Source organism: Grimontia hollisae CIP 101886 (assembly GCF_000176515.1).
In the GTDB taxonomy this organism is placed as follows: Bacteria; Pseudomonadota; Gammaproteobacteria; order Enterobacterales; family Vibrionaceae; genus Enterovibrio; species Enterovibrio hollisae.
In genome coordinates this window covers 230,687-461,372 of sequence record NZ_ADAQ01000011.1, presented here as the reverse complement: position 1 = coordinate 461,372, position 230,686 = coordinate 230,687, and the positions used below count along the sequence as shown (strand labels likewise).

General features: G+C 49.4%; 202 protein-coding genes, 9 tRNA genes, 1 other RNA gene, 1 pseudogene and 1 riboswitch (3 of these 214 running past the window's edge). Of the genes and pseudogenes, 108 read left to right on the top strand and 105 right to left on the bottom strand.

Annotated elements, in window-relative coordinates; all coding sequences use genetic code 11:
- Positions 1-757: the 5' portion of an acyl-CoA thioesterase II gene (gene tesB, locus VHA_RS08380; protein ID WP_005503527.1), read on the bottom strand. It extends 110 nt beyond the left edge of the window; 757 of the gene's 867 nt are visible here — the first part of the coding sequence; its start codon is at positions 755-757; its stop codon lies beyond the left edge, outside the window.
- 268 nt (positions 758-1,025) lie between these two features.
- On the opposite strand from tesB, the gene VHA_RS08375 reads away from it, so the two are divergent.
- The gene (locus VHA_RS08375; RefSeq protein ID WP_005503526.1) at positions 1,026-1,445 is read left to right on the top strand and encodes a YbaY family lipoprotein; all 420 of its coding nucleotides are present in this window, start codon (positions 1,026-1,028) and stop codon (positions 1,443-1,445) included.
- 5 nt (positions 1,446-1,450) lie between these two features.
- Here the strand turns inward: VHA_RS08375 and VHA_RS08370 are convergent, their stop codons facing one another.
- Entirely contained in the window at positions 1,451-1,762 is a 312-nt protein-coding gene (locus VHA_RS08370; RefSeq protein WP_040528514.1) for an MGMT family protein, read from the bottom strand.
- Between the two features lie 107 nt (positions 1,763-1,869).
- Between VHA_RS08370 and VHA_RS08365 the strand changes: the two genes are divergently transcribed.
- From VHA_RS08365 to VHA_RS08355, 4 genes are all read left to right on the top strand, one after another.
- Positions 1,870-2,604 carry a VP0952 family biofilm-associated protein gene (locus VHA_RS08365; RefSeq protein WP_005503524.1) on the top strand — a complete coding sequence of 245 codons (735 nt, stop codon included), beginning with the start codon at positions 1,870-1,872 and terminating at the stop codon, positions 2,602-2,604.
- Between the two features lie 136 nt (positions 2,605-2,740).
- Positions 2,741-2,837: signal recognition particle sRNA small type (ffs, locus tag VHA_RS18645), an RNA gene on the top strand.
- A gap of 470 nt (positions 2,838-3,307) precedes the next feature.
- Positions 3,308-4,270, top strand: coding sequence for a transposase (locus tag VHA_RS08360; protein WP_040528723.1), 963 nt, complete (start codon positions 3,308-3,310; stop codon positions 4,268-4,270).
- A gap of 299 nt (positions 4,271-4,569) precedes the next feature.
- Entirely contained in the window at positions 4,570-4,872 is a 303-nt protein-coding gene (locus VHA_RS08355) for a helix-turn-helix domain-containing protein (protein WP_040528512.1), read from the top strand.
- Positions 4,873-5,045: 173 nt separating this feature from the next.
- Here VHA_RS08355 and VHA_RS18960 read toward each other — a convergent pair whose 3' ends face one another.
- Together VHA_RS18960 and VHA_RS08345 are read right to left on the bottom strand one after the other, a co-directional pair.
- A complete protein-coding gene (locus VHA_RS18960; protein WP_040528510.1) occupies positions 5,046-5,399 on the bottom strand; it encodes a hypothetical protein in 354 nt (117 codons plus the stop codon).
- 61 nt (positions 5,400-5,460) lie between these two features.
- Positions 5,461-5,811, bottom strand: a complete 351-nt coding sequence (locus VHA_RS08345; RefSeq protein WP_040528508.1) for a hypothetical protein — start codon at positions 5,809-5,811, stop codon at positions 5,461-5,463.
- A gap of 988 nt (positions 5,812-6,799) precedes the next feature.
- Here VHA_RS08345 and VHA_RS08335 point away from each other — a divergent pair.
- Positions 6,800-8,761, top strand: a complete 1,962-nt coding sequence (locus VHA_RS08335) for a RecQ family ATP-dependent DNA helicase (RefSeq protein WP_005503519.1) — start codon at positions 6,800-6,802, stop codon at positions 8,759-8,761.
- An 84-nt stretch (positions 8,762-8,845) separates the two neighbouring features.
- On the top strand, positions 8,846-9,367 hold the full coding sequence (locus VHA_RS08330; protein ID WP_005503517.1) for a DUF2058 domain-containing protein: 522 nt from the start codon (positions 8,846-8,848) through the stop codon (positions 9,365-9,367).
- Positions 9,368-9,373: 6 nt separating this feature from the next.
- Here the strand turns inward: VHA_RS08330 and VHA_RS08325 are convergent, their stop codons facing one another.
- The 4 genes from VHA_RS08325 to VHA_RS08310 are packed head-to-tail and all read right to left on the bottom strand — an operon-like array spanning position 9,374 to position 13,995.
- Positions 9,374-10,513: a Gfo/Idh/MocA family protein gene (locus tag VHA_RS08325; RefSeq protein ID WP_005503515.1), complete on the bottom strand. Its 1,140-nt coding sequence runs from the start codon at positions 10,511-10,513 to the stop codon at positions 9,374-9,376.
- Between the two features lie 13 nt (positions 10,514-10,526).
- Positions 10,527-12,029: a sugar ABC transporter ATP-binding protein gene (locus VHA_RS08320; RefSeq protein ID WP_005503514.1), complete on the bottom strand. Its 1,503-nt coding sequence runs from the start codon at positions 12,027-12,029 to the stop codon at positions 10,527-10,529.
- A gap of 11 nt (positions 12,030-12,040) precedes the next feature.
- Entirely contained in the window at positions 12,041-13,042 is a 1,002-nt protein-coding gene (locus tag VHA_RS08315; protein WP_005503513.1) for an ABC transporter permease, read from the bottom strand.
- Positions 13,039-13,995: an ABC transporter permease gene (locus tag VHA_RS08310; protein ID WP_005503512.1), complete on the bottom strand. Its 957-nt coding sequence runs from the start codon at positions 13,993-13,995 to the stop codon at positions 13,039-13,041. Before VHA_RS08310 ends, VHA_RS08315 begins: the two co-directional genes overlap by 4 nt.
- A 270-nt stretch (positions 13,996-14,265) precedes the next feature.
- On the opposite strand from VHA_RS08310, the gene VHA_RS08305 reads away from it, so the two are divergent.
- Entirely contained in the window at positions 14,266-15,267 is a 1,002-nt protein-coding gene (locus tag VHA_RS08305) for a sugar ABC transporter substrate-binding protein (RefSeq protein WP_005503511.1), read from the top strand.
- 194 nt (positions 15,268-15,461) lie between these two features.
- Here VHA_RS08305 and iolG read toward each other — a convergent pair whose 3' ends face one another.
- Both iolG and VHA_RS08295 read right to left on the bottom strand, forming a co-directional pair.
- Complete coding sequence (gene iolG, locus VHA_RS08300; RefSeq protein WP_005503508.1) at positions 15,462-16,460, bottom strand: inositol 2-dehydrogenase; 999 nt, start codon at positions 16,458-16,460, stop codon at positions 15,462-15,464.
- A 9-nt stretch (positions 16,461-16,469) separates the two neighbouring features.
- On the bottom strand, positions 16,470-18,092 hold the full coding sequence (locus tag VHA_RS08295; RefSeq protein WP_005503507.1) for a GMC family oxidoreductase: 1,623 nt from the start codon (positions 18,090-18,092) through the stop codon (positions 16,470-16,472).
- Positions 18,093-18,257: 165 nt separating this feature from the next.
- On the opposite strand from VHA_RS08295, the gene VHA_RS08290 reads away from it, so the two are divergent.
- A complete protein-coding gene (locus VHA_RS08290; RefSeq protein ID WP_005503506.1) occupies positions 18,258-19,958 on the top strand; it encodes an extracellular solute-binding protein in 1,701 nt (566 codons plus the stop codon).
- On the opposite strand, the gene VHA_RS08285 is transcribed toward VHA_RS08290, so the two are convergent.
- The 5 genes from VHA_RS08285 to VHA_RS08265 are packed head-to-tail and all read right to left on the bottom strand — an operon-like array spanning position 19,955 to position 25,594.
- The gene (locus VHA_RS08285) at positions 19,955-20,791 is read right to left on the bottom strand and encodes an ABC transporter ATP-binding protein (protein WP_005503505.1); all 837 of its coding nucleotides are present in this window, start codon (positions 20,789-20,791) and stop codon (positions 19,955-19,957) included. The genes VHA_RS08290 and VHA_RS08285 overlap by 4 nt on opposite strands.
- Before the next feature lie 2 nt (positions 20,792-20,793).
- Positions 20,794-21,657 carry an ABC transporter ATP-binding protein gene (locus tag VHA_RS08280; RefSeq protein ID WP_005503504.1) on the bottom strand — a complete coding sequence of 288 codons (864 nt, stop codon included), beginning with the start codon at positions 21,655-21,657 and terminating at the stop codon, positions 20,794-20,796.
- A gap of 10 nt (positions 21,658-21,667) precedes the next feature.
- Positions 21,668-23,494 carry an extracellular solute-binding protein gene (locus VHA_RS08275; RefSeq protein ID WP_040528718.1) on the bottom strand — a complete coding sequence of 609 codons (1,827 nt, stop codon included), beginning with the start codon at positions 23,492-23,494 and terminating at the stop codon, positions 21,668-21,670.
- Positions 23,495-23,522: 28 nt separating this feature from the next.
- The gene (locus VHA_RS08270) at positions 23,523-24,569 is read right to left on the bottom strand and encodes an ABC transporter permease (RefSeq protein ID WP_040528717.1); all 1,047 of its coding nucleotides are present in this window, start codon (positions 24,567-24,569) and stop codon (positions 23,523-23,525) included.
- Complete coding sequence (locus VHA_RS08265; protein WP_040528503.1) at positions 24,569-25,594, bottom strand: ABC transporter permease subunit; 1,026 nt, start codon at positions 25,592-25,594, stop codon at positions 24,569-24,571. Before VHA_RS08265 ends, VHA_RS08270 begins: the two co-directional genes overlap by 1 nt.
- A 333-nt stretch (positions 25,595-25,927) precedes the next feature.
- Between VHA_RS08265 and focA the strand changes: the two genes are divergently transcribed.
- Positions 25,928-26,770 carry a formate transporter FocA gene (gene focA / locus VHA_RS08260; RefSeq protein ID WP_005503499.1) on the top strand — a complete coding sequence of 281 codons (843 nt, stop codon included), beginning with the start codon at positions 25,928-25,930 and terminating at the stop codon, positions 26,768-26,770.
- Between the two features lie 205 nt (positions 26,771-26,975).
- On the opposite strand, the gene VHA_RS19025 is transcribed toward focA, so the two are convergent.
- The 8 genes from VHA_RS19025 to VHA_RS18430 all read right to left on the bottom strand — a co-directional run bounded on the left by VHA_RS19025 (position 26,976) and on the right by VHA_RS18430 (position 30,715).
- Complete coding sequence (locus tag VHA_RS19025) at positions 26,976-27,125, bottom strand: hypothetical protein (protein ID WP_005503497.1); 150 nt, start codon at positions 27,123-27,125, stop codon at positions 26,976-26,978.
- 228 nt (positions 27,126-27,353) lie between these two features.
- A complete protein-coding gene (locus VHA_RS19020; RefSeq protein ID WP_005503493.1) occupies positions 27,354-27,575 on the bottom strand; it encodes a 2Fe-2S iron-sulfur cluster-binding protein in 222 nt (73 codons plus the stop codon).
- Entirely contained in the window at positions 27,569-27,862 is a 294-nt protein-coding gene (locus VHA_RS19015) for a hypothetical protein (protein ID WP_050778537.1), read from the bottom strand. Before VHA_RS19015 ends, VHA_RS19020 begins: the two co-directional genes overlap by 7 nt.
- Before the next feature lie 3 nt (positions 27,863-27,865).
- Entirely contained in the window at positions 27,866-28,264 is a 399-nt protein-coding gene (locus tag VHA_RS08245) for an MAPEG family protein (protein WP_005503486.1), read from the bottom strand.
- An 86-nt stretch (positions 28,265-28,350) separates the two neighbouring features.
- Positions 28,351-28,668, bottom strand: a complete 318-nt coding sequence (locus VHA_RS08240; RefSeq protein WP_005503476.1) for a YciI family protein — start codon at positions 28,666-28,668, stop codon at positions 28,351-28,353.
- A 20-nt stretch (positions 28,669-28,688) separates the two neighbouring features.
- Positions 28,689-29,072 (bottom strand): VOC family protein, encoded by a 384-nt coding sequence (locus tag VHA_RS08235; RefSeq protein ID WP_040528501.1) that lies wholly within the window; start codon positions 29,070-29,072, stop codon positions 28,689-28,691.
- A gap of 68 nt (positions 29,073-29,140) precedes the next feature.
- The gene (locus VHA_RS08230) at positions 29,141-30,358 is read right to left on the bottom strand and encodes an RNA polymerase sigma factor (protein WP_005503462.1); all 1,218 of its coding nucleotides are present in this window, start codon (positions 30,356-30,358) and stop codon (positions 29,141-29,143) included.
- Positions 30,359-30,361: 3 nt separating this feature from the next.
- Complete coding sequence (locus VHA_RS18430) at positions 30,362-30,715, bottom strand: YciI family protein (RefSeq protein ID WP_005503461.1); 354 nt, start codon at positions 30,713-30,715, stop codon at positions 30,362-30,364.
- 359 nt (positions 30,716-31,074) lie between these two features.
- On the opposite strand from VHA_RS18430, the gene hdfR reads away from it, so the two are divergent.
- The 8 genes from hdfR to VHA_RS08185 all read left to right on the top strand — a co-directional run bounded on the left by hdfR (position 31,075) and on the right by VHA_RS08185 (position 42,630).
- Complete coding sequence (gene hdfR, locus VHA_RS08220; protein WP_005503460.1) at positions 31,075-31,920, top strand: HTH-type transcriptional regulator HdfR; 846 nt, start codon at positions 31,075-31,077, stop codon at positions 31,918-31,920.
- Positions 31,921-32,307: 387 nt separating this feature from the next.
- Positions 32,308-33,615, top strand: coding sequence for a dicarboxylate/amino acid:cation symporter (locus VHA_RS08215; RefSeq protein WP_005503459.1), 1,308 nt, complete (start codon positions 32,308-32,310; stop codon positions 33,613-33,615).
- A 114-nt stretch (positions 33,616-33,729) separates the two neighbouring features.
- Entirely contained in the window at positions 33,730-35,283 is a 1,554-nt protein-coding gene (locus VHA_RS08210) for a cryptochrome/photolyase family protein (protein ID WP_005503458.1), read from the top strand.
- A gap of 208 nt (positions 35,284-35,491) precedes the next feature.
- The gene (locus VHA_RS08205) at positions 35,492-37,123 is read left to right on the top strand and encodes a BCCT family transporter (RefSeq protein WP_040528499.1); all 1,632 of its coding nucleotides are present in this window, start codon (positions 35,492-35,494) and stop codon (positions 37,121-37,123) included.
- Between the two features lie 481 nt (positions 37,124-37,604).
- Positions 37,605-39,212: a BCCT family transporter gene (locus VHA_RS08200; protein WP_223173242.1), complete on the top strand. Its 1,608-nt coding sequence runs from the start codon at positions 37,605-37,607 to the stop codon at positions 39,210-39,212.
- A 109-nt stretch (positions 39,213-39,321) separates the two neighbouring features.
- On the top strand, positions 39,322-41,205 hold the full coding sequence (locus VHA_RS08195) for a DUF294 nucleotidyltransferase-like domain-containing protein (RefSeq protein WP_005503454.1): 1,884 nt from the start codon (positions 39,322-39,324) through the stop codon (positions 41,203-41,205).
- 9 nt (positions 41,206-41,214) lie between these two features.
- The gene (locus tag VHA_RS08190) at positions 41,215-41,952 is read left to right on the top strand and encodes a 3'-5' exonuclease (RefSeq protein ID WP_005503453.1); all 738 of its coding nucleotides are present in this window, start codon (positions 41,215-41,217) and stop codon (positions 41,950-41,952) included.
- Positions 41,953-42,171: 219 nt separating this feature from the next.
- A complete protein-coding gene (locus VHA_RS08185; protein ID WP_005503452.1) occupies positions 42,172-42,630 on the top strand; it encodes an FKBP-type peptidyl-prolyl cis-trans isomerase in 459 nt (152 codons plus the stop codon).
- A gap of 183 nt (positions 42,631-42,813) precedes the next feature.
- On the opposite strand, the gene VHA_RS08180 is transcribed toward VHA_RS08185, so the two are convergent.
- The gene (locus VHA_RS08180) at positions 42,814-43,062 is read right to left on the bottom strand and encodes a YkgJ family cysteine cluster protein (protein ID WP_104439943.1); all 249 of its coding nucleotides are present in this window, start codon (positions 43,060-43,062) and stop codon (positions 42,814-42,816) included.
- Between the two features lie 230 nt (positions 43,063-43,292).
- Between VHA_RS08180 and VHA_RS08175 the strand changes: the two genes are divergently transcribed.
- The 7 genes and pseudogenes from VHA_RS08175 to VHA_RS08150 all read left to right on the top strand — a co-directional run bounded on the left by VHA_RS08175 (position 43,293) and on the right by VHA_RS08150 (position 49,818).
- A complete protein-coding gene (locus VHA_RS08175) occupies positions 43,293-43,733 on the top strand; it encodes a YcgN family cysteine cluster protein (protein WP_040528496.1) in 441 nt (146 codons plus the stop codon).
- An 828-nt stretch (positions 43,734-44,561) separates the two neighbouring features.
- A pseudogene (locus tag VHA_RS19325) lies at positions 44,562-45,411 on the top strand (cytochrome c peroxidase).
- 48 nt (positions 45,412-45,459) lie between these two features.
- Positions 45,460-45,783, top strand: a complete 324-nt coding sequence (locus VHA_RS19320; RefSeq protein WP_272482472.1) for a cytochrome-c peroxidase — start codon at positions 45,460-45,462, stop codon at positions 45,781-45,783.
- A 342-nt stretch (positions 45,784-46,125) separates the two neighbouring features.
- Positions 46,126-46,815, top strand: a complete 690-nt coding sequence (locus VHA_RS08165) for a hypothetical protein (protein ID WP_040528495.1) — start codon at positions 46,126-46,128, stop codon at positions 46,813-46,815.
- Positions 46,816-46,999: 184 nt separating this feature from the next.
- On the top strand, positions 47,000-47,524 hold the full coding sequence (locus VHA_RS08160; protein ID WP_040528494.1) for a hypothetical protein: 525 nt from the start codon (positions 47,000-47,002) through the stop codon (positions 47,522-47,524).
- Positions 47,525-47,879: 355 nt separating this feature from the next.
- Positions 47,880-48,854 carry a tRNA dihydrouridine(16) synthase DusC gene (gene dusC, locus VHA_RS08155; RefSeq protein ID WP_040528708.1) on the top strand — a complete coding sequence of 325 codons (975 nt, stop codon included), beginning with the start codon at positions 47,880-47,882 and terminating at the stop codon, positions 48,852-48,854.
- A gap of 193 nt (positions 48,855-49,047) precedes the next feature.
- Positions 49,048-49,818 (top strand): TerC family protein, encoded by a 771-nt coding sequence (locus VHA_RS08150; RefSeq protein WP_005503445.1) that lies wholly within the window; start codon positions 49,048-49,050, stop codon positions 49,816-49,818.
- Between the two features lie 61 nt (positions 49,819-49,879).
- Here the strand turns inward: VHA_RS08150 and VHA_RS08145 are convergent, their stop codons facing one another.
- Entirely contained in the window at positions 49,880-50,554 is a 675-nt protein-coding gene (locus VHA_RS08145) for a Rossmann-fold NAD(P)-binding domain-containing protein (RefSeq protein ID WP_005503444.1), read from the bottom strand.
- A gap of 210 nt (positions 50,555-50,764) precedes the next feature.
- Here VHA_RS08145 and VHA_RS08140 point away from each other — a divergent pair, with 210 nt between their 5' ends.
- Both VHA_RS08140 and VHA_RS08135 read left to right on the top strand, forming a co-directional pair.
- The gene (locus VHA_RS08140) at positions 50,765-51,406 is read left to right on the top strand and encodes a YecA/YgfB family protein (protein WP_005503443.1); all 642 of its coding nucleotides are present in this window, start codon (positions 50,765-50,767) and stop codon (positions 51,404-51,406) included.
- A gap of 1 nt (position 51,407) precedes the next feature.
- Entirely contained in the window at positions 51,408-51,794 is a 387-nt protein-coding gene (locus tag VHA_RS08135; RefSeq protein ID WP_005503442.1) for a (deoxy)nucleoside triphosphate pyrophosphohydrolase, read from the top strand.
- 56 nt (positions 51,795-51,850) lie between these two features.
- Here the strand turns inward: VHA_RS08135 and dsbB are convergent, their stop codons facing one another.
- Positions 51,851-52,384 carry a disulfide bond formation protein DsbB gene (dsbB, locus tag VHA_RS08130; RefSeq protein ID WP_374189260.1) on the bottom strand — a complete coding sequence of 178 codons (534 nt, stop codon included), beginning with the start codon at positions 52,382-52,384 and terminating at the stop codon, positions 51,851-51,853.
- Between the two features lie 88 nt (positions 52,385-52,472).
- Positions 52,473-54,059 (bottom strand): Na(+)/H(+) antiporter NhaB, encoded by a 1,587-nt coding sequence (nhaB, locus tag VHA_RS08125; RefSeq protein ID WP_005503440.1) that lies wholly within the window; start codon positions 54,057-54,059, stop codon positions 52,473-52,475.
- A gap of 701 nt (positions 54,060-54,760) precedes the next feature.
- Here nhaB and fadR point away from each other — a divergent pair.
- Entirely contained in the window at positions 54,761-55,612 is an 852-nt protein-coding gene (gene fadR, locus VHA_RS08120) for a fatty acid metabolism transcriptional regulator FadR (protein ID WP_005503439.1), read from the top strand.
- Positions 55,613-55,665: 53 nt separating this feature from the next.
- Here the strand turns inward: fadR and VHA_RS08115 are convergent, their stop codons facing one another.
- The 5 genes from VHA_RS08115 to gap all read right to left on the bottom strand — a co-directional run bounded on the left by VHA_RS08115 (position 55,666) and on the right by gap (position 62,956).
- Positions 55,666-57,210 (bottom strand): SpoVR family protein, encoded by a 1,545-nt coding sequence (locus VHA_RS08115; protein ID WP_005503438.1) that lies wholly within the window; start codon positions 57,208-57,210, stop codon positions 55,666-55,668.
- 39 nt (positions 57,211-57,249) lie between these two features.
- Positions 57,250-58,521, bottom strand: a complete 1,272-nt coding sequence (locus tag VHA_RS08110; RefSeq protein WP_005503436.1) for a YeaH/YhbH family protein — start codon at positions 58,519-58,521, stop codon at positions 57,250-57,252.
- A gap of 39 nt (positions 58,522-58,560) precedes the next feature.
- Positions 58,561-60,495, bottom strand: a complete 1,935-nt coding sequence (locus VHA_RS08105) for a PrkA family serine protein kinase (RefSeq protein WP_005503435.1) — start codon at positions 60,493-60,495, stop codon at positions 58,561-58,563.
- Between the two features lie 504 nt (positions 60,496-60,999).
- A complete protein-coding gene (locus VHA_RS08100; protein WP_005503433.1) occupies positions 61,000-61,863 on the bottom strand; it encodes a D-hexose-6-phosphate mutarotase in 864 nt (287 codons plus the stop codon).
- Between the two features lie 97 nt (positions 61,864-61,960).
- Complete coding sequence (gap, locus tag VHA_RS08095) at positions 61,961-62,956, bottom strand: type I glyceraldehyde-3-phosphate dehydrogenase (protein ID WP_005503431.1); 996 nt, start codon at positions 62,954-62,956, stop codon at positions 61,961-61,963.
- Between the two features lie 514 nt (positions 62,957-63,470).
- On the opposite strand from gap, the gene msrB reads away from it, so the two are divergent.
- Entirely contained in the window at positions 63,471-63,851 is a 381-nt protein-coding gene (gene msrB / locus VHA_RS08090) for a peptide-methionine (R)-S-oxide reductase MsrB (protein ID WP_005503427.1), read from the top strand.
- A 67-nt stretch (positions 63,852-63,918) separates the two neighbouring features.
- Here msrB and VHA_RS08085 read toward each other — a convergent pair whose 3' ends face one another.
- The gene (locus VHA_RS08085) at positions 63,919-64,785 is read right to left on the bottom strand and encodes a DUF2989 domain-containing protein (RefSeq protein ID WP_040528492.1); all 867 of its coding nucleotides are present in this window, start codon (positions 64,783-64,785) and stop codon (positions 63,919-63,921) included.
- A gap of 156 nt (positions 64,786-64,941) precedes the next feature.
- Positions 64,942-66,708, bottom strand: a complete 1,767-nt coding sequence (locus VHA_RS08080; RefSeq protein ID WP_005503424.1) for a calcium-binding protein — start codon at positions 66,706-66,708, stop codon at positions 64,942-64,944.
- Between the two features lie 380 nt (positions 66,709-67,088).
- Here VHA_RS08080 and VHA_RS08075 point away from each other — a divergent pair, with 380 nt between their 5' ends.
- Positions 67,089-67,376: a YeaC family protein gene (locus VHA_RS08075; RefSeq protein ID WP_005503423.1), complete on the top strand. Its 288-nt coding sequence runs from the start codon at positions 67,089-67,091 to the stop codon at positions 67,374-67,376.
- A gap of 63 nt (positions 67,377-67,439) precedes the next feature.
- Here the strand turns inward: VHA_RS08075 and ansA are convergent, their stop codons facing one another.
- Positions 67,440-68,450: an asparaginase gene (gene ansA, locus VHA_RS08070; protein WP_005503422.1), complete on the bottom strand. Its 1,011-nt coding sequence runs from the start codon at positions 68,448-68,450 to the stop codon at positions 67,440-67,442.
- Positions 68,451-68,546: 96 nt separating this feature from the next.
- Entirely contained in the window at positions 68,547-70,403 is a 1,857-nt protein-coding gene (sppA, locus tag VHA_RS08065) for a signal peptide peptidase SppA (protein WP_005503421.1), read from the bottom strand.
- A gap of 161 nt (positions 70,404-70,564) precedes the next feature.
- On the opposite strand from sppA, the gene VHA_RS08060 reads away from it, so the two are divergent.
- From VHA_RS08060 to VHA_RS08050, 3 genes are all read left to right on the top strand, one after another.
- Positions 70,565-72,574, top strand: coding sequence for an oxidoreductase (locus tag VHA_RS08060; RefSeq protein WP_005503420.1), 2,010 nt, complete (start codon positions 70,565-70,567; stop codon positions 72,572-72,574).
- Between the two features lie 97 nt (positions 72,575-72,671).
- Positions 72,672-73,220: an NAD(P)H nitroreductase gene (locus VHA_RS08055; protein ID WP_005503419.1), complete on the top strand. Its 549-nt coding sequence runs from the start codon at positions 72,672-72,674 to the stop codon at positions 73,218-73,220.
- Between the two features lie 104 nt (positions 73,221-73,324).
- Entirely contained in the window at positions 73,325-75,247 is a 1,923-nt protein-coding gene (locus VHA_RS08050; protein WP_040528706.1) for a DNA topoisomerase III, read from the top strand.
- Here the strand turns inward: VHA_RS08050 and VHA_RS08045 are convergent.
- The 5 genes from VHA_RS08045 to VHA_RS08025 all read right to left on the bottom strand — a co-directional run bounded on the left by VHA_RS08045 (position 75,244) and on the right by VHA_RS08025 (position 80,283).
- The gene (locus VHA_RS08045; RefSeq protein WP_005503415.1) at positions 75,244-76,839 is read right to left on the bottom strand and encodes a GGDEF domain-containing protein; all 1,596 of its coding nucleotides are present in this window, start codon (positions 76,837-76,839) and stop codon (positions 75,244-75,246) included. The genes VHA_RS08050 and VHA_RS08045 overlap by 4 nt on opposite strands.
- 250 nt (positions 76,840-77,089) lie before the next feature.
- Entirely contained in the window at positions 77,090-77,848 is a 759-nt protein-coding gene (locus VHA_RS08040; protein ID WP_005503413.1) for a sulfite exporter TauE/SafE family protein, read from the bottom strand.
- Between the two features lie 95 nt (positions 77,849-77,943).
- Positions 77,944-78,020 (bottom strand) — tRNA-Pro (locus VHA_RS08035).
- A 114-nt stretch (positions 78,021-78,134) separates the two neighbouring features.
- Positions 78,135-80,009, bottom strand: a complete 1,875-nt coding sequence (locus tag VHA_RS08030) for a DUF3413 domain-containing protein (RefSeq protein ID WP_005503411.1) — start codon at positions 80,007-80,009, stop codon at positions 78,135-78,137.
- Between the two features lie 55 nt (positions 80,010-80,064).
- Positions 80,065-80,283, bottom strand: coding sequence for a DUF1414 domain-containing protein (locus VHA_RS08025; RefSeq protein WP_005503409.1), 219 nt, complete (start codon positions 80,281-80,283; stop codon positions 80,065-80,067).
- 76 nt (positions 80,284-80,359) lie between these two features.
- On the opposite strand from VHA_RS08025, the gene yejK reads away from it, so the two are divergent.
- The 6 genes from yejK (at position 80,360) to VHA_RS07995 (ending at position 88,721) form a co-directional block, all read left to right on the top strand.
- Entirely contained in the window at positions 80,360-81,373 is a 1,014-nt protein-coding gene (gene yejK / locus VHA_RS08020; protein WP_005503408.1) for a nucleoid-associated protein YejK, read from the top strand.
- 291 nt (positions 81,374-81,664) lie between these two features.
- A complete protein-coding gene (locus tag VHA_RS08015) occupies positions 81,665-82,855 on the top strand; it encodes an Hpt domain-containing protein (RefSeq protein ID WP_005503407.1) in 1,191 nt (396 codons plus the stop codon).
- A gap of 9 nt (positions 82,856-82,864) precedes the next feature.
- Positions 82,865-85,369, top strand: a complete 2,505-nt coding sequence (locus VHA_RS08010; protein ID WP_005503406.1) for a hybrid sensor histidine kinase/response regulator — start codon at positions 82,865-82,867, stop codon at positions 85,367-85,369.
- Between the two features lie 353 nt (positions 85,370-85,722).
- Entirely contained in the window at positions 85,723-86,709 is a 987-nt protein-coding gene (locus VHA_RS08005; protein ID WP_005503405.1) for a TRAP transporter substrate-binding protein, read from the top strand.
- Between the two features lie 54 nt (positions 86,710-86,763).
- Positions 86,764-87,321: a TRAP transporter small permease gene (locus tag VHA_RS08000; RefSeq protein ID WP_005503404.1), complete on the top strand. Its 558-nt coding sequence runs from the start codon at positions 86,764-86,766 to the stop codon at positions 87,319-87,321.
- Entirely contained in the window at positions 87,318-88,721 is a 1,404-nt protein-coding gene (locus tag VHA_RS07995; protein ID WP_005503402.1) for a TRAP transporter large permease, read from the top strand. Before VHA_RS08000 ends, VHA_RS07995 begins: the two co-directional genes overlap by 4 nt.
- A 73-nt stretch (positions 88,722-88,794) precedes the next feature.
- Here VHA_RS07995 and VHA_RS07990 read toward each other — a convergent pair whose 3' ends face one another.
- The 4 genes from VHA_RS07990 to nhaC form a co-directional block, all read right to left on the bottom strand.
- A complete protein-coding gene (locus VHA_RS07990) occupies positions 88,795-89,916 on the bottom strand; it encodes a M20 family metallopeptidase (protein ID WP_005503400.1) in 1,122 nt (373 codons plus the stop codon).
- 63 nt (positions 89,917-89,979) lie between these two features.
- On the bottom strand, positions 89,980-90,441 hold the full coding sequence (locus VHA_RS07985; RefSeq protein WP_005503398.1) for a YjiG family protein: 462 nt from the start codon (positions 90,439-90,441) through the stop codon (positions 89,980-89,982).
- Complete coding sequence (locus tag VHA_RS07980) at positions 90,441-91,166, bottom strand: nucleoside recognition domain-containing protein (RefSeq protein ID WP_005503396.1); 726 nt, start codon at positions 91,164-91,166, stop codon at positions 90,441-90,443. Before VHA_RS07980 ends, VHA_RS07985 begins: the two co-directional genes overlap by 1 nt.
- Positions 91,167-91,463: 297 nt before the next feature.
- Positions 91,464-92,906, bottom strand: coding sequence for a Na+/H+ antiporter NhaC (gene nhaC, locus VHA_RS07975; RefSeq protein ID WP_005503395.1), 1,443 nt, complete (start codon positions 92,904-92,906; stop codon positions 91,464-91,466).
- A 579-nt stretch (positions 92,907-93,485) separates the two neighbouring features.
- Here nhaC and asd point away from each other — a divergent pair.
- A complete protein-coding gene (asd, locus tag VHA_RS07970) occupies positions 93,486-94,604 on the top strand; it encodes an aspartate-semialdehyde dehydrogenase (RefSeq protein WP_040528488.1) in 1,119 nt (372 codons plus the stop codon).
- 126 nt (positions 94,605-94,730) lie between these two features.
- On the opposite strand, the gene sodB is transcribed toward asd, so the two are convergent.
- Positions 94,731-95,315, bottom strand: a complete 585-nt coding sequence (sodB, locus tag VHA_RS07965) for a superoxide dismutase [Fe] (protein ID WP_005503393.1) — start codon at positions 95,313-95,315, stop codon at positions 94,731-94,733.
- Positions 95,316-95,646: 331 nt separating this feature from the next.
- Between sodB and VHA_RS07960 the strand changes: the two genes are divergently transcribed.
- Positions 95,647-95,985, top strand: coding sequence for a Grx4 family monothiol glutaredoxin (locus VHA_RS07960; RefSeq protein WP_005503392.1), 339 nt, complete (start codon positions 95,647-95,649; stop codon positions 95,983-95,985).
- Between the two features lie 71 nt (positions 95,986-96,056).
- Here VHA_RS07960 and VHA_RS07955 read toward each other — a convergent pair whose 3' ends face one another.
- The 5 genes from VHA_RS07955 to rnt form a co-directional block, all read right to left on the bottom strand.
- On the bottom strand, positions 96,057-97,379 hold the full coding sequence (locus VHA_RS07955; protein WP_005503391.1) for a Na+/H+ antiporter family protein: 1,323 nt from the start codon (positions 97,377-97,379) through the stop codon (positions 96,057-96,059).
- Between the two features lie 168 nt (positions 97,380-97,547).
- Positions 97,548-99,890 carry a VolA/Pla-1 family phospholipase gene (locus VHA_RS07950; RefSeq protein WP_005503390.1) on the bottom strand — a complete coding sequence of 781 codons (2,343 nt, stop codon included), beginning with the start codon at positions 99,888-99,890 and terminating at the stop codon, positions 97,548-97,550.
- A 38-nt stretch (positions 99,891-99,928) separates the two neighbouring features.
- The gene (locus VHA_RS07945) at positions 99,929-101,182 is read right to left on the bottom strand and encodes an outer membrane protein transport protein (RefSeq protein WP_040528486.1); all 1,254 of its coding nucleotides are present in this window, start codon (positions 101,180-101,182) and stop codon (positions 99,929-99,931) included.
- Between the two features lie 446 nt (positions 101,183-101,628).
- On the bottom strand, positions 101,629-102,915 hold the full coding sequence (locus tag VHA_RS07940; protein WP_005503388.1) for an outer membrane protein transport protein: 1,287 nt from the start codon (positions 102,913-102,915) through the stop codon (positions 101,629-101,631).
- Between the two features lie 329 nt (positions 102,916-103,244).
- Positions 103,245-103,916, bottom strand: coding sequence for a ribonuclease T (gene rnt / locus VHA_RS07935; RefSeq protein WP_005503387.1), 672 nt, complete (start codon positions 103,914-103,916; stop codon positions 103,245-103,247).
- A 167-nt stretch (positions 103,917-104,083) separates the two neighbouring features.
- Here rnt and motY point away from each other — a divergent pair, with 167 nt between their 5' ends.
- Positions 104,084-104,962 (top strand): flagellar protein MotY, encoded by an 879-nt coding sequence (motY, locus tag VHA_RS07930; RefSeq protein WP_005503386.1) that lies wholly within the window; start codon positions 104,084-104,086, stop codon positions 104,960-104,962.
- Positions 104,963-105,039: 77 nt separating this feature from the next.
- Here motY and gloA read toward each other — a convergent pair whose 3' ends face one another.
- From gloA to VHA_RS07875, 11 genes are all read right to left on the bottom strand, one after another.
- The gene (gene gloA / locus VHA_RS07925) at positions 105,040-105,456 is read right to left on the bottom strand and encodes a lactoylglutathione lyase (protein ID WP_005503385.1); all 417 of its coding nucleotides are present in this window, start codon (positions 105,454-105,456) and stop codon (positions 105,040-105,042) included.
- A 65-nt stretch (positions 105,457-105,521) separates the two neighbouring features.
- Positions 105,522-106,163 (bottom strand): endonuclease III, encoded by a 642-nt coding sequence (gene nth / locus VHA_RS07920; RefSeq protein ID WP_040528484.1) that lies wholly within the window; start codon positions 106,161-106,163, stop codon positions 105,522-105,524.
- Positions 106,164-106,192: 29 nt separating this feature from the next.
- Positions 106,193-106,885, bottom strand: a complete 693-nt coding sequence (locus VHA_RS07915; protein ID WP_005503383.1) for an electron transport complex subunit E — start codon at positions 106,883-106,885, stop codon at positions 106,193-106,195.
- Positions 106,882-107,514 carry an electron transport complex subunit RsxG gene (gene rsxG / locus VHA_RS07910; RefSeq protein ID WP_005503382.1) on the bottom strand — a complete coding sequence of 211 codons (633 nt, stop codon included), beginning with the start codon at positions 107,512-107,514 and terminating at the stop codon, positions 106,882-106,884. Before rsxG ends, VHA_RS07915 begins: the two co-directional genes overlap by 4 nt.
- A complete protein-coding gene (gene rsxD / locus VHA_RS07905) occupies positions 107,511-108,572 on the bottom strand; it encodes an electron transport complex subunit RsxD (RefSeq protein WP_005503381.1) in 1,062 nt (353 codons plus the stop codon). Before rsxD ends, rsxG begins: the two co-directional genes overlap by 4 nt.
- A gap of 2 nt (positions 108,573-108,574) precedes the next feature.
- The gene (gene rsxC / locus VHA_RS07900; RefSeq protein WP_005503380.1) at positions 108,575-110,647 is read right to left on the bottom strand and encodes an electron transport complex subunit RsxC; all 2,073 of its coding nucleotides are present in this window, start codon (positions 110,645-110,647) and stop codon (positions 108,575-108,577) included.
- The gene (gene rsxB / locus VHA_RS07895) at positions 110,644-111,228 is read right to left on the bottom strand and encodes an electron transport complex subunit RsxB (RefSeq protein WP_005503379.1); all 585 of its coding nucleotides are present in this window, start codon (positions 111,226-111,228) and stop codon (positions 110,644-110,646) included. The genes rsxC and rsxB overlap by 4 nt, the downstream gene beginning before the upstream one ends.
- Positions 111,228-111,809: an electron transport complex subunit RsxA gene (gene rsxA / locus VHA_RS07890; RefSeq protein ID WP_005503378.1), complete on the bottom strand. Its 582-nt coding sequence runs from the start codon at positions 111,807-111,809 to the stop codon at positions 111,228-111,230. Before rsxA ends, rsxB begins: the two co-directional genes overlap by 1 nt.
- 267 nt (positions 111,810-112,076) lie before the next feature.
- A tRNA-Asn gene (locus VHA_RS07885) sits at positions 112,077-112,152 on the bottom strand.
- Between the two features lie 42 nt (positions 112,153-112,194).
- Positions 112,195-112,270: transfer RNA gene (locus VHA_RS07880), tRNA-Asn, on the bottom strand.
- 42 nt (positions 112,271-112,312) lie between these two features.
- Positions 112,313-112,388 (bottom strand) — tRNA-Asn (locus tag VHA_RS07875).
- A 686-nt stretch (positions 112,389-113,074) separates the two neighbouring features.
- On the opposite strand from VHA_RS07875, the gene VHA_RS07865 reads away from it, so the two are divergent.
- Together VHA_RS07865 and VHA_RS07860 are read left to right on the top strand one after the other, a co-directional pair.
- The gene (locus tag VHA_RS07865; RefSeq protein ID WP_005503375.1) at positions 113,075-113,842 is read left to right on the top strand and encodes a class II aldolase/adducin family protein; all 768 of its coding nucleotides are present in this window, start codon (positions 113,075-113,077) and stop codon (positions 113,840-113,842) included.
- Positions 113,843-113,869: 27 nt separating this feature from the next.
- Positions 113,870-115,045, top strand: a complete 1,176-nt coding sequence (locus VHA_RS07860; protein WP_005503374.1) for a mandelate racemase/muconate lactonizing enzyme family protein — start codon at positions 113,870-113,872, stop codon at positions 115,043-115,045.
- Between the two features lie 59 nt (positions 115,046-115,104).
- Here VHA_RS07860 and VHA_RS07855 read toward each other — a convergent pair whose 3' ends face one another.
- Positions 115,105-115,950 (bottom strand): amidohydrolase family protein, encoded by an 846-nt coding sequence (locus VHA_RS07855; RefSeq protein WP_005503373.1) that lies wholly within the window; start codon positions 115,948-115,950, stop codon positions 115,105-115,107.
- Positions 115,951-115,952: 2 nt separating this feature from the next.
- A complete protein-coding gene (locus VHA_RS07850) occupies positions 115,953-116,681 on the bottom strand; it encodes an SDR family NAD(P)-dependent oxidoreductase (RefSeq protein ID WP_005503372.1) in 729 nt (242 codons plus the stop codon).
- Between the two features lie 191 nt (positions 116,682-116,872).
- Here VHA_RS07850 and uvrB point away from each other — a divergent pair, with 191 nt between their 5' ends.
- From uvrB to VHA_RS07835, 3 genes are all read left to right on the top strand, one after another.
- Positions 116,873-118,897, top strand: coding sequence for an excinuclease ABC subunit UvrB (uvrB, locus tag VHA_RS07845; protein WP_005503371.1), 2,025 nt, complete (start codon positions 116,873-116,875; stop codon positions 118,895-118,897).
- Between the two features lie 305 nt (positions 118,898-119,202).
- Complete coding sequence (gene luxO / locus VHA_RS07840) at positions 119,203-120,657, top strand: quorum-sensing sigma-54 dependent transcriptional regulator LuxO (protein WP_005503370.1); 1,455 nt, start codon at positions 119,203-119,205, stop codon at positions 120,655-120,657.
- Between the two features lie 3 nt (positions 120,658-120,660).
- Entirely contained in the window at positions 120,661-121,020 is a 360-nt protein-coding gene (locus VHA_RS07835; RefSeq protein WP_040528479.1) for an Hpt domain-containing protein, read from the top strand.
- Here VHA_RS07835 and yvcK read toward each other — a convergent pair.
- Together yvcK and VHA_RS07825 are read right to left on the bottom strand one after the other, a co-directional pair.
- Positions 120,982-121,866, bottom strand: a complete 885-nt coding sequence (yvcK, locus tag VHA_RS07830) for a uridine diphosphate-N-acetylglucosamine-binding protein YvcK (protein ID WP_005503368.1) — start codon at positions 121,864-121,866, stop codon at positions 120,982-120,984. The two genes, VHA_RS07835 and yvcK, sit on opposite strands and share 39 nt — an antisense overlap.
- A 169-nt stretch (positions 121,867-122,035) precedes the next feature.
- Entirely contained in the window at positions 122,036-122,641 is a 606-nt protein-coding gene (locus VHA_RS07825) for an LON peptidase substrate-binding domain-containing protein (RefSeq protein WP_229333285.1), read from the bottom strand.
- A 464-nt stretch (positions 122,642-123,105) separates the two neighbouring features.
- Positions 123,106-123,241: riboswitch (molybdenum cofactor riboswitch) on the top strand.
- Here VHA_RS07825 and moaA point away from each other — a divergent pair.
- The 5 genes from moaA (at position 123,230) to moaE (ending at position 125,935) form a co-directional block, all read left to right on the top strand.
- Positions 123,230-124,216 (top strand): GTP 3',8-cyclase MoaA, encoded by a 987-nt coding sequence (gene moaA, locus VHA_RS07820; protein ID WP_005503356.1) that lies wholly within the window; start codon positions 123,230-123,232, stop codon positions 124,214-124,216. (Overlaps the previous riboswitch by 12 nt.)
- Before the next feature lie 37 nt (positions 124,217-124,253).
- The gene (moaB, locus tag VHA_RS07815; protein WP_005503355.1) at positions 124,254-124,766 is read left to right on the top strand and encodes a molybdenum cofactor biosynthesis protein B; all 513 of its coding nucleotides are present in this window, start codon (positions 124,254-124,256) and stop codon (positions 124,764-124,766) included.
- Positions 124,767-124,769: 3 nt separating this feature from the next.
- Entirely contained in the window at positions 124,770-125,249 is a 480-nt protein-coding gene (gene moaC, locus VHA_RS07810) for a cyclic pyranopterin monophosphate synthase MoaC (RefSeq protein WP_005503354.1), read from the top strand.
- A complete protein-coding gene (gene moaD, locus VHA_RS07805) occupies positions 125,246-125,491 on the top strand; it encodes a molybdopterin synthase sulfur carrier subunit (protein ID WP_005503353.1) in 246 nt (81 codons plus the stop codon). Before moaC ends, moaD begins: the two co-directional genes overlap by 4 nt.
- Before the next feature lie 3 nt (positions 125,492-125,494).
- The gene (gene moaE / locus VHA_RS07800; protein WP_005503352.1) at positions 125,495-125,935 is read left to right on the top strand and encodes a molybdopterin synthase catalytic subunit MoaE; all 441 of its coding nucleotides are present in this window, start codon (positions 125,495-125,497) and stop codon (positions 125,933-125,935) included.
- A 55-nt stretch (positions 125,936-125,990) separates the two neighbouring features.
- Here the strand turns inward: moaE and VHA_RS07795 are convergent, their stop codons facing one another.
- Positions 125,991-128,528: a glycosyl hydrolase family 18 protein gene (locus tag VHA_RS07795; RefSeq protein ID WP_005503351.1), complete on the bottom strand. Its 2,538-nt coding sequence runs from the start codon at positions 128,526-128,528 to the stop codon at positions 125,991-125,993.
- 788 nt (positions 128,529-129,316) lie between these two features.
- On the opposite strand from VHA_RS07795, the gene VHA_RS18955 reads away from it, so the two are divergent.
- The 6 genes from VHA_RS18955 (at position 129,317) to oppF (ending at position 135,772) form a co-directional block, all read left to right on the top strand.
- Positions 129,317-129,496: a hypothetical protein gene (locus VHA_RS18955; RefSeq protein ID WP_162021947.1), complete on the top strand. Its 180-nt coding sequence runs from the start codon at positions 129,317-129,319 to the stop codon at positions 129,494-129,496.
- A gap of 748 nt (positions 129,497-130,244) precedes the next feature.
- A complete protein-coding gene (locus VHA_RS07790) occupies positions 130,245-131,885 on the top strand; it encodes an ABC transporter substrate-binding protein (RefSeq protein WP_005503349.1) in 1,641 nt (546 codons plus the stop codon).
- 71 nt (positions 131,886-131,956) lie between these two features.
- Positions 131,957-132,877 carry an oligopeptide ABC transporter permease OppB gene (gene oppB, locus VHA_RS07785; protein ID WP_040528476.1) on the top strand — a complete coding sequence of 307 codons (921 nt, stop codon included), beginning with the start codon at positions 131,957-131,959 and terminating at the stop codon, positions 132,875-132,877.
- A 13-nt stretch (positions 132,878-132,890) separates the two neighbouring features.
- Positions 132,891-133,802 carry an oligopeptide ABC transporter permease OppC gene (oppC, locus tag VHA_RS07780; RefSeq protein ID WP_104439944.1) on the top strand — a complete coding sequence of 304 codons (912 nt, stop codon included), beginning with the start codon at positions 132,891-132,893 and terminating at the stop codon, positions 133,800-133,802.
- Positions 133,803-133,811: 9 nt separating this feature from the next.
- Positions 133,812-134,777, top strand: a complete 966-nt coding sequence (locus tag VHA_RS07775) for an ABC transporter ATP-binding protein (protein WP_005503345.1) — start codon at positions 133,812-133,814, stop codon at positions 134,775-134,777.
- Entirely contained in the window at positions 134,777-135,772 is a 996-nt protein-coding gene (gene oppF / locus VHA_RS07770; protein ID WP_005503344.1) for a murein tripeptide/oligopeptide ABC transporter ATP binding protein OppF, read from the top strand. Before VHA_RS07775 ends, oppF begins: the two co-directional genes overlap by 1 nt.
- A 62-nt stretch (positions 135,773-135,834) precedes the next feature.
- Here the strand turns inward: oppF and VHA_RS07765 are convergent, their stop codons facing one another.
- The 5 genes from VHA_RS07765 to VHA_RS07745 form a co-directional block, all read right to left on the bottom strand.
- Positions 135,835-136,968, bottom strand: a complete 1,134-nt coding sequence (locus VHA_RS07765) for a ribosomal protein uL16 3-hydroxylase (protein WP_005503343.1) — start codon at positions 136,966-136,968, stop codon at positions 135,835-135,837.
- A gap of 124 nt (positions 136,969-137,092) precedes the next feature.
- Complete coding sequence (purB, locus tag VHA_RS07760) at positions 137,093-138,463, bottom strand: adenylosuccinate lyase (protein ID WP_005503341.1); 1,371 nt, start codon at positions 138,461-138,463, stop codon at positions 137,093-137,095.
- A 22-nt stretch (positions 138,464-138,485) separates the two neighbouring features.
- A complete protein-coding gene (hflD, locus tag VHA_RS07755; protein ID WP_005503340.1) occupies positions 138,486-139,106 on the bottom strand; it encodes a high frequency lysogenization protein HflD in 621 nt (206 codons plus the stop codon).
- 13 nt (positions 139,107-139,119) lie between these two features.
- A complete protein-coding gene (gene mnmA, locus VHA_RS07750; protein ID WP_005503339.1) occupies positions 139,120-140,232 on the bottom strand; it encodes a tRNA 2-thiouridine(34) synthase MnmA in 1,113 nt (370 codons plus the stop codon).
- 97 nt (positions 140,233-140,329) lie between these two features.
- On the bottom strand, positions 140,330-140,989 hold the full coding sequence (locus VHA_RS07745; protein ID WP_040528473.1) for a pseudouridine synthase: 660 nt from the start codon (positions 140,987-140,989) through the stop codon (positions 140,330-140,332).
- A gap of 222 nt (positions 140,990-141,211) precedes the next feature.
- Here VHA_RS07745 and icd point away from each other — a divergent pair, with 222 nt between their 5' ends.
- On the top strand, positions 141,212-142,459 hold the full coding sequence (icd, locus tag VHA_RS07740; RefSeq protein ID WP_005503337.1) for an NADP-dependent isocitrate dehydrogenase: 1,248 nt from the start codon (positions 141,212-141,214) through the stop codon (positions 142,457-142,459).
- Positions 142,460-142,744: 285 nt separating this feature from the next.
- Here icd and cspD read toward each other — a convergent pair whose 3' ends face one another.
- Positions 142,745-142,966, bottom strand: a complete 222-nt coding sequence (gene cspD / locus VHA_RS07735; protein WP_005503336.1) for a cold shock domain-containing protein CspD — start codon at positions 142,964-142,966, stop codon at positions 142,745-142,747.
- Between the two features lie 815 nt (positions 142,967-143,781).
- Here cspD and clpS point away from each other — a divergent pair.
- Both clpS and clpA read left to right on the top strand, forming a co-directional pair.
- Positions 143,782-144,102, top strand: a complete 321-nt coding sequence (clpS, locus tag VHA_RS07730; protein WP_005503335.1) for an ATP-dependent Clp protease adapter ClpS — start codon at positions 143,782-143,784, stop codon at positions 144,100-144,102.
- 58 nt (positions 144,103-144,160) lie between these two features.
- Positions 144,161-146,422 (top strand): ATP-dependent Clp protease ATP-binding subunit ClpA, encoded by a 2,262-nt coding sequence (gene clpA / locus VHA_RS07725; protein WP_005503334.1) that lies wholly within the window; start codon positions 144,161-144,163, stop codon positions 146,420-146,422.
- A 92-nt stretch (positions 146,423-146,514) separates the two neighbouring features.
- Here clpA and infA read toward each other — a convergent pair whose 3' ends face one another.
- From infA to ald, 7 genes are all read right to left on the bottom strand, one after another.
- Positions 146,515-146,733 (bottom strand): translation initiation factor IF-1, encoded by a 219-nt coding sequence (gene infA / locus VHA_RS07720; RefSeq protein ID WP_005503333.1) that lies wholly within the window; start codon positions 146,731-146,733, stop codon positions 146,515-146,517.
- Between the two features lie 208 nt (positions 146,734-146,941).
- Entirely contained in the window at positions 146,942-147,652 is a 711-nt protein-coding gene (locus tag VHA_RS07715) for an arginyltransferase (protein WP_005503332.1), read from the bottom strand.
- Positions 147,645-148,361, bottom strand: a complete 717-nt coding sequence (aat, locus tag VHA_RS07710) for a leucyl/phenylalanyl-tRNA--protein transferase (RefSeq protein ID WP_005503331.1) — start codon at positions 148,359-148,361, stop codon at positions 147,645-147,647. The genes VHA_RS07715 and aat overlap by 8 nt, the downstream gene beginning before the upstream one ends.
- Before the next feature lie 98 nt (positions 148,362-148,459).
- The gene (gene cydC / locus VHA_RS07705) at positions 148,460-150,181 is read right to left on the bottom strand and encodes a heme ABC transporter ATP-binding protein/permease CydC (RefSeq protein ID WP_005503330.1); all 1,722 of its coding nucleotides are present in this window, start codon (positions 150,179-150,181) and stop codon (positions 148,460-148,462) included.
- The gene (cydD, locus tag VHA_RS07700) at positions 150,174-151,943 is read right to left on the bottom strand and encodes a heme ABC transporter permease/ATP-binding protein CydD (protein ID WP_005503329.1); all 1,770 of its coding nucleotides are present in this window, start codon (positions 151,941-151,943) and stop codon (positions 150,174-150,176) included. Before cydD ends, cydC begins: the two co-directional genes overlap by 8 nt.
- 130 nt (positions 151,944-152,073) lie before the next feature.
- Complete coding sequence (gene trxB / locus VHA_RS07695) at positions 152,074-153,036, bottom strand: thioredoxin-disulfide reductase (protein WP_005503328.1); 963 nt, start codon at positions 153,034-153,036, stop codon at positions 152,074-152,076.
- A gap of 132 nt (positions 153,037-153,168) precedes the next feature.
- Positions 153,169-154,284, bottom strand: a complete 1,116-nt coding sequence (gene ald / locus VHA_RS07690; protein ID WP_005503326.1) for an alanine dehydrogenase — start codon at positions 154,282-154,284, stop codon at positions 153,169-153,171.
- A gap of 165 nt (positions 154,285-154,449) precedes the next feature.
- Between ald and lrp the strand changes: the two genes are divergently transcribed.
- The 6 genes from lrp (at position 154,450) to VHA_RS07660 (ending at position 163,156) form a co-directional block, all read left to right on the top strand.
- Positions 154,450-154,944, top strand: a complete 495-nt coding sequence (lrp, locus tag VHA_RS07685) for a leucine-responsive transcriptional regulator Lrp (protein WP_040528471.1) — start codon at positions 154,450-154,452, stop codon at positions 154,942-154,944.
- Positions 154,945-155,179: 235 nt separating this feature from the next.
- On the top strand, positions 155,180-157,957 hold the full coding sequence (locus VHA_RS07680; RefSeq protein ID WP_005503324.1) for a DNA translocase FtsK: 2,778 nt from the start codon (positions 155,180-155,182) through the stop codon (positions 157,955-157,957).
- Positions 157,958-157,968: 11 nt separating this feature from the next.
- Positions 157,969-158,565, top strand: coding sequence for an outer membrane lipoprotein periplasmic chaperone LolA (lolA, locus tag VHA_RS07675; RefSeq protein WP_005503322.1), 597 nt, complete (start codon positions 157,969-157,971; stop codon positions 158,563-158,565).
- A gap of 15 nt (positions 158,566-158,580) precedes the next feature.
- Positions 158,581-159,915, top strand: coding sequence for a replication-associated recombination protein A (locus VHA_RS07670; RefSeq protein WP_005503321.1), 1,335 nt, complete (start codon positions 158,581-158,583; stop codon positions 159,913-159,915).
- 157 nt (positions 159,916-160,072) lie between these two features.
- Positions 160,073-161,359, top strand: coding sequence for a serine--tRNA ligase (gene serS, locus VHA_RS07665; protein ID WP_005503320.1), 1,287 nt, complete (start codon positions 160,073-160,075; stop codon positions 161,357-161,359).
- A 234-nt stretch (positions 161,360-161,593) separates the two neighbouring features.
- Complete coding sequence (locus tag VHA_RS07660; RefSeq protein WP_040528469.1) at positions 161,594-163,156, top strand: methyl-accepting chemotaxis protein; 1,563 nt, start codon at positions 161,594-161,596, stop codon at positions 163,154-163,156.
- A gap of 107 nt (positions 163,157-163,263) precedes the next feature.
- On the opposite strand, the gene VHA_RS07655 is transcribed toward VHA_RS07660, so the two are convergent.
- Together VHA_RS07655 and metG are read right to left on the bottom strand one after the other, a co-directional pair.
- Positions 163,264-164,085 (bottom strand): hypothetical protein, encoded by an 822-nt coding sequence (locus VHA_RS07655; protein ID WP_005503318.1) that lies wholly within the window; start codon positions 164,083-164,085, stop codon positions 163,264-163,266.
- A 226-nt stretch (positions 164,086-164,311) separates the two neighbouring features.
- Positions 164,312-166,348: a methionine--tRNA ligase gene (gene metG, locus VHA_RS07650; RefSeq protein WP_005503317.1), complete on the bottom strand. Its 2,037-nt coding sequence runs from the start codon at positions 166,346-166,348 to the stop codon at positions 164,312-164,314.
- 217 nt (positions 166,349-166,565) lie between these two features.
- On the opposite strand from metG, the gene apbC reads away from it, so the two are divergent.
- The 4 genes from apbC (at position 166,566) to VHA_RS07630 (ending at position 171,450) form a co-directional block, all read left to right on the top strand.
- The gene (gene apbC / locus VHA_RS07645; protein WP_005503316.1) at positions 166,566-167,660 is read left to right on the top strand and encodes an iron-sulfur cluster carrier protein ApbC; all 1,095 of its coding nucleotides are present in this window, start codon (positions 166,566-166,568) and stop codon (positions 167,658-167,660) included.
- A 187-nt stretch (positions 167,661-167,847) separates the two neighbouring features.
- The gene (gene udk, locus VHA_RS07640) at positions 167,848-168,489 is read left to right on the top strand and encodes a uridine kinase (protein ID WP_005503314.1); all 642 of its coding nucleotides are present in this window, start codon (positions 167,848-167,850) and stop codon (positions 168,487-168,489) included.
- 134 nt (positions 168,490-168,623) lie between these two features.
- Positions 168,624-169,220 (top strand): dCTP deaminase, encoded by a 597-nt coding sequence (dcd, locus tag VHA_RS07635; protein ID WP_005503311.1) that lies wholly within the window; start codon positions 168,624-168,626, stop codon positions 169,218-169,220.
- A gap of 82 nt (positions 169,221-169,302) precedes the next feature.
- Complete coding sequence (locus VHA_RS07630; protein ID WP_005503309.1) at positions 169,303-171,450, top strand: AsmA family protein; 2,148 nt, start codon at positions 169,303-169,305, stop codon at positions 171,448-171,450.
- Between the two features lie 71 nt (positions 171,451-171,521).
- On the opposite strand, the gene VHA_RS07625 is transcribed toward VHA_RS07630, so the two are convergent.
- The gene (locus VHA_RS07625; protein ID WP_005503307.1) at positions 171,522-171,965 is read right to left on the bottom strand and encodes a CBS domain-containing protein; all 444 of its coding nucleotides are present in this window, start codon (positions 171,963-171,965) and stop codon (positions 171,522-171,524) included.
- A 222-nt stretch (positions 171,966-172,187) separates the two neighbouring features.
- Here VHA_RS07625 and VHA_RS07620 point away from each other — a divergent pair, with 222 nt between their 5' ends.
- Positions 172,188-173,228, top strand: a complete 1,041-nt coding sequence (locus VHA_RS07620; protein ID WP_005503305.1) for a metal-dependent hydrolase — start codon at positions 172,188-172,190, stop codon at positions 173,226-173,228.
- Positions 173,229-173,294: 66 nt separating this feature from the next.
- Here VHA_RS07620 and cobO read toward each other — a convergent pair whose 3' ends face one another.
- Entirely contained in the window at positions 173,295-173,885 is a 591-nt protein-coding gene (gene cobO / locus VHA_RS07615) for a cob(I)yrinic acid a,c-diamide adenosyltransferase (protein ID WP_005503297.1), read from the bottom strand.
- Positions 173,886-174,159: 274 nt separating this feature from the next.
- Between cobO and VHA_RS07610 the strand changes: the two genes are divergently transcribed.
- Together VHA_RS07610 and VHA_RS07605 are read left to right on the top strand one after the other, a co-directional pair.
- Complete coding sequence (locus VHA_RS07610; protein WP_005503296.1) at positions 174,160-174,633, top strand: low molecular weight protein-tyrosine-phosphatase; 474 nt, start codon at positions 174,160-174,162, stop codon at positions 174,631-174,633.
- A gap of 151 nt (positions 174,634-174,784) precedes the next feature.
- On the top strand, positions 174,785-175,759 hold the full coding sequence (locus VHA_RS07605; RefSeq protein ID WP_005503295.1) for a LysR substrate-binding domain-containing protein: 975 nt from the start codon (positions 174,785-174,787) through the stop codon (positions 175,757-175,759).
- 131 nt (positions 175,760-175,890) lie between these two features.
- Here VHA_RS07605 and VHA_RS07600 read toward each other — a convergent pair whose 3' ends face one another.
- The 4 genes from VHA_RS07600 to VHA_RS07585 all read right to left on the bottom strand — a co-directional run bounded on the left by VHA_RS07600 (position 175,891) and on the right by VHA_RS07585 (position 179,425).
- Positions 175,891-177,078: a M20 metallopeptidase family protein gene (locus VHA_RS07600; protein ID WP_005503294.1), complete on the bottom strand. Its 1,188-nt coding sequence runs from the start codon at positions 177,076-177,078 to the stop codon at positions 175,891-175,893.
- Positions 177,079-177,528: a hypothetical protein gene (locus VHA_RS07595; protein WP_005503293.1), complete on the bottom strand. Its 450-nt coding sequence runs from the start codon at positions 177,526-177,528 to the stop codon at positions 177,079-177,081.
- 3 nt (positions 177,529-177,531) lie between these two features.
- Positions 177,532-178,356 carry a DUF3100 domain-containing protein gene (locus VHA_RS07590; protein WP_005503292.1) on the bottom strand — a complete coding sequence of 275 codons (825 nt, stop codon included), beginning with the start codon at positions 178,354-178,356 and terminating at the stop codon, positions 177,532-177,534.
- Positions 178,357-178,669: 313 nt separating this feature from the next.
- A complete protein-coding gene (locus tag VHA_RS07585; protein ID WP_005503290.1) occupies positions 178,670-179,425 on the bottom strand; it encodes a hypothetical protein in 756 nt (251 codons plus the stop codon).
- Between the two features lie 321 nt (positions 179,426-179,746).
- Between VHA_RS07585 and cysB the strand changes: the two genes are divergently transcribed.
- From cysB to VHA_RS07570, 3 genes are all read left to right on the top strand, one after another.
- Positions 179,747-180,721: an HTH-type transcriptional regulator CysB gene (cysB, locus tag VHA_RS07580; RefSeq protein WP_005503288.1), complete on the top strand. Its 975-nt coding sequence runs from the start codon at positions 179,747-179,749 to the stop codon at positions 180,719-180,721.
- A gap of 201 nt (positions 180,722-180,922) precedes the next feature.
- Positions 180,923-182,029, top strand: a complete 1,107-nt coding sequence (locus VHA_RS07575) for a methyltransferase (RefSeq protein WP_005503286.1) — start codon at positions 180,923-180,925, stop codon at positions 182,027-182,029.
- 3 nt (positions 182,030-182,032) lie between these two features.
- Positions 182,033-182,755, top strand: coding sequence for a sulfite exporter TauE/SafE family protein (locus VHA_RS07570; protein WP_005503285.1), 723 nt, complete (start codon positions 182,033-182,035; stop codon positions 182,753-182,755).
- A 65-nt stretch (positions 182,756-182,820) separates the two neighbouring features.
- Here VHA_RS07570 and VHA_RS07565 read toward each other — a convergent pair whose 3' ends face one another.
- Positions 182,821-183,708, bottom strand: a complete 888-nt coding sequence (locus VHA_RS07565; protein ID WP_040528466.1) for a DUF3943 domain-containing protein — start codon at positions 183,706-183,708, stop codon at positions 182,821-182,823.
- Between the two features lie 139 nt (positions 183,709-183,847).
- The gene (locus VHA_RS07560) at positions 183,848-185,038 is read right to left on the bottom strand and encodes an aromatic amino acid transport family protein (protein ID WP_005503282.1); all 1,191 of its coding nucleotides are present in this window, start codon (positions 185,036-185,038) and stop codon (positions 183,848-183,850) included.
- Positions 185,039-185,292: 254 nt separating this feature from the next.
- Between VHA_RS07560 and VHA_RS07555 the strand changes: the two genes are divergently transcribed.
- A complete protein-coding gene (locus tag VHA_RS07555) occupies positions 185,293-186,546 on the top strand; it encodes a CinA family nicotinamide mononucleotide deamidase-related protein (RefSeq protein ID WP_005503281.1) in 1,254 nt (417 codons plus the stop codon).
- Between the two features lie 112 nt (positions 186,547-186,658).
- Here the strand turns inward: VHA_RS07555 and yfaE are convergent, their stop codons facing one another.
- The 5 genes from yfaE to ubiG all read right to left on the bottom strand — a co-directional run bounded on the left by yfaE (position 186,659) and on the right by ubiG (position 192,228).
- The gene (gene yfaE, locus VHA_RS07550) at positions 186,659-186,949 is read right to left on the bottom strand and encodes a class I ribonucleotide reductase maintenance protein YfaE (RefSeq protein WP_005503280.1); all 291 of its coding nucleotides are present in this window, start codon (positions 186,947-186,949) and stop codon (positions 186,659-186,661) included.
- Positions 186,946-188,079, bottom strand: a complete 1,134-nt coding sequence (nrdB, locus tag VHA_RS07545) for a class Ia ribonucleoside-diphosphate reductase subunit beta (RefSeq protein ID WP_040528465.1) — start codon at positions 188,077-188,079, stop codon at positions 186,946-186,948. The genes yfaE and nrdB overlap by 4 nt, the downstream gene beginning before the upstream one ends.
- A gap of 66 nt (positions 188,080-188,145) precedes the next feature.
- Positions 188,146-190,425, bottom strand: a complete 2,280-nt coding sequence (nrdA, locus tag VHA_RS07540) for a class 1a ribonucleoside-diphosphate reductase subunit alpha (RefSeq protein ID WP_005503278.1) — start codon at positions 190,423-190,425, stop codon at positions 188,146-188,148.
- Between the two features lie 401 nt (positions 190,426-190,826).
- Positions 190,827-191,483, bottom strand: coding sequence for a phosphoglycolate phosphatase (gph, locus tag VHA_RS07535; RefSeq protein ID WP_005503270.1), 657 nt, complete (start codon positions 191,481-191,483; stop codon positions 190,827-190,829).
- Positions 191,484-191,514: 31 nt separating this feature from the next.
- Positions 191,515-192,228: a bifunctional 2-polyprenyl-6-hydroxyphenol methylase/3-demethylubiquinol 3-O-methyltransferase UbiG gene (gene ubiG, locus VHA_RS07530; protein WP_005503268.1), complete on the bottom strand. Its 714-nt coding sequence runs from the start codon at positions 192,226-192,228 to the stop codon at positions 191,515-191,517.
- Between the two features lie 710 nt (positions 192,229-192,938).
- Between ubiG and gyrA the strand changes: the two genes are divergently transcribed.
- The 10 genes from gyrA (at position 192,939) to pyrF (ending at position 205,598) form a co-directional block, all read left to right on the top strand.
- Complete coding sequence (gene gyrA, locus VHA_RS07525) at positions 192,939-195,566, top strand: DNA topoisomerase (ATP-hydrolyzing) subunit A (RefSeq protein ID WP_005503264.1); 2,628 nt, start codon at positions 192,939-192,941, stop codon at positions 195,564-195,566.
- 253 nt (positions 195,567-195,819) lie between these two features.
- A complete protein-coding gene (gene serC, locus VHA_RS07520; protein WP_005503262.1) occupies positions 195,820-196,902 on the top strand; it encodes a 3-phosphoserine/phosphohydroxythreonine transaminase in 1,083 nt (360 codons plus the stop codon).
- 374 nt (positions 196,903-197,276) lie between these two features.
- Positions 197,277-198,656 carry a uracil-xanthine permease family protein gene (locus VHA_RS07515; RefSeq protein WP_005503260.1) on the top strand — a complete coding sequence of 460 codons (1,380 nt, stop codon included), beginning with the start codon at positions 197,277-197,279 and terminating at the stop codon, positions 198,654-198,656.
- A gap of 291 nt (positions 198,657-198,947) precedes the next feature.
- On the top strand, positions 198,948-200,231 hold the full coding sequence (aroA, locus tag VHA_RS07510) for a 3-phosphoshikimate 1-carboxyvinyltransferase (protein ID WP_005503258.1): 1,284 nt from the start codon (positions 198,948-198,950) through the stop codon (positions 200,229-200,231).
- A 167-nt stretch (positions 200,232-200,398) separates the two neighbouring features.
- Positions 200,399-201,085, top strand: coding sequence for a (d)CMP kinase (gene cmk, locus VHA_RS07505; protein WP_005503256.1), 687 nt, complete (start codon positions 200,399-200,401; stop codon positions 201,083-201,085).
- A 102-nt stretch (positions 201,086-201,187) separates the two neighbouring features.
- Complete coding sequence (gene rpsA, locus VHA_RS07500) at positions 201,188-202,858, top strand: 30S ribosomal protein S1 (RefSeq protein ID WP_005503254.1); 1,671 nt, start codon at positions 201,188-201,190, stop codon at positions 202,856-202,858.
- Between the two features lie 74 nt (positions 202,859-202,932).
- Positions 202,933-203,214 (top strand): integration host factor subunit beta, encoded by a 282-nt coding sequence (gene ihfB, locus VHA_RS07495; protein WP_005503252.1) that lies wholly within the window; start codon positions 202,933-202,935, stop codon positions 203,212-203,214.
- 221 nt (positions 203,215-203,435) lie between these two features.
- Positions 203,436-203,720, top strand: coding sequence for a LapA family protein (locus tag VHA_RS07490; protein WP_040528464.1), 285 nt, complete (start codon positions 203,436-203,438; stop codon positions 203,718-203,720).
- A gap of 6 nt (positions 203,721-203,726) precedes the next feature.
- Positions 203,727-204,896 (top strand): lipopolysaccharide assembly protein LapB, encoded by a 1,170-nt coding sequence (lapB, locus tag VHA_RS07485; protein ID WP_040528463.1) that lies wholly within the window; start codon positions 203,727-203,729, stop codon positions 204,894-204,896.
- 6 nt (positions 204,897-204,902) lie between these two features.
- A complete protein-coding gene (pyrF, locus tag VHA_RS07480) occupies positions 204,903-205,598 on the top strand; it encodes an orotidine-5'-phosphate decarboxylase (protein WP_005503249.1) in 696 nt (231 codons plus the stop codon).
- 63 nt (positions 205,599-205,661) lie between these two features.
- On the opposite strand, the gene VHA_RS07475 is transcribed toward pyrF, so the two are convergent.
- The 6 genes from VHA_RS07475 to pspF form a co-directional block, all read right to left on the bottom strand.
- Entirely contained in the window at positions 205,662-206,468 is an 807-nt protein-coding gene (locus VHA_RS07475) for a peptide ABC transporter ATP-binding protein (RefSeq protein WP_005503248.1), read from the bottom strand.
- Positions 206,452-207,462, bottom strand: a complete 1,011-nt coding sequence (locus VHA_RS07470) for a peptide ABC transporter ATP-binding protein (RefSeq protein ID WP_005503247.1) — start codon at positions 207,460-207,462, stop codon at positions 206,452-206,454. The genes VHA_RS07475 and VHA_RS07470 overlap by 17 nt, the downstream gene beginning before the upstream one ends.
- A complete protein-coding gene (sapC, locus tag VHA_RS07465) occupies positions 207,462-208,349 on the bottom strand; it encodes a putrescine export ABC transporter permease SapC (protein ID WP_005503246.1) in 888 nt (295 codons plus the stop codon). Before sapC ends, VHA_RS07470 begins: the two co-directional genes overlap by 1 nt.
- Positions 208,336-209,298, bottom strand: a complete 963-nt coding sequence (locus VHA_RS07460) for an ABC transporter permease (RefSeq protein ID WP_005503245.1) — start codon at positions 209,296-209,298, stop codon at positions 208,336-208,338. Before VHA_RS07460 ends, sapC begins: the two co-directional genes overlap by 14 nt.
- Positions 209,299-209,301: 3 nt before the next feature.
- A complete protein-coding gene (gene sapA, locus VHA_RS07455; protein WP_040528462.1) occupies positions 209,302-210,921 on the bottom strand; it encodes an ABC transporter substrate-binding protein SapA in 1,620 nt (539 codons plus the stop codon).
- Positions 210,922-211,032: 111 nt separating this feature from the next.
- Positions 211,033-212,043 carry a phage shock protein operon transcriptional activator gene (gene pspF / locus VHA_RS07450; protein ID WP_005503243.1) on the bottom strand — a complete coding sequence of 337 codons (1,011 nt, stop codon included), beginning with the start codon at positions 212,041-212,043 and terminating at the stop codon, positions 211,033-211,035.
- 163 nt (positions 212,044-212,206) lie between these two features.
- On the opposite strand from pspF, the gene pspA reads away from it, so the two are divergent.
- The 6 genes from pspA to tyrR all read left to right on the top strand — a co-directional run bounded on the left by pspA (position 212,207) and on the right by tyrR (position 217,803).
- Entirely contained in the window at positions 212,207-212,872 is a 666-nt protein-coding gene (gene pspA, locus VHA_RS07445; RefSeq protein WP_005503242.1) for a phage shock protein PspA, read from the top strand.
- 25 nt (positions 212,873-212,897) lie between these two features.
- Positions 212,898-213,128 (top strand): envelope stress response membrane protein PspB, encoded by a 231-nt coding sequence (gene pspB, locus VHA_RS07440; RefSeq protein WP_005503240.1) that lies wholly within the window; start codon positions 212,898-212,900, stop codon positions 213,126-213,128.
- A complete protein-coding gene (gene pspC / locus VHA_RS07435; RefSeq protein WP_005503239.1) occupies positions 213,125-213,511 on the top strand; it encodes an envelope stress response membrane protein PspC in 387 nt (128 codons plus the stop codon). The genes pspB and pspC overlap by 4 nt, the downstream gene beginning before the upstream one ends.
- Positions 213,512-213,592: 81 nt before the next feature.
- On the top strand, positions 213,593-214,987 hold the full coding sequence (locus VHA_RS07430) for a YcjX family GTP-binding protein (protein WP_005503238.1): 1,395 nt from the start codon (positions 213,593-213,595) through the stop codon (positions 214,985-214,987).
- Positions 214,988-214,995: 8 nt separating this feature from the next.
- Positions 214,996-216,012, top strand: coding sequence for a YcjF family protein (locus VHA_RS07425; protein WP_005503237.1), 1,017 nt, complete (start codon positions 214,996-214,998; stop codon positions 216,010-216,012).
- Between the two features lie 252 nt (positions 216,013-216,264).
- Positions 216,265-217,803 carry a transcriptional regulator TyrR gene (gene tyrR / locus VHA_RS07420; protein WP_005503236.1) on the top strand — a complete coding sequence of 513 codons (1,539 nt, stop codon included), beginning with the start codon at positions 216,265-216,267 and terminating at the stop codon, positions 217,801-217,803.
- 17 nt (positions 217,804-217,820) lie between these two features.
- On the opposite strand, the gene VHA_RS07415 is transcribed toward tyrR, so the two are convergent.
- A complete protein-coding gene (locus VHA_RS07415; protein ID WP_005503235.1) occupies positions 217,821-218,291 on the bottom strand; it encodes a methylated-DNA--[protein]-cysteine S-methyltransferase in 471 nt (156 codons plus the stop codon).
- 30 nt (positions 218,292-218,321) lie between these two features.
- Here VHA_RS07415 and rimJ point away from each other — a divergent pair, with 30 nt between their 5' ends.
- Together rimJ and VHA_RS07405 are read left to right on the top strand one after the other, a co-directional pair.
- The gene (gene rimJ, locus VHA_RS07410; protein WP_005503234.1) at positions 218,322-218,909 is read left to right on the top strand and encodes a ribosomal protein S5-alanine N-acetyltransferase; all 588 of its coding nucleotides are present in this window, start codon (positions 218,322-218,324) and stop codon (positions 218,907-218,909) included.
- Entirely contained in the window at positions 218,902-219,507 is a 606-nt protein-coding gene (locus tag VHA_RS07405) for an HD domain-containing protein (protein ID WP_005503232.1), read from the top strand. Before rimJ ends, VHA_RS07405 begins: the two co-directional genes overlap by 8 nt.
- A 57-nt stretch (positions 219,508-219,564) precedes the next feature.
- Here VHA_RS07405 and pyk read toward each other — a convergent pair whose 3' ends face one another.
- On the bottom strand, positions 219,565-221,010 hold the full coding sequence (pyk, locus tag VHA_RS07400) for a pyruvate kinase (protein ID WP_040528459.1): 1,446 nt from the start codon (positions 221,008-221,010) through the stop codon (positions 219,565-219,567).
- 110 nt (positions 221,011-221,120) lie between these two features.
- Positions 221,121-221,975, bottom strand: a complete 855-nt coding sequence (locus VHA_RS07395; protein WP_005503228.1) for a MurR/RpiR family transcriptional regulator — start codon at positions 221,973-221,975, stop codon at positions 221,121-221,123.
- A 290-nt stretch (positions 221,976-222,265) separates the two neighbouring features.
- Here VHA_RS07395 and VHA_RS07390 point away from each other — a divergent pair, with 290 nt between their 5' ends.
- The 9 genes from VHA_RS07390 (at position 222,266) to VHA_RS07350 (ending at position 228,829) form a co-directional block, all read left to right on the top strand.
- Entirely contained in the window at positions 222,266-223,129 is an 864-nt protein-coding gene (locus tag VHA_RS07390; protein ID WP_229333287.1) for an SDR family oxidoreductase, read from the top strand.
- Positions 223,130-223,675: 546 nt separating this feature from the next.
- The gene (gene psrA, locus VHA_RS07385; protein WP_005503224.1) at positions 223,676-224,353 is read left to right on the top strand and encodes a TetR family transcriptional repressor PsrA; all 678 of its coding nucleotides are present in this window, start codon (positions 223,676-223,678) and stop codon (positions 224,351-224,353) included.
- Positions 224,354-224,397: 44 nt separating this feature from the next.
- Positions 224,398-226,692, top strand: coding sequence for an acyl-CoA dehydrogenase (locus tag VHA_RS07380; protein ID WP_005503223.1), 2,295 nt, complete (start codon positions 224,398-224,400; stop codon positions 226,690-226,692).
- A gap of 153 nt (positions 226,693-226,845) precedes the next feature.
- Positions 226,846-228,048 carry an enoyl-ACP reductase FabV gene (gene fabV / locus VHA_RS07375; RefSeq protein WP_005503221.1) on the top strand — a complete coding sequence of 401 codons (1,203 nt, stop codon included), beginning with the start codon at positions 226,846-226,848 and terminating at the stop codon, positions 228,046-228,048.
- 269 nt (positions 228,049-228,317) lie between these two features.
- A tRNA-Cys gene (locus VHA_RS07370) sits at positions 228,318-228,391 on the top strand.
- 4 nt (positions 228,392-228,395) lie between these two features.
- Positions 228,396-228,471 (top strand) — tRNA-Gly (locus tag VHA_RS07365).
- 42 nt (positions 228,472-228,513) lie between these two features.
- A tRNA-Met gene (locus VHA_RS07360) sits at positions 228,514-228,590 on the top strand.
- A 31-nt stretch (positions 228,591-228,621) separates the two neighbouring features.
- A tRNA-Gly gene (locus VHA_RS07355) sits at positions 228,622-228,697 on the top strand.
- Positions 228,698-228,742: 45 nt separating this feature from the next.
- Positions 228,743-228,829: transfer RNA gene (locus tag VHA_RS07350), tRNA-Leu, on the top strand.
- Between the two features lie 65 nt (positions 228,830-228,894).
- Here VHA_RS07350 and VHA_RS07345 read toward each other — a convergent pair.
- Positions 228,895-229,362 (bottom strand): tyrosine-type recombinase/integrase, encoded by a 468-nt coding sequence (locus tag VHA_RS07345; RefSeq protein ID WP_005503219.1) that lies wholly within the window; start codon positions 229,360-229,362, stop codon positions 228,895-228,897.
- A gap of 87 nt (positions 229,363-229,449) precedes the next feature.
- On the opposite strand from VHA_RS07345, the gene VHA_RS07340 reads away from it, so the two are divergent.
- Positions 229,450-230,043 carry a PLxRFG domain-containing protein gene (locus VHA_RS07340; protein ID WP_226926552.1) on the top strand — a complete coding sequence of 198 codons (594 nt, stop codon included), beginning with the start codon at positions 229,450-229,452 and terminating at the stop codon, positions 230,041-230,043.
- Between the two features lie 386 nt (positions 230,044-230,429).
- Positions 230,430-230,686, top strand: partial view of a type II toxin-antitoxin system Phd/YefM family antitoxin gene (locus VHA_RS07335; protein WP_005503215.1) — the 5' portion only. The gene runs 1 nt beyond the window's last position; only the first 257 of its 258 coding nucleotides appear in the window; its start codon is at positions 230,430-230,432; only part of the stop codon is in view: it crosses the right edge, with 2 bases visible at positions 230,685-230,686.
- On the top strand, positions 230,675-230,686 hold the 5' portion of the coding sequence (locus tag VHA_RS07330) for a type II toxin-antitoxin system RelE/ParE family toxin (RefSeq protein ID WP_005503214.1). Its footprint extends 291 nt past the window's final position; the window shows 12 of its 303 coding nt (coding positions 1-12); the start codon lies at positions 230,675-230,677; the stop codon falls past the right edge of the window. The genes VHA_RS07335 and VHA_RS07330 overlap by 13 nt, the downstream gene beginning before the upstream one ends.

The window sequence follows — 230,686 nt, the reverse complement described above, 5'->3', positions numbered from 1 at the left end:
ACGGGCTGTCGATAGCAAACAGCAGCCATTCATCCATACGGAATTCACGGTGGAACCACATAGCATGGTCAATGGTGGCGACTTTCAGCCCCGGTGTCATCAGGGTGACGCCATGCGGTTGCAATGCCGTGACCAGAAACCCCCAGTCAGAGGCATAGGCCAGCAGATACTGGTGAACACGCAAATCGTCATCCATCTTGCCATTGGCACGAATCCACAGGTATTGCTTCGCTTCCTGTTTTCCCGGTGCAAGGGGATTGATCACCACCGCCGGGCGAACTTCAATCGGGCGCTCACCGCCAAAGGTTTCCAGCACTTTTTTCGGCAGATGCTGGGCAATTGAATCCACCAGTTGTTTTTCTGACATCAGTCCTTCCGGCCCCGGCACCTGAGGCATCGTGAACTGGTGTTCAAAACCCGGTTCGTTCATGTGATACGAGGCGGTGAGGTAGAAAATGGGTTTACCAAACTGCACGGCTTTTACCCGCCGGGTACTGAAACTTTTCCCGTCGCGCAGGTTTTCCACATCATACACAATGGGCTTTTCCGGATCGCCGGGGCGCAGGAAGTAACTGTGGAAAGAGTGAACAAAGCGGTCACCCGGCACAGTGCCTTTGGCAGCAGAAAGCGCCTGGCCAATCACCTGTCCGCCATACACCTGTGGCAGGCCGAGATTTTCACTTTGCCCGCGATAAATGCCTTCTTCGATTTGTTCAAGCTTCAGCAGCGCTAATAATTCTTCCAGTTTTGTGCTCATTGTTTTCCCTTGGCCGATGTAGTGTGCAGTTAGCCACGTTATTGACAGAAAAATAACAGATCCCTCGCATTTTTCCGATTAAAAAGAACCTTATCAGCGGCTATGATCCCTAAGGCTTATGAAGGCAAAACAAAAAACGGTTTTGCCTTGCTGCGAATGAGAAACGTGTGATATTTAATCCACAATTTTTGAATGGTTTACTATGCAGTGGTAAACTGTTGCGTACTTTGTCAGTACTATCGAAGCGTATACCCTAGGGAGTTTTACCATGAAAAAGGCCTTTTTTGGATTTTTTGCAGCGTTAACGGCGTTAGCCTTTACTGCCTGTACTGACATTATCAGGGACCCAGACATGGCGACAGTGACTGGTGAAGTATACTACCTGCAGCGTATTGCGTTGCCAGACAATGCCAAACTGACCGTAACGCTTGCAGACGTTTCCCGCGCGGATGCGCCGATGGAAGTGATCAGCAGCCAGTCTTACATGACAGAAGGCCGTCAGGTGCCTTTGCCATTCAGCCTGAGCTATTCACCGTCTGAGATCAAATCCGGCCATACTTATAACGTCAGCGCTCGCATTGAAATCGACGGGAAACTTGTTTTTATCAGTGACACCGCCACCCATGTGATTAATGACCCCGCCCAGACCCAGAATGTGAAGGTGAAGGTAGTCAGCGCGGCGCGTTAACTCTCTCAGGAAGGTTCACCATCCCAACGGAAACGGCGCAAGGAAATGGCGCCGTTTTCTTTTACCTCAACGCCATCATCCAGCAGCTTTTCTCTTTGCCTTTCAAACGCTTCACCTTTCAGGGAAATCCGGCCGCTGCCATTGATCACCCGAAACCAGGGCAGCTTGGAATCCTTGGGCAGCGAAGAAAGCAACTTACCGACATGGCGTGCATGGCGGGGAAACCCAGCTATTTTTGCGATATCACCGTAAGTTGTTACTTTTCCTGGGGGGATTTGAATAAGCACTGCATAGATTTGGTCATCAAAATTGGGCATATTGAAACGAATAGAGACATAATCATTAATACCCAAGATACCTGAACGAAAGGGTTTCGGCGAGGGAAAGGGATTCCAACGTCGGCATAATGCGCAGGAGGTGCTTCATGTGGTATGCAGTAACATTAACGGTGACGGCTGCCGTGATGGTGATGGGCGCAGCCCTGTCATCTGCCTTTGCAGACGGAGATATTCCTCTGCTGGCTTTTGCTATTCCCGCCCTCTTTTTTGCAGGCGCAGGCGGCGTCGCAGTCTGGATTCTAGCTATTGGTTTACTCGGCTTTGGTGCCATGATGCCCTACCAGCCTATAGCGATTTCACTCAGCCTTTGGATGATTCTGCCAGCCTTGGTGCTTATCACCGGTGAGCGCCGCAACTTGCAGGTTTCCCTGTTGGTGCTCTCAGTCGTTATTGCGATGGAATGTGGCGTGCTGGCACTGCAAGGGGACGAGAAACTGGGCGGCGCTATCGGCTACACCCTGATTCAGATTCTTTGCGTGACGTTGGTCTGGGTTGCAACCTACTTCTGGAAACCGGTCAGGAAACTTACCTGGTGGCCGGTATTGCTGATTCTGGTCTTAGTGGCAGGGGGAGAAACCCAGGGGGCTATGTTCGCGTTCTGTGGCAGTGCGCTTGTTCTCGCCCTTCAGGAGCTGCAACGCATCAGCCGAGAACCGCGCAGCGACAAGCTCAGTGTTGTCCTGCCTGCTATCGCGTTTGCAACCATTGTGGTTTTCCCACAGTTTTCGGTGCCCAATCCTGTATTTATCGCTTGGTTATTGCTGCTGACTACCGCCTGGCTGGGGGATTACCTTCTTAACACCGAGCATGAAGAAGAATAGGACGGGCAAATTCTCGCCACTTGGTTACTGAAAGCCGGATAACTCCTTGCATTAGGCGCTACCATCCCACATAATGCGCCCGAACCAACGGTTTCTTTATCAAGAGATTTTTGGTGTATCAAATCTATGGAGGCCTCCTTGGTCCTCCCGCAACACTAACTTGTGAACTGGGTCAGGTCCGGAAGGAAGCAGCCCGCGCTTGGGACGTGTGTGCCGGGATGTGGCTGGGGAGGCTTCCACCCATTGTAGATAGCTGTTTCTGACACCATAAGTTTGCAAATTAGCACCATAAGCTTGCAAATTGACACCATAAGATTGCACAACTACATTTATTTGTAACAATACAACATGCGGTAAATGCCCATGTATCGTCGCAATCTAAAGCACTCGCGCGTCAAAAATCTCTTTAAGTTCTCAAGCTTAAAGAACAATACCGTTCTAGCCTTTTCTAAGGACAGACACGCTAAGAAATACACAAATCTGTCAGTTTCACCATTTCGTTTCACTGTTCTAACTCTGTGCAGTCAAAGGTGAAGCCCGGTTTTAGTCTTTTCTAAGGACAGACACGCTAAGAAATACACAAACCTGTCAGTTTCACCATTTCGTTTCACTGTTCTAACTCTGTGCAGTCAAAGGTGAAGCCCGGTTTTGGCAGGGGTACATTGACCTTAGCAATGGAACTGCACACAAGATGTTTTCACCCATGACCAAAGCCCGCTCTTCTCTGATTAGTGTTGATGCCACACCCTATTACCACTGTGTGTCACGCTGTGTGCGCCGTTCATTTCTATGCGGTGTGGATGAGTCCGCGACCAAAAGCTATGAGCACCGGCGGGGATGGATTGAAAAGCGGCTACTGGCACTTGCCCAGGCGTTCTGCATTGATGTCTGTGCTTATGCCATCATGAGCAATCACTACCATGTTGTACTTCATATCAACTCTGACAACGCAAAAGCTTTGTCACCCGTTGAAATCGCAGAGCGTTGGCTGGCTTTTCACCAAGGGCCGGTACTTATTCAGCGTTGGTTGCGGGAAGATAAACTGTCACAAGCCGAGACAGAGCGCTGCCTTGAGATAGTGGAGTGCTGGCGTGAACGCCTGACGTCCATCAGTTGGTTTATGCGCCTTTTAAATCAGCACATTGCCACCGAAGCCAACCGCGAAGATGAATGTACTGGCCATTTTTGGGAAGGGAGGTTTAAAAGCCAGGCGTTACTGGATGAAAAAGCCCTGGCAGCGGCTATGGCATACGTTGATTTAAACCCGGTGCGCGCCGCGATTGCTGACACTCCTGAGAACTCTGAACACACGTCCGTACAAGCCCGCCTTGATGCATTAAAGACAGAACAACCCACTGCACCTGACCTGTTTCCCTTTGCCGGAAATCCCAGAGAAGAAATGCCCGAAGGTATACCGTTTCGCCTGATGGATTATCTGGCATTGGTTGATTGGACGGGAAGACAACTGCGCGACGATAAGCGTGGCTGTATGGATAGCGCCTTACCGCCCTTGCTTGAACGGTTAGGCTTAACGCCAGATTGTTGGCTGGAAACCTGCACACACATCGAGCGTGGGAATATCATCGGTGCTGAATCTTCAATGAAAGCAGCCTTGCCACGCCTGAATCGACAACGGATATCAGGGCTCCGATTGCCTGATAGTTGATATCCCACGCTCCCCAGAACCTCCAAACAATCAGATGTATGTCTGAGTGTCGTGCTGCCTGAAACTGAAGAATCCCAGACGATTTTCTCTTTTTCTGTGTCTTGTAATGATGCTTGTTCGCACATTGAGGCTAATTGTCATTTGGTTTTGTGTATGGGGTAGCCGTTAGGCTGCTGACTTTCGGTATTTTCTTAGGGTGTCTGTCCTTGCAAATTACTAAAAGCTAAGTATTCCTTAGTACATTTGTGTGCGTCATACTAAGAAAATCTTAGCTACTTATCCTAAGTAGCTGAAGATTTATGGAATCACCTTTCCCAACTAGACTGCGAGCTGCCCGTAAAGCCGCAGGTATGACTCAACAACAGTTAGGCATAAATCTCGGTATGGATCCCAATACTGCCAGTGCGCGCCTCAATCAATATGAGAAAGGCAAACACGCACCAGACTATCAAACAGCCAAAAGACTTGCTGATGAGCTTGGTGTGCCTGTGGCGTATCTGTATTGTGATGATGATTTGTTGGCGTCACTGTTGCTAGCCTTGTGCAAACTTCCCCCCAATAAACAGCAGGATCTGCTGGATGAAATTCGGGCAGACGTCTGATCATTGTCTGTGCAAGAGTTGAAAAAATTAATGGCTTAAAATTGGACAGGAATGGCTTAGAGTTGGTGCTCTAAGCCATGCCTTTCAGATAAGTTGATCTTGGGAAAAACGAAGTAGACGACTTTGTTGTTCGAGAGCATTGGGTGCTGGCGCAGCCAAAAGAAGGCTATTGCCTATTGACCGGAGAAGGGCTCATATTTGTTAGCTTGCTTTCCCCAACCTGATTTTGTACCCGTTATTATCTCTCGTTGAGTAATTTCCATAGTACAAATTTTTATTGCATCACCCGTGATTGATTCAATTTCTCTTGCCAATTCCAACAGTGGTTCAGCTTCTGGGACTTCAATACTATTGTTCTTCGCGACAGAAACGCAAAAATCTTCCCAGTTCTCAGTCAACACTTTTAGTCCTCTACCCACGGTAAGCAAATCCAGAGCAAGCAGACCTTCTATATGTGTTTGCCGTAAGCGACGACTTAACGGCGAAAGCGACAGAACGAAGTAGACAGATTTGTTGTTCGAGAGCATTGGCTGCTGGCGCAGCCAAAAGAATACTATTGCCTATTGACCGAAGAAGGGCTCATATGTGTTAGGAGTGTGGTTCCGTTGGATTCTGGACTGATTCAACAACCGTTACTTTAGGCACGACTACACTATTATTACGTAAGTCTTGATATGTCAGATAAACCAACAAACATGTAGCGACGGCAGATACTATAGCAGCTAGTGCAACGACAACCGTACAACGATGCGACTTAAGAATTACCTTATGTTGCTCTTGTAACATCTCATGACGTTCGCGCGCTTCTTTTTGCTCTTCATCATAATCACCTTTTGTCCGCCATGAGTTCTCAATTGCTGGATTGATGATATGTACTCTAAGGTTCTTTTTGTCACCATTAAGATTTGAGTCAAATACTTTTTGGAACTCTTTATCCATGAAAACTCCTAACGTCACGATAACGGGCGCATATCAAACTGCCCAAACCTATTCAAACCTACGAATTCACATCAGGTTAGACAACCGTCCGCAGTGACAAAGCGTCCCGTTGATTGTTTTGTTAGCTTTCTGACTTCAATTGCTTTTGTAGGTCACTACTAACCTGCTTACATTAGCATTGCCAGTCAGTGGAGCACTTTCGTACTTCTCACCTGATAATAGATTGAGGGCAATATAACACCGCTTACCTGTTCGACCCGATAACCCGAAGGTTACTGAACGAACCTCATACCTCTGAATGGTTCTGTCTTTGCCAGGCGGAGCATATTTCAACTCAATGTAATCACCATTTAAAGACAACTCATAGAATTTATCTACAAGTGATAACGCTAAATAGTAAAAACAGGAAAATAGAAAAATGGTGAATATCGCAATTTTCGCCACTGTATATTTTTGAGTTACCACCAAATATAAGAAAGATAGTGCGCAGAGACTGGCTCCAAAAGTAAGGATTAAATTGTAGTACGCTAGAGGTACATCTTCCGAAACAGATATAATTGTCAAATGTACCTCCCTGAAAGCTAACAATTTATTAGATCCCAAAGTGGGGTAATTAAACACCCCACTTTGGGATTTTTTGCGTATCAGCCGGACACTTGGACTTAGAATAAGCGCATGTTTTGAATAGAGTATCATCATATGCAACAAAATTGATAACGGGAAAATACGACAAAATGGGCTATTTCTGCACACCTCACGATTGGCATTAGGAAATCTATCGAAAACTCCCGAATTGAGGTTGATGAGGTTTGCTTTTCCCGACACGAAAAGGAGCAACTCCCACACCAACCTCCTCCAATTCTCGCCCCGACCAATTGACTTCACCCAAAACACGAGCCTGCCCGGCTTAATCCGCCTTTGTACTCGAAGGGGCGGTTTGCCCGGTGTAGACTGCACGGTGAACTAACCCGTTGAAATGAGGCTCCCCATGCAAACAGGCTCCGCGTATCTACAGACACTCCATCAGGTTTTTAGCTTTGAAAGCTTGCGGGGCGGTCAACAACGAGTGGTGGAAGCTGTGCTGGGCGGGCATTCGGCGGCGGCGATATTTCCGACCGGTTCGGGGAAGTCGCTGTGCTATCAACTGCCGGCGCTCCATCTGCCTCACCTTACGCTTGTTATTTCCCCGCTGCTGGCGCTGATGAAAGACCAGCTGGATTTCCTGCGCAGCAAAGGAATTGCTGCCGCGTCAATTGATTCTTCACTGACTTATGATGAATCCCGCGAGGTGATGCGTTCGGTGAAAGCGGGTGAAACCAAGATCCTGATGATTTCTGTCGAGCGGCTGAAAAACGAGCGTTTCCGTCAGTTTATTGCGTCGGTGCCAATTTCCCTGCTGGTGGTCGATGAAGCGCACTGTATTTCCGAGTGGGGGCATAATTTTCGTCCTGATTACCTCAAATTGCCGGCTTACCGCACCCAGCTCAACATTCCCCAGGTGCTGTTGCTGACAGCCACGGCGACCCCGCAGGTGATTGAAGATATGCGCAACAAGTTCGGCATTGCGCAGGAGAGGGTGGTGGTAACAGGCTTTTACCGCCAAAACCTCGACCTGAACGTGATCCCCTGCGCGGAGAACAACAAAGCCGCAGCACTGCTTGAACTGCTCCAGCGTGCGCCGCAGTTCCAGCCGACCATTGTGTATGTGACGTTGCAGCAAACGGCCGAAAGCGTGGCAGCCATGCTGGGGACAAATGGCATCGCGGCGCAAGCCTACCACGCGGGAATGGCGAGTGAGGATCGCCAACGCATCCAGGACGGGTTTATGCGCGGCGACATTCACTGCATTGTGGCGACTATCGCTTTTGGTATGGGGGTGGATAAAGCCGATATCCGGGCGGTGATCCATTACGATTTACCCAAATCGATTGAAAACTACAGCCAGGAAATCGGGCGGGCAGGGCGTGATGGCCTGCAATCGGTCTGTACTGTGCTTGCCAACCGGGAGTCCGTCAGTGTGCTGGAAAATTTTGTGTATGGCGATACGCCGGATCGCATTGCCATCCGTGCCGTGATTGATGACATCGGCGCAACGCCGCCGGGAAGCACATGGGAAGTGATGCTGACCCGCCTTTCCAAAGAATCCAACGTGCGCCAATTGCCGCTGAAAACCCTGTTGGTGTATCTGGAGCTGGCGGGCATTATCGAGCCGCAATACAGCTATTTCGCTGATTACCGCTTCAAAATGCTGGTGGATGCCGGGCAGGTATTAAACCAGTTTGAGGGTGAGAGACGGCAATTCGTTGAAGCGATTTTCCAGTGTTCGCCCAAATCGCGCACCTGGCACAGTGTGGATTTTGAAGCACTGTGGCAGGGATATCAGGGTGACAGAAAGCGGGCGGTGACGGCGCTGGATTATTTTGCGGAAAAAGGCTGGATCGCGCTTGAAAGCAAGCAGATAACCGATGTGTACCGGGTGATCAACCCTGCACGCTGTCAGGGGGCTCAGGCGATTGAGCTGTGCCGTGAGATGCACAGCTTGTTTCTGTCCAAGGAGGCGTCTGAAATCGGGCGTGTCCATGCCATGTTATCCCTGCTTGAGACAGACACCTGTTTGAGCCACCGGCTGGCAGAATATTTCGCTGATGAACATGCGCCGGCGCAGTGCGGTCATTGCTCGGTATGCCGGGGGAACATTGCGCTGTTGCCACGTGCTGCTGTTCAGGAAAATATTGTTCCGGCTGAACTGCAACGCCTGCTGCAACCCTTGTTGGAGGCGGCGTCTAAAGAAGGTGTAGCGGTTTCTGCCGAAGCGGCGACACGGTTTTTGTGTGGTATTGCCACACCGCTGACCGGGCGTTTACGTGCAGGGAAAATGGAAGGGTTCGGTAAGCTGGCAGCGTATCCGTTTGCACAAGTGAAAGAGCAAGTGGCGGCAATGGGTGTTTAACCCGTTTGGGCGTGCGCCCAATCTGGCTTAAATGGTATGATTCGGCCATTAATTCGGGAAAATAGCGCCCACTATGGAGTCAAAATGGCAAAACTAACCCTACAAGAGCAGATGCTTCAGGCGGGTCTTATCGACAAAAAGAAAATGAAAAAGGCCGGTAAAACCTCGAAGAAATCCCGCACCCTGGCGAAAGAGGCCAAAGCAGCCGTTGAAGAAAAACGCGCGGCACAAGTGGCACAGGATCAGGCGCTGAATCGCCAGAAGCAGCAGGAAGCCGAAAAAAAAGCCATTGCCGCGCAGGTAAAACAACTGGTTGAAATGAACAAAATCGACCGTAAAGACGGCGATATTGGCTACAACTTTACCGACGGCACGCTGGTGAAAAAGATTTATGTCGATAAGGAAACCCAGCAGCAACTGGTAAATGGCCGTCTGGCGATTGCCCGTTATCAGGATGGGTATGCGATTGTGCCGGGTGTGGTTGCGGATAAAATTGCCCAGCGTGATGAATCAACGATCGTCCTCAACAACACCGTCGATGAGCAGACGATGGATGAGGACGATCCGTATGCGGACTTTAAGATCCCGGATGATTTGATGTGGTAAGCCGCGTCATGGCTGAATGAAGTCGCTGACATCCACCCAATGGTTGTGTCTGGCAGAGGCGAGCATGGCATCAATGGTGCACTGCACCTCGTAGCCTTCACGAAAACCGGTGTAATGGGGTTTGCCTTGTTTGATGCAGTCGATCAGCTCGGCAACCTCAATCACTTTCAGGTCATTAAATCCCAAATGATGACCGGGCGCAGGGCAAAACTGACCATACGGCGGGTGGGCCGGGCCGGTTTCGATTTTCCTGAATCCCCCATTTCCCGGGCCGTCTTTGTCTGTCCACACCAGTAATTCATTCATCCGTTCCTGGGTAAACTGCAACGCCCCTTTGGTGCCGGTGATGTCGAAAGAGAGATCCATGGTCTTTCCTTTCATCATCCAGCTGACATCAATACTGCCCGCCGCCCCATTTCCAAACCGCAGCAGGGCATGGGCAACGTCATCGGTTTCTACTGGCTTGCGCACTGTGCTGCCCGGCCTTTCTGGGCGGGTTTTGTGCACGGTTTCCGTTATGGCGTTTACCTGAGCAATAGGGCCAATCAGGAAACGGGCCATAGCGACAATATGGCTGCCAATATCTGCCAGTGCGCCACCGCCATCCACGGCTGTACGGAAAGAGTGGGGAGTATCCGGGTCTCCCATGTAATCTTCCGCGTGTCGGCCTCGGAAACTGATGATGTCACCAAGCTCGCCGCGTTCAATCAGCCCCTTGGCATAGTGGACTAAAGGGTTTCTCAGGAAATTGAAGCCAACCAGGGTAGTGGTGCCTGCCTGCTCGGCGGCGTCTGTCATACGTTTGGCCGATTCACAGGTGGTAGACAGCGGCTTTTCACAGTAGACATTTTTTCCGGCATTGATGGCCGCAAGGGTGATGGCTTCGTGCAAGGCATTGGGGGCAGTGATTGCCACCAGATCGATGTCCGGGTTGTTTATGAGGGTATGCCAGTCACCGGTTGCATGGGCAAAACCCAGTTTGCGGGCCTGCAGCGTGGCGGTGTCATCGTCAATGTCAGCAAGGGTATGCAGGTGAATGTCTACCGGCAGGTCAAAAAGCCCACCGACTGCGCGGAATGCATTGGCATGGCAACGCCCCATAAAGCCGGAACCTACAAGGCCGACGTTTAAAACTGGTTTAGTCATGATGGTTCTCCGTTTACGCCAGGTTGCGCAGTGATACCGCGTTGATCAGGTTCTCTTCTGTCATGTCATCGCCACTGAATTCCCCTGCCAGCCGTCCTTCGGCAATGGTCAGGATTCGGTGGCTGACACCAATGACTTCCGGCATTTCAGATGAAATCACAATCACAGCCAGCCCTTCTTCTGCCAGTCCGGCAATCAGTTCATGGATGGCAGATTTGGAGCCCACATCAATGCCCCGGGTCGGCTCATCAAGGATGATGAGCTTGGGGTTGGCGCAAAGCCATTTGGCTAATACAAATTTTTGCTGGTTCCCGCCGGAAAGGTCGGACACCGGTTGTGCCGGCCCGGTGGTTTTAATTTCCAGCAGCGATTTATAACGTTGGTAGAGATCGGCTTCGTGGTTGGCGTTCATTACCCCGGCGTTTGACACCATTTTCAGGTGAGGCAGGGTAATGTTGTCCTGGCCGCCCATGTTGAGTACCAATCCCTGTTCCTTACGACTTTCAGGAACCAGTGCCAGCCCCTTATCGATGGCTTCACGGGGGGACTTGAAATTCACCTCTTCACCACAGAAAAGTATCCGGCCCTGATCGCTTTTGCGGATGCCAAACACGGTTTCAACAATTTCAGTCCGGCCAGCCCCAATAAGGCCATACAGGCCGACCACTTCCCCGGCACGTACAGAGAGGCTGATGTTTTCAAACAGGCCATTGACACCCAGTTGCTCAAGGCGGAGCACTTCCTCACCAAAGTTTTCTTTGGCCCGGATGAAGTATTGGTCCAACGTGCGGCCAATCATCTTGCTGGTGATTTCATGGGCATCGGTGTCAGCGGTGATCAGAGTGCCCTGTATCTGTCCGTCTTTCAGCACCGTAATACGGTCAGTGATCTGGAAGATCTCGTCCATTTTATGGCTGATGTAGACAATGCCGACCCCTTGTGCCTTGAGGGTATTAATGGTGGCAAACAGTTGGTCTTTTTCTGAATCGGTCAGCGATGCCGTCGGTTCATCAAACACCACCACGTTGGCGTGAAAGGCGTGGACACGTGCAATTTCCACCATCTGCTGGCGGGCAATTGTCAGGTCACCGACCCGGGTGTCGGCACTGAAATCACAACCCAGCAGGTCGAGCGCTTGCTGGGCCTCCCGATTGAGCTTCCCTTTCTGAATCACGCCAAAGGCATTGGTCGGCCAGGTGCCAAGAAAGATGTTTTCTGCCACCGACAGCTCTGGCGAAAGCGACAATTCCTGATGGATAAGCAAGATGCCGCGTTGCAACGCATCACGCGGGGAGGGCAGTTTTATCACTTCACCCCGGTGGCGGATTTCGCCTTCCTCCGGCTGGTAAATCCCCGACAGGATTTTCATCATGGTGGATTTGCCGGCACCGTTTTCCCCGACCAGTGCGTGCACTTCGCCGGCATTGATGGTGAAGCTGATATTGTCAAGCGCGGTGACGCCGGGAAAGCGTTTGGTGATCCCGCTGAGGCTGAGAAGGGTTTCCATTTCCGTCATCACACAGTCCTTTATGTTCTTGTCAACATGACGCGGTCAAGCAGCAGCGCCAGCACCAGCACACTGCCCATAACCATCAATTCAATGTAATTGGGGGTATTGAGCAGGCGTAGTCCGTTTTGCAACACCGCCAGAGTTAAGATGCCGCCCAGAGTTTTCCACAGGCTGCCGTAGCCGCCCTGAAGACGTGTACCGCCAAGTACCACGGCGATAATGGCCCAGAGTTCCCAGATTTTTCCGGCGTTGGGCTCTGCCGTACCCAGTCGCATGGACAGCAAAATACCCGCAATCGCCGCTAAGGTGCCGCAGATAACAAAGTTGATGACTTTATGGCGTTTGACGCGGATACCGGCTTCGTGAGCCGCTTCAATGTTGTCACCAATGGCATAGGTTTCGCGTCCGTGGCGGGTATGTGACAGCATCCATTGCAGGGCAAAGGTGAGACCAAGAAAGATGATGGCGGTGATCGAAATCGGACCAAGATACATTTCCGGGTATTCGGTGTAAGTGAAATCCTCGACCATCAGGGCGTTTTCCCCGGTGTAGATAAACACCAGCCCACGGATACCAATCAAGCCACCCAGGGTGACGATAAAAGAGTGCATGCCGGAAAGAACCACCAGGGTTCCGTTCAACAGCCCAAGGGCAGTGCCGGAAAGCAAGGCGACGAACACCGCAGGCCAGACACCGATATGTGGCTGCAGGCCAATGGCAAGGGCACTTGCCAGGGCGAGGATGGCACCGACGGACAGGTCGATTTCCCCATTGATCATCACCAGAGTCATGCCGACAGCCAGAATGCCGATAAACGCCGATTGGGTCAGGACATTGCTGAGGTTATTCACCGTCAGGAAGTAAGGTGATGCCAGCGAAAAGGTGGCAATAGCCAGCAATAAAAACAGCCAGATATGATTGCGGGCCAGCATCCTGCCGGCAGTCGCAAGGTGTTGTTGCTTCATGGGGGCATCTCCGTAGCGAGCCTGGGTTTTGGATGAAGTCGTGGTGTTGGTCATGCCAATACCCTCCCGCGTTGTGCAGCCAGATCTGCCCAGACTGCAAAGATGATCACTGTCCAGGTCACCAGCCACTGTACGTAGTACGGAAAGCCAAGGAGCAACAGGCCGTTTTGGATAAAGCCAAGCATGGATATGCCGACCACGGTGCGCCAGATATTCCCTGAACCGCCCATCAGTGACGTGCCGCCAAGGATAATGCCTGCCAGCACAGTGAGCTCGTAGCCCTGTCCTATGGTGTTTTGCGCACCCATGACCCGGCTTCCCATGATGATGGCGGCAATAGCGGTTGCCAGTCCGGAAATGACATAGGTACTGAACACAGTGAGTGAGGCACGGACACCGGAGTAGACGCTGGTGATTTCATTACCGCCCACAGCAAACACCGTTCGGCCAAAGTGAGTACGTTTGAGCACAAACGCAGCGATGGCACCGAAGATCAGGAAAATCCACACCGGCACCGGAATGCCCAGCATGTCGCTGCGACCAAAAAAGGCAAACCAGGTCTCTTGTGCATTGGTGACGTTGACATTGGAGCCGCCAGAGTAGAAAAGGGTGACACCCTGTAAAAAAGAGAGCATGGCCAGTGTGACTATCAGGGCGTTCAGTTTGAGAAAACCGACCAGCGCACCATTGACGGCACCGATAAGCATGCCGGTTAACAGGGTGGCCAGTATCGCGCCGGTTGGTCCAATCTGGTTGTGCAAATCGACGACCATTACCGTCAGCAGGGTCAACATGCTGCCCACGGAGAGGTCGAGACGTCCGGTGATCACCACAAAGGTGACACCAATGGCAATCATGCCAGTGATCGAAACCTGTCTGATGACATCAAGGATGTTGCCGGGCGTGAGAAAGCTCGGTGCGCTGAATGCAACAGCGACGAGAAAAAAGACAAACGCTATCAGCAGTCCGTTTTTCCTTAACAGATGAGATGACACTTTCTGTGTCATAGGCAATCCTCCCTGTGCCTGAGTTGAGATCATATTTTTAACAATCTGTTGATGATGTTATGACAAGTGGATGCGGGGAACCGGTCAAAAAAATCCATTTTGGATATTGGTAGGATAGGTCAAAAATCTCCAATTTGGATATTTCTTGGGTTGTAAAACAGAGGTGGCAGGTAAATGGTTAATAGTAAGTCCGGCCAAACATTTGTCGTTCACCTTATGCCGGAACCTAAGCCATTTCCTGGCTTTGGAACAGTCAACAATGGAGGTTATATGACTGTAAAAACGCTTAGCACGCGTCTGTTCTCTGCGAGCATGCTCCTTCTGCCTTTCGTTGCAGGGTCACTTTCTGCACAGGAGGCGCCGGAATGGTTAGGGGGAGAATTGAAAAAGCCGTTGTCAGAAACCCGGATTGGCATCACCGTGCTTTATCCTGGTTCGAATGCTTATCAGGCCAAGTATGCAGAGACCGCAGAAAAGTACACCAAAGAACTGGGGCTGAAAGCCACGGTAATGGATCCCCAAGGTGACCCGGCTACCCAGTTTAACCAGATTCAGGACATGGTTTCCCAGAATCTCGATGTCATTGTGCTTTGGCCTACTTCGCAAAACGCGTTGATCCCCGCTGTCCGGCAGGCGTCGCGTTCAAATATTCCGGTGATTACCTCTAATTCTCCCATTGGTGAGAGCGGCAGACGTTATATCGCCGCGCACACAGGCCCAGATGATTGCGCCCAGGCAGAGCAGGCGGCGGAAATGCTGGGTGATTCGCTGGACGGTAAAGGCAATATCGTGGTGGTAGAAGGTACGCCGGGTTATTCCGTGTCTATCCTGCGTAAAAACTGTTTCCTGGACAGAATGGAAGATCAGTACCCTGATATCAATATCCTGGCAAGCCAGACGGCTGAGTGGAACCGGGAAAAAGCACAGACAGTGATGGAAACCTTCCTCACCAAATATGGCGATGACATCGATGGCGTTTATGCCTTTGATGACGGCATGGGGTTGGGGGTGATTTCAGCCTTGCAAGGGGCGGGCAAAAAGCCGGGTGATGTGAAAGTGGTGACGTGCAACCTGTTCGGTGAAGGATGGGATGCCATTAAAGCCGGTTGGGAGACCGGATCCAACAAACAGTCACCGGTCGACGATGCCATTCTTGCCATCCAGACTGCGGTGAAGGTGGCCAACGGGATTGATGTACCTGCACTGAACCAGATAGAAACGCCGAAAATACAGTCGGATAATGTCGATCAGTTTGCGCGTCCTGATTGGTAAACCGCTTCCCAATCAATGATGCTTGGTATGGGCCCTTCGGGGCTCTTTTTGATTTTCGCTGGCGTGGTAACAGGAAGCAGGATGTTGTCAGGCTGGGGATGAAAACGAAGAAGCCGTGCCAAATCGGATGGTTGGCACGGCGTATCTATTTCCATATCTTCCCATATCGGGTTCCCATGGGGATGGTGGTCTGGTCAATCTGCGAAAGGCAGATTTCTTCCAAGCTCAAAGGATGCCTGACACGTCCGGGCTATCTTCAGCGCGTTTAAACCATCTTCCAATCCGGCGCAGGGATCGGTGCCATGTTGGACTGCTTTAATAAAGTCATCCACTTCCCGGCGGAATGACTCGGCATAACGCTCAAGGAAAAAGTGCTGCAGCGGTGGCTGGCTGTGGGTAGATGCGGCAGAGAAGTGTTGCACCGTCTGCTCGGTATGGTTCAGGGTTTGTAACATACCGCCATCACCAAAGGCTTCAATACGCTGGTCAAACCCATAGACGGCCCGCCGGCTGTTGTTGATATGCACTAACAGGCCACTCGGCATACGCAGGGTGGTCATGGCGGTGTCGGCATCCCCAAGTTCACCAATCGCGGTATCGACCATACAGGTGGCGGCGGTATATACCTCCAGCGGCAATTCGCCGGTTATCCAGCAGGCGAGATCGATGTCATGGATGGTGCTGTCACAGAAATAACCGCCGCAATGCCTGAGATACTCCAGTGGCGGTGGTCCCGGGTCACGGCTGGTAAGCAGCAACATATTTAAACGGCCGATATCGCCGCGCTGAACCCGTTGCCTGAGATGGTCAATAGCCGGATCAAACCGGCGGTTGAACCCCACGGCGAATGTCACCGGGTTTTCGGCCAACACACTCTGGCAGGCCAGAACCCGCTCGATACTTAAATCCACCGGCTTTTCACACAAGATAGGCTTACCTGCTTTGGCCGCGAGGCTGATGTATTCAAGGTGTGTAGATGTCGGGGAGCAGATGATCACGGCATCTGATCCCCCATCAGCAATGGCTTGTGAAATATCGTCGCTCGGGTAGCCACCATACTGATCAGTCAGGGCAGTTGCTGAACCCATTGAGCGGCTGGCAATGGTGTGTATCCGGGCCGTTGGGTGCTGGGCAACGATTTGGGCGTAAATTTCCCCCATGCGTCCTGCACCGACAATGGTGATGTTCATCATACGCTCTCCTTATCTCCCTGTGGCCTGCATTGGGAACGATGCCCAGTCCTCCAGTATCATTGCCGCCCCTTTTTCACCAATCATGATGGTGGCTGCGTTGGTATTGCCGGATACAATTGTCGGCATGATAGAGGCATCAATCACGCGCAGGTTGTTCAGGCCATGCACACGCAATCTGGGGTCGACAACCGCCATGTCATCGATCCCCATTTTGCAGGTGCCGACCGGGTGCAACAGTGACAGGCCGGACTGTCGGCAATGTTCAAGTAATTGTTCGTCACTTTCATAATCCAGCCCGGGGTTAATTTCACTGTCGACAAACTGCTTCATCGGCTGTGTTTCGGCAATTTTCCTTGCGTGGCGAAGCCCGGCAATGGCCGCGTCACGGTCGTACTGGGTTGAGAGAAAGTTAAACTGGATGGCAGGAGCATCGCCGGGGTTGGATGATTTGGTATGCACAAACCCTCTGGATTCCGGACGGATATGTTCCGGGAGAATGGTAAAGCCGGAAAATTTGCGCGGCTGCAAATCTTCACCGGTACACCAGGCCATAAAGGTGATCATCATATCCGGGTGTTCGTCATCCCCGGTGGTGCTGATAAAGGTGTTGGAGTAGTTACCATTGCTGGCCATCGGCCCGGTCCGGAACAGGATGTATTGCGCCATGGCGAGGGCGCCTTTTAGCGGGTTGTTGGCCAGATCATTGACCGTCAATGGCTGCGTCGACTTGTATTCCAGACCAATACCGAAATGATCTTGCAGGTTGTTGCCGACGCCCGGCAGGTGGTGTGTTGGTGTAATGCCGACACTTTCCAGGTGCTTGCTGTCGCCGATGCCGGAGAGCTCCAGCAGTTGTGGCGAATTAAAGGTGCCACCACAGACAATCACTTCTTTGGACGGGGTGACAGTATGGGTCATGCCGCGTTTATCGCGGTATTCAACCCCGGTTGCCTTGCCGTTATCCAGAAGGATGCGCTGTACCGTAACATGGGTGCGTACATCTATGTTTCTGCCAAGGTTAGAACGCAAATAGGCTGCTGCTGTGCTCCAGCGCCGGGCATCTTTGGTGTTGACCTGCACATAGCCGGTGCCCAGTTGGGATTTACCATTAAAATCAGGGTTTTCCGGTGCGCCAAGGTTCACCGACGCCTGATTGAACGCATCTGCAATCGGGTGGGTGGATGGCAGATCAGACACCCAGACCGGGCCGTTGATGCCGTGGAACGCGTCAGCCCCTCTCTCCTGATGCTCGCTTTTTTTAAAGAAGGGCAGGACACCGTCAAACCCCCAGCCTTCACAGCCTTCGGTTTCCCAGCGGTTGAAGTCCTCTGGCTGTCCGCGTACATAAATCATGCCATTGATGGAGCCAGTACCGCCCAGTACTTTTCCCCGTGGCTGGTGGAGCCTGCGGTTGTGCATGTTGGGCTCCGGTTCACTGGTGTAGCACCAATTGACGTTGGGATTGGCGTAGAGTTTGGCATAGCCTAAAGGAATGTGAATCCAGGGGTTGCTGTCCTTCCCTCCTGCTTCCAGCAATACTACATTGTAACCGGCGTCGCTGAGCCTCCCTGCGACAACACAGCCTGCAGAGCCTGCACCAACCACCACAAAATCCGTCTGTTCCTGCGACATCTCTTCCCTCCGTGAAAAATGGTTTTTTACCTTTTTGAGTTTTTCACAACCGGGGAAAAGGCTGGGGCACGTTTGTATCCAAAATGGATATTCTTTCATGATCGAGAAGCGGTGGTTTTGTCTCCGTGTCTATACTCACTGGATATGCAGTACAGAGGGACAAGGATGACCCGGGAAGAACTCTTGAGGATTCTGGACTTTACCGAATCAACACGGAAGTTGGTAGAAGATGGTAACAACCTTTCACTGACCGATGCACGCTGGAACATTATCGCTTTTGTTATCCGGAGGCATTTTGAAGGGAAGTTGCTGACCATTACCTCGATTGCCATGGCCTCCAATGTGCCTTATGCCACGGCGATGCGCAGGATTGGCGAACTGGTTGATGAAGGCATGCTGCTAAAACGTGCCCGCACCCGCACCGGGAAGTCATTCTCCCTGCACCCGACAGAGAAGATGATTGCTGAGTTTGAAAATTACGCTCACCAGCTGAAATCACTGGTGGGACATACCTTTGGTTTCAGTCAGCGGGGCTATGGCAAAAACCGGGAAGAAAACGACTATTATTTCGGCGCGTCCTATATGGGCTCGCGGCTTATTCCTTACCCCAGTGTGATGGAAGAAGGGATAGGTTATGACCGGGTCGTGCGTATTCTCTGTCCGTCTGATCCGACGTTTAAAACCTTGAGTGACATGTCGCGAAACCTTAATGAGCTTTGTGGCGGCAAACTGGAGGTGGTTAATCTGTCGCTGGATGCGCTGCACGATGAAGTGATAGAAAACGCGGCCCTACCCTCGTCCAAATACGACATTATGGCGGTAGATTTGCCCTGGTTTGGCGAGTTTGTTGAGCGGGGGGCCATCACACCGCTGACAACGCTGATTGAAAAGCACCGCTACCGGTTCAGTGATTACCATACCTCCGCCTGGAAAGGCTCCTCCTACCGGGGAGAGCAGTATGGTATCCCCATCCAGCCCACAGTCGAGCTGCTGTTTTACCGCAAAGATCTGTTCCAGTCGCTGGGGTTGCCTCCACCGTCAAGCACGGAAACCCTGTTAAGTTGCGCCAAAGCCCTGCATAACCTGAAGCCGGAACTCTATGGCATTGTGCTGAACTGTGGGCAGGGAACACCGGTGGCCCAAACCTTTTTGCAGACCATGGCGGCATTCGGGCAGCCTGTGATTGATTTGCCCAAAATCGGGGATGATTACACCGTTGAAGGGATTGAGAGTCGTACACTGTGCCCCAAAGTAGACAGCGAGGGGGGCAGGGCTGCGGCAGAATTCCTGTTGGCCTTGCTGAAATATTCCCATCCTGCCAGCCTGCATTGTAACTGGGATCAGCGTATTCGCCTGTTTTCGGAAGGAAAGGCCGCCATGACGTATGGCTGGTCTATCCGGGCGGCCATGATTGAAATGGATGAAAGCTGCGAGGCGCATGGCAAGGTGGGGTACACGGTCAGTCCGCCGGGACCGGGGGCGAAACCGGTTTCGCCTATCGGGGGATTTTCGCTGGTGATCCCTGCCAACCTTGCAGATGACAGACTGGAGAAAAACTGGCAGATGATGACTTACCTGAGTCGTCCAGACCTGATGAAGTGGTATACCCTGAACGGCAGTTTTTCCAGTCCACGCTTTTCAACCAGTGCCGACCCGGAAGTGCAGCAGTTCAGCAGCATTTTTGAAACCGTGGATGAGTTGGAGCGAAAAGGGGAGATCCACAACTGGCCCAGGCCGCCGGTGCCGGAGTTCAACGATATTGTGGCAATACTGGGCGATGAAATTCACAAGATGTTGCGCGGGATCCTGACGGTTGATGACGCCTTGTCCCGCGCCCAGAAACGCATTGAAGCACTGCGGCACTAACTTTGTGATAGCGCCAGCTCTGCTTGCCGTTTTTTCCTGCGGTGTCTGGGGTGATTAACCGGCACGGCGGATAACAGCGTTTGGGTGTAGTGGTGTTGTGGTGAGGCATACAGGGTTTTCGTGTCACCGTATTCAACCACATTGCCGAAATACATCACGGCGACGTTATCGGAGACCTGACGCACAACAGAAAGATCGTGGGAGATAAAAATCATCGCCAGGTTCATTTCCTGTTGCAGCTTTAAAAGCAGGTTCAGGATTTGCGCCTGCACAGACACATCCAGCGCTGAGACAGATTCATCACAAATCAGCAGTTTAGGCTTAAGTGCAATTGCACGGGCTATGCCGATACGCTGGCGCTGGCCGCCGGAAAACTCATGCGGGTAACGGCTGACAGACTCTGGCGGTAACCCGACTTTTTCCAGCAATTCCCTGACCCATTGCTTGCGTTCACTGCGTGTGCCGACGCGGTGGATCTCAAAAGGCTCTTCCAGAATCATGCCGACGGTGTGGCGCTGGTTGAGCGATTCCAGCGGATCCTGAAACACGATTTGCATCTCTTTACGCAGCGGGCGCATAGCACGCGGGCTGAGGTCCGTAATATCTTGGCCTTCAAAGAAAATTTTGCCACTGGTGGGCTCATAGAGCTTGAGAATAGTGCGCCCAAGGGTGCTTTTACCGCAGCCGGATTCGCCAACAAGGCCAAGGGTCTCACCACGTTTCACACTGAAAGATACACCGTCTACCGCTTTGATGGTGTAGCCCTTTTTGAAAATGCCTTTGCCGGAGACGAAGTGTTTGCGAAGGTTGTCGATTCTTAGCAATGCTTCCATGGTTAACCTCGATATTCCGGGAACAGGTCAGGGTCGATATCGGGGATATCAATCAACTGTTTGGGTTCACTGGACAGGTTTGGCATCAGGCCGAGCAAGCGCTGGGTGTAGGGGTGCTGGGGATGGTCAAACAGGGTGAAGACATCGGCATTCTCGACAATTTTTCCACCATACATCACGGCCACATCGTCACAGATTTCCGCCACCACGCCCAAATCATGGGTGATAAAAATCATTCCCATGCCAGTTTCTTGCTGAAGGTCATTCATCAGGTCAAGGATTGAGGCCTGCACGGTCACATCGAGTGCTGTTGTCGGCTCGTCACAGATGAGGATGTCTGGCTTGCAGGCCAGCGCCATCGCAATCATCACCCGTTGACGCATGCCGCCGGAAAGGTTGTGCGGATATTCATCCAACCGCTTTAGGGGCATCGGGATTTGGACTTTTTCCAGCATCTTGAGGGCGGCGGTCCGTTGTGCTTTCCTGCCCATAGCGGGGTTGTGCAGCGCGAGCACTTCCATAAGCTGTTTGCCAATCGAATGCACCGGATTGAGTGCGGTCATCGGATCCTGAAAAATCATCGACATCCGGTTGCCGCGCATGCGGTACATCTCTTCCGGTGGCAGGTGAACCAGATCGGTACCGCGATAGCGGATCTCGCCGGCGGTAACCTGTCCATAAGGCTTGGGGAGCAGGCCCATGATAGACATCGCGGTGACACTTTTTCCGCTACCGGATTCACCGACCAGCCCCAGTGTCCGACCCGCCATGACATCTAAATCGACACCATGGAGGATTTTCACCACCCCGTCATCGGTGGTGAATTCGGTTTCCAGTCCGCGAACGCTGAGAATCGGTTCTGCCATCTTTTCTGCCTTATCGCTTGTAGCGATCATCAATCACTGTCACGGGGGCGAATGCCTTGCCACTGTCCATGGCGTCGAGGGTTTCTTTTTTCATGTCTTCGTCAATCCAGAAGGTACTGTCGCCTATCGCGCCGCCGACAGTGAGAAGGGTACCTGTCCATTTCTGCATAGGATTCTCTGGGTACCTGATCCAGCGCCAATGACCTTGTCGTGTCCATGGAACGCTATAACTTGGGGCGACAACCGCGGCTTCTTGAATGATGCGTTGCATCGCTTGTGACAACTGATGCTTTTTACTGACGTCGAATTCAGCCCGATACTGGTCAATCAGTTGATCAAGCTTGGGGGTGCTGAAGTTGGTAAAGTTGTTGGTTTGTGGTTTATTGGCGTTGTCAGAATGAAAATATTGCCAATAGCCTGGGGTTTCACTTGCCCCCATGTTGATAAATGCAATCTGGTGTTTTTTCTCAGATACGTATTTAAAGCCTGTGGCACCATCAATGAGCTTCAGTGAGAACGCCAGACCTGCCAATTTTGCCTGTTCTTTGAGGTAAGCCATGCGTTGTGTGAAAAACGCAAGGGGGTATACCAACTCAAACGAAAGCCGCTCACCTTTATCATTGACCCGAATACCGTCTGAGCCGACTTTTTCAAACCCTGCTTTGACGAAGTATTCGATGGCTTTATCAATGTTGAAGTCCGGTGCTTTGGCATCAGGCCAGGAATAATTACCATGCCCTGAACCTATTGCGTGGGGTTTGCGCTGGTAGTCTCCACGGATAAGCTTCTCAATCAGTCCATCAAAATCGGTGGCATGGAGAATGCCGCGACGCACGTTGATGTCGTCCAGCAGCGGTATGGCTGTATTCAGCCACAATCCGCCTCCCCCTTGTGGTGTTTCATTGAAACCCCAAAACTTATGAATATAACCCTTCTGGTAGGCTTCCCCGTTGGTTTTCTCATGCCAGATTTCCGGGAGGGTGAGGTCATAAGTATCCAGTTTTCCTTTTTCGAAATGTTGTCTGGCGACATCGGTATCGCGAATCACGGTCATTCGGATTTTGTCGACATTGTAGCGGTTCTGGTAGTACTTGTTGCCATATCCCCACCAGTCATCACCCACGTGCTTGAACGTCACGCTTTTCCCTTTTTTGATGTTGTAGACAAAGTAGGGACCTGCGGTGGGCTCAGGCTTAAAGTTGTATTTGCGGACAAAGTTATCGTCTACGCCGTCCCCGTTGTTGTCTTTACCTGACTGGTAAAAATGCTGGGGGCGTGGAACCAGTCCGCCAACTGTGCGCATGAGTTCCTCCGGATTTTTCTCGTCCACGGTGCTGACCGCGATTGTATGGTCATCAATTTTCACCACATCAGCGATGGTCTTGGAGTAGTAGTCGTTGTACCAGGGGGCGACGATATCCTTTGAGCGGTAAAACTGGAGCATAAACACAAAGTCATCTGCGGTGAGCGGCTCACCATCGTTCCATTTGGCCTTTGGGTCGAGCTTGAAATAGAGCGTTTTGTTGTCCCCCGCGTAAGCCCATTCCGTGGCGATGGATGGGATCCAGTTGAGCGTGTCCGGATGGCGAGTTACCAGTCCCGGTACGTTATCGAGAAAATAACTGCGAAGGCCAGCATTGGAATCGGGTCCTACGCTTCGCAGCGTCAGCGGAAAACTGGCTAAATGGGTGCGCAATGTACCACCACGCCTGGCTTTGTCAGAAGCAAATACCGGATCGTCCCAGTTTGTCTGCCAGTTCAGGTTGGCAGGAAGCTCGGCGGCGTGCGCGGTGAAGGCGAGTGCGCTAAAGGCGGCAAGTGTGGTGGGTTTTAACATCGTCAATGTAAACATGGTCACTTCCTTGTCAGACATAGCGGGTGAATTTTTTCGGGTCGAACGCGGCGCGCACCGCATCGCCAATAAAGGTCACCATGGTGAGCACCAACACCGTTGCGGTCACCACTGAGGTAACAATCCACGGGCTGTCGAGATTTGATTTTCCTTGCTGTAGCAGCTCCCCCCAACTCGGTGTCGGAGGTGCAAGGCCAAGACCAAGATAATCCAGCGCGGTCAATGCGGTAATGTTGGCCACAACAGTAAAGGGCGCCAGAGTGATCACCATCACCATGGTATTGGGCAAGATATGTTTTAGCAGGATACGGAGGGTGGAGGCGCCAAGTGCGCGAGCCGCCATCACGTATTCCCGGGCGGATTCTTTGTAGGTCATGGTGCGCATGTACCAGGTGATGCCCATCCAGCCGAATATCACGTTGATGGCGACAAACAGGGTAAAGGTCGGCTTGGTGATAGAGACCAGTATCATGATGACGTAGAGGAAGGGGATCATGGACCAGATTTCAATCAGCCGCTGGCTGATTAGGTCGAACTTGCCGCCGAAAAAGCCCATGGCACAACCAATGACCGTGCCGATGGCAAAGCAGACGGTCATGGTAGTGAGGGCATACATCATGGCGATGCGGAAACCATAGAACAGTCGGGCCAATACATCACGGCCAATCACATCGGTGCCGAGGTAGTGCCGGGATTCAGCACTTGGCGCATAAGGCGGAAATTCCCCCTCAATAAAGTCCTGTTCGTACGGGTTCCACGGCACCAAAGGCATGATAACGAAGTTACCTTTGTCTTCTTCCTTAAACAAAGCTTGCAGCTCGCGGTAGTTAGCCTCGCTTTGGTAGTCCTGTCCAAATTCATAACCAAGGCGCACATCACTCACCACTGGGAAGTAAAACTCACCGTTGTAGCGTACCATCAGGGCTTTGCTGTTGATGAAAAACTCGGCAAACAGGGACAGCACCAGCAGGGTAGACAGGACAAGAAAAGACCAGTAGCCCGGTTTGATCTCCTTAAACCGCGTGATCTTCTTTTGCGTGAGGGGGCTGAGGGGCATCATCATTCACCAAACCTTACCCGTGGATCCACGAGTGCCACACAGATATCTGAAACGATATTGCCGACCAGCAGCAAGGCGGCGTTCAGGGCCACGATCGCCATCACCACTGGGTAATCCCTTTCCATAATGGCCTCATAACCAAGCAGGCCGATTCCATCGATGTTAAAGACCACTTCAATCAGGAAGGAGCCGGTAAGGAAGAACAGCAATGAGTTACCGAAATGGCTTGCCAGTGGAATCAGGCTGTTTTGCATCGCGTGTTTGCGTACCGCGTCTTTAAACGGCAGACCCTTGGCAATGGCGGTACGGATGTAATCGGCAGACAGGTTTTCCATCAGGTTGTTTTTCATGGTGATGGTCAGGGTGGCAAAATCCCCGATGACGTAACAAATCAGCGGCAATACGGCATGCCAGAGAACGTCTTTGATCATCGCCCCTTTGGTGTCGAGATCGTCAAAGCCATCAGAGGTAAACCCACCCATCGGGAACCAGTCGAGGTGGAAGGAAAACACGCTTAAAAGCAAGATACCGACGACATAACCGGGCAGGGCATAACCCACGAAAATCAGTACCGAAGAGGCATTGTCGAAGGCAGTATTGTGTTTTACCGCTTTATAGTAGCCGAGCGGTATCGATACCAGATAGGCAATCAGGAAGGTCATGCCGCCGTAGAACATTGAAACGGGAAGGCGCTCGGCAATCATGCCCAGTACAGGCTCGTAATAACGGGTAGATTCGCCGAAATCGAGCACCAGTAACCGGTTGAGCCATTCCCAGTAAGCATCCATGACCGGCTTGTCGAGGCCGTAGAAGGCGTTTAGTTCCTCTAACTGGTATTCATCCAGCGCGGAGTTGTCCTGAAAGCTCTGGCTTTGGTTTGTTCCTTCCTGCATAAACTGGGATTGGGCGAGCATGCGTTCGACGGGGCCGCCCGGCACAAAGCGGGTGATGGCAAATATTACCAATGTAATGCCAAGAAAGGTGGGAATGACAAGCAACAACCGTCGCAGTAAATAGGCTAGCACCGAAAGACTCTCTCCTTGTCTATGGGCCTGAATGTAAGTGTCTGAAACTAGAGTTTTGTGGTACTTGCTGTGACTTCACAAGCTCCCAGCGTCAGAAATGTGTGAGTGCTCTGATTTGTGCCCACGGATCCGCACTTACTTTTTGTCGGAAAGCGAAATGTGCAGAAAAGCATCACTCTTTCATCGCCAGTTCCACTTACTCTGTTTCGAACCTTTTGGGTCGATGAAGGTTCACATTTTTCTGCATGAAACGGGATGAAATTACCCCTTGAAAAAATAAGGAAATAGAGAGATTATCCGCGCCCTTCCTGTTCATACAAAGTGCTATTAACCATGAATTTTATTCAGTTTGACTCTCTGCCACCGCCGCAGATCGCGGAGCGTGCTGTAGAAATTGGTGTGGCGAAAGCAACCAAAGACCCCTTCAAGTCGTTTCTTCTGGCGATTTCTGCCGGTATCCATATCGGTATTGCCTTTATTTTCTACACGACCGTGACAACCGGTGCCACTGATATACCTTGGGGCATGAGCCGTTTTGTTGGTGGTATTGCATTCAGTCTGGGGTTAATCCTGGTGATCATTACCGGTGGTGAGCTATTTACCAGTTCGGTACTCACATTAGTGGCACGGGCCAGTGGAAAGATCACTTGGGGGGCATTATTTAGAAACTGGCTGGTGGTCTATGGTGGTAACCTGGTGGGGGCTATCCTGCTGGTGGCCTGTATGCTGGTCGCACAGCAGTATATGTTCGATAATGGCCAGGTGGGTATTAATACGATGAAGATTGCAGAGCACAAACTGCATCACGGCTTCTTACAGGCAGTGGCGCTTGGCATCATGTGTAACGTGCTGGTGTGTATTGCTGTATGGATGACCTATTCAGGCCGTACTTTGACGGATAAAATCCTGGTGATGATCTTGCCGGTGGCGATGTTTGTGTCAGCAGGCTTTGAACACTGCATTGCCAACATGTTTCAGGTACCGATGGCGATGGGTATTAAAACGTTCGCCCCGGATACATTCTGGGCGATGACAGGCATGAGTGCCGCAGACTTTGCAGGCCTGAATATGACCGACTTTATTCTGAATAACCTTATTCCTGTGACCATAGGAAATATCATCGGCGGCGGTATGTTTGTAGGCATTTGGTATTGGATGATTTACCTACGCGACTGATTGGCGAGGGAAGCTAGCTAAATATGCTTTCAGGTGGTCTGAAGGTAGGCACAATTAAGTAAGGCCAGTGGTGATATCCACTGGCCTTTTTTGGCGTGTCGCCTAGAGAAGGAGCAGCCAGACCGTATTTCTGACTGCAAGGTGTTGGCACATCGTATTTAAAACCGAAGGGTAAGGGATGCGCCTTATGTCAATGAGCGAGTGTTTAGTTGGTGTAGTTGGTGCCGCTGTCATCTGGCAGCTGGCATTCCGGTGCGTCTGAACCTTCTGGGCAGTCAGTTGTCGATTCACTGGCAAGTGCCAAGCCTGAGAAAAGTACCGCGAAGGCTAACATCAACGTTTTAAGCATATTCATTTCTATTGCTCCTTTTTCCATTGGAGTTAATTTGTTCAAAAGGTCGTTGGACCCTAGTTGATTTTGCTGCAGCCCATATACTGTGGCTCATAAATCACTGGGTTCTGTTAGCATTAGGTAATGGTTGTGTAAGGGCGGTGGCTTGTCTGAACTGTTGGACAGGTGGTGATAAAAATAACGAAGTCCCGTAAAAGAGTTTCATGACTTTCAACGGGTTGGGGCATGTATTCAGGTTTCGATGGATACGTCGTCGACTGGCTTGCTGCAACAACTGAGGATATAGCCTTCTTCGATTTCTTCGTCGCTGATCCCGCCGTTGTGTTCCATATTCACACTTCCGGTGAGTAGCCTGACTTTGCAGGAGCCACAAATGCCCATTCCACAGGCTTTGGGCACATGAATACCGAGCTTAGTACTGGCAGCATGCACGGTTTCGTTTTCTGTCACCATGACAGACATGCCTTCGTCGGTAAACTCGACGCAAAACCCAGTCTGTGGCTGCTCATCGGCACGTTGCGCCAGCTCTGCTGATTCTTCGGCGTCTTCAATCGCTTCAGCCGGTGTCGCGCCAAAGTTCTCTTCATGGTAAGGAACATGAAGCGGCCTTTGTCAGCGCCGCCAATCATGTTGCCTTGGTGAAGAAAACAAATCCCGCCCATCATCTTTTTCTCGGTTATGCCCTTGATGCCGGCGGTAGCATCCCTGAAGCGGGCAGTGAGAGTTTCGTCGTAAGCCATGGGTTATCCAACGAAGGCACGATAGAGCAAAAAGATAGAAGGAATGATCATGGCTGAAAAAGTCAGGATCATTCCGACCGCGCGACCGTTGGTGGCACCAGAGGGAGTAAACACCAGGGTATGGTAGTGAACAAGCCGTCCGGCGACGATGGCGATGGCAGCCGCGATGACCCAGGCCTGTGCCATGCCGAGGTATTCAGCCACTGTGATGGCCAACAGGGTAATAGGCACGGTTTCAGTAAAGTTGCCGTGGCCACGAACCTTTTTCATCAGGTTGTTGTCATCGCCCCAGCCAAAGTTGACGCCGGTTGCCAACCGCTTCAGGCCAACGGCGAGAGTGACTGGAATTTGGATTGCGATACAAAGCGCAATCAGTATTGGTGCAATGGTTAATTGTTCCATCACTGTCTCCAGATTTTGCGTAAACTCAACCGCTTCGCTGCCAGTGTGCGCAGCGAAGGGGTAAGAGAATAGTCGGTGTCAGTCCGTCAGAAGTTCATTTCGACCAGTTCAGACACTTCCAGCGTTCCGCCGATCGTCAGAAATGGGCAGGTCTTGGCGGCATTCAACGCTTCATCCAGTGAGTTAGCCTCGATGATGGTAAATCCGGACATGCTGGTTTTACCGCCCTCTGTGACGCTGCCATCCGGTGCAACGCAGACGGTGCCTTTCAGGGGATTGGCAGGGCTAATTGCTTTGTCTCCCAGTGCTTTCAACCACGCCTGATAATCGGCGAAGTGCTTTTGGCCTTCCTCCGGGGTTGCCGGTGGATTCCCTCCCAGGTAGGTCATCATAAACTTTGGCATAGCGTTTCCTCCTGTCGTTTTTACGCGTCTGGCACGGCGTATTTAATGAGCGCAAGCTTTGCACCCTGTGGGTCTTTAAATATCGCAATACGTCCGACACCGGGGATATCAGATGGTGGCATCAACGACTCGGCACCGTGGACAATGGCCTTTTCCATCCGGGAATCCACATCATCCACTGTGATATAAACCAGCCAGCCCGGTTCGTCATCTGGGAAGGGTTTAAAGCCGCCCACGCCGCTTTCTTCAACAGAGATGATGGGATAAACCACGTCTCCTTCCATGGGATGCTCCAGTACTTGCCAGTCTAGAACATTTTGATAAAACGCCCGTGCCTGTTGGTGGTTACTCCCACAATGCTCAATCCAGCTAGGTGCGCCATGTGTTTGTTGTGCGTTGCTCATGTTGTCGTCCTTCTCAGTGAATGTCCTTTAAAGGACGCGGCAGGAAAAGCCAACCGGACAGACAGTCGTTATTTTTTATTTTTTTTCTGCGAGGCCAACAATTGAATCTCCTGCTGGATGTATTTCTGCTCCCAGTCAAGCTGGGACAATGAAAGCGCCTGTTTGAATGCGTCAATAGCTGGCTGATGTTGTCCATCCATCTTTAAAAGGTGGGCGCGTGTGGAATGAAAATACTGGTAACGGGACAGTGACTCACCAATGGCGGCAATATCATCAAGCGCCTGCTTTGGGCTTATCACATGCGCGGTTGCCACGGCCCGGTTCAGAGCGATCACTGGGGTGGGGTGCAGCTTATACAGAGCATGATAGAGATGACGTATGTCCTTCCAATCTGTGTCTCCGGCACTTTTTGCAGTGCTGTGCGCACCGGAAATACAGGCCTGTAAGCGATAGTAGCCAGGTGGAGCCGCACCATTGGTTCGTGCCAGAAGACTACTCGCCTCAGCAATCATGTGCTGATCCCACAGTGAACGATCCTGCTGATCAAGTGGCACCGGATTACACTCCTGAAAGCGGGCCTCACGTCGTGACTGACTGTAGAGCATCAGTGCCAGCAGGCTGTGGATTTCGGTGTCCTCCGGCAACAAAGCCAACAGGTTCCGTGTCAGTGCAATGGCTTCATCACTGAAGCTAATTTGGTTGCGTATGGGGGAAGAGGCGGCGTTGTAACCTTCAGTAAACAGTAGGTACAGCATGCTTTTCACCGCATCAAGCCGTTTGGGAGCCAGAAACGGGGTGGCAGTTGTGATGGCTAGTTGATTTGCAGCCTGTTTGGCGCGTGAAAGACGTTTTTCCATCGCCGCTTCTGAAACCAGAAATGTGCGTGCAAGGGAAGGGCAGGGAATACCCGCCAGAACATTCAGGGCTAGGGTGATTTGTTGGGGGCGACTGAGCAGAGGATCAGAGCAGACAAAGAAGAGACGTAGAATATCACTGTTATAAAGCAGATCCGGTTGTGTTGGTGAATCAGCTTCGTCTTCGGTCAGCGGCGCTTCTCTATGGTGCTTTCGAAGCGTGTCGATAGCCTGGTTTCTTGCGGTGACATAAAGCCAGGTCTCCGGATTGTCTGGCATGCCTTTGCCTGACCACGAAGAGTAAGCCCGGGTTATGGCTTCCTGCAACGCGTCTTCTGCCAGTGTCATGTCGCCAAAACGGCGCAGCAAAGCCCCAAGCACTTTTGGACGCGCCCGGCGGTAGATAGCAACAATTGCCGTGTTGAAGTCCATAGTTTATGCGCGACACCAGCCGACGGGGCGTACTTCTATTTTGTGATGCTTTAATGGCAATGAAGCTGCGTACCTGATGGCATCTTCTTCCGAAGGGCAGTCGAGCAGGTACAACCCGAGAAACTGTTCTTTGGTCTCAGCAAAAGGACCGTCAGTGACCAGAATTTCGCCGTCATCATCCGATGACACGGTTTTCGCCGTATCGGTCCAGTCCAATCTTGCAGAGGCGATGAACTCGTTCTTTTCCACAGTGGTGTCCTGCAGGTGATGATGGAGCGCTAACATCTCCATTTCCTGTTCGTCGCTGAGTTGTTTGTTGTAGTCTTCCGTACCGTAAATAAGCAGCGCAAATTTCATGATAACTCCTCGTTTTGCTTCACGTTAAGTGTAGTGCCGGTGTTAAAAATGGCTGTCTGAACTGTGGGATGTCATGCGGTAAGTCCTGGACAATCGAAAGTCTCTATGATTGAACATGTGTCTGGTTGCGTAAGGTTTACACTGTGCTCAGGATCAGTTGTAGAAATGCCCAAACACATCTCCCGTCGTAAAGCCTGATGCCTGATTTCCTGTGCGCCCTGCCACAGTCTTGTCGCCGGGGGCACACATCTCGTTCAATTGAACTGAAAACGAGCTAAATTGTGTGTTTTAGCCTTGACCCGATCGGGGTTTTCCCTGATAACGCAGGTTGACGAATTTATTTTGATTAATTGCTGATTATGGATACTGATCTTTTACGCACGTTTTTGGAAGTGAACAAAACCCGACACTTCGGCAAGGCGGCGACCAATCTCTATTTAACCCAGTCAGCGGTTAGTTTTCGTATACGCCAGCTTGAAATAAAACTGGGCACACCTGTCTTTACCCGCAAACGCGGTGATTTGCGGTTAACGCCAGCAGGAGAACGTTTTGTTCCTTATGCGGAGAGTATTTTGCAGACTTGGGGGCGTGCCCGTCAGGATGTTGCGTTGACCGGCACCTATCAGCAACAGGTGACGGTAGGGGCAACGTCCCTTATCTGGGAAATGGACAGTTGCAGTGACTGGCTGGAGCGTATTGAATCAGCCCGGCCAGATTGGGCACTGCGTACAGAATCACTCAATCGTCAACAGGTCTCCACGGCATTGCTTGAAAAACAGGTGGATGTGGTCCTGACCAGTGAACCGCCAAAACTGGCGGATTTACAGCAACACAGGATCACATCGTTTGAACTGTTTCTGGTGTCAAGTGAGCCCGATCAGGACATGGACAGTATCAGTGAGTTGCCCATGGTCTATCTGGACTGGGGGACGCGTTTTGGCTTGGAGCACAGCCGTATTATGACGTTACAGCGTACGCCGATGCTGCACAGCCATGCCTGCCAGCCAGCGCTGAAGTTTCTGTTAAACCGCGGTGGGGTTGGCTTCCTGCCATCTACCCTAGCCCAGTCCTGGATTGATGCGGGTGCTTTGCATAAAGTGAAAGATAGCCCTGTGATGGCCAACGACCTGTATATGGTGTGGTTATCGACCAGCGATAAGCATGAAGACATTGAAGAGGTGGTAGGTGTTTTAAATGAAGCCTGAAGGATGCAGTCCCCTTCAGATCTGACGGGCTTCACCATCACTGCTTAGAAACCTACCCACCGGATTGGCTTCGCGCTGATCCGGTTTTGTCTCTGCCATTCCCGTTTGTATCGCTAACTGTTAGTTTTTTTATACACATTCTGTCTTTAATGCTTTCTTTTCCCATTAAGATATGGAAAAACCATTGAGCATAAAATGCACTAAAAGTTTTGTTTGTTGTTATTTTATTGTTTAAATCTTTGTTTTTGTGTTTTTAAATATGTGACGGGATGCGTAAAAGTAACTAAACGCCATGAAAAGGGCATACCTAATACCGTCACTCCGCTGCTAATCTCTTTTCCCCTGAATGTGACAAGCACGTTACGAATTGAAAAGGAGTATTCGGTGATGAATGCGAAAACCAACAAGATGTCCCTGACGACCCGTGTCCTTATCGGCATGGTGTTGGGTATTGTGAGCGGGTTTGCTATTCGTGTTTTGTTTGGCGAAGACGGCTTTGTTAACGAATATATCGTCAATGGCCTGTTTGACGTGGGTGGGCAGATTTTTGTCGCCAGTTTGAAAATGCTGGTCGTGCCGCTGGTGTTTGTGTCTCTGGTCTGTGGCACCAGTTCGCTGAAAGACATTGCAACACTGGGACGATTGGGGGGGAAAACCCTGATTTTCTATCTGGGCACCACCGCGATTGCCATTACTCTGGCCATGAGTCTGGCATTGTTGTTTGGCCCGGGTAAAGGTGCCGATCTTTCTGCAGCCTCGGCATTCCAGTCAACGGAAGCGCCTTCCCTGGGGAATGTTATTGTAGGCATGTTCCCTACCAACCCAATAAGCTCAATGGCAGAAGGCAACACCCTGCAAATCATCATTTTTGCCCTGCTGTTTGGTATCGCCATCAGTGCTTCTGGCCAACCGGGTGAGCGTGTTGCTGCGTTCTTCCGCGATTTGAATGAAGTGATCCTGAAGCTGGTTGCCTTGCTGATGAACCTGGCACCGTACGGTGTGTTCTGTCTCATGGCGAAGCTGTTCACATCGCTGGGGCTTTCTGCGATTGTGAGTCTGGCGGAATACTTCTTCGTTCTGGCGGGTGGACTGGTGTTACATGCGCTGGTGACATACACCACCTTGCTGAAAGTATTCAGTGGCCTGAGTCCGGTAACATTCCTGAAGAAAATGGAAGACGCTATCATGTTCGCGTTCTCCACAGCGTCTTCCAATGCCACGATTCCGGTGTCAATGGAAACCACAACCCGTCGTATGGGTGCTGACAATAGGGTTGCTGCATTCACTATCCCATTGGGAGCCACCATTAACATGGATGGCACGGCAATGATGCAGGGTGTGGCGACTGTGTTCATCGCTCAGGCATTTAATGTCGACCTGACCATGGCCGATTACATGACGGTGATCATGACAGCAACATTGGCGTCTATCGGCACCGCGGGTGTACCGGGTGTGGGCCTTGTGATGCTGGCAATGGTGCTGAACCAGGTGGGGCTGCCACTGGAAGGTATTGCTTTAATTATGGGGGTTGATCGCCTGCTGGATATGATCCGTACCGCGGTGAACATTACCGGTGACTGCGCAGTGACCTGTATTGTGGCGAAAAGCGAAGGGGCGTTGGATGAAAAACGCTTCAACGACATGAAAGCGGCGGAAGAAGACGAGAAAATCGTGTTCAAACCCCACGCGCAATAACCACACACTTTGCGAAGAAAAATGCCAGACCTGAATGTCTGGCGTTTTTTGATCCCTCACTTCCCCGCGCCGTAATGCATACTGTTGTTAGAAAACAGAAATGGCAGCGAATCAATGACCCAGTTTCACACCTTAAGACTCATTCTTGGCGACCAGCTTAATGCCAGTCACTCATGGTATAGCAAGCATGATGATGGCGTTTTGTACCTGATTGCTGAACTTAGGCAGGAAACTGACTATGTGCGTCACCATGTCCAGAAAGTGTGTGCCTTTTTCGCGGCGATGGCAGGCTTTGCCGATGCGCTTTCATCGGCGGGGCATCACGTAGAACACCTCACGCTGGATGATACCCAGATATTCAGTGGGCTGGATGAATTGCTGACATGCAAAATTAAACAATTCGGCGTCACACATTTTAGCTACCAGACGCCGGATGAATACCGGCTCCGCGAACAGCTTCGGACGTTTGCCGGTGCATTACCCATTTCTTCATCCGAGGTAAGTTCTGAACACTTCCTGTTGTCAGTCAGTGAGTTCGACACTCTGTTTACCGCCGGGAAGCATCACTTGATGGAATCTTTCTACCGCAAGATGCGCCGCCGCTTTGGTGTATTGATAGATGGCGATAAGCCGGAAGGGGGAAAGTGGAATTACGACAAAGAAAACCGCGCTAAACTGACAACGCAAGATCTGGCGGCCATCCCGCAGCCACTGGTTTTTGTCAACGACGTTACCGCAATTCTTGAACGGCTTACCCGCCATGGTGTTCAAACCATAGGCAAGCCAGAAAAGACCTTGTTCTGGCCGGTAACCCGGCGTCAGTCCCTGTCGTTGGTCGATTATTTTTGTCGCCATCTTTTACCGCAATTCGGCCGTTTTCAGGATGCGATGACCTCAAATTCTCCCCACGCCTGGAGCCTTTACCACTCCCGGCTAGCCTTTGCCATGAACAGCAAAATGCTGCACCCGATGCAGGTGATTGATGCGGCGATTGAGGCATATCGTACGCCAGACAGCGGCATCACCCTGAATCAGGTGGAAGGGTTTGTCCGCCAGATCCTTGGCTGGCGGGAGTTTGTCCGTGGCCTTTATTGGGCAAACATGCCAGCGTATAAAGCCATGAACAGGTTGAACGCAGAGCGCCCGCTGCCAGATTTTTTCTGGACGGGCGACACCCGGATGGCCTGCATGAAGCAAGCGATACAACAGTCGCTTGACTACGCATACGCACACCACATCCAACGCCTGATGGTGACCGGTAACTTTGCCCTCCTGACAGGGCTTGATCCTAAGGAGGTGGATAACTGGTACCTCGGCATTTACATTGATGCGATTGAATGGGTGGAGTTACCCAATACCCGTGGAATGGCCCTGTTTGCTGACGGTGGCTTACTGGCGACCAAACCTTACAGCGCAAGTGGTAACTATATCCAGAAGATGAGCGACCATTGTGCAAGTTGCCACTATAAGGTGAAAGAAAAGGTGGGGGAGACCGCCTGCCCATTTAACAGCCTGTACTGGCGTTTTATGGAAAAGCACCGGGACATCATTGCTGTGAATCCAAGAGCCGGCATGGTCTATCGAAACTGGGACAATAAGCCGCAGGAAGAACGTGATGCGGTACTGGCGCAGGCCGACACCTTCCTTCTTCATCTCAATCGGATTTAATGTGTCTTTTTCTTTGCATTTTTGAAAATATGCATTCTTAGCCTGAATGTTGAAGTTTGTTAGTGCTCTCTGAATATTTTATATCATTAAATCAACTGGATATAATAAGATATTTTTGTTTTACCCTGCTCTCCAAACCTGTGATAGTGCGCGTTTAAACAGGCAAAAATGATGCCTTTATCATCTCAAAGAAAATGGAGTTGTCGTTGTGAGTGATAAAAGTCACGATGAATTAATGTCGCCGGATGGTGCAGTGACGCCTATCGATACTGACTATCAGGTAGGTCAGGACAATATCGCGCTGAAAATTGGCCCCTTTGGGCTGGACATCCACAACCGGGTATTTGTGGTCTCAGGTGGGATGATTGCGCTGTTCGTGTTGATCACCTTGTTGTTTCGTCACTCTGTTGGCCCCCTGTTCAACGAAATGCGAAACACCCTTACCGCCCAGATGGACTGGTTCTTCATTGGTGCCGGTAACCTGTTCGTTATCCTTTGTTTGCTTTTAATCTTCAGCCCCCTTGGCCGTGTTCGCTTGGGAGGTACGGAAGCGACGCCCGATTACACCTATGTTGGTTGGTTTTCCATGCTGTTCGCCGCAGGCATGGGGATTGGCCTGATGTTCTACGGTGTGTCTGAACCTCTGTCCCACTATGCGTCTTCTTTTGGTGGTGTAGCTGAGGTGAATGGTGTGCGCACTGACTGGGCACCTCTGGGAGGCGCTGAGGACGATATGGCTGCAGCGAAAGATCTTGGCATGGCAGCAACCATCTACCACTGGGGACTGCATCCCTGGGCCATTTACGCCCTGATCGCCTTGTCGTTGGCTTTGTTCTCCTTCAATAAAGGTTTGCCTTTGACCATCCGCTCCATTTTCTATCCTATCTTTGGTGAGCGTATCTGGGGGTGGCCGGGCCACATTATTGATATTACCGCTGTGGTTGCGACCCTGTTTGGTCTGGCGACATCACTGGGTTTTGGCGCATCTCAGGCGGCAGCAGGTCTGAACTTCCTGTTTGATATTCCGGGCGGGATCACCACGCAGGTCGTGTTGATCATTGCGATTACCGGACTGGCTCTGGCCTCTGTGGTCGCGGGGCTGGATGCTGGTGTGAAACGCCTGTCTGAGTTCAACATGGGCATGGCAACACTGCTGATGATGTTTGTGATCATCGTTGGGCCGACCCTGTCGATTTTCACCAGCATTGGCACCAATATGATGGCGTATTTAGAGAACCTGCCTGCGCTTTCCATGCCGTTTGGCCGTGAAGATACCAACTACTCCCAAGGCTGGACGGCGTTCTACTGGGCATGGTGGATGTCCTGGTCGCCATTCGTAGGGATGTTCATTGCCCGTGTTTCCCGTGGCCGCACAGTGCGTGAATTCATTATCTGTGTGTTGCTGATCCCGACCTCTGTATGTGTACTGTGGATGACAGCCTTCGGCACCACGGCAATTGAACAGCTTCAGGAGGGTTACCGCGCGGTTGTGGATGCCGATTTACCGTTGCAACTGTTTAACATGCTGGATGGCCTGCCACTGGCAAATATCACATCGTTGATTGGGATTATCCTGGTGGTGGTGTTCTTCGTTACTTCATCTGACTCTGGCTCACTGGTGATCGATACCATTTCTGCGGGCGGTAAGGTGGATGCGCCGGTACCACAACGTATTTTCTGGTGTTCGTTTGTCGGACTGGTGGCTATTTCGCTGTTGCTGGGAGGTGGCCTTGGGGCGCTTCAGGCGATGGTGGTGTCTACCGGCTTGCCGTTCTGTATTGTTTTGCTGATGTGTGCATTTTCCCTGGTGAAGGGACTGATGTCAGAACCACGCAAGTAAGCCTTACACTATCCGGGTGCATGCACCCGGATTTTTCGATTTAGAATCTCAATAGTTAGAAGCCGACAATGGTAAACCGGTCGACAAAGGCCCGGTAGCGACGCATTTATAACGCTGAGGCGTTCGACAAAGGATAGAAATAGCAGGCTACAGCATAATATCAATGTTTAGTGTTCAATGTTTAATTGCCTTGATTGTCTGCAGGATTTACACAAGCGAGTGAGTAATAGTTCATTAATAACAGCAGCTAACTCGATGTGTCTCCCATTGTTGAAGCATTGAGCACGAAGGATGTGTTAGGGTATTATTGGTCTCTAGGGCCAAACAGGCCCAAAACCTGAAGTTAGTGAGCGTTCAATATGCCTGATGATGGAAAGCATGGTTTTACGCGATCTCACCCTGCATATTCAACGCCATTAGCTGCTTAATTCGCTAAACGGACAAGGAGTTTACTGTGAGCGATAAAAGTCATGATGAGTTAATGAAGCCAGACGGTAACGTTAACCCCATAGACACAGATTATCAGATTGGACAGGACAATATTGCGCTGAAAGTAGGCCCATTTGGGCTTGATATTCACAACCGTGTTTTCCTGATTTCTGGTTTGGCTGTTGCGCTATTTGTATTTGTCACCCTCGCGTTCCAAAAAGATGTCGCCCCATTTTTTGGTGACCTTCGCAGTTGGTTGACCTCAAACCTGGATTGGTTTTTCCTCTCAGCAGGCGATATTTTCGTTATCACCTGTCTGGCTCTGGTGGTCAGTCCGCTCGGTAAGGTCCGTCTTGGTGGAACCGAAGCAACCCCGGATTACACGTATGTTGGCTGGTTCTCCATGTTGTTCGCCGCCGGCATGGGGATTGGCCTGATGTTCTACGGTGTGTCTGAACCTATGTCTCACTACGCATCTTCCTTTGGGGGGACTGCGGTTGAAAACGGCGTTCGCACAGACTGGGCGCCACTCGGTGCGGCGGCGGGCGATGTGCAAGGTGCAAAAGAGCTGGCGATGGCAGCCACCATTTATCACTGGGGTTTGCACCCTTGGGCTATCTACGCAATTCTGGCGTTGGGACTGGCGCTGTTTTCTTTCAATAAAGGGTTGCCGCTCACCATGCGCTCTGTGTTTTACCCACTTTTTGGCGAGCGCGTTTGGGGCTGGGTAGGGCATGTGATTGATATTCTGGCTGTGGTTGCCACCCTATTTGGTCTGGCTACATCGCTCGGTTTTGGCGCTTCGCAGGCTGCTGCCGGTTTGAACTACCTCTTTGGGGTGCCACTTGGGACAACAACGGAAATTGTGCTGGTAACCTGTATTACGGCATTGGCTTTGGTTTCCGTCATGGCTGGTCTGGATGCTGGGGTTAAGCGTCTGTCTGAAATTAACATGATGCTGGCCATTGCTCTGTTGCTTTTTGTGATTGTTATGGGGCCGACCTTGTCTATCCTTGGCGGCTTTTTCGGCAATCTGGCATCGTATGTTGAACACCTCCCTGCGTTGGCGAACCCATTCGGGCGGGAAGATGCTAATTTCACGCAAGGGTGGACAGCATTCTATTGGGCGTGGTGGATTTCATGGTCACCTTTTGTGGGTATGTTTATTGCGCGTGTATCCCGTGGTCGCACAGTGCGTGAATTTATAGTATGTGTTCTGCTGATCCCATCACTGGCTTGTGTGCTTTGGATGACCGCGTTTGGCGGCACGGCGATTAGCCAACTGGTCAATGATGGTTACACCGCAGTGTCTGAAGCGGACTTGCCGGTGAAGTTGTTTGCGATGTTAGATGCCCTGCCTTTGGCATCTATCACCTCATTCATTGGTATCATCCTGGTGGTGGTATTCTTTGTCACCTCGTCGGATTCCGGTTCACTGGTAATTGATACCATCTCTGCGGGTGGTAAGGTAGATGCACCGGTACCACAGCGTGTTTTCTGGTGTACGTTTGAAGGGCTGGTAGCTATTGTACTGGTGCTCGGTGGTGGTCTGGTCGCCTTGCAGGCGATGGCCGTATCAACCGGCTTCCCGTTTACCATTGTGTTGTTGGTTGCCTGTGTTTCGGTGATAAAAGGTTTAATGTCTGAACCGAGAAGTTAGATTGGTAAATCGCTAAAACGGGGCAGACAGAACGTCTGCCCCGTTTTGTCTGGTATGTCGTTTAAACGTCGGTCTCTTTGGGAATGACGTATTGATAGATTGAGAAGTCATGGAAGCGGAACAAATAGAAATCGCAGCGTTTCTCAAACAACATCCTCCATTTGATGAACTGCCTGGTGAGGAAGTCGATAATGCTGCCAAGCAGGTGGAAATATCTTATTTCCGTGCTGGTACCCAGATTTATGAATACGGCCAAGCGGTTCAGGATTTATGCATTGTACGCAGTGGAGTGGTGGAAATTTATCGCCGCAAAGGGGAGCTGTTCAACCGGTTATCAGAAGGCGGAACATTTGGTCAATGGGGCCTGATGAGAAGCCGTCGTGCGCGTTTCCCGGCCAAAGCCATTGAAGACAGCCTGATTTACTTTCTTCCTGATACTGTGTTTGACGATCTTTGCGATCGCTTCGAATCTTTCTCTGACTTTATGGAAGTAGAGGATGGCTTGCGGCTGCGTAATGCTGTGGAAAGCCACCGCGATAGCAGTGACCTGGCCACATCGAAAGTCACCAATCTGATTCTTCGCTCCCCTGTCACTGTTGATTGTGAATCTTCCGTTCGCTATGCAGCGCAAATCATGACAGACGAAGAGGTTTCTTCCTTGCTGGTGATGACGATGGAAAGCGACGAAGACGGTGTCGAGCAGGAGCGAATTGCAGGCATTATTACTGACAATGATTTGCGTTCCCGTGTGGTGGCTAAAGGGCTGCCTTATGAGACACCGATCAGTGAAATCCTGACGCCGCAAATCATCACCCTGGATCACAATGCCTACGTGTTTGAAGCCATGTTGACCATGCTTCGCAATAACCTGCATCACCTGCCTATCCTTAAAAATCAAAAGCCGATTGGGGTGGTGGCCCTGTCTGACATTGTTCGATACGAATCACAGAGCAGCCTGGTGATTGTGAGCAGCATTTTCCGCCAGCAGACGGTGGATGATCTCGAAGTGCTGTCGAAAGATGTGCCTGCCTGTTTCTCGCGTATGGTGTCAGAAGATGCCAACTCTCACATGATTGGCTCAGCCATGGCGGTCATCGGTCGCAGTTTTAAACAGCGCCTGCTGGAACTGGCAGAAGAGGCGCTTGGCCCACCGCCGGTGCCTTATTGCTTTCTGGCGCTTGGCTCCATGGCCCGTGATGAGCAGTTGATTGTGACTGATCAGGACAACGCCATCATCCTTGACGACAAATATGATGAAGTGGAGCACGGTGAGTACTTTGCGGCGTTAGCGACGTTTGTCTGTGATGGTCTTGCCCGATGCGGGTATAGCTATTGTACCGGTAACATTATGGCAACTAATCCACAGTGGCGAAAAACGCGCACCGAGTGGGAAGAGACGTTTGCCGACTGGATTGATCAACCGAATCCGCAATCTTTGCTTAACAGCAATATTTTCTTCGATTTGGATGGCGTTTACGGTGCAACTAACTGGGCGGAGACGCTCAAAGCTTTTATTTGCCGTCGCGCAAAGCGCAACAACCGTTTTCTGGCATGCATGGCGCGAAATGCCCTGAACCGCACGCCACCACTGGGCTTTTTCAAAAACTTTGTGATGGAGCAGGATGGCCGTCATAGGAACTCCATGAATTTGAAACGTCGGGGAACAGCGCCATTGGCTGATTTGATCCGTGTTCATGCGTTGGCGGTCGGTTCCCGTTCACAAAACTCCTTTGAACGTCTGGACGACATTATTGAAGCAGGCATTTTGCCAAAAGGGCGGGGGGAGGACATTCGCGATGCGATGGAATTTATCTCTATGGTCCGCATTCGCCACCAAGCGTTTGATGTGGCGCAGGAAATTGACCCTGACAACAACATCGAGCCGGAAAACCTGTCTGAATTCGAGCGCCGGAATCTTAAAGATGCCTTCCAAATCATGAGTAATGCGCAAAAGTTCCTGAAATACCGTTACCAGCCAAACCGCAGTAACTAGGAGCGCAGCATGTTATTCCTTGAACCGAATAAAGGGGCGCCGCTGGTAGAAGCGGGCCCTGACTGGCCGACACTGATAAAACGGTTGGAGCAAAAGGCGAAGGTGCCACTGCTTAAGCGTTTTTACCAATGCGGCGTAGTAAGCGGCGATACCCCGGTTTCTGACGTGCAGTTTGTTGCACTTGATCTGGAAACCACGGGCTTGGATCCCAGCCAGAACGACATTATCAGTATCGGGTTGGTCCCGTTTACCCTTGACCGTATTTACTGCCGCGACGCCAAACACTGGATTGTGAAACCAAGAAGGCCGCTTGAAGCGGAGTCTGTGGTTTTTCACGGTATTACCCATTCTGATGTCAGTGATGCACCGGACCTGCGCCGTATTCTGGAAGAAGTGTTGGCCTCTCTGGAAGGGAAAATCGTGGTGGCGCATTACCGCCGTATCGAGCGCGATTTCCTTGAAGCTGCCGTGGAAAGTCGGCTAGGGGAAAGTCTGTTGTTTCCGGTAGTGGACACACTTGAGATTGAATCCTGGTACTATCGCAAACCTATCCAGAAATTTTGGTCTTATGTGTTGAAAAAGCCGCTGACCTCTATTCGGCTTGCGGACAGTCGCCGCCGCTATAACTTGCCTTTTTATCAAGGGCATAATGCGTTAACTGATGCCATTGCAACCGCAGAACTGTTGCAGGCCCAAATTGCCCATCGCTTTCGCAGGGATTACCCGATAAAGGCTCTGTGGCGTTAATTTTCAGCCATTAAAATCAATGAGATCGGTCTGAGTTCACGTTTTTGGGAATCAAAACGCTGCAACCGGGCCGATTTTTTTAGTGCTTTGCTCACTGTGTTACAGTCAGAGAGATGAACGGGTATCTGTCTGTGGCGTTCTGTCCTTGACACTCTTTCGGGTCGATTTTCCGGCTTAAAGATACGATACATAAATTCGCTGCCGACAAAGGATGGCAAGATGATTGAAGAAAACAAAGTCGTAAAAATTGACTACACGGTAAAAGACGAAGACGGACAGCTGATTGATACGTCGGAAGGTCAAGATCCTTTAGCGTATTTGCACGGTGCGGGTAACATTATTCCGGGCCTGGAACAGGCGCTTGCCGGTCGCGCAGAAGGTGAAGAATTTTCTGTTCAAATCCAACCTGACGATGCGTATGGACAACGTAATGAAGCCCTGATCCAAAAGGTTGAACGTGGGGTGTTTCAGGGTGTAGAGCAACTGGAAGTGGGCATGGTGTTTAACGCACAGGGACCACAAGGCAACATTCAGGTGACCATCGTTGCGATTGACGGTGACGAAGTGACCATCGATGGCAACCACCCACTGGCCGGTGTGGTACTGTCATTTGAAGGTGTGATCCGCGAAGTGCGTGACGCCACTGCTGAAGAGATTGAGCACGGTCACGTGCACTAGTTTTTCTTCTCCACACACAAGCTGAAAGCGAGCTGCCTGGCTCGCTTTGTTGTATTTCAACTGATTAAACAAAAGGCGCTTTCTAGTTACGACACATTCGTCCGCTAGTATGTCACGATGGATCTGTGATCGGGTATGTTTTGTCCAGAATAGATTGGTGATGATACCTACTTAGGGGAGGGGCTAGGTTAGCGCTTCCAATTCTGTCAACATCTTAATGGCATACTGGTTGGTACTGCCACAGATATCCCGGTCGGGTTTGAACTGGTGGCATACTGCCGGGCGCTCAGGCTGGCCAAAAATCTTACAAAGATTTTGATCGCTCAACTGGATACAGCGCACTCCGGCGGGCTTGCCGTTTGGCATGCCTGGAATAGGGGAGGAGATGCTGGGTGCGATGCAGCAAGCACCACAGCCTAAACGGCAACTTATCGTAGGTTCACTCATTTCTTACCTTTGATTGCGAGGTGATAATCCTATCCCCATGGTGGGTGCGCACAGTACCACTCACATCCTATGAATGCAAAGTATTGCGGGTCGATGCATATAACCCTCTGACAAGCAGTTGTAGAATGAAGGGATGTTGTCTGATGCTTGCACTTTTTGTTCTGGGTGGTATAACGAGCGCCTTTCTCAACATTGACTGGTAGATACGGGGAAGTATGGCAATGGCTTTCTGGGAACAAAAATCACTAGCCGAAATGACAGATGCGGAATGGGAATCGCTGTGCGACGGCTGCGGCAAGTGTTGCCTTCATAAATTGATTGATGAAGATACTGAGGAGTTGTATTACACCAATATCGCCTGCAGCCTGTTGGACGACAAAACCTGCTCATGTAAAGATTATCCTAACCGCTTTAGCTATGATGAAGATTGCCTGAAGCTGACCCGCGATAAAATTGAAGAGTTTTACTGGTTGCCGGATACCTGCTCATACCGTTTACTGGCAGAGGGTAACATGCTGCCAAAGTGGCACCCGCTGATCACTGGCTCAAAAGAAGCCATGCACGCCGCGAATCAGTCTGTGCGTGAGAAAGTAGTGTATGAAATCGACGTGATTGATTGGGAGGATCATATTCTGAATCACCCTAACCGGAGATGAGGTTTTAGCGGTTTTTCTGAATATTATGAAATGACCCCTACCCAATAACTTGCCGTACTCTTAAAATATGTCGCTACTTCATCGCCACTTTTTGGCAATAGAAAGGCGGCATTTTTATAGGTTTACGAATGGGCTTTTAGTAAGGGTTTCTGTGTCCTATATGTAAGCACCTAATGATAAGCCTGCAGGAAAATTTACTGGTAATTGCGAGGAATGTTTAAACCCGAGTGATGCCATAGACGAATGGCACACTCGGGTTTTTGTATGAGCAGAATAACTCTGCTGCATTGGGGGTGCATCTTCAAGTTGAATGGGTATAGCGCCATGGAATGGTGTGTTTTTATATTTGAAGATTAATGAATACATGTGAAACATCCAGCCATCACTATTGTTTAGCCAATAGGCTAAGATAACTTTATTTTTCATAAAATAACTAGTGTAATGTATTGTTATGTATATCTTTTTTAATAAGAATAGGAAGTTGCATGGTGATGGACATGTGAATAATTGTATTGTCTAGCAAGTGTTGTTTTTTCTTTGAATACCAAGCCTATCTGTAGGCTGGGGGGATGAGTTTATATTTCTGGAAGTTTTGAAATATGTAATGCATAAACACCTACAATAACTTAATGAAGTTTTATTTTTAATTTACATGATAACAATAAAGTGGTTTATGAATAAAAGAACGCAACAGTTTGGTTGTTGAGTGTAGGGTTACTGATATATTTAGGTTCTGTTTACAAAGTTAACCAAGATGATACTCAACTGGCTCAAAAGAATCTGGCACAGTTTAGTTCACTAGATCCATCAACACTTGACTATCAAGCAATGAAAGTCTTGGCAGACCAAGGATGTGCTTACTGCCACTCGCCAAATAGTGAAATGCCTTTTTACTCCCAGGTGCCTATTGCAAAACAGCTTATGGAAGCAGATGTACGAACTGCAATGCGTCACTTTGACATGACAAATTTTTTGGATGATGTCAAGCGTGGTGGCCCAATCTCAGAAGTGGCATTAGCTCGTATTGAAAAGGTGCTCAACGATGACTCAATGCCCCTTTCGCTTTATTTGACGATGCATTGGGCTGCCCTGTTGCAGTGGATTCGCACGAAGCGTGCTGAGCAACATCGCCAATCACCGGTCTCAGATGAGCGAAAAAGCGATGTACTACAACCTATTTATACAATGTTTGAAACTGACGCAGATAAAGTGACATTGGGGAAAGTTCTCTATCACGACACGCGACTTTCAGCAGACAATAGTATTTCATGTGCATCATGTCATAGCTTAACAACAGGCGGTGTAGATCGACGTGTTTCGTCTGTGGGTATTCATAATCAAATTGGTGGTATCAACGCACTGACAGTATTTAATGCTGAGTATCAAACTGCAATTTTGGGATGGGCGAGCAGACAACTTGCAAGAGCAGGCTGGTGGTCCTCCATTTAATCCTGTTGAAATGGGTTCAGAAAGCTGGGAACAGATCATTGATAAACTTCGTCAAGACCCAGCTGTAGTAGCAATGTTTGACAAAGTTTATGATGGAGAAATCAATGGAAATACGATTACTGATGCGATTGCTGAATTTGAAAAAACATTGATTACACCTAATAGCCGATTTGACCAATATCTGTTGGGTAATGCCGATATATTGAGCCCTGAAGAGAAGCGTGGTTGAATATTATTCAACAAGTACAATTGTCAAACTTGTCATGCAGGTGAAGCCATGGGAGATGGTAGCTTTGAAACCATGGGGATGAAAGCTGACTACTTTGCAGAACGTGGTAAAGGAATAACTGAAGCAGATCTTGGCCGATATAATGTCACCGGAAAAGAAGAAGATAAATATAAATTTAAGGTTCCTACACTGCGTAATATTGAACTCACACCTCCATATTTCCATGATGGGCAAGCGGATACATTAGAGAAAGCGATTTATGATATGGGTAAGTATCAGGTTGGCATAGAAATTTCAGACGAAGAAGTGAGAGCGATTAAAGCATTCCTAAAGACCTTAACGGGTAGCTATGGAGAGGACGCTTTGGGTTGATGCAGATGGTTATTGCAAATTAAATCAATTGGTTATCTACATGATGGTTTCTATGCATTAATAGATCTCTACCGTAATTGTAAATTTAAAATACCCTCAGATTTTCTGCTGACTGAGGGTGTTTGAAATCTGGTTAAATTTATGCCATAGATTAAGTTTATATGGTTATTTGTAATAATTTGAGTTCCTTCCATATTGCGAGTCTGTGTAGCCATGAATACGCCTAGGGATATTTTTATGTGAGAGAGCCTGGGAAGTATATTTTTCAATATTCATGATTAATGTGTTTATTATAACAATAAATATCACATATCTATATTTAGATATTTTTAGGAAAAACAAATGCCAATTACTCGAATGCACTCATTATCTAGAAGAACAGGTAATAGTGTGGAATTTCAGATGCGAAATAACTCTTTGATGGTGAAGAAAATTTCCAGTAAGACTATTGATGATGCTGTATTTAAAACATTAAAGGTAGCTAAAAAAAGTATATCATCAGATAGCAAAGAGAAGTATGGAATATTAAAGAATTATCTTTCGTTTGTCTGTAACGCTGAAATCAATAAAAAACTCTTGGAAAAATCAACTGTTATTCGTTGTAAGAGTGAAATTGATAAGAAAAAAGGTGTTATTCATAAACAGGTTATGAGTAGTATTAATATGGATTGTTCAATGTGTTCAGCACCATTACAACACTATTTTACATCATTACTTGATAAAAATAGTGAAATGAAACGACTATCAGCAGAAGATAGAAATAAAGTTCTCAATGAAGTGTATGAATTCTTAGATAATAAAATAGATGAGAAAATTATTGAGAAAAATTTAAAAATGCCAACCATTCGTCAGGCAAAGGCATTAATATCTGTTATCTGTGAAGGGGAATTAGGAACTTCTGATGAAAATAAAGAAGCAAAAAAACGCTTTTCTTCATTACTTTTTGAAAATTTCAATATGGACTTTGATATAGCGAACTTCAAAGATGAAACCATTAATGAAATAAATGAGGTGTTTGAAAAATACTGCTAACGACAAGCGTTTGTGTTAGTTAGGGAAATGCATGTTTTTTGGGAAATGAGTTGCTCTCAGGATTATTCTGGTAGTAAATACTAACATCAAAAAAAATCAAATTTTCTCTTAATTAATCTGATTGTTTTTACTGAGGGCGATGTTATATGAGATGTGATAAAACAATGAATATCGGAGGTTTTTAATGTTTAGTGTTAACCATTCGTGCTTTCATGCATCTCGTATAATAACTCCCCTTAACAGTGAAACTTCTACTTCTGCCCATTTACCGGTGCTATCGGTTAGGCAACTGTCTAGCGAAGAGAAAAATCAAAAGTGCATTGAGATCTTACAAGGGAAAGCAGAGTTATTTGAATTGATTACTCATGGTGAGACGCTATTGGCTGTGAAGTCAACTGAGCCAGCTAAGCCTACTAAATCGCCAGACGAAGTAATGCGAGAGAGAAGCGCTGCTATCTTACAGCTGAGAGAGCAGCTATTTGAAGTATTGAATGAGAATACGGATGAGGTGTATGGTCAAACTCGGCAAGGGGTAACTGACGAGCAGGTGAGTGCTTACGTCAAAATGGTACAAGAGCTGTATGAGCTGAATGGTAACAAACCCTATGGGCACCATTCTGGGCCTATCTTTGGTGATATGAAAGCGCTTGAAGAGGGCAGAGAAGTGCCTGATCTAATTTATAACCGAGGTTCTATTCAGTGCGGTTGATATACATTTTTTGTTAAAAATCAGTCTGTTGGTAGCATGCTCCTATGAGGTTTCCCTCTTTGCATTATTCATGAGGGGGAAAGCTGAGATTGTTATTGATGGTGTGCTGGGCTAACAGCGTTGTATCAATATCATACTGTTTCAAGAGATGGCGATTCAGCTGGCTGAACCGCCATTTTCGTATTCAAGGTGTGATCATTGGTGGTTTGGCTGGTAAGATGACCGCCTATTCAGGCGGTGGATTTCTCTGTTGCTACTTTTTCTATGAAGAATAATTTATTAACCACTCGATATAAATGAACTGTTTCGGTTTAAATGCCCATATCATGCATCATCTTCACTGGGGTTAATGTCTGTGAAATTGACGTTAGGCCCGATGGAGGGCGTACTGGACCCGCTGATGCGCCAAATCCTGACAGAGATAAACCCTTACGATCTCTGTGTAACGGAGTTTGTCCGGGTGGTGGATGCTAAATTACCTCCACGGGTTTACTACAAGCTGAGTCCGGAGCTGGAAAATGGCGGTAAAACCCGTTCCGGTACGTCTGTCCGTGTGCAGCTTTTAGGTCAGTCGCCGCATTATATGGCTGAAAATGCCGCGCTGGTGGCAGAGCTGGGCTCATCGGGGGTTGATATCAACTTTGGTTGCCCCTCTAAAACGGTGAATGGCAATAAAGGCGGAGCAGCGTTGCTCAAGGAGCCGGAGCTGATGTATCAGGTGGTGAAAGCGGTGCGTGAGGCTGTGCCTTATGATCAGGTTGTCAGTGCGAAAGTAAGGCTGGGGTTTGACGATGTCTCCGCCTATCGGGAGATTGCTGATGCGGTACAATCCGGTGGCGCAAATGAAATTGTCGTCCATGGACGCAGCAAAGCGGATGCCTACAAAGCGGGGACCATCCGCTGGGATTTGATTGGCGATTTGACAAAGCGCCTGTCTATTCCGGTGGTTGCCAACGGGGATATATGGTGCCGTGAGGATGCGCTGAAATGTGCTGAAGTCTCTGGTTGCGAAACTCTGATGGTTTGCCGTGGCGCACTCAACATGCCAAACCTTGCTACCCACATTAAAACCGATGCTGCTCCTATGTCCTGGCATCAGGTGCTGGTGCTTCTGGTTCGCTATTCCGAATTTGAAATCCGTGGTGACAAAGGGCTTTATTACCCGAACCGTGTAAAGCAGTGGTTCAGGTACCTACAGGCTCAGTATCCGGAAGCGAAAGCGCTGTTTGTGCGTATCCGTCAACTGAAAAACAAGCAGCAAATTCTCGGTGAAATCGTCACTGCGCTCGATGATATTGAGCGATGCAGCCACACTGTAAATCTGGCTTAATCTCATTAATTGATTTTTATATCAACAGCTTATTCTTGTTGTTACATTTCGTTACATCTTGCTGGATTGCTGACATGCAAGCCTTATGGTGAACTGTATGCTCATTCTAACCAAGAGGTACAAAAACGCTTTATATGGACGACCCCTCGAGTTGTTTCATTTCATTCCGCTCCTTTAGCAAGGAGTCCGCAGCATGCTAGATCTGTTTCTGCAACCTGAATCTCTCGTTATCCTGGCGACCCTGTTTACCCTTGAAGTGGTATTGGGTGTCGATAACGTCGTTTTTATCTCGGTACTTTGTGAACGACTGCCCGCGCACCAGCGTAAACTGGCGCGAAATCTGGGTATTGGTCTTGCCGTTTTGGCGCGTATCGGTCTGGTGTTCTCGATCAGCTGGTTGATGTCATTGACCAAACCGCTGATGACATTGGGTGATGTCTCCCTGACGGGGCGTGGCCTTATCATGATTGGTGGCGGTGCTTTCCTGCTGGCGAAAAGCCTCAAGGAGCTATGGGCATGGCTGACCCATACTGAAACCCAGCATGGCAGCAAAGTGCGTGCAGGTATTGCCCTGATCTTGCTGCAAATCGTGGCAGTAGATGCCGTGTTCTCGATGGACTCGGTGATCACTGCAGTCGGCATGACCGATGAAGTTCCTTTGATGATTGCGGCGATTCTGGCCTCTGCAGCAGTGATGTTGGTGTTTGCTGAGAAAATCAACAACTGTGTGATCCGCTATCCAGGCTTTAAAACACTGGCGCTGTTGTTTCTGGTGTTACTGGGTGGACTTTTGATGGCGGAAGGTGTGGGTATCCATGTCAACAAAGGTTATGTGTACTTCGCGATGGCATTTGGCCTGATCATGGAATCGTGCCATATTGCACTGAAACGCAAGAATAAACGGACGTTTAAACGCATTTATCCGATGAAGAAAGGGTGGGCGATGAAACCCCATTCCAATTAATCTTCTGATCAAAAAGGCAGACCGGAGTCTGCCTTTTTGCTTTGCTGTTGGTTATGCCTGATTAATATTGGTTGAGAACACGACCGGAAAGGATTCGGTAATCAATGCGTCCCGGCCAGTTATTCTCTGAAAGGGTGGAAATCATTGCGCGTGCAACCCGCACCGCTTCAACCGGTTCGAAATCAGCCAATGGGCCTGCAAGAAAGGGGCGAAATGCTGGCATCAGGCGTTGCAACATTTGCTCGTCCTTACGTGGCGTTTCACGCTCACCGAGCAAAGGACCTGGCCTTGCAACCAACAGGCGCTCAAAGCCCATTTCCGACAATGTCCGCTCCATTTTTCCCTTGCAACGAAGGTAATGGGAAGGCGACCAGGGGTGGGCCAACATGCTGGAAACCACAGCCAGGTGTTTCACGCCAACCACCGCCATCATTCTGGCGACTTTGACAACCAGGTGATAATCCACGTCTTCCAGTGCCTGTCTGGAGCCTGCCTGCTTTTTCGTTGTGCCAAGGGCGATATAGCCTTGCACTGGTACAGGCCATTGGGGTTGCCAGTGAGTGACAGACAGGTCTGGACTCTGGTGCACGATGATCTTTTCTGAAAACACACTCACCGGGCGTCGGGTGACCACATGAATGTGTGAAACATCCGGATCGCCCAATAATTGGTGCAATAATTCGTCACCAATCAAACCGGTTGCACCTGCGATGATGACACTTCGAGATGATGGCACTGGCTGAATTTCTCCGATGAGCAATTGCGGCTAAGACTACCACGATTTTCGTAAGATGATTCGACGTCTTAAATCATTTGTTTGATGAATCACGGAAATCTGGGTGCAAAGGGTTTGGTCTGAATGCTGTGTCGTTTTGGGAAAGACGAAATACGGCGTCACCCATTGTTTTGGGTTATGATCCTTTTTTTAGGTAATTAGAGAAGCAAAATGACATCAATGGTCGAACTGCAACCTGACTGGGAGGGGATGCCTGCCACGTTTATTGAAGGCGCACTGCTGGCAGCGAATCTTTCCCCCGCCCCTTTGGAGCCTGAAAGCTGGCTGCCTGTGTTGGTTACGGGTGGTGTGGATGAAGACGACCCTGAGCCCATTTCCGTCACGCAGAAAAAAGTCATCATGCTGCATTTTGAACAGCAGTACGCAGCATTGATGAAACACGCTTATGCATTGCCTTCTGCGCTGGCCCTGGATGCTTCACGCAATGAAAATCATCAGGCGTTTGCAGAGGGTTTTCTGGCGGTCTGGCCCCATATTGAACCCGCTTGGCAGGAAGTGACTGTGTCTGATGGTAGCCGGCGTATGCTTTCTGCCCTGATGACAACCATGCTTTTCTTGCATGATGAGCAGGGAACGCTGGATCAGATGAAAGAGGCTGGGCTTGCGGCGTTGCCTTCGCCTGAAAAGTACTACCAGCAGTTGCCCCTGATGATCAATGAAGTTGCGCTGGCGGCAGATGAAGTCCAGCAAGGTTCAGGGGCGCGGGCAGTAAACCCCTATAAATCCGTAGGCCGTAACGATCCGTGTCCTTGTGGCAGCGGCAAGAAATTCAAGAAGTGTTGCGGTAGGTAAGATGTCGAGTGACGTAATTCTGGTGGTGGCAGGTGTGATCACTGATGGCGATAAGGTCCTCATTACTCAACGCGCTGAAAATGACGGCGGCCTGTGGGAATTTCCCGGCGGCAAAGTGGAGCCCGGTGAATCAGAGCCTGAGGCATTGGTCAGGGAGCTTTGGGAAGAGTTGGACGTGAAGGTGAGTGTGGGCGAATACCTGATAGAAACACTGCACCATTATCCTGCCAAGTCGATTTTGCTCAAAAGTTATCGATGTAAGCGCGTGGAAGGTGAAATCACTTTGCATTGTCACCAGAACATAGCCTGGGTCACCAAGGCACAACTGGATGACTACACATTCAGTGATGCTGACAAGCCTTTGGTGGAATTGCTAAAAAATGAATAATAAAAATCCCAGGTCAGACTGGGATTTTTAACAATTGTCAGTGTGTTTAAATGGAGTTAGAACAGGCGACGTTCTCGTTTACCGAATAGCTGAGACAGTATGACGATAGCCAGTACAATCAGCATTGCAGCAAAAATGACAACCAGCCATTGAGGCATAGAAAGCGTCAGAAACTGCCACACAATCTTGCTGCAATCACCGCTAGCTTCAAACATCCACGGTACCCACTGGTTTAATGGTGCCCAAGAGGGGAAGGAAACGAAGATGTCACAGGTTGCGCCAAACAGATCGTTCGGATCCGGGAATTGATAGCCAACGTGCTCTATCGAAAGCTTCAGTCCCCAACCGGCAGCAACTCCCCAGGCTACCAAGCCTGACCAACGGACCAGAGCGTTGTGTGGGGCGAGCATGCCAATAAGGCCAGCACCGACCACACCAAGCATGGCCACGCGTTCATAGATACACATAACGCAGGGGGCCAGATGCATCACATGTTGGAAAAACAGGGCGCAGCCTTCGAGGATTAACCCCGACAGCATCAGCAAAAACCAGGCGCCACGTCCGCGGGAAATTTTGTTGAAATACGACAACATATAATATGAATCCGTTGTAAAAGACAAAGCCCCACAGAGGGTGGGACTTTGTTATTCAAAAATGTAATCGATTGAAAATCAACCTTTAATGTCCGGCACTCACCGCACCAACTGCATCCATGGATCCAAGTGAGATCCAACCTGCATCATAGAACCAATCCGTCATTGGGATCAGCAGTAACTCGACACCAGCCAGACCGACAAGGCCCATCACAATGGTATAAGGCAGCGCCATATACACCATCTTGCCGTATGAGAGGCGCAACAAGGGCGCCAGTGTTGACGTTAACAAGAACAGAAATGCTGCTTGGCCGTTTGGTGTCGCCACTGAAGGTAGGTTGGTGCCAGTATTGATTGCGACAGCCAACAGTTCAAATTGTTCACGGCTAATTATGCCATCCATCAGTGCTGCTTTGACCTCATTGATGTAAACCGTACCGACGAACACATTATCTGACACCATAGAAAGCAAACCGTTCGCAATGTAGAACATGGTAAGTTGTGCGGCTCCTTCAAATTCCAGCACAGAGCTGATGACTGGTGTGAACAAACCTTGATCTACGATAACCGCAACCACCGAGAAGAAAACGGCCAGCAACGCGGTGAATGGCAAGGCTTCTTCAAACGCTTTACCAATGTGGTGCTCGTCTATCACCCCGGTAAAAGAAGTAGCGAGAATAATGACACTCAGACCAATCAGCCCCACCGCTGCCAGATGCATTGCCAAACCAATGATCAGCCAAACTGCAATCAGCGCCTGGACAATCAGCTTTGCAACATCGTAATTAGTACGTTTTGCACGCTCAGCTTTATCAAACTCAATCAGGATTTGGCGTACGTTTTCAGGCAGTTTTGCACCGTAGTCAAATAAACCGAACTTCTCAACCAGTATACAGGTGAGCAGGCCACAGATGAGCACTGGCAAGGACACTGGCAGCATGCGGATAATGAATTCACCAAACTGCCAGCCTGCCTTTTCCGCGATGATCAAGTTTTGAGGTTCACCCACCATGGTCATCACACCACCGAGGGCAGTACCGACACCAGCATGCATCAACAGGCTGCGCAGAAAAGCACGATAATTTTCGAGGTCGTCACGGCTCAATTCATCATGTACAGATTCGTCGGAGGTATGGTCATGGTTGGCTTGAAAGTCCTTACCGGAAGCGACGCGGTGATAAATTGAATAGAAACCGACGGCAACACTGATAACAACAGCAATGACGGTCAGGGCATCAAGGAATGCGGAAAGGAATGCCGCTGCTGAGCAGAAAGCCAAGGAAAGCAGTATTTTTGAACGAATGCTAAGCAATATTTTTGTAAAGATAAACAGCAATAACTGCTTCATAAAGTAAATGCCCGCCACCATAAAGATAAGCAGCAGCAACACTTCAAAGTTCGCAATCAACTCGTGTTTCACTGTTTCTGGGCTCGTCATGCCAATGGCAATGGCTTCAATAGCCAGTAAGCCTCCGGGTTGCAGCGGATAACATTTCAGTGCCATCGCCAGTGTGAAAATGAATTCCACCACCAGCAGCCAACCTGCAACAAACGGATCAATAATGAAAACGATGGGGTTGATAATCAAAAAGGCAATAACTGCCGCTTTGTACCAGTCGGGTGCTTTACCGAGAAAATTCTTGATGAAAGCATTCCTGAGCGTAATGGCCATGTTTATGTCTCTATTTCTTATGTATGCAAGTGTTTCTAGAGGCTTGAAATGTAGATGTAAATGCTCTGTTGCAAAAGTGGAGGGGTAAATTGCGCTACTTCAAACATGTTGAAATAGCGGGTATTTGACCCTTACACACCGTGTAATCGACGAAAAGCGCCGATGAGACCTAATGCATAATCGAGCTTGAGCACACGATACAGCGACTTTTCAAACAGTCAATAACCCTTTACATGTTAATTAAATTATTGGAGTGTGTTACGGAAAACGCAACTCTAATTCAGGAATATTGAAATGTTTTGTAACATTTTTGGCGTGTTTATTCTATTCGTGGGAGTGCGTGTGTACAGTGATAATGATCAAGATTGGTGTGTGTTAGCGCACAATGTACCCAGTTGAACAGCATCGTTAGGCGACTGGATGAGCTTCTGTTTAATCGTAATAACATGCAATAAAGTTGAAGGTTTGTATCTGGGTGGAGGATACAGCTAAGTGTGTGTGGGAAAGCGCATGTTGTTGCAATGAAACCTCGGCGATGCAGTGTTTTAAAAAACACCAAATTTAATTAACTGTGATGTTAGCCCGTTAAATTGCTGTCAATAACCTATAAACAAAACCTTTCTTAGGTTTCTAGGTGGCCTTGATAAGTGGTATGATGAGTTATTAATCCAAGATAAGAAGCAACCTGGAAACAACACTAAATGGTGATTAAGGCGGATAGCCCGGCAACTTTTGCTGAGAAATATATTATCGAGAGTATTTGGAATAATCATTTTCCTCAAGGCTCAATACTTCCCGCAGAACGCGAGTTGTCAGAACTGATTGGTGTCACACGCACAACCCTTCGTGAGGTGCTCCAGCGCCTTGCACGCGATGGCTGGCTGACTATTCAACATGGTAAGCCAACCCGGGTGAATGATTACATGAACACCTCTGGTCTCAATATTCTGGATACCCTTGTGACCCTAGAGGGTGAAGATGTTCAAGGTGTTTTAGAGAACTTGCTGGCCGCTCGCACCGATATTAGCGGTGTTTATATGCGCTATGCTGTAAAAAATAACCCTCAAGCCTGTGCCGATCTGATCGAAAAAGTGATTGGACGTTGTGAGTCATTACTGGCAAGCGATAGCTTTGGCAGCTTTATCGAAATGGCAGAAGAGAAAGAGGCCATTCAGCAGGACGTCAAGAAAATCTTCGATACTTTTGGTAAAACAGACTTAGAGATCTGTGAAGCGGTTTGCCGTGGACGTGCGTTTAACCACTTTGACTACATGCTGTTTCAGGGCATGGCCCAGTGTTCTGGTAATAAAGTCTACGTGCTGACCATGAATGGCATGCGAAAAATTTACTCACGCGTGGGTGGTTATTACTTCATGGATAAGCGTGCCCGTGAGCTGGCTATTCAGTTTTACCGAGACCTGCTTGTTATTGCAAAAGAAGGCCGCCATCTGGATGTAGCTGACCGAATTAAACAATACGGCCGTGAATGTGGTGCGATTTGGTTCTCTAACCGAGAGACCATTGCCAGGTTGATGGAACAAGAGGAAGCCTAACCGCTGATGCCGTGAACAAAAAACCGCCAAGAATGGCGGTTTTTTTATCGGTTTCAGCTACCAGGTATAAAGTCTGGATCAAACTGAGGGCGCTTCGGACAGGTGGCGATGATCTTGCTTTTTCCATCGGAGAGCTCTTCCTCCAGCACCACCTCAAACCCCCATAAGCGGTGCACATGTTTGAGCACTTCTTGGTAGGAATCACTCAATGGGATGCGGTTGTGGGGAACATAACGCAAGGTCAGTGAGCGATTACCACGTAAATCGACATCAAACACCTGGATATTGGGTTCATGGTTGCTGAGGTTGTACTGCGCTGACAGCTTTTCGCGTATCTGACGGTATCCTTCTTCGTTGTGAATGCTTGTCACCTCAATAAAGTTCTGTCTGTCATCGTCGTTGATAGCAAAAAACTTCATATCCCGCATCACTTTAGGTGACAGGAACTGGCTGATGAAGCTTTCATCTTTAAAGTTTTGCATGGCGAAGTGCAGCGTTTCGAGCCAGTCGTTGCCAGCGATGTCAGGAAACCAGTGTTTGTCTTCATCGGTAGGGTTTTCACAGATGCGCCGGATATCCTGGAACATCGCAAAACCCAGCGCATAAGGGTTGATACCACTGTAAAAGCGGCTGTTATAGGGTGGTTGTGCCACGACATTGGTGTGGCTGTGTAGGAATTCCATGATGAAACGGTCTGTGACCAGACCTTCATCATAGAGGTGATTGAGAATGGTGTAGTGCCAGAATGTAGCCCAGCCCTCGTTCATCACCTGAGTCTGCTTCTGAGGGTAGAAGTATTGGCTGACCTTACGGACAATACGGATAATCTCCCGTTGCCAGGGCTCCAGCAACGGGGCGTGCTTTTCGAAAAAGTACAGGATGTTTTCCTGTGGTTCTGAGGGGAAACGTTCAACCTCTTTTTCCCGAACTTTTTCACTGTTTGGAATCGTGCGCCAAAGTGCGTTGACCTGGCTCTGTAAGTAATCTTCACGCGCTTTCTGGCGAGCAACTTCTTCAGCAATGGAGATTTTTTGTGGCCGCTTGTAACGGTCGACGCCATAGTTCATCAGTGCATGGCAGGAGTCGAGCAGCTTTTCCACCTCATCGACACCGTATTTCTCTTCACATTCACTGATGTACTTTTTGGCAAATAGCAGGTAATCAATGATAGAACCCGCATCGGTCCAGGTCTGGAACAGGTAATTGCCTTTGAAGAAAGAATTGTGACCATAACAAGCATGTGCCATGACCAGCGCCTGCATCGTGATGGTATTTTCTTCCATTAGATAGGCGATACAAGGGTCGGAATTGATCACAATTTCGTACGCAAGACCCATGTGGCCATGTTTGTAGCCGCGCTCTGTCTCGATAAATTTCTTGCCGAATGACCAGTGATTATAGTTGATGGGCATACCTACGCTGGAGTAGGCATCCATCATCTGTTCGGCTGTAATGATTTCTATTTGGTTTACATAAGTGTCCAGACGATAGTGTTCCGCCACACGCTTGATTTCCCGGTGGTACTTGTCAAGCAAATCAAACGTCCAGTCAGGACCGTCACTGAGCGTTTTGTTCTTTTTCTTTGATGCGACCGCCATGTTGTCCTCCTTGGATTTTCATCCGCAAAAAAGTAAGTCCTAACTTACCTGCTTTTTAAACAACTCCCGGAAGACAGGGAAAATGTCATCGGCAGAGCGAATATTCTGCATGGCAAAATTGTCGTAGTTTTCTGCCACTGACTCATACTCGCGCCACAGTGTTTGGTGAGCGCGTCGAGTGATTTCGATATACGCATAGTAACGGGTAACCGGTAGCAGTTGTTTCTCCAGCAGCTCACGACAGCCTGGGGAGTCATCTGCCCAGTTGTCACCGTCTGAAGCCTGTGCGGCGTACACGTTCCATTCATTGGCAGGGTAACGTTCCTTGACGATGTCGTTCATCAGCCTGAGAGCACTGGAAACAATTGTGCCGCCGGTTTCCTGAGAATAGAAAAACTCATGCTCATCCACTTCTTTGGCTTGCGTGTGATGGCGGATGAATACCACTTCTACATTTTTATAAGTACGGGTCAGAAACAGATACAAAAGAATATAGAAACGTTTTGCGATGTCTTTGGTGGCCTGATCCATGGAGCCTGACACATCCATCAAACAAAACATCACCGCTTGGCTGCTAGGTTGTGGGCGTTTTTCGTAGTTTTTGTAGCGCAGGTCAAAGGTATCGATAAAAGGAACTGCCGCAATTTTTGCTTTCAGTTCATCAATTTCTTCTTGAACACGTTTTTCTTCAAGCGGCTGGGCGGGCTCTGTACTTCTCAGTGATTCCAGCTCTGCTTCCAGTTCACGCAGTTTTCGGCGCTTACCGGCTGACATTGCCGTGCGGCGTGCCAATGAGTTTTGTAAAGAGCGCACAATGGCGATATTGGCGGGCACACCTGTTGCTTTGAAACCGGAGCGGTGGGTCTTCCATTCCACCAGCTTGGTCATCTGATTCTTTTTCAGATTTGGCAGTTCCAGATCTTCGAACAGTAAGTCCAGGTATTCATCTTTTGATATCTGGAAAACAAAATCGTCCTGTCCTTCGCCATCCGGACTTGCCTGACCTTCTCCCGCGCCACCACCTGCTCCGCCTCCTGGCGGGCGTTCAATGCGATCGCCGGGGATGAACTGGTCGTTACCCGGATGGACAGCATCACGCTGCCCGCCCTTACCTTGCCGGAATACAGGCTCTCGAATATCACGGGAAGGGATAGTGATGCTTTCACCGCTATCCACATCGGTAATCGACCGTTTATTGACAGCATCGGCAATCGACTCTTTGATCTGTCGTTTATGACGTCGCAGAAAACGTTGACGGTTTACCGTACTCTTATTTTTCCCGTTGAGCCTTCGATCAATAAAATGCCCCATAAGCCCCCCGTAAGTTTCACTTTATCCCTAGATAGACGTTTACGAGGATTTACGCACACGCAGGTACCATTCTGACAGCAGACGGACTTGCTTGCGGGTATACCCTTTTTCCATCATACGGGCGACGAAGTCATCGTGTTTCTTCTGCTCTTCCGTGGATGTTTTCGCATTGAAGGAAATCACCGGCAGCAGCTCTTCGGTGTTTGAGAACATCTTCTTCTCGATAACGGTGCGAAGTTTTTCGTAGCTTGTCCATACTGGGTTTTTGCCTTCGTTGTTGGCACGGGCACGAAGCACAAAGTTCACGATCTCATTACGGAAGTCTTTCGGGTTACTGATGCCTGCGGGTTTCTCAATTTTCTCCAGTTCACTGTTGAGCGCTGAACGGTCAAACAACTGTCCGGTGTCAGGGTCACGGTATTCCTGATCCTGGATCCAAAAATCAGCATAGGTCACGTAACGGTCAAAGATATTCTGACCATATTCGGAGTACGATTCGAGATAGGCTGTCTGGATTTCTTTACCGATAAACTCAACATATTTCGGGATCAGGTAGCCTTTCAGGTTTTCGAGGTATTTTTCAGCGCTCTCCTGCGGAAACTGCTCACGTTCTATCTGCTGTTCCAGTACATAAAACAGGTGTACAGGGTTTGCAGCGACTTCTGAGTGGTCGAAGTTGAATACACGGGAGAGGATCTTGAAGGCAAACCGGGTTGAAAGACCATTCATACCCTCGTCTACCCCCGCATAGTCGCGGTACTCCTGATAGGACTTGGCTTTGGGATCTGTATCTTTCAGGGTTTCACCGTCATAAACACGCATTTTCGAGAAGATGCTGGAGTTTTCTGGCTCTTTTAGCCGTGAAAGCACGCTAAAACGGGCAAGAATGTCGAGTGTGCTTGGCGAACAAGGCGCATTCGACAGCTCACTGTTTTCCAGTAATTTTTCGTAGATTTTTATTTCTTCGGACACGCGTAGGCAATAAGGCACCTTCACGATGTAAACACGGTCAAGAAACGCTTCGTTGTTCTTGTTGTTGCGGAAGGTTTGCCACTCTGACTCGTTTGAGTGCGCCAGGATCATGCCATCAAAGGGCAGGGCAGAGAGCCCTTCTGTACCGTTGTAATTGCCTTCCTGTGTGGCAGTAAGCAGTGGGTGCAGCACTTTAATCGGTGCCTTGAACATCTCTACAAACTCCATCACGCCTTGGTTGGCTTTACACAGCGCGCCGGAGTAGCTGTAGGCATCGGGATCATCCTGGGCAAAATGCTCGAGCTGCCTGATGTCAACTTTACCGACCAGAGACGAAATGTCCTGATTGTTTTCATCGCCGGGCTCGGTTTTTGCGATGGCGACTTGCTCAAGGATCGATGGCCGGACTTTTACCACTTTGAACTTGGAAATATCACCGCCAAATTCGTGCAGCCGTTTAGCCGCCCAGGGAGACATAATACTGCGCAGGTAACGTTGCGGTACACCGTATTCACTTTCCAGCAGCGCACCGTCCTCAACAGCATCAAACAAACAAAATGGGTGATCATTGACAGGACTACGCTCGCCGTTGGCAGTCAGCACATAAATCGGCACTTTCTGCATCAGGCTTTTGAGTTTTTCAGCCAGTGATGATTTACCGCCACCGACAGGCCCCAGCAGGTACAGGATTTGTTTGCGCTCTTCCAGACCTTGCGCAGCATGCTTGAGGTAAGACACAATTTGCTCGATAGCATCTTCCATGCCGTAGAAGTCTTCGAATGTTTTGTAACGTGAAATTACCCGGTTGGAAAATAGGCGGCTTAAACGGGGATCGAGTGCGGTGTCGATCATCTCCGGTTCGCCAATAGCCATTAACAACCTTTCTGCCGCGTTGGCATACGCACTGCGGTCTTCCCGGCAAAGGTCCAAAAACTCTTGAAGGCTCAGCTCTTCGTCTTTTGCTTCTTCGTAGCGCTGACGATAGTGGTCGAAAATACTCATGGTCCTGCCCCCTAAATCGTGCTGTTATCAAGTAGAAAGGATATCGGCGCAGTTGCTTTCATACCCTCACTCTTTTAAGACTAGTCGCAACTGATCAATTTGCTTGGTTGAATTACTTGTTTTTTCGATATTTTTCCCTTTTGTTATTCGGTGTTGTATTCGCGCTACCATGGTTTGGTTGTGTGAATATCTCTACTTAACCGTTTATACACAGGAAATTCATCTAACGATTCGTTCCTCGTGGAGAATTCTCATCATCGAGACGCTTTGCTGGCATTTTCAATGTCTGTCACAATTAAACCTGAAACACTGGGTGTTTGGCGGTCTCTGTCATTCGGTTTTTTCTGGATTGAACAGTAAGACTTTCCTTATTGTGGATTTCGACACTTGTTGGCGAGCGATTTCTTATGTCTTTGTGAACCCTGTTTTAAAGATGCCAGACAAGGAAAAAGCCGAAACACTAGAGGTTCCGGCTTAGGTGATGGTTGTTTAATGTTTAACGGCTTATCTGCAAATTATCTCGGTTGAGAGGGTATGCTGCTCGCCCGGTTGGAGTGTCACACTTCTGTCGTACACGGCAGACTCGGTACAAACCATGGTTAAGAATCCATCGTTTCCCATGTCGGCTATGCTCTCAGCCAGTGCTTGCCATGGATTCCAGACCACGACGCAGTTGTTACCCCGGTTGGCCACGGCAATGCGTCGATGGTTGATCGTGTCTTCAACGATGATGCGCTCAGACGCTTGGGTGTAGATGCGATCTACCTCGCCTTTGAAGGTGACGTTGCCAGAACTGGGTTTACGCTCACCCTTCTCAATGTATTCATTACCCAGCCCGGAAACGGTGGTTTGATGAATATCACCGATGTTGAGGTAGGTATGCAGCGCGCCGCCAATCTGGATTGGGTTTTTGCCGGTGTTGGTTGAAATCAGGCTGACTTTGAGCGTTTCGCTCACCTCAACCTGCAATTCAGCATGAAACGCATGTGGCCAGATAGTGCGGGTTTCTGGTGTGTCTGACAGTGTAAGGCTGACAATGACACCGTGGTCATTTTCACGGTGTTCATTGAGCGTCCATTCATGGATGCGGGCAAAACCGTGTGAAGGGGCGGCTGCCTTGCCAAACCAAGGCCAGCATACCGGGATGCCTCCCCGAATGGCGTTGTTACCGGTGAAGTCTGCGTTTTTACTTACCCAGAGCATTTCTTTTTTACCCGCGGGTACGAAGCTGAGTACATGACCACCGAATAAGGAGATTGCCGCTGTGGCTTTGGGGTGAATAATGCGAACAACGTTGATACCGCCCAGTTCGCAGATAGTGACGTAATCTGAAAGTACGGCAAGGGTAGGGAGCTGTTTAACGTCCATGAAGGCACCTTTTAAACGTTAGATACAAAACTCAGGTACAAAAAAGGCGGCCAACCAGCCGCCTTTTTCACTCATGCCTTAAGGGCAATCCGGAAGATTACTTAGAGATGTGAGCAATCAGGTCCAGAACTTTGTTTGAGTAACCGATTTCGTTATCGTACCAAGATACAACTTTAACGAATTTGTCAGTCAGTGCGATACCTGCTTTCGCATCGAATACTGACGTATTAACTTCACCGATGAAGTCTTGAGAAACAACATCGTCTTCGGTGTAACCCAGAACGCCTTTCAGTTCACCTTCTGACGCTTCTTTCATTGCTGCACAGATAGCTTCGTATGATGCGCCTTCTTTCAGGTTAACAGTCAAGTCAACCACTGAAACGTTCGCAGTAGGAACGCGGAAAGCCATACCAGTCAGTTTGCCGTTCAGCTCTGGCAGAACAACGCCAACTGCTTTTGCTGCGCCAGTTGAAGATGGGATGATGTTCTGAGAAGCACCACGGCCACCGCGCCAGTCTTTCGCAGAAGGACCGTCAACCGTTTTCTGGGTTGCAGTGGTTGCGTGAACGGTGGTCATCAGACCTGATTCGATACCGAATTTGTCGTTCAGTACTTTTGCGATTGGCGCCAAGCAGTTTGTGGTACAGGACGCGTTAGAAACGATGTCTTGACCTGCGTATGAGTTGTGGTTAACACCCATAACGAACATTGGTGTTGCGTCTTTAGATGGGCCAGTCAGAACGACCTTCTTCGCCCCTGCAGTGATGTGCTGGCGAGCTGTTTCGTCAGTCAGGAAGATACCCGTTGCTTCTGCTACAACATCAACACCCACTTCATCCCATTTCAGGTTTGCAGGGTTGCGCTCAGCGGTAACACGAACAGTTTTACCGTTAACGATCAGGTTGCCGCCTTCAACTTCAACGGTACCGTTGAAACGGCCGTGAGTTGAATCGTACTTCAGCATGTATGCCATGTAGTCAACGTCGATCAGGTCGTTGATTGCTACAACGTCAATGTCGTCACGTTCAACAGACGCACGGAAAACGAAACGGCCGATACGGCCAAAACCGTTAATACCTACTTTGATAGTCATTATGTTGCTCCACAACTTAATATCTAGTGAAAGAGAATTGGTAGTAAAATTACAGAATCAATATCACCCATGCAAGCAAAAAACCCATCTAAATTGCTTAAAGTCAAAAAACAGTACGGATTATTATTACAGCGCCTAAACAATATTTGAACATACTACAAAATATTTGAAATATTCTTACGAAGTTGAGTTGTTTGATATTTGTTCAATAATGCTTGCTATACGCCAGCAGGCGCATATTTGTTTTGAATATTAAGTATGATGGCAATAGGGGACTGGGTCAGTGCGAAAATTGAGACTTAAAAACGAGTTTGGCTGCGGTGGCTGTAACGCATTGTTGAAACGACAAAATGTCTTTGAACATTGGCGCTCTGACTCTGCGGGTAAAGCGCTTTTTGACCCCGGGTATTAACTGTAATAGGACGACGGGAAGACGTGCGTATTATGCCCAAACGGGTCGTCACTTCAAGTAATTTGGCGGTGAAATAACTTTCCCTTATATAAAGAGGACGTGATGAAATCAGATAAAGAGTGGAAAGCAGAACTTTCTGAAGATGCTTATAAAGTGTGCCGTATTGGACACACTGAATCACCATTTAGTGGTGCTTTATTACATAACCATAAAAAAGGGACATATCATTGTGTCTGTTGTGGTGAATACTTATTTGATTCAGACACAAAGTTTGATTCTGGCTGTGGTTGGCCGAGCTTTGACTCTGCGGTGGAAGGGGCTATTCGTTATCTGCCAGATCACAGTCACGGGATGATGAGAACGGAAATCCGTTGTCGGGCATGTGACAGTCATCTTGGGCATGTGTTTGATGACGGACCGACAGAAACGGGAAAACGCTATTGTGTCAACTCTGTATCGATGACATTTAAGGATCAGAGCTAATCGCTTCTTGTTTCACGGGCGAAAAGTGCACATTATGCACACGTTGTGGTTTTGAGGCCGGAGATGATCAAGAGGGGTTGCCTAGCGCGGACAGTTGCTTTAGCAAGCCTTTTTCAAAGTCACCGCCTTCGATTTCTGAAGCAATATCGTTAGCGATATCTGCAATGGTTGCCCGGCGAGCATCTGCCATGGGGTAGAGCAATTTCAGTTGCGCTTCTTTAGCGATAGGCAGTCCCAACTTTCCGCCAACCAGTGCCCAAAAGTATGCATTGTCCAGTTTGCCTAGTGAGTGATTTGCCGTTGCAAGGGACTTGATCACTTCAGGAATCACCTCTTCACGGGTCTTGCCTGCGCGGCCATCGTAAAAACTCAGTGCTTTTAGCAGCAGTTCAATCGTGTGAGTTTTGTCTTTGTCGACATAGTAAGTCGCCAACCCCAGTTGCAGTTCGGGGGTATCCAGGTATTCGGTTTCTTCCAGTTTCAGGAACTGTTCCAGTGCCTCGTTATCACCTTGTGTCCAGCGATAGTAGATAATGGAAGGTTGATAGGAATTTTTCAGATCATTTTCCAGCATTTCGATGGCGTCGTAAGCATGGAAAAGGGCTTCTGTGCGCAAGGTTTTCTTGGCTTTCAGCGTCGTTGTTTCGATTTGGGCAGCAAGCTCCATACACTTGGCATATTTTTTGGTCAGCAAAAGTTCATCAAACTTGTTGAGGTCGGAGCCTTTCTTTACCACATCATAACGTTTCCAGATAAGGTCGGTACGTTCATGCCGGCATTGCCCATCCCGGATGTTGAGCTTATAGCAGATCTGCGGATAATTCTCACACAGCTGGGCAGTACTTCGGTTGTTCTCGAAGCATCCCACAAGAAAAAATGGGGTGGTGGCAATGAGGGCCAATTTAATCGGGTAGTTCAGGAAGCCTGTTTTCATAGTCTTTGTGGCTCTGTCTCTTTGTGCATACAAATGACTTATAACATAAACGCTACCTTTCAGTTTATGCGCATTTCACGACTTTTGCGTGAGTCCACAGAGATAAAAAAGACCTGCTACATGAGCAGGCCTTTCGTTTTTGCGTCCCCAAATAGGTCAGAGAAGATCTATACCCTGATAGGTAATGTTTTCAGCATCCGTCCAGATAGTGACCTGATCATCACTGTAGATGTTAGTAAAGACAAATGCTTGAAGCTGTGATACTTGGGTGGTTGTCAACGCCATCTTTTCAATCATAGCTGACGTAATGTCAGCATTGGAAATATCAGCTGCATCGTATTGCCAGTGACCTCCTGTCAGGTTGAGGGTATCTTCCCCTTCACCCAACCAGGCAACAAATCCCTGCCAGTCATCATTGTCTGTGGTGTCGGACTGGGCATTGATCCCATAGATATTGATTGTAACGGTCTGATGACTGCTGTCACCGATAACCGCCTCAATACCGGCAATGACATTTCCTTGTGTATTGGGGTTATCTTGATAACTGTTACCGGTGAAATCTGCATGCACAGAGCCTGACATTCTCAGGGAATCAAACCCGGTTGAGGCATCATAGATATGTTGGTTAATCGCCCTGCCGTCTGGCAGTATTTCTGTTTGTCCCTGAAAGTCTTGGAGATCAAAAATTAACGTATCTGAATGGGTGCCACCTATGAGGATGTCTTCGCCGCTTCCCCCATCCAGCAGGTTGTCACGGCTAATCCAGCCTGCTAACAGGTAGTCGTTGCCGTTTCCGCCCAGCAACGTATTACTGCCGAGGTTACCGAATATCCAGTCGTTGCCCTCACCACCGTCGATGATGTCGTTTCCAGCGTTACCTCGAAGGGTGTCATTACCCCCTTCGCCATAAATAGTGTCGTCTCCGTTGTTACCGCGAATATCATCATCACCAGTACCACCTAAGATTTCATCCTTCCCGGCACCGCCAAAGAGCAAATCGTTACCGTTGCCGCCTTCAATGTAATCGGCGCCTTGATCTCCACGGATGATGTCGTCGCCATTATCGCCCCAAAGTTCATCGTCGCCTGTGCCACCGCGGATAACATCATCGCCATTCTGACCACGGACATAATCAGTGCCGTCTCCGGCTAGCAAGGTGTCATTGCCGCGACCGCCGTAAAGGCTGTCATTTCCCGCTCCGCCCTCAAGTTTGTCGATGCCGTTCTGACCTTGAAGAATGTCGTCGCCATCCCCCCCGTGAAGGTGGTCTTCGCCGTTTTCGCCCCAGAGAATATCGTTACCTTCGCCGCCAGACAGCATGTCATTGCCTTGACCGCCAATGAGATAATCATCTCCGCCTTCTCCAAACAGCCTGTCGTCACCGTCATAGCCATAAAGGTTGTCGTTGCCATGGTTGTCGGCAGTGCTGCTTATTTCCTCGACTATGATAGTGACATTGGACGCCGGAATGTCTGTGTTGATGCCACTGAGGCCAAAGGGGCGCCAGTCGAATCCAGAAAGTTCGGAAGAAAGCAGGGTAAAAAACACCAGACTGACGCCGTTTTCAACATTAATATCAATGGCTGAGCCATGCTCTGCGGTGTTTGTATAATCAACAATAATCTCGCGGCTTAATACCGCACCAGATGCATCGAGAATGGCATAGCCGAGGCTTTGTGCTTCAGGGGACGGAAAATTGAACTGTGATAAAGTCACCGAAATAAAGGTGTCATGTTGAATGGCATAGCGGCCATCTGCGCCGGGCGTCAGCGTTTGTATTTCAGACGGAGACGTATCGCCGTAGAGTGTGTCGTTTCCTTCGTATCCCAGTAGGGTGTCACTACCCAACAGGCCGTAAATGTCATCATCGTCATTTGTGCCGACAAGATTGTTGTTTGTATTGGTGCCAAAAATCGATGCCATAAGGCGTACCTTGCTCTTGATTGTGGATACATGGTTAAGCCACGGGTACTGCATCGTGGTTTGGTGCTACTGGACGGGCGGACAGACTTCTCGACAGGGTTTTACAACTGCTCTGGAAGGCCAATTTCCGTTTGCTGGGTTTCGTCATCCAAAAATTGGCAAAAGATCTCGGATCTCTCAAGACACAAGATGCGTATTCAGATGAAAATCAGTAGTATTGTGGTCACTGGAAAATAAAAACAGACACTAAAGTGCTAAAAAAGACTGACGCTTGTGGTGAGGATAAGCCGGGCGATCATTCTTCTCTGTTGGTACTGTGATTTATTATTTAAAGTGAAACACTTAGCCTGAAAAATACCAAGGAACACAGAGGATCTATCATGGATATTGAGCAGCTACTGTCCACTGTCACCCCGGACGTTTATGAACGTCTCATGTTTGCTGTTGAAACCGGGAAATGGCCAGAAGGGACACCGCTGACCCAAGAGCAGCGCGATCATGCCATGCAAGTGGTCATGCTTTATCAATCCCGCCATAACACCAATCCGCAACACATGACAGTAGGCGCAGGCGGTGAGCTTACACTGAAGTCTAAAGCGCAGCTTAAGCGTGAATTCGCTTCCAATCAGGAAACCATCGTTCAGGCTAGGGTGAACGACAGCGACTAAAGAGATGTTCTGATCGATAAAACAGGCCAGTGGGTTGCTGGCCTGTTTTGATCCAGAGGTGTTTTACAGTGTCAGTTCTCCACGCAGGTCTTGCTGGAGTTGCGTGCGAAGCGCGTCCATAGGTAAGTCTTGGCTGAGCAGGAAGTGTAGTTTCGCCAAAGCAGCTTCCGGCGTCATGTCGTAGCCGCTCAGTACGCCAGCTTCAGCTAATGCGCAGCCTGTTGCATATCCGCCCATGTTCACCTTTCCGGCCAGACACTGTGTCAGGTTCAATACCACAACGCCCCGGCTGGTCGCTTCACGCAGCAGCCCCAGCAGTTCCTGATTCTGCGGTGCATTCCCCACGCCAAAGGTCAGCAGGATCATAGCATTCACCGGTTGTTTCAGCGCATTTCGGATCACCTCTGGGGAAATACCCGGGTACATCATAATAATGGCGACCGGCTGCTCAGTGATGGTGTGGACCTTGAATTTACCCTCAGGTTTCTTGTCTATCTCTGCGCCATGCAATTGGATGTTGATACCGGCTTCCAGCAGCGGTGGCAGGTTAGGCGAGGTAAACGCATTGAACCCGTCCGCATGGGATTTGGTACTGCGGTTACCGCGCAGAAGCTGGTTGTTGAAAAACAGGGTAACTTCGTTGATTGGGTAGTTTGCCGCAATATGCAGCGCATTTAGCAGGTTTGCCTGACCGTCAGAGCGAAGCTCTGCCAGTGGGATTTGTGACCCTGTTACGATAACTGGCTTATCAAGGTTCTCCAGCATGAAAGATAAGGCTGATGCGGTGTACGCCATGGTGTCTGTGCCGTGGAGAATGACAAAGCCATCGTAGTTGTCGTAGTTGTCACGAATATCGTCTGCGATGCGCTGCCAATCTGCCGGCGTCATGTCTGAAGAGTCAATCAGGGGGCTGTATTCATGGATAGTGAATTCAGGCATCTCTGGACGATGGAATTCCGGCATTTGTTTGAGTTGTTCTTGCATAAAGCCAGACACAGGGATGTAACCCTGTTCGGATTTCAGCATGCCGATTGTGCCGCCTGTGTAGGCGATATAAATGTGTTTTCTTTCCATCTTCACAACTTAAATGTAGACGAGGTAGTGGGCGCATTATACGGGGTGGATTTGCGAAAAAAACCCCCGGAAAATGCCGAGGGTGATGGGGAGATCTCAGTTTTCATAATAACTGCAATTTGGGCATAGCGCATATTGCCCGTTTGGATCATTGAAGTTATTTAGGTTGTTTATCTCGGTAATTGCCGCGTTAGCAAATTGTTGTGCTGTTTTGGGTAGAGTAATTAATGGCTGAACATCCAGCATGACCATCGCCTGGCTGATCAGGTTATAGATAAACTGTTGCGCAGGGGTCAGTGGCTCTTCCATCCAGTTCAGTGAATATTCTTCTACCTTGGCAAGCTCTGCCGCAACAGCAATGGCATCATCAAAGTCGCCCATCTGGTCGACAAGTCCACGCTTCATGGCGTCGTAGCCTGTCCAGACACGCCCCTGTGCAACCTGATCGACATCTTCCAGTGAGAGGTTACGTTCACTGGCGACCAGACCGATAAAGCGCTGGTAACCGTTTTCGATACCCAGTTGCATGATGTCGCTGATTTCATCTGGCAATGCACGTGTCACACCCACTCCGGCAAATGGCGTGGTACCGATACCGTCGTTATACACACCGTATTTTGCCAGTACATCTTCAAAGGTGGTCAGAATGCCGAAGATACCGATAGAGCCAGTGATCGTAGTCGGCTGTGCCAGAATGCGGTTTGCACTGCTTGAAATCCAGTACCCGCCGGAAGCCGCCACACTCGACATCGAGACAACCACCGGCTTGCCGGCTTTCTTGAGAGCATCCACTTCGTTACGGATCACCTCAGAGGCAAATGCACTGCCTCCGGGGCTGTCTACACGCAGCACCACGGCTTTAATGGCATCGTTCAGGCGTGCATCGCGAAGCAGTGCTGCCGTTGTATCGCCGCCAATAGTGCCTTCCGTTTCAAAGCCATCGATAATGGCGCCACTGGCCACCACAACCGCAATTTGGTTCGCTTTTGGGTAGTCGAAGTCCAAGGGGGCATAGTCGTAAATGCTTACATAGTTGAAGCTGTCTTGGCCATCGCTGCCAAGCATATCGGCAAGACGGAGACGGGTTTGCTGGCGAGTCAGCAGTTCATCAACCAGCCCCATGTTTTGTGCCAGCTTCGCAAAATCGCCACCGGCTTCTTTAAGTTTGGCGATCAGGCTCGGTGCATCAGGCGTAAGCACGGCGGGGTCGATATTGCGGTTTGTCGCCACATCATCTACGAAGGCAGCCCAAAGCTGGTTCAGCCAGACAGAGTTAGCTTCACGAGCCTCTTCCGACATGTCGGTGCGGGTATAAGGTTCAACGAAAGACTTGTAGGTACCGACACGGAAGACGTGGGTAGTGACGTCGAGGTTTTCCAATAACTCCTTAAAATAAAGGTTATAGCTACCATAGCCGCGAAGGAGGACAGCACCATCCGGCGCCATAAATATCTCGTCAGCATAGCTGGCGAGGTAATACTGGCTCTGGTTGTAGTGATCACCGATTGCCACGACAGGTTTTCCGGTTGCCTTGAACTCATTGATCGCTTTGGCGATATAACGCAGCTTGGTCAGGCTGGTTTCTGACATATCAGAAAGACTCAGCACCATGCCATTGATCTTGTCGTCTTTCGCACCTGCACGGATTTGATCAACGATGTCGTAGAGCACATTTTCGACATGCATTTGCTGACCGAAAAGGTTTCGGGTGGCGAAATCGTAAGGGTCGATACGGCGCCGTTTTTCAACAATGGGGCCGGCAATATCCACCAGCAATGCCTGTTCTGGTTGTTCAATCGGTTTGGTTTGTGTCTCATGCTCCGTGGTGAACACAAAATAGATCCCAACCAGAATCGCAATGAACAGGATGTTCAAAATCAGTTGTCGGGCAAAACTGAGTGCTTTCCAGCACCATTTAAAGAAGGTGCCGATAAATTTAAAAAGCGTTTTCATTTGGTTATCCAGCGTCTTTACCTGACGCTAATCGTAACGAATCCTACTCAAATAGAATAGTGGTGATTATTGTTGTAAAAATGTAAACAAACGTTTGAAACTTTTGTTTGCCTGACTTATCTTGGTCTGACCAGAACGAATAATAACTATGGAAGCGCTTCATGAATTCGCCTTACCCACACCTGCTCGCACCGTTAGACCTTGGCTTTACGCAGTTGAAAAACCGTGTATTGATGGGGTCGATGCACACTGGATTGGAAGAATCGAATGATGGATTTAAGAAGCTCGCCGCCTTCTATGCGGAAAGGGCAAAAGGCGGTGTTGGTCTGATTGTGACTGGCGGCTTTTCTCCCAATTTCCGGGGTCGCCTCCATCCTCTGAGTGCACAATTCAGCAGTGGCCGTGCTGCCCGAGCGCACCGCACTATTACCGATGCAGTACATCAACATGGCGGCAAGATAGCGCTGCAGCTTTTGCATGCTGGCCGGTATGCGATGCATCCGTTTGCACTCAGCGCCTCAGATATGCGGTCGCCGATCTCAACGTTTTCCCCATCAGCGATGAGTGAACGCCAGATCCTCAATACGATTAAAGACTTTGCCAAAAGCGCAGAACTTGCGCGTGAGGCAGGTTATGACGGCGTCGAAATCATGGGGTCGGAAGGCTACCTGATTAACCAGTTTATCTGTGCACGTTCAAACACCCGTTATGACCGCTGGGGCGGCAGTTATGAAAACCGCATGCGTCTGGCGGTCGATATTGTTAAAGCCGTACATGAGCGGGCAGGGCGGGATTTCATCATCATTTTCCGTCTTTCTATGCTGGACCTGGTAGAGCAGGGCAGCACCCATGACGAAGTGGTAATGCTTGCAAAAGCACTGGAAAGTGCCGGTGTCACTATCATCAATACCGGTATTGGCTGGCATGAAGCGCGGATTCCAACCATTGCCACGCAAGTGCCGCGTGCCGCGTTTGCATGGGTAACTGAGCGCCTGAAAGGGGAAGTAAACGTACCGCTGGTGACCTGCAACCGCATTAACACGCCGGAAGTCGCAGAAAACATTCTGGCCTCCGGACAGGCAGATATGGTGTCGATGGCACGTCCATTCCTTGCTGATGCCGCCTTTGTTGCCAAAGCAGAGCAAGGCCGTGCCGATGACATCAACACTTGTATCGCCTGTAATCAGGCGTGTCTTGACCATGTGTTTAAGGGCAAGCGTGCCAGCTGTTTGGTGAACCCGCAGGCCTGTTATGAAACGGAACTGGTGGTGACACCGGCTGTGAATAAGCGCCGCGTTGCTGTGATTGGCGGTGGAATGGCTGGGATGGCTTTTGCCACTACCGCGGCTGAGCGTGGCTTTGAGGTGGTGCTGTTTGAGAAACGCGATACCCTTGGTGGGCAGTTTAATCTTGCGATGCAAATTCCCGGCAAGGAAGAATTCAAGGAGTCGATTCGCTATTTTACCCGCAAGGTTGAGCAGTCAGGGATTGATGTGTGCCTGAATACAGAGGTTGATGCTGACACGCTAAAAGAATTTGATGAGGTGGTGGTCGCGACTGGCGTGAAGCCTCGCATCCCCAATATTCCGGGTATTGACCATCCTAAAGCCATTGATTACCAGACTTTTATCCGTGAAAGACCTGAGCTTGGTAGGCGCGTCGCAGTGATTGGTGCCGGTGGTATCGGCATCGACGTGGCGACTATGATCACTGAACCTGAAAATCACTCTCTGGAAGACTGGCTCAAAGACTGGGGGATCGACCAGAGCATCTCGTATGAAGGTGGTCTGTACCCACAGCCACATTACGTTGCCCAGCGTCAGGTCTGGTTGCTGCAACGCAGGCCGGGGCGCGTTGGCAAAGGCCCGGGGAAAACGACAGGCTGGATCCATCGTAAGACGTTGGAAAAGCGGGGTGTAGAATTACTGGGTGGCGTCAGTTACGAAAAAATAGATGATGCAGGTTTACATATTTCGCTGGAAGGGCAGCATCATATCCTGCCTGCTGACCATGTGATTGTGTGTGCGGGGCAGGAATCGGTGAATGGCTTGGCCAAAGCACTCGAAAGCCAGGGTGTGAAAACCCATGTCATTGGTGGCGCCGAGCATGCCGGTGAACTTGATGCCAAACGGGCGATTCGCCAGGGCGTTGAACTGGCGCTGTCACTCTGAACGGCTTTGTGAAAAACCACAAAACCTGCGTGGAGTTCTTCCCCGGGTTTTGTGTTATTTTCAGGTAATGATTTTCTCTTCGATTTCAGGATACGTTATGGACGCCATTACCCTTCTGACCCAGCGTCGCTCAATTCCCCGTTTACTTGCGCCTGCGCCTTCTGGCGAAGCGCTCGAAAACATGCTCGCAGCAGGCCTTCGCGCCCCGGATCATGGCGCGCTGACACCCTGGGAATTTGTGGTTGCCACCGGTGAAGGACTGGATAAGCTGTCTGAGATATTGAGACGTGCTGCAGAGTCGGATAACGAAGATGAAGCCATGATTGAAAAAGCGCGTAATGCACCGTATCGCGCCCCTATGGTTATCACTGTTATCGCCCGCACCAAGCAACATGACAAAGTGCCAGTGATCGAACAGCATATTTCGGCAGGATGTGCTGCCCAGGCAATGCAGATGGCTGCGGTAGCCCAGGGGTTCCAGGGCTTTTGGCGCACCGGAAAGTGGGCGTATCATCGCGTGGTACGTGAAGCATTCAATGTGTCTGGTGATGATGAAATAGTCGGTTTCCTGTATGTGGGTACGCCAGACTGCACGCCAGCCAGTGTGCCAAAGCGCGATACTGCCAGCTACGTGACTTACCTATAAATCCATCATATCAACAATTAACTGGATGGATATCCAGTTAATTGTTGTTAACCCTTTTTAATTTCGATAAATTGTTGGCTAACGACCCTTTGGTTTTGTATTCCATGACTCGACTTTTTATCGCAGAGAAACCCAGTCTCGGCCGCGCTATCGTTGCCGCGCTTCCCAAACCCCATAAGAATCACGAGGGATATGTTGTTGCTGGTAATGGTGATACCGTGACCTGGTGTATTGGCCATTTGCTTGAGCAAGCTGAGCCTGAAGCCTATGACGAAAAATACAAAACCTGGCGGTTGGATGATTTACCTATCCTTCCTTCGCAATGGATCCTTAAGCCGCGAAAATCGGCCACCAAACAATTGGGTGTGGTGAAAAAACTGCTCAAGCAGTTTGATGATATTGTCCATGCCGGTGACCCAGACAGGGAAGGCCAACTGTTGGTGGATGAAGTGTTCAGCCACGCCAAACTGCCTGAAGCCAAGAAGAAACGCATTCAGCGTTTGCTGATCAACGACCTGAATACCTCCGCGGTGAAAAAGGCATTGTCTGCACTGCGCAGCAACGCAGAGTTTATTCCGTTGTCGGTTTCTGCGCTGGCGCGCTCAAGGGCAGACTGGCTGTATGGCATGAACATGTCCCGCGCGTATACCTTGCTGGGTAAACAGGCGGGGTATCAGGGGGTGTTGTCTGTCGGGCGTGTCCAGACCCCGGTTCTTGGCCTTGTTGTCCGTCGTGACCGTGAAATTGAAGCCTTTGTGCCTAAGCCTTTCTATCAACTGGATGCGGTGATCCCCTATCAGGGCAGCGATATCCTTGCTCGCTGGCAACCGAGTGAAGCGTGCCAGCCCTGGCAGGATGACGAAGGGCGGGTCTTGGCGAGAAAGCTGGTCGAAAATGTGGCGCGCCGGATTGAAGGCCAGCCAGCAACAGTGGTGAAGGCTGAACGTAAGAGTACCAAACAATCTGCCCCGCTGCCCTATAGCCTTTCTACGCTGCAAATTGATGCGGCCAAGCGGTTTAATATGAGTGCAGCTGATGTGCTCGCGTGTTGTCAGGCACTCTATGAAAAACACAAGGTGATCACCTACCCACGTTCAGATTGTCGTTATCTGCCAAAGGGCCACTTCAACGAAGCGCAAGGTGTGGCGGCAGCGATTAGTAAAACCGCCGATACCCTGTCAGAAGCGGTGAAAAGCGCCAATTTCTCCCTCAAGTCGAAAGCCTGGAATGACAGTAAGGTAGAAGCACACCATGCTATTATTCCAACCTCAAAAAGCAGCAGCGCATTGAGTGGACGGGAGCGTGATGTGTACGAGCTGATTGCGCGCCAGTACCTGATGCAGTTTTATCCGCCAGCGGAATATGCCGAAGCCAAGCTGGATTTCGATATCGCAGGTGGCCTGTTTATCGCCAAGGGTAAAAAACTGATGTCACCGGGTTGGCGTGCGCTGCTGCCCCGCGACAACACGGCACAAAATGAGGACATCGACAGCCTGGTGCCGCCGCTTGATAAAGGGACAGTACTCACCTGTGCCCGGGGGAATATCAAAGACTGTATGACAGAGCCGCCAAGGTATTTTACTGAAGCAACCCTGCTACAGGCGATGACGGGAATTGCCCGGTTTGTGAAAGATCCTTCGCTGAAGAAAATTTTGCGTGATACCGATGGATTGGGCACGGAAGCGACGCGCGCCGGGATTCTGGATCTGTTGTTTAAGCGTGGCCTGCTTTCTCGGGAAGGTAAGCAGATCCGATCAACAGTATCAGGAAAGGGGTTGATAGATGCCCTGCCCGAAAAGGCCAGTTATCCGGATATGACAGCCCACTGGGAGCGCCAGTTGCAGGATATGGCGGAGAAGAAAGGGGCGTACCAGCCGTTTATGGCGGCGTTGGAATCTGAGCTGACTATGTTGATGGAAACCGTCCGTCTGGGGCCAGTGCCTGACAGTTTGCGTTCATTGCCCGCCCAGCCAAACCGATTCAAAAAAGGCACAAGGCGAGCGAGGACTTCCAAGCGCCGTCGTTAAAAAACGAAGGCCTGATTCTTTCCAGCGCTTTTCGCTTCATAGAGCGCCACATCTGCATCAATAAAAAGTTGTTGCTGGTTGTTCGGTTTATCAGGAATAGTGGTTTTGCCACCAATGCTGATGGTCACTATGGGTGCGATCGGGGAGCCACCGTGAGGGATTGCTAAGTTTCGCACAGCATCCAGGGCGCGATTGGCAACACACAATGCGTTTTCACGACTGCTGCCCGGCAGAAGAAACACGAATTCCTCACCGCCGAAACGAGCTAGAAGGGCTCCGGCCCGGCGCTCAACATTGCTGAGGGCTTCGGCGACTTTGGTCAGGCACTGGTCACCGAGTGCATGGCCGTATTTATCGTTGTATTGCTTAAAGTGGTCGATATCGACAATCAAAATCGAAAGTGGTGTTTGGTAGCGTAATGCCCGACGCCACTCTTCGTCCAGTTTTTCATCCAGCATCCGGCGGTTAGGCACTTGGGTCAGGCTATCCTCGCGGGAGATCTGATTCAGGCGCTTATTGGCTTCTTCAAGCTGTGCGGTGCGCTCCACAACGCGATGTTCAAGAGACAGGTTCAATGCCTTCAGATCGTCTTGCGCCCGACGCTGGATAAGGTGTTGTGACATGGTGACACCAAGTAACTTAAGCAGTTCACTGTGGTAGCTTTTCAGCGGTGTTCGGGTGATGAGGTTATCACAGGCAATCCAGCCGATAGGTTCATCACCGTCCCATAAAGAAATCGTGGCATTCCATCCGATACCTACTTGTTGGTTATTATGATAAAGCGGCGTATTGTCATGGATAGTGATGTGCTGTTTCTTATCCAGAGTGGTTTTCGCATGGTGATGTTCGTGAATGGCCGTGCAGTACCCTTGCTCGTTGGTTACCCTCCCATTGATGTCGGTGCCATAAGTCCCACGCATCAAGCCTGTGTGACTGTTAATTAGGAATATTGCCATCCGGTCGAAATCAAGTGCATGAATACATTCGTAAACCGCAGTATGCAGCATATTGTCCAACGAGTGAGCATGCCAAAGACGCAGCGAGATTTTATGCAGTATATGGAGCTGCTCTAACAGGCCTTTTTGCGCGCTGACTTCCTGCACCAGTTTCCTCTCTGTTTTCTGGTGGTCAGCTTTTTCATGGTTCAATAATTGATGCTGCAGATGGCTGTCTAGTGCGCCGGATAGCAGCAGTGCTAGCATGTTCTCTGCGTGCATATCAGATTTGACAGGCTCAGCGGTGCTAATTACCAGACAGCCAAACTCAGTGCCACGCATCATCAACGGCAACAATAGATGACATTGGTCGCGTTGGAGGCGGTGATCATCGGTCTTCAATAATGTCGTTAGTAAATGTAGTTCTGTGTCATTGAGATCGGCAGTGGGCAGGGAAATACAGTGACTGCCTGACTGGATATCTGCTAGTTGCCCCCAGCCATTGCCGTCTTCCGACTTGAGCATGAGCTGGCAACGGCATTTAGGGGCCAGTTCGTCAAAAATAAGGCCTAGAGCCAAGCAAAATCCATCAAGATCTTTTTGAGGGGAAATCGCCTCACCTGCTTTCAGGCAGAATGCGTAATCCAAAGCAATCATGCCCCTGACTCCCTGTGACTGAAAAATAAAGAAGAATGTGATGTTAATTCTAATCTTTAGGCATCAGTATGACAGCAAATAACACTGTCAATATCTGATTTTCTTTCATCTTCGACAGACTTCACAAGGGAGTTTAATGCTGTGTGATACACGTAATGCGTTTGCGTTATATAAGGTTATTTACTTGATATAACGGTAAAATTCAGGATGTTTTTGTTAGAAGACCTTTACCGAGGAAGGTCTGCTGACCCTAGGCGCTATAAGCAAAAACCACACCGACTAACGTCATCAAAAACAGAAACCATTTGAGCAGTTTGGGGTCCGCTTTGATGGCAAATTTTACTGCTATCCAGGCACCAACCATCGCCCCTACAGCCAGCAACAATCCGGGTAGCCAGAGAATCAAATCCTGCCAGATGAAAATGGCTAGGGAAACCGTAGTAAAAGCGAGGGTACAAACGAGTTTTAAGGCGTTTCCCCGTACCAAATCGTACCGCAGGGTGCCACAAAGCGCAGCGATAAGGACGAATCCCACACCGGCCTGTACAAACCCACCGTAGAAACCTGCAATGCCTAGGCCAATCCAGGACGAAGGTGTTTCACTGACTTTTCGCGCGCATTCTCCCTCATGGGGCATGACGGCTTGTGGCTTGACCAGCATAATAAAAGCCATCAACAACATGGTGCCAAGCAACAGGGGTTTTATGATGGATGATGGGAGCCAGGCAGCGGATGTTGCGCCTACAGCACCACCGACCAGCGTGGGGATCAGGATAGGGAGCAGGTCGGTATTGTCGAGACGTTTATGATGGCGAAACCCGGCAACGCCAGACACGCTTTGCATAAATACGCCTACACGGTTGGTCGCATTGGCCACTTCGGCTGGCATGCCGAGCACAATCAGTGCCGGAATGGTGAGGTTTGACCCGCCACCAGCGAGTGTATTGATAATGCCTGCTACGAAGCCGAGGATCACCAGCAACGCACCAAACTCGATAGAGACATCCATTTCGCTATCCAAGTCATTCAATAAGGAACTGAATACTAACTAAGAATGCGGAAATGAAAAAGCCCACAGCAAAAAAGCTGTGGGCTTGGAATAAATGGTCGGTCTGACTGGATTTGAACCAGCGACCCCTGACACCCCATGACAGTGCGCTACCAGGCTGCGCTACAGACCGACTCTATGGCCGCTATGTTACGAGTACACACTGAAGGTGTCAATTGTCTATCTTTGTTAAATCCGCGAATTTCAACCGTTTGGCTAAAAAGAAGCCATTTCGTGGAGGCTACCTTTATTCAAGCTCTTCTGTTTTGTAAAACCGTTTCATTTCATGCATAACCTGCATGAGCACGGAAAGCTGGGGTTTACCCTCTGGCTGAAGCTTGTAATTGCTGTCATAAACACGGTAGTTGCCGAATTTATCGACCACTGTGGTTTTGTCTGGCTGAACAACGACGATATCGCGGCTGTCTCCCGCGATGACCCAACGTCTTGGTTTATCAGGCAGTTCAAACAAGTTATGACCACTGGTGTAGTTGGCCGATGGGCTGTCTACGGCCAGCATAGATTCCAGCAGTGTAGGCACGATATCCAGATGTGAGCTGTAGACATCAATTTCACGTGGTCCTTGATTTGGCCAGTGGATAACCAGTGGTACCTGAAGCTGGTATTTGCTGTAATTGGTGTTTGCCCCCCAGCTGTTTGACCCGGTTTCGTTAAACTCAGCGCCATGGTTAGAGGTAATGATCACTACCGTGTTTTCGAGCTGGTCGTTTTCTTCCAGCGTATTGAATATTTCCCCCAGCAGGGTATCTACATAGTAAGCAGCATTGCTGTAGCTGTTTTTCAGTACAAGTGCGGTCTGTTCCCCCACACTGGCTAACTCATTGTCAAGGGAAGGCTGGAAAGGACGTTCATAGTCACCACCCTGCTCGAAGTCAGTGACACTTTTCAATTCTAGGTAGGCAAACCACGGATTGGTATCACCCTCTTGAATCCAGTCATTCAAGTTGTCAGCTGCAATATGGTCAGCCACCCAGGTTTCTGATGCCTGGTTTTTTGGGGCTTGTTCAAGGTGCTTACCAAAAATGCTCTGGTAATAGATTGGGTTGGTAAAGTTATCTGCACTGAAGAGGCCGAAACGATAGTGACGCTTCTCCAGTGTATCAATCAATAGCGGGCTTAACCCTTCTGTGCGGGCACTTTGGGCATAGCTGCCGGGCAAGCCGTAAAACAGGCCGAAAATACCCGCCATGGCATCGTTGCTTGAGCTGTAGTGATGGATAAAGTTCAGGTTGCTGTTGGCAAACTGGTTCAGGTTGGGCATCACGACAGGGTCAAGCATGTCGGCGCGCAGGCTGTCCACCATGACCATCAATAAGTTTGGATTAAAGCTACTCGCCGTTGCCGAAAATGAAAGCTTTTCAAGTGGATAGCGAATAACCTCGCTTTTTTGATCGCCCATGGCGTCTTTGCGGCGCTGGTATTCCTTGCGATCCAGCAGACCATATTTTTCCATGAATGTCTTTGCCGTCATCGGGTAAGACACCGGGAAATTAGCGCGCTGGGCCGTCACAGGGCTGTACAGGAAGGCATCTGCCCAGATATGGATCAGGTGGCTGGCGATAAAACAGATTGCAAACACAGTGGCGATAGGCACGCCGACACGCTTGCGCGACAGTTTACGCAATTTGCGCCAAACCCACTCTGAGATAATCAACTCAAGCAGAAAAATCGCAGGCACGACCACAAACAGATACTGCCAGTGGGCATTCATGTCCGTTTTTTCGCCGCTGAGTAACAGTTCCCACACCAAAGGGTTGAGGTGCAGGTGCATGGTTTCGTAGGCGTAGATGTCGAGCAGCAGCACTGTCATGCCGGCGGTGGCAGCCAAAACGGCAAACAATCTCATCAAACGCTGGGACGGGATCAGAAAACTCGCCGGGAAGATAACCAAAATATAGACGGCGAAAACCAAAAAGCCGAAGTGTCCAATCCAGGTGAGTAATTGGTAGGTTTGGCCCAGTAGGGTCTCCGGCCAGCCCGAATGGGCTATATAGCGGGTGCCCAGCAACATGGCTGCGATAATGTTAAAAAAGCTGAACCAGTGCCCCCAGCTTACAAGCTGTGACACTTTATCCTTATAGGTGTTTCCGCTGTCTACCATATAGGGTCAATTCTTCTCTTTATTCCACTGCGCGTAAATTGTTGGCGCGGTTTATTTACTCTGTATCGATAGAAGACAGCAGAGCTTGAGCAAATTTTTCCGCAATCACTTTGCGTTGTGCGGCAGGTAAGTTGTTGTTAATGATATTGGTCGCGATATTGCCAACCACCATCAACGACAGATCAGTAGAGACTTTGTGCTTTTCAAGAACATTGACCACATCTCCCAGGATCTGTTCAACGTTTTTATCTTGATATTTAGAAGTAACAGGCATAGAAACTCTTGTCTTGTGTCAATAGAAGCCGCGTATAATACCCCACACTCTAGTCTGACGAAAAATGTTTTCAATTATGAGCCTCACGCTTTCAAACGTAATTCTTCACCAAATCAAGAAAGAGGGTGAAGACACGCTGGTTGTTCAACTGAGAGATCAACTGTTAACCCATTCACCTTCCACGGAAAATCTTATCAGCGAAATCCACCGCGTGTATAACGCGAAAGCAGGAAAAGGCTTTGGTCAGTTTGCTGAGGAGAGTGAATTCTGTGGGTGGTTGAAAGCCTGCCGCAAACAGGAAATGGCCTTTCTGGATTTCTCTACACAGTCAGCTGAGCGCCTGAAGAATGAATTATCAAAATACCCTTTTGCACAGGAAGGGGTGCTGGTGATTGCAGAATATCGCTCGTTGGCGACGGAATATCTTTTTATCGGCTTATTAGAGTCAAAAGCCAGTATGAAGGTCACTGACGATCTTGAAATCAGCAGTACGGACTACCTTGACGTCGCCAGAATGGATATTGCTGCACGGATCGATTTGTCAACCTGGGAAAGTGACGCAGATTCGAACCGTTACCTAACGTATATCAAAGGCCGTGTGGGCCGCAAAGTAGCAGATTTCTTTCTGGACTTTATGCAGGCAGAAGTAGGGATGGACGCAAAGCAACAAAACCTTGTGCTGATGCAAGCCGTGGAAGACTATTGTGCAGACTCACGCTTGGATAAAGAAGAGAAGCAGCAATACCGCAAACAGGTCTACGACTACTGTAACGGTCAACTTCAGTCGGGTGATGAAGTGGTGGTGAAGGAGCTTGCCAGCGAATTGCCACCTAATGCTCAAGGTGTTGACTTTTACCAGTTTGCGACCGAACAGGGGTATGAGCTGGAGGAAAGCTTCCCGGCAGATCGCACATCGATGCGTAAACTGACCAAATTTGTGGGCGGTGGTGGTGGCCTTTCCATCAACTTTGACAGCATGTTGTTGGGCGAGCGCATTTTCTATGATCAGGAGACCGATACCTTGACCATTAAAGGTACGCCGCCCAACCTTCGTGACCAATTGACACGCCGTTTGAACGTCGACGAGTAAGGTTGTGCAAGCACCATGAAACAGGTGTGCGGTGTTTCATGGTGCGTTTTTATATATGCAACTTTGTAAAAGTGTGTTTGCAAACCAAGATAAATTGCCTAAGTTAAAAGAAACTACTGTAAAAACTTTGGACACTGTATTCCGTCCCTTCGTCCCGAAACTGTATTTCAACCCAAAGGACTGACTGTGATCCCACCGCTTCAACAGCTTGGATTAAACAAACTTTTCCTTTCAACAAAGCGATTTCGTCGCCGTGTTAGTGGTCTGCTCCTGTTATTTTGGGGTGGGTTTGTGGCCGCAGTGATCTTTGCGTTGTTTTCCTATTCCAACATGAACCATACCCGTGCCCATGCCGGGCACATCGTCACGCTAAACAATGCTGCTCAGCAACTGCGCCAGACGGTGTCTGCGTCAATGATTAACCAACGTAGTGAGCTACTTCAGCTTGAGAAAGAAGTGCAGCACTTCCGTTATCTATTGCTGCGCACCAAATCCTATGCCATTGAAGACCACTGGGATGATATACAGGCAACATTGCTGGAAGCGGATGCCTTTGTTGAAGATGTCGATAACCTGCTGGCATCTATTTACTCCATCTCTGTTGTAACGGAACAACTCAAACAACTCAAACAACTCAATGACAGCGCCCGCGATCCAGCGTTGAAAGGTTTGCTACAAGGCATAAGCAGTTACCTCTTGTTCGAATTGCAAGGTCTCAATGATGTCGAAAGCCAAAACCGGATTGCCCGGTTTAACAATTTTGTCGGGGAACTCGAAAACGCGTTTTCCCAAATGCCAGCTGGAATGAAACACAATACGCTTTTTGAGTTATACGCAGGGCTTGAGCGCCTGAGCCGGCAACTGGACAGTGTGGATGCGGTAACTAATCACCAATTTGTCCGCTCTATCACCCAGCAGCAAAGTTACTGGACGACCCGGACACTGCTACTGCTCGATCAAACCATGACGTCTATGTTTATTGCGTTTGGTTTTCTTATTGGCCTGCTTTTTTTCTCTTTCCGTCATGGCAAGGCCAGTTCACAAACCGTCACCACCACACACGAAGACAGTTCTGATATGAAAACACGTGACAGTACAGGGGGGGGTACGTTTGTTGAACCTCTGGAGCCAGTGTTTGAACCCGCGGTGTTGAAAGAGCAGTTGGAAGGTGATAACGATGCCATGGACGCGGTGTTGACCATGTTTGTGGCTGAGCATCAAAATGATGCCAAGACACTGAGAGAGCATGTTAATGCTGGTGAACTGGCCCGTGCCCGCACCCTGATTCACAATATCAAAGGCGTGGCCGGGAATATTGGCGCAGAGGCACTTCAGCAGTGCTGTGTTCAGGTAGAGAACCGGTTACGCAACGGCGAATGGATTGGAGAAAATGACATAAAGCAGTTTGAAAAGCTCCTTTGTGTCACGATCCAGACCGTGCAGAAAGAGATAGAAAATGCCAATAAAATAACGGCATCTTAAGGATAGAACATGTTTGAAAAGGATGTTCCATTCTATAAAACCATGAGTTTCAAAGCCCTCTGGATTCTGGGCATGATGCTGGCTGTTGTTGTTATCACGATTGTTTACGTGTTGGATACCACAGGTAACAGCATGGTGAGGGAAAGTGCCAACCAGCGAGTGGAAGCACAGGTGGAAACGGTCGCACAGAGTCTCGGGCAGTTATCTAACAGTGTGAGTACCGTGGCGCTGTCGTTGGCGGAATCCCTGTCACTGGATGACAGGGATGTGGCGATTGAGCAAAAACTGGCGAACATGTTAAGCAACCCAAATATACGGGATGTGGTTGCCAGTGGCGGTTTTTGGCCAGAACCCTACCTTTACGATGATAAGAAAATCAAAGCGTCTGTCTTTATTGCCCTTGATGACGAAGGCGTGTTTTACCGTATTCACGATTACAATAAACCCGAAGCTATCCCCTACCAATTGTCAGAATGGTATGCCCCTGTTCGATATGCCCGTGACAGTGCATATTGGTCGCGCTCCTATATTGACCCGTATACCAACGAACCCATGGTAACGTGTGCTGTCCCCATGTTTACGGGAGGACGTTTTGTGGGTGTGGTGACCATTGATGTAAAGTTGGCGCGGTTACAAACCTTCTTGACTCGGAGTGGGGAAAAGCTGGGTGGCTACATGCTGATGCTGGATCGAAGTGGCGCCATGATGTCTTTCCCCGAAGCAACATATGCAGCAAACCCTTTATTGAGCCCATTACCCAGCATGAAGGACATCACCACTACGGTACCGAATTTTGCTGAGCTGGCACTGGTGATCAGTCAGGCAATACAAGTCGAACGCCTGCTTGGACAGGGTAATCCTAATGTGGTGAGTCTTGCCAAAGCCATCGCGTCGGCATCACCGGAAATTGACTTAGGATATGCTGTTTCTGTTGCTTCGGGCCTTATCCCGAATCCCTCTGTGTTCCGGAGCACAGAAAGACTTTTTATTCACCGGTTGGAAGACGATCCCATTCTTGATGAAACGACTCTGGTCTTCGGGCGTATCTTGCCTGATAGCAATTGGACACTGGTGGGATCATTGCCCGAGAGGCTTTTGCTGGTGGAAGCGACGCAGCTGAAAAACGACCTCTTCTTTGCCATGGCATTGGTGGCCATTGTTTTGGTCTGTATTACCTATGTTTCGATCCACATCCAAATTGTCCGGCCAATGGCACGGGTCCGTAATGCCCTGACCCAAAAGAACCCGGATGAGCCTTATTCACCGATTGATTATCGGGAAAAAGATGAGCTTGGCATGTTGGTATCAGCGTTTAACCAGCTTAGCGCGAGCCTTGTTGATGCAAGGGAACGGGCGATTAAGGCGGCACGGGCCAAGCAATTGTTCCTTGCCAACATCAGCCATGAAATACGCACCCCAATGAACGGCATCCTCGGAGCGGCTTCACTGATGCAGGATGAACCTATGTCTGCCAGGCAGGCGGAGTACTTGTCAGTGATTGCCCACTCTTCCAGGGGGTTAATGGCATTGATCAATGACCTTCTTGATTTCAGCAAAATGGAATCTAACCACTTGAAGCTTGAAGAAGCGCCCTTTGATCTGGAGAAACTGGGCAAATATGTGCATGACCTGATGCTGCCGACTATAAACAATAAACCCCAGCTGGCCTTTGAATTCCGTTATGAGGATACCTGCCCCCGGTATTTTCTTGGCGATGCGCACCGCATTGAGCAAGTTATGCTAAATCTGGTCTCCAATGCGCTCAAATTTACTGAAACTGGTGTGGTCAGTTTCAGTATTTCGATGCGAAAAGAGCAGGGGGGATACACAGGTGTTTGTCTTCGTGTCTCTGATACCGGTGTGGGGATTGCGCCGGAGAAGCACAACATGATTTTTGATGAATTCCAGCAAGCAGACACGTCGACGACACGTCAGTTTGGCGGTTCTGGACTCGGGCTGGCGATCACCAAGCAGTTGGTCGACCTGATGGGGGGCACGATTTCTGTTGAGAGTGAATTAGGGCGGGGTAGTGTATTTAACGTTTTTCTTCCGCTGCAAATAGAAAAAGACAGTACTGACGTAAAGGGCCGCGAATTGCTGAAGCAACACAACAATGCGTTTGCCGGGAAACACTGTCTTCTGGTGGAAGATAACACCATTAACCTGATGATTGCTGAAAAGATGTTGGAAAAGTTTGGCTTTACTGTTGATAAAGCGACCGATGGTGTATCTGCTGTTGAAAAAGCGTCGACTCACGGTTATGACATTATCTTTATGGATATCCAGATGCCAATGATGGATGGCCTTGAAGCGACCCGGCGAATCCGGGCAAGTGACAACTTCAACCAACGTACACCTATTGTGGCAATGACGGCCAATGTATTGAAAGACGATATTTGGCGCTGCATCAGCAATGGAATGCAAGGGCACATTGGTAAACCACTGCGAGAGAGCGATATTTACAGTGTCAGTTTTAAGGCATTGTCGGCGGAAAAAAAGATATTCGTGCCGTGACAGTTATCACGCCTCATATCGCGAATGTTATAGACAGTGTTATCCCGCTGCCAAGCGTTTGACGATGAACCAGTCTGGTCGTTTCTTCACGGCTCCCATTTACCGATCTTATTGACAGTTTCCTGCATTGCAATGTGGGGGATGCGTTTTGGCATTTATTAGTCTCCCGGGAAACGAGCGAATGGGTGGATTTTCACCCATTTGATTCTCGGTGCGTCTCATTTTTGTTTTTCTATTGTTAATTTGTTGTTTTTATTTGAGTGCGTTTCTTTTTCCTCAACTAGACCTTAAAAGGCAAATGTCCCGATGTTGTATTTGGGGCATAACGACACAAGGAATGAAGAGGAAACGCTATGAAAAAGCTCTCGACGATGTTTTCGGTGCTGGTGCTTTGCGCAGGGATGACCGCTGGTGTCCAGGCAGCACCGGATACCATCAAATTTTCACATGTGGTTGCTGAAAATACGCCAAAAGGACAAATGGCGTTGAAGTTCCGTGATCTGGTTGCAGAGCGTATCGGCGACAAATATGTGGTTGAGGTTTACCCTAATTCGCAGCTTTTTGGTGACGGTAAAGAAATGGAAGCCCTGTTGCTTGGAGATGTCGAGTTTATCGCGCCTTCTCTCTCCAAGTTCTCAAAATACACAAAGAAACTCCAGGTGTATGATCTGCCATTTCTTTTCAAAGACATGGCTGCCGTGGACCGTTTTCAGCAAAGTCCGGCCGGGCAAGCATTGCTGTCATCGGTTAACAGCAAAGGTCTGATTGGTTTGGGTTACCTGCACAATGGCCTGAAACAGCTTTCTGCCAACGATCCACTTCGCGTCCCCGGCGATGCTGACGGCAAGAAGTTCCGTATCATGAGCTCAGATGTACTGGCCGCGCAGTTTGAGGCTGTTGAGGCAGTGCCGCTGAAAAAACCTTTCTCGGAAGTCTTTACCCTGTTGCAGACCCGTGCAATCGACGGACAGGAAAATACCTGGTCAAACATCTATTCCAAGAAATTCTTCGAGGTACAGCCATATATCACTGAATCCAATCATGGTGTACTGGATTACATGGTGACCACGTCGATGGAATTCTGGGATACGCTGCCGGATGAAGATCGCGTCGTGCTGAAAAAAGCGCTGGATGAATCTGTCGCCTATGGCAATGCTATCGCCAATGACAAGGTCATGAAGGATCGCCAGAACATTCTGGACTCTGGCCGCAGTGAAATCATCACTCTGACAGATGCAGAGCGTCAGCAATGGGTGGAAGTGATGAAACCGGTTTGGAAACAATTCGAGGAAGAAATCGGTGCAGAGGTGATTGAAGCGGCTGTCGCTGCTAACCAGTAAATGTTGTAGCCCGGCCAGGGAATTCCGGCCGGGCTTTTTATTTGGGAGTATGAAATGGCTAGGTTATTACACCGTTTTGAAGAAGGGGCGATAGGGCTTCTTCTGGTGACTATGACGCTGCTGGTGTTTTTTGAAGTGGTGCTGCGCTTCTTCTTCAATGAAGGGCTGCTCTGGGCGCAGGAGCTGACGCTCTACCTTTCCGCTTGGCTGGTTCTTATGGGCGCATCCTGGGGACTCAGGGAAGGGGCACATATCGGTGTCGATGCTGCTATCAAACACCTTTCGCCAACTGCGCAAAAAGCAGTCACCCTGCTTGCGCTTGCATTGTGCCTGGTTTATTGCGGGTTGTTCATTTATGGCTCGTGGGTCTATCTGAGCAAAATGAAAATGATCGGCATTGAAATGGAAGATTTGCCGGTTGAAAAATGGAAGGCGATGTCTTGCCTTATCCTCGGCTTTGGCCTGCTGACCCTTCGGGTTCTCACCATTGGCTATGAGGTATTGACCGGTTCCCGTGCCGGTTTTGGGCTGGTGGATGAAGCCAAGGAAAGCATGCACCTTGCCGAAGAGGTGACCAAGGAAATGGAAAGCCGGGAGGAGCAAAACAAATGACCATTGCCGTACTGTTTGGATTGCTGTTCCTTTGCATGTTTATGGGCATGCCGATTGCCATTGCACTGGGCTTGTCAAGCGTGGCAACCATCCTGATGTTTTCCAACGATTCGCTGGCATCGATTGCACTCAAGCTTTTTGAAGCAACCAGCGAACACTATACCTTGCTGGCTATCCCGTTTTTTATTCTCTCCTCGGCGTTTCTGTCGACAGGGGGCGTGGCGCGCAGGCTGATCAATTTTGCCATTGATTCGGTTGGCCATGTCCGCGGTGGGTTGGCGATGGCATCGGTTATGGCCTGTATGCTGTTTGCCGCGGTGTCAGGCAGTTCGCCTGCAACTGTTGCCGCGATTGGTTCTATTGTGATTGTCGGCATGGTGAAAGCGGGTTACCCCAAAGCCTTTGCGGCTGGCGTGATCGCCAATGCCGGTACGCTCGGGATCCTGATCCCTCCTTCCATCGTGATGCTGGTGTATGCCGCAGCGACGGAAGTGTCTGCTTCCCGTATGTTTATGGCAGGCTTTATTCCGGGCCTGATGATGGGCGGCATCCTGATGTTGGCCATTTATATCGTTGCCCGTATTAAGGGGTTGCCATCGCAGCCTTTCCCGGGAGTGGGGGTTCTGGCTCGCTCGGGTCTGCGCGCACTTGGCGGTCTGATGCTGATCATCATTGTGCTTGGCTCGATTTACGGCGGGGTAGCCAGCCCTACTGAAGCGGCGTCTGTGGCCGCTGTCTATGCATGGTTGGTGAGTGTCTGGGGGTATCGCGACATTGGGCCACTAAAACATACCCCATGGCGCAAAGAAGGCGAAGGGACCGTTGTGATGCTTGTACGTAACATGGCAGCGTTACCTGTGGTGATGGTGAAATCGTTCACCGACAAGGAAGTGAACCATGTGGTTCGTGATGCAGCAAAAGTCAGCATTATGCTGTTGTTTATCATCGCCAATGCGATGTTATTTGCCCATGTGCTGACCACTGAACGTATCCCGCATACCATTGCTGAAGCGATTGTTGCCTGGGGATTACCGGCCTGGGGTTTCCTTATAGTGGTGAATATTTTGCTGCTGATCGCGGGTAACTTTATGGAGCCGTCAGCCATCTTGCTGATCATGGCACCGATCCTGTTTCCGATCGCGACACAGCTGGGTATCGACCCGATCCATTTGGGCATTATCATGGTGGTGAACATGGAAATTGGCATGTTGACCCCACCGGTTGGCCTCAACCTGTTTGTAACTGCTGGGATAACGGGTGAAAGCATGGGCTGGGCAATCAAGGCGGCGCTGCCTTGGCTTGGTCTGTTGCTGATCTTCCTTATCCTTATCACTTACATTCCGCAGATTTCGTTGTTCCTGCCGGATTATCTCGACTCGTTACGCGGGTACAATTCGTGACAAGGCAATAACAGAGCCTGATAAAACGACCAAAGGGCGCAGAGGCGCCCTTTGTTTATGCCCAACGTACCCATTAAGCCAGTTTGGTGATCACGCGCTTTAACAGCTCGATGCGTGGGGCGATAGAATCCAGTTCCAGATATTCATCGTCACTGTGGAAACCGGCACCGACAGGACCAAGGCCATCCAGCGTTGGAATACCCAAAACCGCAGTCAGGTTGGCGTCTGAACCGCCGCCAACGGCTTGCCAGGTAATGTCGATACCCAGTTCACGTCCCGTTTCTTCAACCAGCGCCATCAGTGCTTCGGTTTTATCGCTTGGCACCATGGAAGGTTTGTACGCTTCGCGCTCAAGCACAATGCTTACGCCATCAATAAATGGCGTTTCAGTCATGGCATGAATTTTCTGGTGGATAGCGTCATATTCATCGTTATCCCAGAAACGGACATCAACGATGGCTTCTGCATGTTCAGGGACAATGTTTGCGCCTGCACCACCGTTTACCACGCCCACGTTCAGTGTCGTTCCGGATTCAAAGTTGGTCATTTCATTGATTGCGACAATCCAGTGTGCCATCTCTGAAATTGCACTACGGCCTTTCTGTGGCTCATTGCCTGCATGGGCCGCTTTACCGTTAAAAGTCATTTTATAACGGGCCATGCCTTTGCGAGCTTTGACCAATGAACCGTCCTCACGGGCGGCTTCGGCAACCAGCACAGTGCGCGCATTTTCTGCCACAGATTTTAACCAGCTTCCTGAGTGCAGGGAGCCAATTTCCTCATCAGGGTTCATGCACACACAAACCGACATTTTCTCCAACACTGCCGGATCAATATCGCGAAGGGCATAGACGATGTTCAGCAAGCCAGATTTCATGTCTGATACGCCAGGGCCGTAAGCACGTTTTTCATCAAACGTCATTGGGCGTTTTGCCGCAGTACCGACCGGGAACACAGTGTCCATATGACCAATCAGCATCAGGTCAATCACATCGCTATCCGGCTTGTTGCGGATTTCAAGGCCAGGGCCGGCAATGCCACAGTCAACGCGCTTGATATGCCAGCCACCCATCTGTTCATATTTGGCAGCCATCATGTCGGCAACTTTCTCGATACCCTCAACCGTCAGGGTGCCGCAATCCAGATCAATCAATGGACGCAGCTCTTCAAGATACGCATTTACATCAAACTTCATTCTAATTCTCGCTTTCCTTGATGGAAAAAGGGCACCCCTTGGCAGCAGTGCCCGATAAAAAGGTTATACCAGAACATTCATCACAAACATTGCGCCAAAGGCGTTGATCACAGAGATCAGGATCATAACGGGGATGTAGCGGCCTTCGGTACCAATCGGGCCAAGGATCCGGCCAAGATACTGAACCTGTGAACCCATCAGGTAGATAGCGGGCGCCAGAATAGCGATGTGCTGGCCGTTCAGGATGCCTTGGTCAAACAGGGTGATCACCACACCCACACCACCGCCCATTGACATCCATGCACCAATAAGTACTGCCGCCGCTTCACCAGGCAGGCCGAAGATTGCCATAATGGGAGAGAAAAGGGTGCCCATGGCATCCAGTGCGCCGGTGATTTGCAGCGCTTTAATAATCACGAATGCCATCAGGACGTTGGGAACTGTTGATAAGGTGGCAATGTTCCAGCCTTTCTTAGCGCCTTCAACGAAGATGTCGGTGATCATAGGTTTCTTGGTAACACTCATTATGCTTTCTCCCCGTTTTGTGCCTGTCCTGCCTGGTTTTCTTTTCCTTCAGTGAGGTTCAGGTAGATGCGGAAAAGGTTGGCACCCACGATTTTGAAAATGAGCATCATCCCGACAGCCAGGCCAATCGAAGAGGTTACTGCCATGGAACCGTCTGCGAGGGTCAGGGTAAACAGCACTGCGCCGGAAGAGAAAAAGTTCACGATAGTGGCACCGGCAGAGAACTGGAACATGGTGAAAATATCGGTTTCGCGTTTGGTTAGCTGGCCTTCATCTTTGAGCTGGCGGGTCATTGCAGCGCCTGCATCGGTGCTTTGCAGTGACGCGATCAGGGCCAGACCCGTGTTGCCGGGAATGTTCATCAATGGGCGCAGTAATGGTGTGAGCAGCTTGCGTGCTGCGTCCAGAGCACCGTAGTGCTCCAGAACATTAATCATGCCCAGTGCGAACATCACGGTTGGGATCAGTGTCAACGCAAACAAGAAACCGTCGCGCGCACCGTTACCGCCTTTACCGCGCATAGATGTTGTAGCGGCTTCCACGCCCTCAGCTGTTTCTTTAACGTCATAAACAACGCTGCCGAATGAACCGTTCAGGGTGGTGAAATCGAAGATGCCGTACCATTGGTTCGATTGAAGCAGACCGGAAAAAAAGACAATGGCAAAGGCAAGGGCAATGTAACTGCCAGCGGTGACTTTGCGAGCCTGTTGCTCAGGAGTGGACATGGTAATTCCCCAAAATATTTCGATAAAAGAACGCATTGATTTTGCTCATGCAACAGAGTTAAACGTTGATTGGTGTCAATCCGCATGCCAGAAAGTGATAATGAGATGAGGTTTTGCAAGGATGTGAGATCTGGATCGATATTTTATGTTGCTATACTGTTTTTACAGGGTTATCGGCAGTGATCTATTTTATTTTTTTGATGATAGGAAGCATGAAGTAAGGTGGTGATGGCTTTTCAGAAGGAAGGAAAAACAAAAAAAGGTGCCGGAGAAGGCACCTTTGTCTTGTGAGGGTAATTAGGCTTTTTGTGCAATAGCGTTAACGGCTTCTGCTTCTTCTTTGTTAACCGTTTCAGCTTGCGGTGGGCAACGGTCAACAAACCAACCCATGTAGGAAGTCAGAATTGTCACGATAATACAGACGAAGCTCAGCCACATAAACGGGGCGTAGGATAGTGTTGCCACACCCAGGATGCTCGCCATGTAGATACCGTTGTCGCTCCAAGGCACCATACCTGACGTCAGGGTGCCACCGAATTCGGCATTTCGTGACAGGTTCTTACGCTGGTAGCCCAAGCGGTCGTAGTTTTTGGCGCAGATTTTTGGCGTCAGGATCAATGATACATACATTGCTGAGCCAAATACGTTACCCAAGAACGCAGTGCCTATGGTTGATGCAGCCAGGCTGCCTGCAGACTGTACTTTGCGCTCAAACAGTTTGGCGATCGTTTCCAGCACGCCTACTTTATCAAGCAGACCACCGAAGCCCAGACCAAAGACGATAACCGCGACAGAACCCAGCATGGATTCCATACCACCACGGTTCAGGATAGCATCGATAAACGCGACACCGGAGTCGATAGAGTAAGGTGCCCAAGCGGTGTTGAAGGCATCCAGTGGTGCCATGTCCTGTACCATCACTGCCCATACAATACCCAGAATGGAACCGAGCGAGATGACCGGGAATGAAGGCAGACGCATTGCCAGCAGCACCAGTACAATCACAACCGGAACAAAGCTCAATGGAGAGATCACAAACTGCGCTTCCATTGCTACGATGACATCGTTCACCTGAGCCATATCGACGTTTCCGGCGTAATGCAGTCCAAGTGCGGTGAACAGGATACCTGTAACGACATAGCTGATCAGCGCAATAGGCAGCATACCTTTGATATGTTCCATGATTTCCACGCCAGACATCGAAGACGCCAAGATCACGGAGTCTGACAATGGAGAAAGCTTATCGCCAAAGTAGCAACCAGACAGTACGGCACCGGCTGTTACCGGAGCGGGTACGCCCAGCCCCTGGCCAATACCCATCATTGCAATACCGGCAGTACCCGCTGCACCCCAGGAGGTACCGGTAGCGAGAGCCGTCAACGAACAGATGATCATCGTTGCTGCAAGGAATATTGAAGGGTGAATGGCTTTCAGGCCGTAATAGATGATAGTTGGCACAATACCACCGGCAATCCAGGTACCGACCAGCGCACCAACCGCAAGCAGGATCAGTACCGCACCTAATCCGTTAGCAATGCCTTGTGTGGCGGCTTGTTCTAGGTCTTTGTAAGAATGACCTAACTTGATACCGAGGCCGATGATGATAAACCAGCCGATATAAAGCGCGAGTTGAATAGGCAGGTCCAGTTTGGCTGTAAAGGAAAACGCCAGTAACAAGAATAGACCTAGCGCTGCAAATACTTGAAAAAAAGAGGGAAGTTGCACCGGATGTCTTAGCATAGTTCAAACCTTTGTTGAGTTTGGCCCTTTAGCTCCTTGCTATGGATACCTGCAGCCACTTGGCTTAGGGTAAAAAATTATCATTGTATTTGGGCTCGAAAAGCTACCTTCCTGGCGGCGTGAGTACTTTATCCAAAGACGGATAATTCGGGGAACAAGAATTTTGTTTTCTGTGACCTTTGCGCACTTGGTGTTATGCGGCGTAATTAAAGGTAAGCATTGTGTGTATTTTCTGTTGGTGTATGCGGTGTGCTACTGTTTTTGCCTGTTTTACTGATGTTTATGTGTTTGTTATATTGAAGGCCTTGGTATGACGTAACAGAGTTAAGCGTTCGTCGCGATGTGATGCTCGAAGTGCTGGCACAGTTACTTTTATCCCACCATTGTTCGAAAGCAAATTGCATTAAAAGAGAGTCCTGTCTGCTTTCAGCGCATCTTACCTCTGATCCGTTATGCCGTTTGTCTAATTTGGTTTTGCGTTTTCTTTGCCTCCACGAATAACCGCAGTTTTTGCTTGTTATTTGTGTCGTTAATTTTCAAGATAGGTGAAGAGTTTTATAACAAGGAGTGTGAGTAAGAATGAAAAGAGTAGGTTTGGTCGGCTGGCGCGGTATGGTAGGTTCTGTACTGATGCAGCGCATGGTAGAAGAAGGTGATTTCGACGTTATCGAGCCTGTATTCTACAGCACCTCTCAAGTGGGCATCTCTGCGCCGAATTACGGCAAAGATGCAGGTATGCTGCAAGATGCATTTGATATCGACAGTCTGAAAACGTTGGATATCGTAATTACCTGTCAGGGTGGAAGCTACACCGAAGCGGTATATCCAAAACTGCTGGAAGCAGGCTGGAAAGGCTTCTGGATTGATGCAGCATCAACCTTGCGTATGAAAGATGACGCAATCATCACGCTGGATCCGGTGAACTTCAAACAAATTCAGGAAGGCATTCACAAAGGCACCAAAGCCTATGTGGGCGGCAACTGTACCGTGAGCCTGATGCTGATGGCGGTCGGTGGCCTCTATCAGGAAGGCCTGGTTGAGTGGATGACAGCACAAACCTATCAGGCGGCGTCTGGTGCGGGTGCGAAAAACATGCGTGAACTGATTGCCCAGATGGGTACGATCAACGATTCAGTCAGCATGGACTTGGCAAATCCAGCCACGTCTATTTTGGATATCGATCGCAAAGTGGCAGAAACCATGCGCTCAGGCGATTTCCCAACCTCTGAATTTGGCGCGCCACTGGCGGGTTCATTGATCCCCTGGATTGATGTGAAACGTGAAAATGGCCAGAGCAAAGAAGAATGGAAAGGTACGGTAGAAACCAACAAAATCCTGGGTATTCAGGACAATCCGGTGCCTATTGATGGCACTTGCGTGCGCATCGGTGCCATGCGTTGCCACAGCCAGGCGTTAACGCTGAAGCTGAAAAAAGACGTGCCAATGGATGAGATTGAGAGCATCATTGCCTCTCATAACGACTGGGTGAAAGTGATCCCGAACGAGCGTGATATTACGGTGCAGGAACTTTCACCGACCAAGGTAACCGGTACCCTGTCTGTGCCTGTTGGCCGTCTGCGTAAGATGGCGATGGGTAATGATTTCCTCAATGCCTTTACGGTTGGTGACCAATTGCTTTGGGGAGCAGCAGAGCCCTTACGCCGCACACTGCGTATCATCCTTTCTGAAGTGGCGTAACCTACTCCGGAAACGTAAAAAGCCGCTGATAACCAGCGGTTTTTTTGTTTTCTCGTTAGCGAGCAAGCAAAAAAATACCCCGCTGGAGCGGGGTATCTTATCAATACTTAAGCGTTAAGCCTGGAATTAAGCAGCCAGGTTTTGTGCTACAAATTCCCAGTTAACCAGTGCCCAGAATGCATTCATGTAATCTGGACGCAGGTTACGGAAGTCGATGTAGTAAGCGTGTTCCCACAGGTCAACAGTCAGCAGTGGTGTGACACCTTCTTCAGTCAGAGGGGTGCCAGCGTTAGACGTGTTAACGATGTCCAGAGAACCGTCAGCTTTTTTCACCAGCCAGGTCCAGGAAGAACCGAAGTTGTTGATGGCGGAATCAGTGAACTTCGCTTTGAACTCTTCGAATGAACCGAAAGATTTTGCGATTGCGTCTGCAACATCACCGGTTGGCTCGCCGCCACCATTTGGGCTCAGGCAGTGCCAGTAGAAAGTGTGGTTCCAGATTTGTGCTGCGTTGTTGAACACACCACCGGTAGACGTTTTGATGATCTCTTCCAGAGATTTGTTCTCAAGCTCAGTACCTTCGATCAGGCCGTTCAGCTTAACAACGTAAGTGTTGTGGTGCTTGCCGTGGTGGAATTCCAGAGTCTCTTGGGAAATGTGTGGCTCAAGCGCGTTTTTCTCGTAAGGAAGAGCTGGTAGTTGAAATGCCATTACTCGATTCTCCATGATTGGCGGGGTTTCCCCCAGACATTATTGCTTCCTGTAGATTTGTCGTACACTTTAGGTAGTACCAGTCAGTGAACGAATCTACTTATAGACTGACTGCGGAACAGTTTAGCAAGTTTTTACTTTATTAAAAGAATAATTTTCAAAATTTCAGCGGAATTTGACCCTAAAGATTTTAGGCGTTTTTTTCCAGTCTGTTCCCAGTTAGAATCGAGAAATTCCCAAGCGACTTCAAGATGATCGCGCAGGTAACATTCCAACCATCATCTTGAGGTCGTTTGAGTCAAAGTCATCACACTTGGTGTTCGAGGAAGTAATGGAAACTATTGATAAAATCAAACAGCAGATTGAAGAAAATCCAATCCTGCTTTACATGAAAGGCTCGCCGAAGCTGCCTAGCTGTGGCTTCTCTTCTCAGGCAAGCCAAGCGCTGATGGCGTGTGGTGAAAAATTTGCCTATGTTGATATTCTGCAAAACCCGGATATCCGTGCGGAGCTGCCAATCTACGCACAATGGCCAACTTTTCCTCAATTGTGGGTTGAAGGTGAGCTGATTGGCGGTTGTGACATCATTCTGGAAATGTTCCAGAAAGGCGAGCTCCAGCCGCTAATTAAAAACGCAGCAGCACGCCGCGATATGGAAGATAACAACTGAGTTTTCTTTTCTACATAACAAAAAGCCTCTGAATTCAGAGGCTTTTTGTGTTTGTTTTGTCACTTATACATTTATAAGATCATTGCTGCCAGCCAACCAAAGCCGATCAGCGGTAGGTTGTAGTGGATAAATGTCGGGACGACAGTATCCCAAATGTGTTCATGTTGCCCATCGGTATTCAGACCTGATGTCGGGCCTAATGTTGAGTCAGAAGCTGGTGAGCCTGCATCACCCAGTGCAGCCGCTGTGCCAACCAACGCCACTGTTGCCATCGGTGAAAAGCCAAATGCCATGGCTAAAGGTACATAGATGGTGGCGATAATCGGAATGGTGGAAAACGATGAGCCAATGCCCATGGTTACCAACAACCCCACGACCAGCATCAGCAGGGCTGCCAGTGGTTTATTGTCGCCAATGGTTGATGACAGTGATGCTACCAGCGTTTCTACGCCGCCTGTTGCCTTCATAACCGCAGCAAAACCGGCTGCCGAGATCATGATAAAACCGATCATGGCCATCATGTGTACGCCGCGGGCAAATACGTCCTGGGTGTCTTTCCACTTGATGACGCCACCGAAGGTAAAGACCATAAAACCGGCCAGCGCACCCACGATCATTGAACCTGTGTAAAGCTGCACGCCTAATGCTGCTGCAATGGCAATCACGGCAATCAGAATATTCTTCGGTTGGAACTCTGTTTTCTCGGGTTCAGCCGCCAGGATCATTGCTTCTGAGTATTCGCGGGGTTTACGGTAGCTGATAAAAGTAGCAACCAACACACCAAATATCATTCCTGCCGCGGGAAGTAACATAGCTTGTGGTACCTGGCTGGCAACAATATTCAATCCATTGTCATGTAGATTCTTTAACAAAATATTGTTCAGGAAGATACCGCCAAAGCCAATGGGCAGTACCATATAGGGCGTGATCAAACCAAACGTCAGCACACATGCGACCAACCTACGATCCAATTTGAGCTTGGCGAACACATGCAAAAGGGGAGGGATCACAATAGGAATAAAGGCGATGTGTACAGGAATAACATTCTGTGAGGAAACCGCCAATAGCCCAAGAGCCACAAGCACCATATATTTTAGGGCCACTGAGGCATTTTCACTCTCTTTACCGTGGATTTTTCTCACCACAGACTGCGCAAGCAAATCGGTGATACCGGAACGGCTAAGCGCAACGGCAAAAGCGCCCAACATGGCATAACTCAGTGCGATGGTCGCACCGCCACCCAGCCCCCCTTCAAACGCTGAAATGGTTTCTGGCAGTGACATGCCGCTGATAACACCGCCTAAGACGGCACTAAACGTTAGCGCAACGACAACGTTTACCCGTAACAGGGCCAACGCCAGCATAACGCAAACCGCAATGACAACTGGATTCATACTTCTTATCCCTACAACAGCCCCAATGGAGCAAAATCTATCCCAAAAAGATAAAGATCACAGTTTGCTGATATTTTTGACGTTGTCGAGGGGAAATTGAAAGGAATTGGAGTGAAGAGCCAAAAGGCCAGCGGGTACTGGCCGTTTGTAGTGGATACCATGCCGGTACTATTCAAGCACGCTCGTGTCAGCGACAGTAAAGTCTTCCATAGCACCACTCAAGAATTGGACAAGTTGAGACTGCATTTCCACTGTATGGTTTACATCACTTAAATTGCCATTTTGCGGTGCGATAACTGAACTGTGTTGGCCCACTTCATTGAATTTGGTGACGTTGCGTCCATTGCTGGTGGCTTGCGAGTCACCGTCTACAACGGTTAAATCCAGAGCTGTTGCGAGAGGCAGTGTGCCAGCAAAAGGCGCACTCTCAACCGCATTAGGTACTGTATTGTCGTTTTTGACTTGCTGCATATAAATTGGCAAGCCGCTTAAAACGTTTGTCTCTGTAAAATCGTTTAGGTTGATAAGGTTGAAGGGATCAACAGTATCCAAAACGGTTTGTGCCGCATAAGCAAACTGATTCAAAATGTTCGCTTGTTCTGCTTGAGGGACACCTGCCGTGACAGTATCTCTAATGAGTGGTCCAAAAGTGTCCGACCCAATCAGAAGGTTTACGATTTGCCCCCCTGTGTTTGCTGCAGCGATCCGTGAGAATGTAAATAATGCGTCAGCACTACTATTGTCTGTGTCGGCACTGCTCAGGGTATTATTCGCCGTTACGATTGTGCCAAACCCGGTAATGCCACCCAGCGAGTGACCAAACAGTGATGGTTTTTGGGCTGTGGTATCATCCAGCAGTGCTAAGGGCGTGCCTGAAAACAAGCCAGACCCTTGTGAAAGGGTGACCGCAGCACGAAGACCGAGATTGTCTAAGACACTTTGTCGTAAATTGTCTCGCCCTACTGGCAGGTAAGCCAGATTCAGGTAGTTTGTCGCATCAACATTCGCAGATCGGGTTGAATCAAGACTGCGCTCACCATGGATAGGCTGGTCGATAGCCAAAATGGCGAGATTTTTACCTAGTCCCTTCGCGCCATTAATCAGGTTGGCAGCGAAGGCATACGCATTTTCTTTCGCTGAAGTGATGCCATGCTGGTAAATCACCAGCTCCATGGCGCCTGTTGGCGTTGTCGGGGTAAATAAGATAAATGGCACATCATCCAGAGATTTTACCTGCGGGATTGGGCTGTATCTGGTGATGATTCGCTCAGCGTCTAACTGTTCACCCGTACTGTCTGCCAATGTCAGGCCAACGAGTTTGAGTTGCTCGCTGATATTGTCTGCTAACGTTGAAACATCAATGCCAGCTTCGACAAGTTGCTGGGCTACTGTGCCAGCATGACGGCTGTCATTCAAAGCACTCGAAATCACCGCAAGGCTTGGCATACCCGATTCAAAGGGCGTGTTGTTCCAGGACGAAACATCCTTTTCGAGGAAATACGGCAGTTTCACTGTCCCTTTTGTAACGGTCACTGAATCTGCCGTGTAGGAACCTACCAAGAGAGGTGTCGCCGTTCCGTTGGGGTCAATGTAGGTGGCAAAGTTAGGGTCAGACTGGATTGCTGCCGCATAATCTTGGCCTGATGCTGGTACAGACATAAGATATGCCTGGGACATGTCTACATTGTTCGGGTTTGCTGAACCCTTCCACACAACATTGAAATTACCCGCTCCGGCTCCTTGAGCGATAGCGGCTTTTGTTGCATACAAGGTATCGCCAACTGATTGGGTTGAAAACCAAGAACTGTAAACGATGTCTTCCGGTTGAACACCCAGCGCGGAAAAGATGCTGTTCACACCTTGTGTGACAGCGCTTGCCGGCTTCAATGTATCAACAGGTGTAGGGTTTGATCTGGAGACCAGAGTAGCGTAAGAGCGCGTCATCCCCACGCTGTTGCCATTCACATCAGTAAAGCTGTCGGTAATAGCGAAAGCATACTCAGAAGATGCTTCGAGAGGCTTGGTGAATATCACCAATGCGGTATCTGATGCAGAATCTGTTTTAACAATATAGTCTGAACCGAGCGAGAGAACCTTTTCTATACTCGGGTTTTCTTCAGTTAACTTCTTGGTTAACTTAATAATACTGATGCCAGATGTTGGAAAGCCATCGGCAAGGCCAGCCCCTTTAAAAGACAAAATTAAAGGCATTGAAACTGGCCAGCCATCCATTGTTCCCATCGCTGCTGCTGGGTTAGATAACGCGTTGTCACCACCGGTTGGGATATCGAGTGTTCCGTCAGTCTGGTTCATCAGGATAAAACTAGGGCCCGGAATGTTGGCATCTGCCCCCGCAAGTTGGAAATGAACTTGTGTTGGTGCCTGCAGACTATCTTGAATATAGCCTTCAAAAGCCCTCTGGGATTCGCCGCCACTCAGTGAAGATTCACCGCCACATGCAACCAATCCAAAGACAGGGGCGAGAGCCAGTACAACAGTCTTCTTGTTCATCATTAATCCTTTATTCATGTTAATACTCCCGGGCTGCTTTAGAAGCTGTAGTTCGCTTGGAGTGCACCAATATAGGCTGCGCCCTTGGACGAGAACGTTCTTTCACCCACGCGGCTGTTTTCGGTAAACGTACCCGACTTGCTGGCAATGTAAGTAACACCTGCATCAAACGTCAGGTTTGGGGAGTATTTGTAGGTAGCGCCTGCTGAGTACCAAAAGCGATCTGAGTCGGGAATGCTGAGTGTTGATTTACCGGCTTGCTCATCAAAAGCAAAACCGGCACGCACTGTCCAGTCATTGGAAATGTCATAGGTTGTCCCGATAGACCAGCGGAAAACGCTTTCATATTCTTCTTTTTTCTCAAAGCAAACGCCCTGAACACCATCTGAGGCGCATTCCGAACCTGTTGCTTTTAGCTCAGTGAACGTACTCCATTGACTCCACATCATGCTGTAATGAAGTGCTAAATCCTCTCGGAGTTGGTGAAAGCCAGACAATTCAGCAATGGCTGGAAGAGGCACTGAAAGATCACCGGTGACCACATTACCCTTGTGCCCAGTGACTGAGCCTTGGTGGTCAGTAAAATCACCCTCGAAATCCAGCTCGACTTCAGAGCGATAGGCGATGCCGAAGCGATTATTTTCATCCAACTCAAAAAGGGCGCCAATGTTCCATCCGTACCCCCAGGTGTCCCCCTCCATACTGATGAGCTTTGCACTGCGGTTGTCAATATTGAAGGAGTCTGTCAGCGCACCCACATGCCGATTGAGCTCCGCCATGGCATAAACAATATTGATACCGCCACCAACGCTGAGTTGTTCATTCACTTGATAGGCAATGGCTGGGTTGAGATTGACGCTGACCAGAGAAGTGTCACCGGCGAGGTCGCCTGTTTCGAAAGCATCAGGATAATCAGTCGCTACGCCATAAACGGTGTACAGACCCATTCCCCAAGACCATTTATCATTGATAGGGCTTACATAATAAGAAGCTGGTACTAATTGGATAGGAGCGACGTCAGATGCCTTTTGACCGCTTGCAGTGTTTGTAACATCAATCTCAGGGTTGACGATATGCAGTGCACCAGAGATTTGACGTTCTTCAAACTGGGTCATTTGGGCGGGGTTCCTGCCAATGACTGAAGCGTTGTCTGCAATAGCAGCTTCACCCGCATAAGCTCTGCCCAATCCACTTGCAGAATGTTCTGATACCTGAAAACCTGCACTCCATGCGGTTGGTGCAGTAAGGGTAATGGTGACCGCCAGGGCGCATCTTGATAATTTTTTTGACATACAGCCTCTTGTCCATCTGAGTGCCTGGTTAACAATTAACCAAGAAAAATTCAATATATTCAGTGCGTTGGAAAACCGTTCAGCCTATATCACATTGATATGTCTGCTGGTCGGATCTTTGTGCTGGTTACTATGTCACGTTGTGCAGCGATGTTAAATGGGTGTTAAGTATTGCGTGAGGGAATGTTTTTTCGGCACATTGTTTCTAGGTAGAAAACTTGTGTTTTAAGTAAAAGCACTAATCATTACTCGGTGATGCCAAACTACCTTTAACTGTTCGTTAGTGACGTGAAAAGGCTTGATTGAAAAATGAACAGGTGTTTGAAAATGCCGCTCAATTACCGAGTATGGTAGTCACCTGTGTAACAGTGAAATGTCACTTTTGTGATTGAAAACAAAAAAGCCGATTGAAAATAATCGGCTTTTCTCTTTTTTGTAATGGTTGATTAGAAGGTATAGTTTGCACTGAGAGCGTAAATGTAAGCATCTCCGCCTGCTGTGAAGTCATAGCTAGCGACAGCTCCACCTGGTAGGTTTTCACTTTCAGTCCCCGTTACATCATCGCCGCTTAAATAAGCAAAGCCTGCATCAATGCTCAGGTTATCAGCTGCGAAGTAGGTTGCTCCAAATGTGTACCAATTGCGCTCAGTATCCGGAATGCTGAGAGTACGGTGTGAATTGGGCACTGGGCTTTCATCTTTCGCATAGCCAGCTCTCAACTCCCATTGGTCATTGAGGAAGTGTGTCACACCAACTGCATAACGCCATGTGTCGTCCCATTTTTCATCTTTCTGAAGGCACACACCTTGACCAGCAAGACTAAGACATTGAGAACTCGTTGCTCTTAACTCTTGGAAACTGCTCCAACCGATTCGCATTGCGCTGTAGTGAACCGCCCACTCATTGCTGAGTTTATGGAAACCAGAAAATTCAAAAATATCAGGAAGGTTTAGCTCTAACTCTCCAGGCACTGTGCTAGCTGCAGAGGTACCTTTATAATCGCCTTCAAGGGTGATATCTACTTTTGAACGGTAACCAACACCGAGTCGATTATCTTTATTGAATTGCCAGAGTGCACCAACATTCCACCCAAAACCCCAACCATCACCGGCTAGGTAAGAAATTTCATCGGCCGCAGTGCCACCTAAAGCAAAACTGCTACTCAATATGCCTTTTTGTCGCTTAAGTTCCGCGTCGGCATATACCGCGTTAAGACCAGCGCCAAAACTCAACTGATCGTTAATCTCGTAGGCAAAGTTGGCGTTGAAATCTACTGTCAACAATTCAGTCTGCCCACCGATTGCGCCCGCTGGCGAATCTGTTGGGTATTCGGTTGACAAACCAAAGTTAGAGAAAGTTGAGAACCCCAAAGCCATTCTATCGTTCAGCGGACGAACGTAGTGGAAATTAGGTATTATGGCATCTGGTGCAACATCGTTGTGTTCGCCAGCCCCCAATGTTGTTCCATTGAGTGCAGCATTGTTCACTTTTACATCAACATCTGGCTGTACAAACGATAAACCGCCTGACACCTGTGCGGAATCAAACATCGTCATCGCTGCCGGGTTGCGGGCAGCGACAGCGGCGTTGTCTGCGATTGCAGCTTCACCGGCAAACGCGCGGCCTAAACCGCTGGCAGAGTGTTCACTGATTTGGAAGCCTGCGCCATGGGCCTGAAAGGCGGCCAGCGCGATGGCGGTAGAAAGTAAGGTACGTTGCGTTACACGTTTCATCTATAAATGCCTCTCTGTCACTGCCTTCTCAATCTTAACAACCTGCAACTTACCGCTGGATAGGGAGATTGTTGTAATCAACGTTATTAACTACATCCTATTCCGTTGATGGGACGTGTTAATTGTTTCTAAGACAGTATAAGTAGCAATTTTGAAAATGTTGCTTTTTTGTTATCAATAGTTTGCGCGAGATCTTGTTGATGATTTGTGCTAACTGAGATTGATTTCAGACTTTTGTTTAAAACGCTGGAGAGGCTGAAAGTGGATAATGACGAAATGCCTTTTATTCTGTGCGATTCCGCCATGTTATACACGTAAGGGGGAGAGTACTATTCGTCTGACGTTTGTTCGGACTTTTCTTCCGGCATTAAAACCGGCCAACCGCCTAATTTTTTCCACCTGTTTACAATTTCACAAAACAGCTCGGCTGTGCGCTCTGTGTCGTAAAGGGCGGAATGTGCCTCGTTGTTGTCGAAGGCAATACCTGCGGTTTTACATGCTTTTGCCAGTACAGTTTGCCCCAGGGCTAAACCACTGAGCGCGGCAGTATCAAAAGTCGCAAACGGATGGAATGGGTTGCGTTTAAGGTTGGCGCGCTCAGACGCTGCCATGACAAAGCTGTGATCAAAGTTGGCGTTGTGGGCAACCATGATTGCTCGCTGACAGCCTGATGCCTTTTGCTCTTTTCTGATCAGCTTGAAGATCTCTTTCAGAGCATGTTCTTCATCAACTGCGCCACGAAGCGGGCTGAAAGGATCTTTTATGCCGTTAAACGCCAATGCTTCCTGTTCCAGGTTGGCACCTTCAAATGGCGTAACGTGGAAGTGAATTGTTTTGTCTGGAGAAAGCCAACCATCCTCGTCCATCTTTAATGTCACGGCGCAGATTTCCAGCAGCGCATCGGTTTGTGGATTGAAGCCTGCTGTTTCAACGTCGATAACGACAGGAAAATAGCCACGAAATCTTGCTTTTAATGCGTTCAGGTCGGTCTCTTGGGTCATGCTTCAGATAACTTAAAAAAATCAGGAGGGCATTATGGCAGAAGCGTCCTGCTTTTTCATTTTCTAGTTTGGATGGGAAGGGTGAAAATAACACTAAAGATACGTGGCAGCTGTCCGATAAGATAAGCATCCCCTTTTTCATTGTCGCAACAGGAATTGCCATCGTGATGAAAAACGCATCGCTGTTGACATTGTGCATCGCCGCCAGCCTTGCCCCGTTGTCGGCGAGTGCAGGTAAATACTACGCGGCCAAGCCTACCGAGTCAGTGTGGACAGTAACCGTGGATACCCCGATTGAATGCCGTATTGAACACGCTATCCCTAACTATGGCATGGCGATGTTTTCTTCCCGTGCCAGTAAGAAAATCAATCTGGATTTCGAGCTGGAAATGCGTCGTCCTATGGGGCAAACCCAGAACGTGTCCTTAGTGTCCATGCCGCCGGTTTGGTTGCCCGGAGAGCCGGCAGAGTATATCGATCGGTTGCGTTTCTACAAACAGTTTAATGGGTTTGTGGATGGGCAGACGGCCTGGAGTATGTTGTCTGAGCTTGAAAACGGACGTTACCCTACGTTCAGTTTTAAAGAGTGGCAAAGCCGGGGGAAACGCGTAGAAATCGCGCTGTCATCGGTGTCATTCCAGCAGCCCTATAACGAGTTCAGCGGCTGTATATCGCGCCTGCTTCCGTACTCGTTTGAAGACATTGCTTTTACCGTGCTGCATTATGACGAAAACGGTGCTGAGCTGAACAAGGCATCCATGGCAAGGCTGGCGCAAATTGCAGAGTTTGTGCGTTACAGCCCGGACATTGATCTGGTGTTGATGGCGACATATACCGATAACCGAGGTGCAAAAGTGGCAAACCAACGATTATCAGAGATCCGTGCGCAAAAGTTGGAAGCGTATTTTATGTCGCTGGGTTTGCCAAAAGACCGGATACAGGTTGAAGCATACGGTGAGCGCCGTCCTATTGCGGAAAACGAAAGTCCGATTGGTAGAAACAAAAACCGCCGTGTGGTGATATCACTGGGTAGGACCATTATTTAATATTGGCTAAAAATCTGTAATAAAAAACGCCCGGCTTTACATTTTTGAAGCCGGGTGTTTTTTTGTCCTTCACTGGGTTAGTTACCTAAACCTTCAGACGCACTCTTATTCTGGATTAATTCGATTTTGTAGCCGTCAGGATCTTCGACAAACGCGATTTCCGTGGTGCCGCCTTTTACTGGGCCTGGCTCGCGGGTGATGTTTGCGCCTGCTGCACGCAATTTGTCGCAAGTCGCGTAAATATCGTCGACACCAATGGCGATGTGACCAAACGCTGAGCCATGCTCATATTCCGTGGTGCCCCAGTTGTAGGTCAGCTCAATCACTGCACCTTCTGATTCATCACCGTAACCTACAAACGCCAGCGTGTACTCGTACTGCGCATTTTCGCTCTTGCGCAGCAGTTGCATACCCATTACGTCGGTGTAGAAGGCAATGGAACGATCCAAATCGCCAACGCGGATCATGGTATGCAGAATACGACTATTGCTCATGACATTCTCCTTAATTGTGTCTGCGCACCTAGTTTATCAGTTAATGACTGAGAAAAGTCCAGTGATTACTCGTCCGGATAAACCTTGTCTTTGAATTCACAAAGATCTTCGATAATGCAGCTGCCACAGCGTGGCTTACGGGCTACACAGGTATAGCGACCGTGAAGGATTAACCAGTGGTGTACATCGACTTTGAACTCTTTGGGTACTACTTTCAACAGTTTCTGTTCTACCTGATCGACATTTTTACCGACCGCAAATTTGGTGCGGTTAGACACGCGGAAAATGTGGGTGTCTACTGCAATCGTTGGCCAGCCAAACGCAGTGTTCAGTACCACATTGGCTGTTTTACGCCCCACCCCCGGCAGGGCTTCCAGCGCTTCCCGGTTTTCCGGCACTTCACCGCCATGTTGCTCAATCAGGATTTTGCAGGTTTTGATGACGTTTTCCGCTTTGGAGTTAAACAGGCCAATGGTCTTGATGTATTCCTTTACGCCTTCAACCCCCAGATCCAGCATGGCCTGCGGTGTGTTGGCGACAGGATAAAGTTTGTCTGTCGCTTTGTTCACACTGACGTCGGTGGCCTGTGCTGAAAGCAATACTGCGATAAGCAGCTCAAACGGCGTGCTCCAGTTGAGTTCAGTCTGAGGGTGCGGGTTTTCCGCTCTCAATCGTTCCAGTATCTGAATGCGTTTTTCATTGTTCATTTGTTATATCTTCATCCGTTGAAGTCACGTTAGTCAGCAGAAGTGACGCGGACACGCTCAATGACAACTTTTTCTTTGGGTTGTTTTTTCGCCTGCCGGGCATCGATAACGTTTTTCGCTGCAATCAGGAAACCGACGGCCAGAAACGCACCCGGTGGCAATATGGCCAGCAGAAATGGACTGTCAGTGTGGAATATCTCAATGCGCAATCCTGCTGCCCAGTCACCTAAAAGCCTGTCTGCGCCATCAAAGAGTGTGCCATTACCCAGAATTTCACGGATAGCACCCAGTACAAACAGGGCGGCGGTCATGCCCATGCCCATCCAGAAACCATCTAAAACAGAAGGCAGGGGCATGTTCTTGGAAGCGAAGGCTTCAGCGCGACCGATAATAATGCAGTTGGTCACGATAAGCGGAATAAAAATACCCAAAGACTGGTACAGGCCAAATGCATAGGCGTTCATCAGCAACTGTACGCAGGTCACCAGTGAGGCAATGATCATCACGAAAATAGGGATACGGACGTCTTTAGGCACCCACTCGCGCACCAGAGAAACCGTCAGGTTGGAACCCACCAGTACCAGCAGAGTCGCAATGCCCAGACCCAGTGCATTGGTCACCGTGGCAGAAACGGCGAGTAGAGGGCAAAGGCCCAGCAACTGTACCAGTGCCGGGTTATTGGCCCACATTCCATCTTTCATTAGCGCTTTGTTCTGGCTCATGATTCGGCTCCACAATTCTGGGGTTGGCGAATAATGGTGTCTTTGTTCTGCATCGTGTACCACGCAGCCTGACGCGCGGCGTTCACCACTGCACGCGGTGTGATGGTCGCGCCCGTGAACTGGTCAAACTGACCGCCATCTTTATAGACCGCCCAACGCTTATCTTCTTCGCTCTCTATGCGTTTACCGGTAAATGAAAGCACCCAGTCGGATACATTGAGGTCGATTTTATCGCCCAGGCCCGGTGTTTCATTGTGGTTCAGCACGCGAACGCCCAACACGGTATTTTGAGTATCGACACCTACCAGTATTTTTATCGCGCCATTGTAACCATCTGGTGCGATGGCTTCGATCGCCATGGCCGTCGGCTCACCGTTTTTCCTGGCGATATAAACAGGCATTGGCTCATTTGTTCCAAGGCTTGGACTTGTTACCAGTGTACAGGTCTTGGCCAGTGGATTGTCATGCAGCTCTTCAGGGATCACCTGATTCAACACCTTGAGAAGCTGGAGGCGTTGCTGCTCAGCAATGGTGTCTTTCGTCAACGTATTGGTCACGGCAACTAAGCCTGTTGAAAGCAGTGCCGCCAGCGCAAGGATTACGCCATTGTTTCGCATCGCGCGGATCATTTGCTTTCCTTCCTGTGGCCGTATGTGGTCGGCTTGGTGTAATAATCAATCAAGGGCACACACATGTTTGCAATCAGAACGGCGAAAGCTACGCCGTCTGGAAATCCGCCAAAAGTACGGATCAGGTAAACCAGCGCCCCAATCATGGCGCCGAAAACCAGTCGTCCACGGGTTGTGGTTGAAGCAGAGACCGGATCGGTGGCGATAAAAAATGCCCCCAGCATGGTCGCACCCGACAAAAAATGCATAAGTGGTGACGCCACGCCGTCAGGGCTGATGGCATAGCCCACCAGACTGAATACAAACAGTGTCCCCAACATGGCGACCGGAATGTGCCATTGGATGGTGTTTTTCTTCAACAGGACAAGGCCACCCAACAGGAAGGCGATATTCACCCAGCTCCAGCCGATACCGGCAAAGCTTTCAAACACGGGCTTTTCCAGAGCTTCAGAGACAGTCTCCCCGGCCAGCAGTGACGTTTTGATGGTGTCTAAAGGTGTTGCCATGGTGCTGCCATCAACAGCAATACGAAGCTGGTTGACGCTGAACCCGTCTGTCGTCAGGCCGTTGAAAATGGCGGCAACGCTGTCTGTAAAACCAAGAGACTGAGCCACCAGCTCAGAAGGCGGCAGCCAGGTGGTCATTTGAACCGGGAATGAAATCAGCAGTACGACATAGGCAACCATGGCGGGGTTAAACAGGTTTTGCCCCAAGCCGCCATAAAGTTGCTTGGCAATAACCACCGCAAACAGAGTGCCAATAACCACAATCCACCATGGTGCAAAAGGGGGAATGGCAATGCCCAGCAGCACTCCGGTCAGCAGGGCTGAGTTATCTTTCAGGTAACGTTTAACCGGACGGCCGCGCATTTTGATAATGGCGGCTTCGGCAACCACGGCAGTTAACGACGCCAGGGCAACCTGGATAAGCACACCCCACCCGAAGAAATAACAAAGCGCAGCGATACCGGGCAAGGTGCAGAGTATCACTGTCATCATTATATCGCTGGTACTTTTGCGACTGTGGCTATGTGGGCTACTGGCAATAAAAAAGGCCACGGTTAGTCTTCCTCGTTATTGTTCTTCATCTGTGCGGCTTTGCGTGCTTTTGCACGGGCAATGGCCGCAGCGACGGCTGCTTTTTTGGGATCATCTTCTACCGGTTCTGCTTTCTGGGCAGGCTCTGCCTCTGGGGTGTTGGCCTCTGCCTGCTGCGCCGCTTTGCGTGCTTTGGCACGGGCAATAGCAGCAGCGACAGCGGCTTTCTTAGGATCGTCCCCTGTCTTGGCAGCGTCTTGCACCGGTTCTGCGCGCTGGGAATCAGCGTCCGCCTGCTGCGCCGCTTTGCGTGCTTTGGCGCGGGCAATGGCGGCAGCGACAGCATCTTTCTTATCATCTGAGGCGTTTTCCGCCGGTGATTCTGCTGCTTTCTGTGCTTTGCGTTCGCGCGCCTGACGTTTGCGCTCTTCACGCAGTTTTGTCATTTCACTGTTGTCAGGTTCAGCCTGGCCTTTGGCCGCAGCTTCTGCCTGTTTGGCTTTCGCCCTGGCGATGGCGGCGGCTACTGCAGGCTTAACAGCAGTGGCGGCACTGTCCTGTTCGGTCTTGGCTTTAACACGCGCAATGGCAGCTGCGATAGCGTCACCATCACCGGATTTCTCCATGGCTTTGCGACGGTTTTCGGCCGCTTGCCTATGGCGTTCTTCACGCGCTTTTTTGTCTCGTTCCATACGCGCTTTTTTCGCTTCAAAACGCTCTTTGGCGCGCTCTGCCGCTTGCTGTTCAGCATTGCGTGTGCGGATTTCAGATTTTGCCTGACGGTAGTATTGCACCAGCGGGATTTCACTTGGGCAAACATAGGCGCAGGCGCCACACTCAATGCAGTCAAACAGGTTGTATTCTTCGCACTTGTCGAAGTCCTGGTCTTTGGCGTACCACTGCAGCTGCTGGGGCAGCAGGGATGCCGGACAAGCCTCAGCACAGGCACTGCAACGAATACAGGCGACTTCACCCTCTGACGGTGTGATTTCGCGCCGCGATGGCACCAATATGCAGTTGGTGACTTTGGTGACAGGAACATTCGGGTGTGGAATGGTGTAACCCATCATAGGGCCGCCAATGATCACACGCTCGAGTTTCTTATCGGGCTGGTAGCCATGCTTATCAAGCAGGAAGGAAACCGGCGTGCCCAACAGCGCCCAGCGGTTGCGTTGTTCTTTGAGCGTAGTGCCTGTCAATGTGACGACGCGTTCAATCAGGGGCTCACCGTCGATCACCGCGCGTTTGATGGCATACACAGTTCCCACGTTTTGCATCATCACACCGATAGCCGCGGGGATCCCATTGGTGGGTACTTCTTTCCCGGTGATCAGTTTGATCAGCTGCTTTTCACCACCTGATGGATATTTGGTTGGCACAACCTGAACCACGATATCCGGTTTATCGCTGGTGGCGCGTTTTAGAGCGTCTATCGCTTCAGGTTTATTGTCTTCCAGAGCGATGACTGTCAGCTTGGGGCAGACAATGTGCTGGAGGATTTCAACCCCCTGAACAATCTCTTCCGCGCGCTCTTGCATCAGGCGATCGTCTGCCGTGATATAAGGCTCACATTCTGCGCCGTTAATGATCAGGATTTCAGTGCGGGCAATACCGGTTTGCAGTTTTCTGGCAGCAGGGAAACCTGCGCCTCCCATCCCCGAAATGCCCATAAGGCGGATGTGGTCAATCAGCACTTCGCCTGACTCTTTGCGAAAATCAGCCAGAGCAACTTTGTCTCCCCATTTGTCCTCAAAATCGGGACGAATGACGATACAGGTGTCTGTCAGGCCTGAAGGGTGTGCAATGGTACGGGGCTCGATGGCAACCACCTCGCCGGATGTAGGCGCGTGAACCGGACAGCACTGAATGGCATCGGATTTTGTCAGCGGCTGGCCTTTCAGCACTTTTTCGCCCACGTTGACCAGTATTTTGCCGGCCGTCCCAATATGCTGTTTAACCGGCAGCACAATTTCATTAGGAATAGCAAGCGGCAAGATACTAGTTTCGCTTGACTGGCGTTTGTTTTCCGGTGGGTGGATACCGCCGTGGAAATCCCAAACCTGTCCCTGTTTTATTTGCTCAATTAAGGTGATCATGCTTGTTTGATCTCCTTCTCTGAGTCATCGTGAATGTGTACTACTGGAATCTGGTCGAGCTGCCATTTCCAGGTTTCAGGGGTCGTTTGAACTGGGATCATTTCAATACAATCAGTCGGGCAGGGGGCAACACAAAGATCGCACCCGGTACATTCATCTTTAATTACGGTATGCATGGCTTTGGTGCTGCCAACAATGGCATCGACCGGGCAAGCCTGGATACATTTGGTACAACCGATACAATCGTCTTCATGAATGAAGGCCACTTTTTTGAGGCCTTTCTCTTCATCATGGGCGGACTCGGTGGCTTCAACGCCCATCAGGTCAGCCAGCTTTTCAATGGTAGGTTGACCACCCGGAGGGCATTTATTGATGGCATCGCCATTGGCAATGGCTTCTGCATAGGGGCGGCAACCGGGGTAGCCACATTGACCACACTGGGTCTGGGGAAGAATCGCATCTATCTGGTCGACGATAGGATCGGCTTCAACTTTAAAACGTACAGACGCAAAGCCCAGCAAAATCCCGAATACGGCCGCCAGAACAGCGATAGCAATAATCGCAATCAAAATTCCAGTCATTACAGTTTCACCAACCCTGTAAAGCCCATAAATGCCAGTGACATCAGTCCTGCCGTGATCATGGCAATCGATGCGCCACGAAACGGTTGGGGAACATCCGCTGCGGCAATACGCTCACGCATCGCTGCAAACAAAATCAGTACCAGCGAGAAGCCTGCGGCAGCGCCAAAACCATAAACAATGGATTCGATAAAATTGTGTCGTTCGTTGATATTCAGCAAAGCGACGCCTAATACGGCGCAGTTGGTGGTAATGAGGGGCAGGAAAATCCCCAGCAGGCGATAAAGGGTCGGGCTGGTTTTATGCACAACCATTTCAGTGAATTGCACGACGACCGCGATCACCAGAATAAAACTCAGGGTACGCAGATACTCAAGCCCCAGCGGTGCCAGAATATAGGTTTCGACCAGGTAGGCACTCACTGATGCGAGTGTCAGTACGAATGTGGTCGCAAGCCCCATCCCAATGGCGGTTTCGAGTTTTTTGGAGACACCCATAAATGGGCACAGGCCAAGAAACTTAACCAGCACAAAGTTGTTAACCAGGACGGTGCCGACAAGAAGCAGTAAATACTCAGTCATGCCATTCTTCGAAAATTTTAAAGGGATCTACGTATTATCGGCCTTTGAGGCCGCTATAACAACAGATAGGGGAAAGGGTTTTTCACCAAAATCGCAAGGCGGTCAAACTTTATCCTGCTTGGGGGCTTGCTGACCGTCCAGAAAACAGGCAAAAACAGTGAGGGCGTTGTATTTACAAATCAAACGCAAAAAACAGTGACATATTGATACTACGCACCAAATCACAGACGAAAAAAAAGCCCTGTTTTTCAACAAGGCTTTGATATTTGGCTCCCCCTGCTGGACTTGAACCAGCGACATACGGATTAACAGTCCGCCGTTCTACCGACTGAACTAAGGGGGAACAGATTTTATTGATTCACCGCATTTGCGATGTCTCGAAATTTGGCTCCCCCTGCTGGACTTGAACCAGCGACATACGGATTAACAGTCCGCCGTTCTACCGACTGAACTAAGGGGGAACAGGTTTTAGTGATTCATAGCATATGCGATGTCTCGGAATTTGGCTCCCCCGACTGGACTTGAACCAGTGACATACGGATTAACAGTCCGCCGTTCTACCGACTGAAGTACGGGGGAATCGCTTGAAAACGGGGCGAATCTTAGCTATCGCCTTCGTGGGTGTCAACACCCGATCTACGACATTTTGCCGAAATTAAATTATCTGCTCAATGTGCGATCATGGTTGGTTGATTTTTTGTTCTCTCTGCCTTTTGTAGGGCGTTTTTCTGTTACGGATCTATTGTTGGAGTTGTTGGATCACACTTTGGTTGCTGTTTGGGGCGGTGTAAAAACCTTTATTGCGAGCCGGGAGCAGCACCTAAATACCTGCGAGGTTGAATTGGTTAATAGTTAACCTTTTAAACCCATTATGGGGAGCTGTGAGGTCGTGCACTTGCGGAAATCTGTCTCTAATTCAATGAATGATTAGTGTGATCTATCTCTCGTTCGATAATTTGGCGTGCGATCACTCGATTTAATGGCAAAATGGACAAAAAGGGTTTGACTTTGGAGAACGCTTTTCCTGTTTGCGCTAGCGAAGGTTACCCACAAAATCTGTGGATAAGTGTGTTAATCAACACGTTTATCCCCGCTTAAGCCTTACCACCATCAATCCCCAGCGTGTTTCACGATAACGTGAAATCACCTCCTGACAGCAAAGTGCGCTATTTTTCCTGTAGGGACACACTATTTAATCGGCTATTTGCCTGCCGTCTACAAATAAGACAAGCTGGTCAATCAGGAAAAAGAGAAAGGAAGCCATCGTGGAAGCATTGCCGACACTGAATTTGAAAGGAAAAGTGAGTGATATTGAGTGGGAACGCCGCGTTGATTTAGCCGCCTGCTACCGGCTTACTGCGCATATGGGGTGGGATGATCTCATTTATACCCATCTTTCGCTGCGTATCCCCGATACGGATACCTATCTGGTCAATGCCTTTGGTGTGGCGTTTGATGAAGTCACTGCCTCTAATCTGGTCAAAGTGGATCTGGATGGCAATATTCTGGATGACACGCCATTCACTATCAACCCAGCCGGATTTACCATCCACAGTGCAATTCATGAAGTGCGTAATGATGCCCACTGTGTGATTCACTTGCACACGAACGAAACTATTGCAGTGGCCAGCCAAAAAGAAGGACTGCTGCCATTAAGCCAGTATTCGATGTTTTCTCTCCCATCTCTGTCTTACCATGCTTATGAGGGACTGGCGGTGAATGAAGAGGAAAGGAAACGCCTGCAAGAGGATTTGGGGTCAACCAATCATATGTTGCTGGTGAATCACGGCGGCCTGACACTGGGACCGACTGTCGGTGATGCGTTTATGCGCTTCTATGATATGCAGCGGGCCTGTGAAGTGCAGTTGATGCTGCAATCTGCCGGGAAAGCAGTCACCTACGTCCCGCCGCCGATCCAGGACAATATCTTTGCCCAGGCGAACATTGTCCATTCGGGTGCGACAGGCGGACAGTTGGCCTGGCCGTCACTGCTGCGCAAAGCATGGCGGCTCGACCCCAGCTTTATGGAATAAAACAAAAAGACAAATTGGAGTACATGGATGAAAGTCACGTCAGTCGAAGTTTTTGATATTTATTGCCCGGAGCGCCCGCCATGGAACCCGGTGTTTGTGCGTATTCATACTGATGAAGGCATCAGTGGTGTGGGCGAAGCGGGTCTTGCGTATGATTTGGGCCACAGTGCGGCCGCCAATATGGTCAAAGAAATGACCGAGGCTTTTTTGATTGGGCATGACCCCTTCCAAACCGAAAAGCTTTGGTCACGCATGCTGCGTGAGAGCTTCTGGGGATTGGGTGGCGGCCCGGTGGTTTATGCGGCAATGAGTGCCATTGATACTGCGCTTTGGGATATCAAGGGCAAAGCGCTGGGGCTGCCGGTGTACCAACTTCTGGGTGGCAAGGTGAATGACAAACTTCGTACTTATGCATCCCAGTTGCAGTTTGACTGGGACAAAGAATTCAAAGCCTTGTCCCAGCCGGAAGAGTATGCCGAGGCAGCGCTTAAGGCATTGGCCGAGGGGTATGATGCGGTCAAAGTGGATCCCATCATGTATGACAAGGATGGGAACACGTATTACGAGCGCACCAAGATCATTTCACGCGCCGAAATGAAGTTGTATCGTGCGCGTATGCGCGCCATCCGCGAGGCCGTGGGTGATGAAGTGGACATTATTTTTGAATGCCACAGTCTGCCGGGGGCGACAACAGCGATTCAGCTGGGTGAGATTGCTGAAGAATTCGATTGCATGTATTACGAAGAGCCGGTCAATTACCTCAACCACTCCCTGCATAAGAAAGTGGCAGAACGTGTTGATGTGCCTATTGCTGGCGGTGAGCGCCTTTACAACCGATGGGGTGTGCGCCCGTATCTGGAAGATCAGAGTGTGGATGTGTTGCAACCAGATATCGGTCTGTGCGGCGGCTTTACCGAGACCAAGAAAGTGTGCGATTACGCTGATATTTTTGATGTGCGTATTCAGGCGCATGTTTGTGGTGGCCCTGTTGCGACGGCTGCATCTCTGCATCTTGAAACCGCGATTCCTAACTTCCTGATCCACGAGCACCATACCTATGCGATTAAATCCTGGAACCGCGAGTTGTGTATTCAGGATCCCCAACCGGTCAATGGTTTCTTTGACGTCTCTGAGGCGCCGGGCATCGGTATTGAACTGAATGATGAAGTGGTAAAGCGTTCACCACACATGATTATCAAGTAAGCGCACTTTTATACGGAAACAACCCGCCATCGTGCGGGTTGTTTCATTTGGGTTGCCGGCTAAAACCGGTAGAAGCGACAAGCGTTTTGGTAACAGAGCTTCTCCTGCACTGCGTGAGGGAAATCGAAAGACAAATACGCCTGCCAGAGCGATGCGTAAGACGTCCTGAATAACGTCAGGGGAAAATTACTCGCCAGCATTACACGGTCTTCACCGAAGGTGTCCACCAGACTCTGAATGCGATCAGCCATGGTTGGAAGCGGAAATTCCCGGTCTGACATTTCCCAGCCTGATGCTTTCACATACAGATTGGGCAAGCTGGCGAGCTTTTTACCATTCGCTTTCCAGTTTTCATCCCCTGAAGGCGGCGGAAAACCGGCGTGGTTCAGGGCGATATTCAATGCCGGGAAACGCTGCATTGCCCGCAGGAACATGTCAACGGCTGAACTGTCATTGGCGTCAAACTGGGCTTCAAAAATAAGGCTTTCTTTCTCCAGCGTAGCAAGGTTCTGGAGCACCTGAGCATTGCTGAGCAGGACGATGGCATCGTCATCGAGAATATGGCGGACGCCAACCAGCGATTTATATCCCGTCAGCGCGGCGATTTGCATGTCAAACGCACTTTTTGGCAAAGTGAGGTCGACACACCCAATGGTGCGCAAAGGCGTTGTGCAGGCCTTCTCCAGCCAGGCAATTTCCCGCCAGGGGTTATGGTTGTCAAAGCCCGCCTCGATATGGACAAAACCGCCCAGTGTTACCGAACTGGGCAGTACCAAATCCTGCTCTGAAAAATCCCGGCAGATACGGGGTTTGTCGTCCCAATAAGGTGGGTTTTCCGGCTGGAGCCAGCCGTATTGGCCTTCCGCCAGATTGAACAGGTGCAGATGCGGGTCAATGATTTTCATGGTTATTGCGCTGTGTAGCCGCCATCTGCCGCATGCAGGCTACCGGTGATGAAGCTGGCTTTATCGCTGGCAAGGAAAACCACCAGGTTGGCAATTTCTTCCGGTTGTGCGATACGTCCTAGCGGTTGCAGGTTGCCTTCTTCTTTGTGCACGTCGGCTTTGTTGGCACCAGAGCGGGCACAATACGCATCAATGGCTTTGTGGTACAACGGGGTTTCGGTTGTGCCTGCACATACCGCATTTGCACGGATATTGTATTTTGCGTAATCGATGGCAGTGGTTTTTGCCATAGAAGCAATCGCGTGCTTACTCAGGTTGTAGGCAAACGAGTTAGGTTTCGCCACCGTGCATTGATCCGATCCCAAAAGTACAATGCTGCCGGATTTCGCCGCTTTCATCGTGGGCAGGCAGGCTCGGATTGCGTAGTAGGCGCCTTTGACATTGATGTTCATGACTCGGTCAAAGTCTTCTTCACGGGTGTTTTCAATCGTAGAACTGAAATGGATGCCGGCATTGCACACCAGGGCATCGATTCGACCTTCCTTGTCGACAACCTGCTGGACCGCTGCGTGAACCGCTTCTGCCTGGGTAACGTCACACTCAATCCACTGACCGCGGGGGCCCTGTTGAATGTCCAGACTGTAAACGGCATATCCTTCTGCGATAAAACCATCTACGACCGCCAATCCAATTCCCGCTGAACCACCGGTGACTACCGCAACCTTTTTCATCGTTTTCCCCAAACAGTATTTATGGCGGCACAAGGTCAATAAAACCTAAGCCAATATTTTCAGTATGGGAGGGATCTTCTGTGTAGGAACCCAAAGTGTCAACTACTGTGACATTGTCAGCATCTTGTCAGTTGACTTGAACCAAGGAGAGGGGAAAATGAGACTTTTACTGTGTCAGCCACGGAAGTGATATGGGCAAGACGTTTCAACTCCATTCCCCGTTTAAACCTTCAGGTGATCAACCTACCGCGATAAACCAGCTACTGGAAGGTCTGGATGCTGGCCTTGCCCACCAGACACTGTTAGGCGTGACAGGTTCCGGAAAGACGTACACCATGGCCAATGTGATTGCAAAGGCCGGTCGCCCTACCATGATACTTGCGCCAAACAAAACCCTGGCGGCGCAGCTTTACGGTGAAATGCGGGCGTTTTTTCCTGAAAATGCTGTTGAGTATTTCGTCTCTTATTATGATTATTACCAGCCGGAAGCCTATGTGCCGGCGTCTGACACCTTTATTGAAAAAGACGCCTCGATTAACGAGCACGTTGAGCAGATGCGCCTGTCGGCAACAAAAGCCCTGATGGAGCGCCGCGATGTGGTGATCGTGGCGTCGGTGTCGGCGATTTATGGTCTGGGTGACCCGGATTCGTACCTAAAAATGATGCTTCACCTGCGCCGTGGGGACATGATCGAACAGCGTGCCATCTTGCGAAGGTTGGCCGAGCTGCAATACACCCGCAACGATCAGGCGTTTACCCGGGGGACGTTCCGGGTGCGCGGTGAAGTGATTGATATTTTCCCGGCCGAATCTGACCGCGATGCGATTCGTATCGAGCTGTTTGATGATGAAGTGGAGTGCATCAGTGTGTTCGACCCACTGACCGGGGCGATTTCTGAGCGTAATCTGCCACGCTGTACGATTTACCCAAAGACACACTATGTCACGCCGCGGGAAAAAATCCTCGATGCTATCGAAAAGATCAAAGAGGAGCTGGCCGATCGCAAAAGGGTCTTGCTGGAGAACAATAAGCTGTTGGAAGAGCAGCGTATTTCTCAGCGCACAATGTTCGATCTGGAGATGATGCAGGAACTGGGTTACTGCTCAGGTATTGAAAACTATTCCCGTTACCTCAGTGGTCGGGAAGAAGGCGAGCCACCACCGACCCTGTTCGATTATCTGCCAGCTGATGGTTTGCTGATCATCGATGAATCCCATGTGACTGTGCCGCAAATCGGTGCCATGTTTAAAGGCGACCGCTCACGTAAAGAGACGTTGGTAGAATACGGTTTCCGGTTGCCATCAGCGCTGGATAACCGGCCGCTAAAGTTTGATGAGTTTGAAGCTCTGGCACCGCAAACGATTTATGTCTCGGCAACACCCGGTAAATATGAGTTGGAAAAATCGGGTGGTGAAGTGGCTGAGCAGGTCGTTCGACCTACGGGGTTGTTGGATCCCGAGGTGGAAGTCCGCCCTGTGGCAACACAGGTAGACGATTTATTGTCTGAAATCCGTATCCGCACCCAGTTAAATGAGCGAGTGTTGGTGACCACCCTTACCAAGCGGATGGCCGAAGATCTGACCGAGTACCTGGAAGAACACGATGTGCGGGTGCGTTACCTGCATTCAGACATCGATACGGTGGAGCGTGTCGAAATTATTCGCGACTTGCGTCTGGGTGAATTTGATGTGCTGGTGGGGATTAACCTGTTGCGGGAAGGCCTCGATATGCCAGAAGTGTCGCTGGTGGCGATCCTTGATGCGGATAAGGAAGGCTTTTTGCGCTCGGACCGTTCATTGATCCAAACCATTGGCCGCGCTGCACGAAATTTGGCTGGGAAGGCGATTCTGTATGGCGATACCATCACAGGGTCGATGCAACGTGCGATTGAAGAAACGGAACGCCGCCGTGCCAAGCAGCAGGCCCACAATGAGAAACACGGCATTGTGCCACAGAAGCTGAGTAAAAAAGTTGCCGATGTACTGGAGCTGGGCGGTAAACGCCGTTCTCATAAACCTAAGGTGCCAGCGTCACTTAAGGCGGTGGCAGAAGACGATGCTGCTTATGTTGTCCGGTCACCGCAACAAATAGAAGCGCAAATCCAGAAACTGGAAGCGCAGATGTATGAGGCCGCACAAAACCTAGAGTTTGAAACGGCGGCGGGACTTCGTGATGAAATAGCTGCACTGAGGGCATTGTTTATTATAAACAGCTAAAAAAAAGCCAACCGCAAAAAGGTCGGTTGGCTATCTTGTTTCAGTGAACAAAGTGCTCACAAACAACGTCAGTTGGCTAGGTGACCCTAGAAGGGTCATTGTATTGAATGCAGTAAGCGTGCCAATATTACTGAAACGTTCAGAATGTTATTTTGATTATTGGGTATTCACCTGTTTGCATTTTCTTTTGCAAATTGCAATGCAAAACGCATTGTTTGCCCTGTGCAGGTGGAAAACAGCGTTATACTGAGAACAGACTTTCTAATAAAAAATAGATTTATTTAGGGATAGATGGCGGGGGTTTAATGCTAGATTCTGGTGCCAAAAAGCGCATATTGATGGTGGAAGATACCGCCTCAGTAGCCGCTCTGTACAAGTCCTACCTTAACCCTTTAGATGTTGAGGTAGAGATTGCAAGTACCGGTCAAGAGGCGATTCAACGCTTTTCTACTGGCAGCACGTTTTCGTTGATTCTGTTGGATCTGCGCTTGCCCGATATTTCGGGCTTCGATGTACTTTCTGACATCAGGCAACATCATCCGAATATTCCTGTCGTGATCATGACCGCGCATGGATCGATTGATGCTGCCGTGGAAGCGATGCGTTACGGTGCAAGCGATTTCCTTATCAAACCCTGTGAAGCGGATTTGTTACGGGTAACGGTTAATAATGCACTGAAACCTAAGAGTAAAATCGGAAATCAGTTACCAGAAGGGGCGTACTACGGTTTTATTGGTCGCAGCGTGCCAATGCAGGCTGTTTATCGTGTAATTGATTCGGCTGCGCCAAGCAAAGCAACGGTGTTTATCACCGGTGAAAGCGGTACAGGTAAAGAAGTGTGCGCGGAAGCCGTTCATGCGGCAAGCTCCCGTGCGAAAAAGCCGTTTGTGGCGATTAATTGCGCTGCTATTCCCAAAGATCTGATTGAAAGCGAGCTTTTTGGTCATGTGAAAGGGGCGTTTACCGGTGCTGCGTCAGAGCGCGAAGGTGCCGCAGAGCTGGCTGATGGTGGCACGCTGTTTTTGGATGAAATCTGTGAAATGGATTTGGAGTTGCAGTCTAAGCTGTTGAGATTCATCCAAACTGGGACGTTCCAGAAAGTGGGATCTTCTAAGGTAAAACACGTTGATGTTCGGTTTGTGTGTGCAACAAACCGTGACCCATGGGAAGAAGTACTGAAAGGTAATTTCCGTGAAGATCTCTATTACCGTCTACACGTTATCCCGTTGGCTCTCCCTCCACTGCGGGAGCGTGGCGAGGATGTGGTTGAGATCGCGCAATCCCTGTTGCTGATGTTTGCCATGGAAGAAGGAAAGGATTTCCGTACGTTCAATCCTGAAGTTACCCATCGCTTGCTTAGCTATGAATGGCCAGGAAATGTGCGTCAGTTACAGAACGTTATCCGTAATATTGTTGTATTACACAATGGACGGGAAGTCGAAGAACATATGCTGCCTCCCCCTTTAAATGCGGTTTCTGGTGTCAAAATTGCATCAATCCCTGAAAGAGCGACTTCGCATGCTGCGACTGCGCCTTTCCGCGACAATCATTTTTCCGTCGCGAAAGAAATGTTAAACCAAAGGGCAGTGACGAAAGCTGACATTGAGCCCTTGTGGTTGGTAGAAAAGCGGGCGATACAAATTGCAATTGATGCATGTGACGGCAACATTCCGCAAGCCGCAGGTTTGTTAGAAGTCAGTCCGTCCACTATTTATCGCAAGCTACAGAGTTGGCAAGAATCACAAGAAAAAAGGAACTAAGTTATGGCGTCGAAGGGAAATCATGAGACGTTGCGGCGGCTGACAGTTGAAGTAGGTGAAGAGACAGTGTCTTCACTTCTCGTGGTATTTAGTGATGAACTAACTCGATATTCCGATCAACTTTCAGAAGCTCCCAGTGCGATGCAAGTGCGTGAAATAAGCCACGCCATCAAAAGCAGTGCCGCCAGTTTTGGGGCTGACGAGCTGGCTGAATTTGCACGTGAATGTGAGAGCCGCGTGAAGCAAGGACAGGAGTCATGGGTGCATGACCAACTGCCCCGCTTGACGTCTTTATTAGAAGGTACTGCAATACAATATAAAGCATTAGCAGGTCAGCAGGATCTGCTCGATCGCCTGGGATAATTTATCCCTGTCATGTCGCCACTGGTGGTTGGCAGACGCCAAATCTGTCACCACCTGTTGGTAAGTATTCGTCAAGGTCTCATCGACATCCGGTCCTAACAGCATATCGATTTTCCTTCCACCCATTGACCGTTCGCACCAGTTGAGCATTGTCTCCAGTGACATCTGGCCTGCGGGGCCGAATTCCTTACCTAGGTTACGGATGAACATGACTTTTGCGCGGGTTTGTTTCAGTGCCCGGCTGATCTCAGGCAGTAGCAAGGGGGGCATGACGCTGGTCAAAAAACTACCGGGGCCCAAGATCACCAAATCTGCGTCATGAATGGCCATAACAGCTTCTTTGGTGGCTGGTACAACAGGCTCTAACATCAGGCGTGCCGGTGGTTCTGGAAGCTCGTCAATGTCGGTTTCGCCCGCGATGATTTCGCCGCTCCTGGTTTGTGCAGCAAGATCTGCCGGGTGCTCAGACATCGGTACGATGTGGGTCGAGACTTTAAGCATATCCCGGATAAGATTGATGGCTTCAAGTGGCCGTATGGAGAGATTGTCTAAGGCAGTCAGCATAAGGTTCCCCAAGTTATGCCCGTCAAGCTCGCCATTCCCTTTGAAGCGGTATTCGAAAATCATTGAACCGATAGAAGGCTCAGTGATCAGTTGGTTTATGCAATTACGTGTATCTCCCCAGGCAATACCGCCCTGACAGGCACGGATCCGCCCTGTAGAGCCACCGTTGTCTGTTGTGGTCACAATACCGGTCACTGATTCGCCATGGTCACGTAGCGCCGAAAGAACACGCCCCAAGCCGTGTCCGCCGCCAATGGCAACAATATGTTTTTGTGGTGTCATCGCGTTTTATTTTTGTCGGTTTCTACAGCGTTATGCATAAATAATACGGCACAGCTCGAAAAAGGATTCGGATTTTCTCTTTTTCTTTTTATTTTTTAGGTTTTTGATCACGCAAAATACAAAAAAGACCAAAATTTCTGGTCTTTTTGACTGACATTGGTGGCTGTGCCTAATGAGGTTCTTTCATTAAGCTCAGCAAATACTCTGCTGTATCGCTACAAGTATGTGCAGCCATCAGTACCTGCTTTTCACTGGCGGGTATGGGCAGGAGCTCTAACCATCGCTGGCACAGCCAACTCAAATCATCAAAGTTAGGCTTTTTGTGTAAAGAACTGAGCTCGGGATAGCGCTCGAACATAATGAGCAAGCGCTCTGCCAGCGGTTGGGCATCGTTGCTTACAGCCCGTTCGGGCCAGGCGGGAAGGGTTTGGCAGACGGCTTCTACCACACCAGCACTGTTTTCCTTGATGGTGTCTATCACAAAGCTCTCGTGCCCACAAACAGTGATAGTGAGCGCACCGCTGTCCGATGCCACGTTGAAGTCTTCTATGGTGACTCTTGTACCGATGCCTGCACCAATAGGGCTGGTGTCATCCATACAAACGCCTATGTCCATGCCATTGCTCATTGCGTACTTCACGGTGTTCAGTTGTTCTCCTGGAGAGACCCGCAGGGGGAGCCGACCAGAAGGAAGAATATGGCGGTTGTTGAATAGAATTGGCAACGTGATTGTCATATTAGCTCCCGGTTTTGCTGACGGCTTGGCATTGCTCATTTGGGCCATCTTTTTATTGGATTAATATCGGAACTACTTAGATACCTGAGTGTTATCCCCAAACTGAATACTGCTCCTTTAGGTAGTTTGGGTATACAACCGACAGTGCAAATTCAATGCCCAGATACTACATGACTGATTTTGCATACATTTGACGACTAATGTTGCAAATTGCAATTCAAAATTGCGGTTTACAACAATGCAAAATGCAATGTGAGACCTGATTTTGCCTGTTTGAGTATGGTTAGGAATCCCGTATTTAGCCGGAATTTTTGTTCACCATTTTTCACAGTTTGGTTGTGGAGAAATTGTGCTTGATGGTGCCTAAAGGATCTGTTTGTGTTTTGAGATAGTGAAAAGAAAGTTAAATTATCAACAATTCTGCACGGGGTTTAAGGAGATTTCTTGTTTGCTGGGTACAAGGTTTGCTAAATTATGTACGAAGCTCCGGTTACAGAGAAACCGGATACAGATAACTCCGAAGCCTGTCTCGCTAAGTTTGACAGAATACGCGATTTAGGCCGTGACCCAGAGTCACCAGGGCGGCTATAGAAATGTGCCCGTCTCCCGTATTTGGAAAGGTGTTTTGTGGCTGTTCAATTTGAAGACTCCTTCAATCGCAAATTTTATTATTTGAGATTGTCTATCACTGATGTTTGTAACTTCCGTTGTACCTATTGTTTGCCGGATGGTTATAAACCTGCACACAAAAATTCCAGTTTCCTGACGTTGGAAGAGCTGCATCGTGTAGTGACGGCATTTGCTGATTGTGGTACATCCAAAGTACGCATTACGGGTGGTGAACCTACTTTGCGCAAAGATTTCACCGATATTGTTGCCATGATTGCAGCACAGGATGGTATCAAGAAGGTGGCAATGACCACTAATGGTTATCGCCTCGAAAAGCATGCTCAAGCTTGGCGTGATGCGGGGCTGACCAATATCAATGTCAGCGTCGACAGCCTTGATCCCCGAATGTTTCACCAAATCACCGGTGAAAATAAATTACATCAGGTCATGCGCGGTATTGATGCTGCATTTGACGCGGGGTTTGAGCAGGTGAAAGTCAATGCAGTTTTGCTTAAAAGCCTGAACAACATTGAGTTGCCTGCATTTCTTCGCTGGATTAAAGATAAACCTATCCAGTTACGTTTTATTGAGTTGATGCAAACCGGAGAGATGGATAGCTTTTTTGAGCGTCATCACCAGTCTGGTGTGTCGATTCGAAACTATCTGATCGCCAATGGCTGGTTGATGAAAGTGAGAAGCCAGAGTGATGGTCCTGCTGAGGTATTTTGTCATCCAGATTATCAGGGCGAAATTGGGCTTATCATGCCGTACAAGAAAAATTTCTGCGATTCTTGTAATCGCTTGCGCGTTTCGGCGCTTGGCAAATTGCACCTGTGTTTGTTTGGTGATTATGGCGTCGAGCTTCGCGACTTGTTGCAGGACGACTCACAAGAAGAAGCTCTGATTGCCCGTATCCAGTCGGCATTGGGTGAGAAGAAACAAAGTCATTTCCTAGACCAGGGGCATACAGGCATGACGCCGCATCTGGCATCTATCGGCGGTTAACGCTGTATCAGACATTAATCTGTTGAGGTTCAATCTTATGGGTCACGCTGTTACTGAATTTTCTCCGGCCAACATCGCCGTCCTTACTGTCTCTGACACTCGTACTGAAGAAAACGATACGTCAGGCAAGTTTCTCGTCGATGCGCTGCAGGAAGCAGGGCACATTCTGGCAGACAAAAAAATCGTGATTGATGATGTTTACCAAATCCGCGCTATTGTGTCTCAGTGGATTGCCGACGAAAAGGTACAAGCCATTGTGATAACCGGTGGTACAGGCTTTACTTCACGTGACAGTACGCCAGAAGCGCTCAAGCCACTGTTTGACAAAGAAGTGGAAGGTTTTGGCGAATTGTTCCGTGCAATTTCTTTCCAGGAGATCGGTACATCGACGATTCAGTCCCGTGCGATTGCCGGTTTTGCCAACCACACCGTTATCTTTGCGATGCCGGGCTCAACCGGTGCTTGCCGCACTGGTTGGAATGGCATCATCAAGCAGCAACTGGATGCAAGCCATCGTCCATGTAACTTCATGCCTCATCTGGGTAAGTAGTTCATGGGCGGCTTTACACATATTAATGCTTCCGGTGAAGCAAACATGGTGGATGTTTCCGGTAAAAAAGACACCGTACGTGAGGCCAGGGCTGAAGCGTATGTCGATATGGCGCCTGAAACGCTCGAGCTGATTGTTTCTGGTAAACATCACAAAGGTGATGTATTTGCAACAGCCCGTATCGCAGGTATTCAGGCGGCAAAACGGACATGGGATCTCATTCCATTATGCCATCCACTGATGCTATCTAAAGTGGAAGTGTCGTTGGAAGCGTTACCGGAAACATCACAGGTCCGTATTGAATCGGTGTGTAAACTGTCGGGTAAAACCGGTGTGGAGATGGAAGCATTGACTGCGGCTTCTGTGGCGGCGCTGACGATTTATGACATGTGTAAAGCCGTGCAAAAAGACATGGTGATTGGTCAGGTCAGGCTGTTGGAAAAAACAGGCGGTAAATCAGGGCATTTTAAGGTGAAACAATGATTCAGGTACTCTTTTTCGCACAAGTGAAAGAACTGGTAGGCACCGCTTCTATAGAACTGGAAGGGGAGTTTTCCTCCGCTGAAGAGATCCGCCAGCACTTGGTTAAAAAGGGTGACAAGTGGGCGTTGGCGCTGGAGCAGGGAAAACTGCTGGTGGCGATAAACCAAACCATTTCTGATCTGTCTTCACCGGTGAAAAGCGGTGATGAGGTGGCTTTCTTCCCGCCGGTGACCGGAGGTTAAGCAATGATCTCGGTACAGGAGCAGGACTTCTCAGTTGCAGAAGAGTACGAACGGTTGAATGATCACGCCGGTGACGGTGCGATAGTGACTTTTGTGGGCAAGGTGCGTGATATGAACCTTGGCGACAATGTAACTGGTCTGACACTCGAACACTATCCGGGGATGACTGAAAAGTCGCTTTCTAACATTGTCGAGCAAGCCAAAGGGCGTTGGCCTTTGACCCATGTACGTGTTATTCACCGTATTGGTGCATTGGACATTGGTGATCAGATTGTGTTTGTTGGCATTTCCAGCGCACATCGCAAAGCGGCATTTGAAGCATGTGAATTTGTGATGGATTACCTGAAAACTCAGGCACCGTTTTGGAAGAAAGAAAGGTTGGTAGCAAATGAGCGCTGGGTAGAAGCCCGTGACAGCGATCAGGAAGCTGCGAAACGCTGGTAAGCGGAACAGAAAGGGATGCTCGATGCATCCCTTTTAGTTTCTGGCTTGTCAGTGTTTATTGGCAGGTCGCTGGACCAAGCTCCTTCCAAACACCCCATTCGCCAGTTGTACCGGGTTCTTTATTGTTGGTCCACCACTTGGCTTTATACTCTTTACCCGCATGGGTCACGATGTCACCACCTGTGTATACCTGACCATCTACCCAAGCGTTGTCACAAACGGGATCAACTGGGTCAACAACGTCTTTTTTCAACACAGTCACAGTAGCCGTTGCACTGTCTTGCAGTTTGCCGTCAGAGACAGTGACCGTGAAATCAAACGCAGTATCAGCCGTAAACTCACCGGCAACAAAAGACAGTGTTGCGCCATTCTCCGTTGCATTGATGTTGGCTGAGTATGACCAAGTGTACGTCAACGAATCACTTTCTGCGTCAGAAGAACCGTTTGCGTCAATCAGTACAACGTCGCCGGCTTTTGCTGTCGCAGGGGCGCTAATCACGGCTTTAGGTGCAGTATTTACAGGATCAACCGGATCGGTTTTCGCTTTCGCATTAACAACAACCGTATCTACTGAGGTTGCTCCTTCGTTGTCAGTAACAGTCAAAGAAAACACGAATTGTGTGTCAACAGTCACTGCAGGAATGTCAGCAGAGGCAGACGCCGCATTGGTACCGGTCAGTGAAACCGCAGGGCCTGACGTCTGTTTCCAGCTGTAAGTAACAACCTGACCGTCTGTGTCTTTTGACGCTGAACCATCCAGTGTGACTGTGCCTGCAACGTTAACAGTGATATCCGCACCCGCGTTTGCGATTGGGGCTTTGTTTACAGGGTCAACAGGACCAGAGCCTGCAAGAGATTCTTGCATTGCGTTCAGGATATCACCGTTGTCAGCATCAATTTCCCATGCAAACAGACCGGCAAAGTTATTCTGACGAACATAGGCACCTTTCGCCATGACAGAACGCTTGTCATCATAGGTGATCAGATCGCCATTTGATGGGTCGTATACCCAAGGGGCATCTGCCTGCTCATCATAACCTTTTACGACGTTCGGGTTGTTGATGTACTTGGTAACGATATCTTTGTAATCAATAACGCCTGCTTCCCAGGAGCCTGCAACCTTACCGTTACCGACACCTGTCATTGGATTGGTAGGATCAGACATGCTCGCTTCAGTGACACCAGTCCAACCGCGACCATACATGGCTGCACCGACAACGAGCTTCTCAGGTGGTACGCCTTTTTCAAGAAGTAGATTCACGCCGTTTTTCGTGGTATACGCAGGGCCTTTGCGCGGCTTGCCTTCTGCATCAATCCCTTTGCCTGCACATTCGTCTGCGGACATATGGCTGCCACAGTCAAGCGCTGTTTGATGACCCAGTACATTGTTCCAACCGCCGTAGTAGTCGTAAGTCATTGCAAAGATATAATCCATGTAAGGAACGGCATCTACATAGTTCACGTCTTCAATCTTGTCATAGCCCACACCTACCGCGGATGTCAGCTCATAGGTTCGGCCAGTTTCTGCAGAAAGTTCGTCAAGCATGGCACGCAGGTCCTGCATTAGGATTGCGTAGGTGTCGCCATCTTTTGCTGGGTCGCCAAGGTTAGGGTTTGCCCCTGAGCCGCCTGGATATTCCCAGTCAATATCGACACCATCATAGAATTTCCAGGTTTGCAGGAAGCGCTTCACAGAAGCCACAAATTTGTCACGTTTTGTTTTATCGCCAAACTCGTAGAATGGGTCAGACAATGTCCAGCCGCCGATGGAAGGCAGGATCTTCAAGTCAGGGTAACGCTGTTTAAGCGCCATGATCTGGCCGTATGTGCCTTTGTAAGAGGAAGAGAAGGTTTGTCCAGATTGGGGGTGTGCCATTTGAACGGCTGCCCATGGGTCATGGATAACGACTTCATAATCTGGCAGGCCTGCACAGGCCCGGTTCAATGCAGCGAGGGGGCCATCATCAAGAGAAGGGTTGTTGCCACAAATGGGCACGAAGCCATATATGATATGCGTCAGGTTTTGAGCCGGGATTTTATCAACAGGGAATTTACGTCCGTAGACGCCCCATTCAACGAAGTAAGCACCAACAACTGTATTTGCTGGCGTGGTGTAGTTACCATTGTTCGGGTCAACATTCATTGGCAACGGGTCAAGGTGGCTACCGTCTGTGTCAGCGACGACAATGGGCTTTGGTTCACTTTGCGTACAGGATTGTGCAGCACCGGTGCCACTACATAGTTCAACCACCATATCGTATTTACCACCTTTGGTGACGTGCAAAATGGTGGATTCTTTCTGGCTTGCTGCTGGTGTAACGGCAGCTTCATGTACTACGTCACCATTCAGTAATACGCGCCAGGTATCTCCCGGCTCACCTGACCATCTATCCCAGGTGACGGGGACTTCGGCATACGGTTTTACCACGACCAGATCTTTATACGCCGTGGCGGCATCGTTCACTTCAATGATGGAAAAATTTGTTTCCATCCAAGAAATAGTGGGAGCACCAGGCGCTGCCATTGCTGGTGCAACAGAGACACCCGCTAGAGAGGCGGTAATCAACCCCTTCAGAAAAGCCCGTTTGTTCATCTTAATATCCCTCGAAAATTTATTGCGAGAATTATCTGTTCGCCGCATGAATAGAAGCCGATCTATGCCGACCCAGCTCAAATGGTTGGTAATAAATAGAAATGAAGCAAAAACAAAGAGTAAGTAATTAGAGGCACAGAGGAGAAAAGAAGATGCGTGAGTTGCATTGCGCGTGATTTTTTAACACAGTATCACAAAAAAATCGTTCTCTTTTTCTTTATCGAGAAAAAAGTGACGGACAAAAAATAACCTCTCAAGTGAGAGGTTATTTGTTTAAACCACGAAACTGTGTATCAACGAGTGCCTTTCGCTTTTTCTTCTTCGTTTGCCGGCTTTTTGGCAGAAGGAATAAAGCCATGTCGGACGCGAGAGCACAGAGGTCTGGAGTTAGAGCCAGCAGGTCTCATTATTTGATCGTCTCTTTTTATATGTTAAACACGAGGGTTTGCACCTCAGTGCCGATAAAACTGACTTCGTGCCGATAAAACTGACTTCATTACATCGGTACAGAGACATAGTGCTCAAAAATTAATATTTTAACAATTGAATGTGAGTCATATCTGTAATTAAAGCAAATAAAATATAACCAGTGTTATTTTTATTCCTTCATGTTATTAAAAAAGCGAAAATTAATGTTTTTAGTGGGTTGGGGCACGGTGTTCCATTGTTTCATTTATGATGCGTGATGGGCTGGATATTTTGCTACACTTTTTATGACGTAGTTTGGTGAGACTTTTCAATGCACCGATTGCATGTGCACTGTAGTTAAGTGTGCCATTGTGGAATGAATGAATCAGGAGGATCACATGGGGCATAGACGTATCAGTAATAAAAAAATGAAGCAGATGCTGCAAGAAGTGTTGCCAGATGGTATCCGGCAAGGCGGCAAAAGCGGCGCACTTGTGGAAGGTAAGGAGCAAAAGGATAGCCATCAAGATCCTCTTCTGATGCAAGATCAACAGAAATAGCGCTCGCACTCAAACCGATGAAAAAGCCAGTTGCTGTGACAACTGGCTTTTTTATACCCATCTCATTATTGCGGCATTAAATGCTTCTGTCTTCTATGGTCATGCTGACTGGAATCCCTCTTAAAAGGAAGTGATACCCTCGTAAAGGATGAAACCAGATACTTTCGCTGTAACCGACAACTGTTAGTGGTGCTGTGAGTAAACAAGTCAGTTAAAAGAGACGTAGATCACCTTATGCGGTAAAACGAGTTCAACAAAGAGCAAGGTTTTCCGTCAAATTCTTTTTTATCAATAAGTTACCTTTCTTTTTTTGTGTGTGTATTGAATACTGCAAATGAAGAGTTTTCATTCAAAAATGATGAACTTACAACCGGTTGATTATTTTTGGTTCGTCGTTTTTTTTCGATTTATGTTATGAAGTATACCAACAGCATTAGATTTTAATGCTTAAAAAATATCCTTATAACGCAGTATCTATAATTTTTCACTTCGATTCCTTTCTTCGCCGAATGAAATGTTCAATAGATTTCAATGAAATAGTATTTAACTCTGACAATCTCTTGATTGTTGGTTTTATGTGAAATCATTATTCATTTTCATGGTAAATTGCTTTGATACTTGGTAATGTTCCAAACAATTCTCCGTACAGCACCCAGTTTTTGTGGTAGTCAACGTTGTTTCACTGCCGGCTTAATTGGTGGCGGAGAATGTATGGATGCAACTAGAAAGATAAATTGGAGTATCTGCAATGTATAAAAACAAAATCACTCAGGGATTTTTATTTGGTGCGGGAATAGCTATTGCGGCCACCTCTTTCACTGCGACTGCTGCAGATGTACCTGCAGGTGTAAAACTGGCAGCCAAACAAGAACTTGTCCGTGGTAATGGCACAGAAGTTGCCTCGCTAGACCCACATAAAACAGAAGGCGTACCTGAATCTCACGTGTTACGTGACCTGATGGAAGGTTTGGTCATTCAGGACGCTGAAGGTAATACCATCCCGGGTGTTGCGGAATCCTGGAGCACAGAAGACAACCAGACGTTTATATTCAAGATTCGCAAAGATGCGAAGTGGTCAAATGGTGATCCGGTCACCGCACAGGATTTTGAATACAGTTTTAAACGTGTCGTCGATCCAAAAACCGCATCTCCTTATGCTTGGTACATCGAAAAAACCCAGATGAAAGGCGCAAAAGAGATCATTGCAGGGAAGATGTCGACGGATGCGCTGGGCGTGAAAGCGGTTGATGACTACACGCTGGTGATTGAAACGGAAGTGCCTTTGTCGTTCTTCGTTAAGATGCTGGCACACACCACCATGTACCCTGTTCACCAGGCAACGGTTGAAAAACATGGTGACTCTTGGACCAAGCCAGGAAATTTCGTGGGTAATGGCGCTTACACTCTGGCCGACTGGGTTGTGAATGAGAAAATTGTTCTTGAGCGCAATGAAAACTATTGGGATAACGGAAACACCGTTATCAACAAAGTCACGTTCCTGCCGATTGAAAACCAAAATGCAGAAATGAACCGCTTCCTGTCAGGCGAGGTTCATATGACGGATGAAATTCCAAATGAGCAGTTCCGTCGCTTGCAAAGAGATTATCCTGAAACAGTCGCTGTTTCACCCTGGTTGTGTACTTACTACTATGGCTTTAATACCCAACGGGAACCGTTTAATGACGCACGTGTCCGTAAAGCACTCTCTTACGCTATTGATCGTGACATTATTGCCAAGGCCATATGGGGACAGGGTCAGAAACCTGCTTACGCATTGACGCACAGTGGGGTGACTGGCTTTGCGCCGGATCTGCCTGAATACGCAAAGCTGACGCAAAAAGAGCGCATTCAAGAAGCAAAGAAACTGCTTGAAGACGCTGGTTTTGGTCCAAGTAACCCGTTGGACTTTACATTGCTTTATAACACCAGTGAAAACCATAAAAAGACTGCCGTGGCAATCCAATCCATGTGGAAGAAATCGCTTGGTGGTTATGTTGATGTCACGCTGGAAAATCAGGAGTGGAAAACGTATCTGGATAACAGCAAGCAAGGCAACTTTGATGTTCGCCGGGCAGGATGGTGCGCAGACTACAACGAAGCGTCAGCATTCTTGGCCATTGGTAAGACGGATAATGGCAACAACGATCAGAAATACTCCAGTGCTGTGTACGACAAAGCGCTGAACGATGCCATGACGACTGCCAAATCAGAAGCAGAGCGCAATGCGTTTTACGCCAGAGCAGAAGCTGAGCTCGCGAAAGATATGCCTATTGCGCCGATTTTTGAGTATGTAAAAGCGCGTCAGGTTTCACCGAAAGTAGGCGGTTATCCGATCACTAACCCGCAAGACAGTCTCTATTCGAAAGACATGTATATTATCGCAGAATAATAACGAGCAGTGCCATGCGTTTGCAGAGAGTTGCAGGCGCATGTTTTTTAGAACATTGAGTAGGATGCTTTATGTTTCGATTGATTTTTACTCGTACACTGGAAGCGATACCAACCCTCTTGGTATTGATTACGATTTCATTTTTCTTGATGCGGTTTGCGCCAGGAAACCCGTTCACCTCTGAAAAACCATTACCGCCTGAAGTGATGCAAAATATCAATGCCAAATATGGCTTTGATAAGCCTTTACTTGAGCAATACACAACCTATTTAACAAGCATTGCGCAAGGCGACTTTGGCCCTTCTTTTAAATACAAAGATTATACTGTCAACGAATTGGTTAGTGCAGCGTTGCCCGTATCAGCCAAAGTTGGTTTTTTTGCTTTTATTGTGACTGTTATTGTGGGTGTCACGGTCGGCACTATCGCCGCGTTGCGGCAAAACAGTTGGGTGGACTACCTCATTATGTCCACATCGATGTTTGGGGTCGTTTTGCCTTCCTTCGTACTTGCCCCGGTACTGATTTATATCTTCTCAATTGGTTTGGGCTGGTTGCCGGCAGGCGGCTGGAATGGCGGTGCAGTCCAGTACATGATCTTACCGATTGTCGCGATGTCCTTTCTTTATATCGCTACGTTTGCGCGGATTACCCGTGGAAGCATGATTGAAACCCTGAACAGTAACTTTATCCGTACCGCGAAAGCGAAAGGCCTGAGTATGCGATACATCGTTATCAAGCATGCACTGCGTCCGGCACTTCTCCCCGTGGTCTCGTATATGGGCCCGGCATTTGTCGGCATCATCACCGGCTCGGTGGTGATTGAAACTATTTTCGGTTTGCCGGGTATCGGAAAGCTGTTTGTCAACGCCGCCTTTAACCGAGACTACTCGCTGGTATTGGGGATCACTATCCTGATTGGTGCGCTGTTTATCATCTTCAACGCCATTGTTGACATCTTGTTGGCCTGGCTGGATCCGAAGATTCGTTATTAAGGTTTTAATTATGTTGTTAAAAAGAGATGAAAATAACGAAGCGATCGAGAATTTTTCTGCCAAGCTCGAGGTAGAAGGTCGCAGTCTTTGGCAGGATGCACGCATTCGTTTTATGCGGAACAAAGCGGCGATGACCAGCCTTCTGATCCTGCTATGTATCACCACTTGGGTATTGATTGGCCCGTTATTTGCCACGTATGCATTCGATGATACCGATTGGTATGCGATGCATGCAGCGCCTTCGTTCGGTGAAGGTGGTCACATATTTGGTACTGATGCGCTGGGTCGTGATCTCTATGTCCGTACCCTGATGGGCGGTCAGATTTCCCTGATGGTCGGCCTGATGGGAGCACTGGTTGCGGTGGTCATTGGGACTATCTATGGTGCGACCTCAGGGTATATCGGTGGTCGTACTGACCGCGTGATGATGCGTATTCTCGAAATTCTCAACGCTATCCCCTTTATGTTTTTGGTTATCGTTTTAGTAACCTTCTTTGGCCGCAACATTTTCCTGATTTTCGTGGCTATCGGTGCCATTGCCTGGCTGGATATGGCGCGTATTGTTCGTGGTCAGACGCTCAGCCTGCGAAACAAGGAATTTATCGAGGCGGCACACGTGTGTGGCGTGAGCACCCGAAACATCATTCTCCGTCATATCGTGCCAAATGTGCTGGGTATTGTGGCGGTTTACTCCACCTTGCTTATTCCGACGATGATTCTTATCGAATCGTTCCTCAGCTTTCTGGGTCTGGGTGTTCAGGAGCCGATGACAAGCTGGGGCGCATTGTTGCAAGAAGGTGCCCAAACCATGGAACTGGCTATCTGGCAACTGGCTTTCCCCACCCTGTTTATGGTCACCACACTGCTTTGCTTTAATTACGTGGGTGATGGTTTGCGCGACGCGTTGGATCCAAAGGATCGATAAGGAGGAAGTATGAGCCTGTTAGATGTAAAAGATCTGCGCGTTGAATTTAAGACCCAGGATGGGTTGGTCACCGCTGTCAACGACCTGAATTTTTCCCTAGATCGTGGTGAAACCCTGGGCATCGTCGGCGAGTCCGGTTCAGGTAAAAGCCAGACCGTGTTTTCCATCATGGGACTGCTGGCAAAAAATGGCGTTGTCTCGGGCAGCGCGAAATTTGAAGGCAATGAAATCCTGAATCTGCCAGAAAAAGCACTCAATAAAATCCGTGCAGAACAAATTGCGATGATTTTCCAGGATCCCATGACGTCACTGAACCCGTTCATGAAGGTGAGCGATCAGTTGATGGAAGTGCTCATGTTGCACAAAGGCATGGGAAAAGCAGAAGCATTTGAAGAATCAGTGCGCATGTTGGAAGCGGTGAAAATCCCCGAAGCGCGTAAGCGTATCACCATGTATCCACACGAGTTTTCCGGCGGTATGCGCCAGCGTGTGATGATTGCCATGGCGCTGCTGTGCCGGCCGAAACTGCTGATTGCTGATGAACCGACAACCGCATTGGATGTCACCGTTCAGGCGCAAATTATGGAACTGTTGAATGAACTGAAATTGGAATTCAACACCGCAATTATTATGATCACCCATGATCTGGGCGTTGTTGCCGGCTCCTGTGACAAGGTGCTGGTGATGTATGCCGGCCGAACCATGGAATATGGCAAAGTAGACGAGATTTTCTACACGCCGAGCCACCCATATACAGAAGGCCTGTTAAAAGCGATCCCACGCCTGGACACGGAAGGGGGCGTTTTGCCAACCATTCCGGGTAACCCGCCAAACCTGCTTAAACTGCCACCGGGCTGTCCCTATCAGGACCGCTGTCATCGTGTGAGTGACCGCTGTAAGAAGGAATCTCCGGCCCTGATGCCATTTGCTGATGGTCGTTTACGGGCATGTTTTTCTGATCAGGAGGCTTGGTAATGAGTGCGACGGATAAAAAGCTGCTGCTTGATATTGAAGACCTGAAAGTGCACTTCAGCATCGCGGCGAAATCAGCCTGGCCTTGGGCAAAGCCTGCTACCTTGAAAGCAGTGGATGGTGTCAACATCAAACTGTATGAAGGCGAGACGTTAGGTGTTGTTGGTGAGTCTGGTTGTGGGAAGTCTACCTTTGCCCGCGCTGTTATTGGCTTGGTGCAAGCAACGGAAGGGCAGGTTGTGTGGCTGGGTCAGGACTTAACCAGGTTGAATGGCAACAACCTGCGTGAGAAACGCAAAGAAATCCAGATGATTTTCCAGGACCCACTGGCGTCCCTAAATCCACGTATGACGGTTGGCGATATCATTGCTGAGCCATTGAAAACCTTCTACCCTGAGCTTTCCAGGGAGGAAGTGAAACAGCAGGTACAGGCAATGATGACCCGTGTGGGTCTGTTGCCAAACGTCATCAACCGTTACCCACACGAATTCTCCGGCGGTCAGTGCCAGCGTATCGGTATTGCCCGTGCGCTGATCCTAAAGCCAAAGCTGGTGATTTGTGATGAACCGGTTTCTGCGCTCGATGTGTCGATTCAGGCGCAGGTGGTCAATCTGCTGAAAGAGCTTCAACAAGAGATGGGTCTGAGCCTTATCTTTATCGCACATGATCTGTCGGTGGTGAAACACATCTCTGATCGCGTGCTGGTGATGTATCTGGGGAATGCGGTAGAGCTGGCAGAAGGCAAGGAGCTGTTCGACAACCCACAGCATCCTTACACCAAAGCCTTGATGTCAGCGGTGCCGGTGCCGGATCCTGAAAAGGAGCGCAACAAGGAAATACAGCTTTTGGAAGGGGAGTTACCTTCTCCTATGAACCCACCTTCGGGCTGTGTATTCCGTACCCGTTGCCCTCAGGCCAATGATGCCTGCGCACAGCAAAAACCAACACTGGAAGGAACCGATTTCCACGCCGTTTCCTGCCTTCAGGTTCACCTGTAACGGGAAAACTGATACGAAAAAGCCTTCCAAACGGAAGGCTTTTATCGCGAAAATTCGGCGGTTTAGGCTTGTGGATACCAAAGCCCCTGATTGCAGAGATCCAGCAACAGTGCCAGTAGGGCAGGGTTATTGGCAATGGCACCTAAATCTTCACCCGAGAAATATTCTTTGTCACAGAAGACGTTCGCTGCGGCTTCACAACCTTCTGGCAGTTCAATCGTTTCGCCGTTGATAAAAATCACTGAAGGGTTGGCTTCGTGATACAGCGCTTTCAGGCCAGACACTTTCTCCAGATACAGGCCATCTTCCAGAAATTGTTGAAGTTCGTCCGACTGCCAGGGTGGATCGGCTGGCATGATGTCAAGCTCATGGCGCGACTGGCTAAGCTGCTCACCTATCCAGCGTGCTTTGGCCTCTTCATCATTGACGAGCCTCATCAGCATGTCGTTGAGCGCGTTATATTCCGCCGTTGGGATCATGCCGTGTTCATTACGGGTTTGCAGGTTTGGATCGTAGTAGTGCTTGTCACCCAACTCGTTGGTCAGCACATAGTCGGCGAAGCCATTCAGCAGCTCTTGTTTTTTCGGTGAACGGTAGCCGACCGAATAGCTCAGTGATACTTCAATGGTGTTTCCTTCATGTGGGAACCCCGGCGGAATATAGAGAATGTCACCCGGCTCCAGGATTTCATCAATGATGGGGTCGAATCCTTCAATTTGTCGAAGCCCAGTGTGATGGTTGGCATCTTTGTACTCGCCTTTGTCACCGACACGCCAGCGACGCTTACCCATGCCCTGGCAGATAAACACGTCGTACTGGTCGATATGTGGGCCGACACCGCCTTCCGGCATCGACAGGCACACCATCACATCATCAAACAACCAGTTCGGCAGACCACGGAATGGCTCTGCCAATGCGCGGGGACCTGGGTGCCAGTGGTTGGCGGCCTGGACAATCAGCTGTGAGTGTGTGTCCGGGAAGCTTTCAAAGCTCTCAAAAGGCCCATGCTGGACGTTCCATTCATCGTTCAGGTTGGAGACAAAGCGGGAGTCGATCTCTTCTTCCATGGCAAGGCCTGCCACTTCATCCGGGGTGATAGGGTCTTCAAAGTCGATAAAACCGCTTTTTATCACTACCGGCTCTTTGTGCCAGAAGCGGGTAAGGAATTCGTTCAGGTCGAAATTTAACTGATACATAGAAAGAGTGCTGTTTCTCAAAGTTAGAGGCAATTATATACCCTTGCCAATGCCGCGTCAGAACACGGTGAAAATAAAAAGCCCGAACACTGGCGTATTCGGGCTTTTTGACTGAAGTGCTGAATTACAGCGCGTCAGTCAGCTTGATCGCATCGCCAATATAGTTTGCTGGCGTCATTGCTTTCAGACGTGCTTTTTCGTGCTCTGGCAGTTCCAGTCCGTCGATGAACGCGCGCATGCCTTCGCCGTCTACACGCTTGCCACGGGTCAGCTCTTTCAGCTTCTCGTAAGGCTTTTCAATGCCGTAACGGCGCATCACGGTTTGTACCGGCTCAGCCAGCACTTCCCAGTTTCTGTCCAGCTCTGCTTCCAGCGCTTCGCGGTTTACTTCCAGCTTGCTGATCCCTTTCAGGGTAGAGGTGTAAGCGATGATGGCATAGCCCACGCCCACGCCCAAGTTACGCAGAACAGTAGAATCCGTCAGGTCGCGCTGCCAGCGGGAAATTGGCAGTTTTTGCGCTAGGTGGCCGAATACGGCATTCGCCAGACCCAGGTTACCTTCTGAGTTTTCAAAGTCGATCGGGTTGACCTTGTGCGGCATGGTGGAAGAGCCGATCTCACCTGCAATGGTTTTCTGCTTGAAGTGACCCAGTGCGATGTAACCCCAAACGTCACGATCGAAATCAATCAGGATGGTGTTGAAACGGGCAATCGCGTCGAACAACTCTGCAATGTAATCGTGCGGTTCGATTTGCGTGGTATATGGGTTCCAGGTGATGCCAAGGGATTCAGTGATGAATTCTTCGCTGAACTTGTGCCAGTCCACGTCAGGGTAAGCAGATAGGTGGGCGTTATAGTTGCCCACCGCGCCATTGATTTTACCCAGGATTTCTACGTTTTCGATTTGCTTGTATTGACGCTCCATACGGTACGCCACGTTCGCCATTTCTTTACCCATGGTGGATGGAGATGCTGGCTGGCCGTGGGTACGGGAAAGCAGTGGGACATCACGGTATTCCGCCGCCAGTGCCTTGATGGCGTCAATCACGTTGCGGATTTCTGGCAGGATAACGGTGTCACGCGCTTCTTTCAGCATAAGAGCGTGCGAGGTGTTGTTGATATCCTCCGAGGTACAGGCAAAGTGAATGAACTCGTTTACTGCATGCAGTTCAGCGTTTTCCGCCACTTTTTCTTTCAGGAAATACTCAACCGCTTTCACGTCATGGTTGGTGGTACGCTCAATCTCTTTGATGCGCATAGCGTCTGCTTCGCTAAACTCGGCAGCAATTTTGTCAAGCAGTGCATTGGCTTCTGCACTGAATGCCGGTACTTCCTTGATAGCATCTGTTGCTGCCAGCTTTTGTAGCCAACGGATTTCTACGATAGTGCGGTATTTCAGTAAGCCAAATTCACTGAAGATAGAACGTAACGCAATCGTTTTCGTCCCGTAGCGGCCATCAACCGGTGAAATAGCTGTCAGTGCTGACAGTTCCATGGGTTTTCTCCTGAATTAAATATTACGAATGTCTGGCTAGGATGATTTTGGCCTGCTCGATCATTTGTTTGCGGCCAAAGATGAGATGACGGCGCTTGCCACCTACCTGACGCCACAGGACAGCAGCGCGGATCCCAGCAAGCAGCAGGGCGCGTACTTTATGTTGCACGCCGGTTTGCTGAAGCTGGGCAGGGTTGCCGGTAACCTGGATTCTCGGGCCCAATGGGCTGATAGTATCGAGGTAAATGCTGGCAAGGTTGCTGATCATTTGATCATCGAGCAGTTCAAAGTGTTGAACCTGACGCTGGACGGTTTCGATACGGTCCGAAAGCTGGGCAAGGCTGTCACGGCGACCGGACAGTTTGCGCTCCAGCGCGAGGAGATTAATCAGATAACGGGTTAGCTCACTGCCTCCGGGGCTGTTATCCAATTCATTAATCAAGGTATTCAAACCTACGGTGAGGTTTTCTTCGCTGCCGAAAACCTCCAGGGTTGATGAGGGATTCGTGAGGATAATACTGTTCAAGCTGGCACTCAGCGCGTCGTAATCACAACTTCCCTTGCGTGCTATTTCCTGAACCAGTTTGACGGATTGACAGATACCTGCGAACGCGATGGTACGATCAAACAAAGTATTAGCCACAGATGAATGCTCCTTAAATACGCTGTTCGATGATGCCGCCACCCAGGCAAACATCACCGCTGTAAAATACCGCTGACTGACCAGGAGTAACCGCTGCTTGCGGTTCATCAAAGATCACTTTGATCTGATCGCCATCAATGGGCTCGATGGTACATGATATGTCCTGCTGGCGGTATCGCGTTTTTACGGTGCACTTCAATGGTTCAGTCATTGTTTTACGATCCACCCAGTGCAGCTGTGCGGCAATCAGACCTTTCGAGAACAGGCGCGGATGATCATGGCCCTGCGCAACAATCAATACATTGCGTTCGACATCTTTATCAACCACGTACCAAGGCGCCTCGTTGCCGTTACCGCCTTTCTGTCCACCAATGTGCAGACCTTTGCGCTGACCCAGAGTGTGATACATCAAGCCCTGGTGCTCGCCAATCTTTTTACCGTCAACGGTTTCAATAATACCCGGTTGCGCAGGTAGGTACTTAGACAGGAAGTCAGTAAACTTACGCTCACCGATAAAGCAGATGCCTGTGGAGTCTTTCTTTTTCGCGGTGACCAGCCCTTGTTCTTCTGCAATACGGCGCACTTCTGGCTTTTCCAGATCGCCTACCGGGAACAGGCTGCGGGCAACCTGATCGTGGCTTAGCGTATAAAGGAAATAGCTCTGGTCTTTGTTACTGTCGAGACCGCGGAGCATTTGTGCCTTTTCACCTGTCTTGGTTGGGAAGGTACGGCGCACATAGTGGCCCATTGCAATGTAGTCTGCTTCCAGTACTTCATCAGCAAACTCAAGAAAGGCTTTGAATTTAATTTCTTTGTTGCACAGGATGTCTGGATTCGGCGTGCGACCGGCTTTATATTCGGTCAGGAAGTGCTCGAACACATTGTCCCAGTACTCTGCGGCAAAGTTGATAGTGTGAAGCGGGATCTCCAACTTGTCGCAAACGGCCTGTGCATCGGCCAGATCTTCCGCCGCCGAGCAATACTCGTCGTTATCATCTTCTTCCCAGTTTTTCATAAACAGGCCTTCTACCTGATAGCCCTGTTGCTTCAGTAAATAAGCGGACACTGAGGAGTCGACGCCGCCGGACATACCGACAATAACTTTTTTGCTGCTGTTATCTGACATGACGAAATTTCTAGCTCCAATAAAATCGGGGGCAGAGTTTAACAGAAACCTTTACACGGTTACAGATGAGATGTGAATCACAAATTGATTGCACACATTAATTGCGCACAGGTGGCGGCACTTCGCGCCATTCGCCGGGTTGAAGGCCGTCAACGGTCCAGTGGCCCATTTGATAACGTACCAGACGAAGTGTTGGGTGACCTACCGCTGCTGTCATCCGCCGGACCTGACGGTTTCTCCCCTCTGTCAGTGTAATCGAAAGCCAGGTGGTCGGCACAGAAGGGCGGTGGCGGATAGGTGGATTACGATCCCAAATCGCCGGCTCGTCCATGATTTCAACGATGGCTGGCAGTGTCCAACCGTCTTTTAGCTCCACACCATTGCGGAGTGACTTGAGCGCGTTTTCTGAAGGAATGCCTTCAACCTGTACCCAATACGTTTTGGCCGATTTCGACTTAGGTTGGGTCAAACGTGCCTGCAAAATACCGTCGTTGGTCAATACCAGTAACCCTTCACTGTCTTTATCGAGGCGGCCTGCAGGATACACGTCTTTAACCGGGATAAAGTCCGCCAGCGTGGCATCGCCGGGCTCGCCAGTGAACTGGGTCAAAGTATTGAAAGGCTTATTGAATAGAATAACTCTTGTTGGCCCCTTCGAACGTGCAGATTTGTCAGTGCGTCGACGTGAAGAGCGTCGAAAGTTTGGTTTTGAAGATGGCGCTTTCGCGCCGCGTTTCTGGGTGGTTTTAAACGTCATTAGGTTGTGTCAATCGGGTCGGGTAACAAATGAGACCTTAGTATTATACATGGAATAATGTGATTGGCGTGTTGCTGGAATTACAGTATTCTTTTGCCCGCATGTTATACCAGACAGAACCATTAACTGACGTGCTACAAAGGAAAATCAGTCGATCGGGTGTGACAGAAAATTGTTCTGTCTGGTCAGCGCAAAATAACAAATGGACGCTAGGAGAATTAAATGGAAAGTAAAGTAGTCGTACCAGCTGGTGAGAAAATTGCGGTAGAAAACGGCAAGCTGGTCGTTCCTAACAACCCAATCATCCCTTACATTGAAGGTGACGGTATTGGCGTTGATGTTAGCCCTGCAATGCTCAAAGTTGTAGATGCGGCAGTCGAAAAAGCTTACGGTGGTGACCGTAAGATCTCCTGGATGGAAATCTACACGGGTGAAAAGTCGACGCAAGTCTATGGTGAAGACCAATGGCTGCCAGCAGAAACACTGGATTTTATTCGTGAATACAAAGTGGCAATTAAAGGTCCTCTGACTACCCCTGTAGGCGGTGGTATTCGTTCTTTGAACGTTGCACTGCGCCAGGAGCTGGATCTGTATATCTGTGCGCGTCCAGTGCGCTATTTCGACGGTGTGCCAAGCCCGCTTAAACACCCAGAATTGACAGACATGGTTATCTACCGTGAAAACTCGGAAGATATTTACGCAGGTGTTGAGTTCAAAGCTGGCACGCCAGAAGCTGACAAAGTGATCAAATTCCTACGAGACGAAATGGGCGCAACGAAAATCCGTTTCCCACAAGAGTGTGGTATCGGTATTAAGCCTGTCTCTGAAGAAGGGACTAAGCGCCTGGTTCGCGCAGCTATCCAATACACTATCGATAACGATCGTGCGTCGATGACTCTGGTGCACAAAGGTAACATCATGAAGTTTACCGAAGGTGCGTTCAAAGACTGGGGTTATGAAGTCGCGAAAGAAGAGTTTGGGGCAGAGCTGCTGGACGGTGGCCCATGGATGAGTCTCAAGAACCCGAACACAGGCAAAGAAATCATCATCAAAGACGTGATTGCTGATGCATTCTTACAGCAAATCTTGCTTCGTCCTGCGGAATACGATGTGATTGCCACCATGAACCTGAACGGTGACTACATCTCTGATGCACTGGCGGCACAGGTAGGTGGTATCGGTATCGCTCCGGGTGCGAACATTGGTGACGGCGTTGCACTGTTTGAAGCAACGCACGGTACTGCACCTAAATATGCAGGTCAGGATAAAGTAAACCCTGGCTCTCTGATCCTGTCTGCAGAAATGATGTTGCGTCACATGGGTTGGACTGAAGCGGCCGACCTTATTATCAGTGCAATGGAAAAAGCGATCAGCAATAAGACGGTGACTTATGACTTTGAGCGTCTGATGGACGGTGCAACACTGCGCAAGTGCTCTGAGTTCGCGCAAGACATGATCGACCAAATGTAATCTGTCTTTCGGTTAAAGAAGAACCCGGCTCAAGCTGGGTTTTTTTATGCAAAGTGTTCGGTAAGAAGCAGCAGGTTGGGTATTTTACGGGTAACGGATAACATTGAATAAGTCTCTATTGGCAATCACAGGGGATACTACTGAAGGTTGGGGACTGGTAGAGGTAAGAGAACGCCAACAAGCAAGAGAAGTGTACCGGTGAGAGATGAACAAAAAGAGCGAACCCAACGTCCACTCTTTCTATTTTAAACCTTCCGGCAGCAAAAAAGTTTTTAGCAACACGGTTTATTTTAAGGCATCGTTCTCGACGGGAACGATTTGGCTGGCGTGGTAACCTTTCGGACCTTCCTGCACTTCATAATTCACGGTTTGGCCCGCTTTCAGTGTGCGGTAACCATCCATTTGGATCGTTGAATAATGAGCGAAGATATCGCCTTCTCCTTCATCAGGGCAGATGAATCCAAACCCTTTAGCGTTGTTAAACCATTTAACTGTACCAGTTGCCATGCGAAACATCCCTCTTGCATTCAAATTGCATAATTATGAGTAAAACCAACATGTGCAATCACGTTACTCAGAAGTAATTGATGCTGTATGTTTTTACTTCAACTCCCACTCTAGTAGAAAGATTTAGACAGTCAAGCCTATGAGTGTTCATATAACAACATTTTAATAAAAATGGCTATTGTTCTGACAGAAGGATGATTGTGGTATCATTTTTGTAAACAAAGTTTCATTAATAACACAAAAGTTATCTAAATAAGACTTTGATATGTTGGGATTATTTATAGGGTGGTCAACGATTCCCTGTTTCAGTGGTGTATGCGTTCTAGGGTGACTTTTATTTTACTTCAATAAAACTAATACATTGCGGTCAATACAGTACATTGTGAATTGATGTGTTAATACACTAAGTGTTAGACATATATAAAAAGTGATATGAAATATCAAAACATTCATATTGGAAATTAAGTTATTTGAGGAAGAGACAGTCCCATCATAAATGAGACGATGAAATGTTGAATTGTTGTGTATGGAATTTTCTACACATCAATAGGTGTAAGTGCCCGAATTTGAAGTGAAACTTTATGGATATAATCTTGGTCGGGTGAGAGTGGATAAAAAAAAGCCAATTTTCTAAGAGGAATGACACCCAATAGATACCTTCCATAGCAATGAAGCGGTTGCTGGAATACAATCTGTGCATTACGTTTTAAAGAGTGGTAGGGATTCTTGTGTTTGACGTCTCAATCTAGGATTCTGGCGTATAAATAATTGTTTTGTAAGAAACACTTGAGCTACCTTAAAGATTGTAAGCCCTTATGAGCAAAAAGTACGAGTGGATAGTTCCGGACTCTGACGTTAAAGAGGCGGAAGAAACCAAATTAAAACCGCCATCGTTATATAAAGTGGTATTGAATAACGATGACTACACCCCCATGGAGTTTGTTGTGGAGGTGTTGCAACGTTTCTTTTCAATGGACATTGATAAAGCAACACAGTTGATGCTGACGGTGCACTACGAAGGTAGAGCTGTTTGTGGCATTTACACTGCGGAAGTTGCCGAGATGAAAGTCGCACAAGTCATGATGTATGCAAAAGAACATCAACACCCACTGTTGTGTACTATGGAGAAGGCCTGAGCAGGGAAACCGGTTTTTCTCCGGCGCACCATAATGTGGTATTTGAGGGAGGTGCCTTATGCTAAATAAAGAACTCGAAGCAAGCCTTAACGGGGCATTTGCAAGAGCACGTGAAAAACGTCATGAGTTCATGACAGTTGAACATCTGCTATTGGCGCTTCTGGAAAACGTGGCAGCCAGGGAAGCGTTACTCGCTTGCCGCGCCGATCTTGATGCTCTGCGCAAAGAGCTGGAAGCATTCATTGAACAAACCACACCGCTTATTCCCGTCGACGATGACAATCGAGAGACTCAGCCGACCCTGAGCTTCCAGCGTGTGCTCCAGCGTGCTGTGTTTCACGTTCAGTCCTCTGGCCGCAGTGAAGTAAGCGGTGCAAATGTCCTGGTGGCCATTTTCAGCGAGCAGGAGTCCCATGCGGCGTACCTTCTCAAAAAGAACGACATCAGCCGGTTGGATGTGGTTAACTACATTTCACATGGTACGACCAAATCCTCTGTCAGTGATGAAGAACTGCCTGGTTCCGATCTGTCTTCAGATGAAGCAGCCGTTGAGGGTGGGGAAGAGCGCCTTGAGAATTTTGCGACCAACCTTAACCAATTGGCACGTGTCGGTGGTATAGACCCGCTTATTGGACGTGAAAAAGAACTGGAACGCACGATTCAAGTGCTGTGCCGTCGTCGGAAAAATAATCCGCTGCTGGTGGGTGAAGCCGGCGTAGGTAAAACAGCCATTGCTGAGGGACTGGCATGGCGTATTGTTGAGGGACAAGTGCCTGACATTATTCAGGACTGCGTGATTTATTCACTGGATATCGGTTCACTGCTTGCCGGTACCAAGTATCGCGGTGATTTTGAAAAACGCTTCAAGGGCATCCTGAAGCAGTTGGAAAAAGAAGATCATGCCGTGTTGTTCATCGATGAAATTCACACCATTATTGGTGCAGGGGCAGCGTCCGGTGGTCAGGTTGATGCGGCAAATCTGATTAAGCCTTTATTATCAAGCGGTAAGATTCGCTGTATTGGATCAACCACCTATCAGGAGTACAGTAGCATTTTCGAAAAAGAGCGTGCCTTGGCACGTCGCTTCCAGAAAATTGATGTGGTTGAACCGTCGCTGGATGACACCACCAAGATCCTGATGGGACTGAAACCCAAATATGAAGCGCACCACGAAGTTCGTTACACCAATAAGGCGATTCGTGCTGCGGTGGAATTGTCGGCAAAATACATTAACGAGCGACACTTGCCTGACAAGGCCATTGATGTCATTGATGAAGCAGGCGCGCGTTGTCGCCTTGCACCAGCCAGTAAGCGTAAGAAAACGGTTGGCGTGGGTGATATTGAAGCCATGATCGCCAAGATGGCGCGTATCCCTGAAAAGTCCGTGTCTTCGACAGATCGCGATGTGCTGCAATCACTTGAACAGAAACTGAAAATGCTGGTGTTTGGGCAGGATGACGCCATCAGTGCATTGTGTGAAGCGATCAAGCTCAGTCGCGCAGGGTTAGGGGCAGAAAACAAGCCTGTGGGTTCATTCCTGTTTGCCGGTCCAACGGGCGTGGGTAAAACCGAGGTGACGGTGCAATTAGCCCGTGCTTTGGGGATAGAGCTGCAACGCTTTGACATGTCCGAATACATGGAACGCCACACGGTGAGCCGTTTGATTGGTGCCCCTCCGGGTTACGTTGGTTATGATCAGGGCGGTCTGTTGACGGATGCGGTGATCAAGCACCCCCATTGTGTAGTGTTACTGGATGAGATTGAGAAAGCGCATCCGGATGTCTTTAACCTGCTGTTGCAAGTGATGGATAACGGTACGTTGACAGACAATAATGGCCGTAAAGCCGATTTCCGTAATGTCATCTTGGTGATGACGACTAATGCGGGTGTGACCGAAACCGTTCGTAAGTCGATTGGCCTGATCCAGCAGGATCATAGCCATGATGCGATGTCGGAAATCAAGAAAGTGTTCTCGCCGGAATTCCGTAACCGTCTGGATAATATTATCTGGTTCAATCACCTCGACAAGAGCATCATCCTACAGGTTGTTGATAAGTTTATTGTCGAACTGCAAGCGCAGCTTGATGCGCGTGGTGTATCGCTTGAGGTGACTGATAAAGCGAAACTTTGGCTGTCAGAGAAGGGCTATGACAAGTCCATGGGAGCCCGACCAATGGCGAGGGTGATGCAGGAGCACGTTAAAAAGAACCTGGCAAACGAGCTGTTGTTTGGATGTCTGGTCAATGGTGGAACGGTCAAAGTCGGTGTAAAAAACGACAAACTGACTTTCAGTTTCAGCGATGAAATGGAACCTGCGTAATAACTCTGTATCCGGGGGTTTTGCACCCGGATCAGCAAAACGACAAAAACCCGGCAATCGCCGGGTTTTTTGTGTTTCGCGAGACGTGAGGATTAGCGCGCGCGGAAGATGATACGACCTTTCGACAAATCGTAAGGTGTCATCTCAACGGTAACTTTGTCACCGGTTAGGATACGGATGTAGTTTTTGCGCATCTTACCTGAGATGTGAGCTGTAACTACGTGACCGTTCTCAAGCTCTACGCGGAACATGGTGTTTGGCAGGGTGTCCAGGACAACACCTTGCAATTCAATTACGTCTTCTTTTGCCATTTAATCCTCTTGGGCTACCGATCAGCCAAATTTTGACCGGCAGATAATGCCTTGATTGATTGAGTCTGTAAAGATTAGGGGGCGAATTTTACCCCTTTGCTGCCGTACTGACCAGTAAAAATCGGTGAAAGGTTATGCTTTGCACGTATTTCCGTTTCAATAGGCAACTAAATTGAGGGCAGTAGCAGGTTTGTATACGACCCGTTGCTCAACGCCGATATTTGTCGTCTTCTACCCATTCGCCTGCGATATACCTTTGGTGAGGGACGAATTTCTGTTTGTAATTCATGGTGCTACAGGCATCGATTTGAAAGCCGAGATAGAGCCAGGAAATGTTGTTTTCACGGGCTTTTTGTATTTGTGCCAGGACACACAGTGAGCCGAGTGACCAACTATGATCCGGTTCGAAAAAACTGTAGATGGCGCTGTAGCCATTCTCAAGCACATCGGTAACGGCAATAGCAATAAGTTCCCCCTCTTCGTAAAGGTGCAGGTATTGAGACGTTTGCCAGTCACTTTGTACAAAAGAGGAGAAGTCGTTTTCATTTGCCGGATACATAGAACCATTGGCATGGCGGGCTGTGATATAGCGCTCATACAGAGAAAACCAACCACTGTCCATTGTGTCTTTCATCACCACGTTCAATCGTTTGAGTTGGCTTAGGTGGCGTTTTTGGCTTCTGGAAGGGGTAAAGTTGTAGGTGTCCACGCGAAGTGAGTGACAGGCGGTACAGGCTTGGCAATAGGGACGGTAGATATGGTTACCACTACGTCGGAAGCCACTTTTTACCAGAAGGCTGTATCCGCTCACTGTATGCATTTCCGGAGTTAACACCAACGCCACAGACTCTTGCTGGTCTGGAAGATAACTGCAGGAAGACGGTGCCATCACCCCAATATTTATCGTCTGGTTAGTCATGGGTGATATCAATCCATTGTGAACGGAACAGGGATGCATCCGTCACCTGATTTTTCATGTCCTCAACAAGTTGGACAAAGGTGTCCCTTGGCATCGATTTTGCTCCAAGAGATGCAAGGTGATCAGTCATCATCTGGCAGTCAATCATCTGGCCGCCTCCGCGTTTGAAGTGCTCACAGAAATACCATAGCGCGGTTTTTGAGGCGTTGGTTTTCAGAGAGAACATGGATTCGCCGCAGAAAAGGGTTCCGACGTTCACACCGTACAAGCCGCCTATCAGCTCACCTTCTTGCCATACCTCCACACTGTGGGCTGAACCTAACCGGTGGAGCCGGGTGTAAGCATCGCGCATTTCCGGCGTGATCCAGACCTGGTGTTCACCACGGATCAGTGCGCAATGCTGGATAACCTGTTCAAATGCCTGATTGACCGAGACCCTGTAGCCTTGCTTTCGGACAAACTTCTTCAGGCTGCGGGCGGGAACGAATGTCGATGGGTCAATGACAGCACGCTCAGCCGGTGACCACCAGAGTAAAGGCTCATCAACACCAAACCAGGGAAAGATGCCTCGGGAATACGCGGCACGCAGACGTTCCGGGGAAAGATCGCCACCAATCGCCAGCAGGCCATCTGGCTCATCCAAGGCTGATGAAACAGGAGGAAAGCGTTCGGGGTTGTTGTCATCCAATGGCGGAAGGTAAATTGTCATGTCTCAATCATTAACGTGAAAAAGGGAGCAATGTTCCTTTTATAGCCACATAACCAGAAGTTCATCAACTTCTGGTTATGAAGGTATAGATAAATGGCCTACTGAATGCGTTGAAGCAGCTGGCTGTATCGCCCGTTCGCCGCTTTCAGTGTGTTATGCGATCCTTGTTCGATGATCTGGCCTTCGTCCATCAGGCAGACCTTATCCATTTTTGTCAGCCCGACCAAACGGTGAGTAATAAACAGCACCGTTTTGCCTTTTGCATGGTTCAACAACAGTGAAAGAATTTGCTGTTCAGTCTGAACATCCAATCCTTCTGTGGGTTCATCCAACAGCAGGATTGGCGCATCCCGAAGCAGGGCACGGGCGATGCCCAGACGGCGACGCTCGCCTCCTGAAAGCTGGCGACCACCGTCACCCAGCCAGGTATCCAGCCCCGGTCCTTCCAGCAGTGCTGAGAGGCCAACCTGTTCGATGGTCGAGGTCAGTTCTCCATCGGTTGCGGTGGGTTTGGCCATGGTCAGGTTATGGCGCAGCGTACCGTTAAACACATCAACACGCTGGCTGACAACGGCAATCGAGCGTCGCAACGCAGACTCGCGCCAGGTATCCAGTGCAACACCGTCAATACTGATTGAGCCAGATTGCGGATCCCAGGAGCGGGTGATCAACTGTAACAGGGTTGATTTACCACATCCTGTACGACCCAGCAGGGCGACCTTTTCCCCAGCCTTGATATTCAGGGAAACCTCGTTGACCGCCGCTTTTTCCGCGCCAGCGTAAGAAAAACTGACATTATCGAAACGGATGTCACCTTTGGCGGTGTTGCTATAGCCCAATGGGTCAAACGGGGTTTCCGGTTTGGCTTCGATAATCTCGTTCAAACGTTTCGCGGACGTGATGGTTTGGCTCAGGTACTGGAATGCACCGGCAACCGGCATCATCAGCTCAAAGCTAGCCATCGTAGCAAACGCGACCATTGCCACATACGGATTGGGCAACTCACCACCGACACCATCAGCCGCTATCCAGAGCATAAATACCAGGGTCAGCCCGTTGGCTGCTAACAGCACGCCGTTAGCCAAACCAGTAATGCCCGCCATTTGACGTTGTGCGCCCAACAAGCGTTGTTCTGCTTCTTCTGTATGTTCCCGGTAACGGTCTGCGGCGCCAAAGATTTGCAGTTCGGCATGTCCTTGTAACCAGTCGAGCAGAGAGACACGCAGTTCTGATTTTGCTTTAGTGATTTCTGCACCATGTGGCTTACCCAAGCGGTAAAACACCACAGGCAGCACTAATATCAGGGATAGCAGAATGACACCCAATGTCAGGCCCAGTACCGGATCAAACCAATACAGGAACCCGCTGATACACAAAATACCCAGCACGCCGACAATCAGTGGGCTGACCAGACGCAGATAGACGTGGTCCATGGCATCAACATCAGCCACAAGCCGGTTCAGGATGTCGGCATCGCGAAGGTTGCCCACTCTACCCGGAATCAGCGGTGTCAGTTGGTTAAAGAAGAAAATACGCAAGTCTGCCAAAAGCTTGAAGGTAGCGTTGTGACTGACGACACGCTCACCCCAACGACCTGCGGTACGTGCAATTGAAAACCCTCGGACACCGGCTGCAGGAAGCATGTAGTTAAAGTTCTGAGTGGCGAGCAGGCCAGCGACAGCTGATGCGGCAATAAACCACCCAGAAAGTGTCAGGAGGCCAATCGCAGCCGCTAGGGTGGCAAACGAAAGCAGCATGCCCAGTGACAGGCCAAACCAATGTTTCTTATAAAGTTTAAGAAAGGGGATCAAATCACGCATCGAGATCGCTCCTGTCTACTGCCTGGATCATCTCTGCGAAGACCCCTTCATGTTTCAGTGCCTCAAAAGTGCCCTGTTGTACCAGCTTGCCTTTTTGCATCACCAAAATATTGTCACAGCTGCCCAACTGGTCGATACGGTGGCTGACCAGCAAGGTCGTGGTGTCTCTGGTTGCCCGCTCAAGGCTTTCCATCACTAAGCGTTCACTGGCGGCGTCCAGACTGGCGGTTGGTTCATCAAGCAACCAAAAGCGCCCATCCTGAAGTAGCGCACGGGCAACAGCAATACGCTGCGCCTGACCGACAGAGAGGCCAGCCGCGCGATCACCTACGGAATGTTCCATGCCTTTTTCCAGACGCTGGATGAACTCGTCAGCGTATGCTGCCTTCGCGACGCGCTGGATTTGTTCGTCCGTTGCCATGGGAACAGCCAGGCAAATATTGTCTTTGATGGTGCCATGAAAAAGTTGCGGATTCTGGCCTACCCAACTGATCTGTTTACGCCAGTACGCCAGATCGGCAGTATTCAGTTCTACGCCATTGATGGTGAGACTGCCACGGTAAGGGAGAAAGCCGAGAATCGCGTTGATAAGGCTGGTTTTACCCGCGCCACTTTGCCCCACCAAGGCAACTTTCTGTCCAGATTGGATCGTAAAGCTGATAGGACCGGCCAGTACGACGCCATCAGGACTGAGTACTTCCAAATTATCGGCGCTGATTGAGATGGCATCGCCTGAAATCTTAACGTCACCTGATGCCTGATGTTCTGGGGCTGATTCCAGAAAATTCACGATTGATTCAGCGGCGCCAATAGCCTGTGCTTTGGCATGGTAAAACGTACCCAGGTCACGCAGGGGCTGATAAAACTCGGGTGCCAGTACCAGTACAAACAGGCCGATAAACAGAGAAATTCCGATACCATAGTGGCCGAAGTTCAGCTCTCCAATGTAGCTGAAACCAAAGTAGACCGCCGTCACAGCAATGGAGAGCGCAGTAAAGAATTCCAGCACGGCAGAAGAGAGAAATGCCAGACGCAGCACTTCCATGGTGCGCTTTCTGAAATCATCGGACGCGACGCGAAGGAGATTGCTTTCTGCGTCAGCCTGATCAAACAAACGGATTGTAGACAGGCCACGGAGGCGGTCATAAAAGTGGCCTGACAGGCGTTGCAGTGCTTTGAAGTTGCGGCGGTTCGCATCTGCGGCGCCCATGCCCACCAAGGCCATAAAGAAGGGCACCAGTGGGGCAGTGACAAGAAAGATCAGGCCGGCAGCCCAGTTAAGAGGAAAAACAGCAATCAGGATAATAAAGGGAATTAATACTGCAATTGCCATCTGTGGCAGATAACGGGCGAAGAAATCCTGCATCTCTTCCACTTGTTCAAGCACCAGACTTGCCCAGGTACCCGCTGGTTTCCCCTGAATAGTAGCAGGGCCAAGTGTATGAAGTTTATCGAGGATCAGCCGGCGAATGTGTAAACGGACGGCTTCCCCGGCACGGTAACCTGCCTGCTCTTTCCCCCAACTGCACAGTGCACGGATACAGACAACAATGCCAAGTGCAACAAAAGACAACCAGAGGTCAGATTTGTCGGCATTATCGATGATCAATTGATGAAGGATGTTAGCGAGCAAAGCGGCCTGAGCGACCAAAAAAAGGCCGGATAAAAACGCCAGTCCAATGGCTGTCATTAGCCAGATTTTTCCTAGCTTGCTTTGCCCCTTGAGCCATTGGGCGAGCGAGCGCTGTTTCTTTTTATCCATAGTACTTCATAGGTATTGTTATATTTTCGATACAGTCAGGCGTGGTTGCTTTCCTTGGTTCGTATCGGATCTGGAAGGCTGATATGACAAAAATACAGGCCCAACCAAAAGTGGGCCTGATAAAGATGGATTACTGTTTTTTCTCAAGCGCATCCAGGTAGCGTTCGGCATCCAATGCCGCCATACAACCTGTACCTGCGGAGGTGATTGCCTGACGATAGATGTGGTCCATCACGTCGCCTGCTGCAAAGACGCCTTCAATACTGGTTTGTGTTGCGTTGCCTTCAAGGCCGGACTGCACTTTAATGTAGCCGTTGTTCATCTCTAGTTGGCCTTCAAAAATATCGGTGTTCGGCTTATGACCAATGGCGACAAACACCCCCATTACATCCAGCTCTTCAGTTGCGTCTGATTGGGTATCTTTAATACGAACACCTGTGACACCCATGTCATCACCCAGCACTTCATCGAGAACACGGTCAGTATGCAGAATGATATTGCCGCTCTCAACTTTGTCCATCAGGCGGTTAACCAGAATTTTTTCTGCACGGAACGTGTCGCGACGGTGAATCAGGTGTACTTCAGAAGCGATATTGGACAGATAAAGTGCTTCTTCAACGGCGGTGTTACCACCACCGATAACCGCCACTTTCTGGTTGCGGTAGAAGAAACCGTCGCAAGTCGCACAGGCTGAAACGCCACGACCTTTGAAGTTTTCTTCTGATTCCATGCCCAGATATTGTGCCGATGCGCCGGTTGCGATGATCAGCGCGTCACAGGTGTACTCGCCATTGTCGCCTTTCAGGCGGAAAGGACGTTGGGTCAGATCGGTTTCGTTGATGTGGTCGAAAATGATTTCAGTGTCAAATTTTTCAGCGTGTTCTTTCATACGCTCCATCAGCGCCGGGCCAGTCAGACCTTCAGCATCACCCGGCCAGTTCTCAACCTCTGTCGTGGTCGTTAGCTGACCGCCCTGTTGCATACCTGTCACCATAACAGGCTTCAGGTTAGCACGCGCCGCATATACCGCAGCAGTGTAACCAGCAGGGCCAGAACCTAAGATTAGAAGGCTTGCGTGCTTTACGTTGCTCATTATTTCTCCGGGTGGACTTAGTGTTATGCAATGGAAGAGATTGTAGGGAAAATGTAGCGCTAAAGAAAGGGCGCCATGCGGTGCCCTGTAGCGAAAAATGTTATCTGCTATTACCCGTTTCTTATAAGGGAATTAGGCCAGTGTTATTCTTGGGTCAACATATTCCAGCCCGAACGCTTCTGCGACTTCTTTTATCGTCACCTTACCATCAATCACATTCAGACCATTCATCAGGTTGGGATCGGATAACAACGCCTCCCGATAGCCGAGATCAGCCAGTTTTACAATGTAAGGTAATGTGGCGTTATTCAGTGCAAACGTCGAGGTGCGGGCGACAGCGCCGGGCATGTTCGCCACGCAGTAGTGGACGACGTCATCCACGATATAGGTAGGATCAGCGTGGGTGGTTACTTTAGATGTTTCGAAACACCCTCCTTGGTCGATAGCCACATCAACAACGGCCGAACCCGACTTCATGCGTTTGATGTGGTCTGCGTTAACCAGTTTGGGTGCGGCAGCACCGGGGATTAGCACTGCTCCGATGACTAAATCTGCGGCGAGAACGTGTTTTTCAAGAATTTCTTCTGTCGAATATAAGACTTTTGCGCGACCCTGAAACTCTTCGTCTAATGCTCGAAGGGTGTCGATGTTACGATCTAATATTGTGACCTCTGCACGTATGCCCACGGCTATCCGGGCAGCATTCGACCCGACAACACCACCGCCCAACACCACGATTTTCGCTGGTTCAACCCCGGGTACGCCTCCTAACAGCATGCCTGCGCCACCGCGTGATTTTTCCAGCGCTTGTGCGCCTGCCTGGATGGACATTCGTCCTGCCACTTCCGACATGGGGGCCAAAAGTGGCAATCTGCCCTTAGAATCTGTTACGGTTTCATAGGCTATACAGATAGCTTTGCTCTTGATAAGGTCTTGTGTCTGTGAAAAATCTGGTGCAAGGTGCAAATAAGTAAACAAAATTTGTCCTTCGCGAAGCATGGCACGTTCAACAGCCTGTGGCTCTTTAACTTTGACAATCATTTCAGCAGCAGCGAAAACGTCTTCTGCCGTTGAAAGAATTGATGCACCAGCCTTGATGTAATCATCATCGCTGAAGCCGATGCCCGCGCCTGCCTGCGATTGGACATGAACTGTGTGGCCATGGGATATCAGCTCGCGAACGCTTGCAGGGACCATACCTACACGATACTCGTGGTTCTTGATTTCTTTAGGTACACCAATGATCATCCTGATTCCTCACTTCTTTGTAGAGTTATTGGCTGTTGTTCTGTTGTATTGTTGTGTTTAAAGCTAGTATAGTTCGCTAAAAACCGGATTTGATGCTAAATATATAAAACATGTTAGGAATGATGGCATTTAACGTTGCAAGGAAGTAAAAAGGTGGAATAAAAAATGGTTGAAGCCAAAAAGAAACCCTCCAAGGAATTGGACCGTATTGACAGAAATATCCTTAACGAACTTCAAAAAGATGGCCGCGTGTCAAACGTTGAGTTGTCGAAGCGTGTAGGATTGTCGCCAACCCCATGTCTTGAGCGTGTTCGTCGTCTTGAGCGACAAGGGTATATCTCCGGGTATACAGCACTTTTGAATCCTCAGTTTCTTGATGCGTCACTGCTGGTATTCGTGGAAATTACTCTGAACCGGGGAGCGCCGGATGTGTTTGAACAGTTTAACAAGGCGGTTCAACAGCTCGAAGATATCCAGGAGTGTCATCTTGTGTCGGGAGATTTCGACTATTTGTTGAAAACCCGTGTATCAGATATGTCTGCGTATCGTAAGCTGCTGGGCGAGACCTTGTTGCGTCTGCCTGGGGTGAACGACACCCGCACCTATGTGGTGATGGAAGAGGTGAAACAGACTAACCATCTGGTGATCAAAACGCGTTAACATGCTCACAGCTCCCGGACAAAGAGCGTGCTGATAAGTGTTATATTGTGCAAACCGAGCAGCTTGCTGCTCGGTTTGTTTTTTTGTTTGGTGTACACTTTTGCAAAAGCATGGGTATTAACCCAGTAGTTGCCTGAAATCGACGCGTTTTTCGCCAGATGACTCGCGTAATAACATAAAAGAACAAAACTGCTACAACGATTTCACGGCTTAACGTTAGTAAAGATAGGTGATAATGGAGTTCTTTTTGCGTCAGGAGCAGAAACAGACAGACACCTCACGTCGACTTGACGGCGTGCAACGTTTGAAAGAGAGCGCACTGATCCTTGCGCTCTTGTCTGCTGTGTTTATCCTTGTTTCTCTGCTCAGTTATGATTCTTCCGATCCTTCATGGTCTCAAACTGCTTGGGATGGTCCAGTACGAAATGCGGCAGGCAATGCCGGCGCATGGGTCGCTGACACCCTGTTTTTTACGTTAGGGACACTTGCCTACCCTCTGCCATTTTTATTGCTGCTTGGCGGCTGGGTATTTTTCCGTCGTCGTACCGAGTCTGATCCACTCAATTACACGATTCTTGCCACCAAGATTCTTGGCGTTGTGCTGCTGTTGCTGACCAGCTGCGGGCTGGCGGATCTTAACTTTGACGACTTCTGGTTCTTTTCTTCTGGTGGCGTGGTTGGCGATGTGCTGACTGAGCTGTCGATGCCACTGTTCAACCTGCTCGGTACCACACTGGTGCTGATGTTCTTGTGGGCGGCGGGGTTCACCCTGTTTACTGGTATCTCCTGGCTGACCATCGTTGATACGCTTGGGGAGAAGACACTCACAGCGACAACTTGGCTGGTTAACCGCATTCGTGGTGACCAGCCGCAGATGATTGGTTCTACTGTCGATACATCAGATCTTGAAGAGAGTATTGATGACAACGATCCATTATTCACCAAACCTGCCATAGAAAAACGGGAACTGGCCGATGTGTCTCTGTTGAATAAAGTGCAGCGTGTTGGTGCTGAGAATGATCATCCGGTTCAACCGGTGCCACCGATTATTCACGTGGCACAACCGACAGAGCGTAAAGAGCCGATGATGTCTCTTGAGCCTTTCAATGAACCGGATATTGCACCTGATCCAACGCCTGTTTTTGTCAACTCGTTACGTGAAGACATGCTGGAAAGGGATGAGACGCACCTTGTTTCGACTGGGCGGGGTGGGGAACAATCTGAATCTGTCACTTCTGAGGATGATGATACCGACGGGGATATTGACTTGTCACCATGGGAAGACGCACCGTTAGTGGATATCGATGCGGTTGAGGTGGAGGCGTCAGATCCGCGGGAAAGCATTGCAATAGGCAATACTGATGGCCTGTCTGAACTGGATCGTGCTCAGGCTGAATCGGTGATCCCCGATGAAGATCCGTTTATGGAAACCATCCGTGAGGCGCAGAAAAATGCTGCGGGGGCAGTCCATCCGTTTCTCGTCAAAGACGAACCCAACCTGCCGAAACCAACAGAACCCTTGCCAACCATCGATTTGCTGGATCCGCCACGCAATACGGCAACCCGGGCATCGGATGAAGAGCTGCAATATCAGGCGCGCCTGATTGAAACACGCCTTGAAGAATACAAAATTAAGGTGACGGTGAAAGGGATTTTCCCTGGGCCTGTGATCACCCGCTTTGAACTGGAACTGGCGCCAGGTGTGAAAGTCAGCCGTATCATGGGTCTGTCCAAAGACATCGCCCGTTCACTTTCCACCAGTGCTGTCCGCGTGGTGGATGTGATTCCGGGTAAACCTTATATCGGTCTTGAGCTGCCAAACGCCAGCCGTGAAACCGTGTTTATGTCTGAAGTGATCGCCAGCGAGCGCTTCCAGTCCTCAAAATCCCCGCTCTCTGTGGTGCTGGGTAAAGACATCGCCGGCGAAGCTATTGTGACAGATCTTGCCAAAGCGCCGCACTTGCTGGTGGCCGGTACAACGGGTTCCGGTAAGTCGGTCGGTGTGAACGTGATGATCGTCAGTATGCTTTATAAAGCAGGGCCGGAAGATGTCCGCTTCATCATGATTGACCCGAAAATGCTGGAACTTTCTGTTTATGAAGGTATCCCACATTTGTTGACCGAAGTGGTCACCGATATGAAAGATGCCGCCAACGCCCTTCGCTGGAGCGTGGCGGAAATGGAACGTCGCTACAAACTGATGTCAGCGCTGGGCGTGCGTAATATTGCCGGTTATAACGATAAAATCCGTGAAGCGGCGGAAGCAAACCATCCAATCCCTGATCCGCTTTGGAAACCGGGTGACAGCATGGATGAAACTGCGCCGGTGCTGGAAAAGCTGCCGTACATCGTGGTGATTGTCGATGAATTTGCTGACCTGATGATGGTGGTGGGTAAGAAAGTAGAAGAACTTATTGCCCGCCTGGCCCAAAAAGCGCGTGCAGCAGGTATTCACCTGGTGTTGGCGACGCAGCGCCCCTCGGTGGATGTCATTACCGGTCTTATCAAGGCTAACATTCCAACGCGTATGGCGTTTACCGTATCAACCAAGACTGACTCCCGGACCATCCTGGATCAGGGCGGTGCAGAATCCCTGTTGGGTATGGGGGACATGCTGTTTATGCCAAACGGTTCCAACCATCCAGCCCGTGTGCATGGTGCTTTTGTAAACGATGATGAAGTGCACCGTGTTGTCAGCAACTGGAAGGCGCGTGGCAAGCCACAGTACATTTCAGAAATCACCAGTGGTGATCAGGGTAGTGATGGCCTGTTGCCGGGTGAAGCTGCTGAAGGCGGTGACGGCGACGAGCTGGACCAGCTGTTTGATCAGGTGGTTGAGTTTGTGACGGAATCACGCCGTGCATCGGTCTCAGGCGTACAACGCCGCTTCAAGATTGGCTATAACCGTGCGGCACGTATTGTCGAGCAGTTGGAAGCCCAGGGAATCGTGAGCCCTCCGGGACATAATTCGAACCGGGAAGTGCTGGCTCCGCCACCACCATCGAGAGATTGATTGGAATAAGAATGAAAAAGATGTTGTTGTCACTGCTGCTGGTTGCACCGGCAGTATTTGCGAACCCCCAACAAGAGCTGAATACCCGACTGTCGAAGCTCAACAGCTTTACGGCGAGTTTCGAGCAGACCGTTACCAGCCCTGACGGTGATGTGATCAGCGAAGGGGAGGGTAAACTTGCAGTAAAACGCCCGAATCTGTTCAACTGGGAAACGGTGACACCAGATGAAAACTACCTGATTTCAGACGGCAAAACCCTCTGGTATTACAGCCCGTTCATTGAGCAAGTGACCGCCATGTGGCTGGATGATGCCACCTCGCAAACGCCGTTTGTCCTGCTTACCCGTAACAATCCGGATGACTGGAACAACTACAACGTGAAGCAGGAAGGGGATACGTTCACCTTGTCTCCCAAGGAAGCGTCAAACCATGGCGAATTTGTTGTCAGTGTGAAACCGGATGGCAAGATCACCGAATTTGCTGTTGTTGAGCAGGATGGGCAGCAAAGTCGGTTCGAGCTGGAAAATGTGCAGAATGTGTTGCCAGCTGCATCGACCTTTACCTTTACCATTCCTGATGGTGTCGAGCTGGATGATCAGCGCCAGTAAATTGAGATAGCCGATTTGAGTAACTTCAGTCTGGATTTTGCGGACGATTTTCGTCCCCTTGCCGCGCGCATGCGGCCAACTAACCTGAAAGAGTATATCGGGCAGAAGCATCTGCTTGCTGAGGGTAAACCGCTTCGCCGCGCACTGGAAAGTGGCCAGTTACACTCCATGATACTCTGGGGGCCACCGGGCACGGGAAAAACCACACTGGCTGAAGTCGCCGCGGGTTACGCGAATGCTGAAATCGAACGTGTTTCAGCGGTGACCTCCGGGGTGAAAGATATCCGCCTGGCGATTGACAAAGCCAAAGAGAACCAGATGGTAGGTCGGCGTACTGTGCTTTTCGTCGATGAGGTGCACCGCTTTAATAAAAGCCAGCAGGATGCGTTTCTGCCGCACATCGAAGATGGCACGATTACGTTTATTGGTGCGACCACAGAAAACCCTTCATTCGAGCTGAACAATGCATTGCTCTCCCGTGCCCGTGTCTACAAGCTCAAGTCCCTCGACAGGGAAGATATCCTTGACGTTATCGAACAGGCGCTGTCTGACAGGGAACGGGGGCTGGGAAATGAGAACCTCGTCTTTGACGAAGGTGTCAAAGATCAGCTGGCCAGTTTCACGTCGGGCGATGCGCGGATGACACTCAACTACCTTGAGTTGTTATCTGACATGGCAGAGCCTGATAGCGACGGCAAAAAACTGATTACATTGGCACTTCTGGCTGAAGTGGCCGGGGAGAAGATTGCCCGTTTCGATAACAAAGGCGATCTTTGGTATGACCTGATTTCTGCGTTCCATAAATCGGTACGCGGGTCTGATCCCGATGCCGCACTGTATTGGTACGCACGGATTATCACCGCGGGCGGCGATCCGCTTTATGTGGCGCGTCGGCTGCTTGCAATTGCCTCAGAAGACATTGGCAACGCCGACCCAAGGGCGATGGAAATCGCCATTAACGCTTGGGATTGCTATACCCGGGTAGGACCGGCTGAAGGGGAGCGAGCTATTGCACAGGCCGCGGTTTACATGGCCTGTGCCGCGAAGAGCAATGCGGTTTACACTGCGTGGAAAGCCGCGCTTTCTGATGCCAAGATGCATCCAGATTATGAGGTGCCCAACCATCTTCGTAATGCACCAACAAACCTGATGAAAGAAATGGGCTATGGTGATGGCTATCGATACGCCCATGATGAGCCCAATGCTTATGCGGCTGGCGAAAGCTATTTCCCTCAAGAGATGAAAGGCACGCGCTATTACCATCCAGTCAACCGTGGTATGGAAATCAAAATTGCCGAAAAGCTGGCGTTTCTTGAGCAATTGAATGCAAATAGCCCTCGAAAACGCTAGGAAATATAGGGCAATTTGGGTATTGTTTTATCCAATATATGTGGTGATAAAAGTCATTCACTACGGGAAGAAAATCCTTTCAATTTGACGTTGCCGTAATAGTGCGTGGCAGCGTCAACTTCATTTAAGGCACTGTTTAACGATTCACAGGATTAACATGCTGGATTCAAAACTACTTCGTACCGAGCTGGACGCAACAGCTGAAAAACTGGCACGTCGTGGCTTCAAGCTTGACGTTGACACTCTCCGTAATCTGGAAGAAAAGCGTAAATCGCTGCAAGTACGCACCGAGGAGTTACAAGCTGAACGTAATGCGCGATCCAAATCCATTGGCCAGGCGAAGGCAAAAGGTGAAGATATCCAGCCACTGCTGGCAGCAGTAGAAAACCTGGGTGATGAACTGGATAAAGCAAAAGCGGAACTGGCCGAGCTTCAGGAACAGTTGAACAGTATCATCATGGGTGTGCCAAACATTGCTGATGATTCGGTGCCTGTTGGCAAGGATGAGACAGAGAACGTTGAAATCTCCGTTTGGGGTGAGCCTAAAACGTACGATTTTGAAGTGAAAGACCATGTTGATCTGGGTGAGCTGACCGGTGGCTTGGACTTTGCGAGTGCGGTGAAACTGTCAGGTTCGCGCTTTATCGTAATGAAAGGCCAGATGGCGCGCTTACACCGTGCAATTGCCCAGTTTATGCTGGATTTGCACACCACAGAACATGGCTATACAGAGATGTATGTGCCTTATCTGGTGAACGCAGACAGCCTGTTCGGTACTGGCCAGTTGCCTAAGTTTGGTGAAGATTTGTTCCACACCAAACCTGCTACCGAAGAAGGCGTGGGGATGTCTTTGATCCCAACGGCGGAAGTACCATTGACCAATATGGTGCGCGACACCATTGTAGAAGAGGCTGATCTGCCTATTCGCATGACGGCGCACACGCCGTGCTTCCGTTCAGAAGCCGGTTCTTATGGCCGTGACACCCGTGGTTTGATCCGTATGCACCAGTTCGATAAAGTTGAACTGGTTCAAATCGTGAAACCTGAAGATTCTATGGCAGCGCTGGAAGAACTGACCGGTCATGCCGAGAAAGTATTGCAACTGTTGAAGCTGCCATACCGCAAGGTGATCCTGTGTACCGGTGACATGGGCTTTGGCTCCGCGAAAACATACGATTTGGAAGTCTGGGTGCCAGCACAGGGAACTTACCGCGAAATCTCTTCATGCTCAAACATGACCGACTTCCAGGCACGCCGCATGCAGGCGCGTTTCCGTCGTAAAGGCGAGAAGAAACCTGAACTGCTACACACCCTGAACGGTTCTGGTCTGGCTGTAGGCCGTACCATGGTCGCTATTTTGGAAAACTACCAGTTGGCAGATGGCCGTATCGAAGTGCCGGAAGTACTGCGTCCATATATGGGCGGTTTAACCCACATTGGTTAATACACTCTGCTTACATAAAACCGGTCCTCAGTGACCGGTTTTTTCATTTAATACACCTATGTCGACTGGCTATTTTGCATTCGCAAGATAGGACAACACAACGATACAAATCAGATTGTTAATGCGTTGTTAAATAATGCGTGGTTTTAGGTTAACGGCCTTTTTATTTTATTCCGTTTTAATCGTCTACTATTACTTATTAGAAAATGTCGCAATTAATAAGGGTAGTATCGAATGCGAGTCAATCAGCCTGTTACGGATAAAGAGATAAAGTTTCCTGCTGACTATAATTTGCTTTCCACAACAGATACACGTGGTATCGTGAAATATGCCAGCAAGGATTTTTGTGAGGTTGCCGGCTACACACTTGACGAGATTGTTAGCCAGCCACACAACTTGGTTCGTCACCCAAGCATGCCGCCTGCGGCGTTTGAAAATATGTGGACTTTTATTAAAGCCGGCAAAAATTGGATGGGGCTGGTAAAAAATAGAACCAAAGATGGCGATTACTATTGGGTAAATGCTTTTGCCTCACCAATTAAACAAAATGGAAAGATTGTTGAGTTCCAGTCGGTTCGCACCACGCCTGACCGCCAAGCTGTGAAGCGTGCTGAACATGTGTACCCACAATTACTCGCAGGAAAGAAGCCTCTGGCTCTAAAAATGCCCCGAACGCGCATGTGGCAACGTGCGGCGATATGGCTGGCACTGGGCGCCGTTGGTGCGGGGATTGCGGGCTTTTTTTCGGGTTTTGTCGCTGCTATCACGGTGCAATTTGTGCTCTCAGTGGTTGCGATGTTCATGCTCACACGCAGGCTTGAACGTGTTACTCAGGCTGCGAGGAAAGTCTATGACAACCCATTGATGGAATACCTTTACAATGGTGCGGTTGATGACATTTCCGAAATTGAGCTGGCGTTGAAAATGAGCGCGGCCGAGATTAACGCGGTAGTAGGACGTATTCTCGACAGCAGTGATCAGGTACTCAATGCAGCCAGTAATGCGAAAGATAACGGTGAACGCACTGCAGGCAATATTGAAAACCAAAATGCGGAAACCGAACAAATTGCTGCGGCGATCAACGAAATGTCAGCCACAGCAAAGGAGATGTCTGGAAACACGCAAAGCGCGTCAGATGCTGCTGTCCAGGCGCAGGACGCAACACTGGCCGGAATGGAAACGGTGGGACAAACTGTCGATGCCATACAGAGTCTCGCAAAACAGCTCAGTGATGCATCCAATGTCATTGCTGAGCTCGAAGAGCACGGTAAACGCATAGGATCTGTGTCTGATGTTATTCAAGGCATAGCTGAGCAAACCAACTTGTTGGCACTGAATGCCGCAATAGAGGCCGCGCGTGCTGGTGAGCAGGGACGTGGCTTTGCGGTTGTTGCCGATGAAGTCCGTGCGTTGGCACAACGTACTCAGGAATCTACTTCTGAGATCCAGGACGTTATTTCTCTAATCCAAAATGGCACAGAGCGAGCAGTTAATGCGATGGCTCGTGGAACCACACTCTCAGAAGAGTGTGTATCCAGCGCAGAAAAGGCAGGTGATGCATTGCGACGCTCTCAAGAGCTTGTGTCTGATATTAATGACAGAAACCATCAGGTGGCGACGGCAGTAGAAGAGCAGGCTGCAGTATCCAATGAAATGAACGGCAGTATTCAGTCCATTTCCGAGCTTTCCTGTCAGTCTCTTAATATTGCTAAAGAAACGGTAGAGGAAGCGGAGAGCCTGGTTGGTGCATTGACAACGCAAAAGCAGTTGGTGGCGCAATTCCGGCGTGTTGGCTGATAGCCTAACCGACAGATATAAAAAAGGTCAGCTTGCTGACCTTTTTTACTCTTGTTACCTCATCAGTATCGTATTGCCGAGGTGAGGACATTTTAGATAAGTGCCGACTATCCAGTTTTCATCGGTAGCGCCTTTACTGCTTCCGGTTGTGATGTCGATAGAGCCGGCTGCGTTTCTGTGGTGCGCAATATCAACTCGCGATCAAACAGGTGGAGAAGGATCACACTGAGATCCTGACTGATCTTGAGCAGTGAAGAGGCTGGAATTTCTTCCTCGACCGCTCGAATAACAGAATCGAAACGGTTGTCCACGCGGTCAAAAGCCAGGGTTGCTTCGCCACTGGACATCAAAGACACCTGATGCATGCGTTTTTGGAGAATGCGGCTTTGCAGGTTTACTGATTGCCAGGATGCGGTTTTCCCTTCCATTAAGCGCATGACGGCTTGCTCAAAACGTAGCTGGGCTTCTTTGGTATCAATCCAGGTTTGCCAAAACGCCTGATATTCGTCATAAGATGCATCGAGGGTATTTTCCGATAGATAAGATCGCGTCACTTCATCAATGATATAGATAAGATGATCGGATGCCCTGTGATGAATGGCATACCAGCCAGGTTTGGATTGATTTGGCAATGAAGAAAGTACTTGCTCCATACGGGATTGGAGTACACGGAACAACGGGCGCTGTGAGTGGTGACATCCTTTCAGCAATTCGCCACAAAACACCCTGATTTCTTCGCGGGCTGTGCTGGCTTGTGGAGATTGTGGGCACCGTACGTAGCGGGTGTTGTGATCATGCAGCATCCAGAGCAAGGCGCGCAGATCGTTGATTTGGGCGCAGTAATGTTCACGACGTGAGTCCTTGGTGCTGGAAAGCCCCTTGGACATACGGATCAGCCAGTTTGGGGTGATCATGGAGAGCAGTGCCATAATGTGTTCCTCTTTCCTGAGTGTCTGAACACGTCGTGCAGTGCATGTGCCAACTTATAAGTTCATTAAAAACAGAGAGATAGAATTTAACACTGGATTTTATGAGCTGCGATGATGCATAACTTCACCATTGTGGTGCAAAAAGTGTGATGGATATCTGCAAAAAATGCTATTAGCGCATAAAAAAGGAGCCATCAAGGGCTCCTTTCGCATGGATGGTTGCGCTTTACATCACGCGCATACCAGCTTGTGCGCCTTCGTGTGGCTCCAGTAGCCACAGATCTTTGCCACCCGGACCTGCTGCCAGGATCATGCCTTCAGACATGCCGAATTTCATCTTGCGTGGCTTCAGGTTGGCAACGACCACAGTGTACTTACCAATCAGATCTTCAGGGTTGTACGCCGACTTGATACCTGAGAATACCTGACGGGTTTCGCCACCAATATCCAGCTGGAATTTCAGCAGTTTGTCAGCTTTTGGCACCGACTCACAGGAGATGATTTTGGCAATGCGTAAGTCAACTTTTGCAAAGTCAGCAAAGTCAATTTCATCAGCAATCGGTTCATCAGCCAGTGGGCCCTTGGCTTTTTCTGTTGCCGCTTTCTCGGCTGCCGCATCTTCTTTAGAGGCTTCAACCATTTCTTCAACCTTCTTCGGATCGATACGGCTGAACAGCGCTTTAAAGGCTTCAACTTTATGGGCAGTCAGTGGTGTTGCAATGCCTTCCCAAGTCAGGGTTTCATTCAGGAATGCCTCTGAGCGTGCTGCCAGCTCAGGCATGACAGGCTTCAGATACGTCATCAACACGCGGAACAGGTTGATACCCATGGTGCAGATAGCCTGAAGTTCGGCGTCTTTGCCTTCTTCTTTCGCCACAACCCACGGTGCTTTTTCGTCCACATATTGGTTTGCTTTGTCAGCCAGCGCCATGATTTCACGGATAGCACGGCTGAATTCGCGTTTCTCATACAGATCGCCGATGCGCTCTGCTGCCGCTGCAAACTCTTCGTACAGCGCCGGTTCAGCACATTCTGCAGACAGCATGCCGTCGAAACGTTTGTTAATGAAACCTGCGTTGCGGGACGCCAGGTTAACCACTTTGTTGACGATGTCTGAGTTTACACGCTGGACAAAGTCTTCCAGGTTCAGGTCAAGGTCGTCGATGCGGTTATTCAGCTTCGCCGCGTAATAGTAACGCAGGCATTCTGGATCCAGGTGCTTCAGGTAAGTGCTCGCCTTAATGAAAGTCCCTTTGGATTTCGACATTTTCGCGCCGTTCACTGTCACATAACCATGGACGAAAACGTTGGTTGGTTTGCGGAAGCCGGCACCTTCCAGCATCGCAGGCCAGAACAGGCTGTGGAAGTACACGATGTCTTTACCGATAAAGTGGTAAAGCTCTGCGTCACTGTCTTTCTTCCAGTACTCGTCAAAGTCCACATTGCCGTTTTTGTTACAGAAGTTCTTGAACGAGCCCATGTATCCGATAGGTGCGTCCAGCCATACGTAGAAGTATTTGCCTGGCTCACCCGGAATTTCGAAGCCGAAGTATGGTGCATCACGGGAGATGTCCCATTGCTGCAGACCAGACTCGAACCATTCGTTCATCTTGTTCGCCATTTCTTCTTGCAGCGCGCCGGATTTGGTCCAGGCTTTCAGCATGTCACCAAACTGTGGCAGGTCGAAGAAGAAGTGGACAGAGTCTTTCATCACAGGCGTTGCACCGCTAACTGCTGATTTTGGATTGATCAGGTCAGTTGGGCTGTAAGTTTCGCCACAGTTGTCGCAGTTGTCGCCGTACTGGTCTTCAGACTTACATTTCGGGCAGGTGCCTTTCACGAAGCGGTCTGGCAGGAACATTTCTTTTTCTGGGTCGAACAACTGGGAAATGGTGCGGCTGTTGATGTAGCCGTTGTTCTTCAGCTGGGTGTAGATGTAGGACGCCAGCTCACGGTTTTCGTCACTGTGAGTGCTGTGATAGTTGTCAAAGCTGATGTCAAAGCCCGCGAAGTCTGCTTCATGCTCTTTTTGCATGTCCGCGATCATGGCTTCAGGTTCGATACCCAGTTGCTGGGCTTTCAGCATGATAGGTGTGCCATGCGCGTCGTCTGCACAAATGAAGTTGACAGTGTTGCCACGCAGGCGCTGGTAACGCACCCATACGTCTGCCTGAATATGCTCGAGCATATGACCCAGATGGATAGAGCCATTCGCATAAGGCAGGGCACAGGTAACCAGAATTTTACGTTGGTTTGCAGCCATAATGTTGATAGTTCGCTTTTGACAATTGAATCGGATGAATGCCGCAAATCTTACCTGATACCGCTTGGAAAGCATAGGGTGTGATGCGCCTCATGCCTTGCGAAAACCTGCTCAAATGAGAACCTTGCAATATTTGGAATATCCCCACATGCAAAAGGGTGTGAAATACCTAAATTTTCATTAGGCTAGAGGGGTATTCATTGAGGAGAGCTCCCCTATGTTTTTTGGCCGCAATAAAGATACTCAACCCGATCTCAGTACCGTTATCACTTTCCTTAATCAGTTTGTACATCCTTCCCTCATTGATGGCTGGGCGAGCAGGCCGGGGATAGTCAGCCAATCGAAAACTGGCGAAGTGACCGTGACGTTTCCATTCGCTGCAGGTGATGTGATTAAAAGCTTGACCGGATGGATAGAATCGCAAAAAACGGCCGGTGAGGCTATTCCCACTATGGTAATAAATCAGCGGATATCACCGTTGAAAGTGGGAGACAAGCCGCTGATTAAAGGGGTGAAAAACATCCTTGTTGTGAGCTCAGCCAAAGGGGGGGTGGGGAAATCAACGACCTCTGTCAATCTGGCACTGGCACTGCATGCTTTGGGCGCAAAGGTGGGCCTTTTGGATGCTGATATCTATGGCCCGTCACTGCCAATTATGCTCGGAACCAAAGGCAAACAGCCCACAACCCTTGATGGTAAAACGATGGAGCCGGTGGAAGCGCATGGTCTTTTCAGTAACTCCATTGGGTATCTGGTACCGGATGAAAATGCCATGGTATGGCGTGGCCCTATGGCGTCTAAAGCGTTTGCCCAGCTGGTGAATGAAACCCATTGGCCGGATTTGGATTATCTGGTGATTGATATGCCACCGGGCACAGGAGATATCCAGCTGAGTCTTGCCCAACAGTTTCCGGTGACGGCCGCAGTGGTGGTGACAACCCCTCAGGATCTGGCTCTGGCAGATGCGATTAAAGGGGTTGCGATGTTCGAGAAAGTTGCTGTGCCGGTGCTTGGGGTGGTGGAAAACATGAGCTACCACATTTGTAGTCAGTGTGGACACCATGAAGCAATATTCGGTCAGGGCGGGGCGGTGAAGATGGCACAAGACCATAAACTGTCTTTGTTGGCACAAGTGCCGCTTCATATCAGCATCCGGGAAGACATTGATGCAGGCGCGCCGACCGTTGTGGCAAAACCGGAAAGTGAACATGCCTTGGTTTACCATGCGTTGGCAGGAAAAGTCGCCAGTCAGCTTTACTGGCAGGGGGAGCCTGTGGCTGAGCAAATCTCAATCACTACTGTGAGTGAATAGCAATAGATTGAGTGATAAGCCTCACATGGAAGCCGAGAAATGACGCGCAAATCGTATGCACAATGATGAAACAGTGTTCATCTTGCTTTTATTTGAGATTTTGGTCACAGAATTAGATGGCATGTGCGGTATCAACTCCCTATAATCAGGCGGTTTATTTATCGCCAAAATCTCTGGGTATTCATTTATGAGTGACAACAACCAATGTGTCATTATCGGCATTGCAGGGGCATCTGCATCCGGTAAAAGTTTGATCGCAAGCACTATCTACCAAGAACTTAAAGAGAAAGTTGGCGATCATCAGATCGGTGTTATCACGGAAGACCGCTACTACCGCGATCAAAGTCATCTCAGTATGGAAGAGCGTGTTAAAACCAACTACGACCATCCACAAGCACTGGACCATGACCTTCTGTGCCAGCACTTGAAGGAATTGATGGATGGTCATGCGGTAGAAGTGCCACAATACAGCTACTCAGAACACACTCGCATGGCGGAAACCACCACGATGACACCCAAGAAAGTGATCATTTTGGAAGGTATTCTGCTGCTGACGGATCCACGTCTGCGTGAGCTGATGCACGCAAGTATCTTTATGGATACGCCACTGGATATCTGTTTGCTGCGCCGGGTGAAGCGTGACGTTGCAGAGCGTGGGCGCACGATGGAGTCTGTGCTTGAACAGTACCAGAAAACAGTCCGCCCCATGTTTATGCAGTTTATTGAGCCGTCAAAACAATATGCAGACATTATCGTTCCGCGTGGCGGTAAAAACCGAATAGCGATTGATGTATTGAAAGCACACATCGCCAAATTGTTAAAAGCATAAGAGGAAAAGCCGGGTAACCGGCTTTTTTTACACCTGAATTTGGGTATAAAACAGTGGGGTAGCTTTTACCTAATGACATCTTAGGTTGTCAGGTGGAAAGAATACGGCTTTTGATTCTAACGAGGGAACGCACGATGAGATTGAGTGACAAACATATCCGGGAATATCTGGATGATGGCATGATTGCTATCGAACCAAGACCCAGTGATGATGCGATTTCCGGTGTCACTGTCGATGTGACTTTGGGAAACCAGTTCCGTGTCTTTACTGAACACTGTGTACCGTTTATTGATTTGTCAGGACCACGGGAAGACGTGTCCGCTCAGCTCGATAAAGTCATGAGCGATGAGATTGAACTTGCTGATGGTGAGGCATTTTTTCTGCACCCGGGACAGCTGGCCTTGGCGGTCACGCATGAAGTGGTAACCTTGCCGGATGATATTGTCGGGTGGCTTGATGGCCGTTCATCACTAGCCAGACTGGGGCTGATGGTGCATGTCACAGCCCACCGCATCGACCCGGGCTGGCAGGGAAGAATTGTGCTGGAATTTTATAACAGCGGACGGCTACCCCTGGCATTGAGGCCCGGTATGCCTATCGGTGCGTTGAGCTTTGAGATTATGTCAAGTGATGCTGAAAAGCCTTATCATAAACGCCACAATGCCAAATATAAAAATCAACAGGGAGCGGTAGCATCAAGGATTGGTGAAGATCACATGAATGGGAAATGACTGAATTTGTTTGATTTAATGCAGGAGTTTTCCCGTCTTTTGGTTACTCTCAACCGCATCTCAAAAGGAAATGTACATCATCATGAAAAAGTTTCTCTCTATTCTGCTTGGACTGTTGCTGTTAGTCGTGGTGGCTGTCGGCGCCATCATAGCTTTCATTAACCCCAATGATTTTAAGCCGCTTATCGCTAATGAAGTCAAAAAAACGACCGGACGCGAACTGGTGATTGACGGTGACATCAGTTGGCGATTCTGGCCAAGTCTGGGGTTGTCGGTTGAACAACTGGCATTCAAAAATCCCCAGGGCTTTGCAGAGCCAGATATGTTGAAACTGGACAAAGCCGAGCTGTCTGTCGCGGTGATGCCGTTGCTGTCTGATACGCTTGATATTGGTCTTGTCAGCCTGCACGGTGCCCGTATATTCATCCAAACCCTGCCAAATGGTGTCAGTAACCTGGATGGTTTATCCGGAGAGACAGCAACAGAAACGGCGCCTGCTGAAAACCCTGAGCCTGTTTCCAACGCTTCATCGCCTGCGCAAGCGTCAGCCGCAGACTGGACCATCTCAATCGGTGGCCTTGAACTGCTGGATGCCAGCGCGACAGTACGTGATGATAACGCCGGCACCCAGAGCGAAATCAGCAAACTGAACCTGACTATCGGAAAGCTTGAAACCGGGGTTTGGGTGCCGATTGAGTTTGATGTAGATGGCAAGCAGAACGCTCTGGCTTTTTCAGCCAAAGGTGATGCAGAAGCCATGATTGATAAAGAGATCATGAAATCGCAGCTGCGTGCCCTGACTCTCGCAGCGACAGCAAGTGATGCGCAAACCCAATTGGATAGCTTCTCCCTGAAAGCTGACCGCCTTGGACTGGGTATTCCCATGGTGTTTGATTTTTCAGCCAAGGGTAAAGCCAGCGACATGGCGTTTGATGCATCCGGCAAGACCACCGCGCAGATTGATGAGGGCGTGTCACTGATCACCGCCAGCGGTTTGTCTCTTGAAACCACCGTATCTGGCACAAGCCTTCCCCGCCCGGAAATGAAAATTAGCGTGAGTGGCGATGTGGCCTTTGATAATAAGGCCCAGACTCTGGCTGTAGAAAAACTGAAAGCGGCTGTCGATGAATTGGGTTTTGATGGCAAGGTTTCGATTGCATTGGCCGAGATTCCGTCTATCCGGTTTGATGTTCACAGCCCGAGCATCAATCTGGACACCTTTCCGGGAGGACGCGCTGAAAGTACAGAAAAACCGGCATCATCAGGCAGTGAGGGCATTGGTTCTGGCCGTGGAGACAAATCCGTAGGAGCGAAGCAACCCCTGAGCGATGTTGAGCCGGATTTGTCTGCGCTGAAAGGGCTCGATATTGCTGGCAAAATCACCATTGACGATTTTGTTGCCAGCAATGTACAGGTGACAGGTGTAGTGGCCGATTTCGCCGTAAACCGTGGCAACGTTGCCCTTCGTCAGTTTGATGCCAAGCTTTATGACGGCACGATCAATGCCACTGGCTCCTTGGATGCGACTGTTTCCCCGGCGCGCTACCACGTTAAAAATGACATCCGTAATGTCAATGTTCTTCCTTTACTCAAGGACGCTGCAAACCAGGACATGTTGTCTGGCCGAGGCAGCATTGATGTCAGTGTCAGCGGTGTTGGACTTTCTGAAAAACGCCTGCGTACTGGTATTACCGGTACAGTCGCCATCAATTTTACCGATGGTGCGGTCAACGGGATCAACATTCCTGAGATGATCCGTGAGGCGAAAGCCACCCTGAAAGGCCAACGTGCAGAATACGTGGAAGAAACGCGGAAAACGGACTTCAGCGCCCTGACGGCAACCTTTAACCTTGGTAAAGGCATTGCCTCTACCCGTAACCTGAAGATGGAAGCGCCGGCACTTCGCGTACGCAGTGAAGGCCAGACCAATCTGGTGAAAGAAGATCTGGATTTTGACGTGTTTGTCTCTGTGGTGGGCACCAGCAAGGGACAGGGCGGTAAAGATATCGATGAACTGAAAGATATCACTATTCCGGTCAACATTGGCGGTAGTTGGGCTGAACCAAGCTATAAGCTGGATGTTAAATCCCTGCTAACCAGCAATAAAGTATTGGAAGAAAAGGCACGCAAAGAAGCAGAGCGTGGCCTGAAGAAGCTGCTGGGTGACAAGGCAGAAGATGACAAGGTGAAACAGGTGGCGGACCAGTTATTGAAAGGTTTGTTTAACTGATCTTCTCTCCGAATAAACGGAAAGCCGCGTTGCATTGCACTGCGGCTTTCTTTTTGGGAATGTAATTTGGTTCAGGTACGGAGCTTTTTCTGGCTCTTTTCCCGCTTAAGGATGTCTTGTAAAGCCGCCAGCAAGTCAACAGCGGAAAGCATGCCCACCAGATCGCCGGTTTTATCCAGCACAGGCATCGCACCGATATTGTGGTCGAGCAGTTTCTGGTTTGCTTTTGACAGGGTTTCGTAGGTGTGGCAGGTGATGATGTCTTTGATCATCACATCCCCGACGGTTAAGTCATCAGACAGCAGGTAAGGGTGTTCGATATCCGGCGATTCATCGGCCCAGTTTGGGCGGCGGAGTTGTCGGTCACTGATGATGCCAACCAACGCATCGTTTTCAACCACGGGAAGGTGGCGGATGTCCTTGTCTCTCATCAGGAAATAGGCCTCCCTGATTCCCTTTTCAGGGCTGATGGTGATCAGTTTGCGCGTCATATAATCGGACACTTTTCCTGGCATTGTATCGACCTCTCCTCATTGTTGGCTTGACTCTTTTAAACCTACAAAAAGTGCGAAAGTAATGTTGGGAGACAGCGCCCAGAAATCCAGCAGGGAGGGATCTGTCCCCCCACAGTTATTCGTTTCATTTTGTGTATTTGCTTTCTCAATTTTCTCACTGGGTTAGAATCTGGTTTCCGATCAGAAAAATAAGCAGCTTTAAATAAAAGGAAATACACGTACATGGACTCTATTTCCCAGGCAGCACTTGGTGCTGCTGTTGCAGGACTGGTTGCCGGTAAACGGTGCTCGCCCAAAGCACTTCTCGCGGGTGCGGCATTGGGCACCGTGCCTGATCTCGATGTTGTTCTGGATTATGGCGATCCCATTTCCAACATGATTAAACACCGTGGATTCAGCCATTCTCTGTTTGTGTTGATCCCCTTCGCGACTTTGTTAGCCATGCTTTGGAAAAAGCTGGTTGCCAAAACATGGCCACGTTGGCAATTGTGGCTGTTGTTCACGGCAGTGTTGGTGACCCACCCACTGCTTGATGCGTTCACTACCTATGGGACTCAACTTTTCTGGCCCCTCGATACGCCTCCGGTGGCAATATCCAGTATCTTTATTATTGATCCGCTATACACGATTCCCCTTTTGGTTCCTGTGCTTGCCGCGTTTATCTGGCGTCGCCGTGCTGCCAAACTCTGTGGGGTAGGGGTGGCCATCTCTACCCTTTATCTGGCCTGGTCGTTGGTTGCGATAGGTACGGTGAAAGAAAGGGTAGAGGATAATGTGGCAGGTACCCCTCTGGAAGGGCAGCCGGTATTTATCGGGCCAACGCCGTTTAATACGGTGCTTTGGCGTGTGGTGGTGCTTGACGAGGGCAGGTACTGGGAAGGGCTGACATCGTTGCTGGATGAAGAGCCTGCCATTGACTGGATACCGATCGCCCGCGGCGACTGGACGGTTTCGGGTAAGCCGGTATTGCTGTCAGATTTTGAGCGGTTTACCCAGGGATTCGTGCGTTATCATCAGGAGGGCAATGCACTGACAGCGACAGACTTGCGTCTGGGAATGGCGATGTATCATCCCTTCCGTTTTGTGGTGGCAGAGCGGGGGGACAATCAGGTATGGCAAGTCGTAACGCCTGTGCAATTGGATCCCGGCCCAGTGCTGCCACGCCAAATTCCAGCGCTTTGGATGCGGCTGCTCGGCGCACAAACTATTGATGCGATGCTTTGCAACGCTAATGACTGCTTCCGCGATGATGAGCCTTCCTGACTAAAGACAATCAAGCCCAGCGGTTGCTGGGCGTTTTTATCCCGAAAGTCAGAAAACTGGCATGGGTTACCAGTCGATTCCCTTTCGTACCTTGATGCCAGCATCAAATGCATGTTTCACATTACGAACCTCTGACACGGTATCTGCCATGTCAGTCAGTGTGCGGTGGGCGGCACGACCGGTGATGATCACTGACTGATCACTTGGACGGTTTTCCAGTGCCTCGACGACTTCTTCCAGATCGATATAACCGTAGGTGACCATATAGGTCATTTCGTCCAGCATCACCACATCATAATCCGGGTCTGCCAGCATGCGTTTGCATTCTTGCCACACAGCCTGCGCGGCGCGGGTATCGGCAGCTTTGTCCTGGGTATCCCAGGTAAAGCCAGTTGCCATCACATGGAATTCCACACCACACTTTTCAAGAAGGTTGCGCTCGCCACACTCCCACGTCCCTTTGATAAACTGAGCCACACCACATTTCTGCCCATGGCCGGTAGCACGGGTGATCATGCCAAAGCCGGAGGTGGACTTTCCTTTACCGTTGCCGGTAATCACTAACAATAAACCTTTTTCAATTTGTGCAGCGGCCACACGCTCGTCGACCTGTTGTTTCACTTTTTGTTGCCGGGCTTTATAGCGCTCGTCGCTCATTCGTTTTTCCTTTTATTTCTTTGTGGCTGACTGGAGCAAAATGGGATCACAACATACCAAAACCATGACTAGATGGAAGTCTCTAAACCCAAAACCAAGTAAATTACTCTGGTATTTGATTCTCCCCGCTACCGGGAAGAGGCGGATAAACGTTCATGGGGGAACCTTCGGTGCGTTCCTTGAGCAAGCTTTCTAAGCTGTTTTGCCACTGACTTTGCTCTCCACTCCCTGATTGGTTAGAGTGTTGACGTTTACGATAAGAAATGGAGCGCGAATGTCTGCTAACCCACTAAAAATACTCGTTGTCTGTATGGGCAATATCTGTCGTTCGCCTACCGGAGAAGCAGTACTTCGCGCCAAAGCGCAGGCCCGTGGTTTGGATGTCGTGATCGATTCAGCAGGGACCATCGGCTATCACACCGGCGCAAAACCGGATGAACGCGCCCGAAAAGCGGGAGAAGCGAGGGGGTACGATTTTACCGGCATCTACTCACGCCAGGTCAACGCATCAGACTTTGAAGCGTTTGATTACATATTGGCATCGGACAAGGCTAACCTGGCTGATTTGCTTGACCGTTGTCCGGATAAATACCGGAACCGTGTGTCGCTTTTTTTGAGTCACGGGACATCGCCTGTGAAAGAAATCCCTGATCCCTACTATGGGGGTAACCAAGGGTTTGAGCGCGTATTGGATCTGATTGAAAAAGCCAGTGATGCAGTACTGGACCTTTGCCAATCCCGCCGCTGACCTGTAGAGCCTGTGCCGGCAGGCTCAAACACCCTGCCGTCATCTCAAACTTTGTTGTCCCCAGCCAAATTTCCCCGGTTTCACTTGTGTAAAAAGGTTTGCTCTTATAAATTTAAGTTCTAACGCTGACATCGTTGAATGGAGTAAGGGATTGAAACTTCAGCAGCTTAAATATTTAAAAGCGATCAAGGACAATAATCTGAATGTGTCTGCGGCTTCGCAGTCGCTTTTTACTACCCAACCAGGGGTGAGTAAGCAAGTTGGCCTGCTTGAAAAGGAACTGGGTGTCAGGATCTTTGAACGTCGCGGTAAAAATCTGAGTGGTATTACGCCAATTGGTGAGCGCATCCTTGAGCAGGTTGAGCGCATGCTGGCGCTTGAACAGAAGATCAAGGCCCTTGCCAGCGAGCATCTCGACCCCAGTGTCGGTACGCTGAACATCTATACCACTCACACGATTGCACGTTATTTGCTGCCAAACAGTGTGTCGTATTTCACCAAAAAATATCCAAACATCAATTTCCACCTGCACCCTACGTTACCCCTGCAAACCAAAGGTGTGATCAGTAAAGGGCATTCAGATTTCTCGATTGTTGCCCACGATATTGGTGCGGATAATGATCTGATCCAACTGCCTGCCTATCGCTGGACAATGGGATTGGTGGTGCCGGAAGATCATCCGTTAGCCGTCGTGAGAAAGCCGACGCTCAAACAGCTTTCTGAATATCCTATCCTGAGCTATGAACCGGGTTCGACTGGGCGCCAGGTTCAGGATGAGACTTTCCAACGTGCGGGTATTACCCCAAATTACTTTATGACAGTGATGGATGCCGATGTGATTAAGCGATACGTACAGCTGGGCTTTGGCATTGGCATTGTTTCTACCCTGGCAGCTAAAGATATAGAAAACAGTGGCCTGACGTACATTAACCTGGATCACCTGTTCGAACCTTGTAACGCCTGGATTTGCTTTTCAAAAGACATTTTGCTGCAAAACTATATGTATGATTTTCTGACGTCGTTTTCACCGCACCTGACCAAGACCTTGATGGAAAGTGTGTTGATGCAAAACAGCAGCGATAAGGTAGACAAGTTGTTTGAGGGACTGGAACTCCCGGTTTACTGATGACACCGCGATTCTGATAGAAACGCCGGCAAAAAACGCCGGTGTTTTCTTTGCCAGTTTTATTGTTTAAAGAAAAGGGGCTGGTGGTGAGCCAGCCCCTTCGCTTACAGTCTCGATAGTCTCTGTTTTTGTCAGCTGCATGCGATGCGGATAAAGATCTGCGCACCGATCAGCAGAAAGTCGTCATCCACGTAGTAAGGATTTGAATGCAGGTAGTTACAGATACCTGCTTCTTTGTTACCACTGCCCAGGAAGAACATTGCACCTTTGCAATCTTCTGCCGCGTTTATCATCAGACTGAAATCTTCAGAGCCTGTCATGGGGTTGCCGTTCGGATCGAGCCGGTCTGCCGGTACGGTAGCGCGCGCTGCGTCCACTACACGCTGATACGCATCCGGGTGGTTGATCACCGCAGGGTAGCCTTCGCATACCATGGTGGTTTTAAAACCACGGATTTCACTTTCCTTCACGAAGGTTTCAAAGCTGTTTTTCAGGATCTGGTCCGTTTCTGCATCCATTGCGCGGATAGTACCACGTGCCTGCGCGTAATCTGCAATGGCATTTGGAATGCTGCCGCCATTGAACATGCCGCAACCGAATACCGCCGGGCTGAACGGATTGGTGCGCTTCGCAACCACATAGTCCATATCCATAATGATACGGCTGGCTTCGCGGATAGCATCCAGGCCTTTCTGTGGCGTCGAGCCGTGCGCAGATACGCCGTGCACTTCCAGTGTCCATGCCGAGCCATAAGAAGACATAATACCGTTGTTGATTTTCACAACACCGTATTCCAGCGCCGCATCGTTGTGCAGGGCATACACTTCCGACACACCGTCCATGCAGCCAAGCTCAACCATTTTGCTGGCACCTGGTACCCGCATGTCTTCTTCTGCCATTTGGAAGATAAAGCGCACGTTGTGTTTCAATTCGTTGTGGTTTTCAGCCAGATATTTCGCCGTGGTCAGGGCAATCGCCATGTGGGTGTCGTGACCACAGTTGTGTGAACGCCCTTCATGGGTTGAACGGTATTCGTTGTCGGTCATGTCGTTCATTTCCAGTGCGTCCATGTCTGCACGGAAGCCAACACGTTTCCACGCTGGGTTTACAGTTAAATCTGCGATAAAACCGGTGAACCCCTCGTACGTGGTCAGGGTGTAGCCCATTTCACGCATCAGCGCCTGACAGTAAGCCGTGGTTTTAAATTCTTCACCCGAGAGTTCCGGGATCTGATGCAGGTCACGACGGGTTTTAATGCTGAATGCATGCAGGTCCAACAGTTTGCTGTCCAGGTTGAAAGTAGAATATTTTGCTGACATTTAGATGATCCCTTTCATTTGGAAACCGATTTGCGCAATTACAGATGCACCGAAGAAACAACTGGTGGCAACGACGAGGAAGATAACGATAACTTTCCAGGACATTTTTTTCAGTTCTTCCATCTGACCGCCGACAGACAGGCCGGCGAACGCCAGTAGCGGCACACACACAGACAAGAACTGGATCTTGCCCACAGACTCCAGGAAGTAAGTACGCACAGGTGTCTCAGGCAGACAGATCAAGATGCCGATGATGGTTGCGTAAGCAAACGTTGGCAGGGAAGATGGAATGTACTTCTTCGCTACCAGAGACAGGAACACAATCACGGACATGGCTATAAAGCTGTGAACCATTTCAGTTGGCGCCGTGCCATTAGTCAGGAACTGGGTAAAGCCAGCCAGTACAATTGCAAGCGATACCAGCTTCATGTCATTCATAATCGCTTTCATGACTTAGTTACCTTTATTGCAAAGTTTGTAAACGCATTCAGCCAGAGGCAGACCCAGGAAGGTCAGCGACAGTGCACCCAAAACAGAAGACAACAGATTAGATGCTGCCGCAATACTCAGGACTTGTTGTGCCAGCGCAGGCTCAAGGCCGGAGACCAGCGCACCGGATGCCGCACTCAACATAGAGCCAGAGCCGACGCCGGAGCCTGCGGCCAATGCCAGTGGGTGTAGACCAGTCAGCGGGGCGATACTGCCTAACACAGAGAACCACAGGGTGCCGATCACTGAACCGCACAGGTAAATTGCCAGCACGCCGACGTATTCAGGACTACCAGTGCCAAACTTGCCCTGGATAACGGCGATAGAAGGCTCGCGACTAATAGACGAGCATGCACCAATTGCTTTGCGGTCAAACTTGAACTTCACTGCCAATGGAATGGCAACCAAGATGGGAAGCAGGTTACCCAGTTCCTGGAACAACAGGGGAATGCCAGCATCAATGATCATCTCTAGGTTGGGAATAATCATGCCTGCGTATTGGGTACCCAATACCAACAGGCAGTAACCAACCATCTTGCCGCAAAAGCCTTCTTCTTTTTCGGTGAAGATTTTACCCCATGCCTTGATTTTGTTTTTGGTCCAGTTCACCGACAGCGCCATACCGAACATCACTGCAAACAGCATTGGCAGGATGGAGAGGGTGGCAAAGCCCAGATCTATTTTCTGGGTACCGATAACAAACTGGGATAGGAAAATCAGTGCGGATACCGCGATAACACTGGTCACGACAACACGTGCCTGACCGACTTTGTTTTCTTCTATGCTCATGTTTATTCAACAGTAAAAGTGGAAATCCTCGCCGATTATAGGGATAGAACAATCGCGAAATGTGAATGAGATCAACCCTCGGAACCGGTGTCTAGATGAAAACTAACTATGATATTCCCCTAGGGAATTAAGGGTTATAGGGGTGTAAAATGGGCACAGGTTTGGTGTTGTCACTGTTGGTTTTTTGTGTCGTTTGGTAACGGTGTTAACCGTTTAACGTCGGTGGGATAACACGAGGGTATAACGTCCGGAGAAGAAAAATCCCAGCGTAAAAACAGCGCTGGGATTTTTTATAAATAACGAGGGGTGAGGTTTACCATTTTTTCTTTGGCGCAAACAGCTCGTCCAGCTCATCGCTTTCTTTGTCTTTTGGTTTTTGTGCAGCGGTGCTTTCATTCAAGGCAGTGTTGACATCTTCCAGCATCGCAGAAAGGTTTTCTTTTGCTGATTGGCAATAAGGATCATTTTTGGCGCTGACAACATCCAGTGCTTTCTTCAGAAGCTGTTGTGCGGTCCCCATCTGGCCTTTGATTTTGGCATCGTTAACGCGCTTCAACACATTCTCGACGTTGATCTTCATTTGCATCTGTTCAAGGCGCGCATTTTCGGCCACAAAGGCCTGTGTTTGTAAACGACCCTTAGTGTGTTCTGCTTTGATCACTGCGCGTAAGCGTTTTACCAGTTTCAACATGGAAATCGCTTCACGGTCACTGTCTGGTACACGGAATGAGGTAGATTCTTTATTCTGGTAGCTTTGCTTGATCTGGTTGATTTGGTTTTGCACATCGGTGATTCGCTGTGGCAAAGAGCGATCACTTTTATCGATTTCATGCATGGTTTTCAGCGCATCCAGAATTTTCTGGTTTAGGCAAATAAGCAGAGCGCCACTGTATGGAAGGTTGTGCGCGTTTCCGATCAGCTCTTCGGTGGCATCAATAACGGCGATATATTTAGCCATTTCCTGGCGCTTGGTAGACTCTACACGTTGTCGTTGCTGAGCCATAATGTTGTAGCCAACAATAAGACCAAGCAGAATGACGCATAAGCCAACAACTAAGGCGATATTCATAAGTGAGCGTCGATATTCCCTGTTAAAACGATGACTGCCTAAGATACACGATCTACAGGTAGGGTCATAGTTTGTTCGTACTATTCTCGATCTTAGCTAAATTTTAGCGTGTCGTAACCCTTTTCTCTCATTTACTGCGCATAAACGCATGTTTATTCACAACGTGATCATTACGTTATCAGTAATCATTGTTGTGGATATTTCATCTTATCCAGCGGTCTATTTTGGGCGCTGGGTACAGGTTAAGAATGATGGCACTACGCCTTCATCAAAATTCACGCTATAAAATCAGTACACCTGTTATTTGTTTGCTGCAACATTATGAAATTACAACAACTAAAATATATCGTCGAAGTCGTAAATCACGACTTGAATGTTTCGTCTACAGCGGAAAGCCTTTACACCTCCCAGCCCGGTATCAGTAAGCAGATCCGCGCGTTAGAAGATGAGCTGGGTGTGCAGATATTTGGACGAAGCGGCAAACACTTGACCAAACTTACCCCTGCAGGCCGCCAGATTGTCGATATCGCCAGAGATATTTTGTCCCGGGTCGACAGCATTAAGTCTGTCGCGCAGGAGTACACTCATCCAGGGTGTGGGCAACTTAATATTGCGACGACACATACTCAGGCGAGATATGCACTGCCAGCGGTTATCTCCGGTTTTGTAAAACGTTATCCAAACGTATCACTGCACATGCATCAGGGGGCACCGAGCCAGATTGCAGAGTTTGTATTGAAAGGTACCTCTGATTTTGCGATTGCGACTGAAGCCTCTTATTTGTATGAAGATCTGTTGATGTTGCCTTGTTATCACTGGACCCGTGCGTTAATTGTCAGAAAAGACCATCCTCTTGCGCGGCGCCCTTCCATTTCCATTTACGATATCGCCCAATTTCCCTTGGTGACCTATGTGTTTGGTTTTACCGGACGCTCCAGTCTTGATACGGCTTTTAACAAGGCCAAATTGAAGCCGAATATTGTGTTTACCGCGACAGATGCCGATGTGATTAAAACGTATGTGCGTTTGGGGGTGGGGGTGGGTGTGATGGCTCGCATGGCGTACGATAATCAGCTGGATGACGATTTAGTGGCTATTGATGCCAGCCATATTTTTGAGGCCAGCACGACCCGAATCGGTTTCCGCCGCGGCACAGTGCTTCGTAACTATATGTATGACTTTATCGAGAGTTTTGCGCCGCACCTGACACGTGAAAACATCGATACCGTGGTGCAGATGAAAGATGCGGATGACGTTGAGAAGTTTTTCGAGCAATTCGAATTACCGGTAAGGTAATTCGCTGTTTAGCGATACCCTAACTGCCTGCAACTTCTGGCAGGTTGGGTATATACTTCGCCAGTTTTTCCGGTATTTCCGCGATGCGGGAGAGGTGGTTGTTTGTTCCTTTCATATGAAGATCTTGCTGATCGTTTTTCGCAATTAGACACCCTGCTGTCAGCACATACATCGTTGTGGCAGGGCGTACCGTTTGATTGCATGGTACTGCCTTGGCAGGAAAGTCACCCTGGGCTTTGCGATTGGTTGGATCAACAGTCCCTGACATCATTGCAGCAATGGAAGGCCACGCCTGAAAACCTCGCCAAAGCGGTAAGCGAGTGGATCCCTGATGCCCGAAGATTACAGGCACTATGTGATGTCGGAGCACGGGACGTAGAAAACCCAGGATGTGATACGTTCTGGTCTACGGGTATTCCCGGCCGTAAGTGGGCACAAATCAACGCATTCACAGCTGCCGTCCCGGGGGGCGAGGGGCAATGTTGGCTGGAATGGTGTGCCGGTAAAGGGTATCTTGGCCGTATTCTGGCGGTGACAAAACAAGCATCGGTAACCAGCCTGGAGTGGCAAAAGCCACTTTGTGATGACGGCCAGGCATATGCCGATAAGCATCAGTTGCCGATGGCATTCGTTCAGGGTGATGCGTTTGCTATGGCGAGCCAAGCGCTGGTAGAGAGGTGTGACCATGCGGTTGCGCTTCATGCTTGTGGGGATTTGCATGTTACCTTGCTTAAACACGCTGTCGCGGTAAAGCCTATGTCGCTTGCGGTTTCCCCTTGCTGTTATCATCTTATTCATGATACGCACTATCACCCCTTATCCCGTTTGGCGAAAGCATCGGCATTGTCGTTAAGCAAGCATGATTTGAAACTGCCATTGCAGGAAACGGTGACCGCAGGGCAGACGGTGAAAAATAAACGCTTTGTGGAAGTAAGCTTTCGGTTGGGTTTTGATGCTTTGCAGAGATATCTGTTTAACAGTGGGCGGTATTTACCGGTTCCTAACGTACAAAAGTCGTTGTTGGGTGAAGGCTTTGAGGCATTCTGTCGCTGGGCTGCATATCAAAAAAACATGACCTTACCGGCGGGTATCGATTATGGGTATTTCCAGCAGCAAGGTGAATCACGTTTTTTGATGGTAGAGAAAATGGAAACGGTACGTACCCTTTTCCGCCGTCCTCTGGAGATCTGGTTGGTATTGGATCGTGCGCTTTATCTGACAGAAAACGGTTACCAAACAGATATATCGACGTTTTGTCCTCGTGAATTGACGCCGAGGAATCTGCTTATCCACGCCAAAAGGAAGTGAATCATGGCTGTGAGCATGGAAGCACTCATTCTGATCATGCTGGCATTGAGTGCCGGTGCCTTTGTGCAAAGCCTGATTGGTTTTGGGCTTGCGATTGTCTCTGCCCCTATACTGATGTTTATTGAACCGTCATTGGTGCCTGCCGGCTTGACGCTGGTGACACTGGGGCTTGCTATTGTGAACACTTGGCAGTATCGCAGCCAGCTTTCCCTCAAAGGCATAGGATGGGCCTTTGTGGGGCGCTTGCCTGGCACGCTTGTCGCGTCTGTATTGCTTTATTACCTTTCCGCCGACGCACTTGAACTTCTCATGGGGGGAGCGGTGCTGATCGCTGTTGTTGCCAGTGTATTTAAATTTGCCGTAGAGCCAAATAACAAGAATATGTTCTGGGCGGGGTTTGCTGCGGCCATTATGGGGACGACTACCGGGATTGGTGGGCCGCCGATGGCGTTGGTGTTGCAAAAAATGGATGTGATCAAACTCAGGGCAACGCTCGCTGCCTATTTTATTTTCAGCTGTACTATCTCGCTCGGCGCCCAGAGTATGGCGGGATACTTTACGCTGTGGCATGTAAAAGTGAGTCTTATCTGTCTTCCCATGGTTTTGGCATCTTCGATGTTGGCGCAGAAATTGGCGCCTCGGGTTCGAGCAGAATGGGTCAGGTACGGACTTCTAACCCTGTGTGGTTTTGCGGGCATGGCATTGTTGATCAATAGTTTTTCCTAAGGTTTCGTTACGTAAACGAAAAAAGCCAGCATGCGTTGCTGGCTTTTTACTGACTGAAGTCGTTATCAGAATTTCAGGCTGACCTGCATACCAACAAACTGGCTGTCATAGGGAGCGCCTACATCCGCCGCGTACTTTGCTGCATCTTGATTGTTAAACCAAGGATCGTAGTTCATCCGGACTTCAGTATCACCTTGCCACAGGTTAGCAACCCAACCATGAATGTGGCCGACTGGGTTCAGGAAGAACAGGCTGACATCACCTAATGTTTCAGACCCTATCACTTCCCCTCCATTTGCGACGATATTTTGCTCGGTTAAGTACATCCATTCACCCACTGCTGCACCGAACAATGGCGTGACGATAATGTCCTGAATGGAAGGGACTTCTGCAAATGATTCTACGCCATATTCCCAGAAAAACGTCGACATAGTGAACGAGTAGAGGAATGACTCGAACTCGTTAAAGCCTGAGTGGCGTGCCGCGGTATAATAAACCCCCCCGAAATAAGGGTGCATCACATAGTTCAGGTAATGGTCATCTTTATCCCACACCGGCCCTTCAGACACGTTATCCCACCACTTGCTACCCAAGTTGGAGAGGTCACGATCTTCTGCAGTCCAATTAGTCACACTTTCCGGCAGGAAGGTCATCAACCCAACGGTTGCCACACTCAACCCCAAAATGGTGTAAGTCTGGTTCATCAGATAATCCCAGTCTTTTTCCGGAGACGTCGTCATATAACGTGGTAAATGGTGAGCACGTGGCTCGTTGAAACGTTGTGAATAATCATTTGGTAGGGGTTGACCCGCCTCCAGTGATGACAGCGTATAAGAATAGACCGTGTTGTATTGGTATGCCTGCTGTTCGAAATTGATAGTGGACGCATCGAATGCAGAGACGGATTGAGTCGCAAATAAAGCAGCCGCAGCGATTGTAGAGCAAAAACGCACGTAGGATCTCCCACTAAAATGCCAAATTTCATCACAATGCCGGGTGTGTGGATTGGCACAAAAAAGTATTGTTGTCGATAGCCTCACATCAGAGGGTACAATTCGTTTCGTCCGGTTAAGAAAAACACCAAACGGCTAGCTACTGACCAAAGATGTGTACTAATTGTGAGGCAATCACACAAAGGCCACCAATCATAGCAATGGAAAGGGCGGCTTTTCCACCAGAAACTTGATATCGATCGTGGTTTAATCCGAGTTGGCGTATTTTTTTGACCATCAAAACAGGAAGTGCAACAGCCAACATAACCAGTGCGAGTGAAGCAAAGCCAAGTGCGGTGATGAATCCTTGCGGGTAGTACAATGCAATCAGCATAGGCGGTAAAAACGTCACCAAGCCAGTTTGAAGACGGCCTTGTATGGAAGCTGGCCGTTTAAGCATGTCAGCCATAAAGTCGAACAGGCCAAGGCTGACGCCCAGAAAAGATGTTGCCAATGCCAGATCGGCAAACAGTGAAATAGCATTCGCTACCCGGGTTGAGCCAACAGCGTCGCTAATGGACTGAATAAACATACCCAGGCTGCTGTTTTCTGCTAATGTCTGCGCGCCCAGCACCCCAAAGCTGGCCGCTTGCCACAGGATGTAGATCAGCAAGGGCAGCGCCGAGCCAACCAGCATCACTTTTCTCAGCACCTTGATATTTAAGCCCGTGTATGCCACAACCGACGGAATACTGCCGTGGAAGCCAAACGAGGTAAACATGACAGGAATTGCAGAAATCAGAAGACCTTTTTCAAGGGGCAGTGTAACCAGATTCTCTCCCTCTCCGAGCGGTAATAGCAGTGCCAGAGATAGCCCAAGCAGAATGATTTTCAGCGCAAACAGTCCACGGTTAATGATATCGACTTTATAGGTACCGAGGATAACAACCGTGGCGACCAGCCCGGTAAATATCAACGTGCCAACACATTGTGGTACATCTGCGGCAACCCCCAAGGCATTCAGCTTGGCATGAAACTGACTGCCGCCACCGGCAATGTAGGCCGCACAGAGTGCGTAAAGCAGAAACAGGGTCGACGCACTTGCTACCCACTGTCCTTTTTTTCCGAGAAACTGGCGTGCGAGGCTATTCAGTGTGGCACGTTCCGGGGCGTGCTGGTGCACCTCAAGCATGAGCAAAGCGGTGTAACTCATCAACATCCACATGGCAACCATCAAAATGATCGAGTGGGTAAAGCCAAGGCCGGCGGAGGCCAGTGGAATAGCGAGCATACCTGCTCCAATGGTGGTGCCCGCAATAATGAGCGTGCTCCCTAAAATCTTACTGCGCATAGTTTTCTTCTTGTAATGAGTTTTTTACGTTTTCGGGTTATTAGCGGAGAGTGGATGGGTGAACACAATATAGGTTTATATTTGGCTGTAAAGCGAACCGTAGTTTTAGGCTTACATATTATGTATTTAAATTTTTACACCCTGAGTAAAACTTACAAGCGACGATAATTATTCCATGGGTGATGTTTTTTTGTGCTTGAAGCCGCTTCCTGATAACGTTTGACTATTATTTCAAGCCGAACAGGGAGCTATCGGTGGAACACAGTAAACTTCGGGTTGCGATGCTGAGCACTGGCGAAGAGGTGCTTCACGGAGACATCACCGATACCAATGCCGCCTGGTTGTCCAGACGTTGTTTTGAGGAAGGCTTTGCGATGCACCGCCGTGTTACGGTGGGTGATGCGCTGGATGATATTGCCATTGAGCTTGTGCGTTGTAGTCAGGTATCAGATGTGGTGATAGTCAACGGTGGTCTGGGCCCAACAACAGACGATTTAACGACGGAAGCCATGGCCATGGCGATGGATGTCGATCTTGAGCTTAACGGCCATTGGCTGTCAGTACTGAAAGACCGGTTTGAAAAGAACGGTAAAACGATGCCGAAAAGCAATATCAAGCAGGCGATGCTGCCACAGGGCAGTGAGCTGGTTGATAATCCGGTTGGCAGTGCCTGCGGCTTTTCAGCGATGCTTAATGACTGTCTGTTCTTTTTCACGCCGGGTGTGCCGAGTGAGTTCAAGCAGATGTTCGATAACGAAATACTGCCGAGACTACAGACACGCTACCCCAACACGTATCGTCGTGACATTACCCGCTTCTACACGTTTGGCTTTTCTGAGTCCCTGCTGAATGACAAGTTGGAATCTCTGGCTCTGCCAGAGGATTTCGAGCTTGGTTACCGTTCAGCCTTGCCGTTTATTGAAGTGAAAGTGTTTTCACCCAGACAGCATTCTGACATATCTCTTGTGACAGACGGGGTGCGCAATATATTGGGCGATTTCATGGTGGGTGATGGCAAGCCTATGTTGGATTTTGTGGGAGAATTATTGGCAAGAGCCGGGGTATCCCTAGCCGTGGCAGAAAAATTCTCTGGCGGCTATCTGGCAAACTGGCTTCACCAAAATGATGATACGCGCCATGCATTGCTTCAGGCCTGGGTATTGAGTGAGGCAACGCTGGCGGCAGAAGGGGATTACAACCCCTTGGCGGCTGTTTTGGCGATGGCGGCAGCGTCGCGCGAAAATGCCGGTGCGCATATTGGGCTGGCTTGTGGCAACCTCGATGCTGGCCGTGTTGCATTGGGCTTGTCGAGTGCTGATGGTGACTGGGGTGTTATTGTTAAAGCTCGGCGCAGCCAGACACAGGAAAATCTCAGGGTGTACTGCGGTACGATGCTGCTTGATCTTTTGAGACGCTATTTGACAGGGCAGAATATGTTCCCGGAAATTGCGTCACTGGTCACGCTGGAGTCACTGCATATTCCAGTTGAAGAAAGCGAAGAATCCTAAGGGTAGGGAGCTGCCTGGATCCCCTGTCCCTTTTTAGCTGTGAGTAATGTTCTGTCGAAGCAGGGATAGGATGTACAAAAAGTGACAGCACAAAAAGATCGCCGCGACCGAGTCAGAGGTTCGCGGCTTTTTTTGCTACAAAGGAAACCTGATAATCGAATTCCAGCGAGACATCTTCGCTGGGCGTCGCGCTGCATGTGAGTATTTCACCGGCGGCAAGGTATGCCATGGTATCTGTCTGTGAAACGCGGCCTTTATCCAGTTTACAGCGACAGGCACCACAAACACCGTTGCGGCACTGGAATTCAGGCTGCAACCCTGCCTGCTCAAGTTGTTCGAGCAGGGGCTGGTGGGTATTTCCCACCAGCGTGTGTCCGTTCACGGTAATTGCGATTCGGCTCATAGCTCGAAATCACCCAAATCGTCGATATCAACGTCGTTGTCGATTTGACCCACCAGATATGAACTGATTTCTGCTTCCTGCGGGGCAACCTGCACGTTGTCTGACGACAACCAGGCATTGATCCATGGGATCGGATTCTGGTTTGCGCCCTGATAAGCAGGTTTCAGGCCAACGGCTGCCATACGCAGGTTAGTGATGTATTCCACGTACTGGCACAGAATGTCTTTGTTCAGGCCAATCATAGAGCCGTCTTTGAACAGGTATTCTGCCCATTCTTTTTCTTGCTCAGCAGCGTTTTTGAACAGATCAAAGCAAACTTGCTCACACTCTTTGGCGATCTCTGCCATCTCCGGATCGTCATCACCGGAACGCAGAATATTGAGCATATGCTGGGTACTGGTCAGGTGCAGTGCTTCGTCACGGGCGATGAGTTTGATGATTTTAGCGTTCCCTTCCATCAGCTCGCGCTCAGCAAATGCAAAGGAGCAGGCAAAGCTGACGTAGAAGCGAATCGCTTCCAGCGCGTTGACTGACATCAGGCAGATGTAGAGCTTTTTCTTCAGCTCGCGCAGGGATACCACCACAGTTTGGCCATTTACCGTGTGTTCGCCTTCACCGAGGCGGTGATAGTCACTGGTCGCCTGAATGAGGTCATCATAGTAACCTGCGATGTCATTCGCGCGTTTGATGATGTGCTCATTGACCACAATATCATCAAACACCAGAGACGGATTGGTCACGATGTTACGAATGATATGGGTGTAAGAACGTGAATGGATAGTTTCTGAAAACGACCAGGTTTCAATCCAGGTTTCCAGCTCAGGAATCGACACCAAAGGCAGCAGGGCAACATTTGGGCTGCGACCCTGGATAGAGTCCAGCAACGTCTGGTACTTCAGGTTACTGATGAAAATGTGTTTTTCGTGCTCAGGCAGTTTGTTGTAGTCGATGCGGTCATTGGAGACATCCACTTCTTCCGGACGCCAGAAGAAGGAGAGCTGCTTTTCAATCAGCTTTTCAAAAATTTCATATTTTTGTTGGTCGTAGCGAGCAACATTAACCGGCTGACCAAAGAACATGGGTTCTTTGAGCGCGTTGTTGTTTATTTTAGAAAAAGTGCTGTAAGCCATTGCCGTATTTTTTACCGATTAGTGGAAACTTCAAAGAGGGAGCTTCTGCTCCCTCCGTTATTTGGGTTAGATCTTGCAGGCACCGCCTGCGCAATCATCGTCTTGTGCTGCAAGATCTTTTTGCGCGTCATCTGCACCGTCACGGGTATTGTGGTAGTACAGGGTTTTCACCCCCAGCTTGTACGCCGACAACAGATCTTTAAGAAGCAGCTTCATGGGCACTTTGCCACCTGGCTGTTTGCTTGGGTCATAGTTGGTGTTGGCAGAGATAGCCTGGTCGACAAACTTCTGCATCAGGCCAACCAGTTGCAGGTAACCGTCGTTGGATTCGATGTTCCAAAGCAGCTCGTAGCTGTCTTTGTACTTTTCATACTCAGGGACAACCTGCTTCAGGATGCCATCTTTCGACGCTTTGATTGACACAAAACCACGTGGTGGCTCAATGCCGTTGGTCGCATTCGAAATCTGTGAAGAGGTCTCTGACGGCATCAATGCCGACAGCGTGGAGTTTCGCAGGCCGTGTTCTATGATCTCAGCACGCAGTGCATCCCAGTCATAGTGCAGTGGCTCGTCACAGATTGCGTCCAAATCGCGCTTGTAAGTGTCAATAGGCAGCAGGCCTTTTGCATAGTTAGTTTCGTTAAACGCCGGACATGCGCCACGTTCTTTCGCCAGACCAACAGATGCTTTCAGCAGGTAGTACTGAATTGCTTCGAATGTGCGGTGAGTCAGGCCGTTTGCACTGCCGTCTGAGTAACGCACACCGTTTTTCGCCAGATAGTAGGCAAAGTTAATCACACCAACACCTAGTGTACGGCGGTTCATGGTTGCTTTGCGCGCTGCTGGCAGTGGGTAATCCTGATAGTCCAACAGGGAATCCAGAGCACGGATAGTCAGGTCTGCCAATTCTTCCAGCTCGTCCAGCTCTTTGATGGCACCCAGGTTAAACGCAGACAATGTACACAGTGCAATCTCCCCCTGATCGTCTTCCACATTGGTCAGTGGTTTGGTTGGCAGGGCGATTTCCAGACACAGGTTGGATTGACGAATTGGCGCCACCTGCGGGTCAAACGGACTGTGGGTATTACAATGGTCAACGTTCTGAATATAGATACGACCGGTTGATGCACGCTCTTGCATCATCAGCGAGAACAGTTCTACTGCTTTGCGCGTTTCACGCTGGATAGACGGATCGTTCTCATACTTGACGTACAGACGCTCGAACTCTGCCTGATCGGCGAAGAAAGCGTCATACAGCCCCGGTACGTCTGACGGCGAAAACAGAGAGATGTTCTCACCTTTAATCAGGCGGGTGTACATCAGCTTGTTAATTTGAACACCGTAGTCCATATGGCGGACACGGTTTTCTTCAACACCACGGTTGTTTTTCAGTACCAGCAGGCTTTCTACTTCACGGTGCCAGATAGGGTAGAACAGAGTTGCTGCGCCGCCCCGCACACCACCTTGTGAACAACACTTAACGGCAGTCTGGAAGTATTTGTAGAAAGGAATACAACCGGTGTGAAAAGCTTCACCGCCACGGATTGGGCTACCCAGTGCGCGTATACGACCTGCGTTAATACCGATACCTGCACGTTGGCTTACGTAACGAACAATGGCACTTGCTGTTGCGTTGATAGAATCCAGGCTGTCATCACACTCAATCAGTACGCAAGAGCTGAACTGACGGGTAGGGGTGCGCACACCAGACATGATTGGCGTAGGCAGTGAAATCTTAAACAGGGACACCGCATCATAGAAACGGCGGATATAATCCAGGCGTGTTTCTTTCGGGTAATTAGCAAATAGACATGCAGCTACCATAATGTACAAAAACTGTGCACTTTCGTAGATTTCACCAGTAACACGGTTTTGTACCAAATATTTACCTTCCAGCTGCTTCACAGCTGCATAGGAAAAGTTCATGTCACGCCAGTGGTCGATATAGGAGTCGAGAATATTCAGCTCTTCCGCTGTGTAGTCTTCAAGCAGATGCTTATCATATTTTCCCATCTCAACCATTTTATTGACATGGTCAAGCAGAGTGGGTGGCTCAAATCGACCGTAAGCCTTTTTGCGCAAGTGGAAAACCGCCAGACGCGCCGCTAGATATTGGTAATCAGGTGTCTCTTCTGAGATCAGATCTGCTGCTGCCTTGATAATGGTTTCATGAATGTCTTCAGTTTTGATACCGTCGTAAAACTGGATGTGAGAACGAAGTTCGACTTGTGAAACAGAGACATTGTCGAGGCCTTCAGCGGCCCAGGTGATGACGCGGTGGATTTTGTCGAGATCGATGTTTTCCTTGATACCACTGCGCTTTAAGACGGTAATTTGTTGGTTCATTTATCTTGTTCCCGATGTTTCCTTGCTGAAGACCTGTTTTTGCAACATTTCACAAATTGCAAGGATGATTTGTGATCAATATTTGAAATTGTGGTGTAGTCACCAAAACACTATATATGGGGTCTACGCTCGTATTGGGTAACAAGATAGTGGTGAGGGGCAGATAATGCAAGTTCACCCAAAAGTAGCATTCTGTGGATATCATGGGGATGGGAATTGCTATGTTAGCGCTCACTCACCGCATTATCCTAATTGAGGCAATGGCATAGAAAAAAGCAATATTTTTTGCCGTGTGAAATTAAATAAAAAAAAATATTCTGCTTGATCGCAGGCGAGTTCAATGCATCATTTTAACTTGCTGAATAATGGTTATTTTATAAACTGCATCAGTGTGATCATGATCAGAATAATGACAGTATTTTTTCGGGTGTATTAAAAATCTGATCTGCCTCCCACTGCTCGGGTCGAGCGTCTTTTCCTATGTAACCCCACGCCGCGACAGCAGAAGGCATGTTGGCTGCTTTGGCGGCGATAATGTCGTTTTGTATGTCCCCGACATAGAGGCACTGAGCCGGTTCAACTGTCAGGATCGATGCACCATGTAACAGTGGAGCGGGGTGTGGCTTTGCATGGGGAGTAGTGTCTGCACAGACAATGGTTCTAGCTTGTAAAAGTAGCGGAAAGTAGGGGAGCAGCATACCGGTGAGAAAACCGGGCTTGTTGGTGACAATGCCCCATGGGACGCCCTGGGCTGACAATTGTTCAAGCAGTTCTTCGACACCTCGATAAAGTGTGGTTGAGGTGCAAATATTATCGGCATAGTGCGCCAGAAAAGAACGTCGCAGCTGATCGATATCTTTGCCCTTTAGTGCGTTGCCAAATCCCGCCCGGAGAAGCCCACGGGCACCATGACTGGTATTGGCCTGAATTTGTGCTTCAGAAAGGGGAGGGTATCCATACTCATTTAGGACACTGTTCGCCGCATTTGCCATATCAGGGGCGGTGTCGAGTAAGGTGCCATCCAAATCAAACAGCACGGCTTCTACGCTTCCTTTCATTTATTTTCCTTCTGGCAAAATTAAACCCGGATTACACCGGGTTTTGGGTATGTACGATGTAGTTAACATCCACATTTCGTGGGGACAACCAATACTGACCTGTTAACGGGTTGTAATGTAGCCCGGTCATGTGTTGTTCCCGTAGCGGAGTGCTGTCGATCATTTTAAGCAGTTCTGATGGACGGATGAACTTGTTGTGGTCATGGGTGCCTTTTGGCACGATTTTCATCAGATGCTCTGCGCCGACAATGGCAAACAGCCAGGATTTGGTATTCCGGTTGAGGGTCGAGAAGAATACGTGCCCGCCCGGTTTTACCATCTTTGCGCAGGATGCAATGACTGAGGCCGGATCAGGTACATGCTCCAGCATTTCCATACAGGTGACAATGTCATAATAGCCCTGGTGTGTGTCGGCGTGCTCTTCGGCGGTTGACTGCACGTAAGAAACGGTTGTGCCTGTTTCAAGGGCATGTAGACGGGCAACGGTTAACGGCTCCTTGCCCATATCCAGGCCTGTCACCTCCGCACCTTCCCGCGCCATGCTTTCTGCCAGAATACCGCCACCACAACCCACATCGAGGATCTTTTTTCCGAAGATGCCCAGGCTCCGCTCAATAATATAGTTGAGGCGAAGTGGATTTATCTGGTGCAATGGCTTGAATTCGCCTTCCAGATCCCACCAGCGGGAAGCCACGTCTTCGAATTTCTGAATTTCCGCCGGATCGACGTTGAGTGGGGTTGTCATCTACATCTTATCCCTAAAAATTTTTGCTCATTATACCCGTTTTCATGGCCTTTGCAGGAGGAAGATCACAGGGGGTAAGGCTGACCTCCGAAAAGGTAGGGATCAGCATGGTTCGGCAGATGATATAGGAAGAAAGGCTGTCAGTATTCAAAGCCGGAGGCCTGCCCCCGGCTAGATGGGATAAACGATAGCGATTTTATTGGATAAAGGTTAAGCGGCATTTGCCACGGCGACTGCCGCTAATAGCCCCAATAAAGTGTATTTTCCAACAATGATTGCCATACCTACTGCGTTGATCGCTTTGTATAACATAGCACCTTCCCCCGACTTTTCTCGGCGACACATCATTGTGTCGGGGATATTGTCCGTCACCTAAATAGAGGATATTGGGAGCAGGCTCCCATTGTATTTTCCCTTCTTTTATTACATCAGGATCCGTGAACTGGATGAGGTGTTGTCTTCCAATATGCTTGGTGACACCGGTAACGGAAAAAGACCCCTGAGCGCCACAGAGCCTTTTTCTGGATTTTTGCTGGTTCTACCCTGAGGTTGCATGTTTTTTCGCCCTGTCGCGTGTTAGAGCGCCAAAATAAGAGTAATTCGTGATTTATCTCGGGTTTAAGCTGTGACTCTTGCCCTGCTTTTATGGTATTCTCCCCTGTCTTGCACGTAGTCATTTTTGACATACTTACCTGAGGGATATTGGCTCCATGAGCGATCTTGCTAAAGAGATCACGCCTGTCAACATTGAAGAGGAGCTGAAAAGCTCATACCTCGACTACGCGATGTCCGTTATCGTGGGTCGTGCTCTTCCCGATGTGCGTGATGGTCTGAAGCCTGTACACCGCCGTGTTCTTTTCGCGATGAATGTACTGGGCAATGACTGGAACAAAGCATATAAAAAATCTGCACGTGTTGTCGGCGATGTGATCGGTAAATACCACCCACACGGTGACAGCGCTGTTTACGACACCATTGTTCGTATGGCTCAGCCGTTCTCACTGCGTTACATGCTGGTCGATGGCCAGGGTAACTTCGGTTCGATTGACGGTGACTCCGCAGCGGCAATGCGTTACACCGAAGTTCGTATGGCGAAAATTGCCCACGAACTGTTGGCGGATCTGGACAAAGAAACGGTCGATTACGTTCCTAACTATGACGGTACAGAGCAGATCCCAGAGGTGATGCCAACCCGAATCCCCAACCTGTTGGTTAACGGTGCATCCGGTATCGCTGTAGGTATGGCGACCAATATTCCTCCACACAACTTGACCGAAGTGGTGAATGGCTGTCTGGCTTATATCGAGAATGAAGACATCACGATCGAAGAGCTAATGACCCACATCCCTGGTCCGGACTTCCCGACTGCGGCGATGATCAACGGCCGCAAAGGTATTGAAGATGCCTACCGTACCGGTCGAGGTAAGATTTACCTGCGTTCTAAAGCGGATATTGAAACCGACAAGAATGGCAAAGAAACCATTGTTGTTACTGAGATCCCTTATCAGGTTAACAAAGCCCGCTTGATCGAAAAGATCGCCGAGCTGGTGAAAGATAAGAAGATTGAAGGCATCAGTGCATTGCGTGACGAGTCAGACAAAGACGGTATGCGCATTGTCATTGAATGTAAGCGTGACGCGGTGGCAGAAGTTATTCTCAACAACCTGTACGCTCAGACTCAGCTGCAAACTTCTTTCGGCATCAACATGGTTGCGTTGGATAACAACCAGCCACGCCTGTTCAACCTGAAAGACATGCTGAAGTGCTTCGTGAACCACCGCCGTGAAGTGGTGACACGTCGTACTATTTTCGAACTGCGTAAAGCCCGTGACCGTGCCCATATCCTGGAAGGTCTGGCAATTGCGCTGGCAAATATCGATGAAATTATCGAGCTTATCCGTAATGCCCAAACTCCGGCGGTTGCACGTGAAGCGCTGCAAAACCGTGGTTGGGATCTGGGTACTGTGGCTGTCATGCTGGAAGCGACCGGCGTTGATGCAGCACGCCCTGAGTGGTTGGAAGATGAGTTCGGTGTCCGTGATGGTAAGTACTACCTGACCGAACAACAGGCCCAGGCTATCCTGGATCTGCGTCTTCATAAACTGACCGGCCTTGAGCACGAGAAAATTCTGGATGAATACAAAGAACTGCTGACACTGATCGGCGAGTTGATGTTCATCCTGTCCAGCCCTGAGCGTTTGATGGAAGTGATCCGTGAAGAGCTGGAAGCGGTGCGTGACGGGTTTGGTGATGAGCGCCGTACTGAAATTACCGCAGCAAGCGCTGACATCGATATCGAAGATCTGATCAACCAGGAAGATGTGGTTGTTACCCTGTCGCACGAAGGTTACGTGAAGTATCAACCTCTTACCGATTACGAAGCGCAGCGCCGTGGTGGTAAAGGTAAGTCAGCGACCCGCATGAAGGAAGAAGATTTTATTGAGCGTCTTCTGGTCGCGAACACTCACGATACTATTCTGTGCTTCTCAACCCGTGGCCGTATGTACTGGCTGAAGGTTTACCAGTTGCCGCTGGCATCACGTACTGCACGTGGTAAACCTATCGTTAACCTGTTGCCGCTGGAACAGGATGAGCGCATCACCGCGATCCTTCCAGTGAAAGAATACGAAGATGACAAGTTTGTCTTCATGGCAACCAGCGACGGCACTGTGAAGAAGACCCCTCTGACCGACTTCAGCCGCCCTCGCAGTGCCGGTATCATTGCCGTCAACCTGCGTGAGGGGGATTCATTGATCGGCGTTGATATTACCTGGGGTGATAACGACGTCATGTTGTTCTCGAAATCAGGTAAAGTGGTTCGCTTCCATGAAAGCCAGGTCCGTGCAATGGGCCGGACGGCGGCAGGTGTTCGTGGTATCAAACTGGCCGAAGGTGACAAAGTTGTTTCCCTGATTGTTCCTCACAACGAAGGTGATGTGCTGACTGTGACTGAGAACGGTTACGGTAAGCGTACTGAGCTTTGTGAGTACCCGGCGAAGAGCCGTGCAACTCAGGGTGTTGTTTCTATCAAAGTCTCTGAGCGCAATGGCTGTGTTGTTGGTGCGGTACAGGTAGACACCGGTTACGAGTTTATGATGATCACCAATGGCGGTACGCTGGTGCGCACACGTGTAGCAGAAGTTAGCCAGGTGGGCCGTAACACCCAGGGTGTTCGATTGATTCGTACCTCAGAAGGGGAGCGGGTTGTTGGTCTTCAACGTATTGAAGAGCCAGAAGAAGAGCTGCTTCCATCAGAGGAAGGCGGCGAACTGGCAACCCAGACCGTGTCTGAGGTGCCTGCAGAAGATGCTGCAAATGATGAAGCCAGTGACGAGTAATATGTAGCATTGTCTTCATAAATCTGAAAAACGCAGCGTTCGCTGCGTTTTTTTTATCCCCTTTTAAATTGTGGAGGAAATAGATCCCTGTTTTCCGTTCCAATCGAATAAAAAAGGTGATAAAACAAAATGAACAACAATCTACCGTGGCGTGTTACCGTCCCCAGTACTGGGCGCTATCGGGGGCACTATTCCCTGTTAACACATTAGAAAGCCATAAACATGCGATTTAATGCAGGAGCATTCTTAAATCATGGAAAAGGTCTATAACTTCTCTGCTGGCCCGGCGATGTTGCCGGAAGCGGTTCTGGAAAAAGTACAGGATGAGCTGACAAACTGGAACGGCTTAGGCTCGTCAGTCATGGAGATTTCTCACCGCAGTAAAGAGTTTCTCGCTGTCGTTGAAGAAGCCGAGAAAAACCTCCGTGACCTGCTGTCTATTCCTGACAATTACCATGTTCTCTATGCACAGGGCGGCGCCCGTGCGCAGTTTGCTGCCGTCCCAATGAACTTGTTGGGCAGCAACACCATCGCCGATTATGTAGATGGTGGATACTGGGCTGCAAGTGCTGTGAACGAAGCGAAGAAATATTGCACACCCAATGTCATCAATGTAAAAACAGACATTGATGGTAAGCGTGCCATTCTTCCTGCTAAAGACTGGAAGCTGAGTAGCGACTCGGCGTATGTTCATTTCTGCCCGAATGAGACCATCGACGGTATTGAAATCCGTGATTTGCCAACTACCGATAAGCCTATCGTGGCCGATATGTCTTCGACCATTCTTTCACGTCCGATCGATGTATCAAAATACGGTGTTATTTACGCGGGTGCGCAGAAAAACATCGGTCCCGCGGGTATTACCTTGGTGATCGTTCGGGACGATCTGCTGGGCCGAGCGAAAGATTTCCTGCCAAATGTGTTGGACTACACCACACTGGCCAATAAAGAATCCATGTTCAATACGCCGCCGACCTTTGGTTGGTATCTGGCTGGAGAAGTCTACAAATGGCTGAAAGAACAGGGCGGTGTGGAAGCAATGCAACAGAAGAATGAAGAAAAAGCCGCACTACTTTATGACTTCATTGATGGCTCTGACTTCTATGTGAACAATATCCATTCGGATAACCGTTCGTTGATGAATGTGCCCTTCCAGCTGGCAAACCCCGAGCTGGATGCCAAGTTCCTGCAAGCGTCTGATGCGGCAGGCCTGAAAGCACTGAAAGGTCACCGTGATGTGGGGGGCATGCGTGCTTCCATTTATAACGCAATGTCGCTGGAAGGCGTTCAGGCATTGGTTACGTTTATGCGAGACTTTGAAGCCAAAAACGCATAATTTCGCTTTTAACGGAGAAACCGCCGCAAGCCGGCGGTTTTTTTGTTCGTTTTTGCACAGCTTGAAGCGTGTTTTAAATAAGTGTGCCTCTATATTTTCTTTCCATCCTTTGAAAGCATGCTCTCCTTCGCCTGTTTTTTTCGTCTTCCCATGATGATGTTAAATCGGAACAAAAGTTGACCACTTAGTGCAAGCATTGTGCGCAAACGATTGCTTTTGTGTTTTTCCATTATAAAATGGCGCCCAATTTCCTTCAGCCCAATCACTTAACTGTTTGAATACTCTGAGTAACAGCAATCACAGAGGAATGTATTCAAACAACTGCTTTACCCATTCAGCGTATTGCAGCAGGTAAGTTTTAACAGGTATATACAATGAGCACGTTACGCGACGCCGGAAATGTCCGCCCTTCGGAATTGGTTTATCGTCTTGATGACAGGCCACCACTTCCCCAGACACTTTTTGCTGCTTTTCAGCATCTTCTCGCTATGTTTGTGGCGGTTGTTACCCCTTCATTGATCATTTGTCAGGCACTTGGTTTACCGGCATCGGACACCAATACCATCGTCAGCATGTCGCTTTTTGCGTCGGGCATCGCTTCTTTTATCCAAATCCGCACGTTTGGCCCGCTTGGCTCTGGGTTACTGTCTATCCAGGGTACCAGTTTTAATTTTCTTGGTCCCATTATCGGCGCTGGTTTGGCGATGAAGGCTGGCGGTACGCCAACGGAAACCATGATGGCTGCTATCTTTGGGACCATTATGGTTGCCTCGCTGACAGAAGTGTTTTTGTCCCGTGTACTGGAACATGCCCAACGTATTATTACGCCTCTGGTTTCCGGTATCGTCGTCACCCTGATTGGTCTTACCCTGATCCAGGTCGGTTTAACATCAATGGGCGGGGGGTATGCGGCAATTGAGGACGGCACATTTGGTGACCTGAAAAATCTGCTGCTGGCCGGTTCTGTATTGGCGGTAATTGTGTTGCTGAACCGTATTGATAACCCTTATCTGCGCGTTTCCTCCATTGTGATCGCAATGACCGTCGGCACCCTGATTGCTTTCGCCCTGGGTATGGTGAACACAGCACCGGCACAGGAGGTGGCACTTTTTGCTATCCCACAGCCAATGCAATATGGCATCTCTTTTGATTTTGCGTTGCTCATTCCGCTTATCATTGTTTTTCTTGTGACATCACTGGAAGCGATTGGTGATATCACTGCCACGTCTGAAACTTCAGAGCAGCCGGTTGCTGGCCCTATTTACATGAAGCGCATCAAAGGCGGTGTGTTGGCAGATGGTGTCAACTCTGCGCTTGCTGCAGTGCTGAACAGTTTCCCTAACTCCACGTTCAGCCAGAATAACGGTATTATCCAGCTGACGGGGGTTGCGAGCCGATATATTGGCTACTTTGTCGCGGGTATGTTAGTGATTCTGGGGCTTTTGCCTAGCGTTGCGACATTGGTACAGCTGATCCCTGAGCCTGTTCTTGGTGGTGCAACAATTGTAATGTTTGGCACGATCGCTGCGTCTGGCATCCGTATTATCTCGCGTTGTGAGCTAAACCGGCGTGCGATCCTTATCATGGCACTTTCTTTCTCGATGGGATTGGGTATCGCACAGAAGCCGGAAATCCTGCAATTTATGCCTGAGTGGGTGAAAAATATCCTTTCTTCCGGCATGGCTGCCGGTGGTTTAACCGCCATTATATTGAATATGGTGCTACCGCCGGAATCCCCTTCAAAGCATAACTAACGGAATCTTCCCAAAAGGGTGGTGGGGGGAAGCAGTCTCGCCGCTACCCTTCCTTTAAACCTCTAACCTTACAACGCTCAGGGATGGAGATAGTTGTGTCGGGATTGGTTGCCGTCTCAGGAGCATTCACTGGCAGCTTTACTATTGCCCTGTTCGTTGTGGTTTTTGTGAAGAAAATGACTCGTTAAAGCATTACTTTGAAATTGATGTTTAGACGCCGCAAAGGGTAGCCCCCGCGTGGCTTTTTCGATACTCTCGGGAAACGAAAAATTAAGGATCTATGTTGTTCAGATGGAGCAGTTGACATTACAACCCATTTCTAAGATTCATGGTGAAGTAAATCTTCCCGGCTCGAAAAGCGTGTCGAACCGAGCACTTCTTTTAGCCGCCCTAGCAAAAGGGACGACCCGTTTAACCAACCTGTTAGACAGTGATGATATTCGCCACATGCTCAACGCACTGGGCAAACTCGGCGTGTCTTATCAATTGTCGGAAGACAAAACAGAGTGTGTGGTTGAAGGTTTGGGCTCGCCATTTAAAACCTCTGAACCGATGGAGCTGTTTCTGGGGAATGCCGGTACAGCGATGCGACCATTAGCCGCTGCGCTTTGCCTTGGCGAAGGCAACTATGTGCTGACGGGGGAGCCGCGTATGAAGGAGCGCCCCATTGGGCATCTTATCGATGCGATGCGCACCGTGGGAGCCGATGTCACTTATCTGGAAAATGAACACTATCCGCCACTTAAGATCGCCAGTAAAGCGATCCAGGGAGGCGATGTGGAAATTGATGGCTCTATTTCCAGTCAGTTTCTGACCGCGCTATTGATGACTGCACCGCTTTTCAGCGGAGATACCCATATCCGTATCAAAGGTGATTTGGTCTCCAAGCCATACATTGACATCACGTTGCACATCATGGCGCAGTTCGGCGTGCAAGTGGTAAACAATGACTACAAGACCTTTGACGTAAAAGGAAATCAAACTTACATCGCACCGGGTGATTTTCTGGTTGAAGGAGATGCATCCTCTGCGTCCTATTTCCTCGCCGCCGCTGCAATTAAAGGCGGTGAGGTAAAGGTTACCGGCATTGGAAAGAAAAGCGTTCAGGGCGATGTGAAGTTTGCTGATGCATTAGCCGCCATGGGAGCAGACATCGAATGGGGCGATGACTATGTGATTGCCCGTCGCGGTGAGCTGAAAGCGGTCGATATGGATTTCAACCATATTCCGGATGCCGCGATGACCATCGCCACCACAGCACTGTTTGCACAAGGGACCACCGTTATCCGGAATGTGTATAACTGGCGTGTAAAAGAAACGGATCGTCTTTCCGCCATGGCTACAGAACTGCGTAAAGTCGGGGCTGACGTCGAAGAAGGTGAGGATTATATCAAGATCACACCCACTGCGAACCTGAAACACGCCGCGATTGACACCTATGACGATCACCGCATGGCAATGTGTTTTTCGCTGGTGGCGTTGAGTGATACTCCGGTAACCATCAATGATCCGACGTGTACCTCAAAGACGTTTCCGGATTATTTCGACAAACTGAGCGCATTGTCGGAAAGCTAACATCACATTGAACGGAACAATGACAGAGCAGGTCAGCGTGTTGCTGACCTGTTTTTTTTATCCAGACTTCCCTATAATACGCCACCGATTCTATGGAGTAGTTTGCTCGCTTTGGCAGAATCGCCGCACAGTAATCTACTCTATTTTCTAACGTTTTGGAGAATTGTATGTCTACCCATGCGCCCGTAATTACCGTTGATGGCCCAAGTGGTGCCGGAAAAGGGACCCTTTGTATGCTGTTGGCGGAAAAGCTGGGCTGGCATCTGCTTGATTCCGGTGCGATTTATCGCGTACTGGCACTGGCAGCGATTCATCACGGTGTAGACCCCGATTCTGAAGAGGCGCTGGTCCCCTTGGCTGCCCATCTTGATGTCCAGTTCAAAGCCGAGGGCGAGTTGGTGAAAGTCATCCTTGAAGGTGAGGATGTTTCGGGTGAGTTACGTAAAGAGGAAACCGGCATGGCTGCATCGAAAGTTGCCGCGCTGCCACGTGTCCGTGAAGCGTTATTGCGCCGCCAACGTGCGTTTGCAGAAGCCCCCGGACTGGTTGCAGATGGCCGGGATATGGGCACCGTGGTTTTCCCCAAAGCCGAGGTTAAAATTTTCCTTGATGCCAGCGCGGAAGAACGCGCCCAGCGCCGCATGAATCAGTTGCAACAAAAGGGGTTAGATGTTAACTTTGACCGCCTTTTAAGCGAAATTCAGGAACGTGATGATCGCGACCGCAACCGAGCTGTCGCGCCATTGCGTCCCGCGGACGATGCATTGGTCCTTGATTCCACCTCTCTCAACATTGAGCAGGTTTTCGAGCAAGCATTGGCCTATATTGAAAGTAAACTTACCGCTGCTCACTGAAGCAGCGGGTTTAACCGTTGGTCGCAAGGATGATGACTGACATTACTATCAACCCCACGAGGTAGGACACCCGTGGCAGTTTAAATATTGAAGATTAAATTAATGACTGAATCTTTTGCTTCACTCTTTGAAGAATCTCTGAAAGAGCTAGAAACCCGCCCAGGTGCTATCGTTAAAGGTACTGTAGTTGCTATCGAGAACGGTTACGTTCTGGTTGACGCAGGCCTGAAATCTGAATCTTCTATCCCAGCAGAGCAGTTCAAAAACGCTGCTGGCGAGCTGGAAATCGAAGTTGGTGCTGAAGTAGACGTAGCACTGGACGCGATTGAAGACGGTTTCGGTGAGACTCAACTGTCTCGCGAAAAAGCGAAGCGCCACGAAGCTTGGATCCAGCTGGAGAAAGCTTACGAAGAAGCTGAGACTGTTATCGGTATTATCAACGGTAAAGTGAAAGGTGGTTTCACTGTTGAGCTGAACGGTATTCGTGCGTTCCTGCCAGGTTCACTGGTTGACGTTCGTCCAGTTCGCGACACTGCTCATCTGGAAGGTAAAGAGCTGGAGTTCAAAGTTATCAAGCTGGACCAGAAGCGCAACAACGTTGTTGTTTCTCGTCGCGCAGTTATCGAATCTGAAAACAGCGTTGAGCGTGATGAGCTGCTGGCTTCTCTGCAAGAAGGCATGGAAGTTAAAGGTATCGTTAAGAACCTGACTGACTACGGTGCATTCGTAGATCTGGGCGGTGTTGACGGCCTGCTGCACATCACTGACATGGCTTGGAAACGCGTTAAGCACCCATCAGAAATCGTTAATGTTGGTGACGAAATCAACGTTAAAGTTCTGAAGTTCGACCGTGACCGCACTCGCGTATCTCTGGGTCTGAAGCAACTGGGTGAAGATCCATGGGTTGCAATCGCTAACCGTTACCCAGAAGGTCATAAACTGACTGGTCGTGTAACTAACCTGACTGACTACGGCTGCTTCGTTGAAATCGAAGAAGGTGTTGAAGGTCTGGTACACGTGTCTGAAATGGACTGGACTAACAAGAACATTCACCCATCTAAAGTTGTTAACGTGGGTGACGAAGTTGAAGTTATGGTTCTGGACATCGACGAAGAGCGTCGCCGTATCAGCCTGGGTCTGAAGCAGTGTAAAGCGAACCCATGGCAGCTGTTTGCAGAAATGCAAAACAAAGGCGATCGCGTAACTGGTAAGATCAAGTCTATCACTGACTTCGGTATCTTCATTGGTCTGGAAGGCGGCATCGATGGTCTGGTTCACCTGTCTGACATTTCTTGGAATGTTGCTGGTGAAGAAGCCGTTCGCGACTTCAAGAAAGGCGACGAAATCTCTGCAGTTGTTCTGCAAGTAGATGCTGAGCGTGAGCGTATCTCTCTGGGCATCAAGCAGATGGAAGAAGACCCATTCAACAACTACCTGGCTGACAACAAGAAAGGTGCGATTGTTAAGGGTAAAGTGACTGCAGTTGACGCGAAAGGCGCAACCGTTGAGCTGATCGAAGGCGTTGAAGGTTACCTGCGTGCTTCTGAAGCATCACGTGACCGCGTTGAAGATGCAACGCTGGTTCTGGCTGTTGGCGACGAAGTTGAAGCGAAGTTTACCGGTGTTGATCGTAAGAACCGCGTAATCAACCTGTCTGTTCGCGCGAAAGACGAAGCTGAAGAACAAGAAGCGATGGCAACACTGAACAAAGCTGATGAGGCTGCGTTTGGTAATGCAATGGCTGACGCGTTCAAAGCTGCGAAAAGCGAATAATTAATGTGAAGTGAGGGGGAAAGTTTCCCCCTCTACAGTTATACTGTTGAGAAACATACTAAAGCGGGGTGAATATGACGAAGTCTGAGTTGATCGAAAGGCTGTGTAGTCAACAAACCCATCTTTCTGCCAAACAGGTAGAAGATGCCATCAAGGAAATCCTTGAGCACATGGCCACTACACTCGAAGAAGGTGACCGAATCGAGATTCGTGGTTTTGGTAGTTTCTCTTTGCATTATCGCGCTCCTCGTGTTGGACGAAATCCAAAGACTGGTGACAAAGTTGAGCTCGACGGCAAGTACGTTCCTCACTTTAAACCAGGCAAGGAGCTTCGCGACCGGGTCAACATTCGCTGATTCGATTTCGGATAAAAAAACGGCATGCCATTCGTATGCCGTTTTTTTTATGTCTAATGCAATGGTCTGACAAGCCAAATTACTGCATAATCACAGATATACCCAAACCTCTTTATATGTACGCTGGGTGCGTATCGAGGCGGTTTTGGTATAAGAGTTCGGTAACCATTTGATTGGACGCCTTTGCGTATCATCATTCGGAGAAAAATAAGGGAGCGACCGTGAAGATTATTGGTATCGTACTACTCGTCTTGTGTTTTCTTATCACACTCGCCCTTGGTGCACAGAACCAGGAAGTCGTGAATTTTAACTATCTGGTTGCACAGGGAGAGTTTCGATTATCTCTGCTTTTGGGCGTAGTATTTGGCACCGGTTTTGCGCTTGGCTGGCTAATTTGTGGCATGCTTTACCTAAAAGCGCGTATGTCGGCAGCTATGCTGAAAAAACAGGTGAACAAACAGCGTCAGGAGCTAGATAAACTGCGAATGGACCCTGTTAAGGAATAAGCGTAAATGCTAGAGCTGCTGTTTCTGTTGCTGCCAATTGCTGCCGGCTACGGCTGGTATATGGGCAATAGGAATGCTCGTCATCGTCGGCAGGACCAGTCACACCATCTATCACGACAATATGTCGCAGGTTTGAATCTGCTGTTATCGGATCAATCCGACAAAGCAGTGGACTTGTTTATAGAGCTGCTTCAGGTCGACAACGAGACGATTGATACACACCTTGCTCTCGGCAATCTTTTCCGGTCCCGAGGAGAGGTCGATCGTGCTATTCGTATTCACCAGAATCTGATCGCTCGTCCTAATCTCACGCTGGATCAACGTAACCTTGCACTACAACAGCTCGCCAAGGATTACATGGTTGCTGGCTTCTTTGACCGTGCCGAGAAAATTTTCCATCAATTGATTGAAGAACCTGATTACAAAGAATTCGCCCTTCAGCAGCTTCTGGCTATTTATCAGCAAACCCGTGAGTGGGATAAGGCTATCGATATAGCGACCAAGCTGGTGAAAAGTGGAAAGAGCAAACTTAAGCGTGATATTTCGCATTTCTATTGTGAACTCGCTATGCAGGCGATGGGTGACAGTGATGAGAAGGGGGCACGCCAGTTATTAAAGAAAGCATTGGCGACAGATAAATCCTGTGTTCGTGCATCGTTGATGTTGGCGCGTCTCGACATTGCAAGTGAAGAGTATAAAGATGCTACAAAGGTACTGGAACAGGTGCTGGAGCAAGATCCGGACTTTGTCAGCGAAGCATTGCCATTACTGGAACAATGCTATAACCAGATGAACAAGGAAATGGCGTTAATCCGTTTCCTGAGAAATTGTATTGAAAAGAATGCTGGTGCTTCAGCCGAACTCATGATGGCTGATATTATCAGCGACCATGAAAACCCCGCCATGGCGCAAAGTTTCCTCACCCGTCAGTTGACCAAAAACCCTACAATGAAAGGGTTCCACAAGCTGATGGAATTACATGTTGGACAGGCGGAAGAGGGGCGGGCAAAGACCAGCCTGAACACACTCAAGCAACTGGTTGAAGAGCAGCTTAAAGTAAAGCCTCACTACCGATGTCGTAAGTGTGGCTTCTCGACGCACTCCCTTTACTGGCATTGCCCGTCTTGTAAAGGTTGGGGTTCGATAAAACCGATACGAGGCTTAGACGGAGAATAATTAGGAATGCAGGATCCGAAAGTAATTGTTGCATTGGATTACCCAAATATTGATCAGGCGTTGGCGTTTGTTGACCGTATAGAGCCAGGCAGTTGCCACCTGAAAGTAGGGAAGGAGATGTTTACCCTTTATGGTCCTGACTATGTTCGTCAGCTGCATGAGCGTGGACACACTGTCTTTCTGGACCTGAAATTTCATGATATTCCAAATACGTGTGCTCGTGCTGTGGCTGCGGCTGCAGAGCTTGGCGTCTGGATGGTGAATGTGCACGCCAGCGGTGGTGAACGTATGATGGTGGCAGCACGTGAAGCGCTGGAACCGTATGGCAAAGATAAACCACTGCTCATTGGCGTCACCGTACTGACCAGTATGGAACAAAGTGATCTTGCCGGTATCGGTATTAACCGTGAACCACAAGATCATGTGATGTCTCTGGCGACATTGACCCGTAACAGTGGCCTTGATGGTGTTGTTTGCTCTGCCCATGAATCCGCTTTATTGAAAGGTGCCTTGGGGCAGGATTTTAAACTGGTGACACCGGGTATTCGCCCAGCAGGCAGTGACGCCGGTGATCAGCGTCGTATCATGACGCCAGAAGAAGCAGTTGCAGCAGGTTCTGATTATCTGGTTATTGGCCGTCCGATTACCCAGGCTGCTGATCCGATGGCGGTACTGACAGCGATCAACGCTTCGTTGGCTTAACCCCTGGCCGGAAATGAAAACCAAGACAACGCCCTGCAACTGCAGGGCGTTTTGTTGTAAGTGTTATACCGAGTGGTATCGGGCGCGCCTGTCGAGTGTGGGTGCGGTAAAGTGGCTTTCAATCAGGCGCTGGGTCAGCGCATGTTCCGGCGCAGTAAATATCTGTTGGGTGGCGCCGGACTCCACCACTTCTCCGCGTTGCATCACCATCACCTTATCGGCGATGTGCTTTACCACTCCCATGTGCTGAGACACATACACATATGAAAGGCCCATCAACTCCTGCAGTTCCAATAACAGGTTAAGGATCTGGGAGCGCATAGACATGTCCAGTCCATTCAGGGCTTCATCCGCCACAATCACAGACGGTTGCAGGATGAGCGCTCGCGCAAGCGACACCCGCTGTTTCTGGCCGGTGGCCAGCATCTGTGGGTAAAAGTAAGCATGTTCAGGCAAAAGCCCGACCTGACGCAGGGTGTCCACAACGCGTTTTTCACGCTCTTGCGGTGTCATATTCGTATTTCGTTTTAGTGGCGCTTCCAAAATCTGGCCTATCTGGTTTCTTGGGTTCAAGGACGTGTTGGGATCCTGGAAAATCATCCGGATCAGTTTACAGCGTGTTTTATAATCGCTGGGTTGCAGTACGTCACCGTTCACCCTGATTTCCCCTCCGGTTGGTGCAACAACGCCTGCAAGCATTTTTGCCAGCGTTGACTTGCCCGAGCCATTTTCACCGATGAAAGCGATAGTTTCGCCCGCATCCAATGAGAAGGACACCGGTTTTACCGCTTCAATCACCCGCTTAGTAAACAGGCCGGTACGGTATTGGTAGTTTTTGCTTAAGCTATCCACTTCAAGCAGTGCGGTCATGCTTTTTGGCTTCCATATTTAGGGGGAAATGACAGGCAAACTTATGGTTTTTCACTTTGCGCGTGCGGGGTACTTCCACACATTTACGCTGTGCATAAGGGCAGCGTGGGCCCAAGCGACAACCAATAGGCAAATTCTGTAGCGGTGGAATAGAGCCCGGCAACGTTTCCAGTTTACTCTTGTGGGCGATGTCTTTGCTGAAATCGGGCATGGCACGGAGCAAAGCATCGGTATATGGATGGTGGGGGGACTGGAGAATTTGGTCCCGCCCAGCCGATTCCACAGACTGGCCGCAATACATCACAGTAATACGGTCAGCCCATTGGGTCACCATGGTCAAGTCATGGCTGATCAGCAAAATCGTGGTGTTTGCCAGTTGATTGGTCCGGCTCAGCAGGCGGAAAATCTGGGCCTGGGTGATGGGATCCAGATCGTTGGTCGGCTCATCAGCAATTAACAGGCGAGGGCGGTTGGCGATGGCCATCGCGATCATCACTTTCTGGCACTCGCCGTCGGTCAACTCATAGGGGTAGCTTTTCATCACCCGTTTGTGATCTTTTATACCGACTTTGTGGAGCAAGGCGATAGACTGTTGCTTACGCCAGGAAAGGCGTTGCCACCAACTGCCAGTGAACGAACTGGATGGAATGGCTTCTTCCAGTTGGTAACCTAACTGTTCTGAAGGGTCGAGACAGGTTGAAGGCTCCTGAAAAATCATCGCAATGTCTTTACCTACCACATGACGCCGCTCTCTGGCAGGCAGGGCAAGCAGGTCAATGTTACCCAGACGAAGACGGTCAGCAGTAACACGCCAATTATCTTTGGTGACACCACAGATAGCTTTTGCCACCAAACTCTTACCCGAGCCGGATTCTCCGACCAAGCCACGGATTTCCCCTTCGTTGATGGTCAGGCTCATGCGATCCACGGCTTTCACCATGCCCTGAGGCGTTTCAATTTCTATTGTCAGGTGTCGAATATCTAACAACGGCATTATTCAGTCCCCGCATTAATTGCCTGCGTCAGGCCATCACCGACAAGGTTTACCACCAGCACACTGATCATGATAGCGAGTCCGGGCAGTGTGACTGTCCAAGGGGCAGTAAACACAAGCTCAATGGAATCTCCTAACATTGCGCCCCATTCTGGAGAGGGTGCCTGTGCTCCCAGGCCAAGGAAACCCAAGGCTGCGATATCCAAAATCGCCACCGAAATCGCACGGGTAAGCTCAGTGCTGAGTGTTACTAATATATTTGGTAACACCGAATGGCATAGAAGGTAAAAATTGTTTGCGCCATCTAACCGGGCAGCGAGAATATACTCTTTCTCCATTTCAGCATGTACGGCGGTATAAACGGCACGGATAAAGCGGGGAATAAGTGCCAGCCAAACCGCTAACAGAATATTGAGCTCCCCCGGCCCCTGAAACGCCACAACGATGATAGCCAGCAGCAGCGATGGGATTGTCAGCACCGTATCCAGAAGGTGGTTGAGGAAACTGGATTTCAGACCAGATGTCATGCCAGCGAGAATACCGATAAGCACCCCAATAATGCTGGCGGCAAGGGCCACCAGTATTGCATAACCAAACGTGAGTCGAGAACCTTCAATCAGGCGCGATAACATGTCACGGGTGAGGTCATCAGTCCCGAGAAAGTAATCAACAGAGCCTTTTGTGTCCCACGAGGGCGGCATTAACAATTCACCGGTCGGGTATTGAGCATCGAATGGCGCAATCCAAGGGGCAAGCACTGTTACCAGTACCAACAGACACAGGCACCAAAAGCCAAACACAGCCAGAGTATTTTCCCGGAAAGCTTTCCAAGAGCGCTCTATTTGATTGGGAATATGCGCTTCCTGATACACACTATTTGAGGGCATACCATTCCTTCCTTGCCAGTGGACTGATGGCTGCGCCAGCCAGATCTGAGAAAATGTTCGCCAGCAATACCACACTGCCGACAACCAATACGCCGGCCTGAACAGCAACATAATCCTGGAAGCTCAACGCATCCAATAGCCAGGTACCGATCCCCGGCCAGTTGAAAACAGATTCAGTAATAATGGCAAATGTCATCATGGTAGAAATCTGGATACCAAACTTGGGGATAATCGGTGGCAACGCATTTTTAATGACATGACGCATCACGATTTCTGATTTAGACAACCCCTTGGTTGCCGCCGCCTTGATGTAATTCTGGTTCATGACTTCACCCACTGAATCACGCAGCAATTTGATGATCTCTGTGGTTGGGGCGACCGCCAATACCAGAGTTGGCATGATAAGGTGGCGAACAATGTCTTCTAGTGCCTGACTGCGTTGCGGGTGATGGGAAAGCAGCACATCGACAAAAGCAAACCCCGTGATAGTTGGGATCTCAAAAAGCAGGTTGTGGCGCCCAGATACTGGCAACCAGCCTAGATAGAGCGAGAACACCATGATCATCAAGAGCGCCATCCAGAAGATAGGCATTGAGAAAGTCAGTAGTGTGATAGACGAAATCATTACGTCTGTGGATGAGCCACGACGTATACCTGCCAGGGTGCCAAAAGGGATCCCCAACATCAATGCCACCAAAAAGGCAAAAAAGCACAGCTCAAGGGTGGCAGGAAACACGCGGGCAAGTGATTCAGTCACCGGCTCTCCATTGGTAGCAACGCCAAGATTGCCGTGTATCAGCTCGCGAAGGTATTGCAGCCAACCGACCCAATATTCGTGTTGGTTATAGACTGAGAGCGGGTCGAGTTTCACGATGTTATAGCCAATCATCGTCAGGATCAGCAAGGTGATGATGAAAAGATTGAGCCGTCGAATAGCGTAGATCAACATAGATCAGCGGCTCCTGGATACGTTTGCAAAAGATTTGTCTCCAAATGGACTTAATATAATGCCCTGAAGTGAGGCATTACGTGCCTGATAATGAACGCCATGTGCCAGAGGGATCACTGGCATCCGGTCATTGAGAATTGACTGTGCCTGCGAATAGAGCGAACGGCGCTGGTTACGGTCATCAATCGCAATGGCGGCGTCAAGGAAACGGTCAAAGTAGCGGTTACACCAGCTTGACAGGTTCCAGCCGGTAAACTTGGCATTACAAGAAAGCAGTGGGCGCAGGAAGTTATCGGGGTCACCATTGTCAGCAATCCAGCCGGTTAACACCATGCCCAAGCCAGAAATATCGTCCCGCAACAGCTTCCGGTTAATGTCTTCCAGCGTAATAATATTCACCTTGATGCCAATCGGCGCAAGGTTAGCTTGGATCAGTTCTGCCGTTTTCCGTGGGCTGGGATTATACGCCTTTGGTGTCAGGGGAACGACTAAATCGATTTCAAAGCCATGGCGGTATCCAGCTTTAGCCATCAGGCTGATCGCCAATTGTGGATCATAGGCGACATAAGATTTTTCATTATACGCCCAGGACATGGGTGGTAGCATGCCATTGGCCGGTGTGCCTGTGCCATAGTAAACCGACTGGATTAAGGCATCGCGGTTGATGGCGAGGCTGATTGCCTGTCGAACTTCCAGTTCAGAAAGCGCTGGATGGCGGGTATTCAAAGCAAGAAACGCCACATTCATCCCCGTTTGCGAGGCCAGCACAAAATCGGGATTATTTTCAATCACTGACAATTGGCTGGCAACCGGTGACGAGAGCACATCGCACTCGCGGGTGATAAGTTTACTCAGTGACCCAGTTCCCCGGTTGCTGATGTCATACACTATCTGCCCCATAGGGGCTGCACCATTCCAGTAACCCCAGTGACGCTTGAGGCGAATGTAACGATGTGGCTCATACTCATCGAGATAAAATGCCCCTGATCCCACAGGATGAGAGTCTAACTTTTCCGGCATTCCTTTTTTCAGCAGGTGCTCAGCATACTCTGCGGAATGGATCACTGCATACGTAGTCGACAAGGTCGACAGGAATGAGACATCTGGCCGGGTGAGGGTAAATTTGACGGTGTATGTATTCAGTGCTTCGATGTTTTCCACCAAACCGGAAAAATCCATACTGTCAAACCAAGGGTATTCTCCGCCAGAGACCCAATTGAACGGGTGCGTAGGGTCAATCAGGCGCTTAAAGCTGAACACCACGTCTTCTGCGTTAACGCCACGCTGGGGAATAAACCAGTCTGTGACTTGAAAGCTGGCACTGTGGCGAAGGTGAAAAATATATTCTTTACCATCAGGACTGACCTCCCAGCGTTGCGCCAACATAGGTTTGGGCTGGTAGGTCTTGGGGTCCAACTGTAGAAGACGGTCGAAAATCTGGCTTGAGAGCGCATCAGCAGTCAGGCCTCCGTCGGTCAACTGAGGGTTGAAGGTATTGGGTTGACCCGGACCACAGTAAATGAAACCACGATTACGTGCCGCGTTGTCTGAGAACGGGTCTTCACATCCAGCTAAAAGAAGGATGGTAACGCTTGCAATAAACAAGCGGCCTAGAGCGCTCATAAGCCAATGATTAGGTGATAAAGTTAAGTGTTTTAATCTACCACTGATGCAACAGAGTGACCAAGTGGTGGCGCAAATATCTGGTGTATTTCAGAACAATTGGCGAAAAACTCAAACCAGGTCGGTGTTTTCATCACCCACGAGCTGATATTTCCGCAGCAAGCCCCTTATTTGATGGTAGCTTAAGCCAAGCAAGTCTGCGGCACGCCGTTGATTAAATCGCGCTTGTTCCATCGCCTTTTCAACAATCGCCTTTTCCTGCTCCTGCTGCCACTGGCGTAAATCCATCGGGAAGGTGAATGGCGTCTGGGTGGGTGTGTTTTCTATCGGAGATTCTTTTTTCCACGGTGCTTTAAACGGGTCGAGCTGGATATCATCAGCATCGACCTGGCTGTTTTCGTCAGCATGGCGATAAATGGCGCGCTCCACCACGTTTTTCAGCTCCCTGACGTTGCCTGGCCAGTGGTAGGTATTTAATGCTTCAATGGCGCGATCACTAAAGCCGGAGAAATAACGGTAACCCAATTCACGGCACATCCTCACTGCATAATACTCTGCCAATAAGAGAATATCCCCCTGACGCTCACGAAGCGGTGGCAGGTGAATCACATCAAACGCCAGGCGATCGAGAAGATCGGCGCGGAATTCCCCTTGCTCTGCAAGCAGAGGCAGGTTTTCGTTGGTGGCACAGATCAGACGGACATCAGCGCTCAGTACGTCGCTGCCACCCACGCGCTCGTATTCACCATACTCAATCACGCGAAGCAGTTTTTCCTGCACGCCAAGGGGGGAAGTAGCGAGTTCATCCAGAAACAGGGTGCCACCCTCTGCCCGTTCAAAACGGCCTTTATGCCTGCCTTTGGCGCCACTGAACGAGCCTGCTTCGTGGCCGAACAGCTCTGAATCAATCAATCCCTCACTGAGCGCTGCACAATTGAGGCTGACGAGTGGGCCATCCCAACGACGTGACAAATAGTGCAGGCGTTTCGCGATAAGCTCTTTACCGGTTCCCCGTTCGCCAAGGATCAGTACAGGGCGATCAAGAGGGGCAAGGCGGGAGACGTGATCCAACACGGAAAGGAAATGGTCGGATTCACCAATAAGATTATCAGGTTTCTGCATGGTTAAATTTGCCAACTGTTAGTTTATTTCATCATACGCTACAAGGTGAGAATTGCACATTTTTGTTTAACTGTTTGTATTTTAAAAAGAATAAAAGTTGGCACGCCACTTGATATGTGACCGATAAAGCGCACAGCGCGCATTCGGAAAAAGGAGTATCACAATGGGTATTTTCTCTCGCTTTGCAGATATTGTTAACGCTAACGTCAATTCACTGTTGGATAAGGCTGAAGACCCACAAAAAATGGTTCGCCTGATCATTCAGGAGATGGAGGACACGCTGGTTGAGGTCCGTACCTCTTCAGCACGGGCGCTGGCAGACAAAAAAGAGCTGGCGCGTAAAATCGAAGGTATTGAGCGCCAAATGACAGACTGGCAGGAAAAAGCGACGCTGGCGCTGCAAAAATCCCGTGAAGATTTGGCGCGTGCTGCCTTGATTGAAAAACAAAAAGTGCACGATATCTTGCTGACGCTCAAAGAAGAATACACGCTGGTCGAAGAAACCATCAACAAGCTGGGTAACGAAATTGCAGAGCTTGAAACCAAGCTGGCTGAAACCCGTGCCCGCCAGCAAGCGTTGGTGATCCGCCGTGAAGCGGCAGGCAAACGTCGTGACGTTCGTCGCCAGTTGGATACCAGCCGCACCGACGAAGCGCTGGCAAAGTTTGAGCAATATGAGCGCCGCATCGATGAACTGGAAGCCGAAGCAGACAGTTACAGCATCGGCAAAGGCAGACGCCTTGAAGATGAGTTTGCCGACCTGCAAGCGCAAGATGAAATTGAAAAAGAACTCGCGCGCATGAAAGCAGAACTTAAGGACAAAGAATAAACCCTCACAAAGGTAAGGAGTAGGCATGTCAATGGCGTTTCTTTCAATTCCACTGGTGGTGTTTTTTGTCTTTGTGGCACCCCTGTGGTTGTGGCTCCACTATCGCAGTAAACGACAAGTCGGTCAGGGCTTGAGTGGTGATGACTACGAGCAACTGCAAGCCCTGGCTGACCGCGCGGAAGCATTGCAGGATCGCATCCATTCGCTGGAGCGTATTCTTGATGAAGAAGCGCCAAACTGGAGACACAGACGATGAACAAAACGTTGTATCGTGATCCTGTAAACGGGAAGATCGGCGGTGTTTGTGCAGGTGTCGCCGATTACTTTGGCGCAGAAACCTGGCTGGTAAGGATCCTGACAGTAACAGCATTCCTGATGGGGTTGGGCTTTTTTGTCATCGTGGCGTATATTGCTGCCATGCTGATACTGGAAAAAATGCCGCCAGAGGAAGCCAAGCGCACGTTTCATTACAAAGAACACCAGGTGAAACAAAAACCTTGGCAACAAGGCAAATCAGCAAGCCAGTTACTGGCTGATATCGACAATGAAATGGGAGAGATGGAGCGAAACGTCGCCAAGATGGAAGCGTACGTGACATCAAAAGAGTACGAGTTGAACCGACAGTTCAAGACACTCTGAATCCCGACAAACGATATCAAGATGTCCTCGTCCCCTGTCTCAACCGACAGGGGATTTACCTTTTGAGGGGTACTGTAATTCATGAAATCCGTGAAGCGTCAGGTCAATAAATGGGTGAGCCGGGGGCTCGACAGGCATGTGCGTCTTGCTGTAACGGGCCTTTCCCGCGCCGGCAAAACGGCTTTTATTACTTCACTTATCAACCAATTGCTCCATAGTGCAACCAACCCTCGCATGCCATTGTTTGCTCCGGTCAGGGAAGGGCGTGTATTGGGTGCGCGGCGTGTTCAGCAGAGCCAGCTTCATATTCCATCATTTGATTACGATCTGGGTATCCAATCGTTGCATTCACGTCCGCCGACCTGGCCAGCCCCGACACGTGATGTCAGTGAAATCCGTTTGGAAATCCGCTATCGCCCAGAAAAAGGCGCGATGAAACTGTTGCAAGATACCGCGACACTGTATCTCGATATCGTGGACTATCCCGGAGAATGGCTGCTTGACCTGCCCTTGCTTTCCATGAGCTTTGATGAATGGTCACGCAAACAAAGCGGCATTTTGACCGGGAAACGGAAAGCACTTGCGGACGAATGGCTTCAAGCTGTCGACAGTTTTGACCCTTTAGCCGATGCCGATGAGAAATTGATTGGCCAGATCGCGACGAAATTTACCGCTTACCTGCATGCGTGCAAGCAAGAGGCGGGGCTGCACTGGGTGCAACCGGGCCGGTTTGTGTTGCCGGGAGAGTATGCCGGCGCGCCAGTGCTGCAATTCTTTCCGCTGATTGGCAACCAATATGGAGAAGGTCAACTGGCGAATGCGCCGAGAACCAGCAACTATGCCATGTTGAAGCAGCGCTACGATTACTATTGCCAGCATATTGTTAAAGGGTTTTATCAGGAGCATTTTTCTAAGGTCGACCGCCAGATTGTGCTGGTGGATACGTTGCAACCTTTGAACGCTGGCCCCGCATCATTTAACGATATGAGAATGGCATTGGAGCAGCTCATGCAAAGCTTCCGCTATGGTAAAAGCGGATTGCTACGCCGCCTGTTTGCGCCGCGTATTGATAAGATTTTGTTTGCTGCCACCAAAGCGGATCATGTGACCCCAGACCAGCACCCGAATCTGGTGTCCTTACTGCAACAACTCATTCATGAAGCCTGGCAAACCGCAGCCTTCGAAGGCATTGATATGGAGTGTATCAGCCTGGCTTCTATCCAGGCGACAGAGCCGGGGCTGGTCAACCATCAAGGCGAATCTATGGCCGCGTTGCGCGGCACACTGGAAAGCGGCGACCCGATATTAATGTATCCGGGAGATGTGCCTGCGCGATTACCGAATGACTCTTTCTGGCAGAATAACCAGTTTGAATTCCGTCAGTTCCGGCCCATGCAAACGGATGTGGACGAGCCATTACCGCATATCCGTGTTGATAAGGCATTGCAGTATTTGCTGGGTGATAAGGTCAGGTAGGAGGTGACATGAACGATTACAAAAAAGCCGTGGTATTTGAAGAGCCCGCAAAACAGCAGAATGAAGCGCCTGAGCTGACTCTACAGCGCCAGTTTGAACAAGATGCTGTTAATTTCGCGGTCACTAACATTGAAGATGAAACCCGTGCAGAGCAAGCGCTTGAGGCAACGTTGAAACCCCCTCGGAAAAAGCGTTGGGGATGGCGCGCGTTAGCCGTTGCTGGCATCGGCCTTGTGGGTTGGCAAACGGTGGATTCAGTTGTCACTGCCGTGCAGGCAGGTGACTGGCTGGCTGTAGGCTGGAGCGGTTTTATCGCCGGGATTGCGGCGATGGGTGTCGGTGCCATTGGCCGCGAGTTTTTTGCGCTCCGCCGCCTGAAAGGGCGTCAGGATGAACGTGATGAGGTCATGGCTATTCTGGCAGCCGAAGGCATTGGCAAAGCCAAAAGTGTCTGCGAAAGGCTTTCCAGACAATCCGGCGTTGAGCTGACAGCGGGCTATGACAAATGGCAAACCTCGCTCGCTGCGACGCACAATGACCGTGAAGTTTTTGAACTTTACGACCGTATGGTGGTAACAGAGCAGGACGCCCGCGCCCGGAAAATGGTGACGAGATATGCCTCAGAAGCCGCAGTGATGGTGGCGCTAAGCCCGCTGGCGATTGCGGACATGCTGCTGGTGGCATGGCGCAGCTTCCGGTTGCTGGAACAAGTCGCGAACATCTATGGTGTTCAGCTTGGTTACTGGTCGCGCATCCGGTTGCTGAAATTGGTATTGGCAAACATGGCATTTGCCGGGGCCAGTGAGGCGATTACAGACATGGGGACAGATCTGCTCTCTGTGGATTTGGCTGGAAAGTTGTCTGCCCGAGCCGCACAGGGGCTGGGAGTAGGATTACTGACGGCAAGGCTGGGTTATAAAGCGATGTCAGTGATGCGGCCATTACCTTATATCGGTACGTCTGCTCCCAAGTTGGCTGATATCCGTAAACAGCTACTGGGAAAACTGTTACCCGGTAGCAAATAACTGTGCCATTTGGTGCTGCACCTCCCTTTGTTTCTGCTCACTGCGCTTCTCACGTTTTCAACCGCACAGCTTGACTCGCTGTCGTGAGAGGCGCACACTTCCTTCACTGTCAACAATTCCTGACACTTTACGGACGCGCTATTCATTCACGTCATGCAGGGATTGCGGGAGTTATCCCGGACAACCTTCATATCAACAAGGCTGGCTTCGGCATTCAGGATGTAGCCAGCCCTTTGCATACAGGACACAACCGTGAGATTACAGGTCTTTTGCGAAGATCGACTTGGATTAACCCGTGAGCTCCTCGATATTCTGGCCCGCCGTAACATTGATTTACGTGGTATTGAAATTGACCAGATTGGGATCATTTACCTCAATTGCCCAGAGGTGGACTTCGACGAGTTCAGGCAACTGATGTCTGAAATCCGCCTGATAAGTGGCGTGACCGATGTGCGAAAAATACAGTTCCTTCCCGCTGAGCGGGAACACAGGGAATTGCGCGCATTGCTAGAAACCCTGAGCGATCCGGTTTTCTCTGTGAACCTCAGCGGCAAAGTCGACATGGCGAACAAAGCCGCTTTCCGTTTAATGGGCAGTGAAGCGTCTGGGCTGATTGGCGAATCTGCCAATCACATCTTTCCTGATTTTAACTTTTCTCACTGGCTGGAACGTGACAACGCCGGGCAAATCTGCCGCCAGGTAGTGATTGCCGGTATGGATTACCTGATGGAAGTGATGCCGGTTTACGTCACCGACAGTGAAGATAAAGATCTGCTGGCGAGCGCTGTTATCCAGCTAAAACAGGTGTCGATGAACCATTTGCCAACCACCCTCTACCGGACACCGGGTGAGCATGGTTTCGAGCATCTTGTCGGACAATCCAGTAAATTCAGGACGCTGGTCAATCAGGCGAAGAAGTTTGCGACGCTGGATGCGCCGCTACTGATTCAGGGTGAAACCGGTACAGGAAAAGAGATGCTGGCCAAAGCCTGCCACCAGCGTTCCCACCGGGCAGAACATCCTTTTCTGTTGGTGAACTGTGTATCCATGCCAGACGATGCCGCTGAAACCGAACTGTTTGGCTGTGCACCGACAGAAGGGCGCGAAGGTAAGAAAGGCCAGCTGGAGCAGGCAGACGGTGGCACTGTCTTCTTGTATGAAGTCGGCGAAATGAGCCCGCATTTACAGATCAAACTTCTGCGCTTTATGCAAGATGGTACCTTCCGGCGTGTGGGTGAAGAGAAAGAGATCAAAGTGGATGTGCGGGTGATTTGCTCCACGCAAAAGAACCTGTCTGAACGGGTGGCAGCGGGCCAGTTCCGTGAAGATCTCTATTATCGCCTGAACGTACTGTCGCTCACTGTGCCACCACTGCGTGAACGGCCTTCAGATATCCAGCCGTTGGCTGAGCTGTTTCTCAACCAGTTCTCTTCAGAACTTGGTCAGGAAAGGCCAATGCTTCAGCAAGGCGTATTGGAGCTCCTGACGCAATATTCATGGCCGGGGAATGTGCGCCAGCTTCGCAACGTGTTGTTCCGTGCCATGACACAAATCGAAGAAGGCTGCCTGACAAAAGACGATATTCAGTTGCCAGAAACTGAACAAAGCGCTTTCCTGACCGAAGAAACCATGGAAGGATCACTGGATGACATCATGAAGCGCTACGAATCAGGTATTTTGTCAAACCTGTACCGCAGCTATCCGTCAACGCGCAAACTGGCAAAACGGCTGAACGTGTCACACACCTCAGTTGCCAATAAACTGCGTGAATACGGCATTGGCAAAAAGTAAAACAGTTGGCGGCACTATCAGCCGCCATTTTTTTCCATGGCCAGGAGCTTTTGTTTGATCTCCAGGCCGTAACGGTAGCCGGTCAGTTCTCCATCACTGCCTATTACGCGGTGGCAGGGAATGACCAGGGGGATGGGGTTAACGTTGTTCGCCATCCCGACTGCACGATACGCTTTTGGATTGCCGATTTCCCGGGCAATGTCAGCATATGACCGCGTTTCCCCATAAGGAATACTGCGCAGAGCTTGCCAGACTTTATGCTGGAATTCGGTACCCTCTGGTGCCAGGGGAACATCAAAGTGGGTGCGTTTTCCGTCGAGAAATTCGAGGATCTGCTTTTTGTAGGGAGTGAGCTGTTTCGGTGAGTGTTTCCATTCCTGGCAGGGTTCGAAAGGGTGATGGAGACATAAGGTCAGTTGTCTTAGACCTGACTCATCAGCCAGTAAGTGAATTTTCCCCAGCGGTGATTCAAAGCTATCGTAGTACATAATCAACGGCACAATTGGACAGGAGGCGAATTGTCTGTCGAAATTATAACCCCTTTTCCTCAATTACGTGTTGATAATCTTGTTATTCGTGCGATCCAGATGACGGATGTTTCCGCTATCGTGGATTATTTCCAGGTGAATCGCCAATTTCTTTCGCCTTGGGAGCCTTCCAGGCCAGATGGCTTTTTCACCTATCAAGGCTGGGAGAGGCGTGTTATCCAACTGACCGAATTGCAACGCCATGGTCTTGCTTACTATTTTTTGATTTTTGAGCAGGATAAAGAGGAAGTGTGCGGGGTGATCACCTATAGCAGCATCATTCAGTTCCCCTTTCACGCCTGCAACGTCGGTTATTCGCTGGCGGAAAATGCGCAGGGAAGGGGCATTATGCGGCGCGCCCTGAAACAGACAAACCAATGGCTGTTTGATAATTTGAATATGCACCGGGTAATGGCCTCGTATATGCCCAGAAACAAACGCAGCGCCGCAGTGCTGAAAGCCGCTGGCTTTGTGAAAGAGGGCGAGGCGAAGGATTACCTTTTAATTAATGGAAAATGGGAAGATCATATTCTGACTTCTGTGATTAATCCGCACTGGGTAGCGTCAAACAATGAGTGATATCCGTTCTTTTGAAAGGCTTGAAAAGCAATTGGCCTTGATTGTTGAAATTGACCAATTGAAAGCAGTATTGAGGCGAACCCGCGTTAAAAGCGATGGTGCGAGGCTGGAAAATTCTGCCGAGCACAGCTGGCAGGTGGCGTTAATGGCATTATTGCTTGAAGAACACGCCAATGAACCGGTTGATGTGGCAAAAGTGGTGAAGATGTTGTTGATCCATGATGTGGTTGAAATTGATGCTGGTGATACCTTTGTGTATGACCTGGAAGCTGCAAAACAGCAACACCAGAAAGAGTTAAAAGCCGCAGAGCGTATTTTTGGCATGCTACCAGACGATCAAAGGGAAACCCTGATGGCACTCTGGCTGGAGTTTGAAGAAGGGGAAACCCCGGAAGCTCGCTACGGTAAAGCGCTGGATCGTATGTTACCTATGTTGTTGAACTACCACAGTGAAGGCCAGAGCTGGAAAGAGCATGGCGTGCGCTATGAGCAGGCACTGACAGTAAACAGCAAGATTGAAAAAGGTTCTGCATTGCTGTGGCAAAAGGTACAGGCCATGTTGTCAGAAGCGGCGGAAAAAGGCTGGCTGCAAAAATAGTTACGCCCCGGAAAGAGGCGTAACTATAGAGCACAGGAGAGCACAGGCTGCGCTATATCAGGTTACCGTGATCATGCGCATGGTGTTGGTCGCGCCGACATACCTCATTACATCTCCTTGAGTGAATATCACCACATCCCAGGGTTTGAGGTATCCTTTCTCTTTCAACAGGGCAATGGCTTTGTGCGCAACGTCGGCACCTGCACCGGTATCACTGTCAAAGTAAACAGGTGTGACGCCGCGGTACAATGCTGCACGCGAGAGTGTTGAATCATGACGTGATAGCGCAAAGATAGGCTTGCCCGAACTGATCCGTGACATCATGAGTGCAGTCTGGCCAGATTCTGTCAGGGCGATCATTGCCTTCACTTTGGGCATATGGTTCGCAGCATACATGGTTGCCATCGAGATGGTTTCTTCAATTAGCTCAAATTCTTTATTGAGGCGGTGATTGGAAACGTTGATAGAGGGCATCTTCTCCGCGCCGATGCAGACTTCTGCCATGGCTTTCACGGTTTCCAGCGGGTAATCACCGGCAGCAGTTTCTGCGGAGAGCATCACTGCATCCGTGCCATCCAATACGGCATTTGCCACATCCATTACTTCAGCGCGGGTTGGCATGGGGGACTTGATCATCGACTCCATCATCTGGGTAGCGGTGATCACACAGCGATTCAATGAACGGGCGCGGCGGATAAGTTTCTTTTGCACACCCACCAGTTCCGGATCGCCAATCTCCACACCTAAATCGCCACGGGCGACCATCACCGCGTCAGAAGCTTCGATAATGTCATCGATATTTGCGTCAGAAGCCACCGTTTCGGCGCGTTCCACTTTCGCCACCAAACACGCATCCAAGCCCGCTTCCCGTGCCAAAGAGCGTGCAAGGCGCATGTCATCACCATTGCGTGGGAAAGAAATCGCCAGATAATCGACGTTGATCTTTGCTGCTATCAGAATGTCTTGCTTGTCTTTGTCGGTCAGGGCTGGGGCCGATAAGCCGCCGCCTTTTTTGTTGATCCCTTTGTTGTTAGAGAGGGGGCCACCCACAGTCACTTCTGTGTGGATTTGGGTTCCTTCAACTGACATGACTTTGAGCTGTACGCGACCGTCATCAAGCAGCAGGATATCGCCAGCCTTCACATCATTTGGCAGGTTTTTGTAGTCGATACCGACACGCTGATTATCGCCTTTACCCGGTTCCAGGGCGGCATCCAACACAAAATGGTCACCAACCGTAAGTTGGATTTTTCCCTCTTTGAATGTCGATACCCGGATTTTAGGCCCTTGGAGATCACCGAGGATGCCCACATGGCGCCCCAGCTTCGCAGCGATTGCACGGACTTTATTGGCGCGGTTTATATGATCTTCCGCTGTACCGTGTGAAAAGTTCATCCGCACCACGTTTGCGCCAGCTGCAATGATTTGCTCCAGCATGTCACCTTTGTCGGTCGCGGGGCCCAATGTGGTTACGATCTTTGTTCGTCGTAGTGTCTCAGACATGCAAGTCTCCTGAGTGAAAATGCTTACGAAACAGAAAAAGAGAGTGTGAGTAAACGTGTCGTGAGCGGAAAAACGAAGAAAGGGTAGACGTTACGCCCACCCTTTCTTTGCTAAGTCAGTGATTCTTTGTTGAATCGAGAGTCTTTTATCGCTTCTTTGACGCGTTTGAGGTTTTCACGGAAGCCCGGGCCTCGGCGCAAGGTAAAACCGGTTGCCAATACATCAATCACTGTCATTTGTACAACACGGCTTGCCATTGGCATATAGATGTCAGTGTCTTCCGGCACATCCAGCGTAATAGTCAAAGAACACACTTTGTCGAGCGGTGAGCCTTTCTCCGTGATACCGATAACGGTTGCGCCGTTTTCTTTCGCCAGGGTAGCGACATCCACCAGTGATTTGGTACGGCCGGTGTGAGAAATCACAACAACCACGTCGCCATCTGTGCAGTTAATGCAGCTCATGCGTTGCATCACGATGTCGTTAAAGCAGACGATAGGGATATTAAAGCGGAAGAATTTGTTCTGTGCATCGTGGGCTACAGATGCAGAAGCACCCAGGCCGAAAAATGAAATTTTCTTTGCCTGGGTGAGCAAATCAACAGCACGATTGATTTGGTGGGGATCGATGCTGTTTTTCGCCACATCCAGACATGCCATGGTGGATTCGAAAATTTTCGACGTGTAAGCGTCTGCGCTGTCATGTTCTTCGACATTGCGGTTCACATAAGGCGTACCGTTTGCCAGGCTTTGTGCTAAATGCAATTTGAAATCGGGGAAGCCTTTCGTGTCCAACCTGCGGCAGAAACGGTTCACTGTCGGTTCACTGACATCGGCCATTTTGGCCAGTGTCGCGATACTGGAGTGAATAGCAGTCTGTGGAGAGGCGATAATAACTTCAGCGACTTTTCGTTCAGACTTACTAAAGTTTTCAATATTTTTTTGTATTTTTTCTAGGGTGTTCATTCAGATTACCGCGTTGCTTCCGCTGTCTAATTTGTCAGTGGCAAATGTCTTAAAAATCACATGTCGCATACTGACTTAAAATTGGGTGAAATAATGCAATGTCCAACAATGTTATAGTTGAGTGTAACGGTTGGATTCTCTGAAAGGCATTCTAACTAAAAATACCTTGGAAAAATTTGTATTCATTCACGCTTTTGGTTGCTTAATTACACAATATAGAAGCTTTTTTTCACCAAACGAGAAATAGGTTGGATTTCTTGTGGCACGTCTCGAAGCTATTGGCATGACAAATGAAAAACAATTACAAGGCGGTGTTGATGTCGAAACCTTATAAAACAGTTTCAATAATCGGATGCGGTTGGCTGGGACTTCCCTTGGCAGAAAGTATGCGTGAAGTTGGATATTCTGTTGTTGGAAGCAAACGTAATCCAGACTCGCTAGCATTGTTGACATCGAAGCGTATTCACAGTGTGGTTTTTGACATTTTTAGTCATGAGTATGCACCGGAGTCAATAGCGCTATTCGGCAGTGACGTCCTCGTGGCCAATATCCCCCCCGGTCGCCGCACCGTGGACAGCGCAGCGTTTGTGCAGGCCATGAAGAAGCTGGTTGACAGTGCGAAGTCTGGTGGCGTGAAGCAGTTCATTTTTATCAGTACTACATCGGTCTACGGCAATGTCACAGGCAAGGTAACGGAAAGCACGGTTTGTAAGCCTGATACGGCTTCGGGGAAAATGCACCGGGAAATTGAAGATTATATGCTTTCCCAGTTTCCCGAAGGGGGTGTTGTTTTGAGACTCTCTGGACTGGTGGGTGGTGAGCGGCATCCAGGGAAATACCTTGCCGGACGTGAGGATATCAGCAATGGAAAGGATCCCGTTAATCTGGTTCACCGTGATGATTGTATTGGGGCGATTATTGCTATCGTCAAAAAGCAAATAGGGGGGGACATCTTGCACCTCAGTGCGTTGGAACACCCATCGCGATCGGCGTTTTATCGTTGGGCTGCCAAGAAGATGGGGCTAGAAGAGCCTTCCTTTATCGAAGATGGTGGGGAGGGCAAGTATATCGACCCATACAACACCCTAAAACTGTTAGGTTTGACACTTATCTACCCGTCGCCTTTTGATATGCCTGTGCCAGATTTGCACTGACATCATGCATAAAAAAAGCCCGCTTCATCTGAAGCGGGCAACATAAATGTTTTTAAGCAGGAGTAAGAAAAAGCAGCAGCATGTAGCGATAAGGATGAAATCATGTGTGGCGGCCAGCTATACATGGAAGGCACTTATTCGCTATCTACACAATGTCAGACTGACTCCTGTCAGATAAGTTCAAAAATTTCGAAAAAATTTTTTTCTCCTCTTCAATCGGTTCAATTTACCGTTGTCCGGTATCTAGACGAAAAAAAGCCCGTACGCAATTCAGTGTACGGGCTTCAGAAGAATAAAAACTTCTAAGAAAAAGCAGTGGCACTATATGTGACCTGATGAGCCAGCAATTGTTCCCCAAAACGCCAAATTTTCTATCATCAATGAGCGTGATCTTTTCAAAAATCTAAGAATATCTCCAATTTACAATTGGTTACAGTGATTAAATTTTTCTCTTGTAAAAGGGTAGATTTCTCTGGATGTTTTGGACTTGTTATTAATGATAATGGGATGTAAAGTTAAACGGGTGTTTAATACAGGTGAATGAAAATGGCAGGGAAAGGCGAAACCAAAGGAAAAATTCTCGATGCCGCTGAGCAATTATTTGCTGAGCATGGTTTCAAAGAGACCTCTCTTCGTACCATTACGAGTAAAGCTGGCGTAAATCTGGCGTCAGTTAACTATCATTTCGGTGACAAGAAATCGCTGGTGCGTGCAGTATTAGCCCGGTATCTGGAACAATTCATGCCACAACTGGCGCAAGAATTGACGTTGCTGTTGGTGAAAGAGGAGATCTCAATGGTGGAGGTTTTTGCCTGTACCAAACGTCCTCTCCTCGGGCTGGATACATTTAAACGCCATGGTGCGTCGACCTTCATGCAATTGATTGGCCGTGGCTATACTGATGTGCAAGGCCACCTGCGCTGGTTTATCACCACCCGCTATGATTCTGTACTTTCATTGTTCACCCAGGCGGTCAAAAAAGCCAATCCGGCCCTGAAACCTGAACACGTATTCTGGCGGCTTCACTTCACCCTTGGTGCTGTTATTTTCACCATGGCGTCAAATGTTGCGTTAAGTGAGATTGCTGAAAATGATTTTGGCCATAACGTGACGACAGAAGACATTCTCGACCGATTAATCCCTTATCTGGCGGCAGGTGTGGATGCGCCGCTTGGCAAGGAGCTATTACTTGTGCCCAGCGGTTTTCCGCGCAGTGCAGGTTAAAAAATAATAAAAATTAACGTGTTACAAATACAAGGATCTGAACCATGAGCTCTCAACCATCACTTAGAAGACGCTACTTGAGCGACCCGGCGTTCACGTTTTTCAAAAAGGTTCTTCCTCCCCTGTCTGAAACCGAGCGCGAGGCAATGGAAGCAGGTAGTGTATGGTGGGACGGCGAATTGTTCGCTGGTAGTCCCGACTGGCGTAAACTGCTGCAATACCCAAAACCCCGCCTGAACGACGAAGAAAAAGCGTTTATGGATAACCAGCTTGAAACGTTGCTGGCTATGCTTGATGACTTTGACATCGTCCAGGAGCGTAAAGATTTACCGCCGGAAGTCTGGGACTTCTTGAAAAAAGAGAAGTTTTTCTCACTGATCATTCCCAAAGAATACGGTGGTCTTGCGTTTTCTGCCTACGCGAACTCAACCATTGTGTCCCGCATCGCAACGCGCAGTTTGAGTGCAGCAGTCACAGTGATGGTACCTAACTCTCTTGGCCCCGGTGAGCTGCTGACTCATTATGGTACTGATGAGCAAAAGAATTATTGGTTGCCACGTCTTGCTAATGGCGAAGAAGTTCCTTGTTTTGCACTGACAGGCCCGGAAGCTGGTTCTGATGCAGGTTCTATTCCCGATAAGGGGGTTGTCTGCATGGGCATGCATGAAGGCAAAGAAGTGCTGGGAATTAGCCTGACCTGGAATAAGCGTTACATTACCCTTGCACCCGTGGCCTCGGTGCTGGGATTGGCGTTTAAACTGCACGATCCTGATGGGCTGTTAGGCAAAAAGGAACAACTGGGTATTACCTGCGCATTGATCCCGGTCGATCATCAAGGCGTTGAGATTGGAGAGCGCCACAACCCGCTTGGTCTGTCGTTTATGAACGGTCCAACCCGTGGGGAAAATGTATTTATTCCGATGGAATGGGTCATCGGTGGACAGGATTATGTCGGGAAAGGCTGGCGTATGCTGGTGGAATGTCTGTCAGCAGGGCGGGGTATTTCACTGCCTGCACTCGGTACAGCAGTCGGGCACCTGACTGCGCGCACGACCGGTGCTTATGCCTACGTGCGTAAGCAGTTTGGCATGCATATTGGCAAATTTGAAGGTGTGGGTGAAGCCATGGGGCGTATCGGCGGTTACACCTACATGCTGGAAGCGGCGCGTACCCTGACAACAACCTCTCTCGATATGAAAGAGAAGCCGGGGATTGTGACAGCAATTGCCAAATATCACATGACCGAACTGGCTCGTACCATTCTCAATGATTCTATGGACATTCACGCTGGCCGTGCTATCCAGTTAGGTCCTCTTAACTATGTAGGCCACCACTATTTTGGTATGCCGGTCGCCATTACCGTGGAAGGGGCGAATATCCTGACCCGGAACCTGATGATTTTTGGTCAGGGTGCGACACGTTGCCACCCTTATGTGCTCAAAGAAATGGAAGCGGCGGCGGAGCAAGACGAAGCGAAAGGCGCAGCAGCATTCGATGCATTACTGATTAAACATATTGGTTTTGCCACCAAAAACGTTCTGATGTCTTTTACCAATGCATTTACCCGATCACGTTTCAACAGTGCACCGGTATCCGGTGAAACCGCCAACTATTATCGTCACTTATCACGTATGAGCCGTGCGTTGGCGGTGACGGCGGATGTGGCCATGTTGACCCTGGGCGGGGAACTCAAGCGCCGCGAAATGTTATCTGCCCGTCTGGGGGATGTGCTGAGTCATCTGTATCTGGCGTCTGCAGTATTGAAGCGTTATGAGGATGAAGGCCGTCAGCAGTCTGATCTGCCCTTTGTTCATTACTCACTGCAGCATTGCCTGAACAAATGTGCTGAAGCGTTTGATGGTGCGTTCAATAACTTCCCACAAAAAGGTGTCGGGTTCTCGCTGCGCGCCATCCTGTTCCCACTGGGCATGCACTACAACGCACCGTCTGACAAACTGGCGACTCAGATTGCGGACTTGATGATGACACCGGGCGCACACCGTGAGCGACTGACCCACCTCTGTTATGTCGGTGATAAGGCCGACGATCCGGTAGGCATCATGGAACGCGCGTTTGAAGCCATGGTTTCTGTGAAACCATTGGAAAAGAAAATGGCCGTTGCAGCAAAAGCGAAGCAAATTCCGGCCAAAGGCCTGTTGGCTGATCGCCTCGCCGCTGCCCTTGAGCAAAATGTCCTGACGCAGGAAGAAGTCGACAAGGTAAAACATGCTGACGCGCTTCGCTATGACGCAATCCAGGTGGATAACTTCGACCCGTCCTGGTTTTCGGGCGACAATGCGCCTGTGACCGGCAAGAACAAGAAAGGAAAAGCAGCCTAACCGCTGATGTGTTCTCAAAAACGCCGCAACAGCGGTGTTTTTTCTTGCTAACACCTCCAACCACTGCCCGAAAACCGGCTTTTGCGACAAAAATAAGTGCCAAAACAAGATGAAGTATTTATCCTAGGCCCAACTTTGAAAGGAAGGTTGAATATGATCATCAAACCGAAAATTCGCGGATTTATCTGTACGACGACCCATCCAAAAGGATGTGAAGCTAACGTAAAAGAGCAAATCGAATACACCAAAGCCCAGGGACCTATTGCCAATGCACCCAAACGCGTGCTGGTTGTTGGCTCTTCAAGTGGCTATGGCCTGTCATCGCGCATTGCAGCTGCGTTTGGCGGCGGTGCAGCGACCATCGGTGTGTTTTTCGAAAAGCCGGGCACAGAGAAAAAGCCGGGCACAGCAGGTTGGTACAACTCTGCCGCGTTTGACAAGTTCGCGAAAGAAGAGGGGCTGTATTCCAAGAGCCTGAATGGCGATGCGTTCTCTGATGAAGCGAAAAAGAAAACCATTGAACTGATTAAACAAGATCTGGGCCAGATCGATATGGTGGTTTACTCACTGGCATCGCCTGTCCGTAAACTGCCTAAAACCGGTGAAGTCGTGCGCTCATCGCTGAAGCCAATCGGTGAGGCCTATCGTTCAACTGCGGTAGATACCAACAAAGACGAAATCATTGAAGCGACAGTTGAGCCGGCCACTGATCAGGAAATCAAAGATACCGTGACCGTCATGGGCGGTGAAGACTGGGAACTGTGGATTCAGGCCCTGTCTGATGCCGGTGTGCTGGCAGATGGCTGTAAAACCGTGGCATACAGCTACATCGGTACAGAGCTGACCTGGCCTATCTATTGGGATGGTGCGCTGGGCCGGGCGAAAATGGACCTGGACCGCGCAGCGGCTGCCCTGAATGAGAAACTGTCAGCGACAGGCGGTAGCGCAAACGTTGCAGTACTGAAGTCTGTTGTCACCCAGGCAAGCTCGGCGATTCCTGTGATGCCTCTTTACATCGCGATGGTTTTCAAGAAAATGCGTGAAGAGGGTGTTCACGAAGGCTGCATGGAGCAAATCTACCGCATGTTCAGCCAGCGTCTATACAAAGCAGATGGCTCAGCGCCGGAAGTGGACGATAAAAACCGCCTGCGTCTGGATGACTGGGAATTGCGTGAGGACATCCAACAACATTGCCGTGACTTGTGGCCACAGATCACCACAGAAAACCTGAAAGCGCTGACCGATTACGTGGAATACAAAGAAGAATTCCTGAAGCTGTTCGGTTTCGGCGTTGAAGGTGTGGATTACGATGTTGATGTTAATCCAGAAGTGGACTTCGACGTTCAGTCTATCTAGCGCCAGACACTTGTCCTAACGATGAAAAAGCCAGCGAGAAAATCGCTGGCTTTTGGTTTTTCACTCTTCGGGCATTAAGCGCTTTGATGAAAAAGGCCAGATATTTTTGCTAAAACTTTGATCAATATGGCTGATATTTATCAGATTTGCTTGATAAAGAAGCAAACGAACCGAAGCCCTTAAATTTCTGCGTGACAGCATAAAAAACTTATGTAGAATGCCAACCCGTACCGCAGAGGAAGGTGACTTACTGAAGCGGAGTTAGCAAAGGCGCGTTGGCAGAGTGGCTATGCAGCGGATTGCAAATCCGTGGACCTCGGTTCGACTCCGGGACGCGCCTCCATGATGCGACACTAGCTCAGCTGGTAGAGCGCAACCTTGCCAAGGTTGAGGTCACGGGTTCGAACCCCGTGTGTCGCTCCAAGCATACAAGCCATCATCATGCTTTGAATGGTGAAATACGGACGCGGGATGGAGCAGTCTGGTAGCTCGTCGGGCTCATAACCCGAAGGTCGTTGGTTCAAATCCGGCTCCCGCAACCACTTTTAATTATTCGGTAATGCCGGGTAATGTGCGACACTAGCTCAGCTGGTAGAGCGCAACCTTGCCAAGGTTGAGGTCACGGGTTCGAACCCCGTGTGTCGCTCCAAATTATTTGCAGATGGTGCCTGCCGTCGCAATCACAGAATTGCGTGCCCTGGTGGTGGAATTGGTAGACACAAGGGATTTAAAATCCCTCGGCGTTCGCGCTGTGCCGGTTCAAGTCCGGCCCGGGGCACCATTAAAAACAACGGCTTACAAGCTTGTGCGTGTGAGCCGTTTTTCTTTTGGTAATATTTGGTAATATCATTTGGTAATATTCCGGCGGTTAAGAGAGGGCACTTGCTCCACTTTTCTGTCGTAAGTTGCCACCTGTCTCTCGGTCTTATGACCTGAAAAAATTTGCTTCTCTCTCGCACTTCCCTCGTAATCAGAAATCCCTTTGGCCTTCAAATCATGAAAGGTGAAATCCAGGAGAAGCCCTGTTTCTTTTCTTGCCTTTTCCCGCGCTTTTCTCCAACGGGAATTAAACCCATCACGTGTAAAAGAAGAGCCCGTCGCTTGATGGATGACATACAGGCTATTTGCGCCATAGACATTGTCACACTCTTTCACCGCTTCCCTGAGCTCTGGGCTCCATAGCTTGATTTGTTTCTTCCCGGTTTTGCCTTGCTGGATAAATATCCCTTCATCCAAAATTTGGTCTTTACGCAAAGAGAGAACATCTTGTTGTCTGGCGGCGCAGAGATAGCTGATTTGCATCGCAGCGCGCACGGCAGGGCATCCATTGCGATAGACCGCGAAATACTCAGCATCGGATACGTAGCGGTCTCTGGCGACCTCTTTAAACTGTCTGACGCCGTGGGAGAAGATTTTGCGGACCTCGTAATATACGGTGCGGGCGGGGCAGGAGTATCGCCGCGAATCTCTCTGGACGGGCTTTGGATCCGTGACCCATATCGAGACCTACAGGGAGAAGACCTATGGAGCCATTATGCGCAGCAAGTCGCTGGTCCCGTACTGGGTGGCGTGGTGTTGGGCGCTATTCGTGGTACCGAGGATATTGCAAAAGGGCAGTACTGGCGGGGTATCGAGAGAATAGTTCCCAAGTTTGTGCGAGATCCCATGAAAGCTTACCGATACTCTGAAGAAGGGGCTCTGAATTACAAGGGCAAACCTTATAAAGAAGCAGATAACTTTTCTGGTTATCAGTTGTTGGCCCAAACACTGGGTTTTTCCGACCATGAACTGATGAGCTTTTATGAACAAAAACGTGCGATATCGAAGCGGCAGCGAATGGTGCTAGACAGACGTAGAAATCTGCTGATGGCATACCGGATAGCAATACATTATGGTGACAGTGCTTTGGTGAAAGAAGCTCGTCAAGCAATTGTAAAATTCAACCGCGTCAACTTGAACGAGGCGATTGAGGCTAAGGAGTTACGAAAGCGATGACTTACTCTTGGCCGTACTCGTCACTGAGAGTGGACTTGACTTCTGATAAGAAAAAAATAGATAGAAGAAGGATAGCGAGATTTATCATGAGTACAGTATGACCATGCATTAATTTGAACTAGCCAGGACACAACTAAGTCATGGTGACCGCATAGAAGTACAAGCATCAATCGCCTCAAGCGGGACTGTTAACGCGTGGCGTTTCCAGTCCCAATGAGCCGCGGCGGTTGCGGTTGTTGTGTTTGGATTTTGTGTTATGCGTTGCTAGCCCCTTAGGCGGGGTCACACCCCACTTTGGGATCTAATAAATTGTTAGCCGCTATAGAGCTTGCTATATGTAAAGTGATAGAATAGTGTCACTTTAGTATTCCTTTGGAGCTGCTCTCATGAAAGTAGAATTAGTCACATCACTCAAGCGTCAAGCAACTAAGATCCTCGCTGATCTCCACGATACTAAGGAACCAGTATTAATTACCGAGCACGGTAAGCCATCTGCATATTTGATCGATGTTGATGATTACGAGTTTATGCGAAACCGTTTGTCAATTCTTGAGGGTATTGCGCGAGGCGAACGTGCACTAGCTGATGGTAAAGTGGTTAGTCACGAAGAAGCCAAGGACAAAATGTCAAAATGGTTGAAATA

Bases quoted from the DNA above. Each gene is read 5' to 3' on its own strand.
- VHA_RS08375 (WP_005503526.1), top strand. From the start codon at position 1,026: ATGAAAAAGGCCTTTTTTGGATTTTTTGCAGCGTTAACGGCGTTAGCC.
- VHA_RS08370 (WP_040528514.1), bottom strand. From the start codon at position 1,762: ATGCCCAATTTTGATGACCAAATCTATGCAGTGCTTATTCAAATCCCC.
- VHA_RS08365 (WP_005503524.1), top strand. From the start codon at position 1,870: ATGTGGTATGCAGTAACATTAACGGTGACGGCTGCCGTGATGGTGATG.
- VHA_RS08360 (WP_040528723.1), top strand. From the start codon at position 3,308: ATGACCAAAGCCCGCTCTTCTCTGATTAGTGTTGATGCCACACCCTAT.
- VHA_RS08355 (WP_040528512.1), top strand. From the start codon at position 4,570: ATGGAATCACCTTTCCCAACTAGACTGCGAGCTGCCCGTAAAGCCGCA.
- VHA_RS18960 (WP_040528510.1), bottom strand. From the start codon at position 5,399: ATGCTCTCGAACAACAAATCTGTCTACTTCGTTCTGTCGCTTTCGCCG.
- VHA_RS08345 (WP_040528508.1), bottom strand. From the start codon at position 5,811: ATGGATAAAGAGTTCCAAAAAGTATTTGACTCAAATCTTAATGGTGAC.
- VHA_RS08335 (WP_005503519.1), top strand. From the start codon at position 6,800: ATGCAAACAGGCTCCGCGTATCTACAGACACTCCATCAGGTTTTTAGC.
- VHA_RS08330 (WP_005503517.1), top strand. From the start codon at position 8,846: ATGGCAAAACTAACCCTACAAGAGCAGATGCTTCAGGCGGGTCTTATC.
- VHA_RS08325 (WP_005503515.1), bottom strand. From the start codon at position 10,513: ATGACTAAACCAGTTTTAAACGTCGGCCTTGTAGGTTCCGGCTTTATG.
- VHA_RS08320 (WP_005503514.1), bottom strand. From the start codon at position 12,029: ATGACGGAAATGGAAACCCTTCTCAGCCTCAGCGGGATCACCAAACGC.
- VHA_RS08315 (WP_005503513.1), bottom strand. From the start codon at position 13,042: ATGACCAACACCACGACTTCATCCAAAACCCAGGCTCGCTACGGAGAT.
- VHA_RS08310 (WP_005503512.1), bottom strand. From the start codon at position 13,995: ATGACACAGAAAGTGTCATCTCATCTGTTAAGGAAAAACGGACTGCTG.
- VHA_RS08305 (WP_005503511.1), top strand. From the start codon at position 14,266: ATGACTGTAAAAACGCTTAGCACGCGTCTGTTCTCTGCGAGCATGCTC.
- iolG (WP_005503508.1), bottom strand. From the start codon at position 16,460: ATGATGAACATCACCATTGTCGGTGCAGGACGCATGGGGGAAATTTAC.
- VHA_RS08295 (WP_005503507.1), bottom strand. From the start codon at position 18,092: ATGTCGCAGGAACAGACGGATTTTGTGGTGGTTGGTGCAGGCTCTGCA.
- VHA_RS08290 (WP_005503506.1), top strand. From the start codon at position 18,258: ATGACCCGGGAAGAACTCTTGAGGATTCTGGACTTTACCGAATCAACA.
- VHA_RS08285 (WP_005503505.1), bottom strand. From the start codon at position 20,791: ATGGAAGCATTGCTAAGAATCGACAACCTTCGCAAACACTTCGTCTCC.
- VHA_RS08280 (WP_005503504.1), bottom strand. From the start codon at position 21,657: ATGGCAGAACCGATTCTCAGCGTTCGCGGACTGGAAACCGAATTCACC.
- VHA_RS08275 (WP_040528718.1), bottom strand. From the start codon at position 23,494: ATGTTAAAACCCACCACACTTGCCGCCTTTAGCGCACTCGCCTTCACC.
- VHA_RS08270 (WP_040528717.1), bottom strand. From the start codon at position 24,569: ATGATGCCCCTCAGCCCCCTCACGCAAAAGAAGATCACGCGGTTTAAG.
- focA (WP_005503499.1), top strand. From the start codon at position 25,928: ATGAATTTTATTCAGTTTGACTCTCTGCCACCGCCGCAGATCGCGGAG.
- VHA_RS19025 (WP_005503497.1), bottom strand. From the start codon at position 27,125: ATGAATATGCTTAAAACGTTGATGTTAGCCTTCGCGGTACTTTTCTCA.
- VHA_RS19020 (WP_005503493.1), bottom strand. From the start codon at position 27,575: ATGGTGACAGAAAACGAAACCGTGCATGCTGCCAGTACTAAGCTCGGT.
- VHA_RS19015 (WP_050778537.1), bottom strand. From the start codon at position 27,862: ATGGCTTACGACGAAACTCTCACTGCCCGCTTCAGGGATGCTACCGCC.
- VHA_RS08245 (WP_005503486.1), bottom strand. From the start codon at position 28,264: ATGGAACAATTAACCATTGCACCAATACTGATTGCGCTTTGTATCGCA.
- VHA_RS08240 (WP_005503476.1), bottom strand. From the start codon at position 28,668: ATGCCAAAGTTTATGATGACCTACCTGGGAGGGAATCCACCGGCAACC.
- VHA_RS08235 (WP_040528501.1), bottom strand. From the start codon at position 29,072: ATGAGCAACGCACAACAAACACATGGCGCACCTAGCTGGATTGAGCAT.
- VHA_RS08230 (WP_005503462.1), bottom strand. From the start codon at position 30,358: ATGGACTTCAACACGGCAATTGTTGCTATCTACCGCCGGGCGCGTCCA.
- VHA_RS18430 (WP_005503461.1), bottom strand. From the start codon at position 30,715: ATGAAATTTGCGCTGCTTATTTACGGTACGGAAGACTACAACAAACAA.
- hdfR (WP_005503460.1), top strand. From the start codon at position 31,075: ATGGATACTGATCTTTTACGCACGTTTTTGGAAGTGAACAAAACCCGA.
- VHA_RS08215 (WP_005503459.1), top strand. From the start codon at position 32,308: ATGAATGCGAAAACCAACAAGATGTCCCTGACGACCCGTGTCCTTATC.
- VHA_RS08210 (WP_005503458.1), top strand. From the start codon at position 33,730: ATGACCCAGTTTCACACCTTAAGACTCATTCTTGGCGACCAGCTTAAT.
- VHA_RS08200 (WP_223173242.1), top strand. From the start codon at position 37,605: ATGAAGCCAGACGGTAACGTTAACCCCATAGACACAGATTATCAGATT.
- VHA_RS08195 (WP_005503454.1), top strand. From the start codon at position 39,322: ATGGAAGCGGAACAAATAGAAATCGCAGCGTTTCTCAAACAACATCCT.
- VHA_RS08190 (WP_005503453.1), top strand. From the start codon at position 41,215: ATGTTATTCCTTGAACCGAATAAAGGGGCGCCGCTGGTAGAAGCGGGC.
- VHA_RS08185 (WP_005503452.1), top strand. From the start codon at position 42,172: ATGATTGAAGAAAACAAAGTCGTAAAAATTGACTACACGGTAAAAGAC.
- VHA_RS08175 (WP_040528496.1), top strand. From the start codon at position 43,293: ATGGCAATGGCTTTCTGGGAACAAAAATCACTAGCCGAAATGACAGAT.
- VHA_RS19320 (WP_272482472.1), top strand. From the start codon at position 45,460: ATGGGAGATGGTAGCTTTGAAACCATGGGGATGAAAGCTGACTACTTT.
- VHA_RS08165 (WP_040528495.1), top strand. From the start codon at position 46,126: ATGCCAATTACTCGAATGCACTCATTATCTAGAAGAACAGGTAATAGT.
- VHA_RS08160 (WP_040528494.1), top strand. From the start codon at position 47,000: ATGTTTAGTGTTAACCATTCGTGCTTTCATGCATCTCGTATAATAACT.
- VHA_RS08150 (WP_005503445.1), top strand. From the start codon at position 49,048: ATGCTAGATCTGTTTCTGCAACCTGAATCTCTCGTTATCCTGGCGACC.
- VHA_RS08140 (WP_005503443.1), top strand. From the start codon at position 50,765: ATGACATCAATGGTCGAACTGCAACCTGACTGGGAGGGGATGCCTGCC.
- VHA_RS08135 (WP_005503442.1), top strand. From the start codon at position 51,408: ATGTCGAGTGACGTAATTCTGGTGGTGGCAGGTGTGATCACTGATGGC.
- nhaB (WP_005503440.1), bottom strand. From the start codon at position 54,059: ATGGCCATTACGCTCAGGAATGCTTTCATCAAGAATTTTCTCGGTAAA.
- fadR (WP_005503439.1), top strand. From the start codon at position 54,761: ATGGTGATTAAGGCGGATAGCCCGGCAACTTTTGCTGAGAAATATATT.
- VHA_RS08115 (WP_005503438.1), bottom strand. From the start codon at position 57,210: ATGGCGGTCGCATCAAAGAAAAAGAACAAAACGCTCAGTGACGGTCCT.
- VHA_RS08110 (WP_005503436.1), bottom strand. From the start codon at position 58,521: ATGGGGCATTTTATTGATCGAAGGCTCAACGGGAAAAATAAGAGTACG.
- VHA_RS08105 (WP_005503435.1), bottom strand. From the start codon at position 60,495: ATGAGTATTTTCGACCACTATCGTCAGCGCTACGAAGAAGCAAAAGAC.
- VHA_RS08100 (WP_005503433.1), bottom strand. From the start codon at position 61,863: ATGGACGTTAAACAGCTCCCTACCCTTGCCGTACTTTCAGATTACGTC.
- gap (WP_005503431.1), bottom strand. From the start codon at position 62,956: ATGACTATCAAAGTAGGTATTAACGGTTTTGGCCGTATCGGCCGTTTC.
- msrB (WP_005503427.1), top strand. From the start codon at position 63,471: ATGAAATCAGATAAAGAGTGGAAAGCAGAACTTTCTGAAGATGCTTAT.
- VHA_RS08085 (WP_040528492.1), bottom strand. From the start codon at position 64,785: ATGAAAACAGGCTTCCTGAACTACCCGATTAAATTGGCCCTCATTGCC.
- VHA_RS08080 (WP_005503424.1), bottom strand. From the start codon at position 66,708: ATGGCATCGATTTTTGGCACCAATACAAACAACAATCTTGTCGGCACA.
- VHA_RS08075 (WP_005503423.1), top strand. From the start codon at position 67,089: ATGGATATTGAGCAGCTACTGTCCACTGTCACCCCGGACGTTTATGAA.
- ansA (WP_005503422.1), bottom strand. From the start codon at position 68,450: ATGGAAAGAAAACACATTTATATCGCCTACACAGGCGGCACAATCGGC.
- sppA (WP_005503421.1), bottom strand. From the start codon at position 70,403: ATGAAAACGCTTTTTAAATTTATCGGCACCTTCTTTAAATGGTGCTGG.
- VHA_RS08060 (WP_005503420.1), top strand. From the start codon at position 70,565: ATGAATTCGCCTTACCCACACCTGCTCGCACCGTTAGACCTTGGCTTT.
- VHA_RS08055 (WP_005503419.1), top strand. From the start codon at position 72,672: ATGGACGCCATTACCCTTCTGACCCAGCGTCGCTCAATTCCCCGTTTA.
- VHA_RS08050 (WP_040528706.1), top strand. From the start codon at position 73,325: ATGACTCGACTTTTTATCGCAGAGAAACCCAGTCTCGGCCGCGCTATC.
- VHA_RS08045 (WP_005503415.1), bottom strand. From the start codon at position 76,839: ATGATTGCTTTGGATTACGCATTCTGCCTGAAAGCAGGTGAGGCGATT.
- VHA_RS08040 (WP_005503413.1), bottom strand. From the start codon at position 77,848: ATGGATGTCTCTATCGAGTTTGGTGCGTTGCTGGTGATCCTCGGCTTC.
- VHA_RS08030 (WP_005503411.1), bottom strand. From the start codon at position 80,009: ATGGTAGACAGCGGAAACACCTATAAGGATAAAGTGTCACAGCTTGTA.
- VHA_RS08025 (WP_005503409.1), bottom strand. From the start codon at position 80,283: ATGCCTGTTACTTCTAAATATCAAGATAAAAACGTTGAACAGATCCTG.
- yejK (WP_005503408.1), top strand. From the start codon at position 80,360: ATGAGCCTCACGCTTTCAAACGTAATTCTTCACCAAATCAAGAAAGAG.
- VHA_RS08010 (WP_005503406.1), top strand. From the start codon at position 82,865: ATGTTTGAAAAGGATGTTCCATTCTATAAAACCATGAGTTTCAAAGCC.
- VHA_RS08005 (WP_005503405.1), top strand. From the start codon at position 85,723: ATGAAAAAGCTCTCGACGATGTTTTCGGTGCTGGTGCTTTGCGCAGGG.
- VHA_RS08000 (WP_005503404.1), top strand. From the start codon at position 86,764: ATGGCTAGGTTATTACACCGTTTTGAAGAAGGGGCGATAGGGCTTCTT.
- VHA_RS07995 (WP_005503402.1), top strand. From the start codon at position 87,318: ATGACCATTGCCGTACTGTTTGGATTGCTGTTCCTTTGCATGTTTATG.
- VHA_RS07990 (WP_005503400.1), bottom strand. From the start codon at position 89,916: ATGAAGTTTGATGTAAATGCGTATCTTGAAGAGCTGCGTCCATTGATT.
- VHA_RS07985 (WP_005503398.1), bottom strand. From the start codon at position 90,441: ATGAGTGTTACCAAGAAACCTATGATCACCGACATCTTCGTTGAAGGC.
- VHA_RS07980 (WP_005503396.1), bottom strand. From the start codon at position 91,166: ATGTCCACTCCTGAGCAACAGGCTCGCAAAGTCACCGCTGGCAGTTAC.
- nhaC (WP_005503395.1), bottom strand. From the start codon at position 92,906: ATGCTAAGACATCCGGTGCAACTTCCCTCTTTTTTTCAAGTATTTGCA.
- asd (WP_040528488.1), top strand. From the start codon at position 93,486: ATGAAAAGAGTAGGTTTGGTCGGCTGGCGCGGTATGGTAGGTTCTGTA.
- sodB (WP_005503393.1), bottom strand. From the start codon at position 95,315: ATGGCATTTCAACTACCAGCTCTTCCTTACGAGAAAAACGCGCTTGAG.
- VHA_RS07960 (WP_005503392.1), top strand. From the start codon at position 95,647: ATGGAAACTATTGATAAAATCAAACAGCAGATTGAAGAAAATCCAATC.
- VHA_RS07955 (WP_005503391.1), bottom strand. From the start codon at position 97,379: ATGAATCCAGTTGTCATTGCGGTTTGCGTTATGCTGGCGTTGGCCCTG.
- VHA_RS07950 (WP_005503390.1), bottom strand. From the start codon at position 99,890: ATGAACAAGAAGACTGTTGTACTGGCTCTCGCCCCTGTCTTTGGATTG.
- VHA_RS07945 (WP_040528486.1), bottom strand. From the start codon at position 101,182: ATGTCAAAAAAATTATCAAGATGCGCCCTGGCGGTCACCATTACCCTT.
- VHA_RS07940 (WP_005503388.1), bottom strand. From the start codon at position 102,915: ATGAAACGTGTAACGCAACGTACCTTACTTTCTACCGCCATCGCGCTG.
- rnt (WP_005503387.1), bottom strand. From the start codon at position 103,916: ATGACCCAAGAGACCGACCTGAACGCATTAAAAGCAAGATTTCGTGGC.
- motY (WP_005503386.1), top strand. From the start codon at position 104,084: ATGAAAAACGCATCGCTGTTGACATTGTGCATCGCCGCCAGCCTTGCC.
- gloA (WP_005503385.1), bottom strand. From the start codon at position 105,456: ATGAGCAATAGTCGTATTCTGCATACCATGATCCGCGTTGGCGATTTG.
- nth (WP_040528484.1), bottom strand. From the start codon at position 106,163: ATGAACAATGAAAAACGCATTCAGATACTGGAACGATTGAGAGCGGAA.
- VHA_RS07915 (WP_005503383.1), bottom strand. From the start codon at position 106,885: ATGAGCCAGAACAAAGCGCTAATGAAAGATGGAATGTGGGCCAATAAC.
- rsxG (WP_005503382.1), bottom strand. From the start codon at position 107,514: ATGATCCGCGCGATGCGAAACAATGGCGTAATCCTTGCGCTGGCGGCA.
- rsxC (WP_005503380.1), bottom strand. From the start codon at position 110,647: ATGATCACCTTAATTGAGCAAATAAAACAGGGACAGGTTTGGGATTTC.
- rsxB (WP_005503379.1), bottom strand. From the start codon at position 111,228: ATGACTGGAATTTTGATTGCGATTATTGCTATCGCTGTTCTGGCGGCC.
- rsxA (WP_005503378.1), bottom strand. From the start codon at position 111,809: ATGACTGAGTATTTACTGCTTCTTGTCGGCACCGTCCTGGTTAACAAC.
- VHA_RS07860 (WP_005503374.1), top strand. From the start codon at position 113,870: ATGAAAGTCACGTCAGTCGAAGTTTTTGATATTTATTGCCCGGAGCGC.
- VHA_RS07855 (WP_005503373.1), bottom strand. From the start codon at position 115,950: ATGAAAATCATTGACCCGCATCTGCACCTGTTCAATCTGGCGGAAGGC.
- VHA_RS07850 (WP_005503372.1), bottom strand. From the start codon at position 116,681: ATGAAAAAGGTTGCGGTAGTCACCGGTGGTTCAGCGGGAATTGGATTG.
- uvrB (WP_005503371.1), top strand. From the start codon at position 116,873: ATGGGCAAGACGTTTCAACTCCATTCCCCGTTTAAACCTTCAGGTGAT.
- luxO (WP_005503370.1), top strand. From the start codon at position 119,203: ATGCTAGATTCTGGTGCCAAAAAGCGCATATTGATGGTGGAAGATACC.
- VHA_RS07835 (WP_040528479.1), top strand. From the start codon at position 120,661: ATGGCGTCGAAGGGAAATCATGAGACGTTGCGGCGGCTGACAGTTGAA.
- yvcK (WP_005503368.1), bottom strand. From the start codon at position 121,866: ATGACACCACAAAAACATATTGTTGCCATTGGCGGCGGACACGGCTTG.
- VHA_RS07825 (WP_229333285.1), bottom strand. From the start codon at position 122,641: ATGAGCAATGCCAAGCCGTCAGCAAAACCGGGAGCTAATATGACAATC.
- moaB (WP_005503355.1), top strand. From the start codon at position 124,254: ATGGGTCACGCTGTTACTGAATTTTCTCCGGCCAACATCGCCGTCCTT.
- moaC (WP_005503354.1), top strand. From the start codon at position 124,770: ATGGGCGGCTTTACACATATTAATGCTTCCGGTGAAGCAAACATGGTG.
- moaD (WP_005503353.1), top strand. From the start codon at position 125,246: ATGATTCAGGTACTCTTTTTCGCACAAGTGAAAGAACTGGTAGGCACC.
- moaE (WP_005503352.1), top strand. From the start codon at position 125,495: ATGATCTCGGTACAGGAGCAGGACTTCTCAGTTGCAGAAGAGTACGAA.
- VHA_RS07795 (WP_005503351.1), bottom strand. From the start codon at position 128,528: ATGAACAAACGGGCTTTTCTGAAGGGGTTGATTACCGCCTCTCTAGCG.
- VHA_RS18955 (WP_162021947.1), top strand. From the start codon at position 129,317: ATGAATCAGGAGGATCACATGGGGCATAGACGTATCAGTAATAAAAAA.
- VHA_RS07790 (WP_005503349.1), top strand. From the start codon at position 130,245: ATGTATAAAAACAAAATCACTCAGGGATTTTTATTTGGTGCGGGAATA.
- oppB (WP_040528476.1), top strand. From the start codon at position 131,957: ATGTTTCGATTGATTTTTACTCGTACACTGGAAGCGATACCAACCCTC.
- VHA_RS07775 (WP_005503345.1), top strand. From the start codon at position 133,812: ATGAGCCTGTTAGATGTAAAAGATCTGCGCGTTGAATTTAAGACCCAG.
- oppF (WP_005503344.1), top strand. From the start codon at position 134,777: ATGAGTGCGACGGATAAAAAGCTGCTGCTTGATATTGAAGACCTGAAA.
- VHA_RS07765 (WP_005503343.1), bottom strand. From the start codon at position 136,968: ATGTATCAGTTAAATTTCGACCTGAACGAATTCCTTACCCGCTTCTGG.
- purB (WP_005503341.1), bottom strand. From the start codon at position 138,463: ATGGAACTGTCAGCACTGACAGCTATTTCACCGGTTGATGGCCGCTAC.
- mnmA (WP_005503339.1), bottom strand. From the start codon at position 140,232: ATGTCAGATAACAGCAGCAAAAAAGTTATTGTCGGTATGTCCGGCGGC.
- VHA_RS07745 (WP_040528473.1), bottom strand. From the start codon at position 140,989: ATGACGTTTAAAACCACCCAGAAACGCGGCGCGAAAGCGCCATCTTCA.
- icd (WP_005503337.1), top strand. From the start codon at position 141,212: ATGGAAAGTAAAGTAGTCGTACCAGCTGGTGAGAAAATTGCGGTAGAA.
- cspD (WP_005503336.1), bottom strand. From the start codon at position 142,966: ATGGCAACTGGTACAGTTAAATGGTTTAACAACGCTAAAGGGTTTGGA.
- clpS (WP_005503335.1), top strand. From the start codon at position 143,782: ATGAGCAAAAAGTACGAGTGGATAGTTCCGGACTCTGACGTTAAAGAG.
- clpA (WP_005503334.1), top strand. From the start codon at position 144,161: ATGCTAAATAAAGAACTCGAAGCAAGCCTTAACGGGGCATTTGCAAGA.
- infA (WP_005503333.1), bottom strand. From the start codon at position 146,733: ATGGCAAAAGAAGACGTAATTGAATTGCAAGGTGTTGTCCTGGACACC.
- VHA_RS07715 (WP_005503332.1), bottom strand. From the start codon at position 147,652: ATGACTAACCAGACGATAAATATTGGGGTGATGGCACCGTCTTCCTGC.
- aat (WP_005503331.1), bottom strand. From the start codon at position 148,361: ATGACAATTTACCTTCCGCCATTGGATGACAACAACCCCGAACGCTTT.
- cydC (WP_005503330.1), bottom strand. From the start codon at position 150,181: ATGCGTGATTTGATCCCCTTTCTTAAACTTTATAAGAAACATTGGTTT.
- cydD (WP_005503329.1), bottom strand. From the start codon at position 151,943: ATGGATAAAAAGAAACAGCGCTCGCTCGCCCAATGGCTCAAGGGGCAA.
- trxB (WP_005503328.1), bottom strand. From the start codon at position 153,036: ATGAGCAACGTAAAGCACGCAAGCCTTCTAATCTTAGGTTCTGGCCCT.
- ald (WP_005503326.1), bottom strand. From the start codon at position 154,284: ATGATCATTGGTGTACCTAAAGAAATCAAGAACCACGAGTATCGTGTA.
- lrp (WP_040528471.1), top strand. From the start codon at position 154,450: ATGGTTGAAGCCAAAAAGAAACCCTCCAAGGAATTGGACCGTATTGAC.
- VHA_RS07680 (WP_005503324.1), top strand. From the start codon at position 155,180: ATGGAGTTCTTTTTGCGTCAGGAGCAGAAACAGACAGACACCTCACGT.
- lolA (WP_005503322.1), top strand. From the start codon at position 157,969: ATGAAAAAGATGTTGTTGTCACTGCTGCTGGTTGCACCGGCAGTATTT.
- serS (WP_005503320.1), top strand. From the start codon at position 160,073: ATGCTGGATTCAAAACTACTTCGTACCGAGCTGGACGCAACAGCTGAA.
- VHA_RS07660 (WP_040528469.1), top strand. From the start codon at position 161,594: ATGCGAGTCAATCAGCCTGTTACGGATAAAGAGATAAAGTTTCCTGCT.
- VHA_RS07655 (WP_005503318.1), bottom strand. From the start codon at position 164,085: ATGGCACTGCTCTCCATGATCACCCCAAACTGGCTGATCCGTATGTCC.
- metG (WP_005503317.1), bottom strand. From the start codon at position 166,348: ATGGCTGCAAACCAACGTAAAATTCTGGTTACCTGTGCCCTGCCTTAT.
- apbC (WP_005503316.1), top strand. From the start codon at position 166,566: ATGTTTTTTGGCCGCAATAAAGATACTCAACCCGATCTCAGTACCGTT.
- udk (WP_005503314.1), top strand. From the start codon at position 167,848: ATGAGTGACAACAACCAATGTGTCATTATCGGCATTGCAGGGGCATCT.
- dcd (WP_005503311.1), top strand. From the start codon at position 168,624: ATGAGATTGAGTGACAAACATATCCGGGAATATCTGGATGATGGCATG.
- VHA_RS07630 (WP_005503309.1), top strand. From the start codon at position 169,303: ATGAAAAAGTTTCTCTCTATTCTGCTTGGACTGTTGCTGTTAGTCGTG.
- VHA_RS07625 (WP_005503307.1), bottom strand. From the start codon at position 171,965: ATGCCAGGAAAAGTGTCCGATTATATGACGCGCAAACTGATCACCATC.
- VHA_RS07620 (WP_005503305.1), top strand. From the start codon at position 172,188: ATGGACTCTATTTCCCAGGCAGCACTTGGTGCTGCTGTTGCAGGACTG.
- cobO (WP_005503297.1), bottom strand. From the start codon at position 173,885: ATGAGCGACGAGCGCTATAAAGCCCGGCAACAAAAAGTGAAACAACAG.
- VHA_RS07610 (WP_005503296.1), top strand. From the start codon at position 174,160: ATGTCTGCTAACCCACTAAAAATACTCGTTGTCTGTATGGGCAATATC.
- VHA_RS07600 (WP_005503294.1), bottom strand. From the start codon at position 177,078: ATGTCAGCAAAATATTCTACTTTCAACCTGGACAGCAAACTGTTGGAC.
- VHA_RS07595 (WP_005503293.1), bottom strand. From the start codon at position 177,528: ATGAAAGCGATTATGAATGACATGAAGCTGGTATCGCTTGCAATTGTA.
- VHA_RS07590 (WP_005503292.1), bottom strand. From the start codon at position 178,356: ATGAGCATAGAAGAAAACAAAGTCGGTCAGGCACGTGTTGTCGTGACC.
- VHA_RS07585 (WP_005503290.1), bottom strand. From the start codon at position 179,425: ATGAATATCGCCTTAGTTGTTGGCTTATGCGTCATTCTGCTTGGTCTT.
- cysB (WP_005503288.1), top strand. From the start codon at position 179,747: ATGAAATTACAACAACTAAAATATATCGTCGAAGTCGTAAATCACGAC.
- VHA_RS07575 (WP_005503286.1), top strand. From the start codon at position 180,923: ATGGTACTGCCTTGGCAGGAAAGTCACCCTGGGCTTTGCGATTGGTTG.
- VHA_RS07570 (WP_005503285.1), top strand. From the start codon at position 182,033: ATGGCTGTGAGCATGGAAGCACTCATTCTGATCATGCTGGCATTGAGT.
- VHA_RS07560 (WP_005503282.1), bottom strand. From the start codon at position 185,038: ATGCGCAGTAAGATTTTAGGGAGCACGCTCATTATTGCGGGCACCACC.
- yfaE (WP_005503280.1), bottom strand. From the start codon at position 186,949: ATGAGCCGAATCGCAATTACCGTGAACGGACACACGCTGGTGGGAAAT.
- nrdB (WP_040528465.1), bottom strand. From the start codon at position 188,079: ATGGCTTACAGCACTTTTTCTAAAATAAACAACAACGCGCTCAAAGAA.
- nrdA (WP_005503278.1), bottom strand. From the start codon at position 190,425: ATGAACCAACAAATTACCGTCTTAAAGCGCAGTGGTATCAAGGAAAAC.
- gph (WP_005503270.1), bottom strand. From the start codon at position 191,483: ATGAAAGGAAGCGTAGAAGCCGTGCTGTTTGATTTGGATGGCACCTTA.
- ubiG (WP_005503268.1), bottom strand. From the start codon at position 192,228: ATGACAACCCCACTCAACGTCGATCCGGCGGAAATTCAGAAATTCGAA.
- gyrA (WP_005503264.1), top strand. From the start codon at position 192,939: ATGAGCGATCTTGCTAAAGAGATCACGCCTGTCAACATTGAAGAGGAG.
- serC (WP_005503262.1), top strand. From the start codon at position 195,820: ATGGAAAAGGTCTATAACTTCTCTGCTGGCCCGGCGATGTTGCCGGAA.
- VHA_RS07515 (WP_005503260.1), top strand. From the start codon at position 197,277: ATGAGCACGTTACGCGACGCCGGAAATGTCCGCCCTTCGGAATTGGTT.
- aroA (WP_005503258.1), top strand. From the start codon at position 198,948: ATGGAGCAGTTGACATTACAACCCATTTCTAAGATTCATGGTGAAGTA.
- cmk (WP_005503256.1), top strand. From the start codon at position 200,399: ATGTCTACCCATGCGCCCGTAATTACCGTTGATGGCCCAAGTGGTGCC.
- rpsA (WP_005503254.1), top strand. From the start codon at position 201,188: ATGACTGAATCTTTTGCTTCACTCTTTGAAGAATCTCTGAAAGAGCTA.
- ihfB (WP_005503252.1), top strand. From the start codon at position 202,933: ATGACGAAGTCTGAGTTGATCGAAAGGCTGTGTAGTCAACAAACCCAT.
- lapB (WP_040528463.1), top strand. From the start codon at position 203,727: ATGCTAGAGCTGCTGTTTCTGTTGCTGCCAATTGCTGCCGGCTACGGC.
- pyrF (WP_005503249.1), top strand. From the start codon at position 204,903: ATGCAGGATCCGAAAGTAATTGTTGCATTGGATTACCCAAATATTGAT.
- VHA_RS07475 (WP_005503248.1), bottom strand. From the start codon at position 206,468: ATGACCGCACTGCTTGAAGTGGATAGCTTAAGCAAAAACTACCAATAC.
- VHA_RS07470 (WP_005503247.1), bottom strand. From the start codon at position 207,462: ATGCCGTTGTTAGATATTCGACACCTGACAATAGAAATTGAAACGCCT.
- sapC (WP_005503246.1), bottom strand. From the start codon at position 208,349: ATGCCCTCAAATAGTGTGTATCAGGAAGCGCATATTCCCAATCAAATA.
- VHA_RS07460 (WP_005503245.1), bottom strand. From the start codon at position 209,298: ATGTTGATCTACGCTATTCGACGGCTCAATCTTTTCATCATCACCTTG.
- sapA (WP_040528462.1), bottom strand. From the start codon at position 210,921: ATGAGCGCTCTAGGCCGCTTGTTTATTGCAAGCGTTACCATCCTTCTT.
- pspF (WP_005503243.1), bottom strand. From the start codon at position 212,043: ATGCAGAAACCTGATAATCTTATTGGTGAATCCGACCATTTCCTTTCC.
- pspA (WP_005503242.1), top strand. From the start codon at position 212,207: ATGGGTATTTTCTCTCGCTTTGCAGATATTGTTAACGCTAACGTCAAT.
- pspB (WP_005503240.1), top strand. From the start codon at position 212,898: ATGTCAATGGCGTTTCTTTCAATTCCACTGGTGGTGTTTTTTGTCTTT.
- pspC (WP_005503239.1), top strand. From the start codon at position 213,125: ATGAACAAAACGTTGTATCGTGATCCTGTAAACGGGAAGATCGGCGGT.
- VHA_RS07430 (WP_005503238.1), top strand. From the start codon at position 213,593: ATGAAATCCGTGAAGCGTCAGGTCAATAAATGGGTGAGCCGGGGGCTC.
- VHA_RS07425 (WP_005503237.1), top strand. From the start codon at position 214,996: ATGAACGATTACAAAAAAGCCGTGGTATTTGAAGAGCCCGCAAAACAG.
- VHA_RS07415 (WP_005503235.1), bottom strand. From the start codon at position 218,291: ATGTACTACGATAGCTTTGAATCACCGCTGGGGAAAATTCACTTACTG.
- VHA_RS07405 (WP_005503232.1), top strand. From the start codon at position 218,902: ATGAGTGATATCCGTTCTTTTGAAAGGCTTGAAAAGCAATTGGCCTTG.
- pyk (WP_040528459.1), bottom strand. From the start codon at position 221,010: ATGTCTGAGACACTACGACGAACAAAGATCGTAACCACATTGGGCCCC.
- VHA_RS07395 (WP_005503228.1), bottom strand. From the start codon at position 221,975: ATGAACACCCTAGAAAAAATACAAAAAAATATTGAAAACTTTAGTAAG.
- VHA_RS07390 (WP_229333287.1), top strand. From the start codon at position 222,266: ATGAAAAACAATTACAAGGCGGTGTTGATGTCGAAACCTTATAAAACA.
- psrA (WP_005503224.1), top strand. From the start codon at position 223,676: ATGGCAGGGAAAGGCGAAACCAAAGGAAAAATTCTCGATGCCGCTGAG.
- VHA_RS07380 (WP_005503223.1), top strand. From the start codon at position 224,398: ATGAGCTCTCAACCATCACTTAGAAGACGCTACTTGAGCGACCCGGCG.
- fabV (WP_005503221.1), top strand. From the start codon at position 226,846: ATGATCATCAAACCGAAAATTCGCGGATTTATCTGTACGACGACCCAT.